This is a genomic window from Ruegeria sp. HKCCD7296, assembly GCF_013110775.1.
In the GTDB taxonomy this organism is placed as follows: domain Bacteria; phylum Pseudomonadota; class Alphaproteobacteria; order Rhodobacterales; family Rhodobacteraceae; genus Ruegeria.
In genome coordinates, this window is sequence record NZ_WVRF01000005.1 from 111,713 (window position 1) to 281,434 (window position 169,722).

A 169,722-nucleotide genomic window follows, 5' to 3' on the forward strand; every position below is an offset into this window, starting at 1 on the left:
GCTTTCTGGACGGCCAACATCGCTTTCTTGGACGTGGCAGGTTTGTCGATCACGCCTTCGGCGATCAGCCGGGCGGTAACGTCCTGGGACAGAATAAAACTGTCACGTCCTATGAAACGCATCGCGTATTGCGCAGACGCACCGCCCAGTCGCGACCCGCGCTTGGCCAGCAGTGCCAGCAAGTTGATGTAATCTGCCGAGGGCCAGCCACCCAGTACTTTGCCCGCACCGCCTTCTTCGCGCAGTTCCATCAGAAACGCGGCATTGTCACGAACGGCTGCGATCTTGGTGCCGTTGCGAACGATTCGTTTGTCTTGCAGCAACGCATCGAATTTTTCGTCATCCATAAACGCGCATCGACCCACGTCGAACCCGTCAAATGCCACCTCGAAACCATCCCATTTGTTCTCGATGACCTTCCAGTTGAACCCGGCCTGAAAAACACATTTGGTTAACATGGCAAGCCAACGATCTTCGGGTATTGCTGCCAGTTCCTCAGGACTTTTGGGTTTGTGCAGCATGGCCTGCAAGGCATCCTGCCCGCCGTGCCGTGATGCTGAGATGTCGAAGATTTCGTCAAAGGTGCGCATTTGTTCAACCTCAAGTTTATGCTGAAAATGTTTATCTTTTGTTCCGGTTTTGCAATGGGGAATCAGTTCTTGCGCGTTGAATCGGTGGATAACGGGCTTTGACCTTGACGATGAAAAAACGGGCTTTTGCAAAGTATTTCTCGACAAACGGTCGAAATTTGGTTTTGATTGACTCGTCAGTCAATGTCCCGTGTGAAAAACAGGGGCATGGGACAGGTCGGGTTGAGCGCCGCAAGTGCGCTTAAGTGGAGCGAAAAAGAAAGAGTAGGGCGAAAGACTTTGCTTTTCACAATCGCCACACTTTCCTTTTCCGACAAAGTTTGTGCATGTTGCGACATGATGGTGTCGTCAAACAAGAGACCCGGCAGGAAGGTCCTAACCGGGTTCAGGAAAACAATTAAGACTGGGAGAAAGTCCATGAAGAAACTGAGTGTAAGCCTAATGGCTCTGAGCGTTGCAGGTGCGGCGCAGGCGGCGGACATGGGCGCTGTGGATGAGCCGATCAAACTGGCGATCAATGAATGGACCGGTCAGCATGTGACAACGCATGTGGCGGGTGAGATGCTCAAGGCAGCTGGGTACAACGTTGAATACGTGACCGCAGGCATGATGAACCAGTTCCAGGCGCTGGCCGATGGCGACATCGACGCGACACTGGAAATCTGGTCGTCCAACGTGTCAGACGAATATGCCAAGAAGATCGACGAAGGCACCGTGGTTGAAATCGGTGATTTGGGCTTGGATGCCAAAGAGGGCATTGCGTACCCGGCACACGTGGCGGATCTGTGCCCGGGCCTGCCCGCGTGGGAGGCACTGAAGGATTGTGCGCAGGTTTTCGCAACCGCTGAAACTCTGCCCGGTGGCCGTCTTGTCGACTATCCGGCCGATTGGGGCACACCCGGCGCAGACCGCATGACCGGCCTGGAACTGCCTTTTAAAGCCGTGCCTGCGGGGTCCGAGGGTGCCCTGATCGCCGAGCTGCGCGCCTCGACCGAGCGTAAATCACCGCTGCTGATCACCTTCTGGCAGCCGCATTGGGCGATGTCGGCCTACGACGTTCAGTTCGTCGACCTGCCTGCGGGAGAAGAGGCGTGCTTTAATGATCCGGCCTGGGGCCCGAATCCCAATGCAGTGAATGACTGCGATTTCTCGCCGTCTCGCATCTTCAAGGCCAGCTGGAGCGGTATGGAAGACAAGTGGCCCGCCGCTTATGAAATCCTGTCAAACTATCAACTGGCGGTCGAGGACCAGCAACCGATGATGGGTGCGATCGACGTTGATGGCGGTCAGGTCGAAGAAGTTGTTGCTGCGTGGATGGCCGAAAACGAAGGCAAGTGGCGTCCGGTTGTTGACGCAGCGACGCAGTGAGCACGTAAGTGACTGACGCGACTATGCCAGCCATTGCCTGCCAGAACCTCTGGCAGGTCTTTGGCCCCGGCGCTGAAAAGGCCCTGACCGACGCGCTGTCTCGGTCAGGGAATGACGCTGATAAGGCCGCCTCTGATCTGCGGGAAAACGGATTCATCCCGGCGGTGCAGGATGCCAATTTCGAGGTCAAAGAAGGCGAACTGTTCGTCATCATGGGCCTGTCAGGCTCGGGTAAATCCACGTTGATCCGTTGTATCTCGCAACTGTTGCCCGGCACGGGAGGCGAGATTCGGGTCGACGGCGCAAATGTCATTGGAGCCTCAAAGAAGGCCTTGACCGAGTTGCGCCGCAAAAAGCTGGGTATGGTGTTCCAGCACTTTGGCCTGTTCCCGCACATGACCGTTGCCGAAAACGTCGCTTATCCGCTGCGCGTGCAGGGCGTGAGCAAAAAGGAACGTCTGGCAAGGGCGCAGGAAGTCATCTCACTCGTCGGTCTGGAAGGGCGCGAAGACAGCTTTCCTCGCCAGCTTTCAGGTGGTCAGCGTCAGCGAGTAGGCATCGCGCGGTCCTTGGCCGTGAACCCCGATATCTGGTTTCTGGACGAGCCGTTTTCGGCCCTCGACCCGTTGATCCGTCGCCAACTGCAGGACGAATTTCTGCGCATTCAGGCGACATTGAAGAAGTCTATCGTCTTCATCACCCACGATATTCAAGAGGCGCTGAAACTCGCTGACCGCATCGCGATCATGCGCGACGGCAAGATCGTTCAGATCGGTACCCCAACTGATATCGTGCTGCGACCGGTTGATGATTATGTGCGCGAGTTTTCCAAGGACGTTGCCAAGGGTCAGCACGCCAAGGTCGCTTCAGTCATGCGGAGCGAGGCGGAATGTGGCCCGGACGATCCCGGCCTGACCACTTCGATGACGCTGGACGCGGCCCTTGCACATTGTATGGAACTGTACGAGCCCGTGCCGGTGCGGGATGCCAGCGGCAATGTCGTCGGCACGGTTCATCCCTCGGATCTGGCCGCCGCATTGCAGGTGGACGAAGCATGACCGCTGTCACTGATCTTCCGACGCAACACAGCGCGCACCTGACGGCGGGTGCGAAGGCTGCTTTGATCACGGTCATCGTCGGTGCGGTTTGCCTTGCGTTTGAGGGCATCGCCCCGTGGCTGGTCAAATGGCCTGCCGCGTGGGAACTGCCTGCAACCCAATGGGTTGGGGCATTTCTTGACTGGTTTCTCAACCTGATCAAACCGGCGATGCGGCTGTTCTCGGACATGATGACCTATCCAATGAACTGGGCGAATTTCGTGTTAGGCAATACGCCATGGCCCATTCTGATCGGGATTGTGACCGCGCTGGGCTGGTATCTGGGCGGAATGCCCATGGCCGCGTTGGGTTTTCTGGGGCTCAGTTTTGTACTGGCGTCGGGCTATTGGGCTGAGAGTATGAATACGCTGGCCCTTGTTGCCGTGTCGGTCCCGGTGGCACTTATTTTAGGGGGTGGTATCGGCATCCTTGCCAATGAAGTGCCGAAGGTTAAAACCTTTGTTCAAGCCGTTCTGGATGTGATGCAGACGGTGCCGACCTTTGCGTATCTGACACCGCTTTTGCTGCTGTTCGGCTTTGGGCCTGTTGTTGGCCTGATCGCCTCAGCCATCTATGCCGCGCCGCCTATGGCGCGCAATGTGATGCTGGGGTTGGAGCGGGTCGAGCCCGAGATCAAAGAAGCCGCCATCATGTCTGGTGGCACTCGGTTCCAGCAATTGTTTCAGGTCGAAATCCCTGCTGCCACAACGCAGATCATGGTCGGTGTGAACCAATGTCTGATGGCCGCCTTGTCGATGGTCATCATTGCCGCCGTTATCGGAGGTTTCAACGATATCGGCTGGGAGGTTCTGCTGACCATGCGCAAGGCGCAGTTCGGTGAATCGCTGATGGCTGGTCTGGTCATCGTGGTCTTTGCCGTGGTGATCGACCGGATGAGCGGCACGCTGGCAACCGAGCGCAAGCGCTATGACAGCCGCGTTGTCTGGGCCATGCTAGGCTTTGCTATTATCTTCACGGCCGCCTTCTGGGCGTGGCTGCCGAACCCGTCCGAACTGACCCTTCTGGACCCCATGGCCGAAGCCGTAGACAGCGGCCTGACGGCGTTTACGCAAAACAATGGCCCCTGGCTGGATGCGCTGAAGAACAATTCGCTGTTCTATGTGCTGCTGCCTTTGCGGATCGGGCTGGATCAGGCAGTTCTGCCTTTCACATGGGGCTTTCAGTGGACGGCGGGCATGAGCTACGGCCTGTTCGCCGTTGGTGCTGTGATTGCGCTGCTGATGGCGTGGCGTGGGCGGCTGACGGGCGGCCTGATCGTTTTGATCCTGATTGGTATGCTAGAAACCGGCATCGCGAACCTGCCATGGCCTTTTGTCTTGACCGGAGCAGCTGCTCTGGGCTGGGTTGCGGGCGGTTGGCGTCTCGCTGCGCTATGCGTGGGTCTGCTGTGCACCATTCTTGTTTCAGGTCTTTGGGAAAGGGCGCTTCTGTCGCTCTACCTCAGCGGTGCAGCAGTGTTTTCCTGCGCAGTCGTCGGCGGTCTGATCGGCCTTGCCAGCGCTGTTTGGGAGCCGGTTTGGAAAGTGGTTCGCCCGATCTGCGATATGCTGCAGACGATTCCATTGTTTGTGTTCCTGATCCCCGTGCTGATGGTGTTCCAGATCGGTGAGTTCTCGGCCTTTCTCGCAATCTGTGCCTACGCCATCGTCCCCATGATCCGCTATACGCGGCATGGGCTGGTCAACACGCCAGAGGAAATGATGGAGGCCGCTGTCTCCAGCGGTGCGACCGAGTGGCAGATCATGCGGGATGTGCGTGCACCTTATGCTGCACCGACCATACTGCTGGGGCTGAACCAAACCATCCTTTATGCCTTTGCGATGCTGGTCATCGCGGCGTTGATCGGGACCACCGGCTTGGGTCAGTCGATCTATCTGGCGCTGGGTCAGGCGGATGTCGGGCTGGGAATTTCGGCCGGGGCCGCGATGGCGATTCTGGCACTGATCGCAGACCGCATCGTGCAGGGCTTTGCCGAAGAACGCCGCGCGGCACTTGGCTTATAACACAGGGCAGGGGCGGCATGTCTGCCCCTGCGCAAAACTTGATTTCGGACAAGGAAGTCGCCGCCATCCTGATCTAGACCGATCCCAATACGTTCGGAGATCACCATGACCGGTTGGGTTCTATTTCTCGCAGCGCTTGTCACGTTCCTTCTCAGCCACGCAATTCCCGTGCGGCCGGCGGTGCGCAGGTGGCTAACCGGAACGCTGGGGCATCGCGGGTATTTTGCAGGGTATTCGATCCTGTCGCTGGCTGTGTTGGTCTGGCTGATCATTGCAGCCTCAAACGCACCTTATGTGGAGGTCATTCCACCGTTTCCAGTATTGCGCTGGGTGCCAGTACTGATCATGCCGGTCGTCTGTTGGCTGGCCCTTGCGGGGCTGGCCATTCAAAATCCGTTCTCGTTTGGCGGGCTAGGCAACCGGGCCTTTGACCCAGAGCAGCCCGGTATCCTGCGCACCACCCGCCACCCGGTCCTTGCCGCGTTGATGTTGTGGGCATTGGCACACTTGCTGGCCAATGGCAGCCTGTCGCACGTCATCCTGTTTGGCCTGTTTGCCGGTTTCGCAGCCATGGGCATGTCTTTGATCGACCGTCGCAAACTTAGCGAAATGGGGATTGAATGGGTCCGGTTGTCTCGAAAAACCGCGCGCTTTTCACTCCGTGCGCCGCGCCCTTGGCCACGTCCCTGGGTATGGATGACCGCACTTGCCGCCTATGCGGTTCTTCTTCACCTGCACGCTCCTGTGATCGGTCTGTCTCCGTTTCCGTAGCTGGGGGAGTGGTCGGATACACCTGAGCGTGCTATTTGAAATGTCGAAATGAAAAACAAGAGGTCCAAGATGAATCTGGCCTATGTCACCACCACCGATCGCGGCGCCACTGATCGCCTGTTAAGCGCTGTTGCAGAACACCTGCTGGCTTCGGGCGCGAAACTGGCGGGCGTTGTTCAGACCAACACCGAATGCGCGGACAGCAGCAAATGCGATATGGATGTGCGCGTGCTGCCAGAGGGTGAGACCATCCGCATTTCGCAATCTCTAGGAACACAGTCGCGCGGTTGCCGCCTGGACCCCGCAGCACTGGAACAGGCGGTTGGGTATGTGACTGCTTCGCTTGAAAAGGCACCCCAGTTGCTGATCATCAACAAATTCGGCAAGCACGAATCGGATGGCCGAGGATTCCGCCCTGTGATCGGCGAAGCATTGGCGATGGACATCCCGGTGCTGGTCGGCGTGAACGGGTTGAACGAAGAAAAGTTTCAGGCGTTCGCGGACGGCGCTGCGGAAGCCCTCCCGGCGGACCTAGATGCAATCGAGGCGTGGTTCAACAAGGTTTCAGAACTGCGCACGGCGGCAGAGTAAGGTAGTAAACCCCTAAAAACAGGGTAAAAAAGGCGCCGAAGCGCATTCAGCGCCTTTTTTCGATATTGCAGGGGCTTCAGCCCGCAAAAAACCAGACAGACTTGGACTGCGTCTTACAGGCGGTGATGCTGTCGCGGCTTCAATACCCCTCTGGAAACGAAAATGATCAAGGGCACCGGGAAGTGCTTCGCAACAGTGTAATCAGATCAAACGGTTGGTTCTTAAACCTTGGTTTTTTTCAACCGCGCACAACGCCAACCAACCCGATCACAGCGTGCCAAAAACACACTCTGCACATCTTCACGCTCAGTTGGAAAGATGGTGGGCGACCCTGGAATCGAACCAGGCGTGCGTCTCCGCGAGGGAGTTACAGTCCCCTGCCACACCTTGCGGCCTGTCGCCCACTGTCAGGCGTTGCACCTGACGTGGAGGCGTGATTACTAGCGCACCAAAGGAGCGTCAACAGGAAAATTTCGCTTTGGCGCAGGAAACCGAATTCTCGGCCCGGAGGCCCATAAAATGAAGAAACCCAAATGGGTCGTCGAAAAGGAACAGGCGCGCAAAGCCGCTGCGGCCGAAACCGTCTGGCTGTTCGGCTTGCATGCGGTGCGGGATGCTTTGATGAACCCAAATCGTCAGAAATTGCGCCTGATCGTGACACGTAACGCCCGTGAAAAGCTGGCGGAAGCCATTGAATTTGCTGGGATTGAAGCCGAGATGGTTGATCCACGCAAGTTCACCGCGCCTATTGATGCTGGTTCGGTTCACCAGGGTGCTGCGCTTGAGGTCAAGCCGTTGGATTGGGGCGGTCTGGCCGAAAACTGTATTGGACGGGAAAACCCAAGAGTCATTCTGCTGGACCGAGTGACTGATCCACATAACGTTGGGGCGATTCTGCGCTCAGCCGAAGTTTTGGGGGCCAGCGCTGTGATAGGTACGCGGCATCACTCTGCACCTGAAACAGGGGCGCTGGCCAAAACCGCCAGCGGTGCGCTGGAACGCCAACCATATTTGCGGGTGCGCAACCTTGCAGACGCGATCATCGAGCTTCAGGGCATGGGGTTTCTGGTTCTTGGACTGGACGGCGAAGCCGATATGACGATCGAAGGTGCGTTGGTCGAGGGGCATGATCGCCCCGTGGCGCTTGTGCTTGGTGCCGAAGGCCCGGGCTTGCGGCAGAAGACCAAAGAAACCGTCGATCAGTTGGTGAAAATTGACGCAGCAGGCGGGTTTGGGTCACTGAATGTCTCAAACGCGGCGGCAATCGCCTTATATGCATCTCGTTCCTGAGCAAAGGAGAGCGCCATTTCCGGTCCATCCAAAATCGCCACCTGCTGTTATTGCGGCACTCGTGCGGCCCTGGTCCTGAAGGGAAAAGAGCGGCATGAGCTTAGCTGTTCAAGCTGCGGTGCTCCGCTACATGATCTCAAGATGATTCCAAAGCGTAAGGCCGTGAAAGAAAAACAGGCGCGACCTGCCGTGTCTCATATGGTGCATTCAAGGGCAAAACGTAAAAAGAAGAAAAAGAGCGTGTTCTCACGTGTGTTTGACGAAGCCTGGGACGTGATTGAGGATATTTTCGACTAGGCGCCCTTGCGTTGAAACTCGATCACATCCTTGTCAACGGGGCTTCCGTTACCGCCGAAAACTTGCATGTTGATACCTCAAGACTCCAGATTCTGACGTGGCGATGCTGATCCAACGTTCCATCCTTGGCGCGCTAAGCGCTGTATTCCTTTCTTCTGCCGTTTCCGCGCAGGACAATCCCGTCTATTTCGCCACCGAAGGTGTGGCGATGGCCGGGTATGATCCCGTGACCTACTTCGAAGGCGCGACGCCCGTTATGGGTGCCCCGGAAAACGCTGTGATGTGGAAAGGGGCAAAATGGCATTTTTCATCTGCGGAAAACCGAGAGCGCTTTGAAAGCAACCCCCGGGCCTTTGCTCCGCAGTTTGGCGGGTATTGTTCTTACGCGATGGCCAAAGGGGTTCTGAAAAGCACCGATCCCAATGCGTGGCAGGTGGTCGATGGCCGCCTGTATCTGACGCACTCAAAGCAGATTGAGATGATGTGGCAGCAGGATAGGGCGGAATTCATTGAAATGGCAGAAGAAAACTGGCCGGTGATCTTGTACCACAACTAGGCAAGAATCAGCTAATTGTGAAAAGTCATCACAAAAATGCGCGCCCCCTCTTTTTTTTCACCAACTCATGCCTAAATGTCACAGTGACCGCGGAACGGAACTGCCGCGGGTCATTTCACTGTCCCTCGTTCCAACAACTGGCGCCCAAGCTGTCTTGGGCGCTTTTTTCTTTTGATAACCCTGTTAAGGATAGGGCATGTCAAATTATCCCGATCAGCACCTCAAAACCATTCTGCAACGCACCAAGACGGTTGCCGTTGTAGGAGTGTCGTTGAACCCTGTGCGACCCAGTTTCTACGTGGCGCGCTATCTAACCTTGAAGGGATTTGATGTGATCCCGGTCAATCCAGGCCATGCAGGCAAAGACCTATTCGGTCAGACAGTGCGAGGTAGTCTTTCGGACATAACCGAGCCCGTGGATATGGTGGATATTTTTCGGCGGTCCGAAGCTGTGCCGCCTATCGTTGACGAAGCTCTGGACGTTTTTCCCTCTCTCAGCACGATTTGGATGCAGATCGGGGTTGAACATGCCGAAGCGGAGGCAAAGGCCGAAGCACGGGGCGTTGACGTAGTGATGAACCGCTGTCCCAAGATCGAGTATCAGCGCCTGTTTGGCGAGCTGCGCATGGGCGGATTTTCGACCGGAATCATCTCGTCCAAACTTTAGGGCGTTGCTGGCTGATAGGGTTTCAGCCGGGCCACCTGTTCCTGTCGCCGCTTCTCTAGCACCACGTCGCGCGGCACCCATTCGTAACGGGTGTCCTCGACCAGCGGAGACCAGAACAACACCCCGCCATAGCGCCACGGGTCCAGTACGACACCGTCATACAACGATTCCCCCTTGCGGCTGATGATCGCTGTGGAGTGGTCGATTCTCAGCGGATTATCGGCATTGGCTATGGCGCGATGCATCTCAAGCGTTTGGAAATTTTCCTGCTTCAGACGACGCTCAATGTCCTCGGCCCAGTGCCAGCAGAGCCCGCGTGGGCGCACGCCTTTGTTGACCTTTGCGTTGTGGATCAATGGCGGGTCAGTGATCTGGTATTCATCGACCAGCTGTGCGGTGTAGGCGTAGGCAACCTGCGCCGCTCGTTGGGCTTCTTCGGGATCTATGTCAGGGCCCAAACTTTGAATTTCAGTTGCCAGGCGTTGAACCTGGTCCCCGGTCGAGGGCGGTGGCGCAGAGCAGCCCGCGACGATGGCAAGCGTTGCCACAAGCATCAAAACTCGGATCATGTCGCGCCCTCGGCTGCCAATCTGACGTCCAAGTATAGCGGTCCAAACAGCGACGCGGAACCCAGGTGTTACCTCTTAGGGCGGGAAGCCTTTTCCGCGATACCGCTGACGCCCTGACGACGTGCCAGTTCGGTCAGGACATCATCCAGTGCCACGTTCCGCGAGACCAGCATGACCAGAAGGTGATACAGAACATCAGCCGCCTCAGAGGTCAGCCTGGTTTTGTCATCCTTGACGGCCTCGATGATCGCCTCAACAGCTTCTTCGCCAAACTTCTCTGCACATTTCTCGGGACCTTTGGCCAGCAGCTTGGCTGTCCAACTGGAGTCCGGGTCTGCGTCTTTGCGGGCCTCAATCGTGAAGGCCAGATCGTGCAGGATGCTCATGTTAGCCTCATCGGAATGCCCGCAGCGGCCATGTGTTCCTTGGCTTCGCGGATGGTGTATTCGCCGAAATGAAAGATCGAGGCCGCCAGCACGGCGCTTGCGCCGCCTTTGGTGACACCTTCCACCAGATGGTCCAGATTGCCGACACCTCCGCTGGCGATCACCGGTACATTCACCGCGTCGGAAATGGCGCGGGTCAGGGGCAAGTTGAACCCGGCTTTTGTGCCGTCACGATCCATCGAGGTCAGAAGGATTTCTCCGGCCCCTTTGGCAACAACTGTTTTGGCAAAATCGACCGCATGAATACCGGTAGGCTTTCGCCCACCATGGGTGAAAATTTCCCACTTTCCGGGGCTGACGGTCTTGGCGTCTATGGCGCAAACGATGCATTGACTGCCAAACTGGTCAGCCGATTCCGCGATCACGTTCGGGTTGGCGACGGCGGCCGAGTTGAAACTGACCTTGTCCGCCCCAGCCAGCAGCAGGGCGCGCACATCTTCCTTGGTGCGTACACCGCCACCCACTGTCAGTGGGACAAAGCACTGCTCAGCCGTGCGCTGCACCACATCAAACATCGTTCCGCGGTTTTCGTGGGTCGCATGGATGTCCAGAAAACATATCTCGTCAGCGCCGGCGGCGTCATAGGCCTTGGCCGATTCCACCGGGTCGCCCGCGTCGCGCAGGCCAACGAAATTCACGCCTTTGACCACGCGGCCATCGGCGACATCAAGACAGGGAATGATCCGGGTTTTCAGCATCTGGGTGTCCTTCGTTGCCGGACCTTTACCGGCAAAGCACCGCTGATGCCAGACTTGTGATTGTGATCCATCGTGAAGCCATGGAAATTAGGGGTGAAATTCATGAAAAGGATTATCGAGATGAAACATCTTCTTCTGGCTTCAATTCTAACATTCGGGGGCGCACTATCCGCCATGGCTGACGACATCATCAAAGTTCAAACAAGTAAATCCGTGGCTGAGGCGCTGGATGCGTTGGAAGAAGCAGTTGGCAATGCCGGGGCCACCGTGTTTGCGCGAATCGACCATGCGGCCGGAGCGGAAAAGGTCGGTACGCCCATTCCTGCCAATCAGGTGCTGATTTTCGGTAACCCTGCGCTGGGCACGCCAGCCATGCAGATCGACCCGCGTGCTGGGTTGTTCCTGCCGCTCAAGGTGCAAGCCTATGAGGACGCCAGCGGTCAGGTCTGGCTGGCCTATGAAGACCCCAAGGAAACGATGGATGAGCTGGATGAGGTCGAAAAGTCACCCGTCATCGAAAAGATGCGCGGCGCTTTGGCGAAACTGACTGCCGCTGCCGCGCAGTAGCTCAGTTAAGGGCGCGAATGGCCTCGGCCAGGTCAATCGCGCCATCATACAGCGCCCGACCCGAGATCGCGCCGTCCAGTTCGACACCACAGTCGCGCAGGGCGATCAGGTCTTCCAAAGAGCTGACGCCACCCGACGCAATCACGGGGATAGAAACCGCCTGAGCGAGGGCTGCTGTCGCCTCGATGTTCGGGCCCTGCATCGCGCCATCACGGTTGATGTCAGTATAGATGATTGCGGCCACGCCTGCGTCTTCGAAACTGCGGGCCAGATCGGTGACCTGCACGTCAGTCTCTTCGGCCCAGCCTTTAGTCGCCACCATACCGTTGCGCGCATCAATGCCCACAGCGACTTTGCCGGGAAAAGCTTTCGCCGCTTCGCGCACCAGATCAGGGTTTTCGACCGCAACTGTGCCCAAAATGACCCGCGCCAATCCCTTGCCGATCCATGTTTCGATCGTGGCCATGTCGCGGATACCGCCACCCAACTGAGCGGGCACGTCGCAGGCTTTCAGTATCGCCTCGACCGGGGCGGCGTTAACCGGTTCACCCGCAAACGCGCCGTTCAGATCGACCAGATGAAGCCACTCGCATCCCGCCTCGACAAAGGCGCGGGCCTGTGCGGCAGGGTCTTCATTGAACACGGTGGCCTTGTCCATTTCACCGCGCAGCAGGCGTACGGCATTGCCGTCTTTGAGGTCGATGGCGGGGTAGAGGATCATGTCGGGCGGCCCTATATCTTTGTTACACGCGCGGGATATCGCACAGGCAGGGCAGGGGATGCAACGCGACGCTGGGTCATTCTTGCCCGTCGGTCCTTGGCGGGTCAGACTGCCCTCAAAACAGGGAGAAAATCATGAAGAAATTTACGTTTGCAGCGGGTTTGTCGCTTCTTGCGACCAGTGCTTTGGCAGCAGATCCTGTTGACGGGCTATGGAAGACTGCGCCGGGTGACACGGGTGGTTACCTGCATGTCACGATTTCCGAATGCGGGAGCGCGATTTGCGGCACAATCGACAGCGCCTTTGATGCGGATGGGAACCAGCAGCTGGAATACGAAAATCTGGGTAAACAGATCATCTGGGACATGGTGCCCGAAGGTAGCGGCAGCTATGACAGCGGCAAGATCTGGGCCCCGGACCGCGACAAGACCTACAATTCGAAAATGTCGCTGGACGGGCAGAACAAGCTGACCGTCAAGGGTTGTGTGGCGGGTGGTTTGATCTGTCGCGGCCAAACCTGGACGCGCGTCCAGTAACCCTCAGGGGTTCCAGGTCAGGAAGTTGCCCAGCATACGCAGCCCAACGTCCTGACTTTTCTCGGGGTGGAACTGCATCCCAACCATCGTGTCGCGGCCAATCACGGCCGTGACCTCTTGCCCATAATCAACGTAAGCCAGCCGCTGTGCTGGGTCGCTCACACGAAAATGGTAGGAGTGGACGAAATACGTGTGATCACCGGATTTCACCCCATCGAACACTGGATGATCGCTTTCCAGGACCAGATCATTCCAGCCCATATGGGGGACTTTTAGGGCTGCATCCGAAGGCTCAATTCGGACAACATCACCTGCAACCCAGCCCAAACCATCGGTTTCGCTGTATTCATGGCCCTTGGTGGCCATCAGTTGCATCCCAACGCAGATGCCCAGAAACGGTCGTCCCTTTTGCTCGACTGCCTCGACCATCGCATCATAGATGCCTCTGTGTCCCCGCAGCTCGGCGGCACAGGCCGGAAAGGCCCCATCACCCGGCAACACCAAACGATCCGCACGCGCCACGACGTCTGCGTCCGAGGTCACAACAACCTCACCGGCATCCAATTCACGCGCCATGCGCTGAAAAGCCTTCTCGGCCGAGTGCAGATTGCCCGACTCATAATCAATGATCGCAGTCAACATGATACGGACCTGTTCTTCTTCTTGTTCCAAATACGGCGGGGTGAATTGGCCAAAGGCCAAGAAGGGCGGCGCCCCTTACCACCGCCTACAAAGCACCCTTGGTCGATGGAATCGCATCCGCCTTGCGTGGATCGGTTTCGACTGCATCACGCAAAGCGCGCGCGACAGCTTTGAAAGCCGCCTCGGCAATGTGATGGCTGTTGAAGCCGTGCAACTGGTCGATGTGCAGGGTGATGCCGCCATGTGTGCTGAGCGCCTGAAAAAACTCTCGCACAAGCTCTGTGTCGAACGTGCCGATCTTCTGCGTGGGCAAGTCTACATTCCAGATCAGGAACGGACGGCCCGACAAGTCCAGCGCGCAGCGCACTTGTGCGTCGTCCATAGGCAGATGACATTCGCCATAACGGCGGATGCCTTTCTTATCGCCCAGAGCCTGCGTCAGTGCCTGACCCAGCGCGATGCCGGTATCTTCGACCGTGTGATGGTCGTCGATGTGATAATCACCCTTGGCACTGATCGTCATGTCGATCAGCGAGTGGCGCGCCAGCTGATCCAGCATGTGGTCAAAGAAGCCAACACCGGTCTGGTTGTCATAGGTGCCGGTGCCATCCAGATTGACCTGAACCGTGATCTCGGTCTCGGCGGTCTTGCGGCTGATCGAAGCGCTGCGCATGGGCGAATTCCTTTTGCTACAGGCGCGCTTATAGACGGGGTTGGGCTGCCTTATCCAGACCATAGGTGGCATTCAGGCCAAACTGTTGCAGGGGATTGCACCCGGCTGTGCCCCGTGTCAGCTTGCAAGCAACACGAACCGATAGGGTCACACCATGTCCACCTGCGTTTTCATCCAGATCCGCTGCAAACCCGGCACCACTTATAAGGTGGCCGAAGAAATCGCCCTGCGCGAAATTCATTCCGAACTGTATTCCACCAGCGGCGAATATGACCTGCTTCTGAAGCTCTATATCCCCGAGACCGAGGATGTGGGCCACTTTATCAACGAACACTTGCTAGTGATCCCCAACATCGAACGATCCTTGACGACCATGACATTCAAAGCGTTCTAGCCCAGCTCGAACGTTGTCACGCCAAAGATTCGATCCAGATCGATGTCGGGTTGATGGTCGGAATACATCCGGGCGGTTTCAAACACTTTGTCCAGTCCAAGCGCGTCGGCCAAAGCGAAAGCTGATGCGTTGGGCTGTGGCATGTCCACAAAAACCTCATGCTCGTTATGGTCTTCGGGAATCGCCGTCAGCAGAGCTGCTAACAGTGCCCTTGCAATGTCGGTATTGTCTGCAAACAGCGGACCAACCTTGTATCCGGTGAGGCAAGGGCGCAGCGTTGCGTAGCCTTGGATTCTGCCATTGTCGGAATAGACCTTTGATACGTGATTGTAAGCGCTGAGCCAGCTTTCAAGGAACAGATCGCGTGCAGCGGGAAACATGTCGCGGTCATAGGCTTTCAATTCATCTGACGCACTGCTCAGATCCGCTACGCAATCATTCGAAGATGTACCCAGCTTCGCCAGCATCCGCGTTTTTGTTCCGGCAAATCGGTAGTTGTTATACGCGAAGGTAAAGCCGGATTTGCGATAATTTTCCTGCTGCTCGACAACGCCATCCAGACCCATGTTACGACTGCCGCAATGAGCAAGCGCATGTTGCGCTATCTCAAGCCCATGACCATGGTGCCGGAACTCGGGTTTAACGATGTAAAAGCCCAGAAACGCGAAATCGGCGTTGTAATTCACCGCCGAGACCGAGGAAATCATCTCTCCATCCAGAAATCCGCCCAGAAACCCGTCCGGGTCCGTTGGGCGAAAGCACTCGGCGTCGTGTACGCCGGGGTTCCATCCTTCGCGACCGGCCCAATCCACAGCGTGCTGGACTTCGGCAGCAGTGAGTGGGCGAATGATATAATCAGACATCGGGTAATCCTGCATTGCGTAATGCGACCAGAATGGCGCAACGCGCTGCAAAGAACCAGCATGTTCGGATCGGTTGGTATCTGGAGCGGGCGAGGCGATTCGAACGCCCGACCCTAACCTTGGCAAGGTTATGCTCTACCCCTGAGCTACGCCCGCATCAGATACATATGTGGTCCAAAGACCTCTCAATGGAGCGGGCGAGGCGATTCGAACGCCCGACCCTAACCTTGGCAAGGTTATGCTCTACCCCTGAGCTACGCCCGCGCCGTTGAGTGAGGAGGGATGTATAAATTCCCACGCGAGGCTGCAAGCGGAAAAACGCAAAAAAGAGGAAAAATCTTTCGACGGAAATCCGAGCCCAGCTCGTTGAAAATCTAGAGCGTGAAAAAATAAGAGGGGCTGAAGAATGAAAATGGCACGTATAGCTGATATGAAAATGGCGCTGTTGGCCGCGCTGATCATATTGACCACGATGCTATGCGCACGGGTTGAGGACAAGGTGGTCGAGGTCGACCCAGTCCTGATGCGCGCGCCACTGGTCGAAACGCTGGTGTTGGCGGGATAAACCCCGCCTACAGTCAGAGGGCCAGGACCAGATTCGCGATCGCGGTTACCAATATTGCTGTGAACGTCAGCCCCATTCCAAGCTGTCGCAGAATGACGATCTGCGGCGTTCTGCCAAAACCGTATGCGTGCAACAGACGCCCGGCCAACAGCATCAGGCCCAACACGTGTAACGTCAGGCTACCTGCGCCTTGCAACTCTACCATTGCGATCAGCAAAAGGCTGATGGGTGCGTATTCGGCGCAATTGGAATGCGTGCGTATCGCCTTGATCATAAGTTTGCTGCCGCCATCTCCGACCGAGATTTTGTCGCTACGGCGCTGTAGAATCACTTTGACGCTGAGCGCTACGTACAGGATTGCGATCAGGGCCGCGTAGATCGGTGTGATTGCAAGCATGGTCTGTCTCCGTTCCAGCATTGAAAAGGGCCGCACGGTTTCCCGCACGGCCCTTTGAACTTTAGCTGGTTCGACGGCTTATTCCAGTTCGACGAGCAGGTCTTTTGCGTCGATCTGGCCGCCTGGTTGCACGTGAACGGCTTTGACGGTTGCGTCGCGTTCGGCGTGGATGCCGGTTTCCATTTTCATCGCCTCTATGGTCAACAGCATGTCGCCTTCCTTGACCTCTTGTCCCGCAGTTACGGCAACCGTTGCCACGACCCCCGGCATTGGCGCGCCGACGTGATCGGGGTTGCCGGTTTCAGCCTTGGGCCGCGCCTGGGTGCTTGATGTGACCATCCGGTTCGGTACCCGGATGACACGGGGTTGGCCGTTCAGTTCAAAGAACACGCGGACTTCGCCGTTTTCATCGGTCTCGCCTATCGCCTGACAGCGGATCTCCAGCGTCTTGCCGGGGTCGATCTCAGCCGTGATCTCTTCGCCCGGCTCCATGCCGTAGAAGAAGGTGCGTGTAGGCAGAGTTCGGACAGGGCCATAGATCCGATGACGTCCCATGTAGTCCAGGAACACCTTGGGATACATCAGATAGCCGTTCAGGTCCTCGTCATCGACGTCTTTGCCTTCCAGCTGCTTGGACAGTTCGGCGCGGGTGGCTTCCAGATCAACCGCAGGCACGTCCTTGCCGGGGCGTTCTGTGTTGGGGGCTTCGTCCTTCAGCACCTTCTTGATGATGGTGTCGGGGAACCCACCCGGAGGCTGACCCAGATTGCCGCGCATCATGTCCACGACCGAGTCGGGGAAGGCGACGTCAGTTGCCGGGTCCTCGACCTGTTCGCGGGTCATGTTTTGGCTGACCATCATCAGCGCCATGTCGCCAACAACCTTGGATGAGGGTGTCACCTTTACGATGTCACCGAACATCTGGTTTACGTCGGCATACATCTGGGCGACCTCGTGCCAGCGCTCTTCCAGACCCAGGCTACGCGCCTGCGCCTTGAGGTTGGTGAACTGACCCCCGGGCATCTCGTGCAGATAGACCTCGGACGCCGGGGCCTGCAGGCTGGATTCGAAGGCCGCATACTGACCGCGAACCGCTTCGAAGTAGTCGCTGATCTCGCGGATTGCCTTGATGTCCAACCCGGTGTCGCGGTCGGTGTGGCGCAGGGCCTCGACCACGGTGCCCAGCGTTGCCTGTGACGTGTTGCCCGAGAAGCTGTCCATCGCGCAGTCCACGGCGTCCACACCCGCATCGGACGCGGCCAGAATGGTCGCGCTGGCGATACCGGCGGTGTCATGGGTGTGGAAATGGATCGGCAGGCCGACCTCTTCTTTCAGCGCGCGGATCAGGATCTTGGCCGAGGCCGGTTTCAACAGACCCGCCATGTCTTTCAGGCCAAGGATATGCGCACCTGCGTCGCGCAGCTCTTTCGCCATGCCGACATAATACTTCAGGTCGTACTTGGCCCGATCCGGGTCAAGGATGTCGCCCGTGTAGCAAACCGTGCCTTCGCAGATCTTGCCGTTCTCGACGACAGCGTCCATCGCCACACGCATGTTCTCAACCCAGTTCAGCGAGTCGAACACGCGGAAGACATCAATGTTCTTGGACGCCTGGCGTACGAATTCCTGCACCACGTTGTCGGGGTAGTTGGTGTAGCCGACCCCGTTTGCTCCACGCAGCAGCATCTGGGTCATCAGGTTCGGCATCGCTTCGCGCAGGTCGCGCAAACGCTGCCACGGGCATTCCTGCAGGAACCGATAGGCGACGTCGAACGTTGCGCCGCCCCAACATTCTACACTGAACAACTGCGGCAGGTTGGCCGCATAAGTCGGAGCAACCTTGATCATGTCGATCGACCGCATCCGGGTCGCCAGCAGTGACTGATGCCCGTCGCGCATGGTGGTGTCGGTGATCAGCAGTTGACGCTGCGCCTTCATCCAATCGGCCACGGCCTGCGGGCCCTTTTGCTCCAGCAGGTTGCGGGTGCCCATTTGTGGTTCGGCCTTTTGCGCGGGGGGTTTGGCCTCTTTCAAGTCGGCGCGCGGTTCGGGGCGATCCTTGGTCTCGGGGTGCCCGTTCACCGTAATGTCCGCGATATAGGTCAGAACCTTGGTGCCCCGGTCGCGGCGGCGCTTGAACGCGAACAGATCGGGTGTCGTGTCGATGAACTTGGTGGTGTATTCGTTCGACAGGAAGGTCGGGTGTTTCAGCAGGTTGATGACAAAGTCGATATTTGTGCTGACACCGCGAATGCGGAATTCACGCAGGGCGCGGTCCATGCGGGCAATCGCGGCCTCAGGCGTCGGGGCCTTGGCCGTCACCTTGGTCAGCAGCGAGTCGTAATACCGCGTGATCACCCCGCCCGCATAGGCGGTGCCGCCATCCAGACGAATGCCCATGCCGGTGGCTGAGCGATAGGCGGTGATGCGGCCATAGTCGGGGATGAAGTTGTTCTGTGGGTCTTCGGTCGTAATCCGGGTCTGCAGCGCATGGCCGTTCAGATGCACATCCGCCTGGCTGGCAGCGCCGGTGGCTTCGGCCAGGGTCTTGCCTTCAGCGATCAGAATCTGTGCTTGAACGATGTCGATACCGGTGACTTCCTCGGTGACAGTGTGTTCCACCTGCACGCGCGGGTTCACTTCGATGAAGTAGAACTTGCCGGTTTCCATATCCATCAGGAACTCGACAGTGCCCGCGCACTCATAGTTCACATGGGCGCAGATCTTGCGCCCCAGTTCACAGATCTCAGCGCGCTGCTCTTCGGACAGGTATGGGGCAGGGGCGCGTTCGACCACCTTCTGGTTGCGGCGCTGGACCGAGCAGTCACGCTCATAAAGGTGATAAATCTCACCATGCTTGTCGCCCAGTATCTGAACCTCGACGTGGCGGGCGCGGGTGATCATCTTTTCCAGATAGCCCTCACCATTGCCAAAGGCGGCTTCGGCCTCGCGACGGCCTTCCAGCACCTTTTCTTCCAATTCGTCCTCGGACTCGATCGGGCGCATACCCCGACCACCACCGCCCCAGCTGGCCTTGAGCATCAGCGGATAACCGATCTCGGCGGCGTCGGCCCGGATCGCGTCCATGTCATCACCCAACACTTCGGTTGCGGGGATGACCGGAACGCCAGCCTCAATCGCCACACGCCGCGCACTGGCTTTGTCTCCCAGGGCGCGCATGGTTTCGGCTTTGGGGCCAATAAAGGTGATCCCGTTCTGCACACAGGCATCCACGAAATCCGGGTTCTCGGACAGCAGGCCATAGCCCGGATGGATCGCGTCCGCGCCACACTCCTTGGCCACGCGGATAATCTCGTCAATGCTCAGATATGCAGCAACCGGGCCCATGCCTTCGCCAATGCGATAGGCCTCATCGGCCTTGAAACGATGCAGGCCAAGCTTGTCCTCTTCGGCAAAGACAGCAACAGTGCGTTTGCCCATCTCGTTCGCTGCGCGCATGACGCGAATGGCAATCTCGCCGCGGTTGGCGATCAGGATCTTGGTGAAGTCTGTCATATTAAGTCCCGGTCTTTATGTGTTTGGGCGTGTTATTGGGCGAACAATACGCGCAGGTATATCCGTTCTTCTGGGTAGAACCGGCATGTTACCGCTCGCAAACGCCCTTTGGCCGCTGTAGCCTTATACGCATGCCGCGCTGCAGCATCAAATTATTAACATCATCTCTCAATTTGAGACAGTGCCGCCAGACCCATCTGACCCATATTTGCGTGCAGATCCTGTCTCAGAACATCGATGACATGCGCGGGGCCGCAAGGGCCAAGTGCCGCCAACCCGTACAAAAAAGCGCGCCCAAGCATGACAAAATCGGCGCCTAGGGAAAGCGCGCGCAGTACATCCAGGCCACTTTCGATACCGCTGTCAAATATTAGCGGTAAATTGGTGGCGTCGCGAATAGCTGGAAGAGCTTCAATGCTGGCCGGGGCTGCGTCAAATTGGCGACCTCCGTGATTCGAGACCCACAGGGCGTCCACACCCACCCGTTCCAGTCTGTCAGAATCTTCGGGACGCAAGATGCCTTTGACCACAAAGCCTCCGTCCCAATGATCGCGCAGCCACGATACATAGTCCAACCCCGGTGATGTCCTCAACAGGTACCCAATATGGGCCGTCGGCGGCAGATCGCCCGGATCTTCGATATACTTGTCCAGAGTGCGCATATGCGGCACGCCATTGCGCAGCATACCCATGGCCCAAGCGGGCTTTGTCGCAATCTGTGCCAGCAAACGCGGCGTCAGCTTTGGTGGCTGCCTCAGGCCCGAGCGGGTTTGTCGTTCCCTGCGTGAGGCTACTGGGACATCCACAGTCAGCACAAGGGTTCGAAACCCGGCCTGATGCGCCCGACCCAACATATCCTTGCGAATGTCTGGGTCGCGCGGCGGGTAAAGCTGAAACCAGGCGTTTGGTCCCAGGTGTGGTGCCAGGTCCTCAGGGCTTTGGCTGGCCACGGTGGACAGCGCATATGGAATCCCTTCCTCCGCGGCTGCCTGAGCCAACAGGCGCTCCGCGTCGGGCCAGACCAACCCGGACATCCCGATCGGCGCTATTCCAAATGGCAAAGGGTAATCACAGCCCAGTAAGGTCCTCGATGTATCAAATTCCAGTTCGCCGTGCAGGATCGAGGGCGAAAGGCGGACGTCATCCAGCGCCTTTCGATTTCGTGTCAGAGTCGTTTCCGCCCCCGTACCGCTTTCGACATATTCCCATACGAAATGCGGCAGGCGGCGGCGCGCGTGACGTTTCAAATCCGGTATACCGGGAAAGGTGCTGTGCAGGTCCATGCGGATTGATCCGACCCGAAGCGTGATTCGGCAAGGGTATTAGGCCGCGTCCGGGTGGGTCTGTTTGCCTTTGGCGAGGGGTCGCTTGACCTGATTCTGGGTTTCGCTGGCTACCTCAACCTGGTTGCGCCCTTTGTCCTTGGCCGCATAAAGCGCATCGTCGGCCGCGCGCATCAGATCCTGTGGCATGGTTCCGTGCTTCGGGTAATGCGCCACCCCGACCGAGATGGTGATGCGGGGCAAGGCCTTTTCGCCATAGCGGACGGTGACGGCTTCGACTGCCTGTCTCAGCTGCTCTGCGCGGGTCACAGCGTCTTCGGGGGTGTTGTCGGGTAGGATCAACATAAATTCTTCACCGCCGATGCGGCAGGCCACCTCGTCGCGGTCGCAGCCCTGTTCCAGCGCGGCCCCAACCGCACGCAAGACCATGTCACCTGCGTCGTGCCCATGCGTGTCGTTGAACTTTTTGAAATGATCCACGTCCACGGCGATCAGACTCAGCGCCGCTCCGGTCTTTTGGCTGCGGCTGATCGACTTGCGTAGCGTTTCCGTCAAGTGACGACGATTGAATAGGCCAGTCAGAGGGTCGCGTACCGATTGGTCATGCAATTGATCGCGCATTCTGACGTTGGCAATGGCCATGCTGATCTGCTCGGCGCACAGCTGCGCGAGTTTACGACTTTTGTGAAAACATGCGTCACGCCCGGCAAGCGCCCTAAGATGCAGCAGGCCGACGGTTTCGCCATGCGCGAGGATGGGAAAACAGAAATAGGGTCGCCCATCATGCGGTTCGGCGTGTTCACAGACAAAGTCGATCTCGGATGCGCCGAATTCATAGGTGCGTCCACGCCGCAATCCCCAGCAGCCTTCGGGGTGAATATGCGACTTGTGCGTGCCGCCATTCCAGCTGGCGCAACCGTCCAGAACATCGCGAGAGTTGGAATAGACATAAACGCTGCCCTCTGCCTCGGGCAGGATGTGGGTCATGAAGCGTGACACCATATCGAACAGCTCATCCAGCGATCGACTGGATTGCAGCCATTCATTCAACTCACCCAGCAAGCGTACTTCGCGGGCCAAGCGCAGCTGTTCGTCCATCAATTCCCGCTCTTTCACGGCTCGTTTGCGAAGGTCGCGCACTTGACGCAGGTTGGTGCGGTGGACAATCAGGATCACAGTTGTCAGGGCCAGCAACGCCACTCCGCTGAGGATAGCCAGAGACAAGCGCACCCGAGTGATGAACAGATTCCTTAGGTCCGTGATGTCCGAATAGAATTCGATTGCCCCCAGAAACGTCGCATCTTTGATAATCGGTGTATAGACCTCGGCGACATGACGGCTGTTCAGCCCCTTATTCCCGCGGGGATCGGGGTCAAAGGAGTCAATTTCCGTGATAGGTTTCTCTTCGTGTTTGTAATAAAGGCCGCCGGCGGCAACGACAGACTTAAAGTAAGGTTTTGTGTTCACCGAGCCAACGTCACTGCTGCGGGTCGACCAAAATACGTTGCCTGATGCATCGAACAGTTTGAACCGGTAGATGTCCGAGGTTTCTGGCAACAGATTCAGAAAATCCTGGTCATGCGGGCTGAGCGAATGATCGCGGAATGTCGCCTCCAGACTGCTTAAATTGCTTTCGACCTGACGGCTCAGCCGCACGGCGCTTTTGCGCAGGTCTGCTTCCAGCATGCGATCCACCACCGGTGCCGGGACCGCGTAGATGCCCCAACCGGCTGCTACCGTCAGAACTACCAGCATCAGGCCCGCACCCACCATTTTCAAACGCGATGATCCTGTCGTCGGATTCGTCTGTTCCATCTTTCCCGCTCCCACAGCAATGGGATCAGCATCCGGCCCTGAGTTTGACAGTGGGTTAACTTTTGAGCGGCGATAGTCGTTTCTTTGTTTCGAATTAATGCAAAAAGAAGTGTTAAAAGCCTGTGAACAAGCCGTGAACAAACTCTTTCCCTCCGGGCTGATCCAGCGTAGTTTGGATCCATGAGCAGTTTTGACGAAATGGACGCCTTCGAGGGCGCATCGCTGTCGGCGCGGGCAATGGCCGTGCGCCCTTCGCCCTATCTGGATGAGCTGAACCCGGCGCAACGGGAGGCGGTCGAACATCTGGATGGCCCGGTTCTGATGTTGGCTGGGGCAGGGACGGGCAAAACCAAGGCTCTGACGGCCCGGATCGCGCACTTGCTTAACACGGCACGGGCCCGTCCGAATGAGATTCTTTCGGTGACGTTTACCAACAAAGCCGCGCGTGAGATGAAAGAGCGTGTCGGTCGCTTGCTGGGCCAGCCTGCCGAAGGGATGCCGTGGTTGGGCACGTTCCACTCGATCTGTGTCAAGCTGCTGCGCCGTCACGCGGAATTGGTCGATCTGAAATCGAACTTCACGATCCTGGACAGCGATGATCAAAAGCGACTGCTGAAACAGCTTACTCAGGCGGCGAACATAGATGACAAGCGTTGGCCTGCGCGCTTGCTGGCCAGTATCATCGACGATTGGAAAAACCGCGCGCTGACACCGGACAAGGTGCCTTCTGCCGATGCCGGGGCCTACAACAACAAGGGCATCGAGCTTTACGCTCAATACCAGACGCGCCTGCGAGAGTTGAATGCGGTAGATTTCGGTGACCTGCTGCTGCACATGGTCACGATCTTCCAAACCCATCCGGACGTGTTGGAGCAATACCAGCGCTGGTTCCGCTACATTCTGGTGGACGAGTATCAGGACACCAACATTGCTCAATATTTGTGGCTGCGACTGCTGGCCGGTGGGCACAAAAATATATGTTGTGTGGGGGACGACGATCAGTCGATTTACGGCTGGCGCGGGGCCGAAGTGGGCAACATCTTGCGGTTCGAAAAGGATTTCCCGGGCGCTTATGTGGTGCGGCTGGAGCAGAACTACCGCTCGACCCCGCATATTCTAGCAGCTGCATCGAACGTCATTCGAGGCAACGAAAACCGGCTGGGCAAAGAGCTCTGGACCGACGCCGAAGACGGCCACAAGGTCAACCTGATCGGCCATTGGGATGCTGAAGAGGAAGCGCGCTGGATTTGCGAAGAGATCGACGCAATGCAAACTGGCACGCGCGGTATGAGGCCTTTCGAGCTTGAAGAAATCGCGATAATGGTCCGAGCCACCCATCAAATGAAAGTGCTTGAGGATAGGTTTCTGAAAATCGGCATGCCCTACAGAGTTATTGGTGGCGTGCCTTTCTACCGCAGATTGGAAATAAGAGATGCTATTGCTTACTTCCGAGTCGTGGTTAGTCCTGACAATGATTTGGCATTTGAGCGAATCGTAAACACACCGAAACGTAGTTTAGGGGAGAAGGCTCAGCAAACTATCCAACGCATCGCTCGGGAAGAAAGTAAATCTCTGGTCGAAAGCGCACGTATCGCGGTTGACAGAAGTTTGATCAAGGGGAAAGGCGCTGCATCTTTGCGGGAACTAGTTGAAGGACTTGCGCGCTGGAATGCTTTGACGCGTGGTCCGACGATTGAAATTGACGATGACTCCGTGATTGATGACGCAACCGGACCGGTCCGATATGGCACCCCTGAGTTGTCACACGTCGAGTTGGCTCAGATCATTCTTGACGAAAGTGGTTACACAGAAAGCTTCCTAAAACCTCTTTCCGATGAAGAACTGACGATGGACCCGAGGCCGCCACGTAAGCCCCGCGATCACGAGGCTGCCGGGCGATTGGAAAATCTTAAGGAGTTGGTCAACCACTTGGGTGAGTTTGAAAACCTGCAAGGGTTTCTGGAGCATGTCAGTCTAGTAATGGATAACGAGCAGGACGGTGACGAGCCCAAGGTCTCCATAATGACCCTTCATGCATCCAAGGGTTCGGAATATCCTGCCGTTTTTCTTTCTGGGTGGGAAGAGGGACTTTTCCCATCACAGCGTTCAATGGACGAAGCTGGGTTGAAGGGGCTCGAGGAAGAACGACGCCTAGCTTATGTCGGTATCACTCGAGCGGAGGAAGTCTGCACAATTTCGTTTGCTTCAAATAGGTTGATATTCTCGGGTGACTTCAAAGGTTGGCAATCGATGATGCCTTCGCGTTTCATCGACGAATTGCCGGAAGAGCATGTAGAGGTTCTGACTCCTCCCGGCCTCTATGGCGGCGGGCACCAGACAGCGGGAATCGAATCCCGCGCAGCCGAAGCCAATGTCTATAACTCACCGGGCTGGAAACGGATGCAAGCGCGGCAGGGGCAATATGGCATGTCACAACCCCGCGAAAGTCGGAACACGGTGATCGACGCCACCGCCCTGGCCAGCTTCACGCTGGGTGAGCGCGTTTTCCACCAGAAATTCGGCTATGGCGCGGTCATCGGTATCGAGGGCGATAAGGTCGAGGTCGATTTCGATAAGGCGGGCACCAAGAAAGTGGTGTCACGATTCCTGACCAACAAAGATGACGTTCCGTTCTAAGGCATCATAATCCTTCAACAAGAACCAGATTGGTCGATGCCGTGGCCTGTCGGATCGTTGCCAGTGCGATGTAGTCGGGGTCATCTTTCCAGGCTTTCGCTGCGGCAAGGTCCGGAAACTCCATCAGCACAATTCCACCTTCCGGCCAATCGCCTTCGATACGTTCGACCGGTTTGGAAGAAACGGTGAGCAAACGGCCGCCGTGACGATCAAAGATCGGCATGAACCCCGCCAGATAATCCTGATACCCACCCGGGTCGTGGATGTCGATCTGCGCGATGAAATAGGCGGCCATGGCGTCCTCCGGATCAGAAATCAGAGGGCCATCTTACACCAGTGTCAGAAAAACAAAAAACGGCGGTTCCCAGGGAGGAGGAGGGAACCGCCGTCTTGTCAACATCAGAGCAGGGAGGAGGAGAGCCCTGATGTATACGAACCCGGGTTTGAGCCCGGTATGGGGAAGACGCGGCGACGTCAGGGAGGAGGACGACCTCGCCGCGCGCTTTCAACATCAAGGCAGGGAGGAGGAGAGCCTCGATGTATCACGTTCCGGCATCTTGAGGCCGGTATAGGGTGCGGCAACGTCAGGGAGGAGGAAAGACGTTGCCGCTGATTACAGACCCTAATGGGAGGAGGAAGGGCCTGATCTCGGTATCTCTGGTGCGCTTAACGCGCGGTGTTGTCTTCTGCCGCCTGCATTGCGACCCGGCGGATAATCGAACGGTGCAGGCCCAGGTCGGCCAGTTCGCGGTTCGACAGGCTGGACAGTTCATTCACAGTCTGACGGTACATGCGATAGCGTGCAAAGCGGGTCTTGGCGGTTTCGACCAGTGTGCTCAATCCGAACGCCGGTGCGCTCTTGGGGGCTGTATGTGTGCTTGCGATTGCCATTTTCATCATCCGTCTGTCTTGCGTTACCGATGTCATTCGGCGTTTGCTTGAGCCTGAAGATAGGCAAATGCTGCAATTGCACAATGGGTCACTTCATCAATGCTGCTATGCAGCAAATGCATAGATTGGTTTGGTTTTTCCCGACACAGAGATATACACCTTTAAAATATAGGTTTTACCATGGGGTGCCTTTGAAGGCCTGAAAAAGGCGCTGCTGTGGCCTGCCTTTGAATTGAGCGCATTCGGCGCGAATTTGTGCGACTTATATCGTGGACAGCCAGTGCCTGACGTTTCGGTGGATCCCTGGAATGACATTTAGCGAGGTGGCGTCGTCTTGATGATTCCGGGTTTCTGGGGTGGAGCGGGACCCAAGCCCCGCTTCCTTGCTTGAGCTGGGTCAGCTTACGGGAATTTATGGGCGGTTCTGGTTTGAGCGGGGAATCGCGGCCTAAATCTCTAGTTTTTTTGAGTTACGATTCGATGTGACGACTGTCCGCAGCGAGCCAAAAAATCCAGCCTAAGCGAAAACTTCAGAAAAAACGGGAAAACGTGGGAAATTTTTTCCATCGAGCATTTGTCTATATATTGATGTTCAAATTTAAAATTTTCTATTTGTAGTGCCTTGGTGGCGAATCTTCCACATTTGGTCATGTCGAAGCCGTGTTTCATGCAACACGGTTGGAAAAATTCCTGTTGATTTCCATGAATTCCCATGGCATCCCTTGTACATCCGATGAGGACGAGGCAGCAGGGGCACCAAACGACCCCGAACCAAAAATACTAATCAGGTTTCATACAGGCATCTCGCTTTCATCAACCAAGAGATCCGGCGCGCGGGCGAGCAGACATCCCCCCAGGTGGCGCGTGCAGCTGGACATCCCGCAAAGCGGGTCAATGCGGCGGGTTGATCAGTGGCAGCAGATCAACTCGCCGTTTTTCATCGGGGGGAACGTGAATTTTGAGGTGGGGCGCAAGCGAAAGGGACAGTCGTCTTGGCGCGCAGGTTTAGAGGTGAAAGCCACCATAAGGTGGACACGAAGGGCAGGGTCTCGATCCCGGCCTCGTTTCGCCGTGTGCTTGAAGCGTCCGATCCCAACTGGCAGCCCGGTGACAATCCAGAGCTTGTGATCGTCTACGGCGACCACCGCCGCAAATACCTTGAATGTTATACGATGCAGGCGATTGACGAGGTTGACGCCAAAATCGACGCTCTGCCACGTGGGTCGATGGAGCGTAAGATGCTGCAACGCATGTTCCACGGTCAGTCCTTCCCGACAAACGTGGATGAAACCGGACGTCTGGTCTTGCCTGCCAAGCTGCGCAACAAGATTGACCTTGAGAATGAGGCCTTCTTTATCGCCGCGGGTGACACCTTCCAGATCTGGAAGCCCGAAACCTACAATGTTGAAGAACTGGCCAAGGCTGAAGAGTGGATGGACGATCTGCCCGACGATTTCGACCCGATGGTCTACCTCGATGGCATCGGGGACGCGTGACGGCATGTCCGGCGCTGTCCCTCCCTCCGATAAACCCCATATCCCTGTTCTGCTGCGCCCACTGCTGGCCGCAGTGTCTCCGGTATCGGGTGTTTGGCTGGATGGCACCTTTGGGGCAGGCGGATATACGCGCGGGTTGCTGGATGCAGGGGCAGACAAGGTGATTGGCGTCGACCGTGATCCGCTGGCCTTTGAAATGGCCGCTGATTGGGCAGGAGAGTATGGCGACCGGTTGGTGATGCAGCCCGGTGTGTTCTCGCGGATGGACGAATACGCGCAGGATCTGGATGGTGTGGTGCTGGATCTTGGTGTGTCTTCGATGCAGCTGGATCAGGCCGAGCGTGGGTTTTCTTTCATGAAAGACGGCCCCTTGGACATGCGCATGAGTCAGGTAGGCGAAAGCGCCGCCGATCTGGTGAATGAGGCGACCGAGGCGCAATTGGCGGATATTCTGTTCCATTTCGGTGAGGAACGCGCGAGCCGTCGGATCGCCAAGGCCATCGTGAAGGCGCGAAGCGAAGAACCAATCACTACGACCCTGCGTTTGGCCGAGATCATCGAGTCCTGCCTGCCGCGCCCCAAGCCCGGGCAATCGCACCCGGCGACACGCAGCTTTCAAGGGCTGCGGATCGCGGTCAATGCCGAATATGAAGAGCTGTTTCAGGGATTGATGGCCGCGGAAAGGGCATTAAAGCCTGGCGGGCAACTGGCCGTTGTGACCTTCCATTCCATAGAGGATCGGATGGTCAAGCGGTTCTTTCAATCCCGCGCGGGTAAGACAGGGCGTGCGAACCGTTACGCGCCTGAAATCGAGCAGGATCAGCCGCAATTCACGCTGAAGACCCGTAAGGCCGTAGGCCCGGATGAGCTGGAATTGCAGGAAAACCCGCGTGCGCGCTCGGCCAAACTGCGCGTGGCAATCCGAACTGAGGCACCGGCAGGGGAAATTGAGGCCCGCGCCATAGGGATGCCGCAACTGGGGGGAAGGGCAAAATGAAGAGTATTTTGTATGTGTTGACCGCTCTGTCCGTTTTTGGATTGGCGCTGTGGGCCTATCAGGAAAACTACCGCACCCAACAGGTGGTTAAAGAAACGCAGAAACTCCAGCGCGAGATTGGCATGGCGCAGGTACGGCTGGCCGTTTTGAACGCGGAATGGGCCTATCTGAACCGCCCTGACCGACTGCGCGAATTGGCAGATTTGAACTTTGAGCGTCTGGGACTGTTGCCGCTGCGGGCGGAGCAGTTTGGGCGTGCCGATCAGATTGCCTATGCCGAAGACCCCGATCTGCCCATCGTTGATCCGATTGAGTTGCAGGCCATCACTGACATTAAGGCGTTGGGCGAGGTGCAGATTCCATGACACGCACGCCTCTGCGCCCCCTGGCCCGAATTCTTGATGCTCGCGCCCGAGGTGAAAATCCAAAGGCGATTGAACGGGAAAACATCCGCAAACGCCACGAGGATATGAAAGACCGCGCCCGCGCCCGCGCCGAAGGGCGCCTGTTGGTGCTGGGCTTCTTCTTCTTCTGCGCTTTCTCGGTTGTTGGTGCCCGCATGGGTATGCTGGCCACGTCCGAGGCGCAGGAGCCAGTAGCAAGTGCGCCGGGTGCGACCATTGCCATGCAGCGCGCCAATATCGTTGACCGCGAAGGGCGCATCCTGGCAACAAATCTGGACACCTATTCGGTATACGCGCAGCCGCCCCTGATGATCGATCCGATCGCCGCCGCAGATCAGTTGGTGGCAATCTTCCCGGATCTGGACAAAGAGCGTCTGGTCAAGGACTTCACCGGCAAGCGTAAGTTCCTGTGGATCAAAAAACGCATCTCACCCGAACAGAAGCAAGCCGTGCACGACATCGGCGATCCGGGGATTCTTTTTGGCCCACGTGAAATGCGCCTTTATCCCAACGGCAAGCTTGCCGCGCATATTCTGGGCGGGTCCGGCTTTGGTCGTGAGGGCGTCAGTGCCGCCGAAGTAATTGGTGTTGCAGGTGTCGAGAAACAGTTCGACGACTATCTGCGTGACCCGGCCAACGGCAACAAGCCGCTGCAATTGTCGCTGGACCTGACCATCCAGGCGGCTGTGGAACAGGTGCTCTATGGCGGTATGAAGATCATGAACGCCAAGGGGGCCTCGGCCGTTCTGATGAACGCACACACGGGTGAGGTTGTCTCAGCCGCGTCGCTGCCCTCGTTTGATCCAAATGACCGCCCGCGCCCGCCGACCTCGGGGTTTGATCCATCAGACAGCCCACTGTTCAACCGCTATGTACAAGGTGTCTATGAACTGGGCTCGGTCTTCAAGATTTTCACTGCAGCGCAGGCCGTGCAACTGGGGCTTGTGAATTCCAATACCATCATCGACACGTCGGGCCCTATGAAGATCGGTCGTTTTCCGATCGGAGAGTTCAACGGCAAGAATTACGGCAAGATCAGCGTTGCGGACGTGATCGTACACAGCTCGAACCGGGGTACGGGCCGTTTGGCGTTGCAGATCGGTGCGCAGCGACAGCAGGATTTCCTGAACACGTTGGGCATGTTCGATCCAACACCGTTTGAAATTGTCGAGGCCAAAGGTGGCGTACCGCTCAAGCCCAAAAAATGGGGTGAACTGAGCACTGTAACCATTTCCTACGGTCATGGTCTGTCGACCAGCCCGATGCATCTGGCGGCCGGTTATGCGGCCATTGCCAATGGCGGGCATTATGTCAGCCCGACCATTCTGCGGAAAAACGGCCCGCAATACGGCCCTCGGGTCATGTCGGAAAACACCGCAAGCCAGGCCCAGAAAATGTTGCGTAAAGTGGTGACAGACGGCACCGCCAGCTTTGCTGAGGTCAAAGGCTATGACGTGGCTGGCAAAACCGGCACAGCGGACAAGCCAAAGCCGCGTGGCGGGTATTACGATGACAAAGTCATAGCGACCTTCGCGACGATCTTTCCGGCCTATGATCCGAAATACGTTCTGATCGTCACATTGGACGAACCTTCGATCCTGGCATATGGCGAAAAGCGCCGCACTGCGGGCTGGACCGCCGTGCCTGTTGCCGCCGAACTTATTGGTCGCGTCGCACCCTTGCTGGGCCTGCGTCCTCGGCTTGAGCCTGAGGCGGGCGCTGCTATAACGCTGACCTCAAACTAGGCTGTCCGGCAAGAGGTGGGTCATGGGCACAAGGACAAAGAAACTCAACCAACTGGCCCTGACCGCGCGCGGGGGCGCAAACCCCGACATCACAGGTTTGGCTGTTGACAGCCGTGAAGTGAAAGACGGCTTCCTGTTCGCGGCCCTTCCCGGCACGCGGGTGCATGGAGGGGAGTTCACCCAATACGCCCTTCGAATGGGAGCATCCGCGATCCTGACAGATGCCGAAGGGGCCCAGATCGCCGAAGCCGAGCTTTCTGAATCAGGCGCGGCACTTATTGTGGTCGAAGACCCGCGTCAGGCGCTGGCCGGTGCAGCCGCGTTGTGGTTTGGAGCACAACCGCAGACCATCGTCGCCGTCACCGGTACCAACGGCAAAACATCTGTTGCCACCTTTGTGCGCCAGATCTGGACTGAGCTGGGCCACGCCGCTGTCAACCTCGGTACGACCGGGGTCGAGGGTGCATGGACCGCACCGCTGGCCCACACCACCCCTGAACCAATCACCCTGCATCGCTGTCTGGCAGAGGCAGCTGAAAATGATGTGACCCATGCCGCGATGGAAGCATCGTCCCATGGCCTGGAGCAACGCCGCCTGGATGGCGTGCACCTGACAGCCGCAGGGTTTTCAAACTTCACTCAGGACCATCTGGACTATCACGAAACCTTCGAGGCGTATTTTGCCGCCAAGGCTGGGCTGTTCGACCGCGTGTTGCCGCAAGACGGTACAGCGGTGATCAATCTGAGTGACCCTAAGGGCGCGCAGGTCCAGCGGATCGCAAAGTCGCGAGGCCAATCGGTGCTGACCGTTGGTCTTGGCGATGCCGATTTATGCCTGATCAATCAGCGGTTTGACGCCACAGGACAGGACCTGCGCTTTTCCTGGCAAGGCCGAACCTTCCAGACGCGTCTGAATCTGATCGGCGGGTTTCAGGCTGAAAATATCTTGCTGGCCTGCGGGTTGGTCATCGCCGCCGGCGACAGCCCTGAGCGGGTCTTTGAAACTCTGCCATATCTGACGACCGTACGGGGGCGGATGCAACTGGCAGCTACGCGCGACAACGGTGCAACGGTTTTTGTGGATTACGCGCATACGCCCGATGCTGTGGCCACGGCCCTCAAGGCGCTGCGCCCGCATGTTATGGGGCGTCTGATCGCCATCGTTGGGGCAGGCGGGGACCGTGATGCGACCAAGCGCCCTCTGATGGGTAAGGCGGCTGCGAACCATGCTGATGTCGTGTTTGTAACAGATGACAACCCACGCAACGAAGACCCGGCCACCATCCGTGCAGCCGTCATGGAAGGTGCGCTTGAGGCCACAGGTCAGGCCAGTGTGACCGAGGTCGGCGACCGTGCCGAGGCTATTCTGCGCGGCATCAATGCGCTTCAACAGGGCGATGCGCTGCTGATCGCAGGCAAGGGCCACGAAACCGGACAAATCGTAGGGGATCAGGTTCTGCCTTTTGATGACGTTGAACAGGCCAGTATTTCTGTGGCCGCGCTTGACGGGAGGGTTGCATGACACTCTGGACAGCATCCGAGGCCGTTGAAGCGACAGGCGGTCAGGTCACGCGTGACTGGATCGCAAATGGTGTATCGATCGACACTCGCACCCTTCAGCCCGGCGATCTGTTCGTGGCGCTTAAAGCCGCGCGGGACGGTCATGATTTTGTCGCGCAGGCGTTGGAAAAAGGCGCCGGGGCTGCGCTGGTTTCTCACATTCCCGAAGGTGTCCCCGAAGGGGCACCGTTGCTGGTCGTTGACGACGTGCAGGCAGGTCTCGAAGCCTTGGGGCAGGCGGCCCGTGCGCGAACGGATGCGCGCATAGTGGGTGTCACGGGCAGCGTCGGCAAGACCTCGACCAAAGAAATGCTGGCGAAAATTCTTGAAGCCCAAGGCAAGACCCATGCCAGCGTGGCCAGCTACAACAACCATTGGGGTGTACCGCTGACTTTGGCGCGGATGCCGCGCGATACTGAGTATGCCGTGATTGAGATCGGCATGAACCACCCGGGCGAGATTGCTCCTCTGGCCAAACAGGCCCGTCCGCACGTGGCGTTGGTCACGACTGTCGCGGCGGTGCATCTGGAAGCTTTTGCTTCGGTCGCAGGCATCGCCCATGAAAAAGCGGCGATCTTCGAAGGGTTGGAGCCCGGCGGGGCTGCGATTGTCAATGCAGACATCGAGCACGCAGAAATTCTGCGTCAAAGTGCCCAGGACCGCGGGGCGGGGATCGTCGATTTTGGCCGCAAGGCTTCGGATTATCGTTTGATCGATGTGCAGCAAGCGTCCAACGCCGTGAACGCTCAGGCCACTGTTGGTGATCAACTCATCCGCTTTGAGGTCAACTCTGCCGGCACCCATTTTGCCATGAACGCGCTTGGGGCTCTGGCGGCCTGCGTGGAACTGGGTGTCGATCTGGATCAGGCGATCGCGGGACTGCGAGCGTGGTCGCCGGTCAAGGGGCGCGGCGTACGCGAAAACTTGCCGTTGTCTGGTGGTGGCCAAATCGAACTATTGGACGACAGCTACAACGCCAATCCGACCTCGATGGAGGCCGCGCTGGACGTGTTGGCTGCCACGCAAGGTACCCGCCGCATCGCGTTTTTGGGCGACATGAAGGAACTGGGCTCGCAGGAAGTGGCGATGCACGCCGAAATGGCGAATGTTGCAGCCATGGGGAAAGTAAATCAGGTGCATTGCATCGGCCCGTTGATGCAGGCCATGCACAAGGCGCTACCCGATGACAAGCGCGGGCTCTGGTTCGAAACCAGTGCTGAGATGGCCGAACACTTGCCCTCATTGATCTGCGATGGCGACACGGTGTTGGCAAAGGGTTCTCTCAGCATGGCGCTGGCTACGATTGTTGACGGTCTGCGCAAAATGGGGCAAGGGAGCGCGCTTGATGGGTGATCGCGCCCAGACGTCGCGTGTGAGAAAGGTATTGTCATGCTGTATTGGTTGACCGCCCTGTCGGACGGAGGGGATTTCTGGAACCTCTTCCGCTATATCACCTTCCGCGCGGGCGGTGCTTTTATGACGGCGCTGATCTTTGGGTTCCTGTTCGGAAAACCCCTGATCAATGTTCTGCGCAAGCGACAGGGCAAAGGTCAACCGATCCGCGATGACGGCCCCGAGGGACATTTTTCCAAGGCAGGCACGCCCACCATGGGTGGGTTGCTGATTGTAGGTGCCCTTGTGACGTCGACCTTGATCTGGGCGCGGTGGGACAATCCCTATGTCTGGATGGTGTTGTTTGTGACTTTGGCCTATGCGGCCATCGGGTTCGCGGATGACTACGCCAAGGTGTCGAAGCAGAACACCAAGGGTGTTTCGGGCAAGATGCGTCTGGCGCTGGGCATTATCATTGCGGTTCTGGCCTCGCTCTGGGCATCTTTGCACCATCCCGAGGCGTTGCAGAACCAGCTGGCGGTGCCGGTATTTAAGGACACTCTGGTCAATTTGGGCCTGTTCTATATTCCGTTCGCGGTCGTTGTGATCGTGGGGGCTGCCAATGCAGTAAACCTGACTGACGGTCTGGACGGGTTGGCGATCATGCCCGCAATGATTGCCGCCACGACCCTTGGAATCATTGCCTATGCGGTCGGACGTGTGGACTTTACCGAGTATCTGGACGTGCACTACGTGCCCGGAACCGGTGAGATATTGATCTTTACGGCTGCTTTGTTCGGCGGCGGTTTGGGCTTTTTGTGGTACAACGCACCGCCTGCGGCGGTCTTCATGGGTGACACCGGTTCATTGGCACTGGGTGGTGCACTGGGTGCGATTGCCGTCGCCACCAAGCACGAGCTTGTTCTGGCCGTGGTTGGCGGTCTGTTCGTGGTCGAGGCGTTGAGCGTCATCATTCAGGTCCTCTACTTCAAACGCACCGGCAAGCGGGTTTTCCTCATGGCCCCAATCCATCACCACTATGAGAAAAAAGGCTGGGCTGAACCGACCATCGTCATCCGTTTCTGGATCATCTCGCTGATCCTGGCGATGATCGGACTGGCAACGCTGAAGGTACGGTGAGCAAACGTCGCATTGTGCTGTCAGGCTGTTCAGGAGGCGGTAAATCCACCCTCCTGCAAGAGATGGCGCGGCGCGGCTATGCGACTGTCATAGAACCCGGCCGCCGAGTCGTAATCGCGGAACAGCAGGTCGGTGGAACCGCCTTGCCCTGGTCAAATACCGAAGCGTTTTGCCGGAAAGTCATCGAGACGGCTTTCAACGACATGACCCAAGCCCCGGACGGTTTGGTTCTATTCGACCGATCGGCACTGGACGCCTTGATCTGGTTTGAGCGTACTGACACTGATCTGGACAAAGCCTTGAAAGATCGGATTGTCCGGCTTGACTATGACCGTCAGATTTTTCTGTTCCCGCCATGGCCTGAAATCTATGTGAAAGACAGTCAGCGTCAGCACGATCTTGTTGACGCTCTTGCGGAATATGAGGGTTTGTGCGACCGCTTGCCCAAACTTGGTTTCAAGACCACCCTTGTTCCAAAGCGACCTGTCGAAGAACGGGCGGATTGGCTTGAGGCACAGCTAGACGAAGGAAGTAAGACATGATCCCGGTCAAAGGCTTTTCAGGGCAAAAAGTTGCAGTTCTGGGGCTGGGCCGGTCGGGCTTGGCGACAGCACGCGCCTTGCGTGCTGGCAAGGCCGAGCCTGTGTGCTGGGACGACAACCCGGCAGCTCGTGAAACTGCCGAAGGCGAGGGGTTCACCTGCGTCGATCTGCGCAAACACGGCGCGTTTGATGGCGTTGCGTCGCTGATCGTCTCACCGGGCATTCCGCATCTTTATCCTGAACCGAACCCGGTCGTTTCCGCGGCTTTGGACGCTGGCGTGCCGGTGGACAACGACATCGGCCTGTTCTTCCGTTCCTTCGCGGGGTCGGAATGGAACAACTACGACACGCCGCCGCGCGTGATTGCAGTGACGGGCTCGAACGGGAAGTCCACCACGGCGGCGTTGATCCACCACATCCTGACCGAGGCCGGGCGTGAGGCACAGTTGGCAGGCAATATCGGACGCGGGGTTCTGGATATCGATCCGGGTGGTGACGGTTCGGTTGTTGTGCTGGAACTCAGCAGCTATCAGACCGAGTTGGCCCGTGCGTTGACTCCCGACGTTGCTGTGTTCACCAACCTTTCGCCCGATCATCTGGACCGCCACGGCGGCATGGGCGGCTATTTCGCGGCCAAACGACGCCTGTTTGCCGAAGGCGGGCCAGACCGCGCAATCATTGGCATTGATGAGATCGAAGGTGCGTTTCTGGCCGGGCAACTGGCCGAAAGGCCAACGGATGACCGGGTGATCCGTATCTCGGTTGCGCGCAAACTGACAGGTCCGGGGTGGCAGGTGTTTGCTCGCAAAGGTTTCTTGTCGGAATACCGCAAGGGGCGTCAGGCAGGTTCCATCGACCTGCGCGCGATCAAAGGTCTGCCCGGTGCGCATAACCATCAAAACGCCTGCGCGGCCTACGCCGCCTGCCGGTCGCTGGGACTTGCCCCGCGCGTGATCGAGGATGCGCTGCAGTCCTATCCGGGCCTGCCGCACCGCAGCCAGATCATTGCCGAAGCGGGTGGGGTTACTTACGTCAACGATTCGAAGGCGACCAATATCGACAGTGCCTTGAAGGCGTTGAGCGCGTTCAAGAATATCCGCTGGATTTGCGGTGGACTTGAGAAAGAGGGCGGTATCGCAGCTCTGAACACGGCAGCGGATCAGGTGCGCAAAGCTTACGTGATCGGTCGCGAAGCGGCTGGTTTTGCGATGCAACTGGAAGCGGACGCCCTGGTTTGTACCACGATGGAGGCCGCCGTAGCGCAAGCTATCGAAGACGCGGAAGAGGGTGACACGGTGTTGTTGGCACCGGCGGCTGCCAGTTTCGATCAATATGACAATTTCGAGCGACGCGGCGATGACTTTACCGAACAAGTGCGTAAGCGGCTGACGTAAGGCGACGCTCTGCCGGTTGATCTGGACTTTTCCCAATCAGATTGACACTTTGTGGGAAGTAAGGTTGCGTCACCTTCAGTTCACAAAGAGGTAGCGGATATGTCTGCACGCAAAATTTTCTTCGCTCTTCCTGTCGTTGCGCTGGCCGGAGCCTGCGCCAATAGCGGGGCGAACTATGTCCCGATCATCGACGGGGCGGTAGGGCCTAATTATCAGTCCGATCTGGCCAATTGTCAGGCGCTGGCGCGATCTCAGCCGACGCTCGACAGCAACACTGCAGGCGCCGCTGCCATCGGCGCGGCCGGTGCTGCGGCAACCACTGCAATCATTGACAACAGCGCCAGTGATCTGGGTCGGGCAGCAGCAGCCGGTGCGCTGATCGGTGCTGGTGCAAGCGCGATCAACAACACTCAGAATCAGGAAGTGATCGTGCGAAACTGTATGCGCGGGCGCGGGTATAACGTCGTCGGTTAATCCTTGGCGGCAATGGCAACACCAGCGGCATGGCCTGACGACCATGCCCACTGGAAATTGTAGCCACCCAACCAGCCGGTGACATCCACCGCTTCGCCAATCGCGTAGAGGCCAGGGACATCCTTGGCCTCCATGGTTTTAGAAGACAAATCTTCGGTATCGATCCCGCCCAGCGTGACTTCGGCCGTGCGATACCCTTCGGTTCCCGATGGCACCAGCAACCACTCGGATAAGGCTGTGGTCAGCTCAGAAAGTTTCGCATCTGACTGATCCGCAAGGTTCCCGGACATCTGAATAACCTTGCTCAGATAGTCTACCAACCGGGCCGGCAGATGGCGCGCCAGTTCGGTTGTCAAAGCCTTTCGCCCACCGCTCTGACGCTGTGTCCGCAACAGATCGAACAGCGGCAAATCGGGGATAAGGTTTACCCGGATCGCCTCACCCTCGGACCAGTAGGATGACAACTGCAACACCGACGGCCCGCTAAGCCCGCGATGCGTGAACAGCAGCGCCTCGTCAAAGCTGGTGCGGTCGTTCGACAGCCGAGCGGGCAGGGAAACACCGGACAAGTCTTTGAATCGACCATCCGAGAAGGTGAACGGTACCAGCGCGGCGCGCGTGTCGGTCACGCGCAAGCCGAATTGCCCGGCGATGTCATAGGCCAACCCGGTCGCGCCCATTTTCGGGATCGACTTGCCGCCGGTGGCCAGCACCAGATTGGCGCAGGTCAGGTGCTGACGCTGCCCGTCGCGTTCGACCTCCAGTGCAAACCCGCTTTCGGTCTTGCTCAGATCGCGCAGAGACGTTTGCACCCACAGCTCTGCTCCTGCATCGCGTATCTCGTCCAGCAGCACCTGTATGATCTGCTTCGATGACCCATCACAAAACAGCTGCCCCAGTGTTTTCTCGTGCCACGCGATGCCGTGCCGACCGACCAAATCGATGAAATCCCACTGGGTATAGCGCGCCAGTGCGGATTTGCAGAAATGCGGGTTCTGCGACAGAAAGTTACCCGGTCCTGCATACATGTTGGTGAAGTTGCAGCGCCCGCCGCCCGAAATGCGGATCTTTTCGCCCGCTGCCTTGGCGTGATCGATCACCAATACGCGCCCGCCGCAATGGGCTGCGCACATCATACCGGCCGCACCGGCCCCAAGGATGATCGTATCGAAGGTCATGGGCGGGGGATGGCGTTGTTTGGATAGGATAGCAAGTGGCGGAACAATCAATCGCTAAATTATTCTTAAGCTCCATCGTCTTTCCACTCTTGCCTGTGCGTGCCAACAGCTCATCAAATCGTGTTCCTTCTGGTTCTCTATTTCACGATTGGGCGCAGCCCAGGACCACGGAACCATTATTTGCTGCACAGATTTTCAAAGCTGCTCTTCATCCTACTAGCCCAAACGCCAAAATCCCTGTAGACTCTCAAACAGATCCCGAAAACGGGACGTGAACGAGGCAGAGAGTGGCGGTATCTCATGACTGAGATGGTGTATGGCGCGGTCCAGGACCAGCGCGGAGAACCGATTCTACCGAAGTGGTGGCGTACAATTGATCGCTGGACGATGTCCTGCGTTCTGATCCTTTTTACCATTGGGTTGCTGCTGGGCTTGGCCTCATCGCCGCCGCTGGCCGGACGCAACGGGTTCGATCCTTTCCATTATGTCGAACGTCAGGCCATCTTCGGCGGATTGGCGCTGATTGCGATGCTGCTGACATCGATGATGTCACCGACCTTGGTGCGGCGTCTGGCCGTTCTTGGGTTTTTGGTGTCATTTGTGGCGCTGGTTTTTCTGCCGGTCTTCGGAACCGATTTTGGCAAAGGTGCTGTCCGCTGGTATTCGTTGGGCTTTGCCTCTCTGCAACCGTCCGAATTCTTGAAGCCCGGTTTCATTGTCGTGGCCGCATGGTTGCTGGCGGCCTCGCAAGAGATCAATGGCCCTCCGGGGCGTATCTGGTCCTTTGCGCTGTGCATGTCGATCGTAGGGATGTTGGTGATGCAGCCCGATTTCGGTCAGGCCTGCCTGATCCTGTTCGGCTGGGGCGTGATGTATTTCGTGGCCGGTGCCCCGATGCTTTTACTGGTCGGAATGGCTGGCGCGGTGGTGTTGGCAGGTATGTTTGCCTATTCAAATTCCGAACACTTTGCCCGCCGCATCGATGGCTTTCTGAACCAAGAGGTCGATCCGACCACCCAGCTGGGCTATGCCACCAACGCCATTCGCGAAGGCGGGTTGTTCGGCGTTGGTGTCGGGGAAGGGCAGGTGAAATGGTCGCTTCCCGATGCCCATACCGATTTCATCATTGCTGTCGCGGCTGAGGAATACGGCTTGATCCTGGTGCTGATTATCATCGCGCTCTATGCGCTGATTGTCGTGCGGTCGCTGCTGCGGCTAATGCGTGAACGGGACATGTTCATTCGCCTGGCAGGCACCGGATTGGCCTGTATGTTTGGCGTTCAGGCGATGATCAACATGGGCGTCGCCGTGCGCCTGTTGCCCGCCAAGGGCATGACGTTGCCTTTTGTCAGCTATGGCGGTTCGTCGCTGATTGCGGGCGGTATTGCCATCGGGATGTTGTTGGCTTTCACCCGAACCCGTCCGCAGGGCGAGCTTGGCGATATTCTGCGCGGACGAGGATAATGGGGAACCCTTACTTGTTGATTGCGGCTGGCGGAACCGGGGGCCACATGTTCCCCGCTCAGGCCCTGGCCGAGGCATTGCTGCACAAGGGCTGGCGCGTGCGCCTGTCCACCGATGCACGCGGTGCGCGCTATACCGGCGCCTTCCCGGATGCGACCGAGATTACCGAGGTGTCCTCGGCCACCTTTGCGCGCGGCGGTTTAGCAGCCAAGGCGCTGGTCGGCCCCAAGATCGTGGGCGGCGTGACCAGCATGGCGTTTCAGATGATGCGCAATAAGCCCGACGTGGTTGTCGGGTTTGGTGGCTATCCGTCGATCCCGGCGCTGGGCGCGGCAACGCTGCTGAAAATCCCGCGCATGATCCATGAACAGAACGGTGTGTTGGGCCGTGTGAACAAGCTGTTCGCCACTCGCGTTGCACAGGTTGCATGCGGTGTCTGGCCAACCGATCTGCCCCAGGGCGCACAGGGCGTCCACACCGGCAATCCGGTACGCGCCGCCGTTCTGGACCGCGCCGCCGCGGGATACATTCCACCCGGCGATTATCCGATGTCGATTTTGGTCATGGGCGGCTCACAAGGCGCGCGTATCCTGAGCGATGTGGTGCCCGAGGCCCTTGCCGCCTTGCCTGAAAACATCCGTAACCACATCCGCGTTTCACATCAGGCCCGGGATGAGGACAGCGCGCGTGTGACGGCGTTCTACAATGATTATGGCATCCGCGCCGAAGTTCAGACCTTTTTTGCAGACGTGCCCCGTCGCATGTCGGACGCCCAATTGGTCATTTCGCGTTCGGGTGCATCCAGCGTGGCCGATATCTCGGTTATTGGGCGACCCTCGATCCTGGTCCCGTTTGCCGCCGCTGCCGGAGACCACCAAACCGCCAATGCGCGTGGCTTGGTGCAGGCGGGCGGTGCGATCATGATCCCTGAAAATGCGCTTGACGTTCGCGCCTTGACGCAGCAAATCACCACGGTTCTGACCAACCCCGAAGCCGCACAGAAAATGGCCCATGCCGCCCTTTCGACCGGTGCCCCCGACGCGACCGAGCGTCTGGTGCAACTTGTCGAACAACTGGCGCAGAAGGAGACCGCATGAATCCTGCAACCAAACTGCCGCAAGACGTAGGACCGATCCACTTTGTCGGGATCGGAGGGATCGGGATGTCCGGGATCGCCGAGGTGCTTTTGAATCTGGGGTATCGGGTGCAGGGCTCGGACCTGAAGGCATCGAAGATCACTGATCGGCTGGCGGGTTTGGGGGCTGAAATCTTCGTCGGGCAGCGGGCTGAAAACCTTGAAAACGCTGCGGTTGTGGTTGTTTCGACTGCAATCAAACCCGGCAATCCGGAATTGGATGAGGCACGCGCACAAGGGCTGCCCGTTGTCCGGCGTGCTGACATGCTGGCCGAGTTGATGCGCTTGCGCTCGAACATCGCAATTGCGGGCACACATGGCAAGACCACCACGACCACGATGATGGCTGAGCTAATGGTGGCGGGTGACTTCGACCCGACCGTGATCAATGGCGGCATCATCCACGCCTATGGTTCGAATGCGCGCATGGGGCAGGGCGAATGGATGGTGGTTGAGGCGGATGAATCCGATGGCTCGTTCAATCGTCTGCCCGCGACCATCGCCATCGTTACCAATATCGACCCCGAGCATATGGAGCATTGGGGGGATTTCGACAAATTGCGTGATGGCTTTCACGAATTCGTCTCGAACCTGCCTTTCTATGGTCTGGCCGTTTGCTGCACGGATCATGCCGAGGTGCAGGCTTTGGTCGGGCGCATCACGGATCGCCGTGTGCGCACCTATGGCTTCAATGCTCAGGCAGACGTGCGGGCCGAGAATCTGACCTACAAAAGCGGCGTTGCGCATTTCGACATTCACCTGCAATACGAAGACAAAGTGATCGAAGGTTGCACCCTGCCGATGCCTGGCGACCATAACGTCTCGAACGCATTGTCCGCTGTGGCTGTTGCCCGCCATCTGGGTATGAAAGCGACTGAGATTCGCGACGCGCTTGCCAATTTTGGCGGCGTCAACCGCCGCTTCACCAAGGTCGGAGAAGTCGACGGTGTCACCATAATCGACGATTACGGCCATCACCCGGTCGAAATCGCTGCTGTCCTCAAGGCTGCGCGCCAAGCGACTGAAGGCCGCGTCATCGCTGTACACCAACCTCACCGCTACTCACGTCTGTCCAACCTGTTCGACGACTTCTGCACCTGCTTCAACGATGCGGATGTCGTGGCCATCGCCGAGGTTTTTGCCGCCGGTGAAGATCCGATTGAAGGGGCCAGCCGCGATGATCTGGTGCAGGGGCTGATCCGCCACGGCCACCGCCATGCCCGCGCGCTTTTTGACGAAAACGATTTGGAACGTCTGGTGCGCGAGCAGGCCCGCCCCGGCGACATGGTCGTCTGCCTTGGGGCAGGGACAATCAGTGCCTGGGCTAACGGGCTTCCAGAGCGGTTGCAGAGGAAACAAGCTGTTTGACATCTCAGCGTGTTAATGCGCAACCATAAGGTGTGTTGACGTAGTTGTTTCTATCGCCTGCCCTCGGAGGGGGAAATGGATTATTCCGTGATCATGGCTGCCTTATGGGTGATCTGCGCCACCGTTGTGGCGATGCTGCCGATGCGCCTGCAATTTCCGCCGGGGATCCTTTTGCTGATCTGTGCGCCGGGTTTGATCATATGGTTGGGCTATGTTCATGGTTGGGTTTGGTCGGTTTTGGCGTTGGGTGGGTTCGCTTCAATGTTTCGTAATCCGATCCGGTATTACTGGCGCAAATGGGTGCGTGGTGAGGTGATGGAATGAGTCTTTCTCTTGCCCTCGCGGCCCTCTGGGGGCTTACCGCCAATATTCTGGCAATGCTGCCCAGCAAGGACAACCATTGGACCCGCGCCTATTATCTAATCGCAGTGGGCATCCCCATTTTGGGTTTTGTCACATATGAAAACGGCCCCTGGATCGGGTTGCTTGTTCTTGTTGCAGGCATGTCGATGCTGCGCTGGCCGGTGATTTACCTCACCCGTTGGACAAAGGCGAAAATGCAGGGCATGAAGGCGGCCAACAAGTAACGGCCATTTTCAGGAGGCCCCATGGTCGACATCGCCACTTTTGCCTACTTACCGCTTATCTCGCTGGTCCTGGGCGCGGTTGCCGGATTCGTTGCCGGGCTCTGGATTGGGATGAAAGGGTTGCTCTGGCTCATCGGTCTGACTTCAGCTGTTGCGTTGGTCCTGATCGTGATGTTGGCAGGCGTCGGAACAGGTGAAGAAGAACAGGCATTCGGCCCGTTCATCTGGCTGACCGGCTCGGTTCTGCCCTTCCTTCTTGCTGTTATCGTAGGGGGTGTCGGCGGGCGTGGGCTGGCGGCAAAGTCGAACGCATGAGTGGTCTGCCCGAAGTTCGGGGCCGTCTGACCCCGGCACGCCCGCTGAACGACCTGACCTGGCTGCGTGTCGGCGGTCCGGCGGACCACCTGTTTCAACCCGCCGACCTCGAAGACCTGCAAGCGTTTTTGCGCGATCTTCCGTCAGATGTGCCAGTCTTCCCAATGGGAGTCGGTTCGAACTTGATCGTGCGGGATGGTGGCTTGCGCGCGGTGGTGATCCGTTTGGGGCGGGGGTTCAACGGTATCGAAGTCGCCGGCACCACTGTGATCGCCGGGGCTGCAGCGCTGGATGCTCATGTAGCACGAAAGGCGGCGGATGCTGGGGTTGACCTGACGTTTTTGCGAACCATTCCTGGTTCAATCGGCGGGGCTGTGCGGATGAACGCAGGGTGCTATGGCAGTTATACGGCGGATGTTTTGCGCAAAGCCACAATCGTCACGCGGCAAGGCCAGGTGCAGCACCTGACACCCGAAGACTTGAACTTTCGCTATCGTCAGTCCGATTTGCCCGAAGGCGCAGTTCTGGTTTCGGCGACGTTCCAAGGGCCTTCTGGCGACCCCGCAGAGCTTCACGCCCGCATGGAAGCGCAGCTTAAGAAGCGCGATGAAACTCAGCCGACCAAAGATCGCAGCGCCGGGTCGACTTTCCGCAACCCGGCAGGGTTTTCTTCGACAGGGCAGGCGGATGATGTGCATGACCTCAAGGCGTGGAAAGTGATCGATGACGCCGGAATGCGTGGCGCGACGCTGGGGGGTGCACAGATGAGCCCCAAGCACTCGAATTTCCTGATCAATACCGGTGCGGCCACCGCTGCTGACCTTGAAGGGTTGGGCGAAGAGGTGCGAAAAAAGGTTTACGAAACAAGCGGCATCACGCTAGAGTGGGAAATCATGCGGGTCGGTGATCCGCTGAAAGAATAAAGCCCCAACCGTCAGACCAATAACAGGCTAATTCAGGCGACGGATCAAAGGCATAAACGCAGTACGGACCACCACATAAGGTCCGGGGACATTGAGGCGCACGTTGGGAATGTCGAGCAGGACAAACCCCAAAGTGGCGGTACTGATGGGTGGACCCTCGGCGGAACGCGAGGTGTCTCTCAGCTCTGGGCGCGAATGCGCAGCCGCCCTTGTGGGAGAAGGCTTTGAAGTGGTCGAACTGGACGCAGGTCCCGACCTTTATGCGCGCCTTTTGGATATTAAGCCGGATGTGGTTTTCAACGCCCTGCATGGCCGCTGGGGTGAAGATGGCTGTGTGCAGGGCCTGCTGGAATGGATGCGGATTCCGTACACGCATTCCGGCGTTCTGGCCTCGGCCCTTGCGATGGACAAACAACGCAGCAAAGAGATTTACCAGTCCGAAGGCCTGCCTGTTGTGCCCAGCGTGATCGCACCCAAGGTCGAGGTGATTGAGGTTCACGTGATGGAGCCGCCTTACGTTGCCAAGCCCAACAACGAAGGCTCCAGTGTTGGTATCTATATCGTCCATGAAGACGCAAATGGTCCGCCGCAGCTGGACGAGGCGATGCCCGACCATGTGATGATCGAGAAATATGTGCCAGGGCGCGAGTTGACGGTAACGGTGATGGGCGACCGCGCCCTGACCGTGACCGAGATCATGACCGACGATGGCTGGTACGACTATGACGCCAAGTACAAGCCGGGCGGATCGTGGCACGTGCTACCTGCTGACATCCCGCAGGACATCTTTGACCGCTGCATGGATCACGCTCTGCGCGCGCATGATGTTTTGGGTTGCAAGGGCGTCAGCCGTACGGATTTTCGCTGGGATGATAGCAAGGGACCGGACGGGCTGTTTCTGTTGGAAACCAACACCCAGCCTGGCATGACGCCAACCTCGCTGGCCCCCGAACAGGCCGCCCATCTAGGCATGACATTCGGCCAGCTTTGTGCCTGGATGGTGGAGGACGCCTCATGCGACCGTTGACCGCCAGCCGTTCGCTGGAAATCCATCGCAGTAAACCCCTTGCGGGGCCTGATGCTGATTTCGCATCGGCTGACACCGAAACACATGAAGCAGAGCCGCTTTTGCGGCTGCGTGGGGCGCGGGTGTTTTGCCGCACCGCGCGCCGCAGCGATCCTGCACCGTCGCGCCTGAGCTACCGACTTCAGCGCTGGATGCTTACGCCGGGCATTCGCATGGGCGTCAAGGTAGGTCTGCCAATCTGCGCCGCGGCAGCAGCTGTTGGGCTTTACTTCGCCTCGGAAGATCGGCGCGAGGCTGTCACTGCCTTTGTCGCTGACATTCGAACTTCTATTCAGGAACGCCCCGAGTTCATGGTCAACCTGATGGCCATTGATGGAGCGGGCACCAGTTTGTCCGAGGATATTCGCGAGGTCGTACCTTTGGATTTCCCGATCAGTTCCTGGGATCTGGATGTCGAACACATGCGCGACACGATTACCGGATTGGACCCGGTGAAATCCGCAACCGTGCGTATCCGACCGGGCGGCATTTTGCAGGTGGATGTGGTCGAACGACAACCCGTGATCGTTTGGCGCACCCGTGATGGGCTGGAGCTGCTTGATGAGACCGGCGCTCATGTCAAGGAAACGCCATCGCGCAAGGACCATATCGGTCTTCCGCTGATCGCGGGCAAGGGCGCTGATGTCCATGTGGCGGAAGCGCTTGAGCTTTTCCAAACCTCGCGCAGTCTGGGCAATCGCGTGCGCGGGCTTGTGCGCGTGGGCGAGCGGCGCTGGGATCTGGTTCTGGACCGCGGCCAGCGCATCATGCTGCCGACCGACCGGCCGGTGCGTGCGCTGGAACGCGTGCTGGCTGTCAACGAAGTGCAGGACCTTCTGGAGCGCGACGTGGCCGTGGTCGATATGCGCCTTGGCCAGCGTCCGACCATACGAATGAGCAAAGCCGCCAGCGAAGACTGGTGGAATACAAAAGTGAACGTGAGTAACGGGCAGTAACGACCATGATGACCGATCTTTATCAGTCCCAACGCGCCATGCGTCAGATGCGGCGGCAGGCATTGCAACGCGGTGTCATCGCAATTCTGGATGTAGGCAGCTCCAAGATTGCTTGCCTTGTTTTACGTTTTGATGGCACGGGTCGGCTGAGTGAAGACAACACTATCGGCTCGATGGCCGGTCAAACCGGGTTCCGCGTCATTGGCGCGGCGACCACGCGCTCTCGCGGTGTGCAATTCGGTGAAGTCACCGCCATGCAGGAAACTGAACGCGCCATCCGTACCGCACTGCAGGCAGCGCAGAAGATGGCGGATATTCGTGTCGATCACGTCATTGCGTGTTTCTCGGGGGCCAACCCACGGTCTTACGGGTTGGACGCGCAGGTAGACCTTGACGGTCAGCTTGTGACCGAAGCCGAGGTCGGCCGCGTTTTGAATGCCTGTGACGTGCCCGATTACGGCGAGGGGCGCGAGGTGCTGCACGCGCAACCGGTGAACTTTGCGCTGGACAACCGTTCAGGCCTGATTGATCCGCGTGGGCAACTGGGCCAGAGCCTTGCGGTCGATATGCACATGCTGACCGTCGACGCGATAGCGATCCAGAACATTGTGCGTTGTATCAAGCGCTGTGATTTGGAGCTGGCGGGTATTGCCAACTCAGCCTATGTCTCGGGCATCTCGGCATTGGTTGAGGATGAGCAGGAACTGGGCGCGGCTTGTATCGACATGGGCGGTGGTACAACCAGCGTGTCGATCTTCATGAAGAAGCACATGATCTACGCGGATTGCGTCGGTATGGGTGGAGATCATGTAACCAGCGATATCTCGATGGGTCTGGGCGTTCCAGCAGCCGTGGCTGAACGGATCAAGACCTTTAATGGGGGCGTGCATGCAACCGGGGCCGATGACCGTGATATGATTGATATCGGTGGCGATACGGGCGACTGGGAACATGACCGTCGCACTGTCAGCCGGGCCGAACTGATCGGTATCATGCGCCCGCGCGTCGAAGAGATTCTGGAAGAGGTCCGCGTTCGACTAGACGCCGCCGGGTTCGATCATATGCCAAGCCAACAGATTGTTCTGACCGGGGGCGGTAGCCAGATCATGGGGCTGGACGGGCTTGCCACCCGCATTCTTGGGCAGCGCGTGCGCCTGGGACGGCCGTTGCGTGTGCATGGCTTGCCGCAATCAGCGACAGGCCCTGCTTTCTCTTCTGCCGTGGGTCTCAGCCTGTTTGCGGCCCATCCTCAGGATGAATGGTGGGATTTCGAGATCCCAGTCGACACCTATGCCGCGCGCCCGTTCAAACGCGCAGTGCGGTGGTTCCGTGACAACTGGTAAGCACTTGCGAAGGGCCGCGCTGTGCGCTGCCCTGCTGCCCGGTGGGGTCATGGCCCAAAGCATCATCACACCGGACGCGTTTCTGGACGCTGCAGTCGGCAAAACGCTTACATTCTACGAGATTCGCAGCGGCGATCTTGTCGGGACCGAGCAATTTCTGAACCGCCGCGTCTCGGTCTGGCGTGAAGAAGGGCAGGGCTGTGTCTATGGACAGATTACCACGCCACACGGTCAAATCTGTTTTCTCTATGACAACGACCCGGATGGGATTCCTGTGTGTTGGTGGCCCTTTTTGCACGAAGGTCGCCTGATGGTCAGGCTCGCCTCGTTCGCTGACGGAGAAATCCAAGAGGTGGGCAGCATCACGGAAAGCAGCCTGAACTGTCCAAATGCCCCGACCAGTTGAAAAATCCGGTTGCGGTGCGCTGATTTATCCCTCAAGATATCCACAGGGCCCGTCAGAGGTCTCGCGGCAGGACCTGAGCAGTTTTCCGCAGTGTAATTGATGGCTAGTCAGAGCGTGAAGGGGGAATAAACCTTCGCGGCCTGCTGGGTGTCTTGTGATGGTCGCCAACGTTTCCGCTATATCTGGCACAGCCTGCGAAATGCCGCCGGTTGATGCCTTATTTCCTCCATATTTTGTGGCAAAACGCAATTTTTGACGTGACCTTTTCGCATCATCCGGCTAGAATCGACAAAGGATAGGTAAGAAAAACACCGCTTTGGCGGGACATAAATACAGGCGGACAGAGCATGACATTGAATCTTTCGATGCCCGGGCACGACGAACTGAAGCCTCGGATTACAGTATTTGGCGTTGGCGGCGCAGGCGGGAACGCCGTAAATAACATGATTGAGAAACAGCTGGACGGTGTCGACTTTGTGGTCGCCAACACCGACGCGCAAGCGCTGCAGCAAAGCCAATCGTCGGCACGCGTACAATTGGGCGTAAAGGTCACCGAAGGTCTGGGGGCAGGGGCTCGACCGACTGTAGGGGCCGCAGCCGCCGAAGAAAGCATCGAACAAATCGTCGATCATCTGGCGGGCGCGCATATGTGCTTTATCACCGCCGGCATGGGCGGGGGCACTGGCACCGGCGCCGCACCGATCATCGCACAAGCCGCCCGAGAGCTGGGCGTGCTGACGGTGGGTGTTGTCACCAAACCCTTCCAGTTCGAAGGGGCGAAGCGGATGCGTCAGGCCGAAGACGGTGTTGAAGCGCTGCAGCAGGTTGTCGACACGCTGATCATTATCCCCAACCAGAACCTGTTTCGCCTGGCCAATGAGAAAACCACCTTTACCGAGGCTTTCTCGATGGCAGACGACGTACTGTATCAAGGTGTTAAGGGCGTGACGGACCTGATGGTTCGTCCCGGCCTAATCAACCTCGATTTTGCCGATGTTCGCGCCGTGATGGACGAAATGGGCAAGGCGATGATGGGAACCGGCGAGGCAACCGGCGAAGATCGTGCGGTTCAAGCGGCAGAAAAAGCCATTGCAAACCCGCTGCTGGACGAAATCAGCCTCAAAGGTGCAAAGGGCGTGCTGATCAACATTACCGGCAGCCACGACCTGACCCTCTTCGAACTGGACGAAGCGGCCAACCGCATTCGCGAAGAGGTGGACCCCGAAGCGAACATCATCGTCGGGTCGACTTTGGACACTGCGATGGAAGGTGGAATGCGCGTATCGGTTGTTGCCACCGGCATCGACGCCAGCGAAAAGTCCGCAGATGTCCCGGTTGCGCGCCGCTCTATGTCCGAGCCGCTGACCCGCACCGTTTCGGCGGAAGAGCACGTTCAGGAAGAAGCGCCTGTTGCAGCCGAAGTAGCGGACGCCGCACCTCAGATGGAAGAAACCCGCGAACCTTCGCTGTTCGAGGCCGCAGAAGAGCCTGCGCAACCTCAGTTCCAACCGCGTGACGAACGCGAGGAGGACGACTTGCCGCCGCCAGCCTACCAGCCGCGCGTCGCTGAGTTCGAGCCGCAGCCCGAACATGTCGAACCCGCACCCGAAAGCTTTGTCGCCCCGCGTGGCCATGCCGCTGGTACTCCGTCGCCCGAGGCGCTGCAGCGTCTACAGGCGGCTGTACAAAAGGTTCCATCCGCACCGCAGCGTCCGGCTGCACCGCGTCAGCCCGAGGCTGTTTCGCAGCCTGAAACTGAAGAACGCTCGCGTTTTGGCTTCAATCGCCTGATCGACCGAATGACTGGCCATGCCTCGGATACACCGGCGCAAGCAGCGCGTCAGCAGCCCGTTATGCGTCAGTCCGAAGCCACCGCACCGGCCCAGGATGAGGCCGACCCGGAACAGGATCGCATTGAAATTCCTGCCTTCCTGCGCCGTCAAGCCAACTGATCGCGGTAACAAAATCCACTCACAGGGCCGCTTCTTAGCGGCCCTTTATCTTTTAAAAATAGTGGTTTACGAATATGTAAGCAGGGTTTTGCCGATCTGTTACATACATGTTTCATTCGGTTGCAAAGAGTGAGTTGAGCCTTCACGCAGGCTTCCTTAACTGAGTGTCCAACACAGCCCTCGCAGGCTGGACACTGCTCACTGAGGCCCATTTTGCAACATACGCTCAAATCTCCGGTCACGTTCAAAGGCGTTGGACTGCATGGCGGCCAACCTGCAACCATGGTTCTCAAACCTGCTGCGGCGGGGCATGGAATTTGGTTCAAGCGGACGGATATTCATCTGGGCGATGCAATGATCCCTGCAATCTACCATGCAGTCGAGCGTTCCCCGCTTTGCACTCGCCTTGTGAATGACTCAGGCGTATCAGTCTCGACTATCGAACATATCATGGCCGCATTGGCCGGATGTGGTGTTCATAACGCGTTGATCGAGATTGACGGTCCCGAAGTGCCGATTATGGACGGGTCTTCGATCGACTTCGTGCGCGGCATCATGGCAAAAGGCGTGCGCCGTCAGGCCAGCCCGGTTCTGGCCTATGAAGTTCTAAAGCCCGTGACCGCGTCGCGCGAAGGCGCGGATGCCAGTATCGTTCCCGCCGACGGTTTGATCATCGATTTCCACATCGATTTTGAAGACACCGCTATCGGCAGCCAGACCAAAACGCTGGATATGCGCAACGGTTCTTTTGCACGCGAACTCAGCGATTGCCGTACATTCTGCCGTCGAACCGATGTTGAAGCCATGCGTGCCAACGGGCTGGCCTTGGGCGGTACGCTGGACAACGCTGTTGTCGTTCAGGGGAACGAGGTTCTGACGCCGGGTGGCTTCCGCCGCGCCGACGAAGCTGTGCGTCACAAGATGCTGGATGCTCTGGGCGATCTCTATCTGGCAGGTGGTCCGATTCTGGGCCACTTCACCGGTAACAAGTCAGGCCATTCCTTGACCAACACCTTGTTGCGCAACCTGTTCGAAACGCCGGGTGCGGTGCGTCCGGTGCTGTGTACACCGCAGCAGGCCGCGCGTTTGCCAGGGCAAGGGTTGATCGTAAACGAAATTCCCGAAGTCGCCTAGACTGATCAACTCTGACGACATTTGCGCCAGATGTTGTATAAGGCGTTTTGCACCGGAATTTTCTGTGCTAGACCATGGCTCAATTCGGGGCGATCCCCATTAAGTAAGACGACAAGGATGGGCGGTATGGTTGGCAGCAAAGCGGCAGTCAGATTCGCAGGCGCGATTCTTCTGACAGCAGTTTTGGCGGCGTGTGGCAACGGGGGCGGCCTTTTCGGCAACAGGGGCGCTGACCGGAGCCAGAACCTTGAAGGGTTCACGCCGGAACAGATCTACACCCGTGGTGAATACGAACTGTCGCAGAATCGCTCGGACGATGCGGCATGGTATTTTTCGGAAGTTGAACGCCTGTATCCTTATTCCGATTGGGCCAAACGCGCGCTGATAATGCAGGCGTTTTCCTTCCATACGGATAAGAACTATGAAGAAAGCCGGGCCGCTGCGCAGCGATATATCGACTTCTACCCCACGGATGAAGATGCAGCCTACGCGCAATACCTGCTGGCGCTCAGCTATTATGACCAAATCGATGAGGTTGGCCGCGATCAGGGTTTGACGTTCCAGGCGCTGCAATCCTTGCGCACTGTGATCGAGGTTTATCCTGACAGCGAATACGCCACATCGGCCGTTCTGAAGTTTGACCTTGCCTTCGACCATCTGGCAGGCAAAGAAATGGAGATCGGACGCTATTACCTGCGTCAGGATCATTACATCGCGGCAATCAACCGATTCCGTGTGGTCGTTGAAGACTTCCAGACCACCTCTCACACTGCCGAAGCACTCTATCGTCTAGTCGAAGCCTACCTGTCCCTTGGTCTGTTGGACGAAGCGCAGACGGCTGGTGCCATTCTTGGATACAACTACCAGTCTTCGGAATGGTATGACGACGCATATAAGCTGCTGACGTCTCGCGGTCTCGATCTCAAGAGCCGTGGTAACAACTGGCTCAGCACGATCTATCGTCAAACCATCAAGGGTGAGTGGTTGTAATCGCCATGGCTTCTGGCGTGGGATGTTAAAGACCCGATGCTGCGCGCCCTAGATATCCGCGACATGCTGATCATTGACCGGTTGGAACTGACATTCCAGCCGGGCCTGAATGCATTGACGGGGGAAACCGGGGCGGGCAAGTCGATCCTTCTGGACTCGTTGGGTTTCGTGTTGGGCTGGCGCGGACGGGCCGAATTGGTGCGGCAGGGTGCGGCACAGGGCGAGGTCGTCGCCGAGTTTGAACTATCCGCCGACCATCCCGCTCATGCGATTCTGGCCGAAGCTGGTTTGCCGGGCGGCGAAGACCTGATCTTGCGCCGGGTAAACACTGCTGAAGGGCGCAAGACAGCTTGGGTCAATGATCGGCGATGTTCAGGCGAAGTACTGCGCGCATTGTCCGAAACCCTGATCGAATTGCACGGCCAGCATGACGATCGTGGGTTGCTGAATCCGCGCGGCCATCGGGCGATGCTGGACGACTTCGCAGGGGTTTCGGTTCAACTGGCCAAAGTGCGTGCGGCCTGGACCGAGATGTCACGCACACGCAAGGCACTAGCCGAAACCGAGGCCGCACTGGCCGCTGTCCGCAGCGAAGAAGAATTCCTCCGCCATGCCGTGGCCGAATTGGACCAGCTTGATCCGCAACCGGGCGAGGACGCCGAACTGGATGCCCGTCGACGGATGATGCAAGGGGCCGAGCGTATCCGTGATGATGTCGCCCGCGCCTTTGAATTGCTGTCCAGCGATGGGGCCGAAGGGGCGATGTCCGACGCTATCCGCTGGCTGGAGGGCGTTTCCGACAACGCGGGTGGTCAATTGGAGAATCCGATTGCGGCACTGGGGCGGGCAATGATCGAACTGGGCGAGGCTCAGGATGGTGTGAATGCCTGCCTTCAGGCGCTGGATTTCAACCCGGCGGAACTGGAGCGGGCTGAAGAACGCCTGTTCGCCATCCGCGCACAGGCGCGAAAGCATGATGTATCGCCGGATGATCTTGGAACATTTGCCGACACTTTGCGCGACCGGTTGAATCGGCTGGAGGCGGGTGACGCCGATCTGGCGGACAAACGTGTAGCCGTGAACGCGGCGCAGGACGCTTATGACACCGCCGCTGCCGAGCTGAGCGCAGCCCGCAAGGCGGCTGCCGGGCGGCTTGATGCTGCCGTCATGACTGAGCTGGCCCCGCTCAAGATGGAACGCGCCGTGTTCCAAACCGAGCTCACTTTGGCAGAGCCGGGCCCCGAAGGAACTGACGCAGTGGCGTTCACTGTGGCCACCAATCCCGGCGCTCCGGCCGGTCCTTTGAACAAGATTGCATCGGGCGGTGAACTCAGCCGCTTTTTGCTGGCGCTCAAGGTTTGTCTAACTGGCGATGACAGCGCGCGCACGATGATCTTTGACGAGATTGACAGGGGTGTTGGCGGCGCCACAGCCGATGCGGTCGGGCGCAGGCTGGCGTCCTTGGCGCAGGGCGGGCAGGTGCTGGTTGTCACCCATTCCCCCCAGGTCGCCGCCCGTGCCGCGCATCATTGGCGCGTGCAGAAACAGGTGACAGAGGGACAAACACTATCCACTGTTATTCCCTTGGCCGAACCGGACCGAGTGGATGAGATCGCGCGCATGGTGGCAGGCGATACAATCACCGAGGAAGCCCGCGCCGCTGCCCGGGCTTTGCTGCAGGCTTAACACGCCTATGGCGCGAAACGGTGCTCACACTGTCGCTATCTCACTTTTATATGGACGCTCCGTGGCTTACTAAGGGTTAAGAGATGATCCCCGAGGGCCAATGACCCAATCGACCCGCACCGTTCTGCGCAACCAGTTCAATCAGGCTCTGGCCGCGATCAAGGATGCGTGGCGGGTGATGCTGCGCCGGGGGCCAAGCCAGATCCAGTTTTGGTTCATCGCACTGGCCATCGGTATCGCGGCAGGGTTCATGGCGCTTGGCTTCCGTAAAGCCATCCGGGCTTTGCAGGCTTACCTCTATGACACCGATGACATTCTGCTGCTGCACAGTCATGCCGAGAAACTTCCGTGGTTCATGGTTCTGATTATTCCCATCATCGGTGGTCTGGTTGTGGGTGTTATCCTGAACCGGTTCACCAATGACGGGCGTGTAAGGTCGGTGGCCGATGTGATCGAAGGCTCTGCGGTCACCGACGGACGGGTCGAGGTCAAGGCGGGCATCGCCTCGTTCTTCGCGTCGCTGATCACGCTCAGCTCGGGCGGATCAACGGGCCGCGAAGGTCCGGTGGTGCATATGGCCGGGGTGATTTCCACATGGGTCAGCAATCGCATCCACGCCGATGGGATCACGGGTCGCGACCTGTTGGGCTGTGCCGTTGCCGCCGCTGTTTCAGCCAGCTTTAACGCCCCCATCGCCGGTGCTTTGTTCGCGCTTGAGGTTGTGTTGCGCCATTTCGCCGTGCACGCGTTTGCTCCGATCGTCATCGCCTCGGTCGCGGGGACTGTGATCAACCGGTTGGAATATGGCGATGTTACAGAGTTCACTCTGGATACGCCGGGGTCGCTGCAATTTTATGTCGAGCTTCCGGCTTTCCTGATCCTGGGCCTTATCTGCGGCTTTGTCGCATTGTTGCTGATGCGGTCGATCTTTTTTGCCGAGGATATCGGCGGCCATATTCAGAACCGTCTTTCCATTCCCGGTTGGCTGCGCCCAGCAGTATCTGGTGCGATGCTGGGTCTTTTGGCGATTTGGTTTCCGCACATCATCGGCGTGGGGTACGAAACCACGATCCGCGCGCTGACTGGTGATTTGGTTCTGACCACCGCGATCCTGTTCGCCGTCCTGAAAACGGTGGCCGTCGCGATCACGATGGGTGGTCGTATGGGTGGGGGCGTGTTCTCACCTTCGTTGATGATTGGGGCGCTGACCGGGCTGGCTTTTGGTCTGATTGCCACCGGGTTGCTGCCGGATGTGTCCGGTACACACACGCTTTATGCCTTTGCGGGAATGGGGGCCGTGGCCGCGGCGGTATTGGGCGCGCCGATCTCGACCACCTTGATCGTCTTTGAACTGACCGGGGACTGGCAGATTGGTCTTGCAGTTATGGTAACTGTGTCCATGTCCACGGCATTGGCCTCGCGTCTGGTGGACCGGTCTTTCTTCCTTACACAGTTAGAGCGCCGTGATGTCCACCTTGCCGCCGGACCGCAGGCGTATCTTTTGGCAATGTTACGCGCCGGGGTCGTGATGCGCCCCATCGGCGACACGCGCTCGATCACCAAGGAAGAGGCCCAAGGGCTGATTGAACAAGGCTTGTGCGTTCAGGCAAGCGCGACGCTGGAAGCCGCAATGCCTTACTTCGATCGCGACGACATCCCCTGCATTCCAGTCATTGTTCTGGAGGACGATGGCACTGAAACACCCGTCGGGGCGCTGTATCACGTTGACGCGCTCAAGGCGTATAACAGAGCGCTTGCCGCCACGGCCGCCGAGGAGCACTCCTAGGCGTTACCCACCATAAATACTGGCAGCATCGCCTAGGTAGTTGTCCCATGCAAACCAGTACGAGATATGACCTGCAACACGAGCCAGGCGCGTGCCATCTGGTCCGATCAACGCGTCTTCAGTCACGGTCCAACTTTGTCCTGCGCTATCCTGCAAACCGCTTTGTGTAGCTTTGAATGAATGGCTTTTTCGCTCATAGGCGCGCACGCTGCGTTCCTTTGGATCTCCGATCAGAACCAGCGGCGTTTGGGCGATGGCGTCGTTGATCACCGGTTTGCTCTTGAACGCACTCAGCGGCCAGGCCCGCGCTGCCCCGAACTGACGGACGGCAAAAATGTAGTCCTTTTGCCGATGTCTGGACTGGTCCACCACAGCCGGGAACATCAACTCGCTTGAGGCGAAGTAGTCTCGATAGACAACGCCCGACCCATAGTTGCGCCGATGCCCGGTGTTCAGCGACAGCACGCGCGTTTTAGGGTGCGAGGTCTTCCAGCTGTCCCACGTAGTGATCACAACCGGGCGCTGTTTCAATGTGATCCCGCTATTTACCAAGGAACCCACAACAGGTTTGCCGGTATATTGGTTCCACAGCGAATGTGTCTCGCGGTCAAACATCAGCTTGTTCGACCGATAGAGGAACCCTGACGAACCGAAAATGAACGGCTTTCGCCATCCCGCCACTTGCGTTTCAAAAAGAATGCCGGACCCGCAGAGCGTGCAATATGCCAGCGCTACGGGTACGCCACCGATCACTTCGTTAAACATCTCGTGCCAGCCCATGATCCGCAACGGATAGGCGCGTTCATCTCCGTTGATGGCCACGCCAAACACAAGATCGTCGCCCTTCAGATAACCGGCATTCGATGGCGAGATCAGGGTAGGGTTGTCCAAAGATGGGATGCCATCCTTATGCACCCCGCCCCATGCGATTTCTTCCAACCGAATCTTCATCCGGTCGCGTTGCAGGTATTCTGGCTGTAGGAACACATCGAAATTCGGATCGATCCGCAGCAGAACCTCGCGTTTGAATGGGATCAGCGAAGGGTGGGGGACAATCTGCGGGTTTCGTTCTTGCCACAGCATCCACTCGAACCAGTCATTCCCATATCGCTGCCCGGTCAGGGCCTCTATCACCTCGACAATCTCGTCCCGTCGTCGATCTGCATAGCGCATCGCGGTCAACAACCCAGGAACAACGTCCAGTTGGCCGCGATCCCTGAGGTAAGCCATCTGCGCCTCAAACGAGGTGCGGCGCCCATCTAGTGTGCTGCGCAATGCCTCAAGCACAGGATCCTCTTGCGCCCACACTGCAATGGGGGCGAACGCACCAGCCCCGATCATCCCTGCAAAACTGCGACGTGAAATCGACATGAAAGCCTCCGGCGATATCCGGTGGCCAGTGTGCCCGTTCTGCAGCTCACATGCATTCCACAGATGTGTGAGGTGGATCCAGTTGCAAGCCTCCTGGCTAAGTTCAAGCTGGTACCATCTTCTTTGATTGATGAGTTTTTTCATATTAAGCCACCGGGCAAATTGGCTTTAGTGCAACAACAGGTGCTGTTTTGTATTTAGCCAAATAGCCGTCAGGCTTTGGGGCCAACGTGTCATTCGCTGCTCAGTTAGATTGATTTTCGTTGACGCGGAGAATGCGGACAAGCGAGGTTTAAGGAGCAGTTCGGATCATCTGAGTGTGAGAATTCATGCGCGTACTCATCTTTGTTCTTCTTCCCATTCTGTTTGTTGGGTTGATTGCGTTTTTGATTCTTGGATTGAAACCACCCAGTAGCATTAGGCTTGCGGCCGGAGTTAACGGAGGGGGCTATTGGCAGATTGGGCAACTATACAAAGCAGAACTTGCACGCGACGACATTCAAATCGATTTGGTTGAGACCGCAGGTTCTGTAGAAAACATCGAAAAACTTGTTTCCGGTGAAGTCGACGTCGCGTTTGTTCAAGGTGGTCTGGATCTTCCTCAGGAAAGCGGCTTGCAATCATTGGGTGCCATTTTTCTTGAACCAATGGTGGTGTTTCAAAGAAAACCCGGCCCAATTGGCGGCAATGCAGGGGAATGGGACGGCATCCGACTTGCAGCAGGCACAGAGGGGTCCGGAACCCGTGCGGCTGCGATCGCCCTGATAGAAGCGGCGGGGCATAAAGATACCGGCATCACGCTAGTGGATGCAGGTGGCTTGGATGCCATCGATGCGCTCTACACCGGCAAAGCCGATGCCGCATTGTTTGTCGCGCCTCTTGATGCGCCTTATCTCATGGACGCGATTTTTGACCCCAATATAGAATTCGTCCCTATGACTTTAGTCGATGCGCTTGCACTGAAGCTAGAAGGGGCAAGTTCGGTGACCGTGCCTGCCGGGTCGATCACCCTTGACCCGCCAAGACCCCCAGAAGACGTAAAGATTTTGGCATTGAGAGCGTCAATGATTGGCGGCCTTGATCTGCATCCGGCAGTTGCAGATCGTTTGGTTGCTGCTGCAAAGATCATCCATGGTCAACCCGGCATTCTGCAAGGTGCAAGCGAATACCCAAAAACCGAGTCTCCGCCCGCTCCGTTAAACAAAGTTGCTGAAGAATTGATAAATACCGGCCCAAATTTTTTGCATGCCGTTTTACCCTATTGGATTGCTGCTCAGTTTGGCCGTGTTCTTCTATTACTATTGCCCTTGCTTTTCCTTGCACCGCTTTTGCGGATCGTTCCATCTGGATATGTGTGGTTTCAGAAACGTCGTGTCTGGCGGTTTTATCAGCGGATTGCAGCGCTGGAAGAAGAATTGGCACAAGCCCGGACGCAAAGCGATTTAGACGCGGTGGCGAAAAGTATCGAGGAACTGGATGCAATCATTGCCAATCTCAACTTGCCGCTTGCTTACCGTCAAGGTGCGTATGACGCGCGACTGCATATAGGCTTAATTCGACAAGAGATCACGCGCCGCAGCGCTGCTGAACAAGAATCCGATCCGGTCGCGCGAAGCGAAAGCCCTTGATCGTTTGATTTGTCGCACAGGTTCAGATTTCTCGGCGTTAACAAAGGATTCTGAAAGTATCGTCGGTTGATTTTGCGTGATATAGTCTGCTTTCCGGATGCCAGAATCTGTTCAGAGTCAGCTAGTCTCCCGCCGAAGTCATCCCTAAAGCCAGCATTCGACCGCTGGCACCTCGCAACGCTCAGCGGGCTCTTCTAAATCTGTTCAACCTTCACGGAATCGACCGGATAAAACGCCAAATGGCCCTTGATTTCGGCCACGTCCGGGATCGGGTCCTCATAGCTCCAGACCGCGTTTTCAGTCACAGATGACTTGTTGACGATTGAGAAATGCGTCGCGTCGCCCTTGAGGGGGCAATGGGTCACCTTGTCGGTCTTATCCAAGAACGCCATCGCGATATCGCCACGCGGGAAGTAAATCACCGGATCCTTGTCGCCTTCGTGCAGTTCCAGAGCGTTATTCGTCTCGCCCAGAATCGCACCGCCCGAGCGGACGCTCCATTTGCCCGGTGCTTTTTGGATCGTGATCTTAGTCATTCCTATTCCTTCCCTCGTCGTATTTGGGCCTCTCCTCTGCCCGTTCTACGTAACAGTCCTGTGTCAAACCGGTGCTGTTGCGGCATCCAACCACAGTTGCGCGTCATGTCCCAGCCTTGGGCGGATCTTTTCCGCCACGTCGCGGTGATAGGCATTCAGCCAGTCGCGCTCATCAGGCGTCAACATATCCACCAGGATCAACCTGCGGTCAATCGGCACAAAGGTCAGGGTGCGCCAGTTCAGCATTGCGCGCTCTGCGTCGCTGCCGGGCAGGGCTGGTGCCTCTTCTACCACGACAAGGTTTTCAATGCGGATGCCAAAGGCACCTTCGCGATAGTATCCGGGCTCGTTCGATAGGATCATACCGGGCTTGAGCGGTACATGGCTTACTTTTGAAAGGCGTTGGGGTCCCTCGTGGACACTCAGATACGCACCAACCCCATGGCCAACCCCATGATTGAAGTCTTGACCCGCAGTCCATAGCGGTGTGCGGGCCACGCATTCTATGTCCCGGCCCGCAAGACCGGCGGGCCAGCGCAGCATCGACATGGCGATCATGCCTTTCAGCACACGTGTGAAACAGATTTTCTCGTCTGCGCCGACGTTACCGATGGCAATGGTTCGCGTGATATCGGTGGTGCCGTCAAGATATTGCCCGCCGCTGTCCAACACCAGAATATGACCGTTTTCCAAACGGCTATCAGTTTCTTCGGTCACACGGTAATGCATGATCGCACCGTTCGGCCCGGTCCCTGCGATGGTGTCGAACGAGATATCCTGAAGCGCATTGTCCTTGCGCCGGTTCTCTTCCAGACGCGTGACCACTTGCGTTTCAGTCACGCTGCCAAGGGTCTGTCCGTCCAACCAGCACAAGGTCTCAATCACAGCCACTGCATCGCGCAAATGCGCCTCGGCGCTGCCAGCGATTTCGGCAGGGTTTTTGCAAGCCTTGGGCAGGGCGCAAGGATCGCCACCCTCTGTCATGGCGTCGCCCAACGCATCCGCCACGATCTGAGGCAGCGTGGCGTCATCCACCTGCACCGGTCCTTTCAATGCCGCTACAGCATCCAGGAAGGTGCGCGGGTCATGGATAGCGACGTTTGATCCCAGGTGATCGCGAACCTCCGCCAGCTTTTCCTCTGCCATGAACAGATCAACCCTGCCAACTGCGTGCAGCACAGCAAACCCATGGGCCACGGGGTTATAGGCAATGTCCGACCCGCGAATGTTCAGCAGCCACATGATCGAGTCTGGCAGAGTGGTCACTGACGCTAGGCTCCCGTCCCGATGCAACCCCGCGGCCAGACGAGAAATCTTGCTGTCGGCCGATTCCCCGGCGAACTCAATCGGATGCAACTTGACAGGGTTCATCGGCGGGGTGGGCTGATCTGCCCAGATCCGGTCCACAAGGTTGTCACACCGTACCAGTTCGATACCTGTGCCGTCTAATTCGCGCATCGTGCTAGAAATCTGCCCTACCGCGTGCAGCCAGGGGTCAAACCCAACTTTGCCGCCATCTGGCAGTTGCTCTTTCAACCAAGTGCTCAGACTGATCTCGGGCCAGGGCACCGGCGTGAAATCCTCGGCCACTTGCGCCTTGACCTGTGTACGATACCGACCGTCAATAAACACTCCCGCGACATCGCGCAGGGCGACGCAAAAACCGGCCGAGCCCGTAAAGCCTGTCAACCAAGCCAAACGTTCATCATGTGGCGCTACGTACTCCCCCTGATGTGCGTCCGCGCGCGGGATAAGAAACCCGTCCAAACCTGTCTGTGCGATCTCATCCCGCAGAGCTGCAAGTCGCGGAGGGCCCTGTTCCGGGCGAGCAGTCACTTGAAAGGATTGGAACATGAAGGGCCTCATTCGCTGCGTTTCCGGCAGACCCTGAGGGGCAATTGGAAAAATGTCCAGATCAGCGTCCCGGTACCTGATGGCCCATTGGCGCTTCATCTTTTGGAAAAACACGCCCGCCGGAGGCAAAGCCAGCCTCAGCTGGCCTTTCGCATCCCCATCACACGCGCCCGTGCACGCGGATCACTGTCGAACAGGGCCGCCAGTTGTTCGGTCATCGCACCTGCCAACTGCTCCACATCGGTGATTGTCACGGCGCGGTCATAATAGCGGGTCACGTCATGACCGATCCCGATTGCCAACAGCTCGACCATCTTGCGCTTTTCGACCATGGCGATCACGTCGCGCAGATGCTTTTCAAGATAGTTGGCCGGATTCACGCTCAGCGTGGAATCATCGACCGGAGCACCATCCGAAATGACCATAAGGATCTTGCGCGCCTCGCGCCGCGCCAGCATCCTACGATGCGCCCATTCCAAGGCCTCACCATCGATGTTTTCCTTCAGAAGCCCCTCTTTCATCATCAGGCCCAGATTTGGTCGTGCGCGCCGCCAGGGCGCATCCGCGCCCTTGTAGATGATGTGTCGAAGGTCATTCAGGCGTCCGGGTTGCTGCGGTCGACCATCGTTCAACCACGCTTCACGCGCCTGACCACCTTTCCACGCCCGCGTGGTAAAGCCCAGAATCTCGACTTTTACGTTGCAGCGCTCCAGCGTCCGCGCCAGTACATCCGCGCAGATTGCCGCTATGGAAATAGGACGCCCGCGCATTGATCCCGAGTTGTCCAACAGCAGCGTCACCACGGTGTCACGGAATTCGGTATCTTTCTCGACCTTGAAACTCAGCGGCGTGGTCGGGTTCGCCACAACACGCGCCAGGCGACCGGCATCCAGAATGCCTTCTTCGCGGTCGAACTCCCAAGATCGGTTCTGTTGTGCCTGAAGGCGGCGCTGCAGTTTGTTAGCCAGACGTGAAACCGCCCCTTTCAAAGGTTCGAGCTGCTGATCCAGATAGGCCCGCAACCGTTCCAATTCCGCTGGTTCTGCCAGATCCTCGGCTGCGATCTCTTCATCATGAGTGTCCAGATATACGCGGTAATCCGGGTCAGCTTCAGATGCAGGAGGCGGTGCAGGCGGCTCCAGCGGCGCTTCCCCTTCAGGCATCTCCGCCTCATCGCCCAACTCATCCTCGGCCATCTCGTCCATCGAGACCTGAGCCTGAGATTGATCCTGCTGCTCTTCCTGGCTTTGCTCAGGGGTCGCATCGGCGTCCTGCTCGTCCTGGTCATCCTGACCGGTACTGTCGGGATCGGGCTGTTCCTCGGCGTCTTCCTCGGCCTGATCTTCCTGTTCTTCATCCAGCTCATCGGGGTCATCCCCAAGCTGATCGCCATAGCCCAGATCCTTGATCACCTGACGGGCAAATTTGGCAAACTCGGCTTGGTCCGAAAGAATCTCGTCCAGATTCTCCAACGTGCCTCCGGCCTGTTCCTCGATGAAACCGCGCCAAAGGTTCATGATGTTCTCGGCCGCAGGCGGCAGATCGCGCCCGGTGGCCAAGTGCCGGATCAGATAGCCTGCTGCCACAGCCAGAGGTGCATCGGCAGGCTGCTTGCATTGGTCATAGCCGCGCCGGATCGCCTCATGTCCGATCTTGACGTCAATATTGCTGGCGGTGCCGGGCATATCCCGTGCGCCCATCGCTTCGCAGCGGGCGGTCTCCATCGCCTCATAGAGGTTACGCGCCATATCCCCCGGAGGCGCATAGCGCGCATGAGTGGCATCGTCGTGATATTTGCGCTGCAAGGCCAGAGCGTCGGCTGTGCCGCGTGCCAGAAGCACCTCTTCGCGCGTCATCCGGCGCGAAACCTGAGGCAAACGCATCGCCTCGCCGGACATGCCCGAAGGATCAACCGTATAGGTTACGGACAGCTCGGGGTCATCGGCCATGACCTTGGTTGCCTCGGCCAAAGCCTTCTTGAACGGATCAGCAGGGTTGTCGTTCTTCTGTGCCATGTCCCCAAGCCTTTCACATTGCAGATCCGATTTCTACCGACAGAGAAACCGGATCCGCCTTCATCTGGCTAAAAATACCTCCGCCGGAGGCATTGCGCCCGTTAACGGGCGAACTCCAGCGGATTACCCCAAGCTTACGCTTGCCGCGCTTTCCGGCAGCTCTTCGTCGAAGCAGCGCTGATAGAACTCGGCTACGGTCTGACGCTCCAGCTCGTCACACTTGTTCAGGAAGGACAGGCGGAAAGCATAGCCGACATCGCGGAAAATCTCGGCGTTCTGTGCCCAGTTGATTACCGTACGGGGGCTCATGACGGTCGACAGATCGCCATTCATAAACGCAGTCCGGGTCAGGTCGGCCACAGTGACCATCTGACTAACGGTTTTGCGACCTTCAGCCGTGTTATAGTGCGGCGCTTTCGACAGCACGATCATCGTTTCGGCATCGTGGCTGAGGTAGTTCAGTGTCGAGACCAGTGACCAACGGTCCATCTGGGCTTGGTTGATCTGCTGTGTGCCGTGATAGAGGCCCGTAGTATCGCCCAGACCAACGGTGTTGGCGGTGGCAAACAGGCGGAAGTTCGGGTTTGGCGTGATGATCTCGTTCTGGTCCAGCAAGGTCAGTTTGCCGTCATGCTCCAGAACACGCTGGATCACGAACATCACGTCTGCGCGACCCGCATCATATTCGTCGAATACGATGGCGACGGGATTACGCAGCGCCCAGGGCAGGATACCTTCATGGAACTCAGTCACCTGCTTGCCGTCACGCAGCTTGATTGCGTCTTTGCCGATTAGGTCGATCCGGCTGATATGGCTATCCAGGTTCACACGAACAGCAGGCCAGTTCAAACGCGCTGCAACCTGTTCGATATGGGTCGATTTGCCAGTGCCGTGATAGCCCTGGATCATTACACGACGGTTGTGGGAAAAGCCCGCCAAGATCGCCAAGGTCGTTTCAGGATCAAACTTATAGGTAGGGTCGATGGCCGGGACGCGGTCTGTGGCCTCGGCAAAGCCTTTGACCTTCATTTCCGTATCAATGCCGAATACGTCGCGGACCGAGATATCTTCGGTGGGTTTCGCGTTTACGTCGATCGATCCGTCAGCCATTCGTCTTGTCCTTATCCTGTGGCCCGTCTTGCTGGGTCTGAACCCGTGTGTGGTGCAACATATTGCGGGCAAGGGCAAGGGAAAGAGGCAGCGCGGAAACGCTGAGGGGATGTTTCTTTGAAACTGGCCTTATCGGCATAGCGCGCCGAGGCTCGTGACTTACGGCTCAAACCAAAAAAAGGGACGTTTTACCTTTGAGGCGCGCAGCCGTAAAGCCACCAAACATATCAACATTGCAATAATAAAATATAATGGGTTAAATCGACGATATGTTGATGCATAATCGGCTCTCGGTGTTGACTAACGGAAAAAAGCTCCAATGGCGCTAACAATTCTAGGCCCCTCTTCGATCGCAATCCCCACTGGGTCGTCTTCGGTTATGCAACAATACACCGCGACCAAGGCCGGAGCTTCATGGAATGTTGTTGTTACGGGGACAGGGGGATTGAACCCTTCAGATTATTCTGTTTCGATTTCGTCGAGCGGGGTTTTAACTGTTGACCTCACCCCCGGTGTCGTCATTCCTCCCAACACGCAGCTGACCGTCGAAATATTCGCGTCTACGGGTCCTGGTAATGGGAATAACGACTCTCTTATAGCGACCGTCGCGCTTCCGGCTGGAACTGTGCCGTGTTTCGTGAAGGGCACTATGATAGCGACCGAAAAAGGGTATTGCGCTGTCGAGGAACTGTCAGTTGGGGATAAAGTGCGCCTTTCCAGTGGTGATCTGCTGCCCATTGAGTGGATTGGAGAAAAGACCCTGAGCGCGGAGGATTTGAGGCGCAACCCTCAATTGCACCCCGTTTGTATCCAAAAGGGAGCGTTGGGAGAAGGCATTCCTCACCGCGATTTGTACGTATCTCCGCAACACAGAATTGTTCTGGAAGGATGGCGCGCAGAACTTCTGTACGGAGAGCCTAGAGTCTTTGCCGCAGCAATCCATCTGGTGAACGACAAAACCATTCGTCAGGTTCATTTCAATGAGCCAGTCACGTACTACCACATTGCTTGCTGTCGCCACGCAATACTGATGTCCAACGGTTTGCCAACTGAAAGTTTATTTCTGGGCGATATAGCGCTGAAATCCTTCCACCGCGAAGACGTAAAAGAGTTGCTAACGCTATTTTCGGAATTAAGTGATCGCTCGACAGTGCCCTCACAAACTCGCCTGAGTTGCTTGAAGCGTTGGGAAGCACTTGTAATAATAAGTTAAGCTTGCGGAGAAAGCCCTGCCATTTACTGATCTACACCGCGGTCAAGCAAGTTAGTGCAAAGTTTGCTTCTCTAGATCGACTACCATCAATTTGAAATGAGGGCGCCACATAAAGTACGTCACAGCACCGCGCGCAAACTTTAGCTTTGAAACGACGGTCACCTACTCATAGCGAAAACCAAAGCTCATCGTTACGAAAGCCGCCTTTCACGAGGCGATCCGCTTTCAAAACATCCGGAAACTCGTCCACCCAATCCCGAAACCGGTCATTTGTGATAATGCGTGCCTTGCTGTCCCGCGACGCTTGTAAAATCAAAGGATCCGCCGGCGTTCCTTTGGGTGCGATCATGACCTGCTTGGTACGCAGACCCAAAGCGCGGCTCAGCGCCCGGTCGTTCATGTATTCGCCGTCGAGCTTATAGCCGACATTTGCATCGAATACGACACCCGGTTTGAACCCGGCCGTCTTCAGCGCCGACAGCACCAGCCGCAATGTGCCCAGATCCGGCTTACCCTCTTTCCAATGGATCACGTTGGACCCGTCCACGATGATCCATGTGTTTGCTTTGCGCCACCTGAGCCACGCGCGCAGCCCCCAAATCAGGCTGATGACAATGAATAGCAGGCTCAGTTCTCGGGCGAACGCGAATTCAGGCGGAAGAAACGGGGCCGCGAAATAAACGCCCAGCGAAAAAAGCAAAAGGAGGTATGGCATACGCACAGCGGCTGCTCCGTTAATACCCGTGTTCAAACTCCACCACTATTGCGGGAATTGAACAAGGTTTCCAGTGAGCTTGATCGCAATCGGGCCGGGCAGTGTACACACAAAGCCACAGCTGTCGGGTCGCAGATTTATTTGAAGTTCCGGCTGTCCTTGATCTGGTCCCAGGCCCAGACGACCTCTTGCAGCTGTTCTTCTTGCGAGCGATCACCGCCATTCATGTCCGGGTGCAAAACCTTGATCAACTTCTTGTAGGCCTTGCGCACCTCTGCCTTGGACCAGCTGTCATTGGCTTCCAGAATCTCGATTGCACGGCGTTCGGTGGGGGGCAGGCGCCGGCCACCACCACCCGAAGTGCGGCCTTTGTTCTGCGTGCTGTTGGCGCCCAGCACCTGATGCGGGTCCTCAATGCCCAGACGGGCCCAGGCACGGGCCTCGGGGTCGCCCATCGGCTTGGTCTCACGTTCCCAGACTTTGTCCTTTGATCGCTGCGCGTTCAGTTCGGCCTCGGTGGTACCGTCGAAGAAGTTCCACTTTTGGTTATATTCGCGCACATGCTGCTGGCAGAACCAGAAGAAATCATCCAGCACATCCGGTGCCTTGGGTGCGCGGAACTTGCCCGGCTCGTTGCAGCCCTCATGATCACAGATCCGGACTGACGTCTCGGACGCGCCTGACATGCCCCGGCGCCCGCGCGGGTTCTTTTTCTTGGCGCTGGAAACGGACATATCAAATCCGAAGGGGTCTGACTTCGCCATGCTCTCAATCCTCACGAACGCATCTTTTCGACTCGGAGGCAGCAGTTTAATCTAAGCAGCCGAAAGTAGAAGAGGGGGGCGGTAAAATTTTTACCGCTGAGCGAAAAAATGAGCGTGACTGACGAGATCCGAACCTGCCTGCAAGCTGCCTTTGACCCGCGCGAGCTTGAGGTGATCGACGACAGCGAAAGCCATCGCGGCCACGCGGGCTATCAGGATGGTGGTGAAAGCCACTTCAACGTCCGCATCCGCGCCGCCGCTTTTGAAGGCCAATCCCGCGTCGCCCGTCACCGCGCAGTGCACAAGGCGTTGGGTGACATTGTGCCACGCATCCACGCGCTGGCGTTGGATATCGATACTTGAACGCGCAGAACGTCAGTCTGCGCTCATCTGAGCCGAGGGCGTTGATGCCGAAATCGCATATTCTTCTTCGGTCATGTCGTCCTCGATGCCTTCGAACAAAGGGGTCGACAAATAACGCTCGCCAGTGTCCGGCAGCATGACCAGAAAAACGGATCCTTCTGGCGCGGATTCGGCCATCTTCATTGCGACGGCAAAGGTCGACCCGCCCGAGATTCCGGTAAAAATACCTTCTTCCGAGGCAAGTCGGCGTGACCACGCGATCCCTTCGGGTCCGGGCACAGGGGTCAGTTCGTCGTAATATTCGTTGTCTATGGCTTCCTGCAGGACCCAGGGAATGAAGTCCGGCGTCCATCCCTGAATCGGGTGCGGTTCGAAATTCGGGTGGCTCTCGGTCGGCTGATGATCCTCGTTGCGGGTGTTGGTGTACCCCGATGACACAATTGCGGCGTTGGCTGGTTCGGTCAGGATGATCTTTGTCTCCGGCCGTTCTTTCCGCAGGACGCGAGATACACCGGAAACCGTACCGCCGGTTCCGTATCCGGTCACCCAGTAGTCCAGTCGCTGCCCTTCGAAATCTGCAAGAACTTCCCGCGCGGTCGTGTTCTCATGGATATCGGCATTGGCAGAGGTTTCGAACTGGCTGGCCAGAAACCACCCGTTTTCCTCGGCCAGTTCCTTGGCCTTGGTGTACATGCCAAACCCTTTCTGCGCCTTGGGGGTCAGAACGACCTTGGCCCCCAGAAAGCGCATCAGCTTGCGCCGCTCGACCGAGAAACTTTCTGCCATCGTTACAACCAGCGGATAGCCCTTGGCCGCGCAAACCATGGCAAGGCCGATGCCGGTATTGCCCGAGGTTGCCTCGACAACTGTCTGACCCGGTTTCAATCGCCCGTCGCGTTCCGCTGCTTCGATGATATTCAGCGCCAGCCTGTCCTTGACCGAACCGGCGGGATTGAACGCTTCGAACTTCACATAGACGGTAACATGTTCTGGCACGATCCGATTGACCCGGATGCAAGGCGTGTCGCCTACTGTATCGAGAATGCTGTCATACAGGCGTGCCCGCCCTTGCGTTTGCCGAATAGCCATTTTGATGTCCCTCCCGGTTATTCAGTTAACATGCCATAGATTTTCGGGGGGCGTATCCCTTTTTCAAATGGCGTTTACCGCTTGTGTTCAAGTCGCTGCCATTTTTTGGTACTTCCGTTCTTTTTCGGGCGAGAATACGCGTTGAAAAGCGTCTGTCCCGATCATTCGCGATCGAAGCGGGCTGGATCCATCAAGGGATAAATCTAGACGCTGGTTGCGAAAAAAAATCCTTATTGAAGGGGTGGTAAATTTAAAAGACTTAGAGGTTTCTCAATATAGCAGGCAGTCAAGGGTCCTGATAAAGACACCAATCCCTGCTACAAAGATTAGGTTTTTGAGATTTCACCGGCCTCGGGTGTTTCATCAGACCGTTTCAAAGACAAGGGCGGTTCATCCGCTTCCGCCGCAATCGGTTTCGGCGCTTGAACCTCGTCAGGGCCCGGTACTGGCTGGGCCAACGGGGTGCTGTCCATATCTAGTGCTGTGCCGATTTCAGGTGCGTCAACTTCTTCTTCCACCACGCGCCGGAACACCAGCACGTTGCGCCAGTTTGTGGTCGATCCGGTCAGGCCCGCGCGTTCCTCGCTGGGCAGCAATTCGGCGCGTTGGTATTCCCAGCCGTCCTGACCCATTTGGTTCAGGACCTGTTCAACCGAGACCGCAAAGCGACCCTCAGCCGTTTTGACGCCCTTGGCTTTGACACCTTTTTGTGGGGCGGGGATCACCTTGTATTCGTAGCGCTGCATCAACTGTTCCTAAACACCTGTTCGCGATAAACTAACACGCTGATCCCCGAGGGAAAGAGCCGTTGCCCAACCGGCGGATTTCAGCCCTGATGATTGCCACCAGTCTGTGCTGCCTTCGTCACAACCGACAGGCACAGTTCGGTCGCCAGCGCCATGTCCTGCACCGAAATCCATTCCATCGGCCCGTGAATACACTGCATCCCAGTGAACAGATTGGGGCAGGGGGTGCCGAACTCGGTCAGGCGCGACCCGTCGGTGCCGCCACGGATCGGGACGGACAGAGGTTCGATCCCCAACTCGCGACAGGCATCCCGGGCCAGATCGACTGGCGTCATGTCGTTTTCCAGCCAATAGCGCATATTGCGATACTGATGGCTGATCTCGCAGGTGATGGTCGCGCGTGGTTCGGTGGCCTGTACGGCGGCACACACCTGACGCACGATGTTGCGCTGGGCTTCCAGTGCGTCCAGCTCGAAATCACGCAGGATCAGTTTGATCTCCATCTCGGAAGAGCCGCCATTCATGTCGGTGACATGGATGAACCCTTCGCGCCCATCGGTGGTTTCCGGGGTCATGGTGGCCTGAGGCAGCGTTTGAACGATCTTTGCAGCCAGATGTGCAGCGTTCACCATTTTGTCTTTCGCTAAACCGGGATGGATCGAAACGCCTTCGATCTTGATCACCGCACGGTCGGCTGAGAAGCTTTCATATTCGATCTCACCCACTTCCTGACCGTCCAGAGTATAGGCGAAATCCGCGCCCAGATCCTTGGGCAGCTGTTCGGTTACACCGCGCCCGATCTCTTCATCCGGGGTAAAGGCGATGCGGATCGGTCCGTGCGGAATATCCGGGTTTTCGATCAGGTGCCGCGCCATGGTCATCAGGATCGACACGCCCGCCTTGTCATCCGCACCCAGCAGGGTCGTGCCTGAAGCGGTGATCAGGTCATGCCCAATTTTCTCGGCCAGATAGGGGTTTTCTTCCGGCGACAGAACCAGATCAGGATCGTCGGGGAATGAGATGTCACCGCCATTGTATCCCTTGATGACACGCGGCTTGACGCCTGTGGCGTTGAACTGTGGGGCCGTATCCACATGCGCCAAAAAGCCCACTGTCGGCCCCTGAGCGTTTCCGGGAATGGTTGCAACCACCACGCTATCGCCTGTGATCTCGATATCCTGCGCGCCGATCTGGGCCAGCTCGTCGCGCAACAGGTTCAGCATGTCGAACTGGATTTGCGTGCTTGGGGTTGTAGGGGAAGTCTCGTCACTCTGACTGTCAATGGCCGCGTATCGCACCAGCCGGTCTTCGAGTTCCTGATCAAATCTGTTCTGCATGATACCTAACCTCTCTGGAGGCGAAGAAAGAGCGCGAACAGGGGGAAGTCAAGCCGATGGCTTGCCCCCCCCCAGTCTTAAGATTTCGTGAGAATACGATGTGTACAAATCCACGCGTTGCCGCTGGCAGACCTGTACACATAAAACGGGTTACGACCCAAGCTTTTTGCTGACCAGTTCGTTCACGGCCTTCGGGTTCGCCTTGCCTCCCGTCGCCTTCATGACCTGACCGACAAACCAGCCCGCCAGCTTCGGGTTCACTTTGGCCTTTTCAACCTGCGCCGGGTTGGCGGCAATGATTTCATCCAGAGCAGCTTCGATGGCGCCGGTATCGGTCACCTGCTTCATGCCGCGGTCTTCGACGATCTGCGCCGGATCACCGCCTTCGGTATAGACGATCTCGAAAAGGTCCTTGGCGATCTTGCCCGAAATGGCATCCGACGAAATCAGATCGATGATCCCACCCAACTGCGCCGGAGAAACCGGCGAGTCGGTGATGTCGTGGTCTTCTTTTTTCAACCGGCCGAACAGTTCGTTGATGACCCAGTTCGCAGCCAGTTTCCCGTTACGGCCCTTGGCGACCTCTTCGAAATACGCAGCCGATTCCACTTCGGCGGTCAGAACCGATGCGTCATAGTCGGTCAGGCCGAATTCGCTGATAAAACGTGCCTTCTTCTCGTCGGGCAGTTCGGGCAGCTTCGCGGCGATGTCGTCGACCCACGCTTGTTCGATTTCCAGCGGCAGCAGATCAGGGTCGGGGAAGTAACGATAATCGTGCGCCTCTTCCTTGGACCGCATCGAGCGGGTCTCGCCCTTGTCCGGGTCATACAGGCGGGTTTCCTGTTCGAGCTCACCGCCCCCTTCGACGATGGCGATCTGGCGGCGGGCTTCGACCTCGATCGCTTGCTGGATAAAGCGCATCGAGTTCATGTTCTTGATCTCACACCGCGTGCCAAGATGCGAGAAATCCTGCGTTTCCTGATACTTCTCATAGGCACCCGGCAAACAGATCGATACGTTCACGTCGGCGCGCAGGTTGCCGTTCTGCATGTTGCCATCGCAGGTGCCCAAGTAACGCATGATCTGGCGCAGTTTGGCGATATAGGCGGCGGCCTCTTCCGGCCCGCGAATATCGGGGCGGCTGACAATCTCCATCAGGCAAACGCCGGTCCGGTTCAGGTCAACAAAGGACATATGCGGGTCCATGTCGTGGATTGATTTGCCCGCGTCCTGCTCCATGTGGATGCGTTCGATGCGAACCATGCGCGCGGTGCCGTCACCCATCTCAACCAGCACTTCGCCTTCGCCCACGATGGGGTGGTACAGCTGCGAAATCTGATAGCCCTGCGGTAGGTCGGGGTAGAAATAGTTCTTGCGGTCGAACGCCGATTTCAAGTTGATGTCCGCCTTCAGGCCCAGCCCGGTGCGCACAGCCTGTTCAACGCAATATTCGTTGATCACAGGCAGCATTCCCGGCATCGCCGCGTCGACGAAGGCCACGTTCGAGTTCGGTTCGGCCCCGAATTGGGTCGACGCACCAGAAAACAGCTTGGCATTGGACGAGACCTGAGCGTGCACCTCCATCCCGATCACCAGTTCCCAGTCGTGCTTGGCCCCGGCAATGGTCTTGGGTTTGGGCATTTCGTATGTCAGATCGAGCATGGCGCGCCTCATTTCCGCAGAAGTCTAAGCCTGCGTATTAGGCCCGGCAGGGCCTAGGGGCAAGGGGGAATCCTGACGCGTTCAGTTCTGGGAAAACTGTAGGCCCGTTGGTGTGAAGGTCACATCCATACCGCTACGCAATTCGTCCCGGAACAGATCCGAGATTGCCCGCAATGCATCCCGCTGACCCCGCGCGGCAAACCGCTCGGGCGAGTTGATGCGGACAGAGTTGTTGAACCCTGCGGTCGCGTGGGCCCAGATCATGGGATGCAACTCGGTCAAGTGGTCGCGGATCAACCAGTTGGCGGTCTCGCGCATCTGTGCGCGGAACTGGTCGGCTTGTTCGTTCAGTCCTCGTCCGTTCTGGATGGTGATTGCACAATAGGCCGAGAGCATATTGATCATTTGCTGGTCGGGCCGCAGTCGCACGATGTCGCGCAAACCGTCCAGGAAATACTCGGTATCGACACGCGCACAGGCTTCTTCATCCAATGCAATGGCGTCGAATTGGACCCAAGTGTAGCCGCCAGCACCCCATACGCCCTGGGTCCGAGCCGCAGTGCGCATCGCTTGCAATTCCAGCTCTTCGTAGCTTCCGAACCACCGGGGCAACAGATGGCTGCCCATGGCACGCATGTGCCGTTGGTTGCGCGGATCCAGTGTGATCAGACGCTCGTATTCGTCTGACACACGCGCATTGGATCTGCGCTGACCGGCCAAAAGCGCGCAGCTTGCCGCAGCAATCAGCGGGCTGTCCGGGGCATCAGCCCGGCATTTGGGCAAGATCGACGCGGCCCGGTCGAAATGCGCCGCACAGCGCGATCGGTGCAACGGCGGCAGTGCCGCGTCCGAGGCGGTTCCGCGCCACGCCCAGGCCAGATCGATATGGGCAAGGGCCACGACAGTAGCGATCATCGGATCATCGGGAAAGTCTGCCATTTCGCCTTCAAGCTCAGATATACCTCCCAACAGGTCATAGTCCGAAATGGCCTTTCCATCCGTCAGCGCATGTTCCGCAGCCAGCACCACATCCGATCTGGCCCCAAATGCCAGAAGGTCGGCAATCGGCATTCCGTCCGACATCGCAGCACGATCCTGATCCGCCGCGCGCATCTCCTTGGAAAGATCTTCCCAACGATCTTGTCTGGCAAGGTGACGGCCGTGCTCGATTGTGGAATGTCCGATCAGGTTTTCATCACCTGTTCGCGCAACAGGAATGTTGAGTTGCCCTTGATCCGGCAAAGCAGCAGCCAAAGCAGACTGCGTTGCGCACAAATCTGGTGCGGTTGGGGCAGATGAGGCTGATTTCTGGGCAAACAATGCCCTAAACGACCGAAACATGGCAAAACTCGAAAACTGTAAAAACACTGAACTGCTTATAAATCTGGCGAGATATTGGGCTCAGATCAAGTTAAATGCTTAACAGTTTTCGACTTTAGTGTCCAATCCGGCGATCAAGGGACCAGTGTTTCAGAAAACAGTGAAATGATGGCGCTCTACGCGAAAACCGGCCTGTGTCAGAACGGGTTCCAGTTCTCGGTGCGGCGGGAGCGACTCGTCCGGTAAACGGATTCGCTTGCCCGATTCCAAGACGATCGAGACACGCACGGAAAAGTCCCAGCGGGTGTCAAAACGAAAGAAATCAATGTCGTTCAGCATGATTTCACCCTGGCGCTTGCCAGTGAACCAGCGAATGGCGGTCTGGTCGATCTGAACGCCTGCGCGCGTGTTTTGAACCACGTCCCAAACTGCGGGCAGGGTGGCCAGTGCCAGCAGCCAGACGATCCACCACGCTGCGTCAAACAGCAGGACCAGAGTCATCAAACCTGCATAAACGCTGGCCAGGATGACCAAAGTGCGTGTGCTCCGGTTCTGCCGGGCAAAAGAGTAGTCAGTCATGCGCCAAGGATGCGCGACACCATTTCGCTGGTGTCACGCGACAGGTTTGGGGTTTCGGCAACGCGAGAAAGCTGCGCGCGCATTAACTCCTGTCGATCTGCATCATATCGTTTCCACGTTTGAAATGCAGAACACATCCGCGCAGTGGTTTGTGGGTTCACCGGGTCCAGCCGGATCAGCCAATCGGCTAGCAGGGCATAGCCTGCACCGTCAGGCTGATGGAAACCGGCGTGGTTCATGGCCAGTGCGCCCATTACTGCGCGGAAGCGATTGGGGTTCTTCCAGTTGAAGTCAGCGTGCTGCGTCAGAGATTGTGCCACACCGGGTGTTGCCTCAGGCCCGGCCATTGCCACTTGAAGGCCAAACCATTTGTCCATGACAAGACGGTCATGCTGCCACTGGCTGTAGAACGCGGCCAATTCGGCCTCACCTTTGCGTGCGCGCAGCAGGCAGGACAAGGCGGTCAGTTGCAGGGTCATGTTATCTGCATTGCCATACGCCTCAGCCGCCATTGCTCCGCCATCCAGTCGGGTGGTCAGCGCCAGCGCGGCGCTGCCAAGAGCGCGTTTGCCGGATTGCGCAGCGTCCGGCGCATAGGGGCCATCCACCAAGGCTTCGCTGTGTAGCCGGGGCAACAGATCCTGTACATGCTGGGCTGTTGCCTGCCGCAGCGTCTCAATTGCCGTCCAGATCATCATCGGATCGGGGGTATGGCCGCGTTCAAAAAGGCTTGCCGCCAGTTCCGATTGCGTCGGTAGCCCCAGCATCAAGGCCCGGTACGCTGGATCCAAATCCCCGTCGCGCAGTACAGCCAGCAACCCATCAATGTAATCGGCATCTGGTGCGGCATCATCCAGGATCATTCGCAGCAAAGTATCTTGCGCCAAAGACCGCCCAGCCTGCCAGCGGTTAAACGGATCTGTATCGTGAGCCAGCAGAAAAGCGCGCTCGGCGTTGCTGACATCATGCTCAAGAATAACCGGCGCTGAGAAATCACGCAGGATCGACGGTGTGGGTTTCGCGGCGAGCTCGGTGAATTGAAAGCTTTGCTCAGCTTCAGTCAGTTCCAACACTTCGGTTGGGCGGACCTCATCCCCATTGGCCCCCAACAGGCCCACGGAAACTGGGATCACCTGAGGCTGCTTTTCAATTTGCCCCGGCGTCGGCTCGGTGCGCTGTTTCAACGTCAGGGTATAAATGCCGTCCGCCCAGTTTTCTGAAACGGTGACGCGTGGCGTACCCGATTGGCTGTACCAGCGCTGGAATTGAGTCAGATCGCGGCCGGTGGTGTCTTCAAAGACCTTGATCCAGTCCTCGATGGTGCAGGCTTGGCCGTCATGGCAGTCAAAGTACAGGTCCAGCGCTTTGGCATAGGCGTCATCCCCGACCAAGCGTTTCAGCATTCCGATTACTTCGGCACCTTTCTCATAGACGGTCGCGGTGTAGAAGTTGTTGATCTCCTGAAAGCTCTCGGGGCGAACCGGGTGTGACAGGGGGCCGTTGTCTTCGGGGAACTGGCGCGCGCGCAGGTCTATGGCGTCGTGGATGCGTTTCACCGGTGCCGAGCGCATATCGGATGTGAACTGCGCATCGCGAAATACCGTCAGTCCTTCTTTCAGACACAGCTGAAACCAGTCGCGGCAGGTGATGCGGTTGCCGGTCCAGTTGTGAAAATATTCATGTGCGATAATTGCTTCGATGCGTTCGAAATTCGCATCGGTCGAGGTTTCGGGGCTGGCCAGAACAGCCGACGAGTTAAAGATGTTCAGCCCCTTGTTTTCCATTGCGCCCATGTTGAAATCGTCCACGGCGACAATGTTGAATACGTCTAGATCGTATTCGCGGCCATAGACGTCCTCGTCCCATTTCATCGATTTTTTCAAGGCTTCCATGCCAAAGGCGCATTTGCCTTCATCGCCGGGACGAACCCACAGGTTCAATTCCACGTCGCGGCCCGACTTGGTGGTGAATTGGCCGGGGTGGGCGATCAGGTCTCCTGCGACCAGTGCAAACAGATAGGCCGGCTTGGGCCATGGGTCGGTCCATTCGGCCCAGCCTTCACCCTTGCCCGACGGGTTGCCGTTGGACAACAATACCGGAAGGTCGCCGTTGATACGCACGGTAAAGGTGGACATGACGTCCGGGCGGTCGGGGTAATAGGTGATTTTGCGAAACCCCTCTGCCTCGCATTGCGTGCAGTACATGCCGTTCGACATGTAAAGCCCTTCCAGCGCGGTGTTATTGCCGGGATCGATCTCGACTTCGGCCTCCCAGATGAAGGGTTCATCCGGTATGTCGACTGTCAGGACCTTGTCTGTCACATCCGGCGTGACTTCAGCGCCGTTGATCGAGGCGCTGATCAGCGCGAGGTCTTCCCCGTGCAGAAAGAAGGTCCGCTCCGTGGCATCGGGGTTTGGGCGGAAAGCGATGCGGGATGTGACTCGGGTGGCGTGGTCTGCAAGGTCAAAAGTCAGGTGCACGCTGTCCACCAGATAGCCAAACGGCGTGTAGTCTTTCAGGTAAATTGTTGTGGGTGCAGCGTCGCGCATCTGGGGCCTCGTATCCGTACGGGTTTGGCGCGACGTTAGGGGCTTCGGTCAGGGGCTGCAACTGGCCCGCTTCATTCGCTTGGTGATTTTCAAGCAGCCTCCGGGAAAACCAAACATTGCAAACCGCGCGTCAAAAGTTGCCCATCGGAAACTTTCCGCCTAAATGCATCAAAGCATACAGTGGCACACAATTGTGGGAGAGCGGTAACATGACTGGCAGACAGACTCTGAGCGGGCTGCAGATCGATCCGATATTGGCAGAGTTTATAGAGACGCAGGCGCTTCCAGGTACGGATGTGTCTCCTCAGCAGTTCTGGGCAGGTCTGGCACGGATGGTGAATGAGCTTGGGCCGAAGAACCGCGACCTTCTGGCGAAACGGTCCGAGATTCAAAGCCGTGTCGATGGCTGGCATATGGCCCGCAGGGGGCAGGAAATCGACCCGGCCGAATATCAGGCTTTCCTGAAAGAGATCGGTTATCTGGTTCCAGAAAAGGATCGCTTCCAGATCGAAACGGAAAATGTCGACCCCGAGATCGCCCTGACCCCAGGACCGCAGCTTGTGGTGCCGATCACAAATGCCCGTTTTGCCTTGAATGCTGCCAATGCCCGTTGGGGCAGTCTGTACGACGCGCTTTATGGAACCGACGCTATGGGTGATTTGCCGACAGGAGGTAGCTATGACGCCGCGCGTGGCGCGCGTGTGATCGCGTGGGCCAAAGCCTTTCTGGACGATGTTGTGCCGTTGGCATCTGGGTCTTGGGCGGATGTGTCCAGCCTGACTGTAAAGGACAAAGGGATTGTGCCGGCCCTGGCCAACCCCGCGCAATTTGCCGGATTCGGTGGTGCGGCGGACACGCCGGAATTCGTACTGCTGAAAAACAATGGTCTGCACATTCAGATCATGATTGACCCTTCAAGCACCATTGGTGCAACCGACCCCGCCGGAATCGCAGACGTCCGGCTTGAATCAGCGTTGTCGACGATCATGGACTGCGAGGACTCGGTCGCCTGTGTCGATGCCGCCGACAAGGTGGTAGCCTATGGCAATTGGCTGGGTCTGATGAAAGGCGACCTGACCGAAGAGGTGACAAAAGGCGGCACCACGTTCACCCGCAAGCTGGCTGACGACCTGAGCTTCACTACATCGTCAGGCGGTCAGGCCACGCTGAAAGGCCGGTCGCTGATGCTGGTGCGTAATGTAGGCCACCTGATGACCAACCCGGCTGTGCTGGACGCAGAGGGGCGCGAGATCGGTGAAGGGCTGATGGATGCACTGTGCACCACTTTGATCGCCATGCACGATCTGAAGCGCGAAGGCGGTAACTCGGTCGAAGGTTCGGTCTACGTCGTAAAGCCCAAGATGCACGGGCCCAAGGAAGTTGCGTTCTCGGTCGAGATTTTCGACATGGTCGAAGACATTCTTGGCTTGCCCCGCAACACCGTGAAGCTGGGCATCATGGATGAGGAACGGCGCACCTCGGCCAACCTCAAAGAATGTATTCGGGCGGCGAAGTCGCGCGTGGCGTTCATCAACACCGGTTTTTTGGACCGGACCGGGGATGAAATCCACACGTCAATGGAAGCCGGCCCAATGCTGCCCAAAGGCGATATTAAAAATACGCCCTGGATTGCCTCATACGAAGATCGCAACGTCGATATCGGCTTGGCCTGCGGCTTGAAAGGCAAAGCGCAGATTGGCAAGGGCATGTGGGCGATGCCGGATCGCATGGGCGACATGCTAGACGCCAAGATCGGGCACCCGATGTCTGGCGCGACCTGCGCCTGGGTGCCTTCGCCAACCGCCGCGACGCTGCACGCGACGCATTATCACAAGGTTGATGTGCTTGCGTGCCAGGATGAACTGGCTGCCGGAGGTGCGCGCGGTACGCTGGATGACCTGCTGACCATTCCACTGCTGGATGGTCGGAATTTAGGCGACGATGAAATCACTCGTGAGGTCGAAAACAACGCTCAGGGCATTCTCGGCTATGTGGTGCGCTGGGTCGATCAGGGCGTGGGCTGCTCCAAGGTGCCGGACATCAACGACATCGGTCTCATGGAAGACCGCGCAACCTGCCGGATTTCGTCTCAGGCGCTGGCCAATTGGCTGCACCATGGCATCGTGGACGAAGCACAGGTAATGGCCGCGCTGCAGAAGATGGCGGCCGTCGTGGATCGTCAGAACGACAGCGACCCCAGCTATACGCCTATGGCGCCAAGCTTTGACGGCATCGCCTTTCAGGCAGCCTGCGATCTGGTGTTCAAGGGGCGGGTGCAGCCTTCGGGCTATACCGAGCCGGTTCTGCACGCCCGTCGTCTGGAGTTGAAGGCAAGCCGGGCGTAAACGGTTTGGGTCGGGGCAAGGGGTAGTATCTACCCCTTGTTTTCCAAAGAAGGTTTTATCCAAATGAAAGGGATCAGAGATGGCTATTTCTTTGCGCAAAGCGCGCACCATCATTCGTAAGGCTCTTGAGAAGGGGCGCGAGATGGAGTTGAAACCTCTGTCTGTCGTGGTTCTCGATGCGGGCGGTCATGTCATCGCCTTCGAACGCGAAGACGGTGCCGCCCCGGGTCGTTTCGCGATTGCGCATGGCAAGGCCTATGGCTCGGTCATGTTGGGCATGGCCGGGACTGCGCAGATGCAGCGCGCCGAGGCGCAGGCCTATTTCATGGCTGCAGTGAATGGCGTCTATGGCGGGCAGGTCGTCCCGGTTCCAGGTGGTGTTCTGTTGCGCGACCGGAAAGGCGCTGTGATCGGGGCTGTCGGAGTCACAGGTGACACCTCGGACAATGATGCAGTGGCTGCAATGGCGGGAATTGAGGCAGCTGGCTTGATCGGCGAAATTTAACGCTTCGAGAGCTTCATCCGCGGAATCACCAATTTACAGAAAAATTTCCCAAAATTTAGCCATTATTGGGAATTTAGTTTTGCCTATTGGGTGAGTTTCAGGATCTCGTTGTGCATTGTCGAACACGTCCCTGCGCTGTCATGCAGGGCGTGTATTCTTGCACGTCTGAGAGGCTGCCGCTAGCTTCCATGTTAAGCAATGGAACAACAAGGAAAGCGGAATGTCTCGTCCTGTCGTCGGTATCATCGGCAACTCGTATCTCATGAATGACCAATACCCGACACATGCGGGTGGGACGATGAATTCGGACGCGGTTGCCAATGTGTCGGGATGTCTGCCGCTGCTGATCCCTGCGGACCCGCGCTATGTGACGGTCGATGAGTTGCTGGAGGTCTGCGACGGCTTTCTGCTGACCGGCGGTCGCCCTAATGTGCATCCGGAAGAATACGGTGAACCTGAAACCGAAGCGCATGGAGAGTTCGACCGGGCACGCGACGCCATCACTCTGCCGCTGGTTCGCGCCTGTGTGGAACGTGGACAACCGTTTCTGGGCATCTGCCGCGGGTTTCAAGAGGTCAATGTGGCGATGGGTGGAACGCTGTATCCCGAGATCCGGGACTTGCCGGGGCGCATGAACCACCGGATGCCGCCCGACGGTACGCTAGAAGAGAAATTTGCGCTGCGGCATGTTGTAACACTGGATGAAGGCGGCGTGTTCCATGACCTGTTTGGTGCGACCGAGGTCATGACCAACACGCTACACGGGCAGGGCATCAAGACCATTGGCGAGCGCGTCGTCATTGACGGTCACGCGCCCGACGGCACGCCCGAGGCGATCTATATCAAGGACGCGCCTGGCTTTACGCTGTCCGTTCAGTGGCACCCCGAATGGGATGCCATAAACGACCCGGTGTCGCGCCCTCTGTTCGAGGCTTTTGGTGCAGCAGTGCAAGCCTGGTCCAAGGGTGCGCAGGTGTTCCAGAAAACCGCGTAGTTTTACGCCGGCGCGCCGAGGGGGCGGCGAGCCGACGTTTTCTGATCAAACCAGCAGGTTGAACTGATTGATCAGCGGCAGGCTGCGGGCGCGTTCTCCGGTCAGATCAAACAGGGCATTTCCGAGCGCGGGCATCGAGGGGGGCGTGCCGGGCTCTCCTGCGCCACCCATGTGGCGGTTGGTTTCGAGAACGCGCACCTCGACCTGCGGGGCCGTGTGCATGCGAATGGCGTCATAGTCAGGGAAATTGAACTGTTCCGCTTCGCCATCTGCAAAGGTGATTTCGCCATAGCACGCGGCGGACAGGCCATAGATCATGCCGCCGAACATCTGCGCCTTGACGTTGTCAGGATCCAGCGCAAGCCCCATGTCGCAGGCGATCCACGCCTTGTTGATGCGGATGGTGCCGTCTTCGTCGACGACCTCGATCACTTGTGCCACGGGTGTGCCAAAGCTGTAGGCAAAGGCGACACCCCGGCCTACGCCATCAGGCGTTTTGCCGGTCCAGCCCGACATCTCTTTCACGGCTTCAAGACACCCGGCAGAGGGGGCGTGTTCGGACTTCATCAACTCAAGTCGAAACTCCAGCGGGTCGCGCCCTGCGGCATGGGCCATTTCATCCATGAATGTCTCATGGAAAAAGCCATTGTGGCTGTTACCGACCGAGCGCCAGAAGCCCACCGGGACGGCCAGATCCGCGATATGACCACTCATGCGATAGTTTGGCACTGCGTAGGGTTGGTTAAAGAATCCTTCGACCAGCACCTTGTCGGGGCCGCCACCGGGGAAGCCGGTGTAGCGTTCAACCGCCTGCTGGGTTGGGGATTGCGAAGCAACCTTGCCGTCGATTATAACGGCTTTGCCGTCGTGCACTGCACCACGCATCCGAGCGATTGCGCCGGGGCGGTAATAATCATGGCGCATGTCTTCTTCGCGGCTCCAGGTCGTCTGAACCGGCGTGCCGGGCATGGCCATGGCAACCTTGGTGGCGATCTCGCCAAAATCCAACTCGCCCCGGCGGCCAAATCCGCCCCCCAGATAGGTGGTGTGAATCTGCACCGCGTCCGTGTCCAGATTGGCGGTGTTCGCGACACGGAACTGAATCAGGGTCGGGGCCTGATTGCCGCACCACAGCTCCACTGCATTTCCGGTATACAGTGCGGTGGCATTCATCGGCTCCATCGTGGCGTGGGCCAGATAGGGCACTTGGTATTCGGCGGTGATTTCCGTCGCGCCCTCGGGCGTCACGCTGACATCGCCGTCGTCGCGCATGGTCGAATTCGGCGCGTCGTCAAACGCCTCGGCTATCTTGGCAAAGATACCGTCGGTTTCCGGTGGATAGGGCGCGTCGCCCCAGTCAACGTCGATGGCCTCAACCGCTTGGTTTGCCAACCAGGTGTTGTTGGCGATCACGGCCACACCTGTACCCAGATCGACAATCTTCTCGACCCCTGGCATGGATTGGGCGGCACCGTCATCAAAGCCATTCATCGCGCCGCCCAATTTGGGGTTAATGCGTACGGCCGCGAATTTCATGCCCGGCAGGCGGACATCAACGCCGAACTCGGCCGTGCCGGTCACCTTGCCAACCATGTCCAGACGCGGTTGGGTCCGGCCCAGATAGCGCCACTCGGACGGATCGCGCAAAGGCACTTCGACCGGTTCCAATCCAGCTGCATCCTCGGCAAGCTCGGAATAGGCAATCTTGTCGCCGTTGGGCGCAATAACGTGGCCCGAGGCTGTTTGCAGCTCTAAAGGATCAACGCCTAACCGATCTGCGGCTGCGCGTTTCAGCGTTTCGCGCGCCGAAGCACCAGCTTGCCGCATCCGCTCGAACCCGTCTTTCATCGAGGTCGAACCACCAGTGACCTGCAGGCTCAGCGTCTTGCCCAAAACGCCCAGTGCTTCACCCAAATTGTGCTGGAAATTCGAGATGTCATAACCCTTGTTGGGCAGTCCTTCGCCCACCAGGGCGGAGTTGTAATAGGCCGCTGCCGCCGGGCCATGCAGAACGGTGATCTGATCCAGGTCGACGTCCAGTTCCTCGGCAATCAGCGCGGCCCAAGTGGTTTTCACGCCCTGACCCATTTCAGCGCGGGGGGCGAACAGGGTGACGCCATTTTGATCGATCAATACGAACGGGTTCAGCGCGGCCTGACCTTCACCGGGTTTTAGCGGATTGGCGGCTGGGCGGGTGACGTAATATGCGCCAAAGGCCACACCGCCAACAATTGCAGCAGAGCCGATCAGGAACGTGCGACGGAGGATTTTGCCAACTTTACCCATAGCTTATGCCTCCTTCAGCTTGGACGCTGCGTCGTGGATTGCGGCCCGGATGCGGGGGTAAGTGCCACAGCGGCAAAGGTTGCCCTGCATTGCTTCATCGATGTCTGCATCGGTAGGTGCCGGGTTTTCTGCCAGCAAGGCAGTGGCCTGCATGATCTGTCCAGACTGGCAATATCCGCATTGCGCAACCTGATGATCGACCCAAGCTTGCTGGATGGCGGCTAGGGTGTCTGGTGCTCCGATGCCTTCAATTGTGGTCACGTCACCCCAAACATCCGACAACGCGACCTGACAGGACCGCACGGCCTCGCCGTCGATATGAACGGTGCATGCTCCGCAGGCGGCAACGCCGCAGCCGAATTTAGTGCCGGTCAATCCGACCTCATCCCGCAGAACCCAGAGCAGGGGGACGTCATCAGGCAGGTCTACCTGATGTTGCTTTCCATTGATCTTAAGGGCCGTCGCCATGGCGCACCTCTTCTTGCTGTGGCTAGTTTCTGACATATTTAGCGAAAAGTGTCATGCTGTCAATTGACAATTTCAACAAAAAATGTCAGTGCTTCGGTTATGAAAGACACGAATGACGATTCACGGCAAAAGGCGATCCTGAACTCGGCGTTTCAAGCCTTTTCCACCTACGGGTATCGTAAGACTTCGATGGACGATATTGCGCGTGGGGCGGGGATGTCGCGGCCAGCGGTCTATCTGCACTACAAGAACAAAGAGGCGATCGTCAGCAAGCTGACCGAATTGTACTACGCCGAAAAAAGCGTTGCGGTCGCCGAAGCACTGGCGACGCAAGGGTCGGTGCCCGAGGTTTTGACGCGTGCGGTGCAGGCGCAGACGGACGGGATGGCTGAAATCCTGGCCTCTCCACACGGGCTCGAGATGCTGGACAACACCAAATCCCTGTCTTCTGAAATCATCGCTGCGGGTGAGGCTAAACTGGCAGGGCTTTATGCGGATTGGCTGACGCAACAGGAACAGGCGGGACGGGTTCGCCTTCAGACGGACGCGGCAGAGACCGGTCGGACGATCACCGCCACGCTCAAGGGGCTAAAGCTGATCGGCGCCGGGGCCGAAGTCTATGAACAGCAGGTGGCGCAGGTTGCCGCCCTTTTCGGTGCTGGGCTTGAGGTCAGGTAACGCGCTGGCGGATCTTATATTCCGGCGCGTCCCACAACTTGTTCTGCATCACATCGGCCATAATCTCGGTTGCTCGGATTACGTCGGCCTCGTCGATGTAAAGCGGCGTAAAACCAAAGCGCATGATATCTGGCGCACGGAAATCGCCAATTACACCCCGTGCGATCAGGGCCTGCATCGCAGCGTAGCCTTCTGTGAAGCGGAATGAGACCTGGCTGCCACGCACCTCTGGCGTTCTTGGGCTGGCCAGTTGCAGTTCGGGGCAGGCGGCTTCGACGCGGGTTATGAAGAGCTCAGTCAATTCAATGGACTTTGCTCGGACATCTGCCATTTCGGCCATGTCCCAGATGTCCATGGCCGCGGCTAAAGCCGTCATTTGGATCACGGGTGGCGTGCCCACGCGCATCCGTTCGATCCCGCTGCCGGGGCGATAATCCAGATCAAACGCAAAGGGGGCTTCGTGCCCCAGCCAACCAGACAGGGCCGGACGCACCGTTTCAGCCAGTCGAGGTGCGACATAGATAAAGGCCGGTGCGCCAGGGCCGCCGTTGAGGTATTTATATGTGCAGCCTACAGCAAAGTCGGCATTGCAACCTTCCAGATCAACGGGAATTGCACCGGCGGAATGCGCAAGATCCCAGACCGTTATCACGCCGTTTGCATGTGCAAGTTCGGTCAGCGCTTTCATGTCATGCATCCGGCCCGAGCGGTAATCGACTTCGGTCAGCATCAAAACCGCAACCTCTTCTGTGATTGCTTCTGCCACATCCTCTGGGTCTACAATGCGCAGCTCATAGTCTTCGCCCAGCGAGCGTAGCAGGCCATCCGCCATGTACAGGTCTGACGGGAAGTTGCCGTTATCTGACAGCACAACCTTTCGGGACGGGTTGAGCTCAAGCGCGGAGGCCACTGCCTGATACACCTTGATTGACAGGGTGTCGCCGGTGACGACGCTGCCTTGTTCGGCACCGATCAAGCGGCCGATGCGATCGCCCAGCCCAGTGGGTAGCCCCATCCAGCCCGCCTTGTTCCACCCGGTGATCAACATCTGACCCCATTCATCTGTCAGCATATCCTGCACGCGCGAGGTCGCTGATTTAGGCAGGGGGCCCAGAGAGTTGCCATCCAGATAGATCACACCCTCGGGCAGGTCGAACATGGCTTTGGTTGCTGCGAAATCGGTCATGAAAGCTCGTTTTTTGTGTTTATCTGTCGCTGTTTACCCACCGGCGTATCTGATCCGCAGCAGCCTGTCCACTGATGCGACATCGTGGGTTTTGCTATTCTGACCTGAAAACGGTAGGACAGCGCCCAGAAACGACACGTATCCTTACGTGGCGTCACCCGCGAAGGACAGACTATGCGCTGGATCGATGTTCCCCCTGTGTGGCTTGCGGGCTTTGTCCTGCTGGCTTGGCTACAGGGCCGATACATGGGGCTTGGCCTGTCGTTGGACGGTGGGCTGACCGACCTAATCAGCGGTGTCTTGATCGGCGGCGGCGTTCTTCTTGCGGTTCTTGCGGTTTTTGAGTTTCGCCGGCATCAGACCACTGTGATTCCACATGAAACGCCCAGTGCCATGGTACAGTCGGGCATTTACAGGCGCAGCCGCAATCCGATCTATCTGGGTGACGTTCTGATCCTAACCGGTCTGATCCTTCGGTTTGATGCAATCTTCTCGCTGGTGCTGGTGCCCATCTTTGTCTGGGTACTGGAGCGTCGGTTCATTGTGCCAGAAGAGGACCGGTTGCGCCGCACCTTCCGCGCGGATTTCGCCCGATATGAACGCAAAACGCGTCGCTGGGTTTAGGAGTGGGCACCTCCATGACACTACGTAACGGATGCTGCGCTTGCGAAATAAAGTTGCGCAAGATACATCTTTTCTTAACGAATCATACCCGAGGACCAGCTCGGCCTTAGAAATAGGGGGATTGCCAGTGAAAATAGGCACACCGAAGGAAATATTGGATGGCGAGAACCGGGTCGCGATGACGCCGGACTCCGCTGTGCAGTTGCAGAAACTGGGCTATGACTGCGCCATCGAGAAAGGCGCGGGTGCCGCTGCCGGGTTCTCGGATGCGGCTTATGAGGCGGTCGGTGTCGAGGTCGTCAAAACCGCCGCGTCTTTGTGGAAGAACTCGGACATCGTCGCAAAGGTTCGCATCCCAACCGAGACCGAGATGAAGCGTCTGACCAAAGGCAAGACGCTGATTTCATTCTTCAACCCAGCCGGGAACGAAGAGGGGATGGAGCTGGCCAAATCCAAAGGTGCCAACGTCATCGCGATGGAGATGGTTCCGCGTATCTCGCGCGCGCAGAAGATGGATGCGCTGTCTTCGATGGCCAATATCGCGGGCTACCGCGCGGTGATCGAGGCAGGCAACAACTTTGGACGTTTCTTCACCGGTCAGGTAACGGCTGCCGGTAAAGTGCCGCCTGCCAAGGTTTTGATCGTGGGCGCGGGCGTGGCGGGTCTGGCGGCCATCGGGACCTCGACCTCACTTGGCGCGATCACCTATGCGTTCGACGTGCGCCCCGAAGTGGCCGAACAGGTCGAATCCATGGGGGCTGAATTCGTCTATCTGGACTTCGAGGAAGAACAGCAGGACGGTGCGGCGACCGGTGGTTATGCCTCAGTTCAATCAGAGGAATTCCGCAACGCGCAGCTTGCCAAGTTCCGTGAGCTTGCGCCGGAAATGGACATCGTCATCACCACCGCCTTGATCCCGAACCGCCCGGCGCCGAAGCTGTGGCTGGAGGATATGGTTAAGGCGATGAAGCCGGGTTCGGTCATCGTTGACCTAGCAGCCGAGCGTGGCGGCAACGTCGAAGGCACCGTGCCGAACGAGAAGGTCGTGACCGACAATGGCGTGACCATCATCGGTTATACCGACTTCCCCAGCCGGATGGCAGCGCAGTCTTCGTCTCTGTACGCCACCAACATCCGCCACATGATGACCGACCTGACGCCAGAGAAGGACGGTCAGATCAATCACGACATGGAAGATGACGTGATCCGCGGCGCGACCGTGACCCATGAGGGTGAGATCACCTTCCCGCCGCCACCGCCCAAGGTACAGGCGATTGCGGCGCAGAAGAAACCGGAAGTCAAAGAACTGACCCCGGAAGAGAAAAAAGCGCAAGAGATCGCGGCCTTCAAGGCGCAGACCAAACAGCAGTTCACCCTGCTGGGTGTTGGCGGCGCACTGATGCTGCTGGTGGGGCTGGTGGCCCCGGCCAGCTTCATGCAGCACTTTATCGTGTTTGTGTTGGCCGTATTTGTAGGTTTCCAGGTGATCTGGGGCGTAGCACACAGCTTGCACACTCCGCTGATGGCGATCACAAACGCAATCTCGTCGATTATCATCGTCGGAGCCTTGATGCAGATCGGGTCGGGGTCGTTCCTGGTCATCCTGCTGGCGGCGCTGTCTGTCTTCATGGCCGGGATCAACATCTTCGGCGGCTTCCTCGTAACCCGGCGCATGCTCGCCATGTTCCAGAAATCTTAAGGAGGCCGGGTAGATGATTGGCTTCACTACTGCCGCTTACGTTGTTGCGGCTGTTCTGTTCATCCTGTCGCTGGGTGGTCTGTCGAACCAAGAAAGCGCTAAGCGCGCGGTCTGGTACGGCATCGTCGGTATGGCGCTGGCGGTCTTTGCCACTCTGGTTGGCCCTGGTTCTGGCCTGTGGCTGCTGTCGATCCTGCTGATCATTGGCGGCGGTCTGATCGGTCAATACGTAGCGCAGCGCGTCCAGATGACCGAAATGCCCCAACTGGTGGCAGCAATGCACTCGCTGGTTGGTCTGGCAGCGGTCTTTGTGGGCTTCAATGCGCATTTTGAAATCGGCAACGTGGCGCAGGTAATGGCCATCGTTGACAGCGCCAAAGATGCGGACCTGTCCGATCTGGGGGCATTCGCAAAGCTGATTGCCAAGAAAACCCCGGCGGAACTTGCAATCCTGCACGTGGAACTGTTCCTGGGTATCTTCATCGGTGCGATCACCTTTACCGGCTCGGTTGTAGCCTATGGCAAACTGGCGGGTAAGGTAACGTCGGCGGCGACCAAACTGCCCGGCGGTCATGCATTGAACGCGGCGGCTGCGGGTCTCTCGCTGATCTGCCTGTTCTGGTATACCAGCACCGGTGGCTTCCTCCCGCTGTTTTTGATGACCCTGGCGGCGCTGTTCATCGGCTATCACCTGATCATGGGCATCGGCGGGGCCGACATGCCGGTGGTTGTTTCAATGCTGAACAGCTATTCGGGCTGGGCGGCTGCCGCGATCGGCTTCAGCCTGGGCAACGACCTTCTGATCGTCGTCGGTGCGCTGGTGGGCTCGTCCGGTGCGATCCTGTCTTACATCATGTGTAAGGCGATGAACCGGCATTTCGTCAGCGTGATCTTGGGCGGCTTTGGCGGCAGCTCGGGCCCGCAGATGGAGGTCGAAGGCGAGCAGGTGGCTATCGAGGCTGATGGTGTGGCTGCGGCTTTGAACGATGCGGACAGCGTTATCATCATCCCGGGTTACGGTATGGCCGTGGCGCAGGCGCAGCAGTCAGTCAGCGAGTTGGTCCGTAAGCTGCGTGCCAAGGGCAAGAATGTGCGCTTTGCAATCCACCCTGTTGCGGGTCGTCTGCCGGGCCATATGAACGTGCTGTTGGCTGAGGCGAAGGTGCCGTATGACATCGTTCTGGAAATGGACGAGATCAACGAGGACTTCCCTGAAACGGATGTGGCCATCGTCATCGGTTCGAACGACATCGTGAACCCGGCCGCACAAGAAGATCCAAACAGCCCCATTGCTGGCATGCCGGTTCTGGAATGCTGGAAGGCCAAGCAGGTGTTTGTGTCGAAACGTGGTCAGGGCACCGGGTATTCGGGCATCGAAAACCCGCTGTTCTTCAAAGAGAACACCCGCATGTTCTACGGTGACGCAAAACAGTCGCTCGACAAGCTGCTGCCCATGATCGACTGATCAAAAGGCTTAATCCAATTGCAAAGGGCGCCTTTGGGCGCCCTTTTCTTTTTTGTATTGCAGGAGGCTTTGCCTCCTGACCTCCAAGGTATTTTTAGCCAGATGAAGCAGCGGATTGTGATAAAATGGCTTGGTCAGGAGGTTTGTGATGCAGAAGGTGAATGGCATAGGGGGCGTGTTCTTTCGGGCACGCGATCCAGAAGCTTTGAGTGCGTGGTACGCGGAACACCTGGGCGTCGATCATTACAATCCCGTGCCTTGGAAACAACGCGAAGGCTATACTGTCTTTGCTCCGTTTGCGCAGGACACCGAGTATTTCGGGCGGGAAGATCAGCAATGGATGATCAACTTCCGTGTCGATGATCTGGCGGCCATGACTCGGCAACTGGAGGCGGCTGGAATCGCCGTTGAAACGCATCCGGATTGGGACAGCGAGGTTGGGAAATTCGCACGCATCCACGATCCCGAGGGCAACCCGATCGAGCTGTGGCAACCAAATCAATGAGATAGCCGGCTTGTATACCTTTGTATCCCTGTAAGTATATGAAACAAAAAGAGAATTGAAGAAAGTCATATGTATCGTATAGTGCGCGTGACGAGGCGGAGCCCTGAATGACACCGATAGACGACCATCCCCTTCGATATGCGTTGGCCAATGAATTGCATGCGCGACCGTTTCCTGTCGCTTCGATGCCGTGTACGGTGGCCTTTCTGGCGATCAAAAAACCGGAGGCTGCCGTCGCCCGTGATCGGCGCGAGGATTTGGCCCATTTGATCAATCTTCTGGATCGCCATGGCGCGCAGCACCCTCAGCCTGATGCCACGCATTACGCCGGACAGATCGGTCGACATTGGCTGAAATGGGAGCAACACACAGAGTTTGTCACCTACACGGCAATCGCTCAGAACGTGAGCGACCGTGCGTTCAATCCGGCCGATTTCGAAGTCTTTCCACCCGATTGGCTGATGGCCAGTCCGGGCCAAAGGGTCACATCTGCGATGGTTCGTGTCGTAGAGCGCGAAAGTGACGATGTGATTAAGTCCAAATTGCTGGATTGGTTCGAGCCTGAAAGCCTGGCCGTGGCCAGGGTGTTGGACGATGCCGCTGTTTGCGCCAGCGATTTTCGCATCGATCCGGCAGGTCACATGCGTTTTGCTTTGTTTGTGGCTGAAGGTACCGGTCGGCGCCGTACGGGACGAATTGTCCAACGCCTCTGCGAAATTGAGACCTACAAGGCGATGTCCATGTTGGGCTTCGCGCGTGTCAAGCAGTTGATGCCGCGTATCGGAGAGTTGGATGGACAGTTGACACAATTGCTGGGACAGATGACCGATAACTCGGCTCAGCCTGACGCGCTGCTGCAGGATCTTTTGTCGACGTCGATTGAACTCGAAACACTGTCCGCCCGGTGTTCGTTCAGGTTCGGAGCCACGGGTGCTTACGAAGCTATTGTCAATCAGCGGATCGAAGTGTTGCGAGAAGAGCGGTTCCAGGGCGGTCAGAACTTTGCCGATTTTATGATGCGGCGCTATGATCCTGCGATCCGGACAGTTAAGTCCACCAAACGCCGCCTTCAGGCATTGTCCGACAGGGCCATCCGAGCTGGCGAGTTGTTGCGGACCAGGGTGGATGTGGAACGCAGTGCGCAGAACCAAGCGTTGTTGGAAAGCATGGACCGTCGGGCGGATCTGGCGTTACGGCTGCAACACACTGTCGAAGGCCTGTCCGTTGTTGCAATCAGCTACTACGCGGTTTCTTTGGTAAGCTATCTTTTGTATCCGCTAACGGCGTCGGGGATCAGCAAGGGTATGCTGACGGCGGCGGTAACGGTCCCGGTGGTGGCCGGAGTCTGGTTCGCAATTCGACGGATCCGCAAGCGGCTTGGTTGAGCGTCAATTGCCAAATTCGGCCGGACCTGTAGAACAGGGGACGTTTGGCGAGCGACGCGAGGGTTTTTGGTGATTACCATAATTGCAGCATGGCGAGCGGTTGCCGCCATGTTTATCCTGAATGGGGCACTGTTCGGAATATGGGCCTCACGCATCCCTGCTGTGCGCGACAGGTTGGGTCTGTCGCATGAGGAACTGGGTTATGGGCTGCTGTTCATGGCGGCTGGTGCTGTTTGTTCTTTCCCCATCACCGGGCGGCTCACGGATCGGTTCGGGGCTGTTGCCATTACCCGTGTCATTGCGGTGCTTTATACTCTGTCGCTAATCCTGCTAGCCATGGCCGGTGGATTTTGGGGGTTGGCGGTCTTCCTGTTCATCTTTGGTGCCTTCCACGGCTCTATGGACGTGGCAATGAACGCTTGGGCGGCTGAGGTTGAACAGACCTTTGACAAACCTGTAATGTCCTCTTTCCATGCGATGTGGAGTCTGGGCGCGGGCCTTGGCGCGCTGAGCGGATATGTTGCTGTTCAGATGGGGCTGAGTGTTCTTGCGCACTTCCTGCTGGCGGGAGGACTCGTCGTGGCCTTTGCGCTCGCCTCTTCCTGGGTGCGTTGGACTTCAAAACGTTCAGAGCGCGGGCAGGGATCCGTGTTTGCTCTGCCGTCCGGTATATTGGTTTTGGTTGGGTTTACCGCATTGTGCGGGGCCCTGGGGGAAGGCGCTGTCGCGGATTGGAGCGCGATCTATTTGCGCGACATCACAGATGCGACCGAAAGCGTTGCGGCCTTGGGTTACGCCGTTTTCTCAGTGACAATGGTGGCCTTTCGCCTGGCGGGCGCAGTTGTCATTACTCGCTTCGGCCCGGTTGCCACGGCGCGATTTGGCGGGTTGTGCGCTGCAGTTGGCGTGTTTGCCGTGGTATCAGCAGTGACACCTCTGCCCGCATTGGCCGGTTTTGCACTGATGGGTGTAGGCTATGCCGTGATTATGCCGCTGGCGTTCAGCCGGGCTGCAAGTGACCCGGAAGTGCCGCCGGGGCAGGCCATCGCCAGTGTTGCCACTTTGGGATATGGGGGGCTGTTGATCGGACCGCCATTGATCGGGTTTTTGGCCGAACTGTTTGGCTTGCGTTTGGCGTTTTCAGTGTTGCTGCCGCTGGCGGCCCTGATCATAGTTTTGGCCGGCGCGCTCAGGCGCGCCGACTGAGTTTGCTTAACGTCCGCGAATTCGCGGATCCAGCGCGTCGCGTAGGCCATCGCCCAGGTAATTCACGCTGAGCACGGTCAACGAGATTGCCAGTCCGGGCCAGAACACACGCTCAGGGTACTGCTGCAGATAGTCTACCCCGTCGAACAGTAGGCGGCCCCAGGTTGGAAAGTCGGGCGGGAAGCCCAATCCAAGGAAGGACAGCGCGCTTTCGGTAATGATCGCCGTGGCAATCCCAAGCGTCGCAGACACCATGATCGGTGACAGCACGTTCGGCAGGATATGCCGCGTGATGATTTGGCTGTTGCTGGTGCCGATAGAGCGCGCCGCCAGAACGAATTCTCGTTCCTTGATGGCCAGTACATCCCCCCGCACGATCCGGGCGGTCGGCATCCACGAGGTGATGCCGATGGCGCAGACGATCAGGATGAAGATGCCGCGCTCCAGTCCGAAGGCAGCCGATAAAGGCTCCCGGAACAGCAGCATCATGACCAGCAGCAAGGGCAGCAGGGGCAGGGCCAGAAACAGATCGGTCAGGCGCATCAGCGGGCCGTCGAGCCGCCTGAAGAACCCTGCGAGAACCCCAATGAAGGAGCCTAGGAAAAGGGCCAGCAACATCGCGGTGATGCCCACCGAGACCGAGGTCTGCCCGCCTGACATCATGCGCGCCAGAATATCCCGGCCCAACTGGTCGGTTCCAAACGGATGTGCCCAGCTTGGTCCCTGATTGCGCGAACGGATGTCTATCTGCGTTGGATCAATGCTCCACAGGTACGGTCCCAGATAGACGCCTGCAACGATGAAGAGGAACAGGATCGCACCAACCATCGCGCCCTTGTGGGTCTTGAACTGATCCCACACATCGCGCCATTGGCTGCGCGGAGGGGTTGCCAGTTCCTCCATAGCGCCTGCGCCCGGCACGGCGGTCGAGGCGGCTGCCAGTCCTTCATCCGGGATCAGCGTGTCTGATTTGTCGGTATCAGTCATAGCGAATCCTCGGGTCCAGAATGCCGTAAAGAACATCGGCGATCAGGTTGAACAGCACGATCAGCACGGCGAAGATGAAGGTCAGGGTTTGCACCATCGGCAGGTCGTTGGCCTGAATTGCGCCGATCAGCAATTGGCCGATGCCGTTCACTTTGAACACCTGCTCGGTGATGATGGCGCCGCCGAATATGGCCGGAATACCCAGCGCAATCACGGTAACCACGGGGATCATCGAGTTGCGCAGGACGTGGACCATAACCACGGTGTATTCGCTAAGCCCCTTGGCGCGGGCGGTGCGGACGTAATCCTGATTGAGGTTGTCCAGCATCGAGGCGCGCATGAACCGGCTGAGCTGTGCGGTAATCTGCAAGGCCAGAACCATGACCGGCATGATCATCTGCTTCAGCTGTACGACAAAGCTGTCCCAGCTGTTGACCACATGAGTTGTGTCATAGATCGACGGGAACCAACCCAGCTGGACCGAGAAGATCACGATCACCAGAACGCCCGAGAAGAAGGGCGGGACCGAGAAACCAACCATCGACACGAATGTGCCCATCTGATCGAACCACGAATACTGGCGGTAGGCCGAATAGATGCCGATGGGCAGAGCGATCAGGATGGCGACCACATAGGCGGTGCCGACAACCCACAGGGTCTGGGGGATACGCTGAACGACGATGTCCATGACCGGCGAGCGGGTCTGCCACGAAATCACACGCAGGTCACCTTCGGAAAAGGTGGTGCCAAACATGTGGTCGATCAGAACCTGCGGTTCGATCCAGAAGAATTGCACGATCCATTTCCAGAACCGGATATGCATCGGCTGGCCAAGGCCAAGCGCCTCGCGCATCTTCTCTTTGACTTCAGGCGGAACGGTGAGCGGGACCTGCGCCATCGGATCGCCAGGGGCAAGCTCGAGCAGCAGGAAAATGACGAGGCTGATGAACAGCAGCGTGGGTACGGCCAGCACCAGTCGTCTGATTGTGAAATTGAGCATTAAGAGGCGCCTTTATATGCGTCTTCTTGTTGGGGTGGTGTGCAAATGACCGCGCCCCGATAACGACCGGGGCGCGGCTTTGCAAGATCAGTGCTTAGGAGCCGGTTTTGCGGTACCAGTCCGCAATGTTCCACAGCTCGCTGTCCCAAACGTTCAGGACAACGCCACCCAAGGTGTTCGCGTGCGCCGACAGACGACCACGGTGAACCAGCGGGATCATACCGCCATTCTGAACCATGATGTCATTCAGCTGTTTCGCGATCTCGGCGCGAGCTTCCAGACCAGCGGTCTCGGCCAGTTTGGCGTGCAACGCGTCAAACTCTTCGTTGCAGAAGCGGGAGATGTTTTCACCCTGCCACTGGCTTTCCGGCTTCGGTGCTTTGTCGCACAGGCCGTTGCCAAGATAGGACTGCGGGTCGGTGCCGTTGAAGGTGTTGGCGTACATCTCAACGTCAGCATAGAACTTCTGGAAGGTGTCAGGCGAACCCGGGTCACCACCAAAGAAGACCGACGCGTTGATGTTGCGCAGCTCGGTTTCGATGCCGATTTGGCTCCACCATTCTTTAATCAGCGCCTGGAAGTCCTGACGGACAGCGTTGGTCGAGGTTTGGTAAACCACTTTCAGCGGAACGCCGTCTTTCTCGCGAATGCCGTCGCCGTTGGTGTCAACGATTCCGGCCTCGTCCAGCAGCGCATTTGCACCTGCGATATCCTGCGTGTCACAGGTCATCGAAGTCGAGTTGAAGGCCGCAGGGGCGGGAACCCAGTTACAGGTCACCTTACCGGCCTGACCATATCCGATCTCAACCAGCAGCGGACGGTCGATGGCCATGGACATGGCTTTGTAGACCGCCGGATCTTGCAGGAACGGGTGCGGATGAGCAGCCGTTGAACGCTCGCCTTCCGGCAGGTCGGGCGATGGGTTGGTCTGGTTCAGCATGATACGCTCGACCAGCGGGCCAAAGCCTGCAACCGGGGTACCTTTGCCGCCTTCCTGCATCTGCGCGATCACTTCGGGCGCCAGCTGAAGGTTCCAAGCATAGTCGAATTCACCCGTTTCCATGACAGCACGACCCGCGGCCGTTGCATCGCCACCGCCCTTGAAGGTCACGCTCGCAAAGGCAGGTTTTGCCGGGTCACGATAATTGTCGTTGGCTGCGAAAGTGATGACGTCGTTCGGTTTGAACTCGGTTACAACAAACGGGCCGGTTCCGATCGGGTTAAAGTTCTGGTCGGTGCATTCGGGGGCTTTCGCGCCAAGGCAGTCCGCGAACTGAGCGGCCTGAATGATCGGGCTTTCACCACCCACGAACGGGCCATAGGGGAAGGGGGTCGGCTTGTCGAATGTGACTTTGACGGTCAGGTCATCCACCGCCTCGACCGAGGTGACGCCCTCGAACTTGGTGACCTGCGCGCAGCCGCCTTCGGGATGCATGCAGTAGTCAGCAGTGAATTTCACGTCAGCCGAGGTGAATGGAGAACCGTCCGACCAAGTGATTCCGGGCGCGATCTTCCATGTGATCGATGTCAGGTCTTCGCTGACGCCACCATTTTCCACGGTCGGGATTTCCGATGCCAGATAAGGCACCATGTTGCCGTCTTGGTCGTAACGCGCGAGCGGCTCAATCACCAATGAGGCTGATTCCACATCTTTCGTACCACCGGATAGAAACGGGTTCAGGATCGACGGCGCTTGCCAATAAATGATGCTGACATTGCCGTCCGATCCGCGCTCGGCAAAGGCGATCGGAGCCATTGCCGTGCTCGCAATCGCACCAAGCAAAAGGGTTTTGATTTTCATAATTTACTCCCGAATTGGACACGTTTGTGTCTCGATTTTTTCCGCAATGCCTGCGGACTTGGCGTTGCTGCCTTGGGACAAGGTTTTGATCGGTAACGATAATAGCGCTAACGTTTTGCAGCGCGCGCTCTCCCCAAAGCAGTTACGTGGGGTATCGAAACAGAACTTAAGAAAAATGCAAGTGGTGCCGTCGCGAAAATGTGTATTGCGTTTGACTTTTCCCGGTAGCCCGCCGTAGCGTTCGGCACTCAGAACAAAAATGACAACGTCAGGGGAGCGTGCGCGTGCTGGATCAGCCTATTGCACAGATCAAAAAACTGCGGGTGGAATTTCAGACCAAGGATGGCCCTGTCGTCGGCGTCGAGGACGTCTCGTTCGAGGTCAATCCGGGCGAAACCGTTTGTATCGTTGGCGAATCGGGCTCTGGAAAGTCGGTATCATCGCTGTCTCTGATGCGGTTGGTTGAATTCGGCGGGGGCGAGATTGCAGGCGGCCAGCTGCTGTTTGATCGGCGTGATGGCGAAGAGATGGACCTGTCCAAAGCCGACCAGGATCTGATGAAACAGATTCGCGGAAACGAGATCGGGATGATCTTTCAGGAGCCGATGACCGCCCTGAACCCCGTTTTCACTGTCGGTCGCCAGTTGACTGAAGGGTTGCGAATCCACAAGGACATGTCGAAATCCCAGGCCGAAGAACGGGCCTTGGAACTGTTGCGCCAGGTACGGATCCCTGAACCCGAGCGCCGTTTGCAGCAGTATCCGCACGAGCTGTCGGGAGGTATGCGTCAGCGTGTTGTCATTGCGATGGCCATGGCGTGCGAACCGCGTCTGTTGATCGCGGATGAACCAACGACGGCCTTGGACGTGACCATTCAGGCCGAGATTTTGGCTTTGATGGACCGTCTCAAGCGGGAAACCGGCACAGCAGTGATGTTCATCACCCATGACATGGCAGTCGTTGCCCAGATGGCCGACCGAGTGGTGGTCATGTTCCGCGGCAACAAGGTCGAAGAGGGCACTGTTAAAGAGATTTTCGAAAACCCGCAGCATGACTATACCAAGGCCCTTCTGGCCGCGGTCCCAAAGCTGGGTGAGATGCGCGGGAAATCCGCGCCTGAACCTATGAAACTGTTGGGTGTGGAAGGACAAAACATTGCCCCCATCCCCGGCACGGAAGATGTACTGCTGACCGTCAAGAACCTGACAACGCGTTTTCCGGTCAAGGGTGGGTTGTTGCGGCGCACGATTTCGAACGTCCATGCAGTTGAGGACGTCTCATTCACGCTGAACAAAGGTCAGACACTCAGCCTTGTGGGCGAATCCGGTTGTGGCAAGTCCTCGGCTGGGCGCTCGATCCTACGGCTGGTTGAGCCGATGGCGGGCGAGGTCAATCTGGATGGTGTCGATATCATGAAGCTTGACCCTGCCGGTCTGCGCAAGGCGCGGTTGGACATGCAGATGATCTTTCAGGATCCCTTCGCGTCGCTGAACCCGCAAATGCAGTTGGTGGATCAGGTGGCTGAACCAATGCGCAACTATGGGGTTGCATCTGGATCAGAACTGCAAGACCGCGTCGCACAGCTGTTCGACAAGGTGCAGCTGCCCCGCAGTTTCATGCGTCGTTTCCCGCATGAAATGTCAGGCGGTCAGCGTCAGCGGATCGCCATTGCACGGGCTCTTGCCCTGAACCCAAAGCTGATTATTGCGGATGAAGCCGTTTCGGCCCTCGACGTGTCGGTGCAGGCACAGGTACTGAACCTAATGATGGAACTGCAATCCGAGCTGGGCCTGTCCTATTTGTTCATCAGTCACGATATGGCTGTGGTTGAACGGGTCAGCCACTATGTTGGGGTCATGTATCTGGGCCGCATTGTCGAGCTTGGCCCGCGCGCTCGGGTCTTCGAGAACCCGCAACACGCCTATACGCAGGCGCTGATGAAGGCGGTTCCAATTGCGGATCCGAACAAGCGGAAGTCCGAAAAAGATCTGAACTTCAAACCGATTCCGTCTCCTATTCATCCGGTTGGCCACAAGCCTGAACCTTCGCATTATCAAGAGGTTGAGCCGGGTCACTTCATCCTAACGACGGATAGCGGATATTAATACCAATGGCAAAACGCCTGACGCCGCTTGAGATCATGACCAAGCTGATCTCTTTCCCGACCGTAAGCCGTGAAACCAATCTGCCGCTGGTGGATTGGGTTGAGGAATATCTTCAAAGCCACGGAATCGAACCGCATCGTTGGCCCGACCCGGATCAACCGCACAAGGCCGCGATCTTCGCGCATGTTGGTCCATTCGAAGAAGACGCGGTGGTTTTATCTGGTCACACCGATGTTGTGCCAGTGGATGGGCAACCGTGGGATACGGCCCCTTTCACCGTGATCGAGAAAGACGGTAAGTATTTCGGCCGGGGCACCTGCGACATGAAGGGCTTCGATGCGCTAGCCATTTGGGTCCTTGTCGAGGCACATCACGCTGGGGTCAAGCGGCCATTGCAGCTTGCGCTCAGCTTTGATGAAGAGGTCGGCTGCACTGGTGCGCCGCCCATGATCGAAGCGATGCAGGAAGTTCTGCCCAAAGGATCCGCCGTGATCGTGGGTGAACCATCCATGATGCAGGCCGTGACGGGGCACAAAGGTGGTTTCGGCTTTGACACCCACATCACGGGATTCGAAGTTCATAGCTCGATCATGCACACAGGCGTCAACGCGATCATGGAGGCCGCGCCTCTGATCGATTGGGCGAACCAACAGAATGCTAAGAACATGGCTGCAGAACCCACCCCGGTTGCCGCGGTGTTTGATCCGCCGTGGACAACATGTCATGTCGGGATGATCGAAGGTGGCACAGCCCACAACATTACGGCCAAGGATTGCCGGTTTATGATGGATTTCCGAACCGTGCCGGATGAATCCAAGGCGCAATGGCAGGATGCGTATTTTCAACAGGTCCGCGCGATTGAGGCCAGGATGCAAGCAGTGCACCCGGACGCCCGTATTGAGCTGTCTGAAAACTTCTCGATTCCAGGGCTTGTGCCTGAACAGGACGGTGAGGCAGAAACTCTGGTGCGTGCCTTGACCGGCGACAATGCCAGCCATGTTGTCAGCTACGGAACCGAGGCGGGCCAGTTTCAGGAAGCTGGTTATTCGGCAGTTATTTGTGGCCCCGGCGATATTGCGCAGGCGCATCAGCCGAACGAGTTCATCTCGGTTGCGCAGTTCGAAGCCGGTCACAAATTCATGCAGCGCTTGGTTGAAAAGCTGAGCACTTGATCAGACGTAAAGCGGCGACGGCAGCCGAGAGGGAGATCTTAAGATGCCCGTTAAAAACAGACTTGCGGAAATGCATGGCGAGATTACCAAGTGGCGCCGACACCTGCACGCCCATCCCGAGCTGATGTATGACGTCCACGAAACTGCAGCATTTGTTGCGGACCGCCTGAAAGAGTTTGGCGTTGACGAAATTACACCCGGCATCGGCAAAACCGGTGTTGTAGGGGTGATCAAGGGGCGTTCGGACACACATGGGCGCGTCATCGGATTGCGGGCTGACATGGATGCGCTCCCGATTGAAGAGGCAACGGGGCTGGAGTATGCCTCAACTGTTTCGGGCAAGATGCATGCTTGCGGGCACGACGGGCATACGTCAATGCTGCTGGGGGCGGCGCAATATCTGGCCGAGACGCGCAATTTCGACGGCACCGTGGTTCTGATCTTTCAGCCAGCCGAAGAAGGCGGTGCAGGTGGATTGGCCATGTGTCAGGACGGGCTGATGGACCGCTGGGGTATTCAGGAAGTTTACGGAATGCACAACATGCCCGGTCTTCCTGTGGGTGAGTTTGCCATTCGGCCCGGTGCGCTGCTGGCCTCATCCGATGAGTTCAAAATTACCGTAACTGGCAAAGGCGGGCACGCTGCCGCACCTCATGACGCTGTGGATACTACGCTTGTGGCTTCACATATCGTTGTTGCCTTGCAATCCGTGGTCTCGCGCACGGTTGACCCGATCAAACGCGTTGTGTTGACAGTTGGAACCTTTGAAACGGACAGTGTAGCGTCAAACGTGATTGCGCATACCGTGCGTCTACAGGGAACCGTCCGGACGCTGGATCCTGAATACCGCGCAATCGCGGAAGAGCGGGTGCGCCGGATTGCCGTGGATACGGCGTCGGCCTTTGGAGCCAAGGCCGAGGTCGATTGGAAGCCGGGATACCCTGTGACAGTGAACTCTGAGGCCGAAACAACATACGCGGCCGAAGCGGCGGCGGCTGTCGCGGGCAAAATCAATGACGGAACGGACCCGATCATGCCGTCCGAAGATTTCGCCTATATGCTTGAAGAACGGCCAGGAGCCTACATCTTTATCGGGAACGGGGACACGGCCATGTGCCATCACCCCGAGTATAATTTTGATGACGACGCAATTCCCGCCGGCTGCAGTTGGTTTGCCGAGCTTGTGGAACGACGATTGCCCGTCGCTTAAATCTGGGAGAATGACATGCCGATCAAAAACCGCCTTGCAGAGATGCACGATGAAATCACAGGTTGGCGGCGTGACATTCACCAACATCCGGAAATTCTGTATGACACCCACCGCACCAGCGCGTTGGTCGCCGAAAAGCTGAAGGAATTCGGCTGCGACGAGGTTGTAACCGGCATCGGCCGTACCGGAGTGGTCGGCGTTATTCGCGGCAAAAGCGACACGCAGGGCCGCGTGATCGGGCTGCGCGCGGACATGGATGCCCTGCCGATGCAAGAACAAACCGGGCTGGAATATGCCTCGAATACCCCGGGCGCGATGCATGCCTGCGGCCACGATGGGCATACTGCTATGGTCTTGGGGGCAGCGAAATACCTGTCTGAGACGCGCAATTTTGATGGAACGGCGGTCGTAATCTTCCAGCCTGCCGAGGAAGGCGGTAATGGGGCTGAAGCCATGTGTAAGGACGGTCTGATGGACCGGTTCGGCATTCAAGAAGTCTATGCGATGCACAACGTGCCTGGTGTTCCAACCGGGCAGTTTGCCATTCGTTCTGGCCCGTTGCTGGCTGCGGCGGACGAGTTTGACATCCACCTCGAGGGGCGCGGTGGTCACGCGGCAAAACCGCATGAGACAGTTGATACCACTGTGATGTTGTCGCAATTGATCGTGGCGTTGCAAACGATTGTGTCGCGCAACGCGGACCCGATCCTGCAAGCCGTGCTGTCTGTTACTTCGGTCGAGACGTCGTCAAAAGCGTTCAACGTGATTCCGCAATCGGCACAGATACGCGGCACGGTCCGGACACATTCCAATGAGATGCGGGACCTGATCGAACAGCGCCTGAAAGAGGTCGCGAAGGGGATCGCCGCGACATTCGGCGGATCTGTGAATGTCGAGTATACGCGCGGTGTACCCGTGACGATCAATGCTGAAACACAGACCGGATATGCCGAGGAAGCCGCCGTTTCGGTGGGAGGCAGCTGTATCGAAGCGCCGATGGTGATGGGCGGTGAGGATTTCTCGTTCATGCTTGAAGAACGACCCGGAGCCTTCATTGTGCTGGGCAACGGTGACAGCGCCGGGTTGCACCACCCCGAATACAACTTCAACGACGAGATTATCCCAATCGGATGCTCGTGGTTTGCAGAAATGGTCGAGCGCCGGATGCCGGCTGCTTGAATTAGGAGAGAGAAGATATGCCAGTTAAAAACCGCTTTGCCGAATTGCAGGATGAGATCACAGCATGGCGACGGGATCTACACGAGAATCCGGAAATCCTGTTTGAAACCCACCGCACCAGCGCAGTTGTGGCCGAAAAGTTGAAAGAGTTCGGTTGTGATGACGTCGTCACAGGAATTGGACGCACAGGTGTTGTGGGCGTAATCAAGGGGAAGTCGGACAGCAAAGGCAAAGTGATTGGCTTGCGCGCGGATATGGATGCGCTGCCGATCCACGAGGCGACCGGGCTGGATTATGCCTCAAAGACGCCGGGGGCCATGCATGCCTGTGGCCACGATGGACATACAGCGATGTTGCTGGGCGCGGCGAAATACCTGTCTGAAACCCGTAATTTCGATGGCACTGTTGTTGTGATTTTCCAGCCTGCCGAAGAAGGCGGCGGCGGCGGTCGTGAGATGTGCGAAGACGGCATGATGGATCGCTGGAACATTCAGGAAGTCTATGGAATGCATAACTGGCCGGGGCAGCCTGTCGGCAAGTTTGCGATCCGTCCGGGCTCGTTCTTTGCTGCGACCGACCAGTTCGACATCACCTTTGAAGGACGTGGTGGTCACGCGGCCAAGCCACATGAGACGGTCGATACGACCGTCCTGGCCGCGCAGGCGGTTTTGGCGCTGCAAACTATTTCCTCGCGCAATGCGGACCCGATTGATCAGGTGGTTGTGTCTGTGACGTCGTTTGAAACCTCGTCAAAAGCCTTCAACGTGATTCCGCAGACGGTGCAGATCAAAGGAACCGTGCGGACGATGAGCAAGGATATGCGCGATCTGGCAGAAAAGCGGATCAACGAGATTTGCAGCGGAGTTGCGGCGACCTTCGGAGGCACCGCAGACGTGACCTATATCCGTGGTTATCCGGTAATGGTGAACAGCGACGAACAGACGGAGTTTGCCGCAGATGTCGCCCGTTCGGTTTCCGGGGATTGCGACGATGCGCCTTTGGTCATGGGGGGCGAGGATTTTGCGTTCATGCTGGAAGAACGTCCTGGCGCATATATCCTGGTGGGTAATGGCGACACGGCCATGGTTCATCACCCGGAATACAATTTCAACGACGAAGCCATTCCGGCTGGATGCAGCTGGTGGGCTGAGATTGTTGAACAAAGAATGCCGGCGGCTTGATGGAGGCGGTGGGGGCTCTGCCCCCACCCCCCCCCGAGGTATTTCTAGCCAGATGAAGAAGCATCCTGTGTGTACAGATTAAGCTCTGAACACAAGGTATTGATGACCGATTCCAAAGCATCTGACTGCGTGTTTACACAAGATTGTGCAGCTTCCTGTGCAACTTGCAGAGCGTTTTGATCTGACAACCAGTGCGCCACGATCTTGGAAAGGTCAGTGGAGTTTTGAACTTCGACAGCGCCACCGGTTGCGATCAGCGGGGAAAATGTTTCGCCAAAGTTGAAATACCCCGGACCAGTGATCACGGCGGCCCCGGCCTGAGCTGGTTCAAAGGGATTGTGACCTCCGATTTCTTTTAGCGAACCGCCAAGAAACACAATGGGACAAAGCGCGTACCAAGTTCCGGTCTCTCCCAATGTATCTGCCACATAGATCTGGGTGTTTTCCCCGATCGTTTCGTTATTGGAGCGGAAAGATGCCGTCATCCCAGCGTCATGTATCAGCGTGGCGATACCACCTCGGCGTTCGGGGTGGCGCGGTATCAAGAGTAAGAGCAGGTCGGGCCACCGCTCGAGCAAGGTCTTGTGTGCGGCGAGAACGATTTCTTCTTCGCCTTCGTGGGTCGAGCTTGCGATCCAGACGGGGCGGTTCGCGATCTGTGCTTGGATGTCTTGCAAAGTGGCTTGATCCACGGGCAACGGATCAGACATTGCTTTGAGGTTGGTGCCCGGTAGTACGCGGTCCGGCGCCGCGCCAATGTCGACCAGATTGGTTGCCGTTTTGTCATTCTGGGTCAGGAACAGGCGGAATCTGGACAAGATGAAGCGTGCTGTGTCCGGGCGTTTTTCCCAGCCTTTTATGGATTTTTCAGACAATCTTGCGTTCAAGAGCGCCAACGGGATGTTCCGCTGATGGCTTTCCACGATCAGGCGAGGCCAGATTTCGCTTTCGACAAATACGCCCGCATCTGGACTCCAATGATCGAGGAAGCGTTTCACCGGACCTGCAGTATCCAGCGGCGGATATTGATGACGTGTTCGTGGAGGCAGGCGTTTGGCAATCAGGGCAGCTGATGTGGGTGTGCCAGAGGTGATGAGGAACGCGGCATCCGGCAGACTTTCTGCCAGCCGATTGATCAAGCTGAGAACTGAAAGGCTTTCGCCAACGCTGGCGGCGTGAAACCAGATCAGGCGACCGCTGGGTCGGGGAAGGCTGGCGTAGCCAAGTCTTTCCCTCTGACGGTTTTCGGGTACATCTGCGGCGCGCAGCTTCTTGCGCACGGTAAGCCAAGCCAAGGGTTGGGCCATAGCAGTGAAGCCGCAGTACAACCGGTACAGCAGCGTCGGGCGGTCGTCTGCGCCGGGCATGTCAGCCGCCTGTGTGGCTCATGTGGCGGGTCATCTGGCCATCAACAGCCTGACGGGAATAGTCGAAATCGTGACCTTTGGGCTTTAGGTTGATCGCGGCGCGGATCGCGTCTTCCAGAGATGTTTCGCTGTCCGGGTGATCGCGCAGCGGGGCGCGCAGATCAGCCATATCTTCCTGTCCCAGGCACATATAAAGCTCACCGGTGCAGGTCAGGCGCACGCGGTTGCAGCTTTCGCAAAAGTTATGAGACAGCGGTGTGATGAACCCGATCTTTTGGCCTGTTTCCTCAAGGCGCACATAGCGGGCGGGGCCACCGGTGCGTTCGGCCAGATCGGTGACGGTATAGTGGTTTTCGTATTCCTTACGCACGTCCTTGAGCGACCAATATTGATCCAGACGGTCTTCGTTGCCGATGTCGCCCATGGGCATGACCTCGATCCAGGTCAGGTCCATGTCGCGTTCGGCGCACCACTCGGTGATTTTTGGCAGTTCGGGTTCGTTGAAACCTTTCAACGCGACCGCGTTGATCTTGATCCGCAAGCCTGCTTTTTGCGCGGCGTCGATACCGTTCAGGACTTGTTTCAAGCGACCCCAGCGCGTGACTTTGGCGAATTTGTCATCGTCCAACGTATCCAGAGAGACATTCACCCGCCGCACACCTGCGGCATAGAGGTCCTCTGAGAAGCGATGCAATTGCGAACCGTTTGTGGTCAGTGTGAGTTCTTTCAGCGCGCCGCTGTCCAAGTGACGGGTCATTGCGTTGAAAAAGGTCATGATATTGCGGCGGACCAAGGGCTCTCCGCCCGTGATGCGCAGTTTCTCCACACCCATCTTCACAAAGGTCGAACACATCCGATCCAGCTCTTCCAGCGTTAGCAGGTCTTTCTTGGGCAGAAAGGTCATGTTCTCGGACATGCAATACACGCAGCGAAAATCGCAGCGGTCCGTGACTGAAACGCGGAGATATGTGATGGCGCGGGCAAACGGGTCGATAAGCGGAGCTGTCATGGCGTAATAGGTAAAGCCGGAACCGGGTCCCGACAAGGGGGAACTGTGCTTTGCGCTGGTACAGATGCGCGCAGGGCTGTAGGATTTGGGCATGAAGAAAATGCTTTTGTTACTGTGCGTGCTGGGCGCTGGCTGCGACGCGGTCCGGTCCAAGACCGACCGCGTTTTCGGAAGAGACGATGCGCCTGCGCAGACCGTTACCGAAACGGGGTCCACGACATCGGTTTCAGAAGAAGTGTTGGAGCCCGAGCCTGTATCTGCGCGCCCCACCTGGGCCGGGGCAAAAACCAGTATCGCCGGGCTGGGTGATCCAACCACGCCCGGGCGATGGATGCAGACACCTTTGGTCAAAAGCGAGGTAACGGCGCGCGTTGTGGTGCCAAGAACCGGGGCGCAGGCCTATATCACCTTGGTTCCGATTCCTGGCCCGGCAAGTGGCGGCAGCCGTTTGTCGCTGGATGCCATGCGGGCCTTGCTGGTGCCGCTGGATGAACTGGTCGAGGTCGAGGTCTACGCCAACTGATCCCTAAGGTATTTGCCAGCTTCACGGCGGGCAAATGGCTTCATCGCGTTGCCGTATTCTTCCAGAAATGCAATCACGCGATCTGGGTCATGTTTGGACAGCTCACGCAGCCACCAAGCTATGGACTTCTGAATGAACCAGTCGCGATCCGGGACATATCCGGCAGCCCAGCTTAGAATACGGTCGCGGCGCAGTATGTCTTCGGGCTTGGGGTGGTTCTGCTTGGTCCAAGGCAGGGTCGCAACCATCGCCGCGCGGCGGGTCCACATGTGGTTGGATTGGGTCCAGCCTTCAACCTCTTCCAACCGTTCGGGGCTGGCCGTCAGGCGCTTTTGCATCGCCACGCTGGCATGATCGGCAATGGCCCAGGCGTCGAAATCCGGCAACCAACTTTGCAGCAAGGCCCAAACTTCTTGGTCGGGGCGGATACGGGCTTGGGTCAGCAGTTTGGCCGCTGCAATCCGGCCTTCGTGAATATTGGTTTGCCACAGTGCGCCAGCGAGGTCGACGCGTTTGAATACGTCCAGCTCTTGCCGCCACGCTTTGGTCAAGTCGTTGAGCACTGGGTTTCCAACGCCCAGATATGGGCGGTCGGTCTTGTGATAGGCCGCCATCTGCTGGGCGCGTTCGGGGTCGGCATGGGCCTGCAGCGCGGCCAGCGCTTCGTCCATTGTCATTGTTCCAGCTTATGGAGCAGATGCGCGTGCACTGTAGGCCATTCCGCGGCAACGATCGAATATACTGCCGTGTCGCGCAGCGTGCCGTTGGACATCACCATATGGGCCCGAAGGATGCCATCCAGCTGCGCGCCGAGCCGCTCTATGGCCCGTCGCGACTGAAAGTTCATCCGATGGGTTCGGAACTCGACCGCATTGCAAGAAAGATCCTCGAAGGCGTGGCGCAGCATCAAGAACTTCGCTTCGGTGTTCAGCGGGGTGCGCTGGACAGCGCGCCCGATCCAGGTCGACCCGATTTCGACACGCCGGTTGACCTCATCCGTGTTCATGAAGGTGGTCATGCCCACCGGAGTGCCGTCGGGGGTCATCACGGTAAAGGGCTGCATGTCGTGCAACCCGATGCGGCGGGTAATTTCAGCCTCCATCCCTTCGACAGTAGGAATAGAGGTATACCAAAGTTGTCCCAAATCTGCCGCCGAAGCCTTCAGCGCTTCGGCATGTGCAATATTCAGCGGCTCCAGCCGAACGTGATCTCCGGCAAGGGTGACAGGGGCAGGCCAGGTCATTCCACTGTGACCGACTTGGCCAGATTGCGAGGTTGATCCACGTCTGTGCCTTTGGCAACGGCCGTGTGATAGGCAAGCAGTTGCGCGGGAACGGAATACAGAATAGGCGCAAGGCTGCTGTGAACGTGGGGCATTCGGATGGTGCTCCAAACACCGTCACCAGCTTCCGTTATACCGTCATCATCTGACACCAGGATCACTTTGCCTTTTCGGGCCATCACTTCCTGCATGTTCGACACGGTCTTGTCGAAGACAGTGTCACGCGGGGCCATGACCACCACGGGCATATGTTTGTCGATCAGGGCAATGGGCCCATGTTTCAGCTCACCCGATGCATAACCTTCGGCGTGGATATAGCTGATTTCCTTGAGCTTCAGCGCGCCTTCCATTGCAAGCGGATACATCAGGCCACGGCCCAGAAACAGCACATCGCGGGCTTCAGACAACCTTTGGGCGGCTTTACGGATCGCCCGGTTCTGATCCAGCGCCGCGTTCAAAATAGTCGGTAATCCACGCAGTGCCGCAGCATGATCGGCGATTTCTTCATCGGTCAACGTGCCCCGGTCAGCAGCAGCCTTGAGTGCCAGCATCAGCAGTACACTGAGCTGACAGGTAAAGGCCTTTGTCGAGGCAACGCCGATTTCAACACCTGCATGAATCGGCAGGGCAATATCGCTTTCGCGGGCAATCGAGCTTTCCGGCACGTTTACAACCGAAACAATCTTGTCAGCTTTACCTTCGCAATAGCGCAATGCGGCCAGCGTATCGGCGGTTTCTCCTGACTGGCTGACGAACAGCGCCAGGGTGCGCCCGGTGATCGGAGGCTCGCGGTAACGGAACTCGCTGGCGATATCGACCTCGACCGGCATCTTGGCCAGTTGTTCGAACCAGTATTTCGCGGTCAGACAGGCGTAGAAAGCCGTGCCGCAGGCCACCATGGTCAGACGGTCCAGCTTGGTGAAATCCAGCTCGGTGTCCGGCAGCACAACGCGGTCACCGCCGGTGGGCAAGTAAGATCGGATAGCCTCGGCCACGACGATTGGCTGTTCGGCAATTTCCTTGGCCATGAAGTGCTTGTGCTCGCCCTTGTCAGCGCGTGCGTGATCCAGCTTGATCTTGCGCTTTTCACGGTTGGCTAGCTCACCGGCCTCATTGCGGATTTCCAAAGAGGTGCGGGTCAGAACCGCGCGGTCTCCTTCTTCAAGATACGTGATCTGATTGGTCAATGGCGCTAAGGCAATGGCGTCAGACCCGACATACATCTCACCATCCCCGTGGCCGATGGCCAGCGGCGACCCCTTGCGGGCAGCAACGATCAGGTCGTCCTCTCCGTCGAACAAAAACGCCAACGCAAAAGCGCCTTCGAGTTGATCGATCGTTTTGAATGCGGCTTCAACCGGCGACATGCCCGAGTTGAGGTGATGCTCGGTCATCAAGGCAACGGTTTCGGTATCCGTTTCGGTCTGAAAATCGACGCCATGCTGGGCCAGTTCGGCCCTTAGGTCGCGGTAGTTTTCGACGATGCCGTTATGAACCACGGCCACAGGGCCTGCTTTGTGCGGATGCGCGTTGTTGACCGAGGGCGCGCCGTGTGTGGCCCAACGGGTATGACCGATACCGGACTTTCCGGGCAGCGGCTCGTGCACTAACAGGTCGCTGAGGTTGACCAGCTTGCCGACCGCGCGCCTGCGGCCCAGCGCGCCATCATTCACAGTAGCAATTCCGGCGCTGTCATAGCCGCGATATTCCAGCCGTTTCAGGGCCTCTACCAGAATAGGGGCCGCCTCGTGCTGCCCCAAAACACCTACAATTCCACACATATCTCAGGCCTCTTTATCGCGGCGAGCCTTCTTCGCCTTTAACATATCAAACAATTTACGCGCATATCCGGGCTTGTTTTCCTGCTTGGCGCGAGCCACAGCCAACGCGTCAGGTTCCACATTCTTGGTCACGACAGTGCCCGTTGCTGTCATTCCGCCGTCGCCTACGGTTACGGGGGCGACAAGCATGGTGTTCGACCCGATAAACACGTTCTCACCAATGGTGGTCTTGTGCTTCATCACGCCGTCATAGTTGCAGGTGATTGTTCCTGCGCCGATATTTGTTGCAGCACCCACGGTCGCATCGCCGATATAGCTGAGGTGGTTGACCTTGGCACCTTCGGCGATTTCAGCGTTCTTGATTTCGACGAAGTTTCCAACCCGCGTGTTTTCGGCCAACTCGGCGCCGGGGCGCAAACGGGCATAGGGCCCAATGATCGCGCCGCGACTGACATGGCACCCTTCCAGATGCGAAAACGCCCGGATCGTCGCGCCGCTTTCAACCGTGACGCCGGGACCAAACACCACATTGGGTTCGATCACTGTATCGCGCCCGATCACAGTGTCAGCGGCCAGATACACCGTCTCAGGGGCCATCAAGGTGACACCCATGTCTAAAAGCTCAGCACGTGCGCGGGCCTGGTACACGGCATCCGCGGCGGCAAGATCCGTGCGCGAGTTCACCCCCAGTGTCTGGGACTCGTCACAGGCGACGGCGGTCACGTCCAAACCACGGTTGCGGGCAATTTCCACCACGTCAGTTAGGTAGTATTCATCGGAAGCGTTGTCGTTTCCGACAGCATCGATCAGCGAAAACAATAGTTTTGCGCTACAGGCAAGAAGTCCGGAATTACAGAAGGTTACAGCACGATCTTCATCAGTGGCGTCCTTGAATTCGACGATGCGCTCTAGGCTGTCGCCCTTCATAACCAACCGGCCATAACGTGCTGGGTCGGCGGCTTCGAACCCCAGAATGACCAGATCGTTTGTCGACCGTGCCTCGATCATCCGTTCCAGCGTGTCGGGTTGCAGAAACGGGGTGTCGCCATAAAGGACGACAACATCGCCATTGAACCCCTCTAGCGCTTGTCGGGCCTGCGCGACTGCGTGGGCAGTGCCCTGCTGTTCTTCCTGAACTGCGATCTGCGCCTCTTCGTCTTCGCCCTGTGCCGCCTTAGCCACAGCTTCCGACCCGTGGCCGGTGACGATCACGGTGCGGTCGGGCGACAGAACGGACCCGGCGCGCATCGCGTGGACAAGCATCGGCACTTGGGCGATGGGGTGCAGGACTTTGGGAATATCCGAATTCATCCTGGTGCCTTTTCCGGCGGCAAGGATGACAAGGGCAATGCTCATGAAATCGTTTTCTCTTTGTGTTTTGTTGCCGACCGTTTTATCCGCTGAGGGCAAAGGCGCAAGCCGTTCGGCCATCAAACAAGATTGCCGATTGAAACAGGACACGGCGAAAACCTGCCGAATAAGGAGGCGATATGCGCACCGTCATATTCGATTTGGACGGCACATTGGCGGACACGTCAGGCGATTTGCTGGCCGCAGCGAACCATTGTTTTCGCGAAATGGGGCACGGCGATGTGCTGGTCCATGGACAGGATGCTGGTATAGCGCTGCGCGGTGGCCGCATGATGTTGACCCACGGTTTAAAACGCGTGGGTGCCTTTGATGAGAATACGGTCCACGCCTATTACCCGGTTCTGCTTGAAGCCTATGCGCAGGACATCGACACCCACACCAGTTTTTATCCCGGCGCGTTGCAAGCGGTCGAGATGCTGAGCAAGGCGGGGTACGGTGTTGGCATTTGCACCAACAAACCTGAACATCTGGCCGAATTGTTGCTGAACCGCATGGGTGTACGAGACCGCTTTGCCTCATTGGTCGGTGCCGACACGCTGCCGGTGCGCAAACCTGATCCGGCGCCACTCCGCGAAGCTGCGCGTCGCGCCGGGGGCGACCCTGATTGGTGCGTGCTGATCGGAGACTCGGATACAGACCGCAACACCGCCAAAGCCGCAGGGGTTCCATCTGTTTTGGTGACATTCGGACCGTCAGGGGATGACATGGCGGCATTGGAACCCGAAGCCCTGTTGCACCACTTCGACGATTTGCCGGACCTCGTGCCCGATCTGATAGGTGCGGCAGCCTGAAACCTTGACCGGACTCACTCGGAGCCCCAGAAAAAGACCATGACCGAAACATTTACTGGCAATTTCACGCAGCAGGAACCCCTTCCCGAGGACGCGATAGAGGCGGCTCTGGCCGTTCTGCGCCACGGGCGTCTGCATCGCTATAACGTGGCGGCGGGCGAATTGGGGGAAACGGCTCTGCTGGAGCAGGAATTTGCGGCGCAGATGGGGGCGAAATACTGTCTGGCTGTGTCATCTGGCGGATATGCTCTGGCCACCGCCCTTCGCGCGGTTGGAGTTCAGCCCGGTGATCCTGTCCTGACCAACGCCTTCACGTTGGCCCCGGTGCCGGGGTCGATTGCTTCGGTTGGGGGGCGGGCCATCTTTGTGGGCGTGACCGAGAATCTTACCATCGATTTGGATGATCTTGAGCGCAAACTGGATCAGGCGCGCGTGCTCATGCTCAGCCATATGCGGGGCCACCTGTGCGACATGGACCGACTGATGCAGATGTGCGATGCCGCCGGGGTGATCGTGATCGAAGACTGCGCGCATACTATGGGTGCAGCCTGGCGGGGCCAGTTGTCAGGGCGGCAGGGCGTGATCGGCTGTTATTCGTGCCAGACTTACAAGCACGTGAATTCGGGCGAGGGCGGTTTGCTTGTCACCGATGACGAGGAGTTGGCGGCCAAAGCCACAATGCTGTCGGGATCCTACATGCTGTATGAGCGCCATCTGGCCGCACCGGGGCCCGAGGTGTTCGAGCGGATCAAATACACGACGCCGAATGTCTCTGGCCGGATGGACAATTTGCGTGCTGCAATTCTTCGCCCGCAATTGCGCGATCTGGACCGTCAGGTGGAGCGTTGGAATGAGCGCTATCGCGAGATCGAAACCGGTTTGCGCGGAACGCCGGGCCTGACCATAGTTGAGCGGCCCGAGGAGGAAACCTATGTCGGATCTTCGATCCAGTTTCTGCTGCTGGACTGGTCGTCCGAGGGGGTTGCCGACGTGATCAGCCGTTGTGCGGCGCGAGGGGTCGAGTTGAAATGGTTCGGAGGGGCCGAGCCAACCGGGTTCACATCACGCTATGACAGTTGGCGTTATTTCGACAGTGAGCGTATGCCAGAAAGCGATCGTGTTCTGGCTGGCGTCATGGACATGCGTGTACCCCTGACGTTTTCACTGGAAGATTGCCAGATGATTGCGCGGATAATCCGGACCGAGGTGGGCGCGGTCTATCTGTCGTAACCATGCGGAGTGCGCCTGCGGCGCACGCTCAATCTTTTGCAACGCCGCCCTTGTTGGGCGGCGTTTTGCTTTGGGGTGCTCACAAAGATTGACCGGGCACGAATTCGCTGATACTGATTTATTGAACACTTGTTCATTAACGCGGAGGGAGGACGCAGATGTTCATGGCCACGATGAAGTTCGATCTGGGTGAGGATGTGAATGCCCTGCGCGAAATGGTGCATCGCTGGGCGCAGGAACGGGTCAAGCCCATGGCGGCTGAGATTGACCTGAACAACGCTTTTCCGAATGAGTTGTGGAAAGAGATGGGCGAACTTGGCCTTTTGGGCGTCACCGTGCCCGAAGAATATGGCGGTGCAGGTATGTCCTATCTGGCGCATACGATCGCGGTCGAAGAAGTCGCGCGTGCCTCGGCATCGGTTTCCCTGTCATACGGGGCGCATTCGAACCTCTGCGTGAACCAGATCAAGCTGAACGGCAGTGAGGAGCAGAAGCAGAAATACCTGCCGCGCCTGATCTCGGGTGAGCATGTCGGCGCGCTGGCCATGTCGGAACCGTCAGCTGGATCGGACGTTGTGTCGATGAAGTTGCGGGCGGAGAAGCGGAACGATCATTACCGTTTGAATGGCAATAAATACTGGATCACCAACGGACCGGACGCGGATACACTGGTGGTCTATGCGAAGACAGATCCGGATGCCGGGTCAAAGGGGATCACGGCCTTTCTGATTGAGAAAGAAATGAAAGGGTTCTCGACCTCACCTCATTTCGACAAGCTGGGGATGCGCGGGTCGAACACGGCTGAACTAATCTTTGAAGACGTCGAGGTTCCATTCGAGAACGTGTTGGGCGAAGAGGGGCGTGGCGTGGCCGTGCTCATGTCGGGGCTGGACTATGAACGTGTGGTTCTAGCCGGGATCGGCACCGGCATCATGGCCGCCTGTCTGGACGAAGTGATGCCCTATCTGGCCGAGCGCAAACAGTTCGGCAAACCCATCGGAAGCTTCCAGCTGATGCAGGGCAAGATCGCCGACATGTACACGGCGATGAACTCGGCTCGGGCTTATGTTTATGAGGTCGCCAAGGCCTGTGATCGGGGCGACGTGACGCGTCAGGACGCGGCGGCGTGCTGTCTGTATGCCTCTGAACAGGCGATGGTGCAGGCGCATCAGGCGGTTCAGGCGCTGGGCGGGGCCGGGTTCTTGTCGGATTCGCCGGTCAGCCGGATTTTCCGGGATGCCAAGCTGATGGAGATCGGCGCTGGCACTAGCGAGATTCGCCGGATGCTGATCGGCCGTGAAATGATGAGCGAAATGCTATGAGAAAAGACGCCCCGCAGACGAGGTCACTGCGGGGCGCTTTTGAGATGGGATTAGAATTTATGGACGTAGGAAATGCCGACCAGGAACGGATTGATTTCTGCGGTGCCGATATTGGTACCGTTCAGCGATACGTCCGAGTCGATGTCGAACCAGCGTACGTTCAAACGGACTGCGCCGTTATCGCTGACCATGTAGTCCAAACCGGCCTGCAGCGATACACCGAAGGAGTCATCGACCTTGAGATTGCCCAAAGCGGTCTGTTCATCGAAGAAGATGGTATAGTTCAGACCGGCACCCACATAGGGTTTCCAAGCGCTGTTGGTCGGGAAGTGGTAGTTCAACGACAGTGTGGGCGGCAGGTGCTTGACTGTGGCCGCATCAACACCGCCAAGGGCGATGGTGTGTTTGAACGGAGTTGCAGCCAGCAGTTCGATGCCCAGTTTGTCACGGATGAAATATTCAGCGGTGAAGATCGGGCGTGTATCTGCGTCAATCGTCGCAGGTGCGCCAGCAATCGTGCCGTTGTCGGATTTCGGGTCCAAATAACCCACACCGACGCCGACGGTCCAGTCACCTTGCGATTGAGCAAACGCAGGGGCGGCCATCGCAACCAGCGCGGTGGACAGGGTCAATGCGGCGAGTTTCTTGGTCATATTCTTGCCTTTGGTTCTGTTGATGGGACTGGAGTCGCAGACTGGCGTCCGGGTCGCCCTGATCTGCATCAAATTCCGGTGACTGCGGGACCGCATGAAATCTGGTTAAGTGTAAGAGAAACAAGGGAGTTTCACGGTGCTAAACGCTGAGCGCATACCGGGTTTGCGCCCAGGGGGTAGCTGGGACGTGCTTGAGCGATTGAACATGGCACAGCAATGCTTGCGCCATACCGAAGATCAGGTGGCGTTGATTGATTTGACCGGTGCGGATGCACGCCAAGTCACCTGCGGACAGCTGGCTAATATGTCGGATGATCTGTCCCGCGCCCTGCTGCGCCGTGTGCAGCCCGGAGACCGCGTCGGCGTGCTGCTGGGCCAGTCCGCCTGGTGCGCCGCAGCCCATCTGGCCATCTGGAAGATCGGAGCGATCTCTGTCCCGCTGTTTAAATTGTTCAAGCAGGATGCCCTGAGGTCGCGGGTCGGAGATGCAGGCGCCAAAATTGTGCTGACCGATGCCGAAGGGGCTGCACTGCTGGGCGATTTGGCCGAAGCTCTGATTGCATCAGAAATTGGTGAGGCTGGCGCACCCGTTCCATTCGCCGACACCGGTCCCGAGGACCCAGCGGTGCTGATCTATACCTCAGGTACCACAGGAAGCCCAAAGGGCGCGCTGCATGGGCATCGTGTGCTGACCGGGCATTTGCCGGGTGTCTCGATCAGTCATAACCATTTGCGTGAGGGCGATTGCCTGTGGACACCGGCGGATTGGGCATGGATCGGCGGTTTGTTCGATGTGCTAATGCCGGGCCTGGCGCTTGGTATTCCCGTGGTCGCGGCGCGGCTTGAGAAATTCACGCCCGAAGCCTGCGCCGATATTGTCGCGCGCGGCGGAGTGCGCAACGTGTTCTTCCCACCCACGGCCTTGCGAATGCTGAAAGCGGCAGATCAGAGTATTCCCGGCCTGCGCTCGGTCGCGTCCGGGGGCGAGCCCTTGGGGGTCGAGATGCTGGCCTGGGGGCAAAAAGCGTTTGGTCTGACGATCAACGAGTTCTACGGCCAGACCGAATGCAATATGGTGGTGTCCTCTTGCGCCGAGGATTTCCCAGTGCAGCCCGGTTGTATCGGCAAACCCGTGCCGGGGCATGACGTGGCGGTGATCGACGAAGACGGCAATCCGACGACCGAGGAAGGCGACGTGGCGATCCGGCGCGGGTCCGCCTCGATGCTGCTGGAATATTGGAAACGGCCCGAGGCGACGGCTGAGAAATTCCGGGGCGATTGGTTGATCACCGGAGATCGAGGCGTTTGGGAGGGTGAGTTCCTGCGCTTTGTTGGTCGCGACGACGACGTGATTACCTCAGCCGGATACCGCATCGGCCCTGCCGAGATCGAGGATTGCCTGCTGACCCATCCCGCGGTGGCGACAGTAGGTGTGGTCGGCAAGCCCGACCCGCTGCGGACCGAGATCGTCAAGGCGTATGTGGTGCTGAAACCGGGGGCTCAGGCTGCAGAGCGTGAGTTGCAGGATTGGGTCAAAGACCGTTTGGCGCATTACTCTTATCCGCGCGAAGTGGCGTTTCTGGAGGAATTGCCGATGACGGTGACGGGGAAGGTGATCCGGAAAGAGTTGAAGGCTCGGGCGGCGGGGGAGACCGACAATGAATAAGATTTTGCGGCGTCTGTCAGGGTTAAAGTACCCCAAATATGGGGTGCCGCAGCCCTTAAGTGTTTTGAACACTAGGGTTGGCAGTGAGGAGTACGAGCCAGCTGTAAGGTGTGGCAACTGCGAAGCTTGGCTGCGCGTTAAGTCCAAGAATGGGGTTTTTCATTTCTTACTATTGTTTTTTCTGATGACGCTGCCTTTGCCTTTCTTGGCACTGGATGAGATTAGTATCAATTTGAACAACCCTGAAGGGCTGTTCAATTGGCCCCTCTCGTCTTCTGCAAAGAGCGTAACCTTCTACATAATTTACTTCGCAGTGGTGGTCTTGCCCATAAGTAATCGGGCATTGAAGGTGGATATCTAAAAATGAAACTCACATCAAAAGCCATGCCCGCCTCCGAGGGCTTCAAAGCAAACCGCGCCGCTCATCTCGACGCGCTGGCCCAAATCTCAGCTGCTGCCGAAGCGGCCCGGATGGGCGGGGGCGAGAAATCCCGCGCGCGGCATGAATCACGGGGCAAAATGCTGCCGCGGCGCAGGGTCGCGAACCTGTTGGACGCGGGCTCTCCGTTTCTGGAAATCGGCGCGACGGCGGCGCATGGGATGTATGGCGATGCCGCACCTTGTGCCGGGGTGATTGCCGGGATCGGTCGTGTGCAGGGCCGGGAGGTTATGGTGGTCTGCAACGACGCTACCGTAAAGGGCGGCACATATTACCCGCTGTCAGTCAAGAAACATCTGCGCGCTCAGGAGATTGCCGAGGAAAACCATCTGCCCTGCATCTATCTGGTCGATAGCGGCGGTGCGAACCTGCCCAATCAGGATGAGGTTTTTCCCGACCGCGACCATTTTGGCCGCATCTTTTATAATCAGGCGCGGATGAGCGCCAAAGGCATTGCTCAGATCGCGGTGGTAATGGGGTCGTGTACGGCGGGCGGGGCTTATGTGCCCGCGATGTCTGATGTGACGATCATCGTGAAAGAGCAGGGCACCATTTTTTTGGCCGGACCACCTCTGGTTAAGGCCGCGACGGGCGAGGTCGTCAGTGCCGAGGAATTGGGTGGGGGAGACGTCCACACCCGCTTGTCCGGCGTGGCGGATTATCTGGCCGAGGATGACGCCCACGCGCTTGCGTTGGCCCGGCGCGCGGTTGGGTCGTTGGGCGGTGCCGAACTTAAGCGTGGCCTACAGTTTGAAACGTCGGAGGAACCTGCGTACGACCCTGAGGAAATTCTTGGCGTCGTCCCTGCTGATCTGCGCACGCCCTATGATATCCGCGAGGTGATTGCACGTTTGGTCGATGGCTCTCGGTTCGATGAGTTCAAACCGCGCTTTGGCGACACGCTGGTAACTGGATTTGCCCATGTCAAAGGGTGTCCGGTCGGGATCATTGCCAACAACGGCGTTTTGTTTTCTGAGGCCGCCCAGAAGGGCGCGCACTTTGTCGAGTTGTGTTCGCAGCGCAAGACGCCGCTTGTGTTCCTGCAGAACATCACCGGCTTCATGGTGGGGCGGAAATACGAAAACGAAGGTATCGCCCGGCACGGGGCCAAGATGGTGACTGCGGTGGCGACGACCTCGGTGCCGAAGGTCACGATGCTGGTGGGCGGCTCGTTCGGGGCCGGGAACTATGGCATGGCTGGTCGGGCCTATCAGCCAAGGTTCTTGTGGACATGGCCAAACTCGCGCATTTCGGTGATGGGCGGTGAGCAGGCGGCGGGCGTTCTGGCCACCGTCAAACGTGACGGGATCGAACGGCAGGGCGGCACTTGGTCGGCTGAGGAAGAGGCCGAGTTTAAACGCCCAACGCTGGAGATGTTCGAAGAGCAGTCCCACCCGCTCTATGCCTCGGCGAGGCTATGGGATGACGGCATCATCGATCCGCGCAAGTCGCGCGACGTTCTGGCCCTGTCGCTGAGCGCGGCGCTGAATGCACCGATTGAGGAGACACGTTTCGGCGTGTTCAGGATGTGAGATGAGCGTTTGTGTGAATGATGTCGCGGCGCGCTATCCAGGCGCGCAAACCTTCAAGTTTGGCGACAATGCTGAATTGAGCGCTGAGCTGTTGTCTCTGGTGCGAACGGGTCGGAAAACGGCGACTTGCGGAGCTTCGCGTGACTATCCCGAAGACAGCCCGGCGAAGCCTGTCGTGGGGCGGCGTGATATCGCACTGGAATGGGATGATCGCCCGGCATTGGTGATCGAAACGGTCGACGTGGCGATCTGTCGGTATTGCGACGTGACCGAAGATTTTGCGTTGGCCGAAGGCGAAAATGAGACCCTTGAAGGGTGGCGTGAGCACCACCGCCAGTATTTTGAGCGCAATGGCGGGTTTGATCCCAAGATGGAATTGCTCTGCGAACGGTTCCGCCTCATCGAAGATCTAGCGGCTGAGGAGTAAACTATGTTCAACAAAATCCTGATTGCCAACCGGGGTGAGATAGCCTGCCGCGTTATGGAAACCGCTCAGAAGATAGGCGTGTCCTGCGTTGCGGTGTATTCGGACGCGGACGCCTCGGCTAAGCATGTGCAGATGGCGGATCAAGCTGTTCATATCGGTGGTGCGGCCCCTGCCGAGAGTTATCTGAAGGGCGATGTGATCATTCAGGCCGCGTTGGATACTGGTGCGCAGGCGATCCATCCCGGCTATGGGTTTCTGTCCGAAAACCCTGATTTCGTGGATGCGGTTGAGGCTGCGGGGTTGGTTTTCATTGGCCCGTCGGCTGAGGCGATCCGCAAGATGGGCCTGAAAGATGCCGCCAAGGTTCTTATGGAGCAGGCCGGAGTTCCGGTGGTCCCAGGCTATCACGGTGACAATCAGGATGCCGAGCATCTGGCGGGCGCAGCGGATACCATAGGCTATCCGGTTCTTATCAAGGCCGTGGCAGGCGGTGGCGGCAAGGGCATGCGGCTTGTCGAACGGCCCGAGGATTTTGCCGCAGCGCTGGACAGCGCCCGCGGTGAGGCCAAGACCGCGTTCGGCAATGATGCGGTGCTGGTCGAGAAGTTCGTCGCCAAGCCGCGCCATATTGAGGTGCAGGTTTTTGGCGATGGCACCCATGCGGTGCATTTGTTCGAACGCGATTGCTCTTTGCAGCGGCGACATCAGAAGGTGATCGAAGAGGCTCCGGCCCCCGGCATGACGCCTGAGATGCGCGCGGCTATGGGGCAGGCTGGCGTGCGTGCCGCCGAGGCGATTGGCTACAAAGGCGCGGGCACGGTTGAGTTCATTGTGGACGCCTCGGACGGGCTGCGCCCAGACAGGTTCTGGTTCATGGAGATGAACACACGCTTGCAGGTGGAACACCCTGTGACCGAAGCGATCACCGGTGTCGATCTTGTCGAATGGCAATTGCGTGTCGCGGCGGGTGAAAGCTTGCCGAAGCAGCAGGAAGACCTGTATATTCAAGGGCATGCCTTCGAGGCACGGCTTTATGCGGAAGATGTTCCGAAAGGGTTCCTGCCTGCGACGGGTACGCTGACGCATCTGGATTTCCCTGCCAATTGCCGCGCCGACAGTGGCGTGCGGGCAGGGGATACGATCAGCCCATGGTATGACCCGATGATTGCCAAAGTGGTTGTGCACGGGCCGACCCGCTCTGTCGCACTTGAGACGTTGCACCGGGTTTTACAAACAACCAAAGTGGCGGGCACCGTAACAAACCTGGCTTTCCTGGGGGCGTTGACCCGTCATGCGGGGTTTGCCTCGGGCGATGTGGATACGGGTCTGATCGGGCGGGACCTTGAGACATTGGTTCAGGAAGCAGAACCTTCGGTCGTGGCAGTCGTTGCAGCAGCGATGACAGCCTTGGACGTGGTGAATGTCGCGCCTGAAACCGGGTTCTCTCTTTGGGCTCCGTTGCATCGCGCCGTGCAACTCTCCGCTGAGGGCGAAACCTTGGATCTGGATGTGCAAGTCGACGGGCCGGATCGACAGATTTGGCAAATGGGAGAGGATCGCGTCTTGGCCGAGCGGACCTCGGATCGCTGGACACTGAACGGTGCGCCGATGCCAGACGTTTCTGTAAGTGGGTCGACCCTGACCGTGTTTAAGGATTATGGCCGCAGCTTTGATCTGATCGACCCGCTTGATCGGGATGCCAGTGCTACGGGCGATACCAATGTGATCGAGGCGCCGATGCCAGGTCTGGTCAAAGCGGTCTTTGCGACAGCGGGTCAGGCCGTGCAAGAGGGTGATCGCTTGGCCATTCTTGAGGCGATGAAGATGGAGCATTCCCTGCTGGCGGCGCGCGATGGCGTTGTGGCCGAGGTGCTGGTCGAAGATGGTGCTCAAGTCGAAGCCGGGGCAGCCTTGGTGCGGTTGGAGGAAGAGTGATCTGTACCCGCGTCGCCACACGTGGCACGGTCAGATCATCCGTTTTGAAAACAAAAAGCAGCCAGAAGGGGCACAGACATGGGTGATCAGGTCGAGATTTATGAAGTTGGGCCGCGCGATGGGCTGCAGAACGAAAAGCGTGAGATACCTGTTGCCGACAAAGTGGCACTGATCGACTGCCTCAGCCGTGCCGGGTTCCGTCGGATTGAAGTCGCAAGTTTTGTGTCACCAAAATGGGTGCCGCAGATGGCCGGGTCAGCACAAGTTCTGGCCGGGATCAACCGCGCGGATGGTGTCCGCTACGCGGCGCTAACGCCCAATATGCGTGGGTATGAGGATGCGCTGGCGGCCAAGGCAGACGAGATTGCCGTGTTTGCCTCGGCGTCCGAGGGGTTTTCCAAGGCCAATGTCAACGCGTCAATCGCGGAATCGATTGAGCGGTTCGTTCCGATTCTGGAAGCAGCGCGCCATATCGACCTGCCGGTACGCGGTTATGTCTCATGTGTGACCGATTGCCCGTATGACGGCCCAACCCCGCCCGAGAAAGTGGCCGAGGTTGCAGACCGGTTGTTTGCGCTGGGCTGCTACGAGGTCTCGTTAGGTGATACGATCGGGCAGGGAACGCCAGACAAGGTCGCACATATGCTTTTGGCGGTGCGCGAAAGGGTTCCCGTGACGCGGCTGGCGGGGCATTTCCACGACACCAATGGACGCGCAATTGACAATATCGATGCGGCGCTGGCGCTGGGCGTGCGTGTGTTCGACGCAGCCGTAGGCGGGTTGGGCGGTTGCCCCTATGCGCCGGGGGCCGAAGGCAATGTGGCCACTGAAGCCGTCGCCGAGCATTTGCAACGACTAGGATATGAAACGGGGCTGGACCTCGATGTGATTGAAGAAGCCGCGCGGATGGCAAAGGCACTAAGGGGCTGAAATGTTTGAAACACTCGCGATCTCGACCGATTCACGAGGGATAGCCACTCTGACCCTGAGCCGGGCAGAAAAGCACAACGCTTTGTCTGGTCAGATGATCACCGAGCTGACCCAGGCCGCAGAGCAATTGGGGCAGGACGATACCGTTCGGGTCGTTGTTCTGGCCGCAGCCGGAAAGAGCTTTTGCGCAGGTGGCGATCTGGGTTGGATGCAGGATCAGATGGCGGCGGATAAAGCGACCCGTTTCACCGAGGCCCGCAAGCTGGCTGAGATGCTGCAAGCTTTGAACACACTGCACAAGCCTTTGATCGGCGCGCTACAGGGTAACGCCTTTGGCGGCGGTGTTGGGATGGCTGCTGTCTGCGACATCGCAATAGGGGTGGACAGCCTCAAGATGGGTCTGACTGAAACCCGGCTGGGCCTGATCCCTGCCACCATCGGGCCTTACGTCATCGCCCGTATGGGCGAAGCGCGTGCGCGCAGAGTGTTTATGTCGGCCCGATTGTTCGATGCTGCAGAAGCTGTTGAGCTGGGCTTGCTGGCAAAGACGGTGTCCGCGGAACAGCTTGCGGATGCGATAGAGGACGAAATTCGCCCCTATCTGTCATGCGCGCCCGGCGCGGTTGCCTCGGCCAAAGAGCTGATCAGAACTCTGGGCCCGCGCATTGATGACGCTGTGATAGACCAGACCATTGGGGAACTGGTTGAACGCTGGGAAACGGAAGAGGCGCGTGAAGGAATTGCGGCGTTCTTCGAAAAACGAAAACCTGCATGGAATAAGTAGGTTTAACAAAGAACCGCTTGGCCTTGGCAAGAAACCCCACTGCGATTCTATGCCGCGCTGTCAAGCGCATGTTTGATGTCGTGGGGCACTGTGTTCGGTTGACCCCCTGACCCCGCAGGGATAGAGAATGTCCAGTCAACACGCCAATTGACGGCGCACCCTTTTGGGATATGCGCAGGAAAGGAGCTATTCGTGGAAGACCTGCTGCGGGAGTACCTCCCGATTCTGGTGTTTCTGGCCGTTGCCGTTGGCCTTGGGATCGTCCTGATTCTGGCTGCTGTGGTTCTGGCCGTCCGCAATCCAGACCCCGAAAAGGTCAGCGCATATGAATGTGGTTTCAATGCCTTCGACGATGCGCGGATGAAATTCGATGTCCGGTTCTATCTGGTGTCGATTCTTTTCATCATCTTCGATCTTGAAATCGCCTTCCTGTTCCCTTGGGCCGTCGGCTTCAAGGACATCAGCGATGTCGGATTTTGGTCGATGATGGTGTTCCTTGGTGTTCTGACCATCGGCTTTGCCTATGAGTGGAAGAAGGGGGCCTTGGAATGGGAGTGATGACGGGTGCAAACATTGCTGGCGTCGACAAAGAAGTCGCCACCCAGGCCCTGAACGCTGAGCTGCAGGATAAGGGCTTCTTGCTGACCTCGACCGAGGACATCATCAACTGGGCGCGCACCGGGTCGCTGCATTGGATGACCTTTGGTCTGGCCTGCTGCGCGGTTGAAATGATGCATACCTCGATGCCCCGTTATGATGCGGAACGGTTTGGTATCGCGCCGCGTGCGTCCCCACGCCAGTCAGACGTGATGATCGTGGCAGGCACGCTGACCAACAAGATGGCCCCGGCGCTTCGTAAAGTTTACGACCAGATGCCCGAGCCGCGTTATGTGATCTCGATGGGATCCTGCGCCAATGGCGGTGGCTATTATCACTACTCTTACTCGGTCGTACGTGGCTGTGACCGGGTTGTGCCTGTAGACATTTACGTGCCGGGCTGCCCTCCGACCGCTGAGGCGTTGCTGTATGGTCTGATGCAACTGCAACGCAAAATCCGCCGTACCGGCACCATCGTCCGCTGAGGAGAGAGTTGATGAGCGAAGCACTCAAAGAACTCGGCGCACAGCTGGAGCTGAAGCGGGCCGATTGCGTCTTGTCCTGGGATGTCACCCATGGAGAGCTGAATGTCGATGTGGCGCCGTCAAACCTGGTTGAATTTATCGAATTTCTGAAAAGCGACCGGTCTTGCCAGTTTTCAACCCTGGTGGACATCACCGGTGTCGATTATCCCGAACGCGCCAAGCGGTTCGATGTGGTCTATCACTTCCTGTCGATGTACCAGAATCAACGCATCCGCCTGCGGGTTTCGATCCGCGAGGAGGACATGGTGCCCTCGATCGTCGATGTTCACCCCTCGGCCAATTGGTTCGAGCGCGAGGTGTTCGACATGTTTGGCATCCTGTTCTCGGGTCACCCGGATCTGCGGCGTATCCTTACAGACTATGGTTTCCGCGGCTATCCGCTGCGCAAGGACTTTCCGACCACCGGATATACCGAGGTTCGCTATGACGAGGCGCAAAAACGCGTGGTCTACGAACCCGTCAGTCTGGTGCAGGAATACCGACAATTCGATTTTATGTCCCCATGGGAAGGTGCGAACTACATCCTGCCGGGGGATGAGAAGCAAGAGACGTAACAAAAAACGTCTCAACCCGAAGGAAGGCAACAAGGCTGCAATGATTGGAGCGACGCTGACATGATGGGTGAATTGATCGCATTGGGCGTAATGGGTGCCCTATTGGCAGCCGCGGCAGAAAAAGCGGCTGATGCCGAAAAGGTCCGGGTGCGGGCCGAGGCGAAAAAGAAGAAACGAGGGCGTTGATGGACGGCTCAAGATACGATGACGGCAGCACGGACGCGCTGAGCGGAGAACAGAAGATCCGCAACTTCAACATCAACTTCGGCCCGCAACACCCTGCGGCGCACGGGGTTCTGCGTCTGGTTCTCGAGCTCGACGGCGAGATCGTCGAGCGATGCGATCCGCATATCGGCCTGCTGCACCGTGGCACCGAAAAGCTGATGGAAAGTCGGACATATCTGCAGAACCTGCCGTATTTCGACCGTCTGGATTATGTGGCGCCGATGAACCAGGAACATGCCTGGTGTTTGGCCATCGAAAAGCTGACCGGTGTCGAAGTACCGCGTCGGGGTTCGCTGATCCGGGTTTTGTATTCCGAAATCGGGCGCATCCTGAATCACCTGCTGAATGTGACCACGCAGGCAATGGATGTAGGTGCTCTGACCCCGCCGCTCTGGGGCTTTGAAGAGCGCGAAAAGCTGATGGTGTTCTATGAGCGCGCCTGTGGAGCCCGCCTGCACGCCGCCTATTTCCGCCCTGGCGGTGTCCATCAGGACCTGCCGCCGGAACTGCTGGACGATATCGAGGCGTGGAGCCACGAGTTCCCCGCCGTTCTGGACGACATTGACGGATTGCTGACCGAAAACCGCATCTTCAAACAGCGCAACGCTGATATTGGCGTTGTGACCGAGGATGACATCCAGAAATACGGCTTCTCGGGCGTGATGGTCCGTGGGTCCGGTCTGGCTTGGGACTTGCGCCGTGCGCAGCCCTACGAATGCTATAACGAATTCGAATTCCAGATCCCCGTCGGTAAAAATGGCGACTGCTATGACCGTTATCTCTGCCGCATGGAAGAGATGCGCCAGTCGCTGTTGATCATCCGTCAGGCTATCGCCAAGATTCGTGAATGCCCGGGTGACGTTCTGGCCCGTGGCAAGATCACCCCGCCGAAACGGTCAGACATGAAGACCTCGATGGAGAGCCTGATCCATCACTTCAAACTGTATACCGAAGGCTTCCATGTCCCCGCAGGCGAGGTCTATGCCGCGGTCGAGGCCCCCAAGGGCGAATTCGGCGTCTATCTGGTCGCCGACGGCACCAATAAGCCTTACAGGGCCAAGCTGCGCGCGCCGGGCTTCCTGCACCTGCAAGCCATGGACCACGTTGCCGGAGGTCACCAATTAGCTGACGTCGCCGCCATCATCGGCACCATGGATGTAGTGTTTGGGGAGATTGATCGCTAATGGATTGGCTTACAAATAATGCCGAAGAAATCAGGTTAATCTCAACTGTTCTCGGTATCGTAGCGGCACTTTTTGGGTTCTATAAGTTCTACCTGCAAAGGGTTGAACAATCCCAGAAATTAGATGCGGAACGGCGTCAGCAGACGGTAAGCAGTTGGCGCAAGGCAAAACTCCAAGAGATTATGACTCAATCGGATAATTTACTTTCGATAGGTCAACTCACCGAAAAGCTTAAAGCATCAGCATTTGATGTAGAATTCGATATTGAGAAAGATGACTTGAAAGAACAGACTGTGCGCTTGCTGGTCTTGGAACTGGTCCGAGATGGTATTCTGGTCCAATTCCTAAAGGATATCTATGGACTCAAATTGCTACCGTACAATCCAGCCGCGCAGTTGACTGCAGATCAAGTCAAGGGAAACCAGGCTTTGCGCGCAGCGTTTGCGAAAATAGTTGACTTTCCGGGCAGATATGACAGTGCCCGATTGTTCGACGAAGTCGGCGTGGAGGCGGGGTTGTCCAAAGCGGACTTTTTGCTGGCGATAAGCGACTTTGAGAGAATGAATCTAGCTAGCAAAAATGCTGAGGGTTTTTGGTCACCCAATTCAAGCTCTTCGGTACCGAATTAGTGCATAGCGAAGTTACAGAGAGAACATGAGATAGCCGAGATGCTCCGTCGCCTCCATTCAGATCAACCCGAAAGCTTCGCTTTTACCGCTGCCAACCAGCAATGGGCCGAAGCTCAGATCACCAAATACCCCGAAGGCCGTCAGGCCAGCGCGGTCATCCCGCTGCTTTGGCGCGCGCAAGAGCAGGAGGGCTGGCTAAGCCGTCCGGCGATTGAATCTGTTGCCGACATGCTGGGCATGGCCTATATCCGCGTGCTCGAGGTCGCTTCGTTCTATTTCATGTTCCAACTGCAACCGGTTGGGTCTGTTGCACATATTCAGGTCTGCGGCACGACCTCCTGCATGATATGCGGGGCCGAGGATCTGATTGCGGTGTGCAAGGAAAAGATCGCAGCCAAGCCGCATGAGCTGTCTGCCGATGGCAAGTTGAGTTGGGAAGAAGTCGAATGCCTCGGCTCCTGCACCAACGCTCCGATGGCCCAGATCGGCAAGGATTACTACGAAGACCTGACGGCTGAGAGTTTTGGCAGGATCATCGACGATCTGGTCGCTGGCAAGGTGCCGACGCCTGGACCGCAGAATGGGCGCTATGCGGCTGAGCCGTTGAAGGGGCTGAGCAGCTTGTCGGAATATGAAGCTGGAAAGCCGGAACACAACGCAAGCGTTGAGCTGGCGACGGATCTGGGCGACACGATCAAGCGCATCGACGGAACCGAAGTGCCGATCCTGACACCGTGGTTGGGCAAGGATGGCAAGCAGGCCGGCGCGTCGGCGGCTGCCATACCTCCAAAGGCGCCGGAAACACCTAAGCCTGCAGCAAAGCAAGCGGCTGAAGCGAAAGCAAAGGCCGCAGAAGACGTCAAAGAAGCTCAACCCGAGACGCTGACGGCAGCACGGGACGGGAAGCCAGATAATTTGAAGATGCTGAAAGGCGTTGGTCCCAAGCTGGAAGAAACGCTGAATGAGCTGGGTTTCTATCACTACGACCAGATCGCATCCTGGACACCCGAACATGTGGCCTGGGTTGATGCACGCCTGAAGTTCAAGGGCCGGATCGAACGCGACGGCTGGATCGAACAGGCGGCCAAGCTTGCGGCGGGTGAAGAAACCGAATTCGCCAAACGTGCCAAGGAAGACGGCACCTACGAAGACTAAGCGGATGCCCACCCGGGGCATCAGGGAAAGATGGACAAAGATAAGGAACAGGCCATAGCCCGCAAGGGTCGACACATCGGAGTGGTCATCGCCGTGACCATGCTGATCTGGCTTGCCATGAACCTGTTCATCGGCCCCGCGCTGGGTTTGACCACCCGGCACGCTCTGCTGTTTGATCTCGCTGCTTTGGCGGGTTTCATCTATGCGGGCATCAACATTTTTCAACTCTGGCGCATGCGTCAGGACAGCTGAAGGTAACACGCGATGCTGAAGGATCAGGACCGGATCTTTACCAACATCTACGGGATGCATGAGCGCACGCTGAAAGGCGCGCAGGCCCGCGGGCATTGGGACGGCACTGCTGGCCTGATCGAAAAGGGCCGTGATTGGATCATTCAGACGATGAAAGACTCGGGTTTGCGCGGTCGCGGCGGTGCGGGCTTTCCGACGGGCCTGAAATGGTCGTTCATGCCCAAGGAAAGCGACGGTCGTCCGGCTTATCTGGTGGTGAACGCGGATGAATCCGAGCCCGGCACCTGCAAAGACCGCGAAATCATGCGCCATGACCCGCATACGCTGATCGAAGGCTGTCTGATCGCGTCTTTCGCTATGAACGCGCATACTTGCTACATCTACCTGCGCGGCGAATACATCCGCGAGCGCGAGGCGCTACAGGCCGCGATTGATGAGGCTTATGACGCCGGTCTGCTGGGTAAAAACGCGGCGGGTTCAGGCTGGGATTTCGATCTGTTCCTGCATCACGGTGCGGGCGCCTATATCTGCGGTGAGGAAACCGCGCTGATCGAAAGCCTTGAGGGCAAAAAGGGCATGCCGCGGATGAAACCTCCGTTCCCGGCAGGGGCTGGCCTCTATGGCTGCCCGACCACGGTGAACAACGTGGAATCGATTGCCGTCGTGCCGACCATCCTGCGCCGAGGTGCGGACTGGTTCGCAGGCTTTGGCCGTCAGAACAACGCGGGCACAAAGCTGTTTGCGATCTCGGGCCATGTGAACAACCCTTGCGTCGTGGAAGAGGCGATGTCGATTTCCTTCGAGGACCTGATCGAAACTCATTGCGGTGGCATTCGCGGTGGGTGGGACAACGTGTTGGCGGTTATCCCGGGTGGCTCGTCTGTTCCGTGCGTGCGCGGTGAAAACATGCGCGACGCGATCATGGATTTTGACTACCTGCGCAATGATCTGGGCTCGGGCCTTGGTACGGCTGCGGTGATCGTGATGGACAAGTCGACGGACATCATCAAGGCGATCTGGCGGCTGTCGAAATTCTACAAGCACGAAAGCTGCGGTCAGTGCACGCCATGCCGGGAAGGCACCGGCTGGATGATGCGCGTTATGGATCGTCTGGTGCGCGGCGAGGCCGAGTTGGAAGAGATCGACATGCTGTTTGATGTGACCAAACAGGTCGAAGGCCATACCATCTGTGCTTTGGGTGACGCGGCCGCCTGGCCGATCCAGGGCCTGATCCGCAACTTCCGGGAAGAGATCGAGGACCGCATCAAGGCCCAGAAATCGGGCCGCATGGGTGCGATGGCAGCGGAGTAAACCGAATGGAAGCCTTTGCTGAATATTCACACGCCATAGCATCCGTTGTGTTCTTCACATTGGTCGTTTTGTTTCTGGCCCCGTTTTCCGCGTTGGCCAAGCAGGGCAAGGGCTTGGCACCTGGTGCCACGCCCGAGCAGGATTATGGCGATCAAGCCTATCGTCTGAACCGGGCCTATCTGAACGGGACCGAAACGCTCCCGGCGTTTCTAACCGTTGTTGTGGCGGCAATTTTGCTGGGGGTCAGCCCATTCTGGGTCAACCTTCTGGCGTCGGTCGCATTGGTTGCACGGCTACTTATGCTGGTGGTGCATCTCAGAGGGATCGGCAAGCCGAACAGCGGTCTGCGCTCCGTGCTGTATGTGCTGGGCTGGGCCTGCATGTTTGTGATCGGGCTTATGGCATTGGTGGCGGCGTTTTGATGGCGACATGGCGGAACAAAAAACAATGAGGGAATGTATGAAGGCCCCTAAAACTCTTGTTGTTGTGTTGGCTTTGGCAAGTGTGTCTGCCTGCGGTCTGATCAGACCGTCAGAGGACCGTATTCTGTTCGATGGCAAGGCGTTTCGGACCAAAGCCAAAGCGGTCGACAAAAAGAATTCACCTGCTGAGTTTACTGTTGTCGTCAAAGGTGTATCGGCGTCATTGGACGGTGCGCGCGAAGCTGGACGGCACGAGGGCACAAAGTTCTGCGTCCAGAATTTCGGATCGTCGCGGATCAATTGGAAAGTAGGGCCAGACACAGAACCGCAGCAGCTTACCATTGCCGACGACCAACTCACATTTGCAGGAACTTGCCAACGGCCATGATGACCGGTGTTTTTGCATATCGTGACGTGTCGCGCATGGCGTTATTACCTAGCAGACGCACATACCTTCGTCTTGGACAGTCCAAGACGAAAGGAAAACCCATGTCATTTGCAAAAACAATCGCTCTGGCCGCTTTGATGGCTTTCCCTACCGCAGCAGATGCAAAGCCGCCCTTGAGGGAAGTCAAAGAGATCGACAACGAACTCTACTACATCGCCATCGCAAACGAGATTTCGGAATACTGCCCTTCGATCAGCGGGCGGCGACTGAAGGCGATCAGCGTGATGTGGGGGCTGCGGTCCAAGGCAAACGAATTGGGGTATTCGGATACGGAAATCCGGTCTTACGTGGAATCGGATGCGGAAAAAGACCGGATGCGCGCCAAGGGCGAGGCGTATCTGGCCTCAAATGGCGTGACGTATGAAAACCCCACCACATTCTGCACCCTGGGGCAGAAGGAAATCCAAAGAAACAGCGCCATTGGCGTTTATTTGAGGGCGAACTAGACCATGTCTGACCTCCGCAAGATCAATATCGACGGGCAGGAAATCGAAGTCGATGGCGCGATGACCCTGATCCAGGCTTGTGAGCAAGCCGGGGTAGAAGTGCCGCGCTTCTGTTATCACGAACGTTTGTCGATCGCCGGGAACTGCCGGATGTGTCTGGTCGAGGTTGTTGGCGGCCCACCGAAGCCTGCGGCCTCGTGCGCGATGCAGGTTCGGGACCTGCGTCCCGGGCCAGAAGGGCAGCCGCCTGTGGTCAAGACCAACTCGCCTATGGTCAAAAAGGCCCGCGAAGGGGTGATGGAGTTCCTGCTGATCAACCACCCGCTGGATTGCCCGATTTGCGATCAGGGCGGTGAGTGCGACCTGCAGGATCAGGCGATGGCTTATGGCGTCTCGGGTTCACGCTTCAAAGAGGCGAAGCGCGCGGTCGATGATCTGGATCTTGGTCCGCTGGTTGGCACGGCGATGACCCGTTGCATCAGCTGCACCCGCTGCGTGCGTTTCACGACCGAGGTCGCTGGGATCGCTCAGATGGGTCAGACCGGGCGGGGTGAGGATGCCGAGATCACCTCGTACTTGAATCAGACTCTGGATTCGAACCTGCAGGGCAATATCATCGATCTGTGCCCGGTCGGGGCGCTGACGTCGAAACCCTACGCCTTTACTGCCCGCCCATGGGAGTTGACCAAGACAGAAAGCATCGACGTTATGGATGCCCTTGGATCGAACATCCGCGTAGATACTAAAGGGCGCGAAGTGATGCGCTTTTTGCCACGCAACCATGATGGCGTGAATGAAGAGTGGATCAGCGACAAGACCCGCTTCGTCTGGGATGGCTTGCGCCGCCAGCGATTGGATCGGCCGTATATCCGAGAGAACGGCAAGTTGCGCCCGGCTACATGGCCCGAGGCGCTGACCAAAGCTGCTGAGGCACTGAAAGGGGCTGAAAAGCTTGCGGGGATCGTAGGTGATCTGACCTCGGTCGAAGCAACCTTTGCCCTGAAGCAGATGATCGAAGGGCAGGGCGGTGTTGTCGAATGCCGCACCGATGGGGCCAAGTTGCCTGCGGGCAATCGGGGTGCCTATGCCGGCACTGCTGCAATCGAAGATATCGATACGGCGGAACGTATTCTGTTGATCGGTACCAACCCGCGTGATGAAGCCCCTGTTCTGAACGCGCGAATCCGCAAAGCCTGGACGCACGGGGCCGAGGTGGCTCTGGTCGGTCCGGCAGTCGATCTGACCTATGACTATCATCACATGGGCGATGATCGTGCGGCCTTGCAGAAGGTCGTCGACATGGGGGGCAATGAGGCCATCAAAGGTAAGCCTTCGCTGGTCATCGTAGGGCAAGGCGCGTTGCAAGAGGCAGATGGCGAGGCCGTTCTGGCGGCGGCGCAAATCATTGCAACCAATACAGAAAGCGGGTTGATCGTACTGCATACGGCGGCCTCACGCGTGGGCGCGATGGATGTAGATGCAACCAACGAAGGTGGCATGGATCCAATCAGCGCAGCGGACGTAATCTATAACCTCGGCGCGGATGAGGTCGAGATCGGTGAAGGTGCGTTTGTCATATATCAAGGCAGCCATGGGGACCGGGGTGCGCACCGCGCCGATGTGATCCTGCCGGGCGCGGCTTATACCGAGGAAAACGGTCTGTTCGTGAACACCGAAGGTCGCCCGCAACTGGCCATGCGCGCTGGTTTTGCACCGGGCGGCGCCAAAGAAAACTGGGCGATTCTGCGTGCGCTTTCGGCCGAGCTGGGTGCAACACTACCCTTCGACACGCTGGCGCAATTGCGGACCCTGCTGATCGAGGCCGTGCCACATCTGGCGCAGATCGATGAGGTCATCGAAAACGAAGTCCAGCCGCTCGACACAGCGCCGCTGGGTCAGGCCACGTTCCGCAACGCGGTCAAGGATTTCTACCTGACCAACCCGATTGCCCGTGCGTCTCAACTTATGGCCGAGCTTTCGGCACAGGCCCAGGCGCGTCAGGCCGAAAAGATCGCGGCGGAATGAACCAGAACCGTTTCATATCGCTTGCAAAAGCGGCTGCCGGGTGGCAGTTCGCCGCGCTGGATTTGTGTGTGAAACTTAAGATTAAGGGTAGCGCAGAAGCAGCAGATGCTGTTTACACCAACGCGCCGACCCAGTCGCTCTTTGCGCAGGCATCTGGCCTTTGCATCGCGGGCGGAAAACGGAATACCCACGGTGTGAGGACCAATGGCTGAATTCTTTAACACCCCAGGCGGAATAGCCATCATCATTCTAGCGCAAGTGCTTGCCGTTGTAGCGTTCGTGATGATCTCGCTTTTGTTCCTTGTTTACGGCGACCGCAAGATCTGGGCCGCTGTCCAGATGCGCCGAGGTCCGAACGTTGTAGGCGCTTACGGCCTGCTGCAATCGGTGGCCGACGCGCTGAAATACGTGGTGAAAGAGGTTGTCATCCCTGCTGGGGCAGACCGGACCGTCTTTATCCTTGCGCCGCTGACCAGCTTTGTTCTGGCGATGATCGCCTGGGCTGTAATTCCATTCAACGATGGCTGGGTGCTGTCGGATATCAACGTTGCCATTCTCTATGTTTTCGCTGTGTCTTCTTTGGAAGTTTATGGCGTGATTATGGGTGGTTGGGCGTCGAACTCAAAGTACCCGTTCCTTGGCTCGCTGCGCTCTGCCGCGCAGATGATTTCTTACGAAGTCTCCATCGGCCTGATCATCATCGGTGTGATCATCTCGACCGGGTCGATGAACTTTGGCGACATCGTCCGCGCGCAGGACGGCTCGTTTGGATTCTTCAGCTGGTATTGGCTGCCGCACTTCCCGATGGTGTTCCTGTTCTTCATCTCGGCATTGGCAGAAACCAACCGCCCGCCGTTTGACCTGCCCGAGGCGGAATCGGAACTGGTGGCCGGTTATCAGGTCGAATACTCGGCCACGCCATTCCTGCTGTTCATGGCCGGAGAATACATCGCAATCTTCCTGATGTGCGCCCTGACCACGCTGCTGTTCTTTGGCGGCTGGCTGTCGCCGATCCCGGGACTGCCGGATGGTGTGCTGTGGATGGTCGCCAAGATGGCGTTCTTCTTCTTCATCTTCGCGATGGTGAAGGCGATCACGCCTCGATACCGCTATGACCAGCTGATGCGCTTGGGCTGGAAAGTGTTCCTGCCGTTCTCGCTGGCTTGGGTGGTTTTCGTTGCTTTTGCTGCAAAATTCGACTGGTTCTGGGGCGCGTTTGCCCGTTGGAGCGTAGGAGGCTGACATGACGCAAATCGACTACACGCGCGCTGCCAAGTATTTCCTGCTACAGGACTTCTGGGTCGGTATGAAATTGGGGCTGAAGTATTTCTTCGCCCCGAAAGCCACCGTGAACTACCCGCATGAAAAGGGCCCTCTCAGCCCGCGCTTCCGTGGCGAACACGCCCTGCGCCGTTATCCCAACGGTGAAGAACGCTGTATCGCTTGCAAACTGTGCGAAGCGGTTTGTCCGGCGCAGGCCATCACCATCGACGCCGAACCGCGCGAGGACGGCAGCCGCCGCACCACGCGCTATGACATCGACATGACCAAATGCATTTATTGCGGTTTCTGCCAAGAGGCCTGCCCGGTCGATGCCATCGTCGAAGGCCCGAATTTCGAATTCGCCACCGAGACCCGTGAAGAGCTGTTCTACGACAAGGAAAAACTGCTGGATAACGGCGAACGCTGGGAAGCCGAGATCGCCCGCAACTTGGAACTGGACGCACCGTACCGATGAGTGACAGCCCGAAAAATCCGTTCGAGCTGATGATGAAGCAGGCTCAGGACATGGCCAAGGCGATGAACCCGGCGATGGAGAATTTCTCGCCCAAGGGGTTTGAGGCGCTGTGGCCGACCATGCCCAAAGAGGTCATGGAGATGATGTTCGGTAACACCGTCAACAAGGACGGGCTGGATGCCAAAACCCGCCTGCTGCTGACGCTGGCCGGGCTGACCTGTCAGGGCGCGCAAGCGGATAGTGCCGTGCGCCAAACTGTGCGCCACGCGCTGGAAGCGGGTGCCAAGAAACAAGAGATCGTGGAAACGATCGGTCAGATGTCGGTCTTTGCCGGCATCCCGGCCATGACCCGTGCGCTGGATCTGGCGCAAGAGGCCATGGGCGACAACGAGGATGAGGATCAATGACCGTCTTTGCCTTCTATCTGTTTGCCATCAGCGCCATCACCGGCGGACTGTTCACGGTGATCAGCCGCCAGCCAGTGCACTCGGTGCTGTGGCTGATCCTGTCCTTCCTGTCGGCGGCGGGGCTGTTCGTGCTGCTGGGGGCCGAGTTCGTGGCTATGCTGCTGATCATCGTCTATGTTGGCGCGGTTGCGGTTCTTTTCCTGTTCGTGGTTATGATGCTGGACGTTGACTTTGCCGAGCTCAAGGCCGAGATGGCGCGCTATATGCCGCTGGCCTTGCTGATCGGTCTGGTCATCCTGATGCAGTTCGTCATGGCCTTTGGCGCATGGGACAGCGCGCAGGGTGCTGCGGCCAATCTGGCCCAGCCGGTTCCAGCAGACCGCCATAACACCGAGGCGCTCGGCGTCATCCTTTACGATCAATACTTCCTTCTGTTCCAACTGGCGGGCCTGATCCTGCTGGTGGCGATGATCGGTGCTATCGTGCTGACCCTGCGCCACCGTCAGGACATCAAGCGTCAGGACATCGTCGGCCAGATGATGCGCGACCCGGCCAAGGCGATGGAGTTGAAGGACGTGAAACCGGGGCAGGGACTTTGAGACGATGATCGGACTTGAACACTATCTTACGGTCGCGGCGACGCTGTTCGTCATCGGCATCTTCGGTCTCTTCCTGAACCGCAAGAACGTCATCATCCTGCTGATGAGCATCGAACTGATGCTGTTGGCGGTGAATATCAACCTCGTGGCGTTTTCCAGTTTCCTCGGCGATCTGGTTGGGCAGGTGTTTACGCTGTTCGTGCTGACCGTTGCGGCAGCCGAGGCGGCGATTGGTCTGGCCATTCTGGTCTGCTTCTTCCGCAACCGTGGCACCATCGCGGTTGAAGACGTCAATATGATGAAGGGCTAAGAGAACTATGGAAACCACCATCCTCTTTGCCCCGCTCGTGGGCGCGCTGATCTGCGGCTTTGGCTGGAAGTTCATTGGCGAGAAAGCCGCCATGTGGACGTCCACGGGTCTGCTGTTTCTGGCCTGTCTGCTGTCGTGGATCGTTTTCTTCACATTTGATGGGGTGACCCAGCAGATCGAGATCATGCGCTGGATCGAAAGCGGCTCGCTGTCGACAAGCTGGGCTATTCGACTGGACCGTCTGACTGCGATCATGCTGATCGTGGTGACGACCGTTTCGGCGCTCGTGCATCTCTATTCCTTCGGGTACATGGATCATGATCCGCAGTGGCGTGAGGGCGAAAGCTATAAACCGCGTTTCTTTGCGTATTTGTCCTTCTTCACCTTCGCCATGCTGATGCTGGTGACAGCGGACAACCTGGTGCAGATGTTCTTTGGCTGGGAAGGCGTGGGTGTCGCTTCGTACCTGTTGATCGGCTTCTACTATCGCAAATCTTCGGCCAATGCGGCGGCGATGAAAGCGTTCATCGTGAACCGTGTGGGTGACTTCGGATTTGCGCTTGGGATCTTCGCAATCTTCTTCCTGACCGACAGCATCAATTTCTCGGACATCTTTGCATCCGCCCCGGCGCTGGCCGAAGAAAAGCTGCACTTCCTGTGGGGTGAGTGGACTGCGATTGAAGTCATCTGTGTGCTGCTGTTCATCGGCGCCATGGGTAAATCGGCTCAGTTGATCCTGCACACCTGGTTGCCGGACGCGATGGAAGGCCCGACTCCTGTGTCTGCCCTGATCCACGCCGCGACCATGGTGACGGCGGGTGTCTTCCTGGTCTGCCGCATGTCGCCGCTGATGGAGTTTGCTCCGGGCGCAACCGGCTTCATCACGGTACTGGGCGCGTCCACCGCGTTCTTTGCGGCCACCGTGGGTCTGGTGCAAACCGACATCAAGCGCGTGATTGCGTATTCGACCTGTTCTCAGCTTGGATACATGTTCGTGGCTGCAGGCGTGGGCATGTACTCGGCGGCGATGTTCCACCTGTTCACACACGCCTTCTTCAAAGCTTTGTTGTTCCTTGGCGCCGGGTCAGTGATCCATGCGATGCATCACGAGCAGGAGATGACTGAATACGGCGGTCTGCGTAAGAAAATCCCCTATACCTTCTGGGCGATGATGATCGGCACGCTGGCCATCACCGGCGTTGGTATTCCGCTGACCACATTTGGCTTTGCCGGGTTCCTGTCCAAGGACGCCATCATCGAGAGCGCTTATGCGGGCGGCTCGGGCTATGGCTTCTGGTTGCTGGTTGTGGCGGCTGCGTTCACCTCGTTCTACAGCTGGCGTTTGATCTTCCTGACCTTCTACGGTGAGCCGCGTGGCGACGAACATACGCATGATCACGCGCATGAAAGCCCGATGGTCATGCTGGTGCCGCTGGGCGTTCTGTCACTGGGCGCGGTTTTTGCCGGGATGATCTGGTACGGCAACTTCTTTGGCCACGCCGACAAGGTTGGTAAGTTCTACGGCATCCCTGTTGCTGAAGCGTCAGAACACGCAGAGGCCGGCGATCACGGCAAAGCCGAAGAGCATGACGATGCCGCACATTCGGATGACGGTCATGCGGATGATGGTCATGGCGCTGAATCACATGCGGATGAGGGCCTTGCAGACGACGGCCACGGTGACAAAGCTGCTCATGGTGGTGATCACCACTATGCCTTTGTCGGCGAACCGGGCGAGGGCGCGCTGTATATGGCACCGGACAACCACGTGTTGGACGATGCGCACGCCGCTCCGAAATGGGTTAAGGTCTCGCCCTTTGTCGCGATGGTGCTGGGCTTTATCGTGGCCTATTGGTTCTACATCGTGAACACGACGCTGCCCGCGCGGTTGGCCGACAACCAGCGCCCTCTGTACCTGTTCCTCAAGAACAAGTGGTATTTTGACGAGATCTACAACGTGATCTTTGTCAAACCCACCATCGCCCTTGGTCGCTTCCTGTGGAAACGCGGCGATGGAAATACAATTGATGGCTTCCTGAACGGAGTAGCAATGGGCGTTGTTCCCTTCTTTACCCGCCTCGCAGGCAAGGCGCAGACCGGGTACATCTTTACCTATGCCTTCTGGATGGTGCTGGGCATCGCAGCCCTTGTGACCTGGATGTCTATCGGCGGAGGGGCCAACTAATGGACAATATCCTCTCTATCGTTACGTTCATCCCGGCGATTGCAGCAGGTATTCTGGCGCTGTTCCTGCATGGGGATGACGCTGCGGCCCAACGCAATGCCAAGTGGATCGCGCTGTTGGCGACGACCGTGACCTTCCTGGTATCGATTGGCATCTACACCGGCTTTGATCCCTCGAACCCCGGCTTCCAAATGGTGGAAGAGGGTGAGTGGCTGATGGGTCTGAAATACAAGATGGGTGTGGATGGCATCAGCGTTCTGTTCGTGCTGCTAACCACCTTCATCATGCCATTCACCATTCTGGCCAGCTGGAATGTAACCGACCGCGTCAAGGAATACATGGTCGCCTTCCTGCTGCTGGAAACCCTGATGCTGGGCGTGTTCATGGCGCTGGATCTGGTGCTGTTCTACCTGTTCTTCGAGGCTGGCCTGATCCCGATGTTCCTGATCATCGGCATTTGGGGCGGTAAGGACCGTATCTACGCCAGCTTCAAGTTCTTCCTCTACACCTTCCTTGGCTCGGTGCTGATGCTGGTGGCGATGGTTGCAATGTATGCAGATGCGGGCACCACGGATATTGAGGCGCTGATGAGCCACCAATTCTCATCGGAAAGCTTCAGCGTGCTGGGCATCTATGTTGTCGGTGGTATGCAGACGCTTATGTTCCTGGCCTTCTTTGCGTCGTTTGCGGTGAAGATGCCGATGTGGCCGGTGCACACCTGGTTGCCGGATGCGCACGTTCAGGCCCCAACTGCAGGGTCGGTCGTTCTGGCGGCGATCCTGTTGAAAATGGGTGGCTATGGCTTCTTGCGATTCAGCCTGCCGATGTTCCCTGTGGGTTCCGCGGTGATGACCGATCTGGTGCTTTGGATGTCTGCGATTGCGGTTGTTTACACTTCGCTGGTGGCACTGGTGCAAGAGGACATGAAGAAGCTGATCGCTTACTCGTCGGTCGCGCATATGGGCTTTGTGACTATGGGCATCTTTGCGGCAAACCAGCAGGGCATCGACGGCGCGATCTTCCAGATGCTGAGCCACGGGTTTATCTCGGCCGCGTTGTTCCTGTGTGTCGGCGTGATCTACGACCGGATGCATACTCGGGATATCGAGGCTTATGGCGGTCTGGTCATTCGGATGCCTGCCTACGCGCTGGTCTTCATGCTCTTCACCATGGCCAATGTCGGTCTGCCGGGCACATCCGGGTTCATCGGTGAATTCCTGACTCTGATGGGGGCCTTCCAGGTCAACACTTGGGTAACGGCTGTGGCCGCGACCGGTGTGATCTTTTCGGCCGGTTATGCGCTGTGGCTGTACCGTCGCGTGGTCTTTGGCGATCTGATCAAGGAAAGCCTGAAGGCAATGACCGACATGAGCTCACGCGAACGTCTGATCTTTGCCCCACTGATTGTGATGACCATCCTTTTGGGCGTCTACCCGTCGCTGGTAACGGATGTGATCGGGCAATCCACTGCCGCACTGATTTCGAACTATGACACGGCTCTGGCCGCGGCTGAGGCTGCGAACCAGACGGCCGCTTCGCACTAAGGGAGCTTTGGAGACATGATCCAGGCTGATCTGACAATTATCCTGCCGGAAATCATTCTGGCGCTTTATGCGATGGCGGCGCTGCTGGGGGCTGTCTACACGACGAAAGACGGCATGGCACCTCTGCTGGTCTGGACCACGGCCGGTTTGATGGCCCTTCTGGCGATTTGGATTGCCACCCAGGGTGAAGGCACCAATGTGGCGTTCAACGGTATGTTCGTCGATGATGGGTTCGCCCGCTTTGCAAAAGTTGCCATTCTGCTTTCGGCAGGTGCCGTACTGGTCATGAGCCAGGAATACATGGCGCGCCGCGATCTGCTGTGTTTTGAGTATCCGCTGCTGGTCGCACTTGCCGCCGTTGGCATGATGATGATGGTCAGCGCGGGTGATCTGATGTCGCTTTATATGGGGCTCGAGCTGCAATCGCTGTCGCTCTATGTCGTGGCAGCACTGCGTCGCGACAGCGCCAAGTCGACCGAAGCGGGTCTGAAGTATTTCGTGCTGGGTGCGCTCAGCTCGGGCTTGCTGCTTTATGGTGCGTCGCTGGTTTATGGCTTTACCGGAACCACGCTCTTCTCGGGCATCATCACGACCGTTCAGGCCGGAGACGTTTCGATTGGCCTGCTATTTGGTCTGATCTTCCTGATCTCAGGACTCGCCTTCAAAGTCTCGGCCGTGCCGTTCCACATGTGGACACCGGACGTGTACGAAGGCTCTCCAACGCCAATTACAGCCTTTTTTGCGACCGCGCCGAAAGTGGCCGCCATGGCCCTTTTTGCCCGGCTGATGCATGACGCGTTCGGAGGCATTGTGAAAGACTGGCAGCAGGTGATCGTGCTGCTTTCGGTACTGTCGATGTTGCTGGGTGCTGTCGCCGCGATTGGCCAGCGCGACATCAAACGTCTGATGGCATTCTCGTCAATTGCCCACATGGGCTATGCTTTGATCGGTCTTGCTGCAGGTACCGAGTTGGGCATCAAAGCGATGCTAATGTATCTGGCCATATACGTGACCATGAACATCGGAACCTTTGCCTTCATCCTGATGATGGAACGTGACGGAAAACCGATAACCGATATTGATGCCTTGCGCCAGTATTCCAAGCGCGATCCGGGCAAAGCCCTTGCCGTTTTGATCCTGATGTTCTCGCTGGCCGGTGTGCCGCCGATGCTGGGCTTTTTTGCCAAGTTTGGGGTTTGGCAAGCGGGTGTAAGCGCAGGGTTGACCGGCCTTGTGATCGTCTCGGCCATCGCGTCCGTCATTGGTGCGTTCTACTACCTGCGGATCGTGTTCTATATGTATTTCGGGGCTGAAAACGAAGAGCCAATCGAGACCCGATCGACGCCCGTTCTGTGGGTGGCTTTGATGGGATCTGCGGCGTTGATGCTGGTCGGCATCTTCTATCAGTTCGGTGTCGAGGGCGCAGCAGCAGCTGCTGCGGCGACGCTTGTCAACTGAACGTCTTGAACATTCGAAAGGAGGGGCTCGGTCACGTGACCGAGCCTTTTTGATATGAGTAAATGGCCCCAAGGCTACGGTCTGCACGAGGTGCAGGAAGTCGATAGCACCCTGAACGAGGCGGCGCGGATCGCACCCAATGCCCGTGGTCCTGTCTGGATCATGGCGCATCATCAGACAGCAGCCCGCGGGCGGCGTGGACGGGCCTGGGCTAATCCTATGGGCAATCTGGCCGCGACGTTGCTGATGCGTCCGCAAGGCGCGCCGGAACAGGCGGCATTGCGCAGTTTTGTGGCCGCGCTGGCCCTGTTCGATGCCTGTGTCGCCGTAACCGGAAGAACGGCCGGGCTGTCGCTGAAGTGGCCCAATGATGTCCTGCTGAATGGCGGTAAGCTTGCCGGTATCTTGCTGGAAAGCACCGGGCAGGGGCACGGTGTGGCGCATCTGGCGATCGGTATCGGGGTAAACCTGGCCAATGCACCGGATGCGGATGCGGTCGAACCTGGTGCGATGCGGCCTGTTTCACTGCTGTCAGAAACCGGGACGCACGTCTCGCCAGAGGATTTTCTGACCGAGCTTGCAGGCGCCTTTGCCACTTACGAAACCCAATTTACCACTTATGGGTTCGAACCGATCCGTACTGCTTGGTTGGCCCGCGCGGCCCGGTTGGGAGAGGTTATCACCGCACGTACCGGAACGTCAGAGACGGTAGGAACATTCGAAACAGTGGACGCAAGCGGCAACCTTGTCTTAAACACCGCCAAGGGCCGCGTGAGCATTCCCGCGGCAGACGTGTATTTCTGAAAGGGGCGTTAAATGCTTCTGGCCATTGATTGCGGCAACACCAACACCGTTTTCTCGATCTGGGACGGCGAGAAGTTTCTGTGCACCCTGCGCACGTCGACCCACCATGCGCGTACGGCGGATGCATATTTCACATGGTATTCGACGCTGGTGAAACACTATGGCATTGAGGCGGTCATAACGGATGTCATCATCGCCTCGACTGTGCCGCGAGTGGTGTTCAATCTGCGCATTTTTGCGGATCGCTTCTTTGGGTGCCGCCCGCTGGTGGTTGGCAAGCCTGACTGTCTGTTACCTGTGCCCCCTCGTGTGGATGAGGGAACCGTACCCGGGCCTGACCGGCTGGCCAATGCAGTGGGCGCGTTTGACCGGCACGGCGGAAACGTGGTCGTGGTGGATTTTGGCACTGCAACGAACTTTGATGTGGTTGCAGCCGATGGGGCCTATGTCGGGGGAATTATTGCGCCCGGTGTGAACCTGAGCCTTGAAGCTCTGCATCAAGGGGCGGCCGCGCTTCCGCATATCGACATTACCCGACCGGATAAAGTGATCGGGACGAATACGGTTGGATGTATCCAATCTGGCGTGTATTGGGGCTATTCCGGCCTGATCGAAGGCCTGATCGCCCGGATCAAAAACGAATACGGAATGCCAATGAAAGTTGTCGGAACAGGAGGGCTAGCCCCTTTGTTCGATCAGGCCGACGTAGGGTTCGACGCAATCGAAGATGATCTGACGATGCACGGATTGACCGTGATCCATCGCTATAACAAGGAAAATAGCTCCGCATGAGCAGTGAAAGATTGATCTACCTGCCGCTGGGTGGCGCGGGTGAAATTGGCATGAATGCCTATGTGTACGGCTATGGTAAACCGGGACAGGAGCGCCTGATCCTTGTTGATCTGGGCGTCACCTTTCCGGACATGGACACAACGCCCGGTGTTGACCTGATTTATGCAGATATTTCTTGGTTGAAAGAGCGTGCGGATCAGCTGGACGGCGTCTTTATCACTCACGCGCATGAGGACCATGTTGGCGCGGTGGCCCATTGCTATGAAGCCTTGGGCACCCCGATTTATGCCCGCGCGTTCACGGCCAACATTGCACGCCGCAAGATGGAAGAACACGCGCACCCAACCGAGGCAGTAACAACCGTATCCGCTTGGCCCGAACATGTCTCGGTTGGTCCTTTCACGGTTGGGTTCCTGCCTGTTTCGCACTCGATCCCTGAAAGCGCGGCGTTAGTCATCGACACGCCTGCAGGACGAGTGGTGCATTCCGGTGACTTCAAGCTGGACGAGAATCCGGTCGTGGGCGAGGCTTTCGACCCAGACCTTTGGACCGAAGTGGCCAAACCCGGTGTCAAAGCCCTGATCTGCGACAGTACAAACGTGTTCTCGGCCCATCCCGGCCGTTCGGAATCCGAAGTTGGGCCGGAAATCACCAAACTGGTCGAAAACGCCGAAGGCATGGTCGTGGCGACCACGTTTGCCTCAAACGTTGCGCGGGTCAAAACACTGGCCGAAGCGGGTCAGCGGGCAGGGCGGTCGGTTGTTCTGTTGGGCCGCGCAATGCGCCGGATGATCGAGGCCGCAACCGAAACTGGCATCCTGTCGGATTTCCCAAAGGTGATCAGCGCGGAAGAGGCGTTGGATCTTCCACGCCAGAATCTGATGCTGATCGTGACCGGAAGCCAGGGTGAACGCCGTGCCGCCAGCGCTCAACTGGCCCGCGGCAAGTACCGGGGTCTGGAACTGGCCGAGGGCGACCTGTTTCTGTTTTCTTCTAAAACCATTCCGGGCAATGAGCGGGGCGTGATCTTCATCATGAACCAGCTCAGCGAAAAGGGCGTGGATGTCGTCGATGACAGTTCGGGTCTCTATCACGTGTCAGGCCATGCCAACCGGCCTGATCTTGAGAAGGTCCATGCGCTGATCGATCCGCAAGTCGTGATCCCGATGCACGGTGAACACCGTCATCTGCGCGAACACGTCAAACTGGCCGAGAATGGTGGCAGAAGTGGTGTGCTGGCGGTGAATGGCGCCATGCTGGATCTCAGTGGCAATGCCCCGGCTGTTGTCGACTATGTCGAAACCGGGCGCACATATCTGGACGGGTCGGTCAAGGTCGGCGCGTTGGACGGCGTGGTGCGGGATCGTATCCGCATGGCATTGAACGGCCATGTCACGGTCACCGTGGTTTTGGACGAGGAAGACGAACCGCTGGGTGAACCTTGGTGCGATACCATGGGCCTGCCCGAGATCGGAACTTCGCGCGCGGCTTTGGTGGAGGTTCTGGAGGAGGACCTGAATCAATTCCTGATGCGGGCTGCGGCCAAAACCCTGCGCGACGACGACAAACTGGAAGACGAGATGCGCCGGATCGTTCGGCAGACCGCGAAAGCGGAAATCGGTAAGAAGCCCGAAGTGACGGTGGTTGTCAGCCGGATGCGGTGACCCGGTACCGTCAGTCGTGTTCCGGCATCGGGTAACCCCTGAGGCGCAGGAACAGGTTGGCTTCTTCGTCATTCTTGTAAAACGGAACGGACACTGGAGGCTCGGGGGATGTAACCCGGGCCGCTACTTCGGCAAGAACAACCTCGGTTATGAAGGGCAGGTCCAAATCTCGCGCGCGGTCCAGTTGCACCCATTGCAGGTGCGACAGCTCGTCTGAGGCGCGACTGAAATCGTCCAGATCACCTTGCAAGGCTTCCGCGTCGACCAAAAAGAACCGTGCGTCAAACCGGCGAGGGCGACCGGGTGGTGTCACCGCGCGGAAAACGAACTGCAATGCAGCTGCAGATGGCACGTATCCCATGTCGGAAAAGCTTTGCCAGTCGTCAGGTGCGTGCCCCGGCCATGCGCCCGGCTGGCCCAGAACAAGGCCCGTTTCCTCCCAGAGCTCGCGAATGGCAGCGGCGGCCAGCGCGTGTTGCAATCCGGACTCGGCCTGTTCAGCCAAACGGTCACGGCACAGATCGGGCAGCTTGGTCGCCAGGGGCACTGCTGAATCCGCCGGATCAACGGCACCGCCAGGGAACACAAACTTGTTCGGCATGAACACGGCTTTGGACCCGCGTTGCCCCATAAGGATCGACGGATTGGTCCATCTGTCCCGCAAAACGATGACAGTTGCGGCGTCACGGATGGCGGTCTTGTCTGCTGTCATGTCTACGCCACCCGGCCCGGCAGGTTCAATTCGATGTTCCGAAACCGTGCATACGGCGGGCCCACTGATACGCGACAACGGCGCCTTTCAAACGGGGCAGCAGGTACAGCGACAGAGCAACGCAACCGATTGAGAAACCGATGGCCATGGTCCAGGGGTCTGGCCGCCAATGGACGTAGGACACGTGCAGGGCAGGCGCCAGCAGGTGACCAACAAGTAGAATCGTCAGATAGGCTGGCCCGTCATCGGCGCGGTGATGAAACAGCTCCTGCCCGCATTTCGCGCAGTTGTCATTGACCTTGAGATAGCTGTGCAACAGCTTGCCCTTACCACAGTTGGGGCACTTGCACCGAAACCCTTTAACAAGGGCGGGCCATGTTTCACGCTCTGTCTCGGTCGCGGTGTTGATCGTCTGATCCGTCATAATATAACTCGCGCATTAATCTTTGCCGGATAATGCGCCTGAACGGGCGGATTTGAAAGGGGGGTGCGTCGCTTTGCAACGCCCGATACCCAATGCGCAGAAATCGCTTCTGAATTCACTTTCAAAAAAATGCATTTTTCTGCGACGGAATTTTCGATGCCCCGCGTTTGAATTGGTATGAGCAGCGGCACTGGGGCCGCTTCAACACGGGAAAAACGAAATGAAAAACGCGACATTCATCACGGCTATTGTTTTGTCCGCAGTTGCTGTCACAGGCACATCGGTTCTGGCTGCCGGAAAAGGCGGACGCGAGCCTGTGTCCTTTCAGGAACTCGACGCCGATGGCGACGGTCAGGTGACCCAGCAAGAGATGGAGGCCCACCGCACCGCGCGTTTCACGCAAGCGGATACCGACGGTGATGGCCAGCTGAGCCTTGACGAGATGCAAGCTGCTGCACAGAAAAAGGCAAGTGACCGCGTCGCCAGGATGTTCGAAAAAAATGATGCGAACAAAGACGGGTTTCTCAGCCAGGACGAGTTGCCGAAACCCCGCCGGGCTGACAAGATGTTTGATCGGATGGACGCTGATAACAGCGGCGGGATCTCGGAACAGGAATTTGCCGATGCCAAAGACAAGATGGGACGGCACCACAAGAAAAAGCATCAAAACTCGGACGCAGACGATAGCTGATGCAGGATGGAGGATCTGACCTCCTACCCACAAGACGCCCGCGGTGCGATGTGCAGCGCGGGCACCCTCAGCGACGATGAGTTGCTGGGGCGCTTCGCCGATGGCAATGCCGAAGCCGCACGGGTTCTTACTGACCGTCTGGGGCCACGGTGTTACTCGGTCGCGTTACGAATGTTGGGCAATCGGGCCGAGGCGGAAGATGTGACGCAAGAGGCGATGATGCGGCTGTGGCAAATGGCACCGGATTGGGTGTCGGGCCAGGCTAAAGTCTCGACCTGGCTGTACCGAGTGACTTTGAATCTGTGCGTGGACATACGGCGCAAGAAGACACCGGACAGGCTGTCGGACGTTCCTGAGCCTGAAGATGGTGAAGCCAGCGTAGTTGACCGGATGCAGGATGAGGCGCGCAAGGATGCGTTGCAGATCGCTTTGGCCGAGTTGCCCGAACGGCAGCGGCAAGCGGTGGTGTTGCGCCATATTGAAGAGTTGCCCAACCCCGAAATTGCCGGGATCATGGGCATTTCCGTGGAAGCGGTTGAAAGCCTGACGGCGCGGGGCAAACGCAGTCTGGCCGCTATTCTGGCGGGACGGCGCGAAGAACTGGGGTATGACAATGGCGGATGACGATCTGGAACTGGATCATTTGTTTGCACAAGCGCGGCGACAACGGCCGGCTTTGCCAGACGATCTGGCCGTGCGCATCCAAACGGATGCAGAGGCGGTGCGCTTGGGCCGCATGAAACCCGCGCCACATCCGGGGCCTGCGTTGTGGGACAGGCTGGTGCGCAATCTGGGTGGCTGGCAGGGGTTGAGTGGCCTTGTTGCGGCCAGCGCGGCCGGTGTCTGGATCGGGTTTTCCGCGCCTGCCTTTTTGCCCGATCCCGCCGACCTGCTGACAACGCAAGAGACGGTCTTTTTTGTGGCCGACCTAGGATATGACACGAGTTTTCTGGAGACCACGGAATGAACGCTGATCCCAAACCCAAACGCCGATGGGTGCCTGTTGTCCTGGTTGTGTCTCTGGCTCTGAACCTGTTGATCGTTGGCGTCGCTGTAGGAACTGTGTTGCGCCTGAAAGGGGGGGATCACGCCAAGGTGCCGCCGGGATTTGGCCCGGCCTTGTACCGGGCGTTGCCAAAAGACGACCGCAAGGCGATGCGGAGTGAATTGGGGGACTTGCACAAGAAAGGTTCTAAGGGCCGCACGCAGGGTTTTGAGGCGATGAGCCAGGCATTGCGCGCCGTGCCTTTTGACCCGAATGCCGTCGAAACTCTGCTGCAACAGCAGGCGCAGGCCACGGCCAACCTGCAAGGGGCACTGCAAGCGCAATGGCTGATCCGCGTCACCGCCATGAGCGATGAGGAAAGGCAGGCCTATGCAGATCGATTGCAAGATGTCGTCAAGCGCGGCCCGCATAAACACAAGAAAAAGGACTGACCGGCGTCAGGCTGCGCTTTGCCGGATGCTCACCTGATTGCGTCCGGCTTTTTTCGCCGAATACAACGCTTTGTCAGCGGATTGAATCAGGGTCTCTACATGCGGAGTGAGGCTGTCCCGACCAGGGAACGCGTCCGGAGACATTTTTAGCCCGATACTGACTGTCACGTTGACCTCTGGTCCCTGTTCAGAAAGTTGAAACGGCGCGCTACAGATACTGCCGCAGAGAGTTTCAGCGAGCCGCACCGCTTGTTTGGGTGACACATCCGGCACTCCAATCATGAACTCCTCTCCACCTATGCGGGCGACAAACCCCCTTGGACCAAGAGCGCTACGCAAGCGCTCTGCGGCCTGCGTAAGAACGTGATCCCCGCTGGCGTGACCGTGGTCGTCATTAATCGTCTTGAAGTGATCGAGGTCAGCCAGCATGACCGCAAAGCCGCGTTTGGTTCGAGCGGATTCACGTGCGATCTGGTCCAGCGCGCGCATGGCAAACCGGCGATTGTGCAGCCCCGTCAGCGGGTCGACCCAGGAATCGGCAAGCCCCTTTTTTAGCGATATTCGCATGTGGTCCAGACGGGCCTTGCGCGCGATCTGGTTGTCCAATCGAAGCTGGATTTCCTGCGCACAGAACCCACCCAGGCACACGGCATCCGCACCCCGATCCAAGGCTTCGGATGCCTGAACAGCGTCGTTGTCTTTTAGCACTCCGATCAAGACGGTATTACGCGTGACACCCCGCGATCTGAGATCAGCCAGAATATTCAGATCGGAGGGATGCGGGCCCAGTTCGACCACGATAGCATCTGGGACAGCTCCGGACAGGAAGCCTTGAAGGTTCGACTGCAAGTGCCAGGACAATGTGTGTTGGCGCTGATCGCTCAACGCCTTTTGCCACAGCACGCCAGTTTGCACGGCGTGTGTCAGAACACTCACCTTTGCGGATTTGGGCGGGCGGATAATCGCTGGTGCGGGCTCACCGAACCCAATGGGTTGCGCGGCAGTGCCGACCTGCAGGTCCTGTCTGATTGCATGTGCGCGCAGCAAGCTTCGGATACGCGCCAGCAGCAAGGCATCCTTGAAGGGATGGGTCAATACATCGTCCAGCCCATCTTTCAGGGCACGCAACCGTGCGTCCCTGTCGTTTTGCGCGGCAATTGCAACAACCGGCACATCCTCCAGCCCGGGAACTGTTGCTATGACCTTTTTGACATCCGCAGCCGTTCCGTCCGGCAAGGTCTGCGCTGTCAGTACCAGATCAGGTTGCGTTCGACGCACAAGCGACAGCAATCCATCTATTTTTTCCCCCTGTACCACGTGGTACCAAGCCGCAGTCAGTTGAACTTTCAACATGATGCGATTGGTTGATACCCCGTCGAGGACAAGGATGGTTCCCTGCACAGACATAGTCGTTCACCGTTGATTGCATGCGTGAACAAAGTGTTTATGAGTCTGGTTAATAAACCCTTTCCATGACTGGATCTGAGCACAGTTTATGCCAATATCATCTGATTCCGCGGAAACACTCGCCCTGACGGCTCTGGGCTGGCTGGTTGGAAATGACGAGCTTTTGCCGGTGTTTCTGGGTTCGACGGGTGCATCAATCGAAGATGTGCGCGATCGCGCCGGGGACCCGGATTTTCTGGCGTCGGTAATGGACTTTCTAGTGCTTGACGATTCGTGGGTCATGGCGTTTTGTGACGCCAATGCGATCGCCTATGATCTGCCTGCCCAGGCAAGAGCGGTTTTATCCGGCGGCGCTGACATTCATTGGACCTGAAATCCTCTTCCGCTGGAGCACCTGATGCCGATAGATGCAATCGTCTTCGATAAAGATGGTACGCTGTTTGATTTTGCCAACACATGGGGTGGCTTTGGCCGCAGTTTACTGCTGCGCTTGACAGATGGTGACAAAGAACGAGCCGCCGGGCTTGGGCGCCTTATCGGTTATGATCTTGAGCAAGAGCGATATGCCGAAGACAGTATCGTGATCGCCGCGACTGTCGAAGAAATCGCCGATGTGTTGGCTGCACATGTGGATACCATGACCGTTCAAGAGATCGTGGATGTGATGAATGCCGAAGCCGCCGCAGCCCCTCAGTCCCCGGCTGTTCCGCTGGTCCCGTTTCTAGAGGGCTTGCATAAGGCAGGGCTGAAGCTGGGGGTTGCAACCAATGACAGTGAACATCCTGCGATGCAGCATCTGGAATCGGCAGGGATCAGCGAACATTTCGATTTCATAGCTGGATATGACAGCGGCCATGGATTTAAGCCGGGGCCCGGACAGCTATTGGCCTTTGCTGCGCATGTCGGCGTTGACCCTTCGCGGGTTGCGATGGTGGGGGACAGCCTCCATGACCTACAAGCCGGGCGTGCCGCGGGGATGACAACCATAGGGGTTTTGACAGGTCTGGCCGAGGCAGAAGTGCTGGCCCCAATGGCAGATGTGGTCTTGCCGGACATTGGACATATACCCGAATGGCTAGCGAAAAACCAATTGGGTTAAGTTGGCAATCGACCATCCGAGATAAAAAACCGACATTTCCTGTCGCAGACGGAGCGGCGAGAATCGTGTCTCATGGGCTTGCTTGTTTAACGCAGGAACGGAGGCAACGATGGGCGAGACACCAACACGCAAGCGTCGCGGCGGAGGACGCGCAGGGGCTGCCGCACGCAGAGGAAGTGCGGTGATTGACCAGATGCCTTGGAATCCGCCGGTCAATATCGACCGTCCGACAGAACCGTTGGACCAGGCCGGGATCGAAGCGATCCATGAAGGGGCCATGCGTATCCTTGAAGAGATCGGGATCGAATTTTACAACGAAGAGGCAATAGGCATCCTGCGTAAGGCGGGTTGCACCATCGAAGGTGACAATGTGCGCATGGGGCGCGACTTTGTCATGGAGATGATTGCGAAAGCCCCGAGTCAATTTTCCATCACGCCACGTAATCCGGATCGCAAGATCGAGATCGGTGGAAAGAACATGCTGTTCGGCAATGTCTCGTCGCCGCCGAATTATTGGGACATGGAAATCGGAAAGAAGGTGCCCGGAAACCGCGAGATGTGCCGGAATCTTCTGAAACTGACGCAGTACTTCAACTGCATCCATTTCGCGGGTGGATACCCGGTTGAACCAGTCGATATCCACGCCAGCATACGGCATCTGGACGTGCTTTATGACAAGCTGACGCTGACCGACAAAGCCATGCATGCCTATTCTTTGGGTAAGGAACGTGTCGAGGACGTGATGGAAATGGTGCGCATCGCTGGCGGCCTGAGCCACGAAGAGTTCGAGGCCACCCCGCGCGTGTACACCAACATCAACTCGACTTCGCCGCTAAAGCATGATCATCCGATGATCGATGGCTGCCTTCGGCTGGCACGGCGCGGGCAGGCGATTGTGGTGACACCCTTTACTCTGGCCGGGGCGATGGCACCGGTGACAATGGCAGGTGCCGTGGCCCAGTCATTGGCCGAAGCGCTGTGTGCGATCGCCTTGTTCCAATATGTGCGCCCGGGGATTCCCTGCGTCATCGGAACTTTTACGTCGAATGTGGATATGAAATCCGGCGCGCCGGCTTTTGGAACACCAGAGTACATGCGCTCGACCCAGATGACCGGACAGATGGCGCGCTTCTATGGCTTGCCGATGCGGTCTTCGGGCGTTTGTGCCGCAAACGTGCCCGATGGACAGTCTATTTGGGAAACCTCGAACTCGCTTTGGGCGTCCGTTCAATCGGGCACCAATATGGTCTATCATGCGGCTGGATGGCTGGAAGGCGGCCTGATAGCAAGCCCGGAAAAGTTCATCATGGATTGTGAAATCCTGCAACAAATTCAACGCTATATGAACCCAGAATTGACGGCTACCGGTCCCGACGAGATCGCGCTTGATGCGATCCGCGCAGTTGGCAATGACGGTCATTTCTTCGGCATTCAGCACACGCAGGACCGTTATACCACTGCATTCTATCAACCCTTTCTGAGTGATTGGAAAAACTATGAAGGGTGGGAGGTCGCTGGCGGCATCTGGACGGCTGAACGCGCCCATCACATGTTCAAGGAGATCATCTCGAGCTTTGAGGCACCGCCGATGGATGAAGCCATTCGCGAGGAATTGGCTGCCTTTGTTGAGCGTCGCAAAGCTGAGGGCGGCGCGCCGACAGATTTCTGATCAGGCAGCAAGTGTCGAAGTGATACCCGATTGAATTCGCTACAACTTAGGGTGGATTTTGGCTATTTGTTAAGACTTTTCAGCCCAGAGTGCAGGGAACACCAAATTGGGGTTTCCAATGCATGGTCTGATCAATCGGGCGATACAGTCTTTTGTCTGCGCAACCTATGGGCAACCCTATTGGGTGCGCGTGGCCGAGGCTGCGCAGCTTGGATTTGTCGAATTCGAAGCCATGCTTGTCTATGACGATGACGTAACGGCTAGAGTATTGGACGCGCTCAGCGGTGAACTGAACCGACCTAGGGCGGAAATTCTTGAGGATGTGGGGACTTACCTTGTGTCCCACCCGAATATGGAAGGGTTGCGCCGTCTGCTTAGATTTGGTGGCGTCAGTTATGTGGAGTTTCTTCATTCCCTTGACGATCTGGCTGACTGGGTGCGGTTGGCAGTGTCCGATTTGACCCTACCGGCCCTAGAATTGAGAGAGCTTTCGACAACAGAATACCAACTGTTTTGCTTCCCGGGTTTGTCTGGTTATTCCAGCGTGATGGTCGGTGTTCTGCGTGCCATGGCCGACGACTACGGAGCTTTGGTTATGTTGTCTCATGAGGGACAACAGCAAGACAGCGAAGTCATTTCCATAATGCTGGTTGAAAGCGCTTTTGCAGAAGGGCGGCATTTTGATTTGGGGGCTCGGACCGGATGACAGATCCTCGCGAGCTTGTCAGTCTGCTGGAAACGCTTTGCCCGATGTTTCTGTTGGTGGACCAAAACGGGTGTATTCAACAAGCCGGTCCAACCCTGCAAAAACTGAGACCAGACTTGCAGCTTGTGGGCCAAGGGTTTCTGGACGTTTTTGAACTGATCCGACCCAGAACAGTCACAACCATTCCGGCATTGATGTCGATGGCCAGGGCGAAACTGCACCTGAAATTCCATGATGAGCCCCGAACTGCACTCAAGGGGTTGGTCGCCCCATTGCCGCATTCTGGTGGCGCTGTCATCAACCTGTCATTCGGAATTTCAATTCTGGATGCGGTGCGGGACTACGCGCTGACAAGTGCGGATTTCTCAGGTACCGACCTTGCGATTGAATTACTTTATCTGGTCGAGGCCAAATCTGCCGCAATGGAGGCGTCGAGGTCGCTAAACCTGAGGCTTCAAGGCGCCATGCTGGCGGCTGAAGAGCAGGCTTACACCGACACACTAACCGGATTAAAAAACCGTAGGGCCATGGATCACGTGCTGGCACATATGATCTCTGCAAATTCGGCTTTTGCTCTGATGCATCTGGATCTTGATTTCTTCAAATCCGTAAATGACAGGCTGGGCCATGCGGCAGGTGATTTCGTCTTACAGCAAGCGGCCCGCATCATGCTTGAAGAAACGCGCGATGACGATACGGTTGCCCGTGTCGGAGGAGACGAATTTGTTATCGTTTTCAAAGGCCTGACGCGGGAAGACACGTTGGAGGCAATTGCAGGCCGCCTCATCCAGCGTTTGAACGAACCGATGCTTTTTCAAAACCAGAAATGCAGTGTGTCGGCCAGTATTGGCACAGCTTTGTCCACTCAGTTCCAAGTGCTTAAAGCGGCGGATATTCTGCATGCCGCTGATTTAGCGTTGTACCAAGCGAAACGCGACGGTCGGTCCTGTCATCGTTTGTATTCGACACTGACCAACGCGCGACCCTGAGCGTTAGACTGACGCGAACGCCTCAGTCACCTTCTTTGCAATTTGGTGCTGGATGGGTGCAAGCTCCCCGACGACGGGCATAACGGTTCCGTTAAACTTGGCGCGCGCCAGCTCATCGGGGACGTCCTCTAGGACATGCCCGCCGGTACAGGCGAAGAACGGCAGGCAAATCGCCTGATCTGACGCATCGTGTGCTGCCTCGGCAATCGAGGGCGGTTCTTCGACAAAACCAACGCGGATGGATTGGAAGGCAACTTGCGTGCCAAGCTGTCTTGCAAATTCGTTGGCCACCGCCGAAGGGTTGCGGCTGCGGCCTGACCCGTGCGCCGCGATCACCAGGTCAGTTGTCGAAGCTTTCCAATTCCGTTCCCGCAGTTTTGCATGCAACGCCTGCGCAGTAAGCGTGGGCAGATCGGGATCAATGCCCAAAGGGTCAAGAATTCGCGCGGCGTGGTCCCCGACCCGTTTCGGCAAGGCACTGGTCACAAACCAACCCTTTGCCATGAAAAGCGGATAGATCACTGTGTTTTCGGGTAGGCCGTCCAGTTGCGCCTCTAGCGCGCCGGGTTTAGCAAGTGTTGCCGAATGCACGGTCACAGAGCTTGTCAACGCGTCGACCTTGGCTGCAAAAGCAGCCAGTGCCGCTTCTGCCGGGTCCGGTTCGGAAGGCTGGCCATGGGCGACAATAATGGCGTGTGACATTCGGTACTCCCGCTGTTTTCTGCGATAAGTGTTACGGCACGACCTGAAGTCAACACCACAGTTAACCCAGAAGGGTCAGCCAAAGCCAGACGGTCAGAATGGACGTCGCTGTTCCGATCAGGACGGATGAAGCGGCAACACGTTTGGCGCGGCCATACATATTGGCAAAGATATAGGCGTTAAAGCCCGGCGCCATTGCAGCATTCAACACACCCGATCGGAACAGATCCTGTGGCAGGCCGGTAGATGCTCCGAATAACCACACTAGGCTGGGGTGGACCATCAGCGAGATGCAGCAAACGAAACCAATGGTACGCAGATCGCCTTCCGGTTTGTATTTGACCAAGACCCCGCCCAAAGCAAACAACGCGCCCGGTAAAGCCGCGCGGGTGACAAGCCCAAGGGCTTCGTCGACCACCGCAGGGATGACCAAACCTGTCAGGTTGACCAGGAAACCAAGCGCAATTCCCAGGATCAATGCGTTCTTGAACATTGCGGACAGAACCGAGCGTGCCATATGTACACCGCCGTTGCCGCGATTGCGCACGACCTCCATCACCGTGATCCCAACGCCGTAACAAAACGGGGAATGGAAGGCGATAATCGCGTAGTTGCCTGTCAGGTTCTCGGGGCCATAGGCGCGCTCGGTAATCGGCAGGCCCAGCAGGACCGAGTTGGAGAACAAGCAACAAAAGCCAATGGCGACGCAGTCTTCCCAGTCTCGGCCAAAAATGATCCGTGCTCCAAAGAGGCCCACGGTGAAGCACAACGCTGCAGCGGAATAGAAACTCGCCAGCAGCCGGGGGTCGAAACTGGCGCTAAGGTCCAGGTGTGCGATGGCCAGAAAAAGCAGGCAGGGGATCGCAAAGCCTTGGGTGAATTTCATCAACCCATCGACATGCTCTTGTTTGAAATAGCCTGTCCGAGTTGCCGTGTACCCGGCACCGATCACCAGAAAGACCGGAAGAATGACATCGATCAGGCTCTGAAGCATATGGCCCCCATGCGGCGCGCGTATTGCGGTATTGCGATGGCGCGGGGCAGGGGTCTACTGCGCCTGATGGATCACCATCCCATCAAAAGCGGGGGTGATGTAGTCCGGAGTTTCAGCGTCAACCGTGGCATAGTCGAGGTCGATATGCATGTTGGTTAACACCGCGCGTTTCGGTTGCAGCTTGTCGATCCAACCCAGTGTCTTTTCCAGATGCGCGTGGGTAGGGTGCGGGGAGCGGCGTAGGGCGTCGATGATCAGGCAGTCCAACCCTTCCATCTCGGGCCAGGCGTCGTCGTAAATCTCGGCGACATCCGGCAGATAGGCAAGCTGGCCGATGCGGAAGCCAAGAGAGTCGATCGAACCGTGGTTCACTTTGAACGGGCGCAGTGAAATGGGTCCTCCGGGGCCGTCGATGTCGAACGGGCCATCAATAGATTTGAGGTCCAGGATCGGAGGATAAGGGGATCCTTCAGGCTGAATGAAGGCGTATCCGAAACGGCCCAGCAACGCGTTCTGTGTGTCACCGTCTGCCCAGACCGGCACGCGCGTTTTCATGTTGAACACGATCATGCGCAGGTCGTCGATTCCATGCACATGGTCCGCGTGGGAATGGGTATAGACCACACCGTCTAACCGCCCGGTGCCTGTGTCCAGTAACTGGCTGCGCATATCCGGCGTGGTATCGACCAGAACCGAAGTCGTTCCATCCGGCCCGTCGCGTTCAATCAGCAACGAACAGCGACGGCGTACGTTCTTCGGATTCTCGGGGTCACAATCACCCCATTGTCCGCCCAGCCGTGGAACGCCGCCCGAGGAACCGCAGCCCAGAATAGTAAAGCGCGTCCCGGTCATGCAGCGGCCTTATACAGCGCGGCCTTGGTGAACAAGCGGTCAAAATTGGCCTGTGTCTGAGCTGCAAAAGCGGCATAGTCCATGCCGAAAACCTCAGCCCCTTTCCGGGCAGTGTGGGCGGTGTAGGCGGGTTCGTTACGTTTGCCGCGATAGGGTGGGGGGGCCAGATAGGGCGCGTCTGTTTCCACCAGAATGCGGTCTACCGGTGCAGTTGCGAAAATATCGCGCAACTCCTGGCTTTTGGGGAAGGCGGTGATGCCGGACATGGACAGGTAAAAGCCCAGATCCAGCGCGGCCTTGGCCAATTCGGCAGAAGAAGAGAAGCAGTGCATAACGCAGGAATAGGGTGCGTTGCGATACTCCTCTGCCAGAATTCGGGCCATGTCATCATCCGCTGCGCGGGCGTGAATGATCAGGGGCAGGCCAGTGCGCTGGGCCGCTTCGATATGGATGCGCAAGGATTGTTTCTGCACTTCCGCACTGTCAGCGGTATAGTGGTAGTCCAGACCAGACTCTCCAATACCGACGAATTTCGGATGCTGGGCCAAGGCAACCAGTTCGTCGACCGACGCTATCGGCTCATCCGCCGCACTCATCGGGTGCGTGCCTGCGGCATAGAAGACGGGCGCAAAGGCCTCGGCAATCGCGCGTACGCTGGGTTCGTTGCGTAGCTTGGTACAAATCGTGACCATACGGGTCACGCCAGCCTCGGCTGCGCGCGTGATGATCTCGTCCAACTGGCCGTCGAAATCCGGGAGGTCCAGATGGCAGTGGCTGTCGGTAATCTGGGGGGTGTCGCTCATCTGTTCTGACCGGCGGTTTCCTGTATCTTGAACACCGTATCTAGGACCAGAGCGGCAGGGTCAAGGTTCACCGCCTGACCATGCCGTGCGCGTGCTGTGATTGTCGCGGCGACTTCTGCCCAGCGGCGGGCTTGATCGGGGGAAGCCGAAAGACGCATCAGCGTTTCACCTTCGTTTGGGGCCGCTTCGGGTACGGGTGGTGTGCCGGTCGCCCCAGTTAGGGCCAGCCGTGACAAGGCGACGTCGATTAGCGTTAGCAACAACTCGAAACGATCAGCGGCACCGCGTTGTGCTGCGGCTTCGGCCAACGCCAGTGCGCGTTGCCGGTCCATACGGGGCAGGGTACCCAGAATGGCGACCAGCTCGGCATAAATGTCCAGACCGCCAAGATTGATTAACCGCACAGCATCCCCAACTGATCCTGCCGCAAGTGCGGCCAGGTGTTCAGTCTGGGCGGGAACTTCTGTTCCGGTTTGCGACAGGGCGGTTTGCATGTCCTGCGGACTCAGTGGGCCAAGGCGCAGCGTGCGGCAGCGCGACCGGATGGTTGGCAGCAGGCGCGAAGGTTGGTGCGATACGAGCAAAAGTGTGGTGCGCGCAGGCGGCTCTTCCAGCATCTTCAACAGCGCGTTGGCAGCACTGACGTTCATTTCATCCGCAGAGTCGACGATGACCACGCGGCGGCCTCCATCGGCAGAAGACAGACCAAAGAATTTTCCTAGCTTGCGGACATCATCCACGACAATCTCGCCGCGTAATCGCCCCTGCTCGTTGAGTGACCGGGTGATAGTGGCCAGCCCGGGCTCAGCCCCGGACTGTATTCGGTGCGCCACGGGGTGATCGGGATCAATGCCGAGCGTTTCGGGCGGAGGAGGTGCTCCGAACAAGCCGCCGTCATCTGCCGGGGGTGTGGCCAGCAAAAATCGCGCGATCCGCCACGCCAGCGTTGCTTTGCCGACGCCGCGCGGCCCGGTCAGTAACCAACCGTGATGCAGCCTGTCGGAATTGTAGGCCGTCAGAAACGCCTGTTCGGCTGCGTCCTGGCCAAAAAGCCGCGCGGTTTCGCGCGGATGCGGTGCACCCGGCACCTGATCCGGGGAAGGGGTGTCGTCACTCATCGTTTACCGCAAAGCTGCTTGAACGATATCTGTCACATCCTGCGCAACGCTGTCCATGTCTCTGTTGCCATCCACTATGCGAAACCGGCCCGAGAATTCGTCAGCCAGCGCCAGAAAGCCAGCGCGCATTTTCTTTTGCAGATCGGGGCCGAAATCTTCAAACCGCTCTTCGGTGCCTTGCCTGCCTTTTGCGCGTGACAAGCCCGTTTCGGGGTCCATATCAATCAGCAAAGTCATGTCCGGTTCCCGGCCGATCATCAGGTTGTGCAACTGATCCACCAGACCGCGCAGGTTGCCACGTGACAAGCCCTGATACATGCGCGTGCTGTCTGCGAAACGGTCGCAAATCACCACTTTACCTGCCGCAAGGGCGGGTTCGATGGTGCGCTCCAGATGGTCGCGGCGGGCTGCGGTGAACAACAGCAACTCTGTCTCGGCCGACCACCGATCCGGGTCGCCTTCCAAAACAAGCCGGCGAATTTCCTCGGCCCCCGGAGAGCCGCCGGGTTCGCGCGTCAACACGACTTCATGGCCCTGCAGGCGTAATTGATCCGCCAGCATCCGCGCTTGGGTCGACTTGCCTGATCCGTCAATGCCTTCGAAGGTCAGAAATAACCCCGTTTTCGTCACATCGACTCCAGCGGGTTGTTGATCACGTCTTTCAATACGATGCCGCCAACCGTCAACATCCGCACGACAAAGCCACCGACGGCCACGTCCTCGGCTGCCACCAGTGGGCGCCGGATCTCGGGCAGTCCTTCGGGCTTGATCACCAGTTCAGCCAGTTGCTGTCCTTTTTGGACTGGCGCGTTGATTGGGCCGTCATACACAACTTCGGCCTCGACATTTTGGGTGCCCAGAACCGGGAAGAGCACGTTCAGATCACCTTCGGCCACAAGCCCGACGGTCTTTTTCTCACCCATCCACAGTTGGGCTTCGGCTATCGGCGTTTCCGCGTTGGCAACTGTCCTCTCGACAAAATTTCGAAACGACCAGTTAACCACGGCCTCAGCCTCCTCTGCACGCTGGCCGGTGGTGTCGAGGCCGGTTAGCACGAAGATAACGCGCCGATCACCCTGTTTGGCAGAACCGACAAGGCCATAGCCGGCCTCTTGCGTGTGGCCGGTTTTCAAACCATCCGCGCCGATATCCAGCTTCAGCAGCGGGTTGCGATTGCGGGCATTTGACGGCGCGCGGCCGTCGAATTCAAAAACTTCCTCGGCGAAAAGAGGGTAATATTCGGGGAAGTCCGAAATCAAGCGATCCGCAAGAACGGCCAGATCATGCACTGACATCATATGACCGGCGGCAGGCCAGCCGTTTGAGTTGGCAAAATTGGAATTGTTCATGCCCATCTGCTGCGCGCGTTGGGTCATGTACCGCGCAAACCCGGCCTCGGTTCCGTCGGGGCTAAGTGCTTCGGCGATAACGACGCAGGCATCGTTGCCCGACAAAACGATGATGCCGCGCAGCAGGTCTTCGACCGTGACCCGATCCTGAGTGTTCAGGAACATGGTCGAGCCGCCATAGCTCATCGCGTGTTCAGACACAGGCAGGGTTTCGTTTAGCGTCAAGCGCCCGTCCCGCAGGGCTTCAAACGCCACATAGAGCGTCATCAGCTTAGACATCGACGCGGGCGGCAGGGGCTGGTCGGCGTCTTTTGACAGAAGAACAGTGCCGGTGGTCTGATCAATCACATAAGCCGCGCGGGCTGTAGTATCAAAAGCGTGTGCGGGCAGGCCCATGAGGGCAATCCCCATGGCCAGAACGGATGTGCGCATCGAGGCTAACATGCTGCGTCTCCCTGTTTCAGTCGGATACGGTGAACGCGTCTTTGAAGCCAAGGTCTTTTACGTCCTTCTGAATGGCTTTGCGTTCGGCCCGGGTTGCGGCAGGTCCAACCAGCACCCGCCAGACGGTGTTATTTGCTGTTTTCAGTTCCCGAACAACTGCGGACATGCCGTTCCTGCGCACTTTTTGAGCAGCGGAGTTCGCGTTCTCCTCGACGCTGAAGGTTCCGATCTGAACAAATGGTTTGCTCAGTTGTGTAGTCGCGGTTGTGGCGGCTGCCGCTGCTGCTGGGGTCGCTTCGGCCGCATCAATTGCGGCGGCAGCGCCATCGATCGGATCCAGCGGTGTTTCAGTTATCGCGGCTGGATCTTTCTTTTGCCACCATTTCCGCTTGGCGGGTTTCTCTGCCGGGGCTTCGACCGGCGCATCCGACAAGGCCGGAGAGGTCACAGACACTGCAGCTTCGGCTGAAATTTCTGCGCCATCCGTGGCTGCATCTGCCGCTGCCACAGCGGTTCCCGCAGCGGCTGCGGCTGGTGCTTTCTTCTGCCACCATTTCCGTTTGGCAGGTTTCTCAGCCGGGGTTTCTGTCTGTTCACTCGCTGATGTTGAAGCCTCAGCGGAGTCGCTGGTGGTATCTGCGTCTGCTGCGGCGTCACCTTCTGTGCCGGCGGCACTCGCGACAACAGCCGTTGTACCTGCCGCGGCCACAGCGGTTTCTTTCTTCTGCCACCACTTGCGTTTAGCAGGCTTTTCAGGATCACCTGTGCTTTGGCCATCGGTTGCCGTATCGGCCGAGGCTGTGACGGTTTCTTCTGCGGAATCTTCGGCCTGTGGGGTCTCGTCAGCTGGGGGTTCTTCTATCTTTTCACGACGCAAAGCCACAACACTAAGTTTTGTGGGGGCACCGGCCAACAATCCAAGCTGTTCAGCTGCCGCGGACGAAACCTGAAGCGCCGGGCCAGGCAAGTTGCGTTCGCGACGGAACAGGGCTCCAGTTACCGATTTGTTGTTGGCCGTGTTTTTGATCACCACGCGCTCGGGTTGGGTCACGTCTGGATGCGCAACCCAAATCCCACCCAGCGAGGGCCGCCCGTCCCAAAGCCCTGCTTCGGTCACACCGAACACGTTGGGCGCTTCGACATCGCGTTGCGACTCACTGGTCGTTTGGGGAAAAAGCTCGATTTTGCCCTCATTCTCGTCGGGCTTTTCCGCTGTTTCCGCGGTTCCCAAGGCCTCTTCACATCCGGCCAAAATCGTTAAAGATAACGCTAGAAACGCCAGCCTCTTGGGCCCCGGGCGTGTCTCGATCGCTCGCTTCATCTGCTTATCCCTTGCCTGAAGGGGTTTCGTTTTCCGAACCCCGCTGCCGATCTGCTGGTTCTGGATGCCAGCCTGTTGCGGTCTTTCACGTCAATCATAACGTGGCTGAAGGGTCATGGAAAGACCGCTGAAAAGTCTTCGGCAAGATTTCCCGTTTTCGACTTGCCTCTGATCAAACTTGGCCTTAGACCCTGCCTTCAACGGGGAGGTGGCAGAGTGGTCGAATGCGGCGGTCTTGAAAACCGTTGGGCGTGAGAGCGTCCCCAGGGTTCGAATCCCTGTCTCCCCGCCACTCATACCTGTCTCACTTCAGTTGTATTTTCTGATCCGGAATTGTTACGCAATTCCCGCGCGTTGGCGCATGCGCTTTCAATCAGAGACGAAGCAAACCGTACATTCAGAGGACAATTCAGGCGCGAGTCTCAGTGTCGCATTTTAGCGGGGTCGCTTTGGGCTGGATTTCCCTGATAACCTGCAATTTACAGGGAATATTCGCAAACCGGGACTGACTTCCGTCATTTCTTCTATCAGAACTGTATGTTTCTCAGAGGTTTATGTTGCAAATTCCCTAAAAGGTGGAACAGGGAATTTCCTCGTGCGAACAGGGAATTGTTCCGCCGGATCAGGGAGGGCGAAGTCTGTATCAGGGACGCAGGAGCTGGAGATGTCAGAAGCCGAACAGGCGTTCCTGTTCGGACCATTCAAGTGGGTGGGTCACGCTGACCAGACGCTTGAGTGTGAGTTCGGGCGGCTGGCTCCCGTCGAGAATCGCCGTTTGAATCTTTGGTGAGAGAAAGGCGAGCTGAGCACGGGTGCGGATGAAGGCGTCAGGGACGCTTTCGCGGCGGGCAATCTCCATCAGTTGAACTCCGGCCTTCAGATCACGGGCCCAGCCATGGGCGCGGATCAGCATGGACCGGAGGTGGGGATCAGGTTGGGGTGCCATGTCTCCGGCGATGACCTTGGCCTCGACGCCGCGGCGGCACAGATCGAAAGATGCGGTGACGTGGGTGAGATCCGGGTGCAGATGATCGGCCGCGATGCCAAGTGCGCTTGCCAGAGTTTTGGGGTTAAATTCGAGGTCGATCTGTCCTCGTGCAAGTTTGCCTTTGGCCAGAAGAGCAGCGCCGATCTGACAGCCATGGCCTAGAAGCCGGGTTACTAAATCCGCAACTGAAGTCTGAACTGCCTCGGCTGACCCGGCCTCCGGCTGCGCCAGTACTTGGTGCGCCGCGGCGGCGTCTTGCAAATGTCTGACGATGACATCAATGACCGCGTTTTCCAGCGCTGGGCCGGACAGTCGCCAGCCAGAGATATCCTTGCCGCCTGAGATCAGTCGATTGGAGATATAGTAGCGCAACCGTCGGCCTTTGCGCGTGGTGTGGGTCGGCGTCAACCGATCACCAGTTTCGTCATAGAGCAGACCGGTGAGCCAGGCCCCGGGGTCAGTGGAGTGTTGGCGCGCATCGGAGTCGCCGCGTGCCCGCGAGCGGTTGGAGGCCTGTCGCATTTTTTCCTGCACCCGGTCCCAGATGTCCTGATCGATGATCGCCGGATGTTGTCCGTCCCAGATCTTATCCTTGTGGCGGATTTTTCCGAGATAGACCGGATTGCGCAGCAGGTAATAGATTTGACCCCGTGACAGCGGACAATCCCCCTTCACACTGCCATCTGTCCGAACAACCCGTTTTGACCGCAGGTCTTCTGCCGTTGCCCGTTCTTCTACTTTGCGCAGGCAACCAAGCTCGTCATAAAGCCCAAAGAGATGCCGGACCGTTCTGGCCTCCTCTTCATTCACCACCAGCGTTCTTGCCTTCGGATCGGGGTGGCGATCATAGCCCAGAGGCAGGTTGCCACCCATCCAAAGCCCCTTCTTCTTCGACGCTGCAATCTTGTCGCGAATACGTTCGGCGGTGACTTCCCGTTCAAACTGAGCAAAGGACAACAGCACATTCAGCGTTAACCGGCCCATGGAAGATGAGGTATTGAAGGCCTGCGTGACGGACACAAAAGAACAGTTTGCCTGTTCCAGCCGGTCGACCAGCTTAGAGAAGTCGGCAAGCGACCGGGTCAGCCGGTCAATCTTGTAGACCACCACCATGTCAATACGCCCGGCATCGATCTCTTCAAGAAGGCGCTGAAGGGCGGGTCGCTCTAGGGTGCCGCCCGACAGGCCACCGTCATCGTAGCGCCCGGACAACAGGGTCCAGCCTTCATGTCGCTGGCTTGCGACATAGGCCGCGCAGGCCTCATATTGCGCATCCAGCGAATTGAAGTCCTGATCCAGACCATCTTCTGAGGATTTGCGCGTGTAGATGGCGCATCGGATTTTACGGCGCGGGCTCATTTGGCCGCCTTGCCGGTGAGCCCAAAGAAACGCGGCCCTGACCAATGCGCGCCGGTAATCTCTCGGGCGATGGCCGAGAGTGAGCGATAGGACCGACCGTTCCAAGTGAAGCCGTCTTCTGTAACGTCGACTACATGGGTCACACTATTCCACTCGCGTAGCAGGCGCCCGCCGGGTTTTAGGGCAGGGCATGTAGGCCGGGGTTTCTTCCCAGAGCCCTTTTCCAGCGTGGCTTTGACCTGGCGGGGTAGCCTGCCATGACGGCGGGACTGCATCTCAAAGGCGATAAAGCGGCGCAGAAAGGGTTGGCTGAGCATGGCGGGGGCGGGTTGATCAAACAGTTGCTGCCAAAGCGTGACCAGATCCGATCGACCCATGGCGGCGAGATCGGCGACATCGCTCGTCTTGGTCATGACGCTTCTCCAGTTCCCGCCGCCAGATGATATGTGGATGGTCCATTTGGTTTGTCGGATGTCCGCCGTTCAATTGTGACGCCTTTTTTCCGCAGACCGCTTAGAGCTGCTCGGACCGAATGAGGCTGCCATCCCGTTGCTTTGCAGAGCGCCTCAAGGCTGGCGCCGCTCGGGCGGCGCAACAAGTGTTGCACTTTGTCAATTTTGGTTTGCTTCCGCTTGGACATGTATTGTCTCCTCTGATTTGGGGCTGGCTAGATGCCGAACCCCGGTACCGAGGAGCGCCCGAATGGCTCGGGCGTGGGTTCAGTGATGCGTGGTTGACGGCAACAGTCCAGCTCTTTCTGAAGCGATTACTTGAGGCGTGTGTTTTGAAGGGCGTTGCTGGCGTACCCCCGATTATTCGTCAACAATCTTAATTGGTTACTTTTAGTTTGGGGGGTTGCGTCTCGTATTGATGGCACCTACATTCGACCTAATCGCCCGGACTATCAGGGCGGGAAACTGCTCCCGCAGGCAGCACTCATTGGAAACACAGGTTTCCGCAGAGAGCATTCAAAGGAGCAACGTCTCGGATCGATTGGTCCGGGGAGTTGCGATTTGTGCTCTCTCCGATTTTCCAGCGCGATCCCTCCATCTCGACGTCCGCGCGGCGTCACGCAAAAGGAGGCGGTTATGCCTGCCAAAAACACACACAGCGACGTTCGGGCGTCCAATACGCCTATCTGGATGGCCGAAAAAGTTATCCAATCCCAGATCAGCCAGATCAAGCCCTACGCCAACAACAACCGCGTGCACGCGGCCAAGAATGTCGACAAACTGAAAGCATCGGTGGCCCAGTTTGGCTTTGTCACTCCGATCCTGTTGGATGGTTCGGGCACAATCATCGCGGGTCATGGCCGCTATGAGGCCGCTAAGGCCCTGGGGTTGAATTCCGTACCGACTGTTGTCGCGGATCATTTGTCAGAAGCGGAAGTGCGCGCTCTGCGCATTGCGGACAATAAGCTGCACCCTTTCCACTTTTCTGGCGATAGCGATAAACATCGGACAGTTGTCTGCGCAAGAACGGGATTTTGAGAGGGAGCGTTTTGAACGTCGTGCATACGAGAGCGCTGTTTGGGCGCAGCCGCTCGTCGCTGGCAACCAGATGATTGCCGGAGCATTAGACGCAGGCCAAAAACTCAACCAAGTCGCCTATTTTTCTCAACCCCCCAATTGGAAGTTCCAGTCTCCGACACCGAACAACTCAACGCCTTACGTTAACCTCATTTATGATGTCAAGGACGGCCCAGTGGTGGTTGAGCTTCCAGCTGCGACTCAGAGATATAGCATCTTTGGCACATTCCTTGATGTTTGGCAGCGACCGGTTGTTGATGTCGGTTCGAATGGCGATGACAAAGGCCAAGGCGGTAAGTACTTCATCTATGCCGCAGGCACTGATGCCAAGGTGCCGGAAGGATATCTGCCGGTGCCTCTCAAAACCTATCGCGGTTACGGGACTCTACGGATAATCACGCCTGATCTCGAGCCTGCGACCCTCGAAGGTGCAGAAGCATACATACGTGCAGGCATCCAACAATATCCCTACGGCAGCGATGAGCGTTTGCCACACATGGACATCTACGATGTTTTGTACTCTGCGCAGTTTCCGTTCGACAGCAGCTTCTTCGACCGTTTGCAGGAAATAGTAAATCACGAAGAGGTTCGCGAGGTCGATAAATACCCCATGGGTATGTTGAGCAGCCTCGGAATTGAACGAGGTGGGGCTTTTGATCCCTCCGATGGAGAACGGGCAATTCTTGACGATGTGATGGCCCGTGTTCACGCGGAATTGCAGAATAAATTGACTGTAATACCTCCTCTCAGGTGGGGCAGCGAAACGCAATGGACGCAACCAGTTGCAAACTCAATGATCCAAACGATGATGACCTACGAAGACGAGAACAAGGTCTTTATCGATGATCGGGCCTTCACTTACTACACGTACATTGCGCCCCCAGTGAAGCTCGGCTCAGCCACGGCGTACTTGATGGTAACGCGTGACAAATTTGGTGAAGCATTGGAAGGCGACAAAAGCTATCGAATGACTGTTCCTGCCGATGTCCCGGTCGAGCAGTTCTGGTCTATTCTCGTGTACGATGTAGCGACAGCTTCCTACATCCGTGGAGCGGACCCAATCGGGCTGGTCTCGACAGAAAACCCGACGCCCAAAGTCAACCACGATGGCAGCGTGGACGTCTACTTTGGCCCCGAGGTTTTAAACGAGGGAGTTAACTATCTCCCGACCACGGGCGCTGCGAACTACTTCTTACTTTTTCGATTTTACGGCCCGACGGAGGCCTACCGAAACGATAGTTGGAAACTAAACGATCTGGAGCCAATGTAAGCGTGCGAGACGCACTGCTTCGAGTGTTAACCCTGAGGCGATTGTGTTGAAAAACTTTGAATGCGAGCCGAGGCGGGAAAAACTACTGAAAAAACATGATTTTGTGAGCTTCGTGTCCTGAGGACCAAATCAAAAAAGGCGTTCCACAATTTTGGCGCTAGTTCCGCGGCGGAGAGTTTTCCAAACCAATCTGCCGCAATAGTGTTTTGGTACTGAGCTCAGCGCTCGGTTGGAAAAAGAACTAGGAGGGCACCGCTCAACCGTTCGAAAATAGTGCCGGTGGATATAGTCAATTGCGCCGACAGACACCACTGCCTATGGTCAAGCAGGTGCTTTTGCACCACTCTTGCAGGCCCAGGGTGCACAGCGTAGACCGAATGGATTTAAGCACAACATCGTTCGAGACCTTTGTGGCTTCAGTCACAGTTAGCCTCAATGGGTGGATGGCAACCGTGTACCCTGACCAATTGGTTTGGGCGGTGCTAATCTGCGCTCTGTTTGTTGGTCTTCGTCGTAAGATCGCCGCACTTGGGTTAAAGCTGCTGAGGCAGATTTTGGATCGTTTTTCGGTATCACTTCCAGACGAAGTCAATGCCCAGCTAAGGTCTGCATCTGAGATCCTTGTGTCCGCGTTTGCTCTGTTTGCTGCGACTCAAGTGTTAGTACCAGATGGAGTAGCAAAGCTCTTGTTAGAACGTATCTTTGGCTCTGTCGCGATTATCGCGGTCTTTGGCGCATGGTATCGACTAAGCGGCCCGTTCGCGGCCTTGCTGTGGACTGACAAATTGTCTTTGGTTCCGTCAGAAACGGGCTGGGTTCAGCGTGTCATGCAATTCGCCATTCTGCTGTTTGGCTTGACGTCGTTGTTGCGTGTTTGGCAAGTGGACATTTCGGGCGCACTGACAGGAGTTGGGGTTTTAGGAGCAGGGTTAGCCATCGCTGCTCAGGACCTAGTGCGCAATCTCGTGGCTGGCATGACTAACATTAGCGAGAAGCGCTTCGAAACAGGAGATACCATAGCTATTGGTGGCGACGTTTTTGGAACTGTTGAGGCGATTGACCTAAGGTCAACCAAAATTGTGGGATTTGATCAGATACCCAGACATATCCCCAACTCGGACTTAGCTAATGCCACGGTTCTCAATTACTCACGGCTGAAGCGGCGACGTGTGTATCTAAAAGTTCCCTTGGTGCTTTCGTCTACCCAAAAACAGATAGAAGCCGTGCGCGACGGTATCAGAGATTACCATCTTAAATCAGGCGACTTTGATACTGGCGATGGTGCACCAAAATACATCTACGTGAGTGAGCTAGGGCCAAGCTCCGTTGATATCATTGTTTACGTATGGACTAAGGGACCGACCTGGGAGGAGTTGCTTCAGGTCACAGAGCGGTTGACATTAGCAATCCTCAGGATAACCCGCGATGCAGAAACTGAACTTGCTTACCCGACCCAGAGCCTACACCTTCGGGCAAATGGCGACGCTAGATCATTGAAGATCTCTGAGGTTACAGGCGCTTATGACTAGCTTGCCTTTGTCAAAGGCACAGCAATCTACGTAGCCTTCTTCATTCGGTCATATGCTGCTTTCATCTTGAGGCCGAGGGAACGCGCTGCTTCGCCCACCTCTTCAGCAGACTTGTCAAATTCTGATTTGCTCAGAAATTTGTCCCAGTCGGCTTGGAGTTCTGTCCATTCGTCCTCTGCTTCTTTTGAGGCAAGATGCAATTGCAGCTTCAGTTCGTCGCGGCGTTGCTGGAGCTCTTTCATGAGTGACGTTAAATCCATTAGCGCTTGTCCTAATACAGTTTAGGTTATCCAAAAGGTGCCAGAACAGGCAACAAAGTCAAGCGACTTGAACGCTTTCTGACTTCTTACAACAGTGGACTAAACAAGCGAGCCAGAGGGGCACCATGGCGCTGCTTGAATCCACGGTCAGCAAGCCTTTCTTTCAATAGGAACGATCTTGCGAAGTCTGCCTCAAACATGGTTGCAACTTCAGACGCAGTTTGTTCGTCAAAGACCACAGCTGTCTCCTCGAAGTTCAGACGGCAAGACCGATTGTCCAAGTTGGTGGTTCCTACTGAGGATATCATGTCGTCAACAAGAACCACCTTCTGGTGCATAAAGCCGTCGTTGTATCTCCAGACCTCGACGCCAGCATCCATGACCTCATCGAAGTAGGCGAGAGCGGCTAACCAAGGAATAGTGTGATCGACAACTTCAGGAGTCAAAAGCTTCACATCTACCCCCCGCATGGCTGCAAGTTTGAGCGCCGTCAGAATGTCATTCTCAGGGACAAAATACGGTGACGCGATCCAGAGACGTTCAGTTGCTGCATTGATCAATGTGCAAAAATAGAAGCTCCCGGTATCAAAGGCATCACCCGGCCCGGTCGCGATGATGACGGCGTCTTTATCGGCTTCTGTTTTCTTCACATCCCAATCGAGTTCGCTGATCAGGTTTTCGCGTGTTGCCCAGTGCCAGTCTTCAGCGAAGATCAGTTGCAGTTGCAAAACAATGGGGCCGGTAAGCCGCGCGTGGGTGTCCCGCCATGAACCAAATTTCGGGTCTTCGCCCATGTACTCATCGCCCATGTTCAGACCGCCCGTGAACCCAACCTCTCCATCGACCACTACAGTTTTTCGATGGTTGCGGAAGTTGATCTGAAACCGGCTTTTCGGGCCGCCGTATGCATGAGCGTTTACGACTTGAACTCCTCCGTTGGACAGAGATTGAAGATAGGTTTTGGGAAGCTTGGCGCAGCCGACAGCGTCATAGATCAATCGCACAGAAACGCCATCTTGAACCCTATCCAAAAGAACATCTCGTAGGTGGCGCCCGATCTTGTCGTCGTTAATGATGTAAGACTGAACCAGAACATAGCTTTTGGCAGAAGCAATAGCTTCGAATATGGAGGTAAAGGTTGCTTCTCCATCAATGAGCAAATCCAAGTCGCTACCTGAACCTACAGGTATGTCACCAATTTTTTCTAATGCTCTGTAAATACTCTGGTTTTCAGTTCTGGTGGGAGGAAACTGCTGCTTGAATCCCTCCAAGCCTGAAATCACTTCATCGCTGTCGCGACGGCCTGTCAGATAGCCTTCATAGTGGAAAGACCCAAGGAACAAAAACGTTGGCACAGCAATGTAAGGGGCTGTGATCAGAAACACGACCCAAGCAACAGAGCCTTGTGGTGTCCGTGCATGACGGACAGCTAGAACTGCACAGTAAATCGCTACCATTTCCAGCAGTATGATTACGACAACTATAATTTCACCAGACATAAGGGCGTCCTAACTCCAACACAGCATTACACCAAACTTCCAGCGGTCTCATATGAACACAGGGCGTCGGATTTTGGCACACTTATCTTAGTAGCTGGCAATGCCAATTATGACCTTTGGATAGAACCAAGAAGTTGGTGGCTTGTTTTCGATTGACCTAACCTGGAGCCCAGATGGCGCTTCCAGTTTAAAACTTGCGCCGGAAGTCCGCGGCAAGTCTAATGCGATGCAGAACCAGACATACGTGCGGCACCAAATGACCTCAAACAATCTAAACAAGACACTTGTCTCAGATTGGTTTTTCGCGATGGGGACTATGGCTCTCCTGGTTGGGTTCTTGTGGTTAGGCCGGGGATTCTTGGTCCCTCTGGCAATCGCCGGTCTACTGTTCATCCTCTCTTCAGCGCTCGTCGACAAAATCAGCCGCACGAGTTGGCTAGGCTTGTCCCCGCCCACTTGGTTGGCTCAACTCGTCAGCGTCATTGTAATCATCGGAGCGCTAGTTGCTCTTGGCGTTATCATCTCGTTTTCAGCCGAGGACGTACAACAAGCGCTGCCAAGATATCAGGAACGGTTAATGAACCTGATGGAGAAACTGGAACAGTTTCTGGGCCCCAGAGTCGTTGAAGCTAGTCTAAAGTCGGTGGAAAACATCGAAATAGGGTCTTGGGTGCGAGCGGTTATGGGCCAACTTGGCGGCGCCATGTCTACAATCGGCCTCGTTGCTCTGTACCTTGCTTTTCTCGTAGGTGAACGTTTGGCATGGGTGGGAAAGCTGCCGAGGCTGGTTGCAAGTAAAGAAGAAGCCCACCGTGCCCAAAAAGTTCTGGACAGAATTTCAGTTGGTGTGAAGCAGTATATGTGGGTCAATGCAGTTACCAGCGCGATGAGCGGCGCGGTAGCTTTTGTCATCTTCACATTGGTTGGCCTTGATTTTGCACCGCTTCTAGCCCTGACAGTTTTCGTTGCCGGGTTTATTCCTAATATCGGCGCTTTTATTGGGGTCGCACTTCCTTCACTCGTAGCCTTGATACAGTTCGACAACCTAACGCCTTTCCTGATCGTACTGTTTGGATATGGCGCTGCTGATCAATTCATTGCAAACGTGATCCAACCCTCGATGCAAGGAAAGTCACTCAATCTCAGCACGTTTATGGTTATGGTTTCGCTAACGTTCTGGGCGACGATTTGGGGCGGCATGGGCGCATTCCTCGCAATTCCGATGATGGTTGTCACTATGGTAATCTGTTCTGAAGTCCAAGCCGTCCGTTGGATCGCAGTTTTGTTGTCAAGCGATGGTCACTTGCAAGACGACCAAGAGACTATTGAGCTGGACAAAGAGACCGAGCGCAAACCTGGCCGTCCGTCAATTCTATTGACACAGCGAGAGCTAGAGGAAGAGGCTAAGCAATTGCGGGCGGAGTTCGAGAGCAGAGAAGGGTAGCGGACACACCCGGTCGCGACGGCCGCCGGAAAAGCTATTTCCAGCGCACCTGACCCTAAACGCTGAGTGTCCGTCATCGAATGATTTGGAACACGAGCGTTTGATTGGCTTAGGAGGATCAG

Annotated in this window: 164 protein-coding genes and 4 tRNA genes (1 of these 168 running past the window's edge); 107 read left to right on the top strand and 61 right to left on the bottom strand. The window is 57.5% G+C overall.

Going from position 1 to position 169,722, the window contains the following annotated elements; all coding sequences use genetic code 11:
- Positions 1-590, bottom strand: partial view of a DNA-3-methyladenine glycosylase I gene (locus GS632_RS09160; RefSeq protein ID WP_171237228.1) — the 5' portion only. Its footprint begins 73 nt before the window's first position; only the first 590 of its 663 coding nucleotides appear in the window; the start codon lies at positions 588-590; its stop codon lies beyond the left edge, outside the window.
- Positions 591-1,007: 417 nt separating this feature from the next.
- On the opposite strand from GS632_RS09160, the gene GS632_RS09165 reads away from it, so the two are divergent.
- The 5 genes from GS632_RS09165 to GS632_RS09185 all read left to right on the top strand — a co-directional run bounded on the left by GS632_RS09165 (position 1,008) and on the right by GS632_RS09185 (position 6,441).
- Positions 1,008-1,958, top strand: a complete 951-nt coding sequence (locus GS632_RS09165) for an ABC transporter substrate-binding protein (RefSeq protein WP_171237229.1) — start codon at positions 1,008-1,010, stop codon at positions 1,956-1,958.
- 8 nt (positions 1,959-1,966) lie between these two features.
- A complete protein-coding gene (locus GS632_RS09170) occupies positions 1,967-3,016 on the top strand; it encodes a betaine/proline/choline family ABC transporter ATP-binding protein (protein WP_171235499.1) in 1,050 nt (349 codons plus the stop codon).
- The gene (locus tag GS632_RS09175) at positions 3,013-5,079 is read left to right on the top strand and encodes a proline/glycine betaine ABC transporter permease (RefSeq protein WP_171237230.1); all 2,067 of its coding nucleotides are present in this window, start codon (positions 3,013-3,015) and stop codon (positions 5,077-5,079) included. Before GS632_RS09170 ends, GS632_RS09175 begins: the two co-directional genes overlap by 4 nt.
- Before the next feature lie 105 nt (positions 5,080-5,184).
- A complete protein-coding gene (locus GS632_RS09180; protein ID WP_171237231.1) occupies positions 5,185-5,850 on the top strand; it encodes an NnrU family protein in 666 nt (221 codons plus the stop codon).
- 69 nt (positions 5,851-5,919) lie between these two features.
- Positions 5,920-6,441 carry a DUF2478 domain-containing protein gene (locus GS632_RS09185; protein ID WP_171235502.1) on the top strand — a complete coding sequence of 174 codons (522 nt, stop codon included), beginning with the start codon at positions 5,920-5,922 and terminating at the stop codon, positions 6,439-6,441.
- A gap of 319 nt (positions 6,442-6,760) precedes the next feature.
- Here GS632_RS09185 and GS632_RS09190 read toward each other — a convergent pair.
- Positions 6,761-6,844: transfer RNA gene (locus GS632_RS09190), tRNA-Tyr, on the bottom strand.
- Positions 6,845-6,960: 116 nt separating this feature from the next.
- Here GS632_RS09190 and rlmB point away from each other — a divergent pair.
- The 4 genes from rlmB to GS632_RS09210 all read left to right on the top strand — a co-directional run bounded on the left by rlmB (position 6,961) and on the right by GS632_RS09210 (position 9,251).
- The gene (rlmB, locus tag GS632_RS09195) at positions 6,961-7,731 is read left to right on the top strand and encodes a 23S rRNA (guanosine(2251)-2'-O)-methyltransferase RlmB (protein ID WP_171721749.1); all 771 of its coding nucleotides are present in this window, start codon (positions 6,961-6,963) and stop codon (positions 7,729-7,731) included.
- Between the two features lie 15 nt (positions 7,732-7,746).
- Entirely contained in the window at positions 7,747-8,028 is a 282-nt protein-coding gene (locus tag GS632_RS09200) for a hypothetical protein (protein WP_171176233.1), read from the top strand.
- Positions 8,029-8,131: 103 nt separating this feature from the next.
- The gene (locus tag GS632_RS09205) at positions 8,132-8,584 is read left to right on the top strand and encodes a YHS domain-containing (seleno)protein (protein WP_174836676.1); all 453 of its coding nucleotides are present in this window, start codon (positions 8,132-8,134) and stop codon (positions 8,582-8,584) included.
- Between the two features lie 196 nt (positions 8,585-8,780).
- A complete protein-coding gene (locus GS632_RS09210) occupies positions 8,781-9,251 on the top strand; it encodes a CoA-binding protein (protein ID WP_171175380.1) in 471 nt (156 codons plus the stop codon).
- Here GS632_RS09210 and GS632_RS09215 read toward each other — a convergent pair.
- The 3 genes from GS632_RS09215 to hisF all read right to left on the bottom strand — a co-directional run bounded on the left by GS632_RS09215 (position 9,248) and on the right by hisF (position 10,964).
- Positions 9,248-9,820 carry a hypothetical protein gene (locus GS632_RS09215; RefSeq protein WP_171175378.1) on the bottom strand — a complete coding sequence of 191 codons (573 nt, stop codon included), beginning with the start codon at positions 9,818-9,820 and terminating at the stop codon, positions 9,248-9,250. The genes GS632_RS09210 and GS632_RS09215 overlap by 4 nt on opposite strands.
- Before the next feature lie 68 nt (positions 9,821-9,888).
- Positions 9,889-10,206, bottom strand: coding sequence for a phosphoribosyl-ATP diphosphatase (locus tag GS632_RS09220; protein WP_171237232.1), 318 nt, complete (start codon positions 10,204-10,206; stop codon positions 9,889-9,891).
- Positions 10,203-10,964: an imidazole glycerol phosphate synthase subunit HisF gene (hisF, locus tag GS632_RS09225; protein ID WP_171721748.1), complete on the bottom strand. Its 762-nt coding sequence runs from the start codon at positions 10,962-10,964 to the stop codon at positions 10,203-10,205. Before hisF ends, GS632_RS09220 begins: the two co-directional genes overlap by 4 nt.
- Before the next feature lie 120 nt (positions 10,965-11,084).
- Here hisF and GS632_RS09230 point away from each other — a divergent pair, with 120 nt between their 5' ends.
- Complete coding sequence (locus GS632_RS09230; RefSeq protein ID WP_253284445.1) at positions 11,085-11,531, top strand: DUF302 domain-containing protein; 447 nt, start codon at positions 11,085-11,087, stop codon at positions 11,529-11,531.
- Position 11,532: 1 nt separating this feature from the next.
- Here GS632_RS09230 and hisA read toward each other — a convergent pair whose 3' ends face one another.
- Positions 11,533-12,252, bottom strand: a complete 720-nt coding sequence (gene hisA / locus GS632_RS09235) for a 1-(5-phosphoribosyl)-5-[(5-phosphoribosylamino)methylideneamino]imidazole-4-carboxamide isomerase (protein WP_171175372.1) — start codon at positions 12,250-12,252, stop codon at positions 11,533-11,535.
- Positions 12,253-12,386: 134 nt separating this feature from the next.
- Between hisA and GS632_RS09240 the strand changes: the two genes are divergently transcribed.
- A complete protein-coding gene (locus GS632_RS09240; RefSeq protein ID WP_171175370.1) occupies positions 12,387-12,788 on the top strand; it encodes a DUF2147 domain-containing protein in 402 nt (133 codons plus the stop codon).
- 3 nt (positions 12,789-12,791) lie between these two features.
- On the opposite strand, the gene hisH is transcribed toward GS632_RS09240, so the two are convergent.
- Positions 12,792-13,430 carry an imidazole glycerol phosphate synthase subunit HisH gene (gene hisH, locus GS632_RS09245; protein WP_171175368.1) on the bottom strand — a complete coding sequence of 213 codons (639 nt, stop codon included), beginning with the start codon at positions 13,428-13,430 and terminating at the stop codon, positions 12,792-12,794.
- Positions 13,431-13,515: 85 nt separating this feature from the next.
- Positions 13,516-14,103: an imidazoleglycerol-phosphate dehydratase HisB gene (gene hisB, locus GS632_RS09250; RefSeq protein WP_171175366.1), complete on the bottom strand. Its 588-nt coding sequence runs from the start codon at positions 14,101-14,103 to the stop codon at positions 13,516-13,518.
- 154 nt (positions 14,104-14,257) lie between these two features.
- Between hisB and GS632_RS09255 the strand changes: the two genes are divergently transcribed.
- Positions 14,258-14,497: an Lrp/AsnC family transcriptional regulator gene (locus tag GS632_RS09255; RefSeq protein WP_050602861.1), complete on the top strand. Its 240-nt coding sequence runs from the start codon at positions 14,258-14,260 to the stop codon at positions 14,495-14,497.
- Here the strand turns inward: GS632_RS09255 and GS632_RS09260 are convergent.
- From GS632_RS09260 to GS632_RS09270, 3 genes are all read right to left on the bottom strand, one after another.
- Positions 14,494-15,360: a GNAT family N-acetyltransferase gene (locus tag GS632_RS09260; RefSeq protein ID WP_216601737.1), complete on the bottom strand. Its 867-nt coding sequence runs from the start codon at positions 15,358-15,360 to the stop codon at positions 14,494-14,496. The two genes, GS632_RS09255 and GS632_RS09260, sit on opposite strands and share 4 nt — an antisense overlap.
- Positions 15,361-15,441: 81 nt before the next feature.
- Positions 15,442-15,516 (bottom strand) — tRNA-Gly (locus GS632_RS09265).
- 33 nt (positions 15,517-15,549) lie between these two features.
- Positions 15,550-15,624: transfer RNA gene (locus GS632_RS09270), tRNA-Gly, on the bottom strand.
- A 148-nt stretch (positions 15,625-15,772) separates the two neighbouring features.
- Here GS632_RS09270 and GS632_RS09275 point away from each other — a divergent pair.
- Complete coding sequence (locus GS632_RS09275) at positions 15,773-15,925, top strand: hypothetical protein (RefSeq protein WP_171175362.1); 153 nt, start codon at positions 15,773-15,775, stop codon at positions 15,923-15,925.
- Between the two features lie 13 nt (positions 15,926-15,938).
- Here GS632_RS09275 and GS632_RS09280 read toward each other — a convergent pair whose 3' ends face one another.
- The 4 genes from GS632_RS09280 to GS632_RS09295 all read right to left on the bottom strand — a co-directional run bounded on the left by GS632_RS09280 (position 15,939) and on the right by GS632_RS09295 (position 22,936).
- On the bottom strand, positions 15,939-16,322 hold the full coding sequence (locus tag GS632_RS09280) for an MAPEG family protein (protein WP_171237235.1): 384 nt from the start codon (positions 16,320-16,322) through the stop codon (positions 15,939-15,941).
- A 78-nt stretch (positions 16,323-16,400) separates the two neighbouring features.
- Positions 16,401-19,838, bottom strand: coding sequence for a pyruvate carboxylase (locus tag GS632_RS09285; RefSeq protein ID WP_171721747.1), 3,438 nt, complete (start codon positions 19,836-19,838; stop codon positions 16,401-16,403).
- 161 nt (positions 19,839-19,999) lie between these two features.
- Positions 20,000-21,121 (bottom strand): alpha-hydroxy acid oxidase, encoded by a 1,122-nt coding sequence (locus GS632_RS09290; protein WP_171721746.1) that lies wholly within the window; start codon positions 21,119-21,121, stop codon positions 20,000-20,002.
- A gap of 39 nt (positions 21,122-21,160) precedes the next feature.
- Positions 21,161-22,936: a diguanylate cyclase gene (locus GS632_RS09295; protein ID WP_171237238.1), complete on the bottom strand. Its 1,776-nt coding sequence runs from the start codon at positions 22,934-22,936 to the stop codon at positions 21,161-21,163.
- A 180-nt stretch (positions 22,937-23,116) separates the two neighbouring features.
- On the opposite strand from GS632_RS09295, the gene GS632_RS09300 reads away from it, so the two are divergent.
- Complete coding sequence (locus GS632_RS09300; protein WP_171237239.1) at positions 23,117-25,573, top strand: ATP-dependent helicase; 2,457 nt, start codon at positions 23,117-23,119, stop codon at positions 25,571-25,573.
- A 4-nt stretch (positions 25,574-25,577) separates the two neighbouring features.
- On the opposite strand, the gene GS632_RS09305 is transcribed toward GS632_RS09300, so the two are convergent.
- Positions 25,578-25,868: a DUF1330 domain-containing protein gene (locus GS632_RS09305; RefSeq protein WP_171721745.1), complete on the bottom strand. Its 291-nt coding sequence runs from the start codon at positions 25,866-25,868 to the stop codon at positions 25,578-25,580.
- A gap of 371 nt (positions 25,869-26,239) precedes the next feature.
- Positions 26,240-26,464, bottom strand: coding sequence for a DUF1127 domain-containing protein (locus GS632_RS09310; RefSeq protein ID WP_171175342.1), 225 nt, complete (start codon positions 26,462-26,464; stop codon positions 26,240-26,242).
- A 992-nt stretch (positions 26,465-27,456) separates the two neighbouring features.
- Here GS632_RS09310 and mraZ point away from each other — a divergent pair.
- The 10 genes from mraZ to GS632_RS09360 all read left to right on the top strand — a co-directional run bounded on the left by mraZ (position 27,457) and on the right by GS632_RS09360 (position 37,548).
- Complete coding sequence (mraZ, locus tag GS632_RS09315; protein WP_171175340.1) at positions 27,457-27,960, top strand: division/cell wall cluster transcriptional repressor MraZ; 504 nt, start codon at positions 27,457-27,459, stop codon at positions 27,958-27,960.
- A 4-nt stretch (positions 27,961-27,964) separates the two neighbouring features.
- Positions 27,965-28,957 carry a 16S rRNA (cytosine(1402)-N(4))-methyltransferase RsmH gene (gene rsmH, locus GS632_RS09320; protein ID WP_171721744.1) on the top strand — a complete coding sequence of 331 codons (993 nt, stop codon included), beginning with the start codon at positions 27,965-27,967 and terminating at the stop codon, positions 28,955-28,957.
- Entirely contained in the window at positions 28,954-29,322 is a 369-nt protein-coding gene (locus GS632_RS09325) for a cell division protein FtsL (protein WP_171175337.1), read from the top strand. Before rsmH ends, GS632_RS09325 begins: the two co-directional genes overlap by 4 nt.
- Positions 29,319-31,106 (top strand): penicillin-binding protein 2, encoded by a 1,788-nt coding sequence (locus GS632_RS09330; protein WP_171175334.1) that lies wholly within the window; start codon positions 29,319-29,321, stop codon positions 31,104-31,106. The genes GS632_RS09325 and GS632_RS09330 overlap by 4 nt, the downstream gene beginning before the upstream one ends.
- A 22-nt stretch (positions 31,107-31,128) precedes the next feature.
- Entirely contained in the window at positions 31,129-32,628 is a 1,500-nt protein-coding gene (locus GS632_RS09335; RefSeq protein WP_171237240.1) for a UDP-N-acetylmuramoyl-L-alanyl-D-glutamate--2,6-diaminopimelate ligase, read from the top strand.
- Entirely contained in the window at positions 32,625-34,019 is a 1,395-nt protein-coding gene (murF, locus tag GS632_RS09340) for a UDP-N-acetylmuramoyl-tripeptide--D-alanyl-D-alanine ligase (RefSeq protein WP_171237241.1), read from the top strand. The genes GS632_RS09335 and murF overlap by 4 nt, the downstream gene beginning before the upstream one ends.
- A 36-nt stretch (positions 34,020-34,055) precedes the next feature.
- Positions 34,056-35,138: a phospho-N-acetylmuramoyl-pentapeptide-transferase gene (gene mraY / locus GS632_RS09345; protein ID WP_171175328.1), complete on the top strand. Its 1,083-nt coding sequence runs from the start codon at positions 34,056-34,058 to the stop codon at positions 35,136-35,138.
- Positions 35,135-35,680, top strand: coding sequence for an AAA family ATPase (locus GS632_RS09350; protein ID WP_171237242.1), 546 nt, complete (start codon positions 35,135-35,137; stop codon positions 35,678-35,680). The genes mraY and GS632_RS09350 overlap by 4 nt, the downstream gene beginning before the upstream one ends.
- Positions 35,677-37,074, top strand: a complete 1,398-nt coding sequence (murD, locus tag GS632_RS09355; protein ID WP_171721743.1) for a UDP-N-acetylmuramoyl-L-alanine--D-glutamate ligase — start codon at positions 35,677-35,679, stop codon at positions 37,072-37,074. Before GS632_RS09350 ends, murD begins: the two co-directional genes overlap by 4 nt.
- A gap of 99 nt (positions 37,075-37,173) precedes the next feature.
- Complete coding sequence (locus tag GS632_RS09360) at positions 37,174-37,548, top strand: glycine zipper family protein (RefSeq protein ID WP_171092324.1); 375 nt, start codon at positions 37,174-37,176, stop codon at positions 37,546-37,548.
- On the opposite strand, the gene GS632_RS09365 is transcribed toward GS632_RS09360, so the two are convergent.
- Positions 37,545-38,726 (bottom strand): NAD(P)/FAD-dependent oxidoreductase, encoded by a 1,182-nt coding sequence (locus tag GS632_RS09365; RefSeq protein ID WP_171237244.1) that lies wholly within the window; start codon positions 38,724-38,726, stop codon positions 37,545-37,547. The genes GS632_RS09360 and GS632_RS09365 overlap by 4 nt on opposite strands.
- A 300-nt stretch (positions 38,727-39,026) precedes the next feature.
- Here GS632_RS09365 and ftsW point away from each other — a divergent pair, with 300 nt between their 5' ends.
- From ftsW to GS632_RS09445, 16 genes are all read left to right on the top strand, one after another.
- Entirely contained in the window at positions 39,027-40,190 is a 1,164-nt protein-coding gene (gene ftsW, locus GS632_RS09370) for a putative lipid II flippase FtsW (RefSeq protein ID WP_171175320.1), read from the top strand.
- Complete coding sequence (locus GS632_RS09375) at positions 40,190-41,287, top strand: UDP-N-acetylglucosamine--N-acetylmuramyl-(pentapeptide) pyrophosphoryl-undecaprenol N-acetylglucosamine transferase (RefSeq protein WP_171237245.1); 1,098 nt, start codon at positions 40,190-40,192, stop codon at positions 41,285-41,287. The genes ftsW and GS632_RS09375 overlap by 1 nt, the downstream gene beginning before the upstream one ends.
- Complete coding sequence (gene murC / locus GS632_RS09380) at positions 41,284-42,693, top strand: UDP-N-acetylmuramate--L-alanine ligase (protein WP_171237246.1); 1,410 nt, start codon at positions 41,284-41,286, stop codon at positions 42,691-42,693. Before GS632_RS09375 ends, murC begins: the two co-directional genes overlap by 4 nt.
- Positions 42,694-42,768: 75 nt before the next feature.
- Positions 42,769-43,017 (top strand): DUF2484 family protein, encoded by a 249-nt coding sequence (locus GS632_RS09385; RefSeq protein WP_171175314.1) that lies wholly within the window; start codon positions 42,769-42,771, stop codon positions 43,015-43,017.
- Complete coding sequence (locus GS632_RS09390) at positions 43,014-43,280, top strand: DUF2484 family protein (RefSeq protein ID WP_171175312.1); 267 nt, start codon at positions 43,014-43,016, stop codon at positions 43,278-43,280. Before GS632_RS09385 ends, GS632_RS09390 begins: the two co-directional genes overlap by 4 nt.
- A gap of 21 nt (positions 43,281-43,301) precedes the next feature.
- Entirely contained in the window at positions 43,302-43,595 is a 294-nt protein-coding gene (locus tag GS632_RS09395) for a hypothetical protein (protein WP_171237248.1), read from the top strand.
- Positions 43,592-44,518: a UDP-N-acetylmuramate dehydrogenase gene (gene murB / locus GS632_RS09400; RefSeq protein ID WP_171175303.1), complete on the top strand. Its 927-nt coding sequence runs from the start codon at positions 43,592-43,594 to the stop codon at positions 44,516-44,518. The genes GS632_RS09395 and murB overlap by 4 nt, the downstream gene beginning before the upstream one ends.
- A 109-nt stretch (positions 44,519-44,627) precedes the next feature.
- On the top strand, positions 44,628-45,545 hold the full coding sequence (locus GS632_RS09405) for a D-alanine--D-alanine ligase (protein ID WP_171175301.1): 918 nt from the start codon (positions 44,628-44,630) through the stop codon (positions 45,543-45,545).
- On the top strand, positions 45,533-46,540 hold the full coding sequence (locus GS632_RS09410) for a cell division protein FtsQ/DivIB (protein ID WP_171237249.1): 1,008 nt from the start codon (positions 45,533-45,535) through the stop codon (positions 46,538-46,540). The genes GS632_RS09405 and GS632_RS09410 overlap by 13 nt, the downstream gene beginning before the upstream one ends.
- Before the next feature lie 8 nt (positions 46,541-46,548).
- A complete protein-coding gene (gene ftsA / locus GS632_RS09415) occupies positions 46,549-47,883 on the top strand; it encodes a cell division protein FtsA (RefSeq protein ID WP_171237574.1) in 1,335 nt (444 codons plus the stop codon).
- Positions 47,870-48,289, top strand: coding sequence for a hypothetical protein (locus GS632_RS09420; RefSeq protein WP_171235530.1), 420 nt, complete (start codon positions 47,870-47,872; stop codon positions 48,287-48,289). Before ftsA ends, GS632_RS09420 begins: the two co-directional genes overlap by 14 nt.
- A gap of 347 nt (positions 48,290-48,636) precedes the next feature.
- Complete coding sequence (gene ftsZ / locus GS632_RS09425; RefSeq protein WP_171175296.1) at positions 48,637-50,241, top strand: cell division protein FtsZ; 1,605 nt, start codon at positions 48,637-48,639, stop codon at positions 50,239-50,241.
- A 213-nt stretch (positions 50,242-50,454) separates the two neighbouring features.
- Entirely contained in the window at positions 50,455-51,375 is a 921-nt protein-coding gene (lpxC, locus tag GS632_RS09430) for a UDP-3-O-acyl-N-acetylglucosamine deacetylase (protein ID WP_171235532.1), read from the top strand.
- A 126-nt stretch (positions 51,376-51,501) separates the two neighbouring features.
- A complete protein-coding gene (locus GS632_RS09435) occupies positions 51,502-52,365 on the top strand; it encodes an outer membrane protein assembly factor BamD (RefSeq protein WP_171175292.1) in 864 nt (287 codons plus the stop codon).
- A 36-nt stretch (positions 52,366-52,401) separates the two neighbouring features.
- The gene (gene recN, locus GS632_RS09440; protein ID WP_171237250.1) at positions 52,402-54,051 is read left to right on the top strand and encodes a DNA repair protein RecN; all 1,650 of its coding nucleotides are present in this window, start codon (positions 52,402-52,404) and stop codon (positions 54,049-54,051) included.
- Between the two features lie 100 nt (positions 54,052-54,151).
- Positions 54,152-55,837 (top strand): chloride channel protein, encoded by a 1,686-nt coding sequence (locus tag GS632_RS09445; RefSeq protein WP_171237251.1) that lies wholly within the window; start codon positions 54,152-54,154, stop codon positions 55,835-55,837.
- A gap of 3 nt (positions 55,838-55,840) precedes the next feature.
- Here the strand turns inward: GS632_RS09445 and GS632_RS09450 are convergent, their stop codons facing one another.
- Positions 55,841-57,208 (bottom strand): DUF3179 domain-containing protein, encoded by a 1,368-nt coding sequence (locus GS632_RS09450; RefSeq protein WP_171721742.1) that lies wholly within the window; start codon positions 57,206-57,208, stop codon positions 55,841-55,843.
- 329 nt (positions 57,209-57,537) lie between these two features.
- On the opposite strand from GS632_RS09450, the gene GS632_RS09455 reads away from it, so the two are divergent.
- Positions 57,538-58,836: a TAXI family TRAP transporter solute-binding subunit gene (locus GS632_RS09455; protein WP_171721741.1), complete on the top strand. Its 1,299-nt coding sequence runs from the start codon at positions 57,538-57,540 to the stop codon at positions 58,834-58,836.
- A 194-nt stretch (positions 58,837-59,030) separates the two neighbouring features.
- On the opposite strand, the gene GS632_RS09460 is transcribed toward GS632_RS09455, so the two are convergent.
- The 4 genes from GS632_RS09460 to cobS form a co-directional block, all read right to left on the bottom strand.
- Complete coding sequence (locus tag GS632_RS09460; RefSeq protein WP_171175282.1) at positions 59,031-59,372, bottom strand: DUF427 domain-containing protein; 342 nt, start codon at positions 59,370-59,372, stop codon at positions 59,031-59,033.
- Between the two features lie 63 nt (positions 59,373-59,435).
- Positions 59,436-61,226 carry an aminopeptidase P family protein gene (locus GS632_RS09465; protein ID WP_171721740.1) on the bottom strand — a complete coding sequence of 597 codons (1,791 nt, stop codon included), beginning with the start codon at positions 61,224-61,226 and terminating at the stop codon, positions 59,436-59,438.
- A gap of 137 nt (positions 61,227-61,363) precedes the next feature.
- Entirely contained in the window at positions 61,364-63,241 is a 1,878-nt protein-coding gene (gene cobT / locus GS632_RS09470; RefSeq protein ID WP_171237255.1) for a cobaltochelatase subunit CobT, read from the bottom strand.
- Between the two features lie 123 nt (positions 63,242-63,364).
- Positions 63,365-64,351, bottom strand: coding sequence for a cobaltochelatase subunit CobS (gene cobS / locus GS632_RS09475; RefSeq protein ID WP_171175278.1), 987 nt, complete (start codon positions 64,349-64,351; stop codon positions 63,365-63,367).
- 379 nt (positions 64,352-64,730) lie between these two features.
- On the opposite strand from cobS, the gene GS632_RS09480 reads away from it, so the two are divergent.
- Positions 64,731-65,564, top strand: a complete 834-nt coding sequence (locus GS632_RS09480; RefSeq protein ID WP_171235538.1) for a Hint domain-containing protein — start codon at positions 64,731-64,733, stop codon at positions 65,562-65,564.
- 166 nt (positions 65,565-65,730) lie between these two features.
- Here GS632_RS09480 and GS632_RS09485 read toward each other — a convergent pair whose 3' ends face one another.
- Positions 65,731-66,279, bottom strand: a complete 549-nt coding sequence (locus GS632_RS09485) for a hypothetical protein (protein WP_171175275.1) — start codon at positions 66,277-66,279, stop codon at positions 65,731-65,733.
- Between the two features lie 137 nt (positions 66,280-66,416).
- On the bottom strand, positions 66,417-67,043 hold the full coding sequence (locus tag GS632_RS09490) for a J domain-containing protein (RefSeq protein WP_171175272.1): 627 nt from the start codon (positions 67,041-67,043) through the stop codon (positions 66,417-66,419).
- Positions 67,044-67,151: 108 nt separating this feature from the next.
- Here GS632_RS09490 and GS632_RS09495 point away from each other — a divergent pair, with 108 nt between their 5' ends.
- Positions 67,152-67,406 carry a BolA family transcriptional regulator gene (locus GS632_RS09495; RefSeq protein WP_171237257.1) on the top strand — a complete coding sequence of 85 codons (255 nt, stop codon included), beginning with the start codon at positions 67,152-67,154 and terminating at the stop codon, positions 67,404-67,406.
- A 12-nt stretch (positions 67,407-67,418) separates the two neighbouring features.
- Here the strand turns inward: GS632_RS09495 and GS632_RS09500 are convergent, their stop codons facing one another.
- From GS632_RS09500 to pepN, 7 genes are all read right to left on the bottom strand, one after another.
- Positions 67,419-68,495, bottom strand: coding sequence for a PLP-dependent cysteine synthase family protein (locus tag GS632_RS09500; protein ID WP_171175263.1), 1,077 nt, complete (start codon positions 68,493-68,495; stop codon positions 67,419-67,421).
- Positions 68,496-68,821: 326 nt separating this feature from the next.
- A complete protein-coding gene (locus GS632_RS09505) occupies positions 68,822-69,241 on the bottom strand; it encodes a DUF4177 domain-containing protein (RefSeq protein WP_171235540.1) in 420 nt (139 codons plus the stop codon).
- A gap of 80 nt (positions 69,242-69,321) precedes the next feature.
- Entirely contained in the window at positions 69,322-70,578 is a 1,257-nt protein-coding gene (gene pepT / locus GS632_RS09510; protein WP_171620635.1) for a peptidase T, read from the bottom strand.
- A 150-nt stretch (positions 70,579-70,728) separates the two neighbouring features.
- The gene (gene gatB, locus GS632_RS09515; RefSeq protein WP_171721739.1) at positions 70,729-72,240 is read right to left on the bottom strand and encodes an Asp-tRNA(Asn)/Glu-tRNA(Gln) amidotransferase subunit GatB; all 1,512 of its coding nucleotides are present in this window, start codon (positions 72,238-72,240) and stop codon (positions 70,729-70,731) included.
- A gap of 81 nt (positions 72,241-72,321) precedes the next feature.
- A complete protein-coding gene (locus tag GS632_RS09520; RefSeq protein WP_171721738.1) occupies positions 72,322-73,581 on the bottom strand; it encodes a hypothetical protein in 1,260 nt (419 codons plus the stop codon).
- Between the two features lie 129 nt (positions 73,582-73,710).
- Positions 73,711-74,139 (bottom strand): hypothetical protein, encoded by a 429-nt coding sequence (locus GS632_RS09525; RefSeq protein ID WP_171175252.1) that lies wholly within the window; start codon positions 74,137-74,139, stop codon positions 73,711-73,713.
- Positions 74,136-76,688: an aminopeptidase N gene (pepN, locus tag GS632_RS09530; protein ID WP_171721737.1), complete on the bottom strand. Its 2,553-nt coding sequence runs from the start codon at positions 76,686-76,688 to the stop codon at positions 74,136-74,138. The genes GS632_RS09525 and pepN overlap by 4 nt, the downstream gene beginning before the upstream one ends.
- Positions 76,689-76,897: 209 nt before the next feature.
- Between pepN and GS632_RS09535 the strand changes: the two genes are divergently transcribed.
- The 3 genes from GS632_RS09535 to GS632_RS09545 all read left to right on the top strand — a co-directional run bounded on the left by GS632_RS09535 (position 76,898) and on the right by GS632_RS09545 (position 80,532).
- Positions 76,898-79,033 carry a malate synthase G gene (locus GS632_RS09535; protein ID WP_171237261.1) on the top strand — a complete coding sequence of 712 codons (2,136 nt, stop codon included), beginning with the start codon at positions 76,898-76,900 and terminating at the stop codon, positions 79,031-79,033.
- 79 nt (positions 79,034-79,112) lie between these two features.
- Positions 79,113-79,538, top strand: coding sequence for a heme-binding protein (locus GS632_RS09540; protein WP_171237262.1), 426 nt, complete (start codon positions 79,113-79,115; stop codon positions 79,536-79,538).
- A 220-nt stretch (positions 79,539-79,758) separates the two neighbouring features.
- On the top strand, positions 79,759-80,532 hold the full coding sequence (locus GS632_RS09545; RefSeq protein ID WP_171721736.1) for a gamma-glutamyl-gamma-aminobutyrate hydrolase family protein: 774 nt from the start codon (positions 79,759-79,761) through the stop codon (positions 80,530-80,532).
- Positions 80,533-80,577: 45 nt separating this feature from the next.
- On the opposite strand, the gene GS632_RS09550 is transcribed toward GS632_RS09545, so the two are convergent.
- Both GS632_RS09550 and GS632_RS09555 read right to left on the bottom strand, forming a co-directional pair.
- Positions 80,578-82,818: a xanthine dehydrogenase family protein molybdopterin-binding subunit gene (locus GS632_RS09550; protein WP_171721735.1), complete on the bottom strand. Its 2,241-nt coding sequence runs from the start codon at positions 82,816-82,818 to the stop codon at positions 80,578-80,580.
- 3 nt (positions 82,819-82,821) lie between these two features.
- On the bottom strand, positions 82,822-83,286 hold the full coding sequence (locus tag GS632_RS09555; RefSeq protein ID WP_171175239.1) for a (2Fe-2S)-binding protein: 465 nt from the start codon (positions 83,284-83,286) through the stop codon (positions 82,822-82,824).
- 99 nt (positions 83,287-83,385) lie between these two features.
- Here GS632_RS09555 and GS632_RS09560 point away from each other — a divergent pair, with 99 nt between their 5' ends.
- Positions 83,386-83,964, top strand: a complete 579-nt coding sequence (locus GS632_RS09560) for a TetR/AcrR family transcriptional regulator (RefSeq protein WP_171237265.1) — start codon at positions 83,386-83,388, stop codon at positions 83,962-83,964.
- Here GS632_RS09560 and kynU read toward each other — a convergent pair.
- On the bottom strand, positions 83,957-85,150 hold the full coding sequence (gene kynU, locus GS632_RS09565) for a kynureninase (RefSeq protein ID WP_171237266.1): 1,194 nt from the start codon (positions 85,148-85,150) through the stop codon (positions 83,957-83,959). The two genes, GS632_RS09560 and kynU, sit on opposite strands and share 8 nt — an antisense overlap.
- A 174-nt stretch (positions 85,151-85,324) precedes the next feature.
- Between kynU and GS632_RS09570 the strand changes: the two genes are divergently transcribed.
- The 6 genes from GS632_RS09570 (at position 85,325) to GS632_RS09595 (ending at position 92,034) form a co-directional block, all read left to right on the top strand.
- Positions 85,325-85,774: an isoprenylcysteine carboxylmethyltransferase family protein gene (locus GS632_RS09570; protein ID WP_171175233.1), complete on the top strand. Its 450-nt coding sequence runs from the start codon at positions 85,325-85,327 to the stop codon at positions 85,772-85,774.
- 127 nt (positions 85,775-85,901) lie between these two features.
- Positions 85,902-87,473 (top strand): Re/Si-specific NAD(P)(+) transhydrogenase subunit alpha, encoded by a 1,572-nt coding sequence (locus tag GS632_RS09575; RefSeq protein WP_171721734.1) that lies wholly within the window; start codon positions 85,902-85,904, stop codon positions 87,471-87,473.
- Positions 87,474-87,486: 13 nt separating this feature from the next.
- A complete protein-coding gene (locus GS632_RS09580; RefSeq protein WP_171237267.1) occupies positions 87,487-88,938 on the top strand; it encodes an NAD(P)(+) transhydrogenase (Re/Si-specific) subunit beta in 1,452 nt (483 codons plus the stop codon).
- A gap of 148 nt (positions 88,939-89,086) precedes the next feature.
- A complete protein-coding gene (locus tag GS632_RS09585) occupies positions 89,087-89,443 on the top strand; it encodes a VOC family protein (protein ID WP_171235551.1) in 357 nt (118 codons plus the stop codon).
- Between the two features lie 107 nt (positions 89,444-89,550).
- A complete protein-coding gene (locus GS632_RS09590) occupies positions 89,551-90,828 on the top strand; it encodes a DUF3422 family protein (protein ID WP_171721733.1) in 1,278 nt (425 codons plus the stop codon).
- 108 nt (positions 90,829-90,936) lie between these two features.
- Complete coding sequence (locus GS632_RS09595; RefSeq protein WP_171237269.1) at positions 90,937-92,034, top strand: MFS transporter; 1,098 nt, start codon at positions 90,937-90,939, stop codon at positions 92,032-92,034.
- Positions 92,035-92,040: 6 nt separating this feature from the next.
- Here the strand turns inward: GS632_RS09595 and GS632_RS09600 are convergent, their stop codons facing one another.
- The 3 genes from GS632_RS09600 to GS632_RS09610 form a co-directional block, all read right to left on the bottom strand.
- Positions 92,041-93,021, bottom strand: a complete 981-nt coding sequence (locus tag GS632_RS09600; protein WP_171175221.1) for an ABC transporter permease — start codon at positions 93,019-93,021, stop codon at positions 92,041-92,043.
- Positions 93,014-94,021, bottom strand: coding sequence for an ABC transporter permease (locus GS632_RS09605; RefSeq protein ID WP_170375080.1), 1,008 nt, complete (start codon positions 94,019-94,021; stop codon positions 93,014-93,016). The genes GS632_RS09600 and GS632_RS09605 overlap by 8 nt, the downstream gene beginning before the upstream one ends.
- 94 nt (positions 94,022-94,115) lie before the next feature.
- Entirely contained in the window at positions 94,116-95,822 is a 1,707-nt protein-coding gene (locus tag GS632_RS09610) for a peptide ABC transporter substrate-binding protein (RefSeq protein ID WP_171721732.1), read from the bottom strand.
- A gap of 284 nt (positions 95,823-96,106) precedes the next feature.
- Between GS632_RS09610 and GS632_RS09615 the strand changes: the two genes are divergently transcribed.
- Genes GS632_RS09615 through GS632_RS09635 form a run of 5 tightly spaced genes read left to right on the top strand, consistent with a single transcriptional unit; the run spans position 96,107 to position 102,669 of the window.
- Positions 96,107-97,927 (top strand): ABC transporter ATP-binding protein, encoded by a 1,821-nt coding sequence (locus GS632_RS09615; protein WP_171237270.1) that lies wholly within the window; start codon positions 96,107-96,109, stop codon positions 97,925-97,927.
- A gap of 5 nt (positions 97,928-97,932) precedes the next feature.
- Positions 97,933-99,099, top strand: a complete 1,167-nt coding sequence (gene argE, locus GS632_RS09620) for an acetylornithine deacetylase (protein WP_171721731.1) — start codon at positions 97,933-97,935, stop codon at positions 99,097-99,099.
- A 43-nt stretch (positions 99,100-99,142) separates the two neighbouring features.
- Positions 99,143-100,309 carry a M20 aminoacylase family protein gene (locus GS632_RS09625; RefSeq protein WP_171175213.1) on the top strand — a complete coding sequence of 389 codons (1,167 nt, stop codon included), beginning with the start codon at positions 99,143-99,145 and terminating at the stop codon, positions 100,307-100,309.
- A 15-nt stretch (positions 100,310-100,324) separates the two neighbouring features.
- Positions 100,325-101,488, top strand: coding sequence for a M20 aminoacylase family protein (locus tag GS632_RS09630; protein WP_171175211.1), 1,164 nt, complete (start codon positions 100,325-100,327; stop codon positions 101,486-101,488).
- Positions 101,489-101,505: 17 nt separating this feature from the next.
- A complete protein-coding gene (locus GS632_RS09635) occupies positions 101,506-102,669 on the top strand; it encodes a M20 aminoacylase family protein (RefSeq protein ID WP_171237272.1) in 1,164 nt (387 codons plus the stop codon).
- Positions 102,670-102,713: 44 nt separating this feature from the next.
- On the opposite strand, the gene GS632_RS09640 is transcribed toward GS632_RS09635, so the two are convergent.
- Positions 102,714-104,036, bottom strand: coding sequence for a 3-deoxy-D-manno-octulosonic acid transferase (locus tag GS632_RS09640; protein WP_171237273.1), 1,323 nt, complete (start codon positions 104,034-104,036; stop codon positions 102,714-102,716).
- A gap of 1 nt (position 104,037) precedes the next feature.
- Positions 104,038-105,045 carry a GTP 3',8-cyclase MoaA gene (gene moaA / locus GS632_RS09645; protein WP_171237575.1) on the bottom strand — a complete coding sequence of 336 codons (1,008 nt, stop codon included), beginning with the start codon at positions 105,043-105,045 and terminating at the stop codon, positions 104,038-104,040.
- Positions 105,046-105,136: 91 nt separating this feature from the next.
- On the opposite strand from moaA, the gene GS632_RS09650 reads away from it, so the two are divergent.
- Positions 105,137-105,568 (top strand): hypothetical protein, encoded by a 432-nt coding sequence (locus GS632_RS09650; RefSeq protein ID WP_171721730.1) that lies wholly within the window; start codon positions 105,137-105,139, stop codon positions 105,566-105,568.
- Here the strand turns inward: GS632_RS09650 and GS632_RS09655 are convergent.
- The 4 genes from GS632_RS09655 to glmU are packed head-to-tail and all read right to left on the bottom strand — an operon-like array spanning position 105,556 to position 109,987.
- On the bottom strand, positions 105,556-106,245 hold the full coding sequence (locus tag GS632_RS09655; RefSeq protein WP_171721729.1) for a DNA alkylation repair protein: 690 nt from the start codon (positions 106,243-106,245) through the stop codon (positions 105,556-105,558). The genes GS632_RS09650 and GS632_RS09655 overlap by 13 nt on opposite strands.
- A complete protein-coding gene (locus tag GS632_RS09660) occupies positions 106,242-106,811 on the bottom strand; it encodes a GNAT family N-acetyltransferase (protein ID WP_171237276.1) in 570 nt (189 codons plus the stop codon). The genes GS632_RS09655 and GS632_RS09660 overlap by 4 nt, the downstream gene beginning before the upstream one ends.
- Positions 106,808-108,631 (bottom strand): glutamine--fructose-6-phosphate transaminase (isomerizing), encoded by a 1,824-nt coding sequence (gene glmS / locus GS632_RS09665; RefSeq protein ID WP_171175200.1) that lies wholly within the window; start codon positions 108,629-108,631, stop codon positions 106,808-106,810. Before glmS ends, GS632_RS09660 begins: the two co-directional genes overlap by 4 nt.
- 3 nt (positions 108,632-108,634) lie before the next feature.
- Positions 108,635-109,987, bottom strand: coding sequence for a bifunctional UDP-N-acetylglucosamine diphosphorylase/glucosamine-1-phosphate N-acetyltransferase GlmU (glmU, locus tag GS632_RS09670; RefSeq protein WP_171237277.1), 1,353 nt, complete (start codon positions 109,985-109,987; stop codon positions 108,635-108,637).
- A 134-nt stretch (positions 109,988-110,121) separates the two neighbouring features.
- Here glmU and GS632_RS09675 point away from each other — a divergent pair, with 134 nt between their 5' ends.
- From GS632_RS09675 to GS632_RS09685, 3 genes are all read left to right on the top strand, one after another.
- Complete coding sequence (locus tag GS632_RS09675) at positions 110,122-110,793, top strand: HAD-IA family hydrolase (protein WP_171237278.1); 672 nt, start codon at positions 110,122-110,124, stop codon at positions 110,791-110,793.
- A gap of 39 nt (positions 110,794-110,832) precedes the next feature.
- Positions 110,833-112,023: a DegT/DnrJ/EryC1/StrS aminotransferase family protein gene (locus tag GS632_RS09680; protein ID WP_171175193.1), complete on the top strand. Its 1,191-nt coding sequence runs from the start codon at positions 110,833-110,835 to the stop codon at positions 112,021-112,023.
- Positions 112,024-112,181: 158 nt separating this feature from the next.
- Positions 112,182-113,345, top strand: a complete 1,164-nt coding sequence (locus GS632_RS09685; RefSeq protein ID WP_171237279.1) for an isovaleryl-CoA dehydrogenase — start codon at positions 112,182-112,184, stop codon at positions 113,343-113,345.
- Between the two features lie 50 nt (positions 113,346-113,395).
- Here GS632_RS09685 and GS632_RS09690 read toward each other — a convergent pair whose 3' ends face one another.
- Positions 113,396-113,998: an OmpW family protein gene (locus GS632_RS09690; RefSeq protein WP_171721728.1), complete on the bottom strand. Its 603-nt coding sequence runs from the start codon at positions 113,996-113,998 to the stop codon at positions 113,396-113,398.
- A gap of 136 nt (positions 113,999-114,134) precedes the next feature.
- Here GS632_RS09690 and GS632_RS09695 point away from each other — a divergent pair, with 136 nt between their 5' ends.
- The 31 genes from GS632_RS09695 to GS632_RS09840 all read left to right on the top strand — a co-directional run bounded on the left by GS632_RS09695 (position 114,135) and on the right by GS632_RS09840 (position 143,005).
- On the top strand, positions 114,135-115,664 hold the full coding sequence (locus GS632_RS09695; protein ID WP_171721727.1) for an AMP-binding protein: 1,530 nt from the start codon (positions 114,135-114,137) through the stop codon (positions 115,662-115,664).
- Positions 115,657-116,025, top strand: coding sequence for a hypothetical protein (locus GS632_RS09700; protein ID WP_171237282.1), 369 nt, complete (start codon positions 115,657-115,659; stop codon positions 116,023-116,025). Before GS632_RS09695 ends, GS632_RS09700 begins: the two co-directional genes overlap by 8 nt.
- 2 nt (positions 116,026-116,027) lie before the next feature.
- A complete protein-coding gene (locus tag GS632_RS09705; protein WP_171237283.1) occupies positions 116,028-117,635 on the top strand; it encodes a carboxyl transferase domain-containing protein in 1,608 nt (535 codons plus the stop codon).
- 1 nt (position 117,636) lies between these two features.
- The gene (locus tag GS632_RS09710) at positions 117,637-118,062 is read left to right on the top strand and encodes an ASCH domain-containing protein (RefSeq protein ID WP_171237284.1); all 426 of its coding nucleotides are present in this window, start codon (positions 117,637-117,639) and stop codon (positions 118,060-118,062) included.
- A gap of 3 nt (positions 118,063-118,065) precedes the next feature.
- A complete protein-coding gene (locus tag GS632_RS09715; RefSeq protein WP_171237285.1) occupies positions 118,066-119,997 on the top strand; it encodes an acetyl/propionyl/methylcrotonyl-CoA carboxylase subunit alpha in 1,932 nt (643 codons plus the stop codon).
- A gap of 78 nt (positions 119,998-120,075) precedes the next feature.
- Entirely contained in the window at positions 120,076-120,927 is an 852-nt protein-coding gene (locus GS632_RS09720; protein ID WP_171237286.1) for a hydroxymethylglutaryl-CoA lyase, read from the top strand.
- A gap of 1 nt (position 120,928) precedes the next feature.
- Positions 120,929-121,711, top strand: coding sequence for a crotonase/enoyl-CoA hydratase family protein (locus GS632_RS09725; protein ID WP_171237287.1), 783 nt, complete (start codon positions 120,929-120,931; stop codon positions 121,709-121,711).
- Between the two features lie 192 nt (positions 121,712-121,903).
- Positions 121,904-122,269, top strand: a complete 366-nt coding sequence (locus tag GS632_RS09730; protein WP_050602775.1) for an NADH-quinone oxidoreductase subunit A — start codon at positions 121,904-121,906, stop codon at positions 122,267-122,269.
- Complete coding sequence (locus GS632_RS09735) at positions 122,260-122,793, top strand: NADH-quinone oxidoreductase subunit B family protein (RefSeq protein WP_171175173.1); 534 nt, start codon at positions 122,260-122,262, stop codon at positions 122,791-122,793. The genes GS632_RS09730 and GS632_RS09735 overlap by 10 nt, the downstream gene beginning before the upstream one ends.
- Positions 122,794-122,804: 11 nt before the next feature.
- A complete protein-coding gene (locus GS632_RS09740; protein ID WP_171175171.1) occupies positions 122,805-123,407 on the top strand; it encodes an NADH-quinone oxidoreductase subunit C in 603 nt (200 codons plus the stop codon).
- 60 nt (positions 123,408-123,467) lie between these two features.
- Positions 123,468-123,593, top strand: coding sequence for a hypothetical protein (locus GS632_RS22260; protein WP_256368491.1), 126 nt, complete (start codon positions 123,468-123,470; stop codon positions 123,591-123,593).
- Positions 123,593-124,816: an NADH-quinone oxidoreductase subunit D gene (locus GS632_RS09745; protein ID WP_171237288.1), complete on the top strand. Its 1,224-nt coding sequence runs from the start codon at positions 123,593-123,595 to the stop codon at positions 124,814-124,816. Before GS632_RS22260 ends, GS632_RS09745 begins: the two co-directional genes overlap by 1 nt.
- Positions 124,816-125,445, top strand: coding sequence for a hypothetical protein (locus tag GS632_RS09750; protein WP_171175167.1), 630 nt, complete (start codon positions 124,816-124,818; stop codon positions 125,443-125,445). Before GS632_RS09745 ends, GS632_RS09750 begins: the two co-directional genes overlap by 1 nt.
- 39 nt (positions 125,446-125,484) lie before the next feature.
- Positions 125,485-126,600, top strand: a complete 1,116-nt coding sequence (nuoE, locus tag GS632_RS09755) for an NADH-quinone oxidoreductase subunit NuoE (RefSeq protein ID WP_171237289.1) — start codon at positions 125,485-125,487, stop codon at positions 126,598-126,600.
- Between the two features lie 30 nt (positions 126,601-126,630).
- The gene (locus GS632_RS09760) at positions 126,631-126,852 is read left to right on the top strand and encodes a DUF5337 domain-containing protein (protein ID WP_171092174.1); all 222 of its coding nucleotides are present in this window, start codon (positions 126,631-126,633) and stop codon (positions 126,850-126,852) included.
- A 12-nt stretch (positions 126,853-126,864) separates the two neighbouring features.
- A complete protein-coding gene (nuoF, locus tag GS632_RS09765) occupies positions 126,865-128,163 on the top strand; it encodes an NADH-quinone oxidoreductase subunit NuoF (protein WP_171237290.1) in 1,299 nt (432 codons plus the stop codon).
- A gap of 5 nt (positions 128,164-128,168) precedes the next feature.
- The gene (locus tag GS632_RS09770) at positions 128,169-128,585 is read left to right on the top strand and encodes an MAPEG family protein (protein WP_171092171.1); all 417 of its coding nucleotides are present in this window, start codon (positions 128,169-128,171) and stop codon (positions 128,583-128,585) included.
- A gap of 37 nt (positions 128,586-128,622) precedes the next feature.
- Positions 128,623-128,973, top strand: coding sequence for a hypothetical protein (locus GS632_RS09775; protein WP_171175163.1), 351 nt, complete (start codon positions 128,623-128,625; stop codon positions 128,971-128,973).
- A gap of 101 nt (positions 128,974-129,074) precedes the next feature.
- Positions 129,075-129,479 carry a DUF5333 domain-containing protein gene (locus tag GS632_RS09780; RefSeq protein ID WP_253284446.1) on the top strand — a complete coding sequence of 135 codons (405 nt, stop codon included), beginning with the start codon at positions 129,075-129,077 and terminating at the stop codon, positions 129,477-129,479.
- A gap of 3 nt (positions 129,480-129,482) precedes the next feature.
- Positions 129,483-131,504: an NADH-quinone oxidoreductase subunit NuoG gene (gene nuoG / locus GS632_RS09785; RefSeq protein WP_171237291.1), complete on the top strand. Its 2,022-nt coding sequence runs from the start codon at positions 129,483-129,485 to the stop codon at positions 131,502-131,504.
- Between the two features lie 204 nt (positions 131,505-131,708).
- A complete protein-coding gene (gene nuoH / locus GS632_RS09790; protein ID WP_171175157.1) occupies positions 131,709-132,746 on the top strand; it encodes an NADH-quinone oxidoreductase subunit NuoH in 1,038 nt (345 codons plus the stop codon).
- Between the two features lies 1 nt (position 132,747).
- Positions 132,748-133,242 carry an NADH-quinone oxidoreductase subunit NuoI gene (nuoI, locus tag GS632_RS09795; protein WP_170343788.1) on the top strand — a complete coding sequence of 165 codons (495 nt, stop codon included), beginning with the start codon at positions 132,748-132,750 and terminating at the stop codon, positions 133,240-133,242.
- Positions 133,239-133,649, top strand: a complete 411-nt coding sequence (locus GS632_RS09800; protein WP_171175155.1) for a carboxymuconolactone decarboxylase family protein — start codon at positions 133,239-133,241, stop codon at positions 133,647-133,649. Before nuoI ends, GS632_RS09800 begins: the two co-directional genes overlap by 4 nt.
- Positions 133,646-134,248 (top strand): NADH-quinone oxidoreductase subunit J, encoded by a 603-nt coding sequence (locus GS632_RS09805; RefSeq protein ID WP_170615376.1) that lies wholly within the window; start codon positions 133,646-133,648, stop codon positions 134,246-134,248. Before GS632_RS09800 ends, GS632_RS09805 begins: the two co-directional genes overlap by 4 nt.
- Before the next feature lie 4 nt (positions 134,249-134,252).
- The gene (gene nuoK, locus GS632_RS09810) at positions 134,253-134,558 is read left to right on the top strand and encodes an NADH-quinone oxidoreductase subunit NuoK (protein WP_005984024.1); all 306 of its coding nucleotides are present in this window, start codon (positions 134,253-134,255) and stop codon (positions 134,556-134,558) included.
- Positions 134,559-134,565: 7 nt separating this feature from the next.
- Positions 134,566-136,743 (top strand): NADH-quinone oxidoreductase subunit L, encoded by a 2,178-nt coding sequence (nuoL, locus tag GS632_RS09815; RefSeq protein ID WP_171237292.1) that lies wholly within the window; start codon positions 134,566-134,568, stop codon positions 136,741-136,743.
- The gene (locus GS632_RS09820; protein ID WP_171237293.1) at positions 136,743-138,287 is read left to right on the top strand and encodes an NADH-quinone oxidoreductase subunit M; all 1,545 of its coding nucleotides are present in this window, start codon (positions 136,743-136,745) and stop codon (positions 138,285-138,287) included. The genes nuoL and GS632_RS09820 overlap by 1 nt, the downstream gene beginning before the upstream one ends.
- Before the next feature lie 15 nt (positions 138,288-138,302).
- On the top strand, positions 138,303-139,745 hold the full coding sequence (gene nuoN / locus GS632_RS09825; RefSeq protein ID WP_171721726.1) for an NADH-quinone oxidoreductase subunit NuoN: 1,443 nt from the start codon (positions 138,303-138,305) through the stop codon (positions 139,743-139,745).
- 54 nt (positions 139,746-139,799) lie between these two features.
- Positions 139,800-140,549: a biotin--[acetyl-CoA-carboxylase] ligase gene (locus tag GS632_RS09830; protein ID WP_171175147.1), complete on the top strand. Its 750-nt coding sequence runs from the start codon at positions 139,800-139,802 to the stop codon at positions 140,547-140,549.
- Between the two features lie 12 nt (positions 140,550-140,561).
- Positions 140,562-141,341: a type III pantothenate kinase gene (locus GS632_RS09835; protein ID WP_171237295.1), complete on the top strand. Its 780-nt coding sequence runs from the start codon at positions 140,562-140,564 to the stop codon at positions 141,339-141,341.
- A complete protein-coding gene (locus GS632_RS09840; RefSeq protein WP_171237296.1) occupies positions 141,338-143,005 on the top strand; it encodes a ribonuclease J in 1,668 nt (555 codons plus the stop codon). Before GS632_RS09835 ends, GS632_RS09840 begins: the two co-directional genes overlap by 4 nt.
- Positions 143,006-143,015: 10 nt before the next feature.
- Here GS632_RS09840 and GS632_RS09845 read toward each other — a convergent pair whose 3' ends face one another.
- Positions 143,016-143,717 carry an NUDIX hydrolase gene (locus GS632_RS09845; protein WP_171175141.1) on the bottom strand — a complete coding sequence of 234 codons (702 nt, stop codon included), beginning with the start codon at positions 143,715-143,717 and terminating at the stop codon, positions 143,016-143,018.
- 25 nt (positions 143,718-143,742) lie between these two features.
- The gene (locus tag GS632_RS09850) at positions 143,743-144,141 is read right to left on the bottom strand and encodes a DUF983 domain-containing protein (protein WP_171721725.1); all 399 of its coding nucleotides are present in this window, start codon (positions 144,139-144,141) and stop codon (positions 143,743-143,745) included.
- Between the two features lie 220 nt (positions 144,142-144,361).
- On the opposite strand from GS632_RS09850, the gene GS632_RS09855 reads away from it, so the two are divergent.
- Genes GS632_RS09855 through GS632_RS09870 form a run of 4 tightly spaced genes read left to right on the top strand, consistent with a single transcriptional unit; the run spans position 144,362 to position 146,269 of the window.
- Positions 144,362-144,832 carry an EF-hand domain-containing protein gene (locus GS632_RS09855; protein ID WP_171721724.1) on the top strand — a complete coding sequence of 157 codons (471 nt, stop codon included), beginning with the start codon at positions 144,362-144,364 and terminating at the stop codon, positions 144,830-144,832.
- 6 nt (positions 144,833-144,838) lie between these two features.
- On the top strand, positions 144,839-145,456 hold the full coding sequence (locus GS632_RS09860) for an RNA polymerase sigma factor (RefSeq protein ID WP_171175134.1): 618 nt from the start codon (positions 144,839-144,841) through the stop codon (positions 145,454-145,456).
- Complete coding sequence (locus GS632_RS09865; protein WP_253284447.1) at positions 145,446-145,799, top strand: hypothetical protein; 354 nt, start codon at positions 145,446-145,448, stop codon at positions 145,797-145,799. Before GS632_RS09860 ends, GS632_RS09865 begins: the two co-directional genes overlap by 11 nt.
- The gene (locus GS632_RS09870; protein WP_171237299.1) at positions 145,796-146,269 is read left to right on the top strand and encodes a periplasmic heavy metal sensor; all 474 of its coding nucleotides are present in this window, start codon (positions 145,796-145,798) and stop codon (positions 146,267-146,269) included. Before GS632_RS09865 ends, GS632_RS09870 begins: the two co-directional genes overlap by 4 nt.
- A 6-nt stretch (positions 146,270-146,275) precedes the next feature.
- Here GS632_RS09870 and GS632_RS09875 read toward each other — a convergent pair whose 3' ends face one another.
- A complete protein-coding gene (locus GS632_RS09875; protein ID WP_171721723.1) occupies positions 146,276-147,676 on the bottom strand; it encodes a diguanylate cyclase in 1,401 nt (466 codons plus the stop codon).
- 88 nt (positions 147,677-147,764) lie between these two features.
- Between GS632_RS09875 and GS632_RS09880 the strand changes: the two genes are divergently transcribed.
- The 5 genes from GS632_RS09880 (at position 147,765) to GS632_RS09900 (ending at position 152,139) form a co-directional block, all read left to right on the top strand.
- A complete protein-coding gene (locus GS632_RS09880) occupies positions 147,765-148,049 on the top strand; it encodes a DUF3572 domain-containing protein (protein WP_171175120.1) in 285 nt (94 codons plus the stop codon).
- A 24-nt stretch (positions 148,050-148,073) separates the two neighbouring features.
- Complete coding sequence (locus GS632_RS09885) at positions 148,074-148,775, top strand: HAD family hydrolase (protein ID WP_171175118.1); 702 nt, start codon at positions 148,074-148,076, stop codon at positions 148,773-148,775.
- 109 nt (positions 148,776-148,884) lie between these two features.
- Positions 148,885-150,444 (top strand): trimethylamine methyltransferase family protein, encoded by a 1,560-nt coding sequence (locus GS632_RS09890; protein WP_171175116.1) that lies wholly within the window; start codon positions 148,885-148,887, stop codon positions 150,442-150,444.
- A gap of 118 nt (positions 150,445-150,562) precedes the next feature.
- Positions 150,563-151,150 (top strand): heme NO-binding domain-containing protein, encoded by a 588-nt coding sequence (locus GS632_RS09895; RefSeq protein WP_171237301.1) that lies wholly within the window; start codon positions 150,563-150,565, stop codon positions 151,148-151,150.
- Positions 151,147-152,139 carry a GGDEF domain-containing protein gene (locus tag GS632_RS09900; RefSeq protein ID WP_171175111.1) on the top strand — a complete coding sequence of 331 codons (993 nt, stop codon included), beginning with the start codon at positions 151,147-151,149 and terminating at the stop codon, positions 152,137-152,139. Before GS632_RS09895 ends, GS632_RS09900 begins: the two co-directional genes overlap by 4 nt.
- Positions 152,140-152,142: 3 nt before the next feature.
- On the opposite strand, the gene GS632_RS09905 is transcribed toward GS632_RS09900, so the two are convergent.
- The 8 genes from GS632_RS09905 to GS632_RS22350 form a co-directional block, all read right to left on the bottom strand.
- A complete protein-coding gene (locus GS632_RS09905) occupies positions 152,143-152,841 on the bottom strand; it encodes a CbiX/SirB N-terminal domain-containing protein (RefSeq protein ID WP_171175102.1) in 699 nt (232 codons plus the stop codon).
- A 61-nt stretch (positions 152,842-152,902) separates the two neighbouring features.
- Positions 152,903-153,835, bottom strand: coding sequence for an AEC family transporter (locus GS632_RS09910; protein ID WP_171175100.1), 933 nt, complete (start codon positions 153,833-153,835; stop codon positions 152,903-152,905).
- Positions 153,836-153,889: 54 nt separating this feature from the next.
- Positions 153,890-154,687, bottom strand: a complete 798-nt coding sequence (locus tag GS632_RS09915; RefSeq protein WP_171237302.1) for an MBL fold metallo-hydrolase — start codon at positions 154,685-154,687, stop codon at positions 153,890-153,892.
- Positions 154,684-155,490 carry a TatD family hydrolase gene (locus GS632_RS09920; protein ID WP_171721722.1) on the bottom strand — a complete coding sequence of 269 codons (807 nt, stop codon included), beginning with the start codon at positions 155,488-155,490 and terminating at the stop codon, positions 154,684-154,686. Before GS632_RS09920 ends, GS632_RS09915 begins: the two co-directional genes overlap by 4 nt.
- Positions 155,487-156,608, bottom strand: coding sequence for a DNA polymerase III subunit delta' (locus GS632_RS09925; RefSeq protein ID WP_171620702.1), 1,122 nt, complete (start codon positions 156,606-156,608; stop codon positions 155,487-155,489). Before GS632_RS09925 ends, GS632_RS09920 begins: the two co-directional genes overlap by 4 nt.
- A gap of 3 nt (positions 156,609-156,611) precedes the next feature.
- Entirely contained in the window at positions 156,612-157,238 is a 627-nt protein-coding gene (gene tmk / locus GS632_RS09930) for a dTMP kinase (protein WP_171175091.1), read from the bottom strand.
- Positions 157,235-158,401 carry a D-alanyl-D-alanine carboxypeptidase family protein gene (locus GS632_RS09935; RefSeq protein ID WP_171092109.1) on the bottom strand — a complete coding sequence of 389 codons (1,167 nt, stop codon included), beginning with the start codon at positions 158,399-158,401 and terminating at the stop codon, positions 157,235-157,237. The genes tmk and GS632_RS09935 overlap by 4 nt, the downstream gene beginning before the upstream one ends.
- A 16-nt stretch (positions 158,402-158,417) precedes the next feature.
- Positions 158,418-159,722, bottom strand: a complete 1,305-nt coding sequence (locus tag GS632_RS22350) for an SPOR domain-containing protein (protein WP_171237305.1) — start codon at positions 159,720-159,722, stop codon at positions 158,418-158,420.
- A 202-nt stretch (positions 159,723-159,924) separates the two neighbouring features.
- On the opposite strand from GS632_RS22350, the gene GS632_RS09945 reads away from it, so the two are divergent.
- Positions 159,925-160,014 (top strand) — tRNA-Ser (locus GS632_RS09945).
- A 375-nt stretch (positions 160,015-160,389) separates the two neighbouring features.
- Here GS632_RS09945 and GS632_RS09950 read toward each other — a convergent pair.
- The 3 genes from GS632_RS09950 to GS632_RS22355 are packed head-to-tail and all read right to left on the bottom strand — an operon-like array spanning position 160,390 to position 162,709.
- Complete coding sequence (locus tag GS632_RS09950) at positions 160,390-162,069, bottom strand: recombinase family protein (protein WP_171721721.1); 1,680 nt, start codon at positions 162,067-162,069, stop codon at positions 160,390-160,392.
- Positions 162,066-162,482, bottom strand: coding sequence for a DUF2924 domain-containing protein (locus tag GS632_RS09955; RefSeq protein ID WP_093964944.1), 417 nt, complete (start codon positions 162,480-162,482; stop codon positions 162,066-162,068). Before GS632_RS09955 ends, GS632_RS09950 begins: the two co-directional genes overlap by 4 nt.
- Entirely contained in the window at positions 162,479-162,709 is a 231-nt protein-coding gene (locus GS632_RS22355; protein ID WP_093964945.1) for a DUF3489 domain-containing protein, read from the bottom strand. Before GS632_RS22355 ends, GS632_RS09955 begins: the two co-directional genes overlap by 4 nt.
- 448 nt (positions 162,710-163,157) lie before the next feature.
- On the opposite strand from GS632_RS22355, the gene GS632_RS09965 reads away from it, so the two are divergent.
- From GS632_RS09965 to GS632_RS09975, 3 genes are all read left to right on the top strand, one after another.
- On the top strand, positions 163,158-163,559 hold the full coding sequence (locus tag GS632_RS09965) for a ParB/Srx family N-terminal domain-containing protein (protein ID WP_253284448.1): 402 nt from the start codon (positions 163,158-163,160) through the stop codon (positions 163,557-163,559).
- Positions 163,534-164,868 carry a DUF1214 domain-containing protein gene (locus GS632_RS09970; RefSeq protein ID WP_171721720.1) on the top strand — a complete coding sequence of 445 codons (1,335 nt, stop codon included), beginning with the start codon at positions 163,534-163,536 and terminating at the stop codon, positions 164,866-164,868. The genes GS632_RS09965 and GS632_RS09970 overlap by 26 nt, the downstream gene beginning before the upstream one ends.
- A gap of 377 nt (positions 164,869-165,245) precedes the next feature.
- Positions 165,246-166,397: a mechanosensitive ion channel family protein gene (locus GS632_RS09975; RefSeq protein WP_171721719.1), complete on the top strand. Its 1,152-nt coding sequence runs from the start codon at positions 165,246-165,248 to the stop codon at positions 166,395-166,397.
- 26 nt (positions 166,398-166,423) lie between these two features.
- Here the strand turns inward: GS632_RS09975 and GS632_RS09980 are convergent, their stop codons facing one another.
- A complete protein-coding gene (locus tag GS632_RS09980) occupies positions 166,424-166,657 on the bottom strand; it encodes a hypothetical protein (protein WP_171721718.1) in 234 nt (77 codons plus the stop codon).
- A gap of 86 nt (positions 166,658-166,743) precedes the next feature.
- Positions 166,744-168,156, bottom strand: a complete 1,413-nt coding sequence (gene cls / locus GS632_RS09985) for a cardiolipin synthase (protein WP_171721717.1) — start codon at positions 168,154-168,156, stop codon at positions 166,744-166,746.
- A gap of 142 nt (positions 168,157-168,298) precedes the next feature.
- On the opposite strand from cls, the gene GS632_RS09990 reads away from it, so the two are divergent.
- Positions 168,299-169,600: an AI-2E family transporter gene (locus tag GS632_RS09990; protein ID WP_171721716.1), complete on the top strand. Its 1,302-nt coding sequence runs from the start codon at positions 168,299-168,301 to the stop codon at positions 169,598-169,600.
- Positions 169,601-169,722 lie beyond the last annotated feature (122 nt).

Excerpts from the sequence above, each read along its gene's own strand:
- GS632_RS09165 (WP_171237229.1), top strand. The coding sequence starts at position 1,008 with ATGAAGAAACTGAGTGTAAGCCTAATGGCTCTGAGCGTTGCAGGTGCG.
- GS632_RS09175 (WP_171237230.1), top strand. The coding sequence starts at position 3,013 with ATGACCGCTGTCACTGATCTTCCGACGCAACACAGCGCGCACCTGACG.
- GS632_RS09180 (WP_171237231.1), top strand. The coding sequence starts at position 5,185 with ATGACCGGTTGGGTTCTATTTCTCGCAGCGCTTGTCACGTTCCTTCTC.
- GS632_RS09185 (WP_171235502.1), top strand. The coding sequence starts at position 5,920 with ATGAATCTGGCCTATGTCACCACCACCGATCGCGGCGCCACTGATCGC.
- rlmB (WP_171721749.1), top strand. The coding sequence starts at position 6,961 with ATGAAGAAACCCAAATGGGTCGTCGAAAAGGAACAGGCGCGCAAAGCC.
- GS632_RS09205 (WP_174836676.1), top strand. The coding sequence starts at position 8,132 with ATGCTGATCCAACGTTCCATCCTTGGCGCGCTAAGCGCTGTATTCCTT.
- GS632_RS09210 (WP_171175380.1), top strand. The coding sequence starts at position 8,781 with ATGTCAAATTATCCCGATCAGCACCTCAAAACCATTCTGCAACGCACC.
- GS632_RS09215 (WP_171175378.1), bottom strand. The coding sequence starts at position 9,820 with ATGATCCGAGTTTTGATGCTTGTGGCAACGCTTGCCATCGTCGCGGGC.
- GS632_RS09220 (WP_171237232.1), bottom strand. The coding sequence starts at position 10,206 with ATGAGCATCCTGCACGATCTGGCCTTCACGATTGAGGCCCGCAAAGAC.
- hisF (WP_171721748.1), bottom strand. The coding sequence starts at position 10,964 with ATGCTGAAAACCCGGATCATTCCCTGTCTTGATGTCGCCGATGGCCGC.
- GS632_RS09230 (WP_253284445.1), top strand. The coding sequence starts at position 11,085 with ATGAAACATCTTCTTCTGGCTTCAATTCTAACATTCGGGGGCGCACTA.
- hisA (WP_171175372.1), bottom strand. The coding sequence starts at position 12,252 with ATGATCCTCTACCCCGCCATCGACCTCAAAGACGGCAATGCCGTACGC.
- GS632_RS09240 (WP_171175370.1), top strand. The coding sequence starts at position 12,387 with ATGAAGAAATTTACGTTTGCAGCGGGTTTGTCGCTTCTTGCGACCAGT.
- hisH (WP_171175368.1), bottom strand. The coding sequence starts at position 13,430 with ATGTTGACTGCGATCATTGATTATGAGTCGGGCAATCTGCACTCGGCC.
- hisB (WP_171175366.1), bottom strand. The coding sequence starts at position 14,103 with ATGCGCAGCGCTTCGATCAGCCGCAAGACCGCCGAGACCGAGATCACG.
- GS632_RS09255 (WP_050602861.1), top strand. The coding sequence starts at position 14,258 with ATGTCCACCTGCGTTTTCATCCAGATCCGCTGCAAACCCGGCACCACT.
- GS632_RS09260 (WP_216601737.1), bottom strand. The coding sequence starts at position 15,360 with ATGTCTGATTATATCATTCGCCCACTCACTGCTGCCGAAGTCCAGCAC.
- GS632_RS09275 (WP_171175362.1), top strand. The coding sequence starts at position 15,773 with ATGGCACGTATAGCTGATATGAAAATGGCGCTGTTGGCCGCGCTGATC.
- GS632_RS09280 (WP_171237235.1), bottom strand. The coding sequence starts at position 16,322 with ATGCTTGCAATCACACCGATCTACGCGGCCCTGATCGCAATCCTGTAC.
- GS632_RS09285 (WP_171721747.1), bottom strand. The coding sequence starts at position 19,838 with ATGACAGACTTCACCAAGATCCTGATCGCCAACCGCGGCGAGATTGCC.
- GS632_RS09290 (WP_171721746.1), bottom strand. The coding sequence starts at position 21,121 with ATGGACCTGCACAGCACCTTTCCCGGTATACCGGATTTGAAACGTCAC.
- GS632_RS09295 (WP_171237238.1), bottom strand. The coding sequence starts at position 22,936 with ATGGAACAGACGAATCCGACGACAGGATCATCGCGTTTGAAAATGGTG.
- GS632_RS09300 (WP_171237239.1), top strand. The coding sequence starts at position 23,117 with ATGAGCAGTTTTGACGAAATGGACGCCTTCGAGGGCGCATCGCTGTCG.
- GS632_RS09305 (WP_171721745.1), bottom strand. The coding sequence starts at position 25,868 with ATGGCCGCCTATTTCATCGCGCAGATCGACATCCACGACCCGGGTGGG.
- GS632_RS09310 (WP_171175342.1), bottom strand. The coding sequence starts at position 26,464 with ATGGCAATCGCAAGCACACATACAGCCCCCAAGAGCGCACCGGCGTTC.
- rsmH (WP_171721744.1), top strand. The coding sequence starts at position 27,965 with ATGTCCGGCGCTGTCCCTCCCTCCGATAAACCCCATATCCCTGTTCTG.
- GS632_RS09325 (WP_171175337.1), top strand. The coding sequence starts at position 28,954 with ATGAAGAGTATTTTGTATGTGTTGACCGCTCTGTCCGTTTTTGGATTG.
- GS632_RS09330 (WP_171175334.1), top strand. The coding sequence starts at position 29,319 with ATGACACGCACGCCTCTGCGCCCCCTGGCCCGAATTCTTGATGCTCGC.
- GS632_RS09335 (WP_171237240.1), top strand. The coding sequence starts at position 31,129 with ATGGGCACAAGGACAAAGAAACTCAACCAACTGGCCCTGACCGCGCGC.
- murF (WP_171237241.1), top strand. The coding sequence starts at position 32,625 with ATGACACTCTGGACAGCATCCGAGGCCGTTGAAGCGACAGGCGGTCAG.
- mraY (WP_171175328.1), top strand. The coding sequence starts at position 34,056 with ATGCTGTATTGGTTGACCGCCCTGTCGGACGGAGGGGATTTCTGGAAC.
- murD (WP_171721743.1), top strand. The coding sequence starts at position 35,677 with ATGATCCCGGTCAAAGGCTTTTCAGGGCAAAAAGTTGCAGTTCTGGGG.
- GS632_RS09360 (WP_171092324.1), top strand. The coding sequence starts at position 37,174 with ATGTCTGCACGCAAAATTTTCTTCGCTCTTCCTGTCGTTGCGCTGGCC.
- GS632_RS09365 (WP_171237244.1), bottom strand. The coding sequence starts at position 38,726 with ATGACCTTCGATACGATCATCCTTGGGGCCGGTGCGGCCGGTATGATG.
- ftsW (WP_171175320.1), top strand. The coding sequence starts at position 39,027 with ATGACTGAGATGGTGTATGGCGCGGTCCAGGACCAGCGCGGAGAACCG.
- GS632_RS09375 (WP_171237245.1), top strand. The coding sequence starts at position 40,190 with ATGGGGAACCCTTACTTGTTGATTGCGGCTGGCGGAACCGGGGGCCAC.
- murC (WP_171237246.1), top strand. The coding sequence starts at position 41,284 with ATGAATCCTGCAACCAAACTGCCGCAAGACGTAGGACCGATCCACTTT.
- GS632_RS09385 (WP_171175314.1), top strand. The coding sequence starts at position 42,769 with ATGGATTATTCCGTGATCATGGCTGCCTTATGGGTGATCTGCGCCACC.
- GS632_RS09390 (WP_171175312.1), top strand. The coding sequence starts at position 43,014 with ATGAGTCTTTCTCTTGCCCTCGCGGCCCTCTGGGGGCTTACCGCCAAT.
- GS632_RS09395 (WP_171237248.1), top strand. The coding sequence starts at position 43,302 with ATGGTCGACATCGCCACTTTTGCCTACTTACCGCTTATCTCGCTGGTC.
- murB (WP_171175303.1), top strand. The coding sequence starts at position 43,592 with ATGAGTGGTCTGCCCGAAGTTCGGGGCCGTCTGACCCCGGCACGCCCG.
- GS632_RS09405 (WP_171175301.1), top strand. The coding sequence starts at position 44,628 with ATGTCGAGCAGGACAAACCCCAAAGTGGCGGTACTGATGGGTGGACCC.
- GS632_RS09410 (WP_171237249.1), top strand. The coding sequence starts at position 45,533 with ATGCGACCGTTGACCGCCAGCCGTTCGCTGGAAATCCATCGCAGTAAA.
- ftsA (WP_171237574.1), top strand. The coding sequence starts at position 46,549 with ATGACCGATCTTTATCAGTCCCAACGCGCCATGCGTCAGATGCGGCGG.
- ftsZ (WP_171175296.1), top strand. The coding sequence starts at position 48,637 with ATGACATTGAATCTTTCGATGCCCGGGCACGACGAACTGAAGCCTCGG.
- GS632_RS09435 (WP_171175292.1), top strand. The coding sequence starts at position 51,502 with ATGGTTGGCAGCAAAGCGGCAGTCAGATTCGCAGGCGCGATTCTTCTG.
- recN (WP_171237250.1), top strand. The coding sequence starts at position 52,402 with ATGCTGCGCGCCCTAGATATCCGCGACATGCTGATCATTGACCGGTTG.
- GS632_RS09445 (WP_171237251.1), top strand. The coding sequence starts at position 54,152 with ATGACCCAATCGACCCGCACCGTTCTGCGCAACCAGTTCAATCAGGCT.
- GS632_RS09450 (WP_171721742.1), bottom strand. The coding sequence starts at position 57,208 with ATGTCGATTTCACGTCGCAGTTTTGCAGGGATGATCGGGGCTGGTGCG.
- GS632_RS09455 (WP_171721741.1), top strand. The coding sequence starts at position 57,538 with ATGCGCGTACTCATCTTTGTTCTTCTTCCCATTCTGTTTGTTGGGTTG.
- GS632_RS09460 (WP_171175282.1), bottom strand. The coding sequence starts at position 59,372 with ATGACTAAGATCACGATCCAAAAAGCACCGGGCAAATGGAGCGTCCGC.
- GS632_RS09465 (WP_171721740.1), bottom strand. The coding sequence starts at position 61,226 with ATGTTCCAATCCTTTCAAGTGACTGCTCGCCCGGAACAGGGCCCTCCG.
- cobT (WP_171237255.1), bottom strand. The coding sequence starts at position 63,241 with ATGGCACAGAAGAACGACAACCCTGCTGATCCGTTCAAGAAGGCTTTG.
- cobS (WP_171175278.1), bottom strand. The coding sequence starts at position 64,351 with ATGGCTGACGGATCGATCGACGTAAACGCGAAACCCACCGAAGATATC.
- GS632_RS09480 (WP_171235538.1), top strand. The coding sequence starts at position 64,731 with ATGCAACAATACACCGCGACCAAGGCCGGAGCTTCATGGAATGTTGTT.
- GS632_RS09485 (WP_171175275.1), bottom strand. The coding sequence starts at position 66,279 with ATGCCATACCTCCTTTTGCTTTTTTCGCTGGGCGTTTATTTCGCGGCC.
- GS632_RS09490 (WP_171175272.1), bottom strand. The coding sequence starts at position 67,043 with ATGGCGAAGTCAGACCCCTTCGGATTTGATATGTCCGTTTCCAGCGCC.
- GS632_RS09495 (WP_171237257.1), top strand. The coding sequence starts at position 67,152 with ATGAGCGTGACTGACGAGATCCGAACCTGCCTGCAAGCTGCCTTTGAC.
- GS632_RS09500 (WP_171175263.1), bottom strand. The coding sequence starts at position 68,495 with ATGGCTATTCGGCAAACGCAAGGGCGGGCACGCCTGTATGACAGCATT.
- GS632_RS09505 (WP_171235540.1), bottom strand. The coding sequence starts at position 69,241 with ATGCAGCGCTACGAATACAAGGTGATCCCCGCCCCACAAAAAGGTGTC.
- pepT (WP_171620635.1), bottom strand. The coding sequence starts at position 70,578 with ATGCAGAACAGATTTGATCAGGAACTCGAAGACCGGCTGGTGCGATAC.
- gatB (WP_171721739.1), bottom strand. The coding sequence starts at position 72,240 with ATGCTCGATCTGACATACGAAATGCCCAAACCCAAGACCATTGCCGGG.
- GS632_RS09520 (WP_171721738.1), bottom strand. The coding sequence starts at position 73,581 with ATGTTTCGGTCGTTTAGGGCATTGTTTGCCCAGAAATCAGCCTCATCT.
- GS632_RS09525 (WP_171175252.1), bottom strand. The coding sequence starts at position 74,139 with ATGACTGACTACTCTTTTGCCCGGCAGAACCGGAGCACACGCACTTTG.
- pepN (WP_171721737.1), bottom strand. The coding sequence starts at position 76,688 with ATGCGCGACGCTGCACCCACAACAATTTACCTGAAAGACTACACGCCG.
- GS632_RS09535 (WP_171237261.1), top strand. The coding sequence starts at position 76,898 with ATGACTGGCAGACAGACTCTGAGCGGGCTGCAGATCGATCCGATATTG.
- GS632_RS09540 (WP_171237262.1), top strand. The coding sequence starts at position 79,113 with ATGGCTATTTCTTTGCGCAAAGCGCGCACCATCATTCGTAAGGCTCTT.
- GS632_RS09545 (WP_171721736.1), top strand. The coding sequence starts at position 79,759 with ATGTCTCGTCCTGTCGTCGGTATCATCGGCAACTCGTATCTCATGAAT.
- GS632_RS09550 (WP_171721735.1), bottom strand. The coding sequence starts at position 82,818 with ATGGGTAAAGTTGGCAAAATCCTCCGTCGCACGTTCCTGATCGGCTCT.
- GS632_RS09555 (WP_171175239.1), bottom strand. The coding sequence starts at position 83,286 with ATGGCGACGGCCCTTAAGATCAATGGAAAGCAACATCAGGTAGACCTG.
- GS632_RS09560 (WP_171237265.1), top strand. The coding sequence starts at position 83,386 with ATGAAAGACACGAATGACGATTCACGGCAAAAGGCGATCCTGAACTCG.
- kynU (WP_171237266.1), bottom strand. The coding sequence starts at position 85,150 with ATGACCGATTTCGCAGCAACCAAAGCCATGTTCGACCTGCCCGAGGGT.
- GS632_RS09570 (WP_171175233.1), top strand. The coding sequence starts at position 85,325 with ATGCGCTGGATCGATGTTCCCCCTGTGTGGCTTGCGGGCTTTGTCCTG.
- GS632_RS09580 (WP_171237267.1), top strand. The coding sequence starts at position 87,487 with ATGATTGGCTTCACTACTGCCGCTTACGTTGTTGCGGCTGTTCTGTTC.
- GS632_RS09585 (WP_171235551.1), top strand. The coding sequence starts at position 89,087 with ATGCAGAAGGTGAATGGCATAGGGGGCGTGTTCTTTCGGGCACGCGAT.
- GS632_RS09590 (WP_171721733.1), top strand. The coding sequence starts at position 89,551 with ATGACACCGATAGACGACCATCCCCTTCGATATGCGTTGGCCAATGAA.
- GS632_RS09595 (WP_171237269.1), top strand. The coding sequence starts at position 90,937 with ATGTTTATCCTGAATGGGGCACTGTTCGGAATATGGGCCTCACGCATC.
- GS632_RS09600 (WP_171175221.1), bottom strand. The coding sequence starts at position 93,021 with ATGACTGATACCGACAAATCAGACACGCTGATCCCGGATGAAGGACTG.
- GS632_RS09605 (WP_170375080.1), bottom strand. The coding sequence starts at position 94,021 with ATGCTCAATTTCACAATCAGACGACTGGTGCTGGCCGTACCCACGCTG.
- GS632_RS09610 (WP_171721732.1), bottom strand. The coding sequence starts at position 95,822 with ATGAAAATCAAAACCCTTTTGCTTGGTGCGATTGCGAGCACGGCAATG.
- argE (WP_171721731.1), top strand. The coding sequence starts at position 97,933 with ATGGCAAAACGCCTGACGCCGCTTGAGATCATGACCAAGCTGATCTCT.
- GS632_RS09625 (WP_171175213.1), top strand. The coding sequence starts at position 99,143 with ATGCCCGTTAAAAACAGACTTGCGGAAATGCATGGCGAGATTACCAAG.
- GS632_RS09630 (WP_171175211.1), top strand. The coding sequence starts at position 100,325 with ATGCCGATCAAAAACCGCCTTGCAGAGATGCACGATGAAATCACAGGT.
- GS632_RS09635 (WP_171237272.1), top strand. The coding sequence starts at position 101,506 with ATGCCAGTTAAAAACCGCTTTGCCGAATTGCAGGATGAGATCACAGCA.
- GS632_RS09640 (WP_171237273.1), bottom strand. The coding sequence starts at position 104,036 with ATGCCCGGCGCAGACGACCGCCCGACGCTGCTGTACCGGTTGTACTGC.
- moaA (WP_171237575.1), bottom strand. The coding sequence starts at position 105,045 with ATGACAGCTCCGCTTATCGACCCGTTTGCCCGCGCCATCACATATCTC.
- GS632_RS09650 (WP_171721730.1), top strand. The coding sequence starts at position 105,137 with ATGAAGAAAATGCTTTTGTTACTGTGCGTGCTGGGCGCTGGCTGCGAC.
- GS632_RS09655 (WP_171721729.1), bottom strand. The coding sequence starts at position 106,245 with ATGACAATGGACGAAGCGCTGGCCGCGCTGCAGGCCCATGCCGACCCC.
- GS632_RS09660 (WP_171237276.1), bottom strand. The coding sequence starts at position 106,811 with ATGACCTGGCCTGCCCCTGTCACCCTTGCCGGAGATCACGTTCGGCTG.
- glmS (WP_171175200.1), bottom strand. The coding sequence starts at position 108,631 with ATGTGTGGAATTGTAGGTGTTTTGGGGCAGCACGAGGCGGCCCCTATT.
- glmU (WP_171237277.1), bottom strand. The coding sequence starts at position 109,987 with ATGAGCATTGCCCTTGTCATCCTTGCCGCCGGAAAAGGCACCAGGATG.
- GS632_RS09675 (WP_171237278.1), top strand. The coding sequence starts at position 110,122 with ATGCGCACCGTCATATTCGATTTGGACGGCACATTGGCGGACACGTCA.
- GS632_RS09680 (WP_171175193.1), top strand. The coding sequence starts at position 110,833 with ATGACCGAAACATTTACTGGCAATTTCACGCAGCAGGAACCCCTTCCC.
- GS632_RS09685 (WP_171237279.1), top strand. The coding sequence starts at position 112,182 with ATGTTCATGGCCACGATGAAGTTCGATCTGGGTGAGGATGTGAATGCC.
- GS632_RS09690 (WP_171721728.1), bottom strand. The coding sequence starts at position 113,998 with ATGACCAAGAAACTCGCCGCATTGACCCTGTCCACCGCGCTGGTTGCG.
- GS632_RS09700 (WP_171237282.1), top strand. The coding sequence starts at position 115,657 with ATGAATAAGATTTTGCGGCGTCTGTCAGGGTTAAAGTACCCCAAATAT.
- GS632_RS09705 (WP_171237283.1), top strand. The coding sequence starts at position 116,028 with ATGAAACTCACATCAAAAGCCATGCCCGCCTCCGAGGGCTTCAAAGCA.
- GS632_RS09710 (WP_171237284.1), top strand. The coding sequence starts at position 117,637 with ATGAGCGTTTGTGTGAATGATGTCGCGGCGCGCTATCCAGGCGCGCAA.
- GS632_RS09715 (WP_171237285.1), top strand. The coding sequence starts at position 118,066 with ATGTTCAACAAAATCCTGATTGCCAACCGGGGTGAGATAGCCTGCCGC.
- GS632_RS09720 (WP_171237286.1), top strand. The coding sequence starts at position 120,076 with ATGGGTGATCAGGTCGAGATTTATGAAGTTGGGCCGCGCGATGGGCTG.
- GS632_RS09725 (WP_171237287.1), top strand. The coding sequence starts at position 120,929 with ATGTTTGAAACACTCGCGATCTCGACCGATTCACGAGGGATAGCCACT.
- GS632_RS09735 (WP_171175173.1), top strand. The coding sequence starts at position 122,260 with ATGGGAGTGATGACGGGTGCAAACATTGCTGGCGTCGACAAAGAAGTC.
- GS632_RS09740 (WP_171175171.1), top strand. The coding sequence starts at position 122,805 with ATGAGCGAAGCACTCAAAGAACTCGGCGCACAGCTGGAGCTGAAGCGG.
- GS632_RS22260 (WP_256368491.1), top strand. The coding sequence starts at position 123,468 with ATGATGGGTGAATTGATCGCATTGGGCGTAATGGGTGCCCTATTGGCA.
- GS632_RS09745 (WP_171237288.1), top strand. The coding sequence starts at position 123,593 with ATGGACGGCTCAAGATACGATGACGGCAGCACGGACGCGCTGAGCGGA.
- GS632_RS09750 (WP_171175167.1), top strand. The coding sequence starts at position 124,816 with ATGGATTGGCTTACAAATAATGCCGAAGAAATCAGGTTAATCTCAACT.
- nuoE (WP_171237289.1), top strand. The coding sequence starts at position 125,485 with ATGCTCCGTCGCCTCCATTCAGATCAACCCGAAAGCTTCGCTTTTACC.
- GS632_RS09760 (WP_171092174.1), top strand. The coding sequence starts at position 126,631 with ATGGACAAAGATAAGGAACAGGCCATAGCCCGCAAGGGTCGACACATC.
- nuoF (WP_171237290.1), top strand. The coding sequence starts at position 126,865 with ATGCTGAAGGATCAGGACCGGATCTTTACCAACATCTACGGGATGCAT.
- GS632_RS09770 (WP_171092171.1), top strand. The coding sequence starts at position 128,169 with ATGGAAGCCTTTGCTGAATATTCACACGCCATAGCATCCGTTGTGTTC.
- GS632_RS09775 (WP_171175163.1), top strand. The coding sequence starts at position 128,623 with ATGAAGGCCCCTAAAACTCTTGTTGTTGTGTTGGCTTTGGCAAGTGTG.
- GS632_RS09780 (WP_253284446.1), top strand. The coding sequence starts at position 129,075 with ATGTCATTTGCAAAAACAATCGCTCTGGCCGCTTTGATGGCTTTCCCT.
- nuoG (WP_171237291.1), top strand. The coding sequence starts at position 129,483 with ATGTCTGACCTCCGCAAGATCAATATCGACGGGCAGGAAATCGAAGTC.
- nuoH (WP_171175157.1), top strand. The coding sequence starts at position 131,709 with ATGGCTGAATTCTTTAACACCCCAGGCGGAATAGCCATCATCATTCTA.
- nuoI (WP_170343788.1), top strand. The coding sequence starts at position 132,748 with ATGACGCAAATCGACTACACGCGCGCTGCCAAGTATTTCCTGCTACAG.
- GS632_RS09800 (WP_171175155.1), top strand. The coding sequence starts at position 133,239 with ATGAGTGACAGCCCGAAAAATCCGTTCGAGCTGATGATGAAGCAGGCT.
- GS632_RS09805 (WP_170615376.1), top strand. The coding sequence starts at position 133,646 with ATGACCGTCTTTGCCTTCTATCTGTTTGCCATCAGCGCCATCACCGGC.
- nuoK (WP_005984024.1), top strand. The coding sequence starts at position 134,253 with ATGATCGGACTTGAACACTATCTTACGGTCGCGGCGACGCTGTTCGTC.
- nuoL (WP_171237292.1), top strand. The coding sequence starts at position 134,566 with ATGGAAACCACCATCCTCTTTGCCCCGCTCGTGGGCGCGCTGATCTGC.
- GS632_RS09820 (WP_171237293.1), top strand. The coding sequence starts at position 136,743 with ATGGACAATATCCTCTCTATCGTTACGTTCATCCCGGCGATTGCAGCA.
- nuoN (WP_171721726.1), top strand. The coding sequence starts at position 138,303 with ATGATCCAGGCTGATCTGACAATTATCCTGCCGGAAATCATTCTGGCG.
- GS632_RS09830 (WP_171175147.1), top strand. The coding sequence starts at position 139,800 with ATGAGTAAATGGCCCCAAGGCTACGGTCTGCACGAGGTGCAGGAAGTC.
- GS632_RS09835 (WP_171237295.1), top strand. The coding sequence starts at position 140,562 with ATGCTTCTGGCCATTGATTGCGGCAACACCAACACCGTTTTCTCGATC.
- GS632_RS09840 (WP_171237296.1), top strand. The coding sequence starts at position 141,338 with ATGAGCAGTGAAAGATTGATCTACCTGCCGCTGGGTGGCGCGGGTGAA.
- GS632_RS09845 (WP_171175141.1), bottom strand. The coding sequence starts at position 143,717 with ATGACAGCAGACAAGACCGCCATCCGTGACGCCGCAACTGTCATCGTT.
- GS632_RS09850 (WP_171721725.1), bottom strand. The coding sequence starts at position 144,141 with ATGACGGATCAGACGATCAACACCGCGACCGAGACAGAGCGTGAAACA.
- GS632_RS09855 (WP_171721724.1), top strand. The coding sequence starts at position 144,362 with ATGAAAAACGCGACATTCATCACGGCTATTGTTTTGTCCGCAGTTGCT.
- GS632_RS09860 (WP_171175134.1), top strand. The coding sequence starts at position 144,839 with ATGGAGGATCTGACCTCCTACCCACAAGACGCCCGCGGTGCGATGTGC.
- GS632_RS09865 (WP_253284447.1), top strand. The coding sequence starts at position 145,446 with ATGGCGGATGACGATCTGGAACTGGATCATTTGTTTGCACAAGCGCGG.
- GS632_RS09870 (WP_171237299.1), top strand. The coding sequence starts at position 145,796 with ATGAACGCTGATCCCAAACCCAAACGCCGATGGGTGCCTGTTGTCCTG.
- GS632_RS09875 (WP_171721723.1), bottom strand. The coding sequence starts at position 147,676 with ATGTCTGTGCAGGGAACCATCCTTGTCCTCGACGGGGTATCAACCAAT.
- GS632_RS09880 (WP_171175120.1), top strand. The coding sequence starts at position 147,765 with ATGCCAATATCATCTGATTCCGCGGAAACACTCGCCCTGACGGCTCTG.
- GS632_RS09885 (WP_171175118.1), top strand. The coding sequence starts at position 148,074 with ATGCCGATAGATGCAATCGTCTTCGATAAAGATGGTACGCTGTTTGAT.
- GS632_RS09890 (WP_171175116.1), top strand. The coding sequence starts at position 148,885 with ATGGGCGAGACACCAACACGCAAGCGTCGCGGCGGAGGACGCGCAGGG.
- GS632_RS09895 (WP_171237301.1), top strand. The coding sequence starts at position 150,563 with ATGCATGGTCTGATCAATCGGGCGATACAGTCTTTTGTCTGCGCAACC.
- GS632_RS09900 (WP_171175111.1), top strand. The coding sequence starts at position 151,147 with ATGACAGATCCTCGCGAGCTTGTCAGTCTGCTGGAAACGCTTTGCCCG.
- GS632_RS09905 (WP_171175102.1), bottom strand. The coding sequence starts at position 152,841 with ATGTCACACGCCATTATTGTCGCCCATGGCCAGCCTTCCGAACCGGAC.
- GS632_RS09910 (WP_171175100.1), bottom strand. The coding sequence starts at position 153,835 with ATGCTTCAGAGCCTGATCGATGTCATTCTTCCGGTCTTTCTGGTGATC.
- GS632_RS09915 (WP_171237302.1), bottom strand. The coding sequence starts at position 154,687 with ATGACCGGGACGCGCTTTACTATTCTGGGCTGCGGTTCCTCGGGCGGC.
- GS632_RS09920 (WP_171721722.1), bottom strand. The coding sequence starts at position 155,490 with ATGAGCGACACCCCCCAGATTACCGACAGCCACTGCCATCTGGACCTC.
- GS632_RS09925 (WP_171620702.1), bottom strand. The coding sequence starts at position 156,608 with ATGAGTGACGACACCCCTTCCCCGGATCAGGTGCCGGGTGCACCGCAT.
- GS632_RS09935 (WP_171092109.1), bottom strand. The coding sequence starts at position 158,401 with ATGTTAGCCTCGATGCGCACATCCGTTCTGGCCATGGGGATTGCCCTC.
- GS632_RS22350 (WP_171237305.1), bottom strand. The coding sequence starts at position 159,722 with ATGAAGCGAGCGATCGAGACACGCCCGGGGCCCAAGAGGCTGGCGTTT.
- GS632_RS09950 (WP_171721721.1), bottom strand. The coding sequence starts at position 162,069 with ATGAGCCCGCGCCGTAAAATCCGATGCGCCATCTACACGCGCAAATCC.
- GS632_RS09955 (WP_093964944.1), bottom strand. The coding sequence starts at position 162,482 with ATGACCAAGACGAGCGATGTCGCCGATCTCGCCGCCATGGGTCGATCG.
- GS632_RS22355 (WP_093964945.1), bottom strand. The coding sequence starts at position 162,709 with ATGTCCAAGCGGAAGCAAACCAAAATTGACAAAGTGCAACACTTGTTG.
- GS632_RS09965 (WP_253284448.1), top strand. The coding sequence starts at position 163,158 with ATGCCTGCCAAAAACACACACAGCGACGTTCGGGCGTCCAATACGCCT.
- GS632_RS09975 (WP_171721719.1), top strand. The coding sequence starts at position 165,246 with ATGGATTTAAGCACAACATCGTTCGAGACCTTTGTGGCTTCAGTCACA.
- GS632_RS09980 (WP_171721718.1), bottom strand. The coding sequence starts at position 166,657 with ATGGATTTAACGTCACTCATGAAAGAGCTCCAGCAACGCCGCGACGAA.
- cls (WP_171721717.1), bottom strand. The coding sequence starts at position 168,156 with ATGTCTGGTGAAATTATAGTTGTCGTAATCATACTGCTGGAAATGGTA.